This window comes from Arthrobacter sp. DualSoilB13 (genome assembly GCF_055389195.1).
Genome location: NZ_AP035865.1, coordinates 1,883,227 through 2,113,912, shown reverse-complemented (window position 1 = coordinate 2,113,912; position 230,686 = coordinate 1,883,227). Strand labels below are relative to the sequence as shown.

The following is a 230,686-nucleotide window of genomic DNA, read 5'->3' as shown; positions in this document are numbered from 1 at the left end:
ACCTCTCCCGCACCCGCCTGGATACCGGCACGCTGCAGAAGCTCATCGACGAGAAGAACGTTGTTGGTGTGACCACCAACCCGTCCATCTTCCACGCCGCCATCACCGCCGGCACGGACTACGACGCCACCATTGCCGCCCAGGCTGCGGCCGGCGCAAGTGTCGAAGAGACGATTTTCGAGATCACCACCACGGACGTCGCTGACGCCTGCGATCTCTTCGCCCCGATCGCCGCCGCCACCAATGGTGTGGATGGCCGAGTCTCCATCGAGGTTGACCCCCGCCTTGCCTGGGACACCGCCGGTACCATTGCCGAGGCCAAGCACCTGCACGCCAAGGTCAACAAGGACAACGTCCACATCAAGATCCCGGCAACCCTGGAAGGCCTGGAGGCCATCACGGCCACCCTCGCCGAGGGCATCAGCGTCAACGTCACGCTGATCTTCTCCTTGGAGCGCTACCGCGCAGTCATCAACGCCTTCCAGTCCGGTCTTGAGCAGGCCAAGGAAAACGGCCACGACCTTTCCAAGATCCACTCGGTGGCATCGTTCTTCGTGTCCCGCGTGGATTCGGAAATCGACAAGCGCCTTGACGCCATCGGCACCGATGAAGCCAAGGCACTCAAGGGCAAGGCCGGCGTGGCGAACGCACGCCTGGCCTACCAGGTCTACGAAGAGCTCTTCTCCACCGAGCGTTGGGCAGTGCTGGCTGAAGCAGGCGCTCTCCCCCAGCGCCCCCTGTGGGCTTCCACCGGCGTGAAGGACCCGGCCTACCCGGACACCCTCTACGTCACCGAACTCGTCGCTGCGGGCGTGGTCAACACCATGCCCGAGAAGACCCTCGACGCCACGTTCGACCACGGAGTAGTCACCGGCGACACCATCACCGGCACCTACGACGAAGCGAACGAGACCCTCAACGCCCTCGAAGCCCTCGGTGTCTCCTACAACGACGTCGTCACCCTCCTTGAGACCGAAGGCCTCGAGAAGTTCGTGGGCTCCTGGAAGGAACTCCTCGCCGACGTTGAAGGCGCACTCGTCACCGCACGGAAGGCTTCCTAACACACCATGAGCACAATCAGCTACGACGCCAGCGGTGCCGCCCAGCAGGCTATTGCCCAGCACATTGACGGCTTGGTCGAGGAAAAGATCGCCACGCGGATTTTCGCCAAGGACCACACTTTGTGGGGCCCTGACGCGGAGTCCGAATCGGCGGTACGCCTCGGCTGGGTAGAAGCCGCCACAGTGTCTCAGGCTTTGGTCGGTGACATCCTGGAACTTCGCGATGCCCTTCGCGGTGAAGGGGTCACCCGCATTGTCCTTTGTGGCATGGGTGGGTCTTCCTTGGCGCCTGAGGTTATTGCCGGCACCGCCGGCGTCGAGCTGACGGTGCTGGACAGCACCGACCCCGAACAGGTCGGTGCTGCATTGGCGGACCGGCTGGCGGAGACGGCTATTGTTGTTTCCTCCAAGTCGGGTTCCACCGTTGAAACCGACTCCCAGCGACGAGTGTTCGAGAAGGCGTTCAACGACGCCGGCATCGACGCCAAGAGCCGCATCATCATCGTCACCGATCCCGGTTCGCCGCTGGATAACGCTTCCCGCGAAGCGGGCTACCGCGCAGTGTTCAACGCCGATCCGAATGTGGGTGGACGTTTCTCTGCACTGACAGCTTTTGGCTTGGTCCCGTGTGGGCTGGCCGGTGTCGACATCCAGGCATTCCTGGATGAAGCTGAAGAAGCTGCTGAGATTCTCAATGAGGATTCAGCGGACAACATCGGCCTTGCCCTCGGCATCGCCCTGGGTGGTACCAACCCGCTGCGCAACAAGATCGTGATCGCCGAAGACGGTTCGGGCATTGTCGGCTTCGCTGACTGGGCCGAACAGCTGATCGCGGAATCCACCGGGAAGCTGGGCACCGGTGTTCTGCCGGTCGTTGCCGGTCCGGATTCCCCGGAGGCCCTTGGCGGTGCCGGGGATGTCCTGGTGGTCCGCCTGGTGAGTGCTGATGCCGACGTCGAACTTCGTGAGAACGAGGTTGCCATTGCCGGTGGGCTTCCCTCGCAGATGTTTGCCTGGGAATTCGCCACCGCGGTAGCGGGCCGTCTGCTGGGCATCAACCCGTTTGACCAGCCCGACGTCGAGGCAGCTAAGGTTGCCGCGCGCGGCCTGTTGGACGCCCGCCCTGAACCGACCCCCGCAGCGTTCACCGATGGTGCTGTGGAGGTTCGCGGCGGTGACTGGCTCGGGGACGCCTCGACGGCGAGCGAAGCTGTGCAGGCGCTCCTTGGCCAGCTCGGTGCAGATGGTTATTTGAGCGTTCAGGCCTACCTGGACCGCATTTCCCATGCACCGCTCGAAGGCATCCGTGACGAACTGGCTGCCGTCAGTGGCCGTCCGGTGACGTTCGGTTGGGGCCCGCGTTTCCTGCACTCCACGGGACAGTTCCATAAGGGCGGACCGGCAATCGGAGTGTTCCTGCAGATCACTGCAGCATCAGCTACGGATCTCGAGATCCCGGAGCGTCCCTTCACGTTCGGCCAGCTCATTGCTGCGCAGGCCTCGGGTGATGCCCAGGTCCTGGAAGGTCACGGCCGCCCGGTACTGCGCCTGCACCTCACCGACCGTGCAGCCGGCGTAGCCCAGCTCCAGGAAATCGTCTCTGCGTTGGCTAACCAAGCCAGCGCACTCGAAAGCTAAGGCACAGAACCAAACATGCCAGAAACTAAGAACGGCAGTACCCGGAATCCTTTGCGGGATCCGCGGGACCGTCGCCTGAATCGGATTGCCGCGCCGTCGTCGTTGGTGTTCTTCGGAGTCACCGGGGACCTGGCTCGTAAGAAGCTCATGCCGGCGGTCTATGATCTCGCCAACCGCGGTCTCTTGCCTCCCAGCTTCGCGTTGGTGGGCTTCGGCCGCCGTGACTGGGACAACGCCGAGTTCGCGGCCGAAGTCAAGGAAAACGTCAAGGCGCACGCGCGGACCAAATTTGATGAAGCGGTGTGGGAGCAGCTTGCCTCCGGTATCCGTTTTGTTCAGGGCGAGTTCGACGACGACGACGCTTTCGAACGTCTGGGCGATGTCCTGGATGAGCTGGATGAGACCCGGGGAACCCGTGGGAACCACGGGTTCTACCTGTCCATCCCGCCCAAAGCGTTTGAACAGGTCTGCCGGCAGCTGTCCAAGCATGGCTTGGCGCAGGCGAAGCCGGGGCAGTGGCGGCGTGTGGTCATCGAGAAGCCGTTCGGGCACGATCTTGAGTCTGCCCGCCAGCTCAACGACATTGTGGAGTCGGTATTCCCGGCTGACGCCGTGTTCAGGATCGACCACTACTTGGGTAAGGAGACGGTGCAGAACATCCTGGCGTTGCGCTTCGCGAACCAGCTGTTCGAACCGCTCTGGAACGCCAACTACGTAGACCACGTCCAGATCACCATGGCCGAGGACATCGGCACCGGTGGGCGTGCGGGGTATTACGACGGCGTGGGTGCTGCCCGCGATGTTATCCAGAACCACCTGCTCCAGTTGCTCGCGTTGACAGCGATGGAAGAGCCCATCTCCTTCAACGCCGATGACTTGCGGGCGGAGAAGGAAAAGGTCCTCGCAGCGGTCAAGCTGCCCGAGGACCTCTCCACACACTCCGCACGTGGTCAGTTCACCGGAGGCTGGCAGGGCGGCGAGGAAGTCCTGGGCTACCTGGACGAAGACGGAATCCCGGCCGATTCCAAGACCGAGACGTTCGCCGCGATCCGGGTGGACATCAACACGCGTCGGTGGAATGGTGTGCCGTTCTATCTGCGGGCCGGCAAGCGTTTGGGCCGTCGCGTCACGGAGATCGCCGTGGTCTTCAAACGCGCCCCCAACCTGCTGTTCCGTGATCACGGCGAGGACGACTTTGGACAGAACGCCGTGGTCATCCGCGTGCAGCCCGACGAGGGCGCAACCATCCGGTTGGGCTCCAAGGTTCCGGGCACGCAGATGGAAGTCCGCGATGTCACCATGGACTTCGGCTACGGCCACTCCTTCACCGAGTCCAGCCCCGAAGCCTATGAACGCCTCATCCTGGACGTACTTCTGGGTGAGCCGCCGCTGTTCCCGCGCCACCAGGAAGTGGAACTGTCCTGGAAGATCCTTGACCCGTTCGAGGAATACTGGGCCGGGCTCGATGAACAACCGCAACCCTACGCACCGGGTAGTTGGGGGCCGGCCTCGGCCGATGCCTTGCTGGCCCGTGACGGACGAACCTGGAGAAGGCCATGATCGTAGATCTTCCCGACACAACCACCTCCAAGATCTCCAAGAAGATCATGTCCCTGCGCGAGCAAGGCGGCGTGATTGCCCTGGGCCGTGTGCTGACCCTGGTAGTGGTGACGAAGTCCGGGTATGAAGAAGAAGCCATCGAAGCGGCCAACGAAGCCAGCAGGGAACACCCCTGCCGGATCATTGTCCTCGCCGACGCAGGCGTTGAAGGTCCTGACCGCCTCGACGCGCAGATCCGCGTCGGTGGCGACGCCGGTGCATCTGAAGTCATCGTCCTGCGAGGTCACGGTCACATGGCCCACGAAAGCGAATCCCTCGTGGCCGCTCTCCTGCTGCCGGACGCACCGATCGTGGCGTGGTGGCCTCACGGCGCGCCGGAAAGCGCCTGTGAGACCTCCATCGGCCGCATCGCGCACCGACGCATCACCGACTCCGCCAACGAGCCGGACCCGCGCCTGGCCCTGGAAAACATCCGTGCCACCTACAAAGCCGGCGACACCGATCTGGCATGGACCCGCCTGACCAACTGGCGCATGCAACTCGCAGCTGTCTTCGACCAGGTCGATAGCGACCCCGTCTCAGCCGTTGCCGTTGAAGGTGCTTCCGACTCCCCCAGCACACTGCTGCTGGCAGCTTGGCTCAGTCTGGCGCTGGAGGCTCCCGTCACGATTGTGGCAGACCCTGCAGGTACCGGTATCCGCCGTGTCCGTTTGACGCGTGCCAGTGGCGACGTCCAGCTCTTCCGTCCCGGCCTCTCTGTTGCCGAGCTGACCCAACCCGGGCAGCCGGCACAACGCATCACGCTCCCCCGCCGAAGCCTCAAGGACTGCCTCGCTGAAGAACTGCGGCGGCTTGATCCGGACGAAGTGTTCGGAGAAGTGATTACGATGGGACTTCCACTTACCAGTCAGAGGAGAGTCCAGACCAGTGCACGCTGAGCCCAGAGTAAGTATCCACCCCGACTCGAAGGTGTTGATGGCCGCCATAGCGGCACGTCTGATCACCAAGCTTGTGGATGTCCAGGACAAGCATGGCGAGGCCACGGTGGTCCTCACCGGCGGAACCGTTGGTATCGGGACCCTGAAGGCTGTGGCTGACTCCGCTGCCGCACCTGCCGTGGATTGGTCGAGGGTGAACTTCTGGTGGGGCGATGAACGGTTCGTCGCTGCCGACAGCGATGACAGGAACACGCGCCAGGCCCACCAAGCACTGCTAGCCCACTTGGCGGTCGACCCGGCCAGGGTTCACGAACCCGGCTCCACCGATGCATATGCCACAGCTGACGAAGCAGCAGCAGCTTACGCCCAGGAGCTCAAGGCAGCTGCTGAGGCTGAGCACGCAGCAGACACATCAGACAACAGGCCTGAGCAACCGGGAATCCTGCCGCGCTTTGACATCCTGCTCTTGGGCGTTGGACCAGACGCACACGTAGCATCGCTCTTTCCTGAGCAAGCCGGAATTCGCGAGAAGACCCGCACTGTGGTGGGCGTGGAGAACTCACCTAAGCCGCCGCCGTCGCGCATCTCGCTGACGCTTCCAGCGATCAATACCGCACAGGAAATCTGGATGGTTGTTGCCGGCGAGGATAAGGCAGGAGCCGTGGGCCTGGCCCTCGCGGGTGCCAACCCTGTTCAGGTCCCCGCAGCGGGTCCGGTGGGGCGGGCGAGGACCCTATGGCTTATCGACGAGAATGCGGCGTCACGTGTCCCCCAGCAGTTGGTCCGGAAGGACCCCGCGGGCGCGTAACCGATCCAGCGCTCCGGCCAGGGCCACTTCGGCATCCTGGCTGGAGCGTCTTTCTTTAACGTAGTCCAGGTGCGATTTGAAAATCTCATCGTCAGGTCTTTCCGGGGCCGGATTCCCGGGGTCGCGCGTGGCGGGCGAACCACATTTGGGACAGTCCCACGTCTTGGGAATCTGCTCGTCCGGCAGTTTAAGGAAAACAAGCCGCGTTTCGTGTCCCTTGGCGCACCAGTAGGGAACGCGAATACGCGGCACTTGTTGTCCGGGGCCGTGGTCGCTCTGATGTCGCGGACTGGAACCCTGGGTAACGCCTACGCGTGTGCCCCGATATCCGGACGTGCCATGAACCATTTTCGAACCCCTCGCGACTCGGTGGTGGGCCGTCACGGCCAACAGGGCAAGTCTAGTGCGAGGGGCCCGACGGCGGCAGTAGCGTTGGGTGCCCGGGACAAAAAAGGGAGGCTCCCGTCAGGAGCCTCCCTTTCCTGGTATGACTAGGAATCGCCACCGGAGGTGAATCGCATGATCAGGCCCAAGCCGATGATCACGACGCCCCACGTGATGCCAAGGATAATGGTGAAGCGGTTCAGGTTACGCTCGGCGACACCGGACGAACTCAATCCGGAGCTCATACCACCACCGAACATGTCGGACAAACCGCCGCCACGTCCCTTGTGCAGGAGGATGAGCAGAGTCAGCAGAAGGCTGGTGATGCCCAGCAGGATCTGCAGAATGACTTGAAGAACGTCCACGACGGCCTTTCGAAGAAGCGGAAATCGGGAGCCGGACTAGTCCGTGACGAGGTGGCTCTCGAACCTGACAATGTTAGCAAACTCAGCGGGGTCCAGGCTGGCGCCACCCACAAGCAATCCGTCAACGTCGCTTTCTGCCATGATGGCTGCAGCGTTGTTGGCCTTGACAGAGCCGCCGTAGAGGAGTCGTGTTTTCGCTGCGACGGTTTCGTCGAAGAGTTCGGCGAGCTCAGCACGGATGGCTGCGCACATTTCCTGTGCGTCTTCCGGGCCCGCGACTTCGCCGGTGCCAATGGCCCAGACGGGTTCGTAAGCCACAACGAGTTCAGCAGCTTGCTCAGCCGTGAGGCCTTCCACACCGGCGCGAAGCTGAGCCAGGGTGTGCTCCACGTGCGTGCCCGCCTGACGGATCTCAAGGCCCTCTCCTACGCACAGTACGGGAGTAACTCCGTGACGGAAGCCGGCCTTGACCTTGGCGTTCAGAACATCGTCAGACTCGTTGTGGATAGTGCGGCGTTCACTGTGGCCCACCAGGACGTAGGCACAGCCAAGCTTGCTCAGGAACTGACCGGAGATATCGCCCGTGTAAGCGCCGGAGTCAAACTGGGACAGGTCCTGGCCGCCGTAGACGACTTCCAGCTCGTCACCCTGAACCAGCGTCTGGACACCGCGGAGGTCCGTGAACGGAGGAAACACTGCCACCTCGGTACGGCTGTAGTCGTGCTTGGCGTCGGACAGTGTCCAAGCCAGCTTCTGCAGCAAGGTGATTCCCTGGACGTGGTCCATGTTCATCTTCCAGTTGCCGGCGATGAAGGGTTTGCGGATGAAGTTGCCGTTAGCAGAGGTAGTCACATGAACTCCAAAAAAAATGCGTTGAGATATGGAACGACCGGCAGGACGCGGTTGCGCCCTGCCGGTCGGTTGATGCTTAGCGGTCCAGGACGCTCAGACCGGGAAGTTCCTTGCCTTCAAGGTATTCCAGGCTGGCGCCGCCACCGGTGGAAATGTGGCCGAACTGCGAATCCTCGAAGCCGAGGGTGCGGACTGCTGCAGCAGAATCGCCGCCACCAACTACGGTGAACGCAACGGTATCCGTCAGGGCCTGCGCAATGGCGCGCGTGCCGCTGGAGAAGGCCTCAAATTCGAAGACGCCCATGGGGCCGTTCCAGAACACGGTTTTGGCACCCTCGATCTGGGCAGCGAATGCCGAGGCTGATTCCGGGCCAATATCAAGCCCAATCCCGGAAGCACCAAAACGGCTGTCCTCAATGGCGTCTGCCTTGACGACCTCGTGCTCAGCGTCTGCAGCGAAACGGCTTGCGACCACCACGTCTGTGGGGATCACGAACGACGTTCCGGCATCGGACGCGCGCTTGAGGTAATCCTGGACGACAGGAATCTGGTCCTCTTCAAGGAGGCTGCCCGCGACCTTGTGTCCGGCTGCGGCCAGGAAGGTGAAGAGCATTCCCCCGCCAACCAGGATGGTGTCAGCCTTGCCCAGGAGGTTGTCGATGACTGCCAGCTTGTCCGAAACCTTGGAGCCACCCAGAACCACAACGTAGGGACGCTGGGTGTCCGTGGTGAGCTTCCGAAGAACCTCTACCTCCGTGTGAACGAGGTCGCCCAGGTACGACGGCAGGCGAGTAGCGACATCGAAGACGCTGGCGTGTTTCCGGTGGACGGCGCCAAAAGCGTCATCGACGAAGGCACCGTTTGTTCCGGTGAGGGCAACCAGTTCGTCAGCAAACGCGCCACGCTCGGCGTCGTCCTTGCTGGTTTCGCGGGCATCGAACCGAACGTTTTCCAAGACGAGAACTTCGCCGTCCTGGAGATTGGCTGCAAGCGCCCTGGCGGAATCTCCCACCGTGTCTTCGGCCAGCTGGACCGTGAAGTCCGCGAGTTCCGCCAGACGGGCTGCAGCGGGCTTCAGGGAGTACTTTTCCTCAGGTGTGCCTTTGGGGCGGCCGAGGTGGGCGGTTACGAGCACACGGGCACCGGCGTCCGACAGCTTCTTGAGGACCGGAAGGGAGGCCTTGATACGGCCGTCGTCGGTCACTGCAGAGCCGTCGAGCGGCACATTCAGGTCACTTCTGACCAGAATGTACCGCCCGCGGACACCTTCAGCGATGAGTTCGTTGAGGGTGTGAGATGTCATGTGTCTACCCTAGCCCAGCTTGGATGCGACGAGCTCCGTGAGGTCTACGAGGCGGTTGGAGTAACCCCACTCGTTGTCATACCAGGAAACAACCTTGACCTGGTTGCCAATGACCTTGGTGAGGCCGGAATCGAAGATGGAAGAGGCGGGGTCTCCGACGATGTCCGAGGACACAATGGGGGCGTCCGTGTAGCTGAGGATTCCAGCGAACTGCTCGGACTCTGCGGCAGCCTTGACGGCAGCGTTGACTTCCTCAACCGTGACTTCGCGGGAAACAGTGACCGTGAGGTCCGTAGCGGAGCCGGTGGGGACGGGCACGCGAATGGCGTAACCATCCAGCTTGCCCTTGAGTTCCGGGAGGACCAGGCCGATTGCCTTGGCAGCACCGGTGGACGTGGGGACCATGTTGATCGCAGCAGCGCGGGCACGGCGGAGATCTCCGTGCGGGCCATCCTGCAGGTTCTGGTCTGCGGTGTAGGCGTGGACCGTGGTCATCAGGCCGCGCTCAATGCCGAAAGCGTCATTGACAACCTTGGCCAGCGGGCCGAGGCAGTTGGTGGTGCAGGATGCGTTGGAGATGATGTTGTGGGCTGCGGGGTCATACAGCTCGTGGTTGACGCCCATGACGATGGTGATGTCTTCGTCGCTGGCAGGTGCAGAGATGAGGACCTTCTTGGCGCCGGCATCAATGTGCTTCTGTGCGGCTGCAGCTTTGGTGAAGAAGCCGGTGGACTCGATGACGATGTCGACACCAAGCTCGCCCCAAGGCAGGTTGGCGGGATCACGCTCAGCAAGGACCTTGATGGACTTACCGTCAACTACCAGGTTTCCATCGACAACTTCCACGGTCTGGGCGAGACGGCCGCCGACGGAGTCGTACTTCAGGAGGTGCGCGAGCGTTTCGGGGCTGGTGAGGTCGTTGACTGCCACGATCTCAAGATCTGCGCCCTGGGCCAGTGCTGCGCGGAAGTAGTTACGGCCGATGCGGCCGAAGCCGTTGATACCAATACGGGTGGTCACTATGTGTCAATCTCCTTGGTGCTCTTGCAAGCACGCCTAGTGAGTCGGATCAAATATTTCCAACTAACAGACCCCGCACGTCTTTGGGCAGAGGTGATTATCAGATCGGAGGGCGACCAGCCACGTTGCTGAAGGCTAACCGCCTTCCGTGATCCATCTTACGTTTAACTAAGCCTGCCCCCGCAACTGCGGAGGCAGGCTTTTGAGCATTTCGCCCGATTTCACGCTAAAGGTGACTTTTATTACATCTGCGTGAACCGGAACTCACCAACTAGAGGACGATGAGGCCCGTGGCGTTGGCGCGGGCGGCTTCGAAGCGCTTGGCGACGTCTGCCCAGTTGACGATGTTCCAGAATGCCTTGACGTAGTCAGCCTTGACGTTGACGTAGTCCAGGTAGAAGGCGTGCTCCCACATGTCCAGCATCAGCAGCGGGGTGGTGCCCACGGCTACGTTGCCCTGCTGATCGTAGAGCTGCTCGATGAGCAGGTTTCCACCGATGGGCTCATAGGCCAGGAAAGCCCAGCCGGAACCCTGCAGGCCCAGGGCAGCTGCGCTGAACTGAGCACGGAAAGCATCAAACGAGCCGAAGGCGTCGTCGATAGCGGCTGCGAGTTCGCCTTCGGGCTTGTCGCCGCCGTCCGGGGAGATGTTGTTCCAGAACACGGAGTGGTTGATGTGGCCGCCGGTGTGGAACGCGAGGTCCTTGGAGAGGCGGTTGATGTTGGCGAAATCATTCTTCTCGCGCGCATCGGCCAGTTGGGAGAGGGCGTTGTTGGCGCCTGCAACGTATGCCGCATGGTGCTTGCTGTGGTGCAGCTCCATGATCTTTGCAGAAATGTGCGGCTCGAGTGCTGCGTAGTCGTAGCCGAGCTCGGGCAGAACGTACTCTGTCACGAAATCCTCCAATGTAGTGGACTCACGTCCGGTTGGTAACTCTCGTTATGTCATCCGGCCAGCGGGCCGGCCGGAAATCCTTGGCGAAGCAAACTGCTCTTGCCTCCATCGGGAACAACCCGCGGTGGCCTTGCAGTATTTCCTCCGCACTTTCTCGATTCTATGGGTGCGCCCTACTCGTCCATCATTTCGGGAGTCACATTTGCCTCAGTCCCGGGAATGCCCAAATCCACCGCACGTTTGTCCGCCATGGCAAGGAGCCGTCGGATACGGCCCGCGATGGCGTCCTTGGTCATGGGCGGATCGGCGAGGCGGCCGAGCTCATCCAGGCTCGCCTGCTTGTGGGCAACACGAAGCTCCCCTGCGTACTTGAGGTGGTCAGGGACGTCGTCTCCCAGGATCTCCAACGCGCGGTCCACCCTGGCGCCCGCTGCCACAGCGGCTTGCGCCGAGCGCCGAAGATTGGCGTCATCAAAGTTGGCCAGCCTGTTGGCGGTGGCCCGTACTTCTTTTCGCATCCGGCGTTCTTCCCAAACCATCAGGGCGTCATGCGCGCCCATGCGGGTCAAGAGAGCAGCGATGGTGTCGCCGTCGCGGATGACCACGCGGTCCACACCGCGAACTTCACGCGCCTTGGCCTGAATCCCCAAGCGTCGGGCTGCGCCGACCAGTGCCAGCGCCGATTCAGGGCCGGGGCAGGTCACTTCAAGGGAGGAGGAGCGACCCGGTTCGGTCAGCGAGCCATGAGCAAGGAATGCACCCCTCCACACAGCCTCAGCATCTGCAGCGGAGCCGTTCACGACCGCTGAAGGGAGACCGCGGACAGGGCGCCCACGGCCATCCAGCAAACCGGTTTGGCGGGCCAGCGCCTCGCCGTCACGGACAACGCGGACGACGTAGCGGCTCCCCCGGCGCAAGCCTCCGCCGGAAACAACGATTATTTCACTCTGATGTCCGTAAACTTCGGCGATCGCTGCCCGGAGACGGCGTGCGGTGGAGGCAAGATCCACCTCAGCCTCGATGACGATACGTCCCGAAATGATGTGCAAGCCGCCCGCAAAACGCAGCATTGCCGAAACCTCCGCCTTGCGGACCGAAGATTTCTTGATGTCCAGCCGGGACAGTTCGTCCTTGACCGACGCAGTAAGTGCCATCGCGTGTTCCTAACTGTTCCCGAAAATATCGTGGTACGCCGCTGCCAACAGCAGTGGATCATGGACGGGGCGGCGCCTCGACGCACCTACTCTACCCAACACCACTTCGGCACCGATCATTGCAGCGGCCTTCTCAAAAGCCTTGAGATCCTGCACGGCTGCGGGATCGGCCAGGACCACGTCCACTGTGAACTCAGGCGCATAGCGGCGTAGAACGTCCAAGTGGTCCGCTGCGGTCATGCCGGAAGTTTCCTTGGTTTCCACATCCAGGTTCATGGTGAGGCAGCGTTTGGCGGCGGTGTCACCGAGGGCCCGCCGCAGCTCAGGCAGCAGCAAGTGCGGCAGAACCGAGGTGTACCAGGAGCCGGGGCCGAGGATGACCCAATCAGCAAGCTCGATAGCAGTGAGAGCCTCCACGCAGGCCGGGGCGGCATCGGGAAGGAGCCTGACTTCTTCCAGCTTTCCTGCCACGGCACATTTCGCCTGTCCCCGAACCGTCCTTAGTTCATTGCCGCCATCGGGCAACTCCACGCGGGCCTTGCCCTCAATGGTGAGGGGAACGCTGGACATGGGCAGGACCTGGCCGCGGGCGCCAAGCAGCGCTCCCGCCCACTTGAGGCCGGCAACAGTGTCCCCCAGCAGCTCCCATAACGTGACGATCAGGAGGTTGCCCATGGCGTGGTTATCCAGCGAACCGCCTTTAGCCGAACCGGCTTCGAAGCGGTGTTGCATGACGTCCCGCCACGTCCGCCCCCAGTCCGTATCGTCGCAAAGGGCGCTGAGCGCCATCCGAAGGTCTCCGGGCGGAAGGACACCGTACTCCTCACGCAGACGCCCGGAACTGCCGCCGTCGTCCGCGACTGTGACGATTGCCGTCAGCTCAGAGGTGAGCAGCCGCAGGGCGGACAACGAAGCGGCCAGTCCGTGACCGCCACCCAGGGCGACCACGGAGGGGCTCTTCTTCTGTTGGCTGCCGGGAACGCCCTTGGGCGGAATGAGTGGCAGCGGTCCCGTCAGGACCCCCACTATTCACGCCCCAGGTCGCGGTGGGTGGTGGTCACTGTTACGCGGGGGTATTGGGCCAGGCGCTTGGACAGTTCCATGGCCACCGCCACTGAGCGATGCTTGCCTCCTGTACAACCAACAGCCAGCGTGGCGTAATGCTTGTTCTCCTGCCGGTAGCCGTCCAGGACAGGCTCCAACGCCCGAACGTAACGATCCACGAACTCCTGGACACCCGCCGCGCCCAGGACATACTCGCTGACGTCCTCATCCAGGCCCGTATGGGGCCGAAGTTGGGGAACCCAGTGCGGGTTGGGAATGAAGCGGGCGTCCGCCACGAAGTTCGCATCCACGGGGAGCCCGTACTTGAAACCAAAGCTCATGACATTGAGCCGAAGTGTCACAGGGCCGGTATCGCTGAATAATTCAGTGATGGCGGTGGCCAGCCCATGGACGTTGAAGTCGGAGGTGTCCAGTACCACATCGGCGTGTTCACGCAGTTCGCGCAGGACCTCACGCTCAATCCCGATGCCGTCCAGGATCCTCCCGCCGCCCTGCAACGGATGCGGGCGGCGACCCTGCTCGAAACGGCGGACCAGGACGTCGTCATTGGCATCCAGGAAGAGGACCCGGAACGTGATGCCGCTTGCGCTCAATGCCCCCAGAGCGGTCTGGATGTCCGTGAAGAGATCCTTGCTGCGAACGTCCACCACTACTGCCAGCTTGGGAATGGACTTGGGCGCATGCGAGACAATTTCGGCCAGGGTACCCAGCATCTGCGGAGGAAGGTTGTCCACCACATACCAGCCGTGATCCTCCAAGGCGTCCGAGGCGGTGCTGCGGCCGGCACCCGACATGCCGGTTACCACCAACAGCTCAGCCTCCGGCGGCTTCACGGGCGTCAGGCCGTCCTGCTCCGTGCCGGACCCTGCCGTAGCCTCATCCATCAGTTGTCCCCGTTTCGTAGGAAGTGGTCAGTGAAAATGATCGTGGTTGCCGCCCGGGGCGCCGTGGTGCAAGCAGCCGGTTACAGGCGTCCGGCAGCTCGATCGCGCCGACCGGACAAGTTCTTACCCTAGCTAAGATTCAAGGATTTCGCCGGTGGTCATGTTCACCGCCGGTGCCGTTTCACCTGAATCCTCAGTAGCACCAAGGTGCTGGACCACCGCGGCTGCAAGCGCCGGTCCGATGCCCTTGGCCGATGTCAGCTCCTCCACTGACGCGGCTTTGATCTTCTTGAGTGAGCCAAAATGCGCCACCAGTGCCTTTCGCTTTGCCTCACCCAGCCCAGGAACGCCATCCAGGGCCGAGACCGTCATCGCCTTGCCGCGCTTCTGCCGGTGGAACGTGATGGCGAATCGGTGGGCTTCGTCGCGAATGCGCTGCAGCAGGTACAGGCCTTGAGATGTTCGGGGAAGGATGACGGGGAAGTCGCTGTCCGGGAGCCAGACTTCCTCAAGTCGCTTTGCCAGCCCCACCACGTAAACGTCATCAATGCCCAACTCCGCTAGGGCGCGGGCCGCGGCGTTGACCTGCGGTTGCCCGCCGTCCACCACCACAAGATTGGGCGGATACGCGAATTTGGCCTTCGGGGCCTGAACTTCAGGGTCCGACGTCGGAAGCTTGGCACTGCTTTTGGCGCCGGTTCGCGTGGGGTTGACGATCTCCCCGGAAACAATGGGGACCTGGGCAGCTTTGTCCGTCAGGTAGTGCCTGAACCGGCGCGTGAGGACGTCGTGCATGGCTGCGGTATCGTCCGTGGCCGCAGCACCCGTGATGGAAAACTTCCGGTAATCCGATTTTTTGGGCAGCCCGTCTTCCACTACCACCATGGACGCGACCACGTTGGTGCCCTGGACGTGGGAAATATCGAAGCATTCAATCCTCAGCAGGGGAACCGGAATCTCCAACGCCTCCTGCAGTTCCTGAAGTGCAACGGACCTAACGGTAATGTCTCCAGCGCGCCGCGTCTTGTGCAGCTTCAGTGCTTGCTCCGCATTCTCGCGCACCGTGGACATCAAGGCAGCCTTGTCACCGCGCTGCGGGACCCGGATGTCCACCCTTGCCCCGCGTAATCCCCCCAGCCATTCAGTCAGTTCCGCATGGTTGCTGGGGTTCTCGGGAACCAGGACTTCCCGTGGGATGCGGCCCTGAACTTCACTGTCTTCTCCATAAACCTGCTGCAGCAGATGTTCGATCAGTTCCGGGGAGGTGGCATCTTCCACCTTTTCCACCACCCAACCGCGCTGGCCCCGGACCCGGCCGCCGCGCACGTGGAACACCTGAACGGACGCTTCAAGTTCATCCTCATGGAGGGCGAAGACGTCTGCGTCAGTGTCCTCGGCAAGGACCACTGCGTTCCGTTCAAAGACCTTACGGAGGGCGATGATGTCGTCCCGCAGGCCCGCCGCGCGCTCGTAGTCCAGTTCAGCAACGGCGGCAGCCATGTCCTTTTCCAGCCGGCCTATAAAACGCTTGGCTTCGCCGCCCATGAAGGAACAGAAGTCCTCAGCCAGTCCACGGTGCTCCTCAGGGGTAACCCGTCCGACACAGGGTGCCGAGCATTTGTCGATATACCCCAGAAGGCAGGGCCGGCCGCTGGACTCAGCCCGCTTGAAGACACCGGCGCTGCAACTCCGCACGGGGAAGACCCGCAGAAGAGTGTCCATGGTCTCCCTGATGGCACCGGCAGTGTAGGGACCGAAATACCGGGTCCCTTTCCTTCTCTCGCCACGCATGACCTGGACCCTGGGATATTTCTCCCCCATGGTGACCGCTAGGTAGGGATAAGTTTTGTCATCCCGGAAGACCACATTGAACCGTGGCTTGAACTCCTTGATCCACGTGTATTCCAACTGCAACGATTCCAGCTCGCTGCCTACCATGGTCCATTCCACGCTACTGGCCGCGTGGACCATTGCATGGGTCTTGGGAAGAAGACCTGCAGGGTTGGCGAAATACGAGTTCAGCCTGGAACGGAGGTTCTTTGCCTTGCCCACATAAATGACCCGACCATGGGGGTCACGGAAACGATAGACGCCGGGGGTGGTGGGAATTTCACCCGTTTGGGGCCGGTAACTTGCTGGATCTGCCACGATTCCAGTCTAGTGAACCGTAACGACACTCTTTGCCACGGAGCCGGTTTACCAGGCCTTAGTCAACAGACTTGCTCTGGTTGTAGCTTGTGGACCGTTCCTGCCCGCTGAGCACCGCAATGGCATCCATGATCTTGTCAGTGACTTCGCGCCTGGCCGGCAACGAATGGTCCGGGCCTGTCTTGTCGAAGTAAAGGGGCTCGCCCACTTTCATGGTGAAGTGCTGGGGACGGACTGCGTTCTTGTCCGCAGGCTGCAGTTTCTCGGTGCCGATCAACCCCACCGGGATCACCGGAGCGCCAGTAGTGAGGGCCAGCCAGCCCACACCCGTCCTGCCCCGGTATAGGATGCCGTCCCGGGACCGGGTGCCTTCAGGATAGATGCCGATGCCCTTACCGGATTCCAGGATGTCCAGCAGCGTCTTGAGCGCCTGCACGCTGGCCGCCTGCTCGCCGCGCTCAACGGGAATGGAACCCACTGCTTCAAAGAACGACTTCATCACCGCGCCCTTGACGCCTTTGGTGGTGAAGTATTCCGCCTTGGCAAAAAAAGCAACAGGCCGGGGCATGAGCGCCTGGACGATGACGCTGTCCAGGAAGGACAGATGATTGGGTGCCACGATGAATGGCCCATCCTTGGGAACGTTCTCCAGTCCAATGACCGTTGGACGGCACGTGGAGGAGATCAGGCCACGGGTTGTCCAGCGGATCGCATCAAAGACTGCCATCGTTTTGTACCTCGCTCAGGGCTGCCGCGCGGACAGCGTCAAGTTCTTCAATTGTGCTGCGAAGCTCCACGGCGGTGCTTACTACTGCGACTGCTCCGGCTTCCTCAAGTTCACCGTCCGGGGCGAAACCCCAACTGACCCCGATGCAGTCCAGTCCATTGGCCAAAGCACCCGCGACGTCCTGATGCCTGTCCCCCACCATGACGGCCGGCTGGGAGTGAAGATCCTTCAAGGCCGCGCCCACGATCTCGACTTTGCCGGGCGCCGTGTTGGCCTTGAGGGATTCGTCGTCCGCAGCACCCCGAATGGAGACGAAAAAGTCTGCGATTCTGTGGTGCTCAAGCACCAGCCGCGCAATTGACTGTGGCTTCTGGGTGGCTACCGCAACGGCCCGGCCGGTCTCCGCGAAATACTCAAGGAGATCGAAGATGCCCGGGTACAGCTTGCTCTGGCCAATACCGGTTTCCCTATAGTGACGCCGGTATCGCTCAATGGTTTCATCCACCAATTCGCCGGGGACGTTGGCCAAATGCAGAAGGGAGTCGCTGAGTTTAGGCCCCACCATTGAATTTAAGACGGCTTGCTCCGGAACAGGGAGCTCCATTTCCCGGAGGGCTGCAGAAATGCCTCCCGTGATACCTCCGGCAGGATCGACAAGGGTGCCGTCCAGATCGAATATTACGGGCACCATTGTTTGAGTCACCGGGTTAGTTTCTCACGAGTAGCGGCATGCCTGAAACTCGCATGCCGCTACAGGAATACTTCCAGGGTCGCAGAGATATTCCCTGACGGCCTTCCGGCCGCCCTTGAGTAGCTATCAGAGAATCTCGGCCAGGAAGGTCGCCGTGTGGCTGTCCGCGGATTTGGCCACCTGTTCCGGCGTTCCTGTGGCCACGATCTTCCCGCCGCCCGAACCACCATTGGGACCAAGGTCCACAATCCAGTCCGCGGATTTGATGACATCCAGGTTGTGTTCGATGGTGATCACGGTGTTGCCCTTATCCACCAAGCCCTGAAGAACCAGGAGCAGCTTACGTATGTCCTCAAAGTGCAGGCCCGTGGTGGGCTCATCGAGGACGTAGATGCTGCGTCCGTTCGACCGCTTCTGAAGCTCGGCTGCCAGCTTCACGCGCTGCGCCTCGCCGCCTGAGAGTGTGGTTGCAGGTTGGCCAAGCCTGACGTAGCCCAGGCCCACATCCACCAAGGTCTTCAAATGCCGTGCGATGGGGGTGAAGGCAGCGAAGAACTCGGCACCTACTTCAATGGGCATGTTGAGGACGTCCGCAATGGTCTTGCCTTTGTAGTGAACCTCAAGGGTTTCCCGGTTGTACCTGGCGCCGTGGCACACTTCGCAAGGAACATAGACATCCGGCAGGAAGTTCATTTCGATCTTCAGTGTGCCGTCGCCCGAACAAGCCTCGCAGCGCCCGCCCTTGACATTGAAGGAGAAGCGCCCCGGCTGGTAGCCCCGCACCTTGGCTTCGGTGGTCTCAGCAAAGAGTTTCCGGATGTTGTCAAAGACACCGGTGTACGTAGCTGGGTTGGACCGGGGTGTACGGCCGATGGGGCTTTGATCAACGTGGACCACCTTGTCCAGGTGCTCGAGTCCAGCAACTGTGCGGTGGCGGCCTGCAACCTGCTTGGCTCCGTTGAGCTTGTTGGCGAGGACCTTGTAGAGGATTTCGTTCACCAACGTGGACTTGCCGGATCCACTGACACCAGTGACCGCCGTGAAAAGTCCCAGGGGGAACGTGGCGTCAACATTGTTGAGGTTGTTCTCCCGGGCACCTACAACCTTGAGTTCACGCTTTTTGTCGTACTTACGGCGTTTGGTGGGGACATCGATCTTGCGACGACCGGACAGGTAGTCACCGGTCAGTGACTCCGTGTTTTTCAGCAGCTCCTTGTAGGTACCGGAGTGCACTACCTGGCCGCCGTGCTCGCCGGCACCCGGTCCGATGTCCACCACCCAGTCGGCTTCGTGGATGGTGTCTTCGTCGTGCTCCACGACGATCAGGGTGTTACCGAGGTCCCGGAGGCGCGTGAGCGTCTCGATGAGCCGCCGGTTGTCCCGCTGGTGCAAACCAATGGATGGCTCATCCAAAACATAGAGGACACCCACCAGGCCAGAGCCAATTTGGGTGGCAAGACGGATGCGCTGAGCCTCACCGCCCGACAGGGTTCCCGAAGGGCGTTCAAGGTTCAGGTACTCCAGTCCAACGTCCAGGAGGAAGGTCAGGCGGGCCTGGATCTCCTTCAGGACCTGGTTGGCAATCTGGGCTTCCCTGTTGGTCAGGGTAAGGCTGCCCAGGAACTCCGCGCACTCACGCATGGGCAGGGCTGCAACCTCGGCGATCGACTTACCGTTGATGAGCACGGACAGCGAGGCAGGGTTGAGACGGGCACCGTTGCACTCGGGGCACGGAATCTGACGCATGTACTCTTCGTACCGGTCGCGAGCCCAGTCGGAGTCTGTTTCTCCGTGCTTGCGGTGAACGTACTGTATGGCACCCTCGAAGCCGGTGCTGTACTTACGCTCGCGGCCAAAGCGGTTCTTGTACTGGACAACCACCTTGTGGTCCTTGCCGTGCAGGACCGTATTCCGGATGTCCTTGGGCAGTTTCTCCCAGGAGGTCTTCATGGAGAAGCCCAGCTCGTGCGCCAGCCCCTCAAGTAGACGGTTCCAGTACTCCGTGGTGGCTGTGCCAAGGGCCCAAGGGGCAATGGCACCCTCGCCAAGGGACAACTCGGGATTGGGAACAATCAGTTCTTCATCCACTTCCAGCCTGGTGCCGATGCCGCTGCAGGCAGAGCAGGCGCCAAAGGGGTTGTTGAAGGAGAACGAACGGGGTTCGATCTCATCGATGGCCAGGGGGTGTTCGTTGGGACACGCCAGGTTCTCTGAGAAGGCGCGGATACGGTTGGGGTCCTCGGCCTCAAGGTCCACGAACTCCACCAGCACACGGCCTTCAGCGAGGCCGAGGGCGGTCTCGACGGAATCAGTGAGGCGTTGGCTGATCTCTTCCTTGACCACCAGGCGGTCCACTACAACTTCAATGGTGTGCTTGAACTGCTTGCCGAGTTTGGGCGGATCGCTCAGCTGAACCAGCTCGCCGTCTACGCGGGCGCGGGAATAGCCCTTCGCCGTCAATTCCTTGAAAAGATCGACGAACTCACCCTTGCGTCCTCGCACAACGGGGGCAAGGACCTGGAATCGGGTACCCGGATCCAGTTCCAGGAGCTGATCCACAATCTGCTGAGGTGTCTGCCGGGCGATAGGCTCGCCACAGACAGGGCAGTGCGGACGACCGACGCGCGCCCACAGCAAACGCATGTAGTCGTAAATCTCGGTGATGGTGCCCACCGTGGACCGTGGATTCTTGCTGGTGGACTTCTGGTCGATGGATACCGCCGGAGACAGACCCTCGATGAAGTCGACATCAGGTTTGTCTACCTGGCCAAGGAACTGACGTGCATATGCGGACAATGACTCCACGTAGCGACGCTGGCCTTCGGCGAAGATGGTATCGAAAGCCAGGGAGGACTTGCCGGAACCGGAGAGTCCTGTGAACACGATCATGGCGTCGCGCGGTAGGTCGAGGTCCACGTTGCGCAAATTGTGTTCCCGGGCACCCTTAACCACCAAGCGGGAAAGGTCCGGCTTGGCGGGTTTGGTATCGGAAAGAGCGGGGACGCCGTTCAAGGCGTCCATGGCGGTATCTTCAGCTAAGGCTTTGGGCACCTACCAATGCTAATCGAAAACTTCTTCGAATTTCCATGTCGTGCCTCACATGCTACTGATCGGTATCAGTCGGCGTCGTATGCGGCAGCAAGAAGCTGCACTGCCTCGGCGAATGAAGCTCCCTGGGCCTTCGAGGCGGCGGCGTATTCAGCGGCGACACCTGCCAGCGCGCCCCAACGGTCATCCCGCGCGCAAACCACGGTGCCGTTGCGCCCGCGGGTAGCCACGACGCCTGCTGCTTCCAATTCTTTGTATGCACGGGCCACGGTGTGGGGTGCGACGTCCAAGGCCCCCGCCAGATTGCGAACAGGAGGAAGCTTGGCGCCGACAGCCAGGACTCCTGCATCAATGAGTTCGATGATCCGGAGTCTCAACTGTTCAAAGAGCGCAACAGCACTGCCGGTGTTGGGTCGCCAGTTGCCTGGAAAATCTCCGGTGGGAGTCACAGTGAACTCCGGCCTGGTGCCGGGTCCATCCGGGGAATCTGGTGTTCGAAGCGTCCTTGGTCCATGCCGAGAATTAGACCAGCGACGCGGGCAACGGACAAGCCGTCACGGTGCGGGAAGGTGAATACTACCTGCGGCGAAGAGTTCTGCAAGTTCATTCCGGCTTGTGCGCTACGGCAAATATGCGACGAAATGGGTAGACCGTTCCGTGGTTCGTTGAAGGGTAGGCCTGACGCAGAAGGGCGGCATACTGGCCTTCGAAATCAGCAGCCTCTTCCGCCGACAAAGCTGCCAACACAGGACGCAGTCCCGTGCCGCGGACCCACTCCAGTACCGGGTCCTCCCCCTGCAGAACCTGGAGGTATGTGGTCTCCCAAGCGTCAGCCGCACATCCGGCGTCGAGCATGATTCCCAAGTAGTCCGCAGGACTGCCCACTGCGCCATCGTGCCGGAGCACGCCGCCAAGCCGCCCGGACCACTTTGGGGATTCGGCCAATTCCCGCATAAGTGTGTGGGACGGGGACGTAAAGTTGCCCGGCACTTGCATGGCAAACCAAGCCCCGGGTTTAAGAGCGCGAATCCAGCCGGGCATCAAGTCCAGGTGCCCGGGAACCCATTGGAGGGCAGCATTGGTGACCACCACGTCCGTCTCCGCATCCGGTTCCCAGTCCGCGATGTCACCTTGCTCGAAAGTTAGCCTGGCCGGCGTCTGGTGGTGGGACCGCTGCGGGAGGTACTCCTCCTTCAGGGATTCTGCCCGGAGCAGCATTTCCTCCGACGAATCGATGCCCACAACCTGGGACTCGGGCCAGCGCTCGACAAGCGTTGCAGTCAAGTTTCCCGGGCCGCAGCCAAGGTCAACAATTTTCGCCGGTTGGATGGACCGCACCCTCGCGACAAGGTCATGGAATGGCCTGTCCCTATGGTTGCCGAACTCCACGTATTTGGACGGATCCCACTTCACTGAAAGCCTCCTCGCCTCTGCCACCCTTGCTGGGCTGAGCCTAAACCGTCCGGGCACTAAGCTGGAAACCAATGAAACTTCTTGAGCAGCTCCCCGGTACCACCTCCACCGGCCGTTTGGACCCGGACGAAATCTACACACGGTTTGTCGAGTGGACCGAGAGCCGCGGGTTGCAGCTCTACCCGGCCCAGGACGAGGCCATCATGGAACTCGCCTCTGGCGCGAACGTCATCCTTGCCACCCCCACGGGCTCCGGCAAATCCTTGGTAGCAATCGCAGCGCACTTCGAAGCCATGGCACGGGGCCAGCGGAGCTACTACACAGCTCCCATCAAGGCCTTGGTCTCCGAAAAGTTCTTTGCACTCTGCGAGATCTTCGGCGCCGAAAACGTTGGCATGATCACCGGTGATTCCGGCGTAAACCAGGATGCCCCCATCATCTGCTGCACAGCGGAAATCCTGGCCAATATCGCGCTCCGCGAAGGATCGGCGGCCGAGCTGGGCTCGGTGATCATGGACGAATTCCACTTCTACTCCGACCCGCAACGCGGTTGGGCGTGGCAGGTACCGCTCTTGGAACTCCCCCAGGCGCAGTTCCTCCTGATGTCCGCAACCTTGGGTGACGTTTCACGGTTCGAGACGGGCCTGACTGAGCTGACGGGCCGGACCACCACGACAGTGAGTTCGGCAGAGCGTCCCATTCCGCTGCACCACTACTACCACCTGACGCCTGTACACGAGACGCTGGAAGAACTCCTCTCAACCAAGCAGGTTCCCGTGTACGTGGTCCACTTCAGCCAGGCCGAAGCCATTGAGCGCGCCCAGAACCTCATGAGTATCAACATGTGCAGCCGGGCAGAGAAGGACCGCATCGCTGAGCTGATCGCGGGATTCAGGTTTGCCGCTGGTTTCGGAAAGACCCTCAACCGGCTGGTCCGCCACGGCATTGGCGTCCACCACGCAGGCATGCTGCCGAAGTACCGCCGGCTAGTGGAACAGCTCGCCCAAGCCGGCCTCCTCAAAGTGATCTGCGGAACCGACACTTTGGGGGTGGGCATCAACGTGCCCATCCGGACAGTGCTGTTGACGGCTTTGAGCAAGTACGACGGCGTACGCACCAGGCCTCTCAACTCCCGTGAGTTCCACCAGATTGCCGGCCGTGCAGGACGGGCAGGCTACGACACCGCAGGCACCGTGGTGGTACAGGCTCCGGACCACGTGGTGGAAAATACGAAAGCCATGGCCAAGGCCACTGCCAAGTTCGGCGATGACCAGAAGAAACTGCGCCAAGTAGTTAAGAAAAAGCCTCCGGAAGGATTTGTGTCCTGGGGCGAGCCCACGTTCAAACGGCTCGTCGAGTCTGTACCCGAGCCCTTGACGTCAAGCTTCACCATTACCCATGCGATGCTGCTGAACCTCATGGAACGTCCGGGCGACCCCTTCCAGGCAACCCGGCGCCTGCTCAGTGAGAACCATGAAAGCCGGCCTGCCCAGCTCAAACTGATGAAAAAAGCCTTGGGGATCTACCGGGAACTTCTGGCGGCGGGTGTAGTGGAACGCATTCCGGAGGAGGAGCAGGAGGCCGAGGGACGCTCAGTCCGGCTGACTGTCCACCTGCAGGCAAACTTTGCCCTCAACCAGCCGCTCTCCCCCTTTGCACTTGCTGCCTTGGAGCTGCTTGATCCGGAGTCTCCCTCCTACGCCCTGGATGTTGTCTCTGTCATTGAGTCAACACTGGAGAAACCTCGACAGATCCTCTCCGCCCAGCAAAAGAAGGCGCGGGGCGAGGCGGTGGCGGCCATGAAGGCTGACGGTATCGAGTATGACCAGCGCATGGCCATGCTGGACGAAGTGACCTATCCCATGCCGTTGGCGGAGATTCTTGGCGAGGCCTTTGAGGTATACCGCAAGGCAGCGCCTTGGGTGGGCGACTTTGAACTTGCTCCGAAATCGATCATCCGGGATATGTACGAGCGCGCCATGAACTTTGGCGAGTTCGTTCAGTTCTATGGCCTGGCCCGATCCGAAGGCATTGTCCTGCGGTATCTTGCCGATGGCTTCCGTGCGCTGAGGCAAACAGTTCCTCAGGATTCCCTTCGTGAGGATCTTGAAGATCTCATCGCTTGGTTGGGCGAGCTGGTGCGCCAAGTGGATTCCAGCCTGCTGGATGAGTGGGAAGAGCTGACGTCCGGGCTCGCCCCCACGCCCCATGACGCTCCCCCGCCCCCGCCGCCGTTGTTGACCGCCAACATCCGGGCCTTCCGGGTGATGGTTCGCAATGAGATGTTCCGCAGGGTTGAACTTTTTGCCGACGAGGACTCCGCCGCGTTGGGCGAACTCGACGCCGATGCCGGCTGGGATGCGGAGCGGTGGGAAGAGGTCTTGGACGACTACTTCGACGAACATGACGACATTGGCACCGGTCCTGACGCGCGGGGTCCTGGTTTGCTCATCATCAATGAGGAAACGGGCACGTGGAAGGTCCGGCAAATTTTCGACGATCCCGCGGGCAACCACGACTGGGGAATCTCTGCCGACATCGACTTGGCGGCGTCCGATGAGACCGGCACCGCCGTGGTCCGGGTGACAGACGTCAACAGGCTCTAGGTACACGTGCAATGGAACCCGGCGCCATGGAATCCGTCCCCGATCTGACCTCCGGCCTGCGCGGGGTGGAAGCCCTGCGCAAGGAACAGCCGGCGGCCTGCAGTGGTTCACGTCGGTGGTGGGGTGGCAGCTTGGACGTCGAGGGTTTGGCGCTCGGTTCGGTTCAAAGCGCCGCCACAGCGCTCAACGCACTGACAGGTTCCCCGGGGAGATACTCGGTTGACTCAGGGCTGACGGCAGCATCCTTCGATTCGCTGGGGCACCTCCGGATTGCGGGCCGCAAGCCCCAGGGCTTCGCGCCCGCATCCGGGTTCCGGCGCACTGCGGACGGCTGGATCCGCCTTCACGCCAACTATCCCCATCATGCAGCCCGGTTGATGGAAGCGCTCTCGGCGACCGTTCCGCAGGACGTGGACAACGCGTTGTTGTCCATGACCTCCTTGGAGGCGGAGACTGCAATCGTGGCACACAAGGGTGCGGCTTCCGCTGTCCGGCGCCGCGATGCATGGGTCTCATCCCCCATGCACTCTGCGGCAAGCTCCGGCCCTTGGGTCAGCCTGTCGCTCTCTGATATTGCGTCTTTGGGTTCGAAGGCCTCGTCATGGGCGCCGTCTGCGGACCCGCTCCGGCCCTTGGACGGGCTGAAAGTGCTCGACCTGACGCGCGTCATCGCCGGGCCCACGTCAACGCGCCTTTTAGGTGCGCTGGGTGCGGACGTTTTGCGTATCGACCCGCCCCTCCTTCCGGAGCTGAGCGAAGCCTTCATCGACGCCGGGTTCGACAAGCGCAGCGCCGAATCGGATCTCAGGAAGTCGGACCACCTGGCAGCTGTCCACGGTCTTGTTGCCTCCGCGGATGTGGTGATCACCGGGTACCGGGCCGGCGGCTTGGACAGATTCGGTTTATCTCCCGCTGCCCTGCTCGCTGCGAGGCCGGAGCTCGTGGTGGGCACCCTGACAGCTTGGGGCACTAGCGGCCATTGGCGGGAAAGGCGGGGCTTTGACAGCCTGGTACAGGCGGCTTGCGGAATAGCGGAGCGGTATGGACAGAAGCACGACGACGGGTGGAAACCCGGGGCGCTCCCGGTACAGGCCCTGGACCACGCCACAGGTTACGGACTCGCGGCGGCGGTGTTGGCTTTGCTGGCGGAGCGATCAAGGACTGGAGCCGGTGGATCTGCGAGTCTCTCTTTGGCACGGACGGCAGAGGAGCTGTTCGCCTTGCCTTCCGGGTATCAGGGCATCCCTGTGAGCTCACTGCGGGAGCCGAACCTCCTGGGAGCAGAGAGCCCCTACGGCCAGCTCACGTTTGTAGGGCCGCCTCTTCTGGTTGAGGGCGCCCCACTCAGGTATCGGCAGCCGCCTGTTCGTTACGGAACGTCAAAGCTTGCCTGGCGGTAGGAAGCCCGCGGGCCCCTAGTAAGCTCGAATGCATGAGTGTAATCCGCCCCGCCACCATTGAAGACGTCCCTGCCATCCTTCGGATGATCCACGACCTTGCGATCTACGAAAAGGAACCGGACGCCGTGAAGAACACCCCGGCCATGCTCACCGAAGTACTCTTTGGCGAGAATCCACGTGTCTACGCCACCATTGCGGAAAACAGTGCGGGCACAGTTCAGGGTTTCGCGCTCTGGTTCCTGAACTACTCCACCTGGGAGGGCGTCCACGGCATCTATCTTGAGGACCTCTACGTGGTTCCGGATGCCCGTGGCGAGGGCCACGGGAAGGCGCTCTTGCAGTATCTGGCCACCACCGCCGTCGAACGCGGTTACGCCCGGGTGGAGTGGAGCGTCCTGAACTGGAACGAACCCTCCATCAACTTCTACAAGAACCTCGGTGCATTCCCGATGGAGGAATGGTCAACGTTCAGGCTGACGGGCGACGCACTCCAGGCGTACGGGACGAGCATCGGTGAGGCGAAAGAGGCTCTCACCCATGGCTGAATCGTCAGTTGCTGACCAGCGGCCCTCCGCCGGCGGGCACCGCATCCAAGCCCGCCACGAATATCGTGGACTCCGGACGGCGGAGCATTATTTTACGGTTCCCTTGGTGCACCAGGAGCTGGTCCCCGAAGAGACGATCACCATCTTTGCGCGGGAATACTCTTCCACCAGCCATTCGCCGCAAGAGGCTGCCAAGCTGCCGTGGCTCCTGTACCTCCAGGGTGGGCCAGGCGGCCGGGGTAACCGCGTCACGTCACTGTCCGGCTGGATGAAGGCGGCCGCCAAGGACTTCCGCATCCTGATGCTTGATCAACGCGGCACGGGTTTATCCACTCCGATTGAGCGGCAGTCATTGGAGCTCCGTGGCGACGCCGCAGCGCAAGCGGACTACCTGACCCATTTCCGCGCTGATTCCATCGTGGCCGATGCCGAGTACATCCGGGGGGTTCTGGGCTCCGGGCCGTGGTCGGTGCTGGGACAGAGCTTCGGTGGATTCTGTGCGCTGACGTATCTGTCCTTTGCGCCGGAGGGTTTGCGTGAGGTGCTGATCACCGGCGGCCTGGCCCCGCTCCACGGTTCAGCAGACCGCGTTTACCAGGCAACGTTCCGTCGGGTTGCCGCAAGGAACGCCGAGTATTTCTCGTGGTACCCGGAGGACCGGGAAAAGGTCACGCGAATCGCCCGTCATCTGGAGCAGCACCCTGAATACCTGGCCAGCGGTGAACGGCTGACTCCTGAGCGTTTCCAGATGGTGGGATCCTTCCTGGGCGGAAACACCAGGGTGGACGGGCTCCACTACCTTCTGGAAGACGCGTTCATCAGCACGCTCACCGGTGAACGGTTGTCCGAATCTTTCCTGGAACAGGTACGGGCACTCGTGAGCCGTGCGGCCAATCCGCTCTATGCCGTCCTGCACGAATCCATCTACGGCCAAGGCGAGGCAACCAATTGGGCTGCTTGGCGTGTTCTTGAGGACTACCCGGAGTTCAAGCCTGAAGCAGTCGAGCCGCTGCTCACGGGAGAAATGGTTTACCCCTGGTACTTCGAACAGGATCCGGCGCTCGTTCCCCTGCGGGAAGTCGCCGAACACCTCGCGGCCCGGAAAGACTGGAAACCGTTGTATGACCCCGCCCGGTTGGCATACAACAGCGTGCCCGTAGCGGCGGCCGTGTACAAAGACGATATCTACGTGGACCACGATCTCTCGCTGGAGACCGCTGCAGCCGTGCGAGGTCTTCAGGCCTGGGTCACATCGGACTTCCACCATGATGGCATCGGTGAAGACGGTGAGGGCATCTTCAGGAAGCTCTTGGGCATGGTGCGCGCCCAGCGCTAGGTGGATGTGTTCTCCAGTGGTCCGCTCCCCGCGGCCGACGTACGCTGGCGGACAGCAATGACGGCCGTCAAGGCCACCACTGCTGCCGCCAGAAGGCTTGAAGCGATGTTGAGCCCCTGATAGCCGATCCAGGCTAAGAGCAGGCCGGACGTTGCGCCGCCGAGTGCTCCTGCGGCACCCATCAGGGTGTCCGAGACGCCTTGCACAGTGACCCGTTGTTCGGGTTCGACGCTTTCGGCCAAGAGCGTTGACCCGGCAATGGTTGCCGCGGACCATCCCAGGCCGAGGAATATCAGCCCCACAGTGACCAACACAGGTTCACGCTGGCCGAATCCGGCGATGAACACCGCCACCAACAGGAGCCCGTGCCCCATGGCAATGGTCTGGAAGCGGCCGGCCTTGTCCGTCAGCCACCCCCAGAGGGGCGACAGGGCGAACATGCCGGCAATGTGGAGGGAGATCGTTAGCCCAATAACCACCAGGGCATCCGTGCTGTCCGTGGTTCCACCATGGTGTCCATCATGGCTTCCACCCACAAGCTGTTGGAGATGCAGCGGTGTCATGGACATAACGGCCACCATGACGCCATGGGCGGCGACGACTGCCGCCAGCGCCAACACCGCCTGGGGTGATGCACGAACGGCGCGAAGACCGGACCGGATGGTTCCCCGGACGGGTTGCGCCCCTGGATCGTCACCAGCCCCAACGTGAGCAGCCAGCCGACGGGACAGCAGTAGTGGATCCGGCCTCAAGCCTGCGAACAACAGTCCTGCTGCCAGGAAAAGTCCTACAGCGGAGAACACGAAGGGGCCTGCGATGGGCGGCAGGCCAAGTGCCTCCCCCACTGCGGCTCCGGGCTGGATCAGGTTGGGCCCAGCCACGGCTCCGATGGTGATGGCCCAGACCACGGTGGACAATGATCGGCCCCGGCGCTCCGGTTCAGCGAGGTCGACGGCGGCGAACCGGGCCTGCAGGTTAGCGGCAGTGCCCAGGCCGAGGAAGGCTGCGCCCAGCAAAAGTAGAACGAAAGACTGGCTCATGACTGAGGCGATGATGAGCAGTGCACCGACCATCGCAGCTACCAACCCGGTGACAAGGCCCACGCGCCGTCCGCGGGCCTCAGCCAAGCGAGCCAGCGGCAGTGCTGCGATTGCGGCAGCCAGTGTCAGGACGGTGGTGATGGATCCCGCCCACGCTTCGGATCCGGACAAATCCACGGCCAGCAAGGACCCAATGGAGAGTGTGGCGCCATTGCCAACGCCGCTGAGCAACTGCGCGGAACTGAGCAGGAAAACAGTACGGCGCTGAACCCGTTGCGGGTCCAGCGCCGTAGTTGAAGTGGTAGTCACTTCACGAGACTACAACTTTTGGAGGTCAGTTACTCTGCCTCGCTCATGCTCTTGCGTGCGTCCTCTTCCAAACGCGCATCCAGCTTCGCCTGGCGTGCTGCGGGGCTCATCAGGCTGGCTACGACAGCAATGATGATGGTACCGACAATGACGGCCAACGATACGTAAGTGGGGATCTCAGGAGCCCACTCAATGTGCTGGCCGCCGTTGATGAACGGGAGCTCATTGACGTGCATGGCGTGCAGGACAAGCTTGACGCCGATGAAGGCCAGGATCACGGATAGGGCGTGCTTGAGGTACACCAGACGTGTCATGAGCCCGCCGAGGAGGAAGTACAGCTGACGCAGGCCCATCAACGCGAAGATGTTCGCCGTAAAGACGATGAAGGCGCTCTGGGTCAGGCCGAAGATAGCGGGGATGGAGTCAACGGCGAACAGGAGGTCGGTCAAGCCAATGGTCACGAAGACGATCAGCATGGGGGTGAAGACCTTCTTGCCGTCCACCACCGTGCGGATTTTGTTGCCGTCGAACTTCTCGGACATCGGCAAGACCTTGCGGAGGCGACCGATCAGCGGGTTCTCGGCGCCCTCTTCTTCGTCTTCACCGGAATCCTTGGCTTGCTTCCACGCAGTCCAGAGGAGGAACGCGCCGAAGATGTAGAAGACCCAGCTGAACTGCTCGATCACTACTGCACCCAGGGCGATGAAGATTCCGCGAAGGATCAGCGCGATGATGATGCCCACCATCAGCACCTCCTGCTGGTACTTACGGGGCACCGAGAAGCGGGCCATGATGATGATGAACACAAAGAGGTTGTCGATGCTGAGGCTGTACTCAGTGACCCACCCTGCGACGAACTGGCCCCCATATTCGGGACCGGCGAATGCGAACATGGCTACTGCGAACAGCAGCGCCAGTCCTACATAGAAGCCGACCCAGAGGCCGGCTTCCTTCATGGAAGGTTCGTGGGGACGCTTGACGACCAACAGGAGGTCGATGAGCAGGATGATTCCGAGAACGACAAAGGAGCCGATCTCAAACCAGACGGGAAGCTGCATTAAAGGTGCCTTTCGCAGGGTACGGGAAAGCGGTGTAAGTCTCTCCGGCCTGCCAGGGTGCGGTGAATGCAAAAATTGGCGGCCCGCTAGATCCGGCGAGGCATCTGTGCCTTGCGTGCTGACGGATGTAGCGCTTGGGATACTCCCCTACGTGACCTAAACCTTACCTTAGGCGTGCCCGGCGGACTGCATCTGGCGTAATTCGCGCTTCAACTCCTTGACTTCGTCACGGATGCGGGCGGCAACTTCGAACTGGAGTTCTGCAGCCGCCCCGTGCATCTGTTCTGTTAGTTGCTCAATGAGGCCCACAAGGTCTTCGGCTGGAGCTGCGGCAAGACCGTCCTGGCGTACGGTGGCGGCACCCTTTGCGGACGTCTTGCGCTTGCCCCCCTTGGCGAGCCGGTTGTTATTGAGCAGTTCCTGGGTGTCTGCGTCTTCCTTAGCCAGCTGATCGGTTATGTCGGCAATCTTTTTGCGCAATGGCTGAGGATCAATGCCATGGTCCGTGTTGTACTGAACCTGGATGGCGCGGCGTCGGTTGGTCTCCTCGATGGCGTGGGCCATGGAGTCGGTGATCCTGTCCGCGTACATATGGACTTGGCCGGACACGTTACGCGCTGCGCGGCCGATGGTCTGGATCAAGGAGGTTGAGGATCGCAGGAACCCTTCTTTGTCAGCGTCGAGGATACTCACGAGGGAAACTTCAGGCAGGTCGAGGCCTTCACGGAGGAGGTTGATGCCAACCAGGACATCGAACACGCCCATCCGGAGTTCGCGGAGTAGTTCCACCCGCCGCAGGGTGTCGACGTCGGAGTGCAAATACTCAACCTTCACTCCGTGGCCCACGAGGTAGTCCGTCAGGTCCTCCGCCATGCGCTTGGTGAGCGTGGTGACAAGAACGCGTTCATTCTTCTCCGTCCGGGTCCTGATTTCACCGAGGAGGTCGTCGATTTGACCCTTGGTGGGCTTGACCACGACCTCGGGATCGATAAGGCCGGTGGGGCGGATGATCTGCTGGACGTAGCCGTCGGCTTTGCCGAGCTCGTACTTACCCGGCGTTGCGGACAGATAGACGGTCTGGCCGATGCGCTCCAGGAATTCGTCCCACTTCAGGGGCCGGTTGTCCATGGCCGAGGGAAGGCGGAAGCCGAAGTCCACGAGGTTCCGCTTGCGGGACATGTCGCCCTCGTACATGGCACCGATCTGCGGAATGGTGACGTGTGATTCATCCACTACCAGAAGGAAATCATCAGGGAAGTAGTCGATCAGGCAGTGTGGCGCCGTTCCGGGTTCGCGGCCATCGATATGGACGGAATAGTTCTCGATGCCGTTGCAGAAACCCATCTGCTGCATCATTTCGAGGTCGTATGTTGTGCGCATCCGCAGCCGTTGGGCTTCGACAAGCTTGTTTTGGCCTTCGAGGACCTTCAAACGGTCAGCAAGTTCGTCCTCAATCCGCTTGATGGCGCGGGCCATCCGCTCCGGACCAGCCACGTAGTGTGAGGCCGGGAAAACATACATTTCTTCTTCGTCCCGCAGCACTTCGCCGGTGAGGGGATGGAGCGTTTGAATGTTCTCGATCTCATCGCCGAAGAACTCAATCCTGATGGCGAGTTCTTCATACATGGGAATGATCTCCACGGTGTCGCCGCGGACCCGGAAGGTACCCCGGTGGAAATCCATGTCATTCCGGGCGTACTGCATGGAGACAAACTTCCGGAGAAGGTGGTCGCGGTTCATCTCTGCGCCCTTGCGGAGCGTGACCATGCCGGCGATGTATTCCTCGGGCGTGCCCAGGCCATAAATGCAGGAAACCGTGGCCACCACGATGACGTCGCGTCGGGTCAGCAACGCATTGGTGGCGGAGTGACGGAGTCTTTCCACTTCCTCATTGATGGAGGAATCCTTCTCAATGAAAGTATCCGTCTGCGCTACGTAGGCCTCAGGTTGGTAGTAGTCATAGTAGGACACGAAGTATTCCACCGCGTTGTTGGGCAGCAGTTCCCTGAACTCATTGGCCAGCTGCGCGGCGAGTGTCTTGTTTTGGACCATCACCAGGGTGGGTCGCTGGACCTGTTCGATGAGCCACGCCGTCGTTGCACTCTTACCTGTACCTGTGGCGCCGAGGAGGACAACGTCTTTTTCGCCGTTGTTGATTCGCTCGGTCAGTTCCGCGATAGCGGTGGGCTGATCGCCGGCAGGTTTGAATTCACTGATTACTTCGAAGGGCGCGACCACACGGTTGATCTCCTGGGCAAGACTCATATAAACCAATCTACCCCTGCCCTAGGACAGCTACTGTCCGCGTTTGCCTTCAGCAGAAGACATATACGACGGCGGCATCCACCCTGTGCGGGTGGCCCACGCATCCATGAGTGGCCAAGCGACCTCTGTGAACCACGGCTCCTTTGCGTCGGCGTAGGCAGCAGTGCCCTGGTCCCCGGCGTGCGTGGCCGCCACTTCATGTTTGTGTGCTTGATACAGTTCCGCCGCAGACTGTTCTGCCCGTAACCAGTCGCGGAACAGCAGTGCGTACCGCCATCCGGGTGAGCCGGCCACCCGGACGTGCAGGTTCACCGCACGGCCCGGATCAGCGTTGGCGTGGAACCGTTTCTGCCATAGCGCGGGATCTAGTTCCGGTGGCTTCGGGGTGTCCTGATGGGAATCGGGCACGGCGGGGAAACCGGCCGCGGCGAGGGCAGGAGCAATGCGGTCCGCTGTCTCAAGGTCAGCCACGGCGAGTTGAAGGTCGATCACGTCCTTTGCCGCCAGCCCTGGCACCGAGGTAGAGCCTACGTGATCCACTGCAAGGATCTCGTGGGGAGCTGCAGCGGTGATGCGCGCAGCCAACCGCTGCGCCTGCACAATCCACTCCGACTTGGAAGCGTTCATGACCGGCCCGGTTTCGCGCGGGGCCCTGGTGCCCCGCTGAAGGTTCTCCGCGAAGGGCGCCAGGCGGTGCGTCCATAAAGCATCCACCGCGGCGAGCAACTGCTCCCGGGCTCCGGAGTTGTCCAGGACGACGTCGGCAGCGGCGTTGCGTTCTGCTCGCGTAGCCTGTGAGGCCATACGAGCCAACGCGTCCTCCGTGGTCATCTGCCGAAACTCCACCATGCGTTGAACGCGGACGTCATCCGGGGCATCCACCACCACTACCAGATGGAAGTTGCTGCCCTGCCCGGTTTCGACAAGAAGTGGAATGTCCTGGACCACGATGTCACCAGGTCCCGCACTGGCCACGATTGCCGCAGCAACCTCCCGGACCAGCGGATGGATGATGCTGTTGAGAACTTCGCGTTGGGAAGGGTCCTGAAACACCATGGAACCGAGCTTCGGCCGGTCAAGCCCGCCATTGGCGTCGAGGATGCCGGGACCGAAGGCCCCAACAACCCGCTCCAGGCCAGGAGTTCCGGGCTCCACTACCTCACGCGCAATAAGATCTGCGTCCACCAGGATTGCACCAAGTTCCCGCAACCTGGACGCCACCAACGATTTTCCCGAGGCGATGCCGCCAGTCAACCCAATCTTCAACACCCTCCAACACTAGACTGAAGCGGTGGAAAATGAGGATGACAGCCGCGCTACGACGTATACGACCATCGCGGCCGGTGCGGATGTCCGCAACGAACTGGAGATCCGCAGATCCCGCTTCATCACAGTCCTCCGTCGCGCAACCGATGAGGAAACAGCACGCTCATTGGTCAGTCACCTTCGCCGTGAATTCCACGACGCCCGCCACCATTGCTCAGCTTTCGTCATAGGTCCTGATCGCATGATCCAACGCTCCAGCGATGACGGCGAACCCTCGGGTACGGCGGGTGTCCCCATGCTGGAGGCGCTCGTCAAAAGGGAGACCTCACCCAAGGTGACGAACCTTAGCGACGTCAGTGTCGTCGTCGTGCGCTATTTCGGCGGGATCTTGCTGGGCGCAGGCGGCCTGGTCCGCGCGTACTCCGAGTCGGTGTCCGCCGCCTTGGACCTGGCACCGTTGGTTCAGCGGCGAAGACTGCGCCTGTGCTCCATTGGCGTCCCCCACGCGGAGGCTGGTCGTTTGGAAAACGAACTTCGCGGCGCCGGGTATGTCATGGCGGAAACCGGATACGAAGCCAGAGACACGGTTCTTCGAGTGGCTTTGCCTGACGATGCAGGCGCCATCTCCGAGGCCCACGCCCGGCTGGCGTCCCTCACCGCAGGAACTCTTGAGCTGCTGCCACAGGGCACCGAATGGGTGGACGTCCCCTACTGAGCTGCGTTCGCACCCCTAAGGCCGTTCGCATCCCCTAACGCCGTTTGTACCTGGCTCATCCCGGCAGCGCGCCCGTTGCCGCCTATTGCACCAGTGGTTAAGGGTGCGTCGGGAGGAAACAGATGCGATGTAGGGGCCGAAAGCAGAAGGACCCCTGCCCGGAGGCAGGGGTCCTTCGTTGGCTATTCAGCTCATCCCGTGAGGGAAGCGGAATTAGTTGCCGGTCAGCTTCTCACGCAGTGCAGCGAGTGCTTCGTCGGACGCCAGGGTACCGCCGCCGGTGTTGGACTCAGCAGCAGCCGGCTCCGAGGAGTAGCTGGTGGTGCCGGAATCGGACTCACCGGACGTTGCAGCAGCAGCGTCGTCAGCAGCGTGCTGGGCAACCTGCTTCTTGTGAGCTTCCCAGCGGGTCTGGGCGTCAGCGTACTGCTGCTCCCAAGCGGCGCGCTGGGTCTCGTAGCCCTCGAGCCATTCGTTCGACTCGGGGTCGAAGCCCTCGGGGTACTTGTAGTTGCCCTCTTCGTCGTACTCAGCGGCCATGCCGTACAGAGCGGGATCGAACTCGGTGCTGTCAGCGTCAACGCCCTCGTTAGCCTGCTTGAGGGAGAGGGAGATGCGGCGACGCTCGAGGTCGATGTCGATGACCTTGACGAACAGTTCGTCGCCAACGGAGACAACCTGCTCTGCAAGCTCCACGTGGCGGACAGCCAGCTCGGAGATGTGCACGAGGCCTTCGATGCCGTCTTCGACGCGAACGAACGCACCGAACGGAACCAGCTTGGTGACCTTACCCGGAACAACCTGGCCGAGGGCGTGGGTGCGGGCGAAGGTCTGCCACGGATCTTCCTGCGTAGCCTTGAGCGACAGGGAGACACGCTCGCGGTCCAGATCCACTTCGAGGACCTCGACAGTGACTTCCTGGCCAACCTCGACAACCTCGGACGGGTGGTCGATGTGCTTCCAGGACAGCTCGGAAACGTGAACGAGGCCGTCTACGCCGCCCAGGTCCACGAATGCACCGAAGTTGACGATGGAGGAAACAACGCCCGGACGAACCTGGCCCTTTTCAAGCTTGTTGAGGAACGTGGAGCGAACCTCGGACTGGGTCTGCTCGAGCCATGCACGGCGGGACAGCACAACGTTGTTGCGGTTCTTGTCCAGCTCGATGATCTTGGCTTCGATCTGCTGACCGATGTACGGAGCGAGGTCGCGGACACGACGCATCTCCACGAGCGATGCGGGGAGGAAGCCACGCAGGCCGATGTCCAGGATGAGGCCACCCTTGACAACCTCGATGACGGTACCGGTAACGACGCCGTCTTCTTCCTTGACCTTCTCGATGTCGCCCCAGGCGCGCTCGTACTGAGCACGCTTCTTGGAGAGGATCAGACGGCCTTCTTTGTCTTCCTTGGTGAGAACCAAAGCTTCGACCTGATCGCCAACGGCGACAACGTCGCCGGGATCAACATCGTGCTTGATGGAAAGCTCGCGGGAAGGGATGACACCTTCGGTCTTGTAACCGATGTCGAGCAGAACTTCGTCGCGGTCGACCTTGACGACGGTACCTTCGACGAGGTCTCCGTCGTTGAAGTACTTGATGGTGGCGTCGACAGCTGCGAGGAAGTCCTCAGCGGTACCGATGTCGTTAATGGCGACTACGGGGGTACCGGGCTTCTCGGTGGAGGTGATGGTCATGTAGTAGGGGCTCCGTTGTGGATAGTTAGTCGGTCAGGCAAACCGCTGCCGCCCGGGTCCGGACGGCAGAACACGGCAAATTACCGGGTCATCCTGATTTGTGGATTAGTACAAAATGGATGCATGCACGTAGTACACGCCCGTTTATTCTAGTCGCATTGGCAAAGCAGGGTCAAAAGGAGTGTTACACCGTCAGGACGTCCCCGAGGCGGGCAAAGGAGACTCCGTGGTCCAGCAGCTGGGGCAAAGCCCGCGCGTAGCCGCCGGCGGTGCCTGCCGCAGGTCTGTTGAAATGCGAAATGACGATGTCCCCGGCCATCACACGCCCCACTTCACCGGCCACTGTGGCAGCAGAATATGTGGCTCCACCGTCGCCGTTGACTGTGAAGTTGACCGGCAACATACCGAGCCTTCGCGTCATTTCCACCGCAACTTCGTCGTAGAACGCAGTGCCTGGGCGGAAAAACTTCGGGGCCGTTCCGCACAGCTCCTGCAGGATTTGCTGGTTACCCATCAACTCATCGTAAGCGGCTGCCACTGAAGCGGTTCCCTGAATGCCGTAGGCGGACTTGCCACTCACTGACAACGGCAGGTGGGCAGTGCCGTGATTGGCGAGTTCGAACAGGGGGTCGGCGGCCAACTCTGCCGAGAGCGCGGGGTTGGCATGGATCCATCGGCTGTTGATGAACAGCGTTGCAGGGACGTTGTGTCTCCGGAGAGTTTGCAGGAGTGCGTGGTCGCATCCTGTGCCGCCGTGACCGCCACACGCATCAAATGTCAAGACCACCTTGGCGGACGCTGTGCGGTTCACCACTCCCGTCACGTGCAGTCCCCATTCCTTGGGGTGCCTTCCGTGGAACTCCGCCATGATGTGTTGCTTCGACGGCACAGTGGATGCGGGCCCTGGCGAAGCGGGAGACGTTGGAGCGAGGGCCGCAACGGCTTGCTCGCGGGACTTGGCGGCTATGGAAGGCGGCGGTGTGGCCGGGCCCGAACGAGGGGACGTTGGGGCAGCAAGGTCTCCGCTCGAGCCGGCGGTATGCGTAGGGCCACTCGCACACGCCGTCAGGGCAGCCGAGGCAAGGCCTGCCATTCCAAGCAGCACTGATCGCCGGCCGGCCAACGGCCGCCGCTTGGAATCCCCCATGGATGTCCTTCTCTGGTTGTAACTATGTGGTTGTAACTAGGTGGTTGTGGTGGTGGTCGCGCTTGCTTGACGGCCTCTAGAAGTGCGTCAGGCAGTGCGCGGATCGTTCCACAGCAAACAGTTGCTGTGCCAGGAACGCAGCTCCCGGCGTGTGCTCGCTAATGCGACCAGCGGCCGCCAAGGTAACGGGCGACACAGCCCCAAGATAAATGGAGGCGAGGTCGGCGACGTCCAGGCTGAGGTCGAGCGCCTCGCCTGACGCTTCCGTCACGACGGCGGCAGCACCGCCGTCGGACTCCAGAACCCAGGTGCCACCCGCCAAATCCAGGGAGTCCGTCACCTCCAGCACCAGCCTGCCGGCAACGGGGAAGCTGCGGGCCTGCAAGGCAGCCGGTGTATCCAGGATCCTGAGCCACAGCATGTCGCGGATCTCCGAGGCCTCAATGCACCTCGGATCTTCCAGCGCCCACGCAAGTGGGTCATCCACCGGCGCTTCAACCCACGTCACTTCGTCGATGAGGTCAATGCTGCCCAGAAACCTCCACAGGTCCAGGTAGGCCGCATTGCTTGCGGCCACGAGGTCCACGATCTCCATGGTGAACGGCTTGTGGTCCCAGCCCTTGAAGCGGTAGGAAACGTAGCCATCCAACGATCCGGAAAGGTCATAGTGCAGGGCGCAACGAACGGAGGTGTCGGGCTTGCCGTCGTGGCCGATGGAACCGGAAGCGAGAAGCCGGTAGTATTCCTGCCGGTCAATGGAACCCGGCGAGAGCCGCTGGACACGTTCAAAGACCTGCGGTGCCACGTCCAGGAGCACGGACGGATCGGCGACTTCCATGGTGCCTTGCGGCAGCCCCCGGAGCCTGAACCGTGGGCCGGTATCAACCTTGATGCTTCGCTCAAAAGTGGCCACGCCAAAGCCAAAACGGCCGTAGATGGACGCTTCAGACGCCGTGAGGGCGGCCATGACAAGGCCGTCATCCTTGGCAGCTTCCAGATCGGCGGTCATCATGCCGCGCAGGATTCCGTTCCGCCGGTGCGTGCCGCGGACCGTCACGGCGGTAACGAGGTTGGACTCAAGTTGGCGGCCAAAACCAATGTTCAAGGCCTTGCGCATGGTGGCGTACGTTGCCACGGGAACCTCTGAGCCAAGAGAATGCTCCGGCACGTTGCCGTTGACGTAGACGCCCGTCAGCTCGCGCTGATCTGTTTGATAGGCCGCCAAGGTTTTGGCGAGGTATTCATCGTCGCGCCGTTGTTGGTGGAACCCGTGGGATACGGCCTGCACCCAGGTGGTGCAGCGGCTGTAGCCGGCGTCATCTGGATCAGCTACGGCAGGGAATCGTTGAACGGTGTACTTTCCGGACTTGTTTTCATTGGGATCGGCCACGCCATTGAGCCTAGCCAGACGTCGGAGGGCGCGCCACCATCTCGGCGGCGCGCCCTCAGGCGTTCGCTTGAATCCTTGGCTGGACTCAACAAATACGTGCCTGGCTTAGTGTCCGGCCTCGTACCAGCTGGAACCGACGCCAATCTGGACATCCAGCGGCACTGACAATTCAGCAGCCGAGCCCATCTGTTCGATGACCAGCTTCTCCACGGCTTCGCGTTCCCCCGGCGCAACTTCCAGCACCAGTTCGTCGTGGACCTGGAGCAGCATGCGGGACTTGAGTCCTTGGCTGGCGAGCTCGGCCGAGACGCCCAGCATGGCGCGCTTGATGAGGTCTGCCGCTGAGCCTTGGATGGGTGAGTTCAAGGCGATGCGCTCGGCTGCTTCGCGGGCTTGCCGGTTGGTGCTGGTCAAGTCCGGGAGGTAGCGGCGGCGGCCCTCGATGGTGGCTGTGTAACCGTCTGTCCGGGCCTGGTCCACTACGCCGCGCAGGTAGTCGCGGACTCCGCCGAAGCGGTCGAAGTAGTCCTTCATGAGAGTCCGGGCTTCATCCACGGAGATTTCCAACTGCTTGGATAATCCGAAGGACGTCAGGCCGTACGCCAGGCCGTAAGACATTGCCTTGACCTTGGAACGCATGGCACTGGTGACTTCGGCCGGCGCAACGTTGAAGATCCGCGATCCCACGAAGCGGTGGAGGTCCTCGCCATCACGGTAGGCCTGGATGAGGGCCTCGTCCCCGGAGAGGTGCGCCATGATGCGCATCTCGATCTGGGAGTAGTCGGCCGACAGCAAGCACTCATAGCCGTCGCTGACGACGAAGATGCCGCGAACGCGACGCCCTTCTTCACTGCGGACCGGGATGTTCTGCAAATTGGGGTTGTTGGAGGAGATGCGGCCTGTTGCTGCAATGTTCTGCGCATACGTGGTGTGGATACGACCATCATCGGCAACGGACTTCTTGAGGGTCTCCACCATCTGGGCGAGCTTGGAAGATTCCCTGTGTGCCATGAGCTGGACCAGGAACTCGTGGCCGGTCTTCTCCAGCAGCCCCTTCAGGGACGCGGCGTCGGTGGTGTAGCCGGACTTGATCTTCTTGGTCTTGGGCAGGCCGAGTTCCTCGAACAGGACGGTCTGCAACTGCTTGGGCGAACCGAGATTGACCTCGTGTCCGATCGCGGCAAAAGCCTGCTCCTGAGCGTTCTCGATGACCTTGGTGAGGTCGGCGAGCTGTTCGTCCATCCGGTCGGTGGATACGTAGATGCCGGTGAGTTCCATCTGGGCCAGCACGCGCGCCACGGGGAGTTCCAGCGTGGTCAAAAGGGCGTCGGCCTTGATGTCGGCAAGTTCGGTTTCGAAGTGTTTGCTGAGTGCATGCACGACGGCGGCATGCTGGACGAGCGCTGCTGCGGCAGCTTCGTCGGTGTCACCGGAAAGGTCCAATTCCAACTGTCCGGATTGGGCCGCAGCAGCGGCCAAGGAGATCTTCAGGTGCACTTGGGCCAGCTCAGCGAGGTCGTAGCTGCGGCGGTCCGGCTGGATCAGGTAGCCGGAGATGGAGGTGTCATCCACCACGCCTTCCAAGCCGAGGCCACGGTTGTGGAGGGCCTTGAGTGCAGACTTGAACTCGTGCAGCACCTTGGCTTCCTCGGGGTCCTGGAGCCACCGGGACAAAACCGACTCAGCTGCGGCGTCCAGGCCCGTTAGGTCGATGTAGGCCGCACCGTTGCTCCTGACGACAGCCAGGGCACTTGCGTCATCACCGACGCGTCCGGGTACCAGTTGGACCGCGAGTGCCGAACGCACGCCGGATCCAGCGGCAAAGAAGGCCTCGAGTCCCGGGGCGTCCTTGAGGACGGTGTATTCCGGGGTTTCAATGGTGTCCGGGGCCGCTCCGGCGGTGTCGTCACCGTAGAGATCGAACAGCCGCGTCCGGAGAGTCCGGAATTCGAGTTCCTCAAAAAGCTCCTCGATCGCCTGGCGGTCCGGACGTGGCTCGTGCAAGTCAGCCAAGGTGAGGGGTAGGTCGAGGTCGGTCAGCAGCTGGTTGAGCCTGCGGTTGCGCTTGACGTTTTCAAGGTTCTCCTTCAGGGCGCCGCCCACTTTGCCGCCGATGGAGTCAAGGTTTTCCAGGATGCCCTCAAGGCCACCGTAGAGATTGATCCATTTGGCCGCGGTCTTGGGGCCGACGCCCGGAACGCCGGGAAGGTTGTCCGCGGTTTCACCCACGAGGGCAGCGAGGTCAGAGTACAAACCGGGCTTGACGAAGTATTTTTCCTCAATGGCCGCAGCATCCATCCGGGGGATATTGCTGACACCCTGCTTGGGGTACAGGACAAAGACGTTGTCATTGATGAGCTGGAACGCATCCCTATCACCGGAAACAAGCAGCACCTCAAAGCCTGCGGCGTCGCCCTGGGCGGCCAGCGTGGCCAGGACGTCATCGGCTTCATATCCGGGCATGGCAATGGTCTTGATGCCCCAGGCTTCCATGACCTTGGCGATGAGGCCGATCTGGCCGGCGAACTCGGCGGGGGTGGCGTTGCGGCCGCCCTTGTATTCGCTGTACTCAGCCTTACGGAACGTGGTGTCGTCAGAAACGTCGAATGCCACGGCAACGTGGGTGGGCTTCTGGTCCTTGATCAGGTTGATCAGCATGGAAGTAAACCCATGGACAGCGTTGGTGTATTGCCCCCTGGCCGTAGAGAAATTCTCCGCAGGAAGGGCATAGAAAGCCCGGAATGCCATGGAGTGGCCGTCCAGGACCAGCAGCCTGGGCCGGCCCTCCCCCGTAGTGCTGGTGGTGGTTGATGCAGAGGGGGTGGGTGCTGTAGCGATGGCAGCAGCTTGGGCCGTTGGAACCTGGTCCGGTTTGGTTGTTTCACTCACAGGTGCCAGCCTAGTTGGCATGATGGACAATTTCACGCCGAACCGGTTTGTCGACGAGCTCAATGAAGCAGGTGTCCCCGAAGAGTTCCACGATTGGCTCTCAGCGCATGGCGTTGGCGCCCTCGTGGTGAAACTGGGTATCCGATTCACGGAAATGGGTGCGGAGCGCACGGTGGCCACTATGCCGGTGGAAGGAAACACGCAGGTGGCAGGTATCCTGCACGGCGGAGCGCACGGTGGCCACTATGCCGGTGGAAGGAAACACGCAGGTGGCAGGTATCCTGCACGGCGGAGCCCACGTTGTCCTTGCAGAGACCTTGGGGTCGTTCGCTGCATCGCTTCACGCCGGCCGGGGACGACACGCCGTAGGCATAGAGGTGGGCGCAACCCACCACCGTTCCGTTGCCAGCGGTATCGTGACGGGCACCTGCACCGCCATCCATCTGGGTGGCACACTGGCAACGCACGAGATTGTTATCACCGATGACAAGGGCCGCCGGCTCTCAACTGCCCGGATCACCAATATGATCCGGGACAACCGTCACTGAAGCCGGTAGTGAAGTTCAGCCGCCGCCCCACCAAGGATCTTGGAAGAGACCAACTCAAGCGGCGCCGTCGGGCCGTTGAGCGGCAGCAGCCGTTTTCCCGCGCCCAGCACCACGGGAATGATGGTGACGATCATCTCGTGGAGCAATCCGGCGTTGGCGAACTGAGCCACGAGGTGGCCTCCGCCCAACAGCCAGACGTTCTTGTCGCCTGCATCCTTGAGTAAGTCCGGTGCGAACTCGCGGACGTCGCCACGGACAAAGGTGATATCCGCTCCGGCCGGTGCTGAGTACTCATGGTGGGTGAAGACCCAGCATGGGGTATCCGGGTACGGCCATTTGCCGGGTTCATGTTCCATGAGCCAGCGGTAGGTGTCGCCGCCCATGGCGATGCATCCAACGCCCGCCATGAAAGATTCGATGCTCTCATTGACTCCCTCAGCTTGGTCGAACTGGAGGAGCCAGCCAAGATCGTCCTCAGGCGAGGCGATGAAGCCATCAATGGTTGAAGCTACGTAATACTGGAAAATCGCCATGGCCTCAGACTAGGGCAATCCGAGCGGGCCAGGACAGTGACCGGCCATTACGGTGACCGGACTGGGCGGTGACCGGACTGGGCGGTGACCGGACTGGGCGGTGACCGGACTGGGGGGTGACCGGACTGGGCGGTGACCGGACTGGGGGGTGACCCTGACTATCAGCGGGCGGCGGGATTGGCTGGCTTACCCGGGACGACTTTTTTCGGAGTCGTACGCGGCGATGAACTGGGCGTCTAGGGCTCCTTGGCCGGTTCAGCAGCAGGTGGAAGGGTGCTGCCAGGCACGGCAGGATCCACGTAGAAGAACGTCACCGTTCCGGCAACCTCCACCGTGTCTTTGATGGAGATCCGGATGGATTCCCTGCCTTCAGCGGGCGGCATCCGCAGGTATAACGCTTGGTAGTCCCCTCCCCCGGCCACAATGTCCGGAACTGTGGGGACGCCATCAAACAGGACTTCACGTACCCGCACGTAGTAGCCGTCCAAGCGAACAATAGTGCCCCCTGAGGTGGGTCCCGATGCGCGGGGCATGCCAAGCACTGGCCGCAAGTCCTCGTCCACTACGGTCAACCTCAGCAATTGCCGGGGGCACGCTTCGCCGGGACCGGGTTCCGCCTTGAAAACAGATCCGGGGTTACTGCGGTACTGAGCAACCAGAAATGCCGATGTGGCCGCCACCCGGAACTCAAGGCACTGCTTTTGCGGGATTCGCGGGGTCCTGGCCACGGCCACGGACGCTTGCTGCCAGTCGTCCTGCCTTCCGGTTTGCAGGGCCCTGCACACCGCCGCGCCCGCCTGCCAGACGGCAGCATCTGCTGCGCCCTCAACGCTCTGGACCAGCGCATCGCATTGGAACTGCTGCAGCATGAGGTACCGCTGGCCAGGGGCGGGATCATCTGACCCAATGGGCCCGGTTGGCAGCCAACTCACCACGGTGGGCTCCTGCGGGGGCGCCTCTGCGGTTTCCTCGGACTTCGGCGCCCGCTCGGGTTGACTGCCGCTGCGGGGACTGCCGGTTGGTCCGACGCCGGTGGGCTGTTGCGGCGCCGATTCACTTTGCGGCGTTGCGGCCGGCGGTGGGCTGGTCTGGACAGCGTCCGGTGTTGAGGCGGCCTGCGTGGCGGTGGCTTCAGCTGAAGCTTCCTGCGGTGATGTGGCCTCTGGTGAGGCGGCCTGAGCCGTGGACGTCGCCGGGGGTGAGACGGACGTCGAGTTGGGCGTGGAGATGGAGGGGAGGCCGTCGTTTCCGGAAGGAAGGCAGGCAGAAAGTCCCAAGACGACGACGGGAACCAGCACCAGTCCAATGAGCTGGTCCCGGGTAAGGAACGTCATGACGGCCCCACATCTGCCGGTTCAGAATCACGCAGCTATGTGCATAACTGCACTGCTGATTATTCTCCCTGGAGGACCTCACAGCCAGAAAACAGCGGCTACTTTCCGAAATAGGGCACAATCAGGTAGATGCCGAAAAGTACCGCGGCTGCGCAGAACGCGAAGCATACGTAGGCCAATGAGCGCACCAAAACAGGCGACTTTTGCTGGGCGTCACCGGCGATGGCCGTTAGGCGAACGCCCAATGAGTAAAGCACCACCAAGGTAACGGCGGCCACGAGGGTTACTCCCGCCACCTGCAGCAATTCCAACCATTTCATCGCTGCACATCCTCGCTGGGGGTTGTCTTTCGGGATTTCTTCTTCTTGCGGAACCGCACGGCATGGCCGGCTTCTTCAACTTCGACGGCGTTGTGGTGGCCGACGTGCGACTTGCGGGAAACGACGAACATGAACAGCACCGCGGCAGTACCCACCACTGCGGCGATGATGACGCCAACGACGCCGATGCTCACCAGGAGAGCCGTCAGCGCGCCGACGATGGCAGAGGCCGGTAGCGTGAACAACCAGCCCAAGGCAATCTTGCCCGCAGTGCCCCAGCGGACAGATGTCCCCTTGCGGCCAAGGCCTGAGCCAATGACTGAGCCTGATGCTACCTGAGTGGTGGAAAGGGCAAAGCCCAGGTGGGATGAGGCCAGGATGGCAGAGGCGGTGCTGGTTTCCGCGGAGAAACCCTGTGCCGGCTTTACCTCGGTGAGGCCCGAGCCCATGGTGCGGATGATGCGCCAACCACCTGCGTAGGTACCGATCGCGATGGCGAAAGCACAGGCTGCAATAACCCAGAACTGCGGACCGCTGCCCGGAGCCTGAGTGCCTCCTGCGATAAGCACCAGGGTGATGATGCCCATGGTCTTCTGGGCGTCGTTGGTTCCGTGTGCCAGGGCCACCAGGCTTGAGGTGAAAATCTGTCCAGTGCGGAAGCCACCACGTTTCTGCGTGAGCTTGTCGCCTGTTTCGGGATCATGCCGCGAGGTGAGGGCATAAGCGAGGCGGGTGCAGATATACGCGACGAGCCCTGCTATGAGCGGCGCGAAGATGGCAGGCAGGATCACCTTCTGCAGTACTGTCTCAAAGTTGATGGAGTGGAAGCCGATGCCCACTACTGCTGCGCCGATGAGGCCGCCGAACAGTGCATGTGACGAACTCGATGGCAGGCCCTTGAGCCAGGTGATCATGTTCCAGAGAACAGCCCCCATGAGGCCGGCAAAAATGATGTCAGGGGTGATGTGGATTCCCTCTGACCCTTCCCGGATCAGTCCACCGGAGATGGTCTTGGCCACTTCCGTAGAGAGGAATGCGCCGACGAGGTTGAGCACGGCAGCCAGAGCGACAGCCGTCTTGGGCTTGATCGCCCCCGTGGCGATAGGCGTAGCCATCGCGTTGGCAGTGTCGTGAAACCCGTTGGTGAAGTCAAAGAATAGGGCCAACGCTATTACCAGCGCGACCATGAAGGTGATATCCACCTGTTGCCCAATCTGCAGAGTCGACGACGTTCAGCAGTTTCACTTCCCCATACCTGCCATCCACAGCATAGTTCAGCAAGTGTTCAACTGACTCGGCTTGCGGTGTTCACTCCGGCGGGCTTGAAACCTTAAGAATCCTACGTGCCTTCCGGTGAGCGGACAAACGTGCCGGGGCTCCGGTTCACCCCAGGTAAGCCCTGACAGCCTCGAGGTCGCGACGCGATAGACCTTTGCGCGGATCCGGTGAGATGCAAAGCACACGATCCTGCTGGTATTCGGCCCAGGATCGGGCCTCGGACTCCTGGCTGAGTTGGTCGTCAATCCATATGATCCGCTCACTTCCGGCGCCGGCCAGATCCTTTTGAAGGGCCACCAATTTCCACCACTCATTGCCCTCATCCCAGCCCAGGCTGGAAAGCACCGGCCAGTCCTGTCCGTTCAGGCCGATGGCGGGGCATAGAAACTCCGGCGCGAGGCCCTCCCAGGTGGTCAGCCACACAAATCGAGCATCGGGGTGAAGTGCAAGGTCATTGAGTTCAGCGACAACCTCCTGCGCAAAAGCGACATCCAGGATTCCGGCGTCGGCGAAGGTCCATTCGCTTCCCCAGTCCGTGGTTCCGAGGGGACTGAAGGGGTTCACCACGCCGTCGACGTCCAGATATACGGACACAGGTGCATGAGTGTCTTGACGGGCATCCATGGCCACTCCCCTTCCCCAACGGTTGAGATTCAGCCTACGCGAGAACTTAGCTACAAACCGGAGCTGGATACTTTGCGTAAATCAATACCTTGACGTGCGTCATGCAAGTGATATTGTCTAAGCATGGAAAAGCCCACAGTCCATTCCGCCCAAAGCGTCCGCGATATCGAGGACAGTGTCCGCACTGATTTCCGGCATGCAATGTCTTATGGCGGGTATCTGGACCTCGACCGCCTGCTGAGCTCCCAGCACCCCCTCAGCGAGCCAGAGCACCACGACGAGTTGCTGTTCATCATCCAGCACCAGACCAGCGAGCTCTGGTTGAAGCTGGTTTTGCATGAATTGCTGGAAGCCCGGAGGCTTTTCGACGCCGACAATTTGGGCAAGGCGCTCAAGTGCATCGCCCGGGTCAAGGCCATCCAGCGAACCATGACTGAGCAATGGTCCGTCCTTGGCACCCTCACGCCCCGCGAATACGCCCAGTTCCGCGGCTTCCTGGGCAGTTCGTCAGGGTTCCAGTCGTATCAATACCGCGGCGTGGAATTTCTGTTGGGCAACAAGAACCGCGGGATGCTGCGCGTCTTTGAAAGCGAACCCGAGGCTCATGCGTTACTCAGCACGCTCCTGGAGGAGCCCACGTTGTATGACGCTTTCCTGAACGTCCTGGCCCGCGCAGGTTACGACATCCCCGCCGACATCCTGGCCCGGGATACCAGCGAGCCGTGGACCTTCCGTCAAGACCTCGTACCCATCTTCCAGAAGATCTACGAAGCGGACGACACTCCCTGGGGCCTTTACGAAGCCTGCGAGGATCTTGTGGATATTGAGGACAACTTCCAGGCCTGGCGGTTCCGCCACCTGAGGACAGTCCAGCGCACCATCGGCTTCAAGGTAGGCACAGGCGGATCGTCGGGAGTGGACTTCCTGAAGCGCGCCCTGGATCTCACGTTCTTCCCTGAGCTTTACGCCGTCCGCACCGAGATCGGCAACTAACCAGACGCCCGGCCTCTGCCGCCCAACACTTCCGCAGGAGGAACCATGACAACAGCACAACAAACCCAAAAACCGACGTCGGCCGAACTGGATGCCGCTGATCCCCTCGCCGCCCAGCGCGAGGCCTTCTACGCGCCCGACGCCGATCAGCTCGTCTCGTATTTGGACGGCAACTCACTGGGCCGCCCACTGAAGGTCACCTCCGCGAATCTGGCATCCTTTGTCCACGACGCCTGGGGCAGCCGCCTGATCCGCGGATGGGACGAGCAGTGGATGGACGAGCCCACCGCGGTAGGCGACCTCATTGGTGAAGTGACCCTGGGTGCCGCTCCGGGACAGACCACTGTGGGTGACTCCACCTCGGTGATGCTCTATAAGATGATCCGCGCAGCCGTGGACGCCCAGCCGGGCCGCGATGAGATCATCATCGACCGCGACAACTTCCCTACCGACCGATTCATCATTGAGGGCATCGCCAAGGAGCGCGGGGCCAGCATCAAATGGATCGCTGCGAACCCTGCCAGCGGTGTTCGTGCCGAAGACCTGGACGGACTGCTGGGTGAGCGGACGGCAGTGGTGGTCCTCAGCCATGTAGCCTACCGCTCGGGGTTCCTGGCCGACGCCAGGGGGATCACGGAAAAGGTGCACCAAGCCGGAGCACTGATGCTTTGGGACCTTTGCCACTCGGTTGCTTCGGTGCCCATGGAACTTGACGCATGGGGCGTGGACCTCGCGGTCGGTTGCACGTACAAATACCTCAACGGCGGACCAGGCTCACCCGCCTTTGCCTACGTCAACGCCTCTCAGCAGGATCGTTTGCAGCAACCCATCTGGGGTTGGATGGGTGCCGATAATCCCTTCGGAATGACGGAGTCATACAAGCCCGCGCAGGGCATGCGCAGGTTTATCACCGGAACACCTCCGGTGCTGGCCATGCAGCCGATGAAGGACATGCTGGAACTGATCGCCTCGGTAGGCATGGACGCCGTGCGTGAAAAATCGGTCAAACTGACCGAGTACGCAATCGCGCTCTCCGAAGAGCACTTGGTGCCTCTTGGTGCGGAAATCGTAAGCCCCCGGAATCCTGCAGAGCGAGGCTCGCACATTACCGTGGACCACCCGCTGTTCGCCGATGTCACGGCCAAGCTCTGGGAAAAGGGCGTCATCCCGGACTTCCGCCCCCCGCACGGCCTCCGCATTGGCCTGTCGCCCCTGAGCACGAGCTACGCCGAGGTTGAGTTGGGAGTCGCAGCCATCCGCGATGCCCTCTCCGAACTGCTGTGAGCCGGTGATGAGTGCCGTCCTTGACGACATGGACTCCCGCCCCGGGAGTACAACCTCGTTGCTGCGCACAGTCGTTGGCCTGTATCTGCGGGACGCCGGAGGCTGGATGTCCACCAAGGACATTGTGACCCTCATGGAAGCGTTGGGGACTTCCGGAACAGTAACCCGGACTGCCCTGGGCCGGCTTCGCAAGAAAGATGTGGTGTTGCAGGAATCCCGCAATGGTGTGCCCGGGTTTACGCTGACCGAGGGCGCCGCAACCATGCTGGCCCGCGGCGACCGGAGGATCTACAACCCGCGGAGTATGTCGGAATCAGATCCCTGGTGCTTGATTTCCTTCTCCATACCGGAGACCGAACGCGAAAAACGGCATCAATTACGCCGCAGGCTGCACTGGATCGGTTGCGGTACGGTGGCTGCCGGACTGTGGATCTGCCCCGATTCGCTGCGTCCGGAGGTGGAGGAAATCCTCACAGATCTGGAGCTACGGACCATGTCCACCATCTTCGTGACGGAAACTCCGCTGGTGGGCGGCACCCTTCAGGACGCCGCGTCCAAATGGTGGGACCTGGATGCGGTAGCTGCACTGCACAGGGACTTCATCCACGAGCACGGATCAGGCAGCGGAAACGGCGCCGATGCCCAAGGGCAGTCCGGCCAACCCGTGGAGCCTTCACCTGAGGCCTTTGCTACGTATGTGCAGTGCATCGACATGTGGCGGATCATCCCGTACCTCGACCCCGGACTGCCGTCGGCGTTCCTGCCTGAGGACTGGCCCGGGGCCGAAGGTACTGCCCTGTTCAGCCGGATAGTTGCTGCCTACGCGGAACCGAGCGGGGAGTTTGTGCGCAGCATGCTGCGTGCTTCCTGATGCAGTTGCTCCCGAAGCCTACTTCCCGTTCCGGGACGCGACGCCCTGCCAGTACGGCTCCCCGACGTCCTCAAGGGGTGTCTTGGCGGTCTCCCGGGAAGAGAACGCAGCTACCCCTGCGATAACCATGCACAGGACCCCGAAGCAGGCTACGGGTAGCCAGCCGTCGCTACCTTTGCCGAGGAGCAAACCTGCGATCAACGGCGCGAATCCGGCAACCACCAAGCCCAGCTGGTTGCCCAAAGCCATCCCGGAGTAGCGGACGGGGGCGGCAAAGAGTTCAGCGAAGTAAGCGGGCCAGATCCCGTTGAAACAGGAGTAGAGCAGTGTCATGTTGACGAACGCCGCGGCGAAGACCAAGAAGATGTTGCCGGTGGATAACGCCGCGAAATAGGCGAAGATGGTCACCGAGCAGCCGATGCCCGCCGTCAGGAGCAGCGGCCGCCGGCCCACCCGGTCAGAGATCCTGGCGGTCAAGGGCATCACAAACATGGACAGGCCGATTGCCACGGCATTGACGGTGAGAATGGATGCTTTATCGAATCCCGCCGCACCTGTGGCGTAGGACAGGCCGAAGACAGTGAAGATGGTTTGCATGACCGACATGATGGACATGCCAACCACCCGGACCACATCTGCCGATTGAAAACGCAGGACTTCCCGGAGCGGCATGGGCGTAACTGACTTGCGGTCCTTTGCTTCTTCGAACACCGGGGTTTCGTCCAAGTGCGTCCGCACCCAGTAGGCGATGGCCAGAACCACAATAGAGAGCCAGAACGGTACACGCCATCCCCAGCTCATGAGGGCTTCAGTGGGAAGTGCGGCCACGGGAATGAAAACAAGCGTGGCAAGCACCATCCCTGAGGCGTATCCGGTCATGACAAAGCTGGTGAAAAATCCACGCCGTCCCTCGGGAGAGTGTTCCAGGGTCAAGGTTGAAGCACCCGCAGATTCGGCGCCGGCGGAAAAACCCTGAGCAAGGCGCCCTGCCACCAGGAGGATGGGTGCCCATACCCCGATCTGGCTGTAGCTGGGTAGGAATCCGATGCCCAGGGAAGCAAGGCCCATGACGCTCAACGTGATGAGCAGGACCTTCTTCCGGCCCAGTTTGTCACCGAAGTGGCCCATCACCAGCCCGCCCACCGGACGTGCCACATAAGCCACGCCAAAGGTGGCGAATGCACCGATCAAGCCGACTGCGGGGTCATCCGAAGGGAAGAACAAAGGACCGAACACCAATGCCGCGGCTGAGCCGTAAATAAAGAAGTCGTAGTACTCAAGTGTGCTACCCAGGAAAGAGGCCAAGGCCGCTTTTCCGGGTGTCTTGCGCAGCGCAGTGGGCTGCTGGGTTGTGCTGGACATGCGATTCTCCTTCGAATGGCGCAGGTTCGGGAACGTCGGAGCTAAAGCCGAAAGTCAACGGCGATGATCTGCTCGCTGTTAGGGAACGAGTACTTCTTGAGCGGCTCATGCAGCGGATGCGTGTTGTAAACATCAACGTCTTCCAGAGCACCGAAGTCGGCCACGATCGCGTAATCGAACGATCGATCATGCTGAAGCACATCCGGCCCGTGGGTGAGGCTCAAGAGCCCCGGAATGTTGCCCTCCATCCGGTTCAAGCCTTCAATCCATGCGGCCCGGTCCGCGACGGGAAAATCCGGTTTGAATTTGAAGAGGACCGCATGGCGGATCATGCGCCGGCTCCGGAGTCAGCACCGGATCCGGCCCCCGCGAATTCTGCAGCGAGGTATTCCGCCGGCTGCCCGGCAATGGCACGGCCTGCGAGGTACCCCATGGTCATGATGGGTCCCAGCGTGGCCCCGGCCCCCGGATAGCCTGCAGCGTAGGCATTTTCCGTGGTGTTTCCCGCGGCGAACAGTCCGGGAACTGCTTGCCCGTCAACGTCCAGGACCCTTGCCGAACCATCCGTGGCAACTCCCCCGTTACTTCCAAAGGCGCCGTTGACTACCTCCATGGCGTAAAACGGTCCACTGTGTAGTGGTCCGAGGGAGGGGTTGGGCCAAGGGCAATCGTCGTCGCCCCAGTATTTGTCGTAGGCGCTTTCGCCGCGCCCAAAGTCAGGATCCTCCCCCCTCACTGCGTACTCGTTGAAGCGCGTTACCGTGGCCTGGAGGTTTTCCGCGGGGACACCGATCTTCGCTGCGAGTTCGGCGAGGGACGGAGCTTCCACCAGATAGTCCGGAGTCGGCTGGCCCGCCCGGTGGGCGAGGACGCCGTAGCGTTCCAAGTAACTGTGATCGAAGACCACGTGGGCCGGGGTATTCAGGGGCTGGTTATTGGGCGAATCCCATGACTGCAGGCACCGTGCGAGGTCGTTATAGTTTTGGGATTCGTTGGCGAAGCGGCGGCCGTGGCGATTAACCATCAGCGAACCCGGCCCTTGCCTCTCAAAGCGGAGCAGGGTTCCAATAGGTTGGCCATCCCGGGTGTCTCCTGTGATGGACATGGGCGCCCACCAGGCTTCCCGGGTACCGCGGGTTTGGGCACCGATTCGTTGGGCCATCTTCAGGCCGTCGCCCGTGTTCGAAGGAGGCGAGCACATGATGTACAGCCGCGAAGCCAGCAACGAGTCCGCCAAGGCCGTGTCCCACTCGAAACCGCCGGTTGCGAGGACCACACCGTCGTTGGCGTGGAAGGCCTCCCCCGATTCGAGCTCGACGCCCACTACCCTGCTGCCATCACTGAGCAGCCGATGTCCGCGGGCGCCAACTACCAACGCGGCGCCATCACGGACCAGACTGGCCAAGAGCATCGAAACCAGCGCCTGGCCCTTTGCCACCAGGCCCTGCTCTTGGCGCTCGTACAGTTCCTGCCAGGGAAATTTGGTAAAAGCTCCCCAGTTTTCATATTCCTGCATGGTGAAGGGGGCCCGCCCATCAGAGCGGACATGGACAGCGAGATCGCCGAGTGCTTCACGGACGTTGTACAGCTCAGGTTCCACCGTTCTGCCACCCTCAACCGAGCCCGGGAGGTCCTGCCGGTAATCCGGAAAATTGTCCAGGAAGATGAACCGCACGCCGCATTCGTCTTCAGTGAAGCGGAGCATGGTGTCGCCGTAGTTCAGAGCGGCGTCCAGCAACTCTTTACGGCTCCGACCCCGTGCCACCGCGCGGACATACTCCGCGGCCGCCTCCTTGGAATCGCTCAGCCCCGCCTCGCGTGCATGGTGGTTGTCAGCCACCCACAGCATGCCGCCCGAAACAGCAGACGTGCCGCCCAGCAGTTCGGTCTTTTCAAGCACGACGACGGATTTGCCGGCCCGCGCGGCCGTCGCCGCCGCCGTCAAAGCACCTGCGCCGGATCCGACAACTACGACATCGTAGGTATCTGCTTTAGTCCCGTTAATGAATTTCATGGTGGTGTCTCTCTCCGTTGAATGTGGTCACACAAAGAACCTGCAGTACTACGGTGACGTTGATGTCGCGGTGTTATGCCCGCGGTGTTTGTCAGCGATACTGCTCAAACCGCCGTGTATCCGCCGTCGATGACGAGCTCTGAACCAGTGGTGAACCGGGACTCATCGGAAGCCAGGTAAAGGACCCCGTACGCGATCTCGTCCGGTTCGCCCTGCCGGGGAAGCGGGTTTCCGCCCACCAGCTGCTTGTAGTAAGCCTCCGCGCCGATGTCCGATTGCTCTGCCGAGCGGCGGCTCATCCGGGTATTCATTGACCCGGGGTGGACCGAGTTGACCCTAATGCCGTGTGCGCCGTAAGCCGCCGCATCAGACTTGCTGAGGAGCCGCACAGCACCCTTGGTGGCGTGGTAAAGAGGCACGTTGCGCCCACCGGTCAGTCCATGGATTGAGGAAAAATTGATGATGCTGCCTGACTGTTTGAGGATCATCCCCGGAACGATGTGCTTGGTCATGAGCCACACGCCCTTGACGTTGACATCGAAGATGAGGTCGAAATCGTCCAGTGTTGCTGTGTGGCTGGCTCCGGCCGGACCGATGATTCCTGCAGCATTGACCAAGACGTCGGGACTGCCGTGATCCGCAGAGACGCGGTGGATTGCTTCGACCACGCTGGCTTCATCGGTGACATCGACGTCGTACTCGGTGATGCCGGCATGTACGCCTGCAACTGCAGTTCCTGCACGGTCCAAGCTGGCCACCGTGGCTCCGTGATCGGCAAGCAACCTGGCCGTTGCGCCGCCTAGGTCTCCCCTACCGCCCGTGACTACGACAATCTTGCCGGCCACCCGCCCGTCCTTGGACGGATTACCTGCCTGTGTTGCTGTTTCCACCACAACTCCTCCTGCCGCTGCATTGCGGCTGCTGAAACCTCAGTTGGACGCAGGGCAGCACGGAATGAACCCACAAGGGCCTTTAAGTGTGGTGCCCGGGCGAGATGCCCTGCTTGGTTCCACATTGCCAGCGGCCCTGTGAGTGAAGCCACAGGGTTACCGATGAACGGGAATCAGAGACTTCCATTGCTTTGGCGGAGGGCACCTTTGAGTTCTCCGCGCCATCCCAGCGCTCGGGAGATTCCGCGTGCTGCCGTCATCAGAACAGGCACGCGGGCTGCCGTGTTTTCCTCGTTCCTGGGAACCACAACACTCAGTGCAGCCACCACGGTATTTGCCCGACCAACCACCGGGACCGCGATTCCACTGGACTCAGGGACAATAATGCCGGGCATGGAAGCGAACCCGCGTTGACGGATGCCGGCGAGGTGTCGCCGTAGTTCAGCGGGATCGGTGAGCGTCACGTCAGTGAACTTCTCCAGCGTCCGGGCCAGAAACAAGTCCTGGTAGGCAGGTGGAGAATAGGCCAGCAACACCAGCCCCGAGGACGTTCCATGGACCGGCAGGCGGCCGGCAACCTTGGTGATGTCCACCATGGAATCACGGGAGCCGATGCGCTCAATGTAGAGGACCTCATCGGAATCCAGGATCCCCAACGTAGTGGAGTGCTGAACCACCGATTGGACGTCCTCCATGAACGGCAGGGCAGCTTCGCGGAGGCCGACCATGCGGGAGCTCCTGGACACCAGCTCCCACAAGCGGGTGCCGAGCCGAACCTCGGCATTGGCTTCCCGTTCCAGCAGGCCCTCACTCAAGAGCTCGTCCACCAGGCGATACGTGGTTGTCACGGGTAAGCCGGAGCGCCGGGCCAACGCAGCGACGCTCATGGTGCGATGGGCGTCGTCGAATGCTCCGACCAAGCGGACCACACGGCGGATGACGGACTCACCCGAGGACGAGTTGGCCACCTTAGTCACCTGACCTAACGCGGGAAACGAACCGGAACCTGTCGCCGCGGAATGCGCTCCGGGTCCATTCCACCGGCGCGCCGACTGCATCCCGGGCAAGGCGGTGTACCAGCAGCAAAGGTGCCCCCATCTCTATTCCCAGCAGCCTGACCTCAGCAGGGCCGGCGAGTGCTGTCTCCACTGTGTCCTCGACGTCGGCTATCCGAATCCCGTAAACGTCGGCCAGGGCAGCATATAGCGATCCCGCCTTGGCCAGCTGGGACTTGAACCGGGGCAGCCTTGCTGGAAGCCAAGCAACCTCATGCGCCAGCGGTTCCCCCTCAATCAGGCGGATACGCTCGAGCCGGGTGACGGGCTTGCCTTGGTCAATCCCCAAATGTGCTGAGACCTCCGCATCAGAGCCCAGAACGTCCAGGGCAAGCAACTTGGAGTCAGGCCGCAGACCTTGGGTGCGGGCGTCGTCGGAGAAGGAAGTCAGCTGCCGGACATGGGTCACTTTTGGAGGCGCCACGAACGTGCCGTGCCCTTGGATGCGGCCCAGCTTTCCCTCGGCGACCAGTTCGCTGATCGCCTGCCTGACCGTGGTCCGGGAAGTTGCGTACTTTTCCGCCAAGGCGCGCTCGGTGGGAATGAGTGTGCCCGGACGTTGACCCGCTATAAGCCCTAATACCTCGGTCTTCAGGAGGTAGTACTTGGGAGCTGACTGTGGGACATTGCTGGACATAGTGGAGATCCTACTTATGGACAACGCCATTGGTCTATGCCAATGTAGATCTAATTGTCAAGGTAGACCCGATTGCCAATGGAGACCGCGTCGCCACCGTTGACCCCGTCGCCATTGTTGAGCTGTCGGTCTGAACCCACCAGATCCGGTGAACTGGCAATCCCCGGGTTTATGTTTGTCCAGTAGTCAGCACTCGAAACGAAGGGCCGTCAGTTGAAGGATTTTCAGCGAAAGAGCAGTGAATCGGCGGGAACCCTGTGACTCCGGCTGTGCTGGGCCTTCACATCGGCGGCTCTAAGACGCACGCCGTTCGCTCCGACGCAGCGCAAGGCGACATCGACGCCCGCAGCGGCACCGGCGTCGAAATCACCGAGGCCAGCGCCAACCTGTCCTCGGTGGGCCACCAGGGGGCTGACGCGGTGCTGCGCCGCATTGCTGCAAAGGTGGGCGGCGGGATCGAGGCCGTCTGTGCCGGAGCCGCCGGAGCAGATACCCCGGCTAGCCGTGCTGTCCTGTCCGCCCTGCTCACGGAGCATTTCCCGGGCGCCAGGATCGAGGTTGTGCACGACACCCGCATAGTCCTTGCAGCAGCAGGGCTCGACGTCGGAGCTGTAGTGGTTGCGGGCACCGGCTCCGTTGCATGGGGTCGGAACCGTGACGGGCGGGAAGCCCGCAGCGGAGGCTATGGGTATCTGCTGGGTGATGAGGGTGGCGGCTACTCCGTGGTGCGCGACGCCGTCCGCGAGGCTTTGCGGGAGTACTACGCAGGTCTGGAACCAGGCACATTGGTCAGAGCCGTGATGGCGGCAACGGCGAGCGCGGACGCATTGCAGCTCATGGACTCGTTCTACGCCAAACCCGAACCTGACCATTGGGCGGGTTTGGCGCCGCTTGTTTTGGATTTGGCAGCCGAGGGTGACCCGGCGGCGTTGCGGATCCAGGCTGAGGCCGCGCATTCGCTGGCAACGCATGCCCGCCAGGTTCTGGGTGAGTTGGGATTGGATCTGCCGTTGGTCATGGCTGGTGCTCTGTTGGTGAATCAGAGTCAGCTGGCCGGGGCCGTGGCGCGCAAGGTTTCCCTGGAGGACCCGTCCTCGATCCGGATTCTGGCGCAGCCTCCGGTTCACGGTGCGGTGGAACTGGCCAGGCAACTCCTTCAGAACTGATCCAGTTACGTCATGCCGGGCGGGTGATCACTGCAGCCAAGCGGAGTAGTCTGGACTCATGCCTCTCACGAGCGGTGGTTGGTAATAATGGCGCGGGCCCGGCAGCGGTGGCTGTCAGCTCTCCTGATTCCCCTTGCCTTGGCGATTGCCGTGGTGTTCGGCTCTGTCCAAGCAGGCGCCAGCGTTTCCCTTCCGCCCAAGAGCGCTGAAGAAATCCTTGCCATGATCGCGCGCACTGAGGTGCGGGCTCTGTCCGGCACTATGGAGCAGAACGCCGAACTGGGACTTCCCGAGCTGCCCTCGTCCGGTTCGGGCAGTGTTCCTGGTGCTGCCTCCGCCGTGGAATTCCTGACTGGTTCGCACACAGCCAGGGTCTACGTGGATGGCCCCCTGAAGGCGCGGTTGCAGATTCTTGACCGCATGGCTGAACGCGACGTTGTCCTCAATGGCCGCGAGCTCTGGTTCTACAACTCGAAGGACAACAGCGCCACACATCTGACAGTGCCGGCACCGTCCCTTGCTGAACTGAAGGACACCCTGCCCACTAGGCCCGCGCAGGAGATTCCGACCCCCGAGGCCATGGCCGGCCGTTTCCTTGCTTCCCTTGATGCCAGCACTGAGGTCACCGTCGGTGAGGCGGCATCGGTTGCTGGTCGAAGCGTATATTCCTTGGTCCTCAACCCGCGCAGTTCCGAAACACTGGTTGATTCGGTGAGCATCGACGTCGACTCCGAAACCGGCCTGCCCCTGGGTGTCGAGGTGCGGGCCAAGGGCCAGGCCGGACCTGCCTATTCACTGGCATACACCCAACTGGACCTGTCCACGCCGGATGCCGCGTTGTTTGACTTCACCCCGCCGCAGGGAGCGACAATCACTGAGAAGGTACTTCCGGCCAGGCCCGTGCCCACCATGACCCTTCCGTCAGAGCCGCTACACGACCTTTCGTTGAAGGCACCGGCTCATCGGGAGCAGGTCATAGGTCAAGGCTGGGGTTCCGTGATCGCCTTGCCCGCGGGTTCTGCTCCTGCTGAGTTCACGTCCAATCCCCAATTGTCCCAAGCGCTGCTTCCTGTTGACGGTGGCCGGGCGTTGACGACGTCACTGGTGAGCGTGTTGGTTCTCGACGACGGCCGCGTCTTTGCCGGCATGGTGCCTTTGGAACGGCTCCAGACGGCCGCTGCCGCCCAGTGAACGAACCCCGGGAAGCCGCCAATGTTGATGGAAGTGGGCATGCGAATCCCGTCCGCTCATCTGATCTTGTTATCGAAACGCACGCCTTAGTGAAGCGCTTCGGGCGCCGGTCTGCCGTCGACGGAATTGACCTTGCTGTGCCCCGTGGCTCGGTGTTCGGCTTTCTTGGGCCCAATGGTTCGGGGAAGACCACCACTATCAGGATGCTGCTCGGCCTTGCTTCGGCGACCAGCGGGGACATCCGCGTTCTTGGCAAGGACATGCCCCAAGGTTTGGCTTCTGTACTGCCGGGCGTTGGCGCTTTGGTGGAGGGGCCGGGCTTTTACCCTTTCCTTTCGGGTACGGGGAACCTGATGCGTTTGGATGCCGCCGACCCCCATGCGTCGTCATCGACCAGAAGTCGGCGCGTCCAGGATGCCCTTGACCGGGTTGGACTCAGCCATGCGGCGGGAAAAAAGGTCCGCGCCTACTCGCTGGGCATGAAGCAGCGCCTCGGTTTGGCCAACGCGATGCTCAGGCCGCGGGAGCTCCTGGTTCTGGACGAACCAACCAACGGCTTGGACCCCCAGGGCACCCGTGAAGTCCGCAATCTGGTTCGCTCCCTCGCTGCAGGCGGGACCACCGTGTTCGTTTCCAGCCACCTGCTCGCCGAGGTGGAGCATATGTGTACCCATGTGGGTGTGATGAGTGCTGGTCGCCTTGTGGCCCAGGGGCGGATTGAGGAGCTCCAGTCCGCCGGACAGGCCCGCGTTGTGGTGCAGACGCCCGACGTCGACGTCGCGTCCCGGGTGTTGGCACGCCTTGGCCTGGTTCCCGGCGAAGCCCCGGGAACTGTGGGTAGCCGGGGAACCACTGCGGTGTATGCGACCGGGATCAATGGCCGTGAACCCGAGGCGGTAGTGTCAGCGTTGGTTGCCGACGGCGTCCGCATCCGTGGCTTTGCAGTGGAGAACGCGAGTTTGGAAGAGCGGTTCGTGTCCCTGACCGGAGAGGGGTTCGACGTTGTCGGCTGAAACCACTGGCCTGTCCCGCGGTGGTGGCGTACGTCCAGGAATGGGGTGGGCGCTCCTGGGCTCGGAGTTGTCCGTGCTCTTCCGTCGGCTCCGCACATGGGCAATGTTGATCGCACTCGCTGCCGTGCCCATCTTGATCGCCGTGGCCGTCAAGTTATCGTCGCGGCCCACCGCTCCTGGCCGCGGGCCGCTCTTCCTGGACCGCATCACCCAGAACGGCCTCTTCGTCGCCGTCACGGCGTTGGTAGTGTGTGTCCCTCTGTTCCTGCCGCTTACGGTTGGGGTGGTAGCCGGGGACACCATCGCCGGGGAGGCGAACCTTGGAACCCTGCGGTACCTGCTGATCGCTCCCGCAGGGCGGATACGACTCTTGCTGGTGAAGTATGCCGGGGCCGTCGCTTTCTGTTGCGCCGCTACCGCCACCGTAGCTGCGGCCGGTGCCCTGGCCGGCGTCGTGCTTTTTCCTGTGGGTCCGGTGACTTTGCTGTCCGGGGATACCATCAGCGTTGGCGAGTCGGCGTTGAGATCTTTGCTGATCGCCGCCTACATCACGGTTTCCCTGCTGGGACTCTCAGCTATAGGCCTATTGATCTCAACCTTCACGGACGTGCCGGTGGGCGCCATGGCTGCCACCATTGTGCTCTCCGTGGTGTCCCAGGTGCTGGATAACCTGCCACAGCTCGAGTGGCTGCATTCGTGGCTGTTCAGCCACCACTGGCTTGGTTTCGCAGATCTTCTGCGCCAGCCGATCTCCTGGACATCGTTCGGTGAGAACGCCCTCCTCCAAACCGGGTACATCGCGGTGTGCGGCGCGCTGGCTTACGCAAAATTCTCCAACAAGGACGTCTTGTCATAGCTTTGTCGTAGGCTCTTCACATGGCCAGATTCTTTGATGTGCACCCGGAAGATCCCCAACCACGCGCCATCGGCCAAGTGGTGAACATGCTCCAAGGTGGCGGCCTGATCGCCTACCCTACCGACTCCTGTTATGCGCTTGGCGCACAGATCGGCAACAGGGAAGCCCTGGACCGCATCAGATCCATCAGGCATCTGGATGATAAACACCACTTCACCCTGGTGTGCAAGGACTTTGCACAGATGGGGCAGTTCGTGATGTTGGACAACGACATCTTCAGGAGCATCAAGGCTGTCACCCCCGGCAGCTATACGTTTATCCTCCCCGCCACCCGCGAAGTTCCCAAACGCCTCCTGCACCCCAAGAAGAAGACCGTGGGTGTGCGCATCCCTGATCACCGGGTGGTCCAGGCACTCTTGGCCGAGCTGGGCGAACCACTGCTCTCCAGCACCCTTCTGCTGCCGAACGAGGAAGAACCGTTGACGCAGGGCTGGGAGATCAAGGAACGCCTGGACAATCAGGTGGATGGCGTCATTGATGCCGGTGACACCGGCTCGGAACCCACCACCGTGATCGACTTCTCCAGCGGCGTGGCCGAGGTTGTCCGCTACGGGACGGGCGATCCCTCGCGCTTCGAATAGAGGTCACTGGATTCCTGTTCGCCGTTCACCGGAGTTGGCCGTTCACCGGAACTGGAAGCGGCATCCCGCATTCAAGGCCACCTGGGCGACGCCGGTCATTTCCAGTGCCAAGGCTGAGGGCTGTGTGGACAACTCCTGGGGTGGGTAGGCCACGAAAATGAACAGTTGGCGGTTGCCGTCCGCGCTGCTCATGGCAATGCTTCCATACCCCGGAACGTCGCCGGCGTGGCCGTAGTAGGAGCCGTTGGTGCAACGGTCATCCCAGTGATCCAGGCCAAGGCCATAGTCGTCAAACACCGTCCCCTTCATGGCGATAAGGCCTACCGGGGATAGTAAATGGCCCCTCAGCAGGGCAGCGTAGAACGTGGACATGTCCTCAACGGTGGACACCAGGCCGCCGTTGGCGATCCCGTCTGGGATTCCGGTGCCGGTAACGTCCACGGTTTCTCCCTCCAACTGGACGTATCCATGGATGAGGTCACCGGGGATTGCTGCATCAGCATCCAGCAGCTCCGTGGAAAGAAGGTTCAAGGGCGCCAGGACGTCCGTGCGGAGCACGCCACTCAGCGGCGCGCCTCTGAGCCGCTCCACCACCTGACCGAGCACAGCGTATGCATCCGGCCCTGTCGCAGCCGGCACGTCGCCGGCGTCTCCGAGGAGCTGCCGGATTGTCACCGGACCATCCACAGCGAGGGATCCGGGAAGATAAGTCGAAACGGGGACGTCTAATCCGAGCCGGCCCTCCTCCACGAGCTTCATGACTGACAAAGCCACCAGGGTCCGGAACTGCTCGCCCACAGGGAAACGGTGCCCCGGCTGGACAGCAGCCCGCCCCTCCCGGCTGAGGAATCCTTCAGCGTGAGTCCACTCTTGCTGGCCGACCCGTGCCTTGATGAGGACAGCTGACACCCCTTCATCCAGCTTCTCCCGCGAGAACAGTTCAAGGGTGGCGCGAAGCTCTTGGAACGCCGGGGTGACTGCGACGCTGTTCGTGGGCGCCGGCGCAGGCTCGAGGGTAGGAACGGAAGGAGAGCCTGACACTGCCGGTTGCGTTGTTGGATTCGGCGTTGTTGGCGTCGGCGTTGACGGGAGTGCTGCAGCGGTGGAGGGCGGGAGCGGACGTGGCTCAGGGCCGTCGGTGCACCCGCCAAGAAACATACAGCCCACAAACAAGCTCAAGAGCAAGCCGCTCGGAAATGGACGGCTCAGGGACAAGCTACTGAGGGACAAGCTACTGAGGGACAAGCTGCACGCTCGGGCAGTGGCAGGGATCCTTACGCCTGGTCGTCTCGGCACACGCTCTCCCGGTGCAATTTTTCCGGCCTACCCTTCCGGCCTACTCTTCCGGCTTGCGTGCCCGGCTTGGCTGTACGCGCATGGGCTCGCCAGGCATCTTGGGGAATTCCGGCGGGAAGGGCATTTCCCCCTGACCGTTTTTGACGTCGCGCTCCCACCACTTCAGTAGAACATCGATGTCACCGGGGTGATCGTGCATGGACGCCCAGGGGTCGCCCACCTTCGCCAGGCGGTCCGGGACCGTCTTAATGGTGTACTTCGCGGGATCGGCATTCTCCAGTTCGTCCCAGGTCAACGGGCAGGACACCTGGGCCGTGGGGACGGCACGTGGGCTGTACGCCCCGGCAATGGTGCGATCCCTGTTGGCCTGGTTGAAGTCCACGAAAATCCTCGTACCGCGCTCCTCTTTCCACCAGGCAGTGGTGACCTTCTCCGGCATGCGGCGCTCCAACTCACGTCCAGCAGCGATCACGGCATGGCGGACATCCAGGAATTCATGCTTCGGATGGATGGGCGCGTACACGTGCAGACCACGGTTTCCGGAGGTCTTGATGAAAGCCGTCAGTCCGGCTTCTTCCAGAACGGTGCGTAGTTCCAGAGCCGCCGGGATAGCGTCGTCGAAGTCCGTGCCGGGTTGGGGATCCAGATCGATCCTGAGCTGATCCGGATTGTCAGGATCGTTGGCCCGGGACGCCCAGGGGTGGAACACCACAGTATTCATTTGCGCGGCCCACACTGCAGCCGCCGGCTCGTCGATCACCAACTGGGGATGCGAACGCGCGCTGGGGTACGTCACCGTCACGGAACGGACATACTCCGGGGCACCCTTGGGGGGATTCTTGGAAAAGAACATATCGCCCTCGATGTTGCCCGAGTAACGCTGGAGGCTGATGGGCCGGTTCCCGTTAGCCAAGACGAAAGCCTCGCCGACGTCGATGAGGTATGTGGCAAGGTCCAGTTTGGTCAGACCGGCCTCAGGCCACATCACCCTGCTTGGACTGGAGATCCTGACCTCGCGCGGGCCCTCGGGACCAGGGACAGTAACGGTGGTTGCTTCGCTCGCCATGGCCACAAGCTACCCCGTTTGTGCCCTGCGCGTCTGCACCTGAGTGCGTTTTGTCGGGATGGGACATGATGGTTGCATGCCAAATACTGAAACGTCCTTGAGCGTCGCTGTGGGAGAAACCGAAGTCTCTGCCCTTCACATCCGGCCCACGCAGGCGTTCGCCACCCTGGTAGTGGCGCACGGCGCGGGAGCAGGAATGGAACATCCGTTCCTGCAGGGTTTCGCTGAGGCGATGGGCGAGGAAGGGGTGGCGACGTTGCGCTTCAACTTTCCCTACCGTGAGGCCGGCCGGCGTTTTCCGGATCGCCCTCCTCTAGCCATCGCTACATGGCGGGCTGTGATGGACAAAGCGGCTGAGCTCGGCCAAGGACAGCCCCTCTGGGCGGCCGGTAAATCGTTCGGTGGACGCATGGCATCCATGGCTGTGGCTGACGGGATGCCCGCAGGGGGTCTGGTGTACCTCGGCTACCCTCTCCACGCCCCCGGAAAGCCTGAAAAGCTTAGGGACGAACACCTCTACGGCGTCACGGTGCCGATGCTTTTCCTCCAAGGCACCCGCGATACGTTCGCGACGCCGGAACTACTGGAGCAGGTAGTAGAAAAAATCGGCCCGACGGCGACACTTCAGTGGGTCGACGGCGGCGACCATTCGTTTGCGGTCAAGGGTATGAAGCGTGGCGCGGCCGAGGTGGGGGCGTCCTTGGCGCCGGCAGTTGCTGCCTTCCTGCGGACAAACGCTTAAACCTGCTTCGGAAGGGGCTCGTGGCGAAGGAAGGACCGGCGGAAACGCCCCGTTCCTGCTGTGAGGGCGCGGAGTTCAATGGCGTATCGCAGGAGCTCCTGGTCCGGGACCTCGGCGCTGATTTCGGTTCCCTCTCCGTCTGCGGCGGTGGTGCCGGTGACCCTGCCCCGGCGTCCGGACAGATCACTCATCACCGCACCCACGTAGTCATCCGGAACGCTGATGACAACGGAGGATACGGGTTCCAGCAACTGGATTTTGGCAGCTGCCGCAGCTTCCCGTAGCGCCAGCGCACCGGCAGCCTGGAAAGCTGCGTCGGACGAGTCAACGCTGTGCGTTTTTCCGCCCACCAGCGTCACCTTGATGTCCACCACGGGGAATCCCGCTGACACACCCTTAAGCATTTGCGAGCGGACGCCCTTTTCCACTGACGCGACAAACGTAGCGGGGATTGCACCGCCAACGATTTTGTCAGCGAATTCAAAGCCCCCGCCGCGGGCCAGGGGCTCCACCTCGATGTCGCAAATGGCGAACTGCCCGTGGCCACCTGATTGCTTTACATGCCGCCCGTGTCCGGCGGCCTTGCTGGCAAAGGTTTCCCTGAGTGGAGTGATCACGTCCACGGTCTGGAGTTTAACGCCTTGACCACGCAGCCTGTCCAGGACCACCTCTGCGTGGGCCTCCCCCATGCACCACAGGATCAGCTGGTGCGTGTCCTGGTTGCGTTCCAATCGCAGCGTCGGATCGGCGGCCGCCACCTTCCCGATGCTTTTGGCAAGCGCGTCCTCATCACTGCGTGAGGCCCCTTCAATAGCTACAGGCATCAAAGGCTCGGGCATGTTCCAGGTCTCGATTAGCAGCGGTGCCTCACGGCTGGAGACAGTGTCCCCTGTTTCGGCGCTGGCCAGCTTGCTGATGGCGCAGATGTCGCCGGCAATGCACTGTGGAACCGCTTTGAGGCTCGAACCCACAGGCGAGTAGAGATGCGTGATGCGTTCGTCGGCGTCGTGGTCCTCATGGCCCCTGTCTGCCAGGCCCCGTCCGCCGATGTGGATTGACGAATCCTCCCTCAGAGTCCCCGAAAAGACCCTGACCAAACACACCCGGCCGAGGAACGGATCTACAGTGGTCCTTACTACTTCAGCGGCGAGGCGCCCGGCGGGGTTGCATTCCAGAGGCTTCAACGAAGAACCGTCGAGTTTCATCACCGCGGGGGTGATGCGCTCCAAGGGCGATGGCAAAGCATCGGTCAACAGGGCCATGAGTTCCGGGAGGCCAAGACCGGTTTCGGCCGACGTCGGCATGACGGGAAAGAAACTGCCCCGCGCGACAGCCGTTTCAAGGTCGGCGATCAGGTCCACGAGCGGCAGTTCTTCGCCGCCAAGGTACCGGTCCATGAGGGTTTCGTCTTCGCTCTCAGCGATGATTCCTTCGATCAAAGGTCCCCTGGCTGCTTCCACGTCCGCGGTGGGCATCAGATCCTGGCCCCCAGTGCCGTGAAGAGTGCCGTGGAGGACTCCGATGAGTCCGGCGTGGCCCGCAGTCGGGAGATACAGCGGGAGGACCGACTCACCGAACGCTTCCTGGCAACGCACGACGGCGGCACTGAAGTCGGCGCGCGGATGGTCCAGTTTGCTGACTACCACCGCACGCGGCATCCGGATCTTCTCGCACTCGCCCCACAACGCCACAGTGGTACCGTCAATGCCATCAACAGCCGAAACAACAAAAAGGGCCGCGTCGGCGGCCCTCAAACCTGCGCGAAGTTCGCCGGTGAAGTCGGTGTAGCCGGGTGTGTCGACCAGATTGACCTTGATGTCGTCGACCATAATCGGGGCTACGGATAACGTGACTGACCGTTGCTGATGAATCGCTGAGGGGTCGGAGTCACTGACGGTGGTTCCTTCGCTGATGGAGCCCATCCTGGTGATGGCTCCAGTTGCCGCCAGCAACGCCTCCACCAGTGTCGTCTTGCCCGCACCCGAATGCCCCACAAGGGCCACGTTCCGGACTTTCGCTGGATCACTCGCCGCCAAGACAGTGCCGTTGTCGCCTCGCCTGGTATCCGGGGTGCCGGCTCCGGGACCCTTGGTTGTTTCGCGCGTGCCCTTCGCGGACATGGGCACCTCCTGGTGTTGAATCCCGGCACGGAGTCCGAACACCTCCAGTTCGAACCTTATAGAGGATTGGACACCCTAAGCGCCCACAGGGCAAGGCCTGCCAGCAACCAAAGCCGAACAACCGCCGTCGGGCTTCCCACTACGGTCAACCACCGGCTAAACGGTGAGCATACCCCACAGCATCCAGGCGGACGCGAGGGAGCATCCGGTGATCACCACCGTGAACCCGGTCAACCAGACGAACGCCGGGACTCCAGTGGTGCGGCCCAGGATGAAGGCGTCCGATTTCGCCAGCCGGTCGCGGCGGCGGGTGTGCACACCGGCAAGTTTGAACAGGTCCCTGACGCCGCCTACGGAAAGGGCAATGCCGAGAGCCAGGACAACGTAGTTGACGGTTGTGGGTGTGGCGAACAGGATCAGGAGTTGGGCAATCGCGGCGCTCAACACAGCTACGAGGATCCCGGTGAGGTTCCTCAGGAAGATCAGCGAGACCAGCAGGATCAAGGCCCCGATGGACATGGCGGCGCCGGAGCGGCCGGCGGCGAAGGCGGCAATCAGGCACAAACCAACCACGGCGGGTGCAGGGTAGCCCCAGAATCCAGACCACGCTGCCCCGAAAGCGCTCCGGCCGCTGCTGACAAGGCGGCCCGAATGGTCCAGTCCGATCCGGAGCCCATGGACAAAGCGGCCCGTCATGAGCGCGGCGTAGGCATGGCCCAGCTCGTGGACAAAGGTGACGTAAAGGCCGAACCAACGCCAGGTGACACGCGGGATGCTCAGAACGACGGCGCACGCGAGTATGACCAGCAGGGCTGGCAAGGGCACCGCTGTGGTGTGGGTATCGGTGAAGCCGCGGACCACGGCGTCCCACCAGGTTTGAAGGAGGTTCACTCACAGCACCGTCGACTGAAGACGGGAATGCAGTCCGGCGATGAGGATCTCCAGGCCGAACTCGAAGGCGGCCTCGCCTCGCTCGTCCGCAGGTCCGGCTTGGGCCAAGGCATTGGTGAGGGCGGGGTACCCCTGTGCGGGTGGTGCCCAGACGACGTCCGGTGCCGCCAAGTCCAAAGCGAAGCCCAGGGCGAAGCTGTCAATGGTGGAAATTGCGGACATCACGTCCCGGCCCCGGAACCCTGCGGCTTCGAGGGCCACAGCCAGGTTCTCGTAGAGGGCCATGACCTGGGCATCTTGCACCGTCTGGAGTACCAGCAGCGGCGCGAGTTTTGGATGGCGGGCGAAGGCATCACGATAGCTCCGGACGATGGCGCGAAGCGAAGCCTCCCAATCCTGCTCATCCTCCAGGACGTACGGGCTTTCCGCGATGATCCGGCCCCGCATGAGCTCAAGGATCTCCTCCCGGCCGCTGACGTGGTTGTAGATGGAGGACTGGCTGACCCCGATCCGTTTGGCCAGTTTCGGCAGGCTGAAGTCCCCTGCCTCATCCACCAGCTCCAAGGCAGCGGTGACGAGGGCGTCGATGGATATCAGCGGGACCAGCGGGCGTGCCATACGTGTGTCTCCATTCAAGGTTGTTGTTACGACTCTAGCCAGAACTTTGCGTCGAAGTATTGTGCCGCCGGTCACAAAGACCTACCATAAACGAAAGCCTTTCGCTTTATGTCTGGCTCACCTTTGAATCTTCCCTCCCCAAACACCCAGAGGATCCCCATGTCCGACCTCGAAACCCGACCTCCGGCAGCAGATGCCGGCAACGGGCTCAAAAGAAATGCCATAGGCACCGGCGGTATTGCCTTCCTGGTGATCTCCGCAGCGGCTCCCCTGACAGTGATGGCCGGCGTTGCCCCTCTCGCCATTGGCGTCGGGGGCATAGGCGCCCCCATGGGCTACATCATTGCCGGAGCAGTCCTGCTGGTTTTCGCGATCTCCTTCATGGCCATGACCAAGCACGTCAAAGCAGCCGGTGGTTTCTACACCTACATCACCTTGGCCATGGGCAAGACGGTAGGGCTGGCCTCAGCCATCCTGGCGATCGTTTCCTACAACTGCCTACAAATCGGCGTGTACGGGTTGTTCGCCGTCCAAACCCAAGGCATGCTTCGCGCCCTCTTCGGCCTGGATGTTCCCTGGCCCGTAGTTGCACTGGGGCCATCGCGGCGGTCTGGTTCCTCGGCTATCGCGGGATCGACGTCGGCGCCAAGGTACTCGGCGTCCTGCTCATCGCCGAAACCGCGATCCTGGCCATCATGGGCTTCGGAATCCTGGCACGCGGCGGCGCCCAAGGCATCAGCTTCTCCTCCTTCTCCCCTGAAAACGCCTTCACTCCAGGTGTTCTTGCCATCCTGGCCATCTGCTTTGCTGCCTTCATGGGCTTCGAGTCCACCGTGCTGTACCGGCGCGAGGCCCGGAATCCGGACAAGTCCGTACCCAGGGCAACCTACATCGCGGTGGGTTTTATGTCCGTGTTCTACGCCTTCATTGTGTGGACCGTTATCCAGGCCTACGGCGATGGAAACGTGGTTGTTGCTGCCGGCGAGCTAGCCGACGGCATGTTCTTTGCCACCATCAACCAGTACGTGGGCCCTTGGGCCGAAGTAGTCATGTATGTGCTGATTGTGACCAGCGTTTATGCCTCCCAGCTTGCGTTCCACAACGCCATCAACCGCTACGTGTACATGCTCGCCAATGACGGCGTGCTCCCCGCGTTCCTCGGCAGGACCCACCCCAAGTACAAGTCCCCGCACCGTGCCGGTCAGATGCAGACCATCCTGGCCGCCGTCGTCATTATCGTCTGCGCCATCGCCGGTGCCGACCCGTACAAGCAACTGCTGATCTGGGTCAACACGCCGGGTATCTTCGGGATTGTGGCTCTGCAGGGACTGGTGTCCGTCGCAGCGTTCATCTACCTGCGACGAAACCGAGCCGCAGCCACCAACCGCATACTCATTCCTTTGAGCGTGGCCTCGGCCGTCCTACTGTTCGGTGTTGTGGCGTTGATAGCCATCAACATCGAGCTCCTCACCTTCGCCGACGCCCTGACCAACACCATCCTGCTGATGGTCGCCCCCGCTGTTTTCCTTGCAGGCCTGCTGATTGCCCGCAGACTGCGCACCACCCGCCCCCACGTCTTCGCCCGGATCGGAAGCTTCGAAACCCATGACTCCTGACCTCATCATCCTTGCCGACACCATTCACACCATGGACGAGCTACACCCTGGCCAGCCAGTCCAGGCCGTTGCCATCAGCGACGGGTTGATTGCCGCCGTCGGTAGTCGCCAGGATGCCGGCCAGTGGCAGCAAACGGACACCCAAGTGGTGGACCTTGGCAACGCGACACTCACGCCGGGATTGGTGGATTGCCATATTCACCCGGTGTTCGGCTTGGACCTGACGGTAGGCGCTGACCTCAACGGTGCCGCGACCCTAAAAGACGTCCTCACCGTATTGCGGGCAGAAGCAGGACACGACGGCGGCTGGTTGCGTGGATGGGGACTGAACCCGAACGCTTTCGGCTCAGTACAGCTGCACCGAAGTGTGCTGGACAGGGTTTCAGGCGAGCAGCCCGCGTTCATCCGCTTGTTCGACGGACATTCAGCGCTGGCAAACAGCCGAGCCCTGGAACTGGCCGGAATCCATGGCAGCTATGACTTCGACCAGGCCTCTGAGGTGGTCTGCGACGCAGACGGTGTGCCCACCGGATTATTGCTCGAAGCCGCTGCGATGGAGTTGGTCCAGCGCCATATCCCGCAAGAGTCTTTCGCCCAGCGCAAAGCGCGGCTAGGCGAGCTCTTGAGAGACTTCGCCCGTTCGGGGCTGACCGGCGGTCACATCATGGACCACAGCGCTGAATCTGCCGAGCTCTTCCACGCGTTGGAGGCCGATGGTGATCTCCCACTGAGGCTCCGGGCCGCGCCGTGGTGCATGCCGGGCAGCGGCGAGGGCAGCTGGAAGGAGTTGGCCCGCAGTATCGGTACAGGCGGACGCCGCTGGTCCATTGAAGCCATAAAGCTGTTCGTCGATGGGACCGTGGACAACGGGACGGCCTGGCTCTATGAACCTGATGTTCAAGGACAGTCCACTGCGCCGTTCTGGCCGCGTCCCGAAGAATACTCCGCGGCCGTCCGCTATTTTGCTTCCCGCGGTATTCCGACTGCCACGCACGCAATCGGAGATGCCGGGGTTGATCACGTGTTGGAGGCCATCGAATCCCTGCGCCATGTGGTCCCTGGTGATGTTCTGCGCAGAACTGTTCACAGGATTGAGCACATAGAAACTGTGCCGGATGAGCTGGTGGAGCGTTTCCGTGGTGCAGGAGTAGTGGCGAGCATGCAGCCGACCCATTGCACCCATTACTCCATGGCCGATCACAGCGACAATTGGTCCACGCGCCTTGGCACTGAGCGGGCGGGCAGGGCCTGGCGCTGCAGGGACCTTCGTGATGCCGGGGTGACGCTGGGCATCGGCTCTGACTGGCCGATCGCACCCTTCGAGCCGCTCCCGATCATCGCGGACGCCCAACTGCGCCGGCGATCGGGACATCCGGACCAGCAACCCATCGCACCATCCCAAGCCCTCACCGCGATTCAGGCGTTGGAGGGATGCACCTCCCACGCGGCCAAAGCTGCAGGGCTGTGGGACGTATCGGGATCCATTACGGTGGGCAAGCGGGCAGACTTCACGGCCTTTGAACTCGATCCACTGACCACTGCCCCGGATGAATTTGCGGCAAGCAGCGTTCTGGGAACGTTCGTGGACGGCGAGATTCAGTTCATGCTGGAGCGGCTCGCTTAGCGTTTCCTGGAGCGTGCTCCGGAGGCCCCCGACGGAGGCTCCCGGAGCACGCGTTGGGCTACATCCTGTTCTTCGTCTTAGCCGTAGCCGGCGCAGTCCACGGGTCTTCGGGCCAGGGATGCCTGGGGTAGCGCCCACGCATCTCGGCCCGAACCTGGGAGTAAGGACCGGACCAGAACGACGCGAGATCGTCCGTGACGGCCAACGGCCTTCCTGCCGGGGATAGCAGGTGAAACAAGACTGGAACCCTGCCATCCACGAGGCGCGGCGTGCTGTCCCAACCGAAACATTCCTGAAGCTTGACCGCCACCACCGGACGGCCGCCGTCGTGATCCGCACCATCGTGATTCGCTCCGCCGCGATGCGTACTGTCCGGAACTTCGGGATAGTCGATCCGGATGCGCGAACCACTTGGCACCATCAGACGCTCCGGCACGAGGTCGTCGAGCCGAGCGGCCTCCGGCCATGGGAGCAGGCGCCTGAGGGGGTCAACAAGGTTTATGGCGCTGACGGGTGTCCCGGTTGCCATCGATTCCATCTCCGGGCCCAGCCACTCATCAAGTGTGGATAGCAGGGCAGCCTCACGGACGTCAGGCCACGGACTCCCGATTTCACGGTGCACCATGGCAAGGCGCCGGCGTAGGGAATCAGCTGCCGTTGACCAGCCGATCATGGACAATCCCGACTTTTCCAACGCTCTGGACACTGCGTGCCGCCCCGATTCCGCGCTGGGGCGAACGGGGGTGGAGGACAACACGATGGCACCCAGACTGCGTTCCAGCCTGGCCATCACCCGACCTTGATCGAACTTTGCCTGCACTTTCTCCGTAAGAAGGCCCGGCGCAGCTTCTACGGCCAGTTCGGCTGACAATGGCGCGGCAGAACGGACCACGGCGCCGGTTCCGGCGGCATCGCGCCCCTGGGCGCGTGACACCTCGGCCACAGCAAGCCAATCATGCCCGGACAGTGAACTCCCCGAGGGAAGCCCGGCCCGCGTCCCGGACGACAGCAAGTACGTGGTGGACCCATCACCGGGTACGCGCCTGGCTATGCGGTCCGGGAAAGCCAGCGCCACCACAAAGCCGGGTGCTTCCCTTGCCGTGACATCGGCGGCCGGTTGGGGAGACCCGACCCCGGCAGCCCCGTCCCCTGACCGCATTTCCTTCTCTGCCAACGACTGCATCCGCCTGACGTCCTCGGCGAAACGACGGGAGCCGGGGTCTGATCCCGAACGCAGTGCAGTAAGCAGCTTTGTTAGGTCGGCAGCGGGTGCTCTGTGGTCACCTGCCACGAGTGCCACCGTCTCAGCGGCCGTGCGGCGCCCCACCACCGCGGCCCCGTCCAACAAGGCGCGGGCAAGCCGGGGGTCCGCAGGGATGCGGGCCAAAGTCTTACCCATGGCGGTGACCGTTCCGTCCTGTCCTACGGCGCCTAGTTCACGCAGAACCTCCACGGCGTCGGTCATGGCGACGGCAGGCGCCGCGTCCGGGAGCTTCAACCCCGAACCGCCCGGCGCACCCCAGCACGCAAGAATCAGAGCCGCGCCGGTGAGGTCTGCAACAGAGATTTCAGGGGTCTGATGTGCCGGAGCTGCGCCATAGGCCTGTTGGTCGTAGCAGCGAACCACCGTTCCTGGGCCCTGTCGCGCTGCACGGCCGGCCCGCTGATCGGCCGAGGCACGGGAACAGGAAACGGTCACGAGTCCGGACATGCCGCGGCCGGCATCCCGGCGCGGTTCCCGTGAAAGCCCCGAGTCAATGACCAAACGCACGCCGGGCACCGTGAGGGAGGATTCCGCCAAGGATGTAGACACGATGATCCGCGGTGATCCGCCAGGTCCTCGGCCAGATACCGCCCGGTCCTGGGCTTCCGGACCGATCTGGCCATGCAACTCGAGAACTTCCACGCTGTGGGGCAGCTGCATGCGAAGACGGGTGGCGACGTCGGAAACTTCCCGGGCTCCCGGGAGGAAAACCAGGGCGTCCGCCGCGGGATTCCGGCTCAGGGCAGCCGAGTAGGCAGCCGCTGCTGTGTTGGCCACATGATCGAGGAAACTCCGGGACACTCCCCTGGTATCCAGACGATGCTCCCGGGCCGGAACCCACTGGACTTCCAGCGGGTACAGCGCCGAAGGGCAGTCGACCACCGGAGCCGGCACACCGCCGTCGGGGTCCCCGCCCGCTCCCAATAGTGCTGCAAAGCGCGGTGCGTCGAGAGTTGCCGACATCGCCACCAGGGTCAGGTCACCGCGCAGCTCCCCGACCTCCGCGAGCATACCCGCCAGGAGATCCGTTTCCAGGCCGCGTTCGTGGACTTCGTCCAGGACCACGGCGTGCACGTCCTCAAGTCCGGGGTCAGCCAGAAGCCGCCGCAGGAGAATGCCCGGCGTGACGAATTCCACCACGGTGTCTTTGCTGACCTTGCTTTCACCCCGGACTGTGTAGCCCACTCTGTCACCGAGGCGGCTTCCGTCCAACGAGGCCAGGCGGCGTGCGGCTGAGCGGGCTGCCACACGGCGCGGTTGGGTCACGACAACGCGTGGCTGGCCAGGGTTCTGTTCGGACACGAGATTGGCGAGCAACGGCGGGACCAGGGTGGTTTTACCTGTGCCCGGAGGTGCCTGAACCACGGCGATGCCTCCAACCATTACCGCTCCCCCAAACGCCGCCTTTCGCCCACGGAGAGCGCCGGCGTCGGCCTGGATTGTCAGGGCCGCCGTGAGGTCAGCGAGGGACTTAGCAAAAGCCAGCCCCGTGCCGATGGTGTCCAGTCTGAAAGTCACCAGACCATTGTCCCTGCTGCGGGAACAGGAAAGGCCATGCCCGTCAAGGGGCATGGCCTTTCTCATGGTGCGGCGCCTCTATGGTGCGGCACCTTTATGGTGCAGCGACTCTAGCCGATAGTGGAGGCGTCAATGACAAAGCGGTAGCGGACGTCCGAGGCAAGGACGCGCTCGTAAGCGTCGTTGATCTTGCTGGCCGGGATGACCTCGATCTCTGCGCCGAGGCCGTGCTCCGCGCAGAAGTTCAGCATTTCCTGAGTTTCGCGGATACCACCGATTGCGGAACCGGCAAAGCGTCGACGACCCGTGATCAGCGAGAAAACGTTGACGGGCAGGGGTTCGGCCGGTGCGCCAACGTTGACCAACGTGCCGTCGAGAGTCAGCAACTGCAGGTACGCGCTGATGTCGATGGAGGCGCTCACGGTGTTGATGATGAGGTCGAAGGTGCCCGCAAGTTCCTCGAACGTGGAGGGATCGCTGGTGGCGTAGTAGTGGTCGGCGCCGAGCTTCAAGCCGTCTTCCATCTTCTTCAGCGACTGCGAAAGCACGGTGACCTCAGCACCCATGGCGTCGGCAATCTTCACTGCCATGTGGCCGAGTCCACCTAGACCCACCACGGCAACCTTCTTACCGGGGCCGGCACCCCAGTGGTGCAGGGGCGAGTAGGTGGTGATGCCGGCGCACAACAGCGGAGCGGCGACGTCAAGGTCCAGACCTTCCGGAATGGTGACCACGAAGTCTTCATTCACCACGACGTTGCTGGAGTAGCCGCCCTGGGTGATGGTGCCGTCACGGTCAACAGCACCGTAGGTGCCCACATTGCCCTTGAGGCAATACTGTTCCTCTCCTGCCAGGCAGTTCTTGCACTCCTTGCAGGAGTTCACCATGCAGCCGACGCCAACACGGTCGCCCACCTTGTGCTTGGTGACGTCCGAGCCGACCGCGGTGACAATTCCGGCGATTTCGTGACCAGGGGCCAGAGGGTACTGCTGCGGGCCCCAGTCACCGCGGACCGTGTGGATGTCAGAGTGGCAGATACCCGCAAACTTGATGTCGATGTGGACGTCGTTGGGGCCGACCTCGCGACGTTCAATGGTGGTCAGGGTCAGGTCGCCCGTGGCCGAGGGGGCAGCGTAAGCGTTAGCGGTAGGCATGTTTCTCCTGCGTGGTTCACTTTGTTGGATATCTCTATCTAACCCTGTTTCCCTGAGAGGAAGGAGTCACTGCTGTTAGGGGTAATGACAGGGACTCCCTCAGCGGGCCAAAGGATTTACCGTTGAAGCATGGACAATCGGACCGAGACGCGCGACTTCCTCTCCACCCGGAGGGCGAAGATCGCGCCCGAGCAAGCGGGACTGACCGTCTATGGCGGCAACCGCCGTGTACCGGGCCTACGTCGCGGCGAGGTGGCCATGCTGGCCGGCGTAAGCGTGGAGTACTACACCCGACTTGAGCGGGGAAACCTCGCGGGGGTCTCGGAGATCGTGCTGGAATCCCTGGCGAACGCACTCCAACTCGACGACGCCGAACGAGCCCACCTCTACGATCTCGCCCGGGCGGCGAGCGACGGCGGCAAGTCCCGCCGTCGACCGGTCCGGAAGCAGGCCATCCGGCCGGGCGTACAACTCACCTTGGATGCGATTAGCGGCTCGCCCGCTTTCATCCGCAACGGTCGCTTGGACCTCTTGGCAACGAACGCCCTGGGCCGGGCTTTGTATGCCGACATTTACGACAGCCCCTCCGGACCACCAAACCATGCACGATTCCTGTTCCTGGACCCTCGCAGCCACGATTTCTACACGGATTGGGAACGTGCCGCAAACGACACCGTGGCAATTATGCGGACCGAAGCCGGCATGGATCCCTACGACCGCGGCCTCAGCGACTTGGTGGGCGAGCTTTCCACCCGCAGCGAGGAGTTCCGGGTCCGCTGGGCATCGCACAATGTCCGCCAGCACTACTCCGGGAAAAAGCATTTCCGCCACCGAATAGTGGGCGACCTTCACTTGCTGTACGAAGCCCTAGAATTGTCGGCCGACGCCGGCATGACCTTGACGGTTTACAACGCCGAGCCCGGCACCGGCACGGACGACGCTTTGAAATTGCTGGCAAGCTGGGCAGCGACGGCTCTCACTGGCACTGATAACTCGGGGCTTGTCCGGGACATTCACTAGAAGTGAATGGGTCACTGACAAGAAGTGTGGACATCCGGAGGGATCGAGGCTGATCGTTTACCGACGCCGCATTGACCGCCCTCCTGTAGCCGCGAATAATGGGGGAAGCGCTTTCCAGCTTCGCCCCACCATGGAGACATCAACGTGAATCCTCAGCACGGCCTCAACTATGACTACTCACCGTGGACCTTCTGGAGTTCTGCTTCGGAAGCTGAACGCCAGGCGCAGGACGCCCACCACAAACGTTTGGTTAAACGTGCTGGAGCTAAAATTGGCGAGCGGGCCTTCCTGTCTCCCTTGGCGAACGTGGATCCCGACACGCTCTCCATCGGTGCTGATTCTTTCATCGCGGCCTACGCTTACATCACAGGCGCCATCACCCTGGGCGATGATTGCACCGTCAATGCTTTCAGCGTAGTCAGAGGCAACGTCACCATGGGCGACGGCGTGCGGATCGGTGCCCACACGTCCATCCTCGGTTTCAACCACTCCATGGATGCTTCTGAGCCTGTGTTTAAGCAGCCACTCACGAGTAAGGGCATCACCATAGGGGACGATGTCTGGATCGGTTCGAATGTTGTGGTTCTTGACGGCGTTACTGTGGGCTCGCACGCAGTGCTGGCCGCAGGAGCGGTGGTAACCAAGGATGTGCCGGAATGGTCGATTGTGGGTGGAAACCCTGCGCGCCGGATCAGGGACCGGCGAGAGGCAACAATCCCGGCTACGGCTGTTGAGGCGCCGTCCGACGACGCCTTGATGGCTGAGCTGGCTGCCTTCGCCAACGCTGCACGCGCCGATGCATCAGCCCTTCTTGGGCGGAGTTGGACCTCTGAAGCAGGCGGCGCTTACCGCGACCAGCCAGGTGCTGAGCCGACCGTCAGGGCCCATTGCGACGCGATTGAAATCGCGGACTTGCTGCTGGGTTCTGTCCCTCCGCAACTGTCACGGGACGAACACATGGCGCGGCTCCGGAAGCTCCAAGATCCCGTCACGGGCCTGGTTCCAGAGTTCGGGTCCGACGTCTACGGGGATTCAACAATCACCTTCGGCGCCGGTCCTGCCACCTACCATGTGCTTTCTGTCGGTTATGCCCTGGACCTCATCGGAAGTCGCTTCGAGCATCCGATCCACGCCATAGCTGACATGGATCCGGCAGCGGTAAGGTCTTCCCTGGATACTCTCCCGTGGCGTAACGAAGCATGGGGATCCGGTGCTTGGGTGGACGCATGGGGGACGGCTGCGTATTGGAACCTCGCGCAATCCCATCCCAATGCCACGGGTTCCCTCGAGGCTCTCTTCGGTTGGCTGCTGACAAGGGTCAGTTCCGCCTCGGGAACATGGGTCACCCCAACGGACGACAATCGATTGGAGGTAGTCAACGGTTGCTACCGACTGACGCGCGGCACCTTCGCCCAATTCGGCGTACCGATTCCTCACGTTGAGCGGCTGGTAGACACTGTTCTGGAGCATGCCGCGGACCCACGATACTTCTCCCCCGGCCGGCAGAACGCCTGCAACGTCCTGGACGTGGTGCACCCACTGTGGCTGGCGCTCAAGCAGACCACGCACCGCCGGGAGGATGCCCGGAATTGGGCACGGACTCAGCTCGGGCAGGCACTTGAACGGTGGGTGCCCGGCGAGGGGATGGCCTTTAGTGCTGAACCCTCAACCGGAGACGCGAACGTCCCCACGCTGCAGGGCACGGAGATGTGGCTGGCAATCATCTGGTACCTGGCCGACCTTCTTGGCTGCGCTGGAACGCTCGGATATCGGCCCCGGGGCGTCCACCGACCTGAACCTGCCCTTTCGCTGCCGACCCTATAGGCATCTCATCACCATGTTTTCCGCGATCGGCTACCCAACGAGGACCTCTGGTGTGAGCAGTGGTGGGGTTTTCCCCATAGCGTCGATTGGGTCTGATGGTGGTGAAGCCTTCGTGACAGGGTTGGGTTATGGAAGGCATTGGGCAGGTCGTGGCGCGGCGGGACGGTTCCCCCGGCGCCAGTGAGGTGCCTGGAATTGGCTCCCCCGTTTCCTCGGACATGCTTTCCCGGCCATCGGTGCGCAAGCCCTCGACGGCGGCAGGACCCGCCGCTGATCCCTCTTGGAACGCTGGGCTGCTTCTTGGATTCAAATCGTTGCATGGGCTTGGGGAACCAGGGCCGGAAGAAGTGCCCCCGTTGTTGCTCAAGCAGCCGTCCGGGCGCGGGGAATCCACCCCGACAGAAGAACCGGTGCCTGGTGTGCTGCACGAGCATTCGTCCGGGCGCGGGGAATCCACCCTGACAGAAGAACCAGCGGCCGGGTTGTCCGCGGAGTCCGCGGCGGCCGGTGCGGCGGTCCTGGAGGCCGTGCTCCTTGAGGGTGCTGCCGCAACTGATGCGCTGCGATCAATAGCGGCCGATGAGGTGCGGTTGTTGGGGTTTGTTGAGGCGGCTGATTTCGCGGGCAGGGTCGAGGAGATCTCCCGAAACGTGGAGTACTTGCAAGTTGTTGCTGCGCAGGCGGTGGAACGGTCCCGGAAGCAAGCACTGCAAGCTCGGCCGGGGGCGTCAGCGGCCGCACCGGAATGGCGGACCGGCTGGACCGAACACGTCCCGGATTCGAAGGTCACAGCTCCTGCCAGCGTCGTGGATGATGGGTACCGGAACACGGCGGAGTTCCTTCGGGCACGGTTGCGGATCGGTATCGCTGAAGCCCGGCGCAGGCTCGCCCTCGCTACCGAGGTCCTCCCCCACACCGGGATGACCGGCCAGGACGTCCCGGCCCGCCGCGAAGCCCTCGCCGACGCCCTCGCCTCCGGAGAGCTGCCCTCACGCTCGGCGTCGATCATCAGCACCGCCCTGGACAAAGTCCGGCACCTCGCCGATGAAGAAATGCTCACCCGGATGGAACACGCCCTCACCACCACCGCCATCGAAACCGACCCGGACTTCGTCACCAAAATGGCCCGACGCTGGACCGACCTGATAGACCACGACGGCCCCGAACCCACCGAAGAAGCACTCCGCCAACACCAAGGCGCGTTCCTACGCCGCCGACGCCGCTACGGACTCCACCACATCGAAATCTTCGCCACCGACGAACAATACGAAACCCTCACCACCACCATGAACACCGCCACCAACCCACGCCTCACCACCGCACCACCCGACACAGCACCCGCCAGCTCCCCCATTACCGGTGCCGGTCACGGACGAGCCAACGAAACCTCGCACGGTCACGGACGAACCAACGAAACCTCGCACGGTCACGGACGAACCAACGAAACCTCGCACGGTCACGGACCACACGCATCACCCGTGCACGCATCAACACCGCAGGCATCACCCGTGCACGCATCAGCAGTCTTCAGCCCGGCTTCCACAGACTCAGCTGGTAAGGACACCGCTGACGGCCCGGACCTGGACCGGCGTTCGAGGGCCCAGAAACTCCTCGACGGCCTCGTCGGTGCGTGCAGTGTCGCGATGAGCACCGGGAAGCTGCCCTCCAACGGCGGACTCCGACCCCAACTCACTGTCACCATCGACCACCGCGACCTCTTCACCCAGCTCACCGGGCCCGGCCACGCAGCCCAAAATAGAACAACCCGCCAAGCCGACCAATCCAGCGGCTCCGCCACGGCCCCGAACCAGCCAAACACGCCCAACCAACCCGGCACCGGCGCTTCGCGGTACCGGCCCAGCACAGGGACAGCGACGTTCCTGGGCCCGATCCACCCCACCACCATCCGCAAAATCGCCTGCGACGCCGACATCATCCCCGTCCTACTCGGCAGCGACTCCCGAATCCTGGACATCGGCCGCACCACCCGGATCTTCCCACCCCACATCCGCAAAGCCATCACCGCCCGCGACCAAGGCTGCACCTTCCCCGACTGCACCATGCCCGCACCCTGGTGCGAAGCCCACCACACCACCTACTGGTCCCACGGCGGCACCACAGGCACAGACAACGGCACCCTGCTCTGCAGCCACCACCACCACATCATCCACAAAGAACAATGGCGCATCGACATGACAACCGGCGCCCCCTGGTTCATCCCCCCACCCCACATCGACCCCCACCAAAGACCCCGACGCAACCACCACCACACACCCCAACGAACATAAACCCAACCCACAACAGCCCCACGCCAGCGACACAGTCCCGCGCCCGTGGACACATTCCCGCGCTGCGTCGCAGCCAGGCGCCCGTCGGCAGAACCGGGCGTTGGGCGACACATCCGGCTCTGCACACCCCGGCGGTCGCTGCACAGCTGCGCGCCCGTTGGTACATACCCGCGCTGGCGGCGCAGCCCGGCAAAACCCTGCGCCGGGTCCACCCGGTTCCGGCGCGCAATGCGTGCCCCTACCCCCTCGTTACAGGGGCCAGAGCAAGGGGCCGGCCGTACTAGTGTGAGGCCTCGTTCAACATGCCGTCTCCGTCGGGCTCGGAAAGGGAGGTTCACCAGTACCGAAACAGCTTTGCTGCCTCTTATGCGCCAGTGCGGAACTGCCAGGTTGAGGTCCGCTCAGACACCAACGACCGCATCTTGTAAAAGAATAAGGGCCTGAGCACGGCTCAATACCGTGCCCAGGCCCTCGCTTCTTGGTATCCCTGCCTATTGGGCAAGTCCGGCTTTCGGGGTCCAGTTCATATCCGCTTCCAGTTCATATCCGAGTCCGGTTCACTTCCTGGGACCCCGTGGCCGGGACCTCCTTCACTGTGACGTTAGCGGCCGCCTCCTCCGATGACCCCGGCTTCGACTGCTTTGGTTACTGCGTCAGCTTCGGCTTGCGTCAACTTGCCGTCAGTGACCGCTTTGTCGAGCTTGGTCTTCAGGGCGGCGGAACGTTCTGCCTGGCCTGCTGCGCGGATCTCTTCCAGGGCTGTGGTGACCTTGGATTCGTCAACAGCCAGCGATTCGGCGAGCGACTTCGCCAGGGCAGCGTCCTGTGCTGCGCGGTCCGGCTTGGTTCCTTCCGTTCCTTCTGCAGGAGGCGTGGTGGGCTTGTTCGCCTCACGGAACGCTTTCAAGGCTTCAGCGACTTTCGCTTCGTCCACGCCGAGCTTTGTGGCCAGTTCCGCGGCGATCTGGCCGCCGTCCCGCCCGTGTCCGTGACCGCCGGGCCTACCACCGCGATCTGACGGGGTGGTGGCGTCCGCGGATGACGTGGCACTGGGCGATGGTGTGGTGGCAGCTGTAGCGATGCTGGTTGCACCCAATCCTGCCCCCAGCGCCAGAGCTCCGGCCGCAAGTCCCAGTGTGATTCTCTTGGTTTTCGACATATGCCTCTCCTCAATGAGCCGTTGGTACGGCTTGTGTCTGAGGGACGGTCAATGGTTCCGTCCTCTTAACACGATGGGAGACCCACCACAGTCCAGGCTGTTCTGAACCTGTCATTCGGCTGTGAAAGTGAACGGGAGTCTGTGAGGGTTGCACCCAACGGACTTGCCCCTATCGGACGTTGCTCCTATGGGATATTGCCCTTATCGGAAACGGTCCAGAGCGTCCAGCAGTCTCTTGACCGATCCACCCAGGTTCCATTCTGTGGCCAACTGCTCAAGTTCTGTCCGCGCGTCTCCTGTGACGGGGCGCAGCTCAGCGCCAGCGTCTCGAAGTGTCGGGACGTCCAAATCACGCACAACATTCACGACGGCGGGCGCCACCTTGAGATAGTCAGCCGCCGCGGACAGCTTGGCCCGCACGGTAGCCGACAAACCGCCGTCGGGAGCTTCCGCAGCCTCAAGCAGTCCCTCCAGCGACCCATGGGCAGCAAGCAGCGACGCAGCCGTCTTTTCGCCGATGCCTGCGACGCCGGGGAGGCCGTCGGAGGCATCGCCGCGAAGTGTTGCGAAGTCGGCGTACTGCTGGGGCAGGACACGGTACTTGCCCACCACGACGACTTCGGTGAGAACTTCCAGGTTCTTCATACCGCGTGCTGTGTAAATGACGCGGACCTCTCGGTCATCATCGACAAGCTGGAAGAGGTCCCGGTCACCGGTGACCACGTCCGTCGGGATGGTTGCGTGGCTCGCGTAGGTTCCGATGACGTCGTCGGCCTCGTGTTGGTCGACGCCCACAACGGCGATCCCGGCGAGGTCCAGGACGTGTCGGATCATCGGGATTTGTGCCTCAAGAGGGTCCGGAACAACCTCCACATCCGGACCGTTGGGCACAATCTCCGCCACCCTGTGCTGCTTGTAGCTGGGGATGAGGTCCACGCGCCATTGCGGACGCCAATCATTGTCCCAACAGGCCACCAAGTGCGTGGCTTCGTAGTCGGTAGTGAGGCGGGCAATCATGTCCATCAATCCCCGCACTGCGTTCACAGGCGTCCCATCGGCTCGGCGAATGGAATCTGGCACGCCGTAGAAGGCACGGAAATACAAAGAGGCAGTGTCCAAGAGCATCAGTCGCGGCATACCTGATCCTGACATGCCCGTGACCTGATGCGCAGGAGGCAGCACGAGGTTCTGGCAGAAGAGACGCCAGGGACTTGAACCGGGATGTGAGCCGCATTACGATTATGTGAGCGATAATAGAACAGGTTGTTCTATTATCGAACATCGTTCTCTGTTATTGCCCACAAAGAAGTGAGGAAAGCCCGTGCAGTTTCATCACCACGGTTACGTATCCGGTGACCCGCGAGTTGAGCCGGCCGCCGGCGTAGGGATCGATCGTCCCGCCGAGCTTCCTGACGAGGTGGATGTTTTGATTGTGGGCACTGGCCCCGCGGGTATGCTCACGGCGGCGCAGCTCTCCCAGTTCCCGAACATCACTACGCGCATTATTGAGCGCCGTCCAGGGCGTTTGGCCATCGGTCAGGCGGACGGCATCCAGGCCCGCAGCGTGGAGACGTTCCAAGCGTTCGGATTTGCCGAGCGAATTATCGCGGAGGCCTACCGCATTACGGAGATGGCGTTCTGGAAACCGGACCCGGCCGATCACTCCCGCATTGTCCGGGCTGCCCGGGCCGTGGATGACCCGGCAGGGATCAGTGAGTTCCCGCACTTGATCGTGAACCAAGCCCGTGTCCTGGATTACTTCGCGGAGTTCATGGCCAACTCCCCCACACGAATGAAACCCGACTACGGCTATGAGTTTCAGGGCCTCAACGTCACCAGCGAAGGTGATTACCCGGTTGAGGTGACCTTGGGTCACACCTCAGGACCCAATGAAGGCCAGGAACGGGTCATCCGTGCCAAGTATGTTGTGGGTGCTGACGGTGCCCGCAGCAAGGTCCGTGAGTCGATCGGATGTCACCTGGCCGGCGATCAGGCGAACCATGCATGGGGTGTCATGGATGTGCTGGCAGTGACGGATTTCCCGGACATCCGCACCAAGTGCGCCATCCAGTCCGGCTCCGGTGGCAGCATCCTGCTGATCCCGCGCGAGGGCGGGCACCTGTTCCGCATGTATGTGGACCTGGGCGAAGTCAACCCTGAGGACAAGGGTGCAGTGCGAAAGACCACCATTGAGCAGATCATTCAGAAAGCTAATGACATCCTCCACCCGTACACTCTTGACGTCCGTAACGTCGCTTGGCATAGCGTTTACGAGGTAGGTCATCGGCTCACGGACAGGTTCGACGACGTTCTGCCGGAGGACCGCGGTACCCGCACCCCGAGGGTGTTCATCACCGGAGATGCGTGTCACACCCACAGTGCCAAAGCCGGGCAAGGCATGAACGTGTCCATGCAGGACGGCTTCAACATCGGCTGGAAACTCGGCCACGTCCTGGAAGGCCGCAGCCCCGAATCTCTTTTGGACACCTACTCGGCTGAACGGCAAGTGGTGGCGAAGAACCTCATTGACTTCGACAAGCAGTGGTCAACGCTGATGGCCAAGAAACCCGAGGAATTCGAAGACCCGGCGGAACTGGAAACCTTTTACACCAGCACTGCCGAGTTCCCTGCCGGTTTCATGACCCAATACGCGCCCTCGATGGTGGTTGCCGACGCACGGTACCAGGACCTTGCCACCGGCTTCCCCGTAGGAAAGCGCTTCAAATCAGCGCCCGTCCTTCGGGTCTGCGACACCAACCCCATGCACCTGGGCCACCACGCCAAAGCGGACGGCCGGTGGCGCATCTACGTTTTCGCCGACACCGCAGAGGCAGGAGCGCCGGGCCCGGTCGCTGACTTTGCCGAGTGGATCGCGAACTCGCCTGCTTCGCCGCTGGCCGCTACGCCGTCGGACGCTGACCGCGACGCCTGGTTCGACGTGAAGGTGGTCTACCAGCAGGACCACACCAAGGTGGACATCAATGCGGTACCCGCGGCCTTTAAGCCTACTGTTGGACCCTTCAGGCTGACCTATCTCGAAAAGGTGTTCGGCACCGACCCCAACAACGACATCTTCGAGCTGCGTGGCCTCAGCCGTGACGGAGTGGTGGTTGTGGTCCGCCCTGATCAGTACGTCGCCAACGTCCTGCCCCTGACCGCGACCAGCGAACTCGGTGAATTCTTCGCATCGCTTTTAGCCGTGGAGCGGAGTAAAGGTGTCCGAACCGAGCCGGGTTTGGTCAGTAACCAGGCCTAGCGAGCGAAGGGCAGTGCCGGGGAGCCGAGTGCCGGCTTCCCGGCAGTTCCAACGCCACACCCTCACCGCTGTTCTATAGTGTCGGAGCCGTCGGGCAGAATGTGAGGCATGGGGCGTTGGAGCGAAGAGACAGTCATTAACGCGGCCCCGGACTCCTCCTCACTGGCAGCAGCACGGAAGCTTGCGCATCCGGGTCCGTGGACGGACTGCGGCAGCAACGACGACCTTGTGTGGGGTAAGTGCCAAGGCAGCGGAAAAACGCCATACCAAGTGAGCGTAGACATTGTGGCGCCCGCCTACCGGTGCTCGTGTCCCAGCCGAAAATTCCCGTGCAAACATGCCTTGGCTCTGCTCCTGCTCTGGGCACGGGGCGAGGCGGCAGAGGCGGGAGCCGAGACCGCTGATTTCGCTAAGGAGTGGGCAGACCAACGGGCTGTTCGCGCCACGGTCAAAGAACGCCGGAATGCGGTGCAGCCCGCCGATCCGGAAGCGCAGGCAAAGCGTCTCACCGCCAGACTCGCCCTGATGGACGCGGGGGTCGACGATTTTTCGCGCTGGCTGACGGACCTTGTCCGCACTGGACTTGCCGCTGCCCGCAACCAGCCCTATTCATGGTGGGATGCCGTTGCAGCACGTTTGGTGGACTCCCAGCTTCCTGGTCTGGCCGAACAGGTACGGGACATGGCTTCCCAAGTCCACGGCAGGACCGACTGGGCTGACCATCTTCTACGCCACGCGGGCCGTTGGTGGGCCTTAACCAAGGCATGGTCAGGCAGGGACAACCTCACGCCGGAAGAATTCGCGGACGTCAAGGCTGCCCTCGGGTGGGCCACGGCGTCTGCCGATGTACAGGGCACTGAATCGCTGCCGGGTCCTTGGCTGGTTCTGGGAGCGCACCGGAGCGATGACGGACGCCTGCAGCAACAACGAACGTGGATACAAGGCCCGGACGGAACGGTAGTAGTGCTCCTCGATTTCGCCGCGCAGGGCCAAGGTTTGGCGGCGCCGCAACTTGCCGGGGCTCTGCTTGATGTCACAGTTGCCCGTTACCCCGGAACAACACCGCAGCGCGGGATGTTCACGGGCCCTGTCACTCCCTTGGACGTGGCTTCAAGCCTCGGCACGGGGCACAGTATTGTGCAAGCCCTTGAGCACGAGTCTGCCGCTGTTGCCCGTTCACCGTGGCGGACCAGGATTCCCGTGCTTTTGGACGAAGTCACGGTCAATTCCGAGGGAACCGGGTGGCTGCACGATCCGCACGGCGACGCACTCCCATTGGTGGACGCCCCGCTCGACTCGTTGCTGGCACTGACCGGTGGCCATGCTGCCAGTATTTTTGGTGAACTGGAAGATGGTCGAGTGCGTCCCCTGACCGTGGTGGTTGACGGAAGGGTGGTGACCCCATGATGTGGTTGGCGGAGCTGCGAACAGCAGCGCTGGTGGGTACCGGACGGCACGACGCCCCCCAACCGCCCGCCGAGCTGGGATTTCAAGCACCCGATGGACTGAGCCGGGAGGAATCCCTGTTGGATCAGGCCGCGCTGGCTGACATTGTGACCCGGGCGACGCGGACAGCCTCTGCCGCCTCCAGTGCAGGATTTCCTTCACCGGCGCCTGCTGACGCAGTGCCACAAGCCGGCGGAGAGGCCGCACGGCTGTTGGAACTTTTGCTGACCCAGGCACCTGTGGGTCCTGGCCTGAGGACCCAGCTGGTAGTGGATTGGCTGACGTTGGCTGAAGAAGCACGACGACGGGTCCCCCACCGGCTGCTGCCGGCGTTACTGACGTTGGCTGAGACTCAGTCCATTGTCTTCAGGCGTATGGAACCGGCAATTGGAACCCGCGGCCGGTGGATGCAGGAGATCAAAGGCCAGCCTTCTCAAGAGCCCGCAACCCAAAGTACTGGCCTCCGCGGCTCTGATGCTGCGGCAGGCTACGGACCGCTGAGAGGCCGTGATCCAGCAGCTGCACGCATACAACTTAGCGAGTGTTGGACGTCGCTCAGCGCCCGGGAACGGGCAGGCAATCTGGCGTTGTTCGCCGGAAACCTCCATGACAACGACGAAGCTCTGCTGGAGAAGGCCTTGGACGACAAAGCAAAAGGCGTACGGGACGTGGCACTCCGGCTCCTGGACCAGCTTCCCGGAAGTGCGCGTGCTGCTCGGATGGCCGCCAGGCTGAAGCCTTTGCTGCAGCTCAAAGGGCTCCTGAGCAAACGGCTGGAGATAGACCTCCCCCCGGACCCTGACAAGGAGGCTCTGCGGGACGGCGTTCCAGCGGACCCACGCAAGGGCGAACCGGACCGGATGGCACGGTTGGAGGCCATCGTCAGAGGGGCACCGCTGGACGTGTGGACGTCGGTAACAGGCCGTAACCGCCCGGCTACCGTTGCGCTGCTGCAGGACGAGCCCCGCGTCCTGAACGCGATGATCGCTGCAACTGCCGCCCGCAACGATGTTGAATGGGCCCGTGCGCTTCTTGGGGTCCTGACAGACAGGAGGCTGCTCGATTGCCTCCCTCCCGATGAGCGGGCACATTGGCTCGAGCGCCACGTCCGGGAAAGCAGTGACGAGCCACTGACACTGGCTCCACTCCTGCAAGACCTGCCGCAGCCGTGGTCCGTGCCGTTGGCAGAGTCGGTATTGACAGTGATTTCCGGCAAGGATGGGGGCCGTCTGGCCGTCATCCTGTCCGAAGGCCTGCCTACCGCGCTTCCACCGGAGGTCACCGAGCGTTGCCGGCAGCTTTTGGCACAGACTGACAAAGACGCTTCCAGGCGCCGTGTGCTGCGCGACGCTGTCCAATACCAATCATTCAAACAATCCCTGACGGAGGCTTTCCGATGACCGATACCCAGAACGCCACGGAGGTTCTTCGCGCGCACGCCGAAAACGCGTACGCCGATGAACTCAGCGCTTTGGACGCTGTTGACGACCGCCCCCGCCCACCCAGCTGGCGGCTCTCTCCCTGGGCTGTCACCACCTATATCCTGGGGGGTACGTTGGCCAACGGTGTTCAGATCAGCCCAAAGTATCTTGGCTCGGAACGCCTGGTGGAAATCGCCGTGGCGTCACTGGCCACAGACCGGGCCCTGCTGTTGCTGGGTGTGCCGGGAACCGCGAAGACCTGGCTTGGTGAACACCTCGCCGCAGCCATCTCCGGTTCATCCACGCTGGTAGTGCAGGGCACTGCGGGTACCCCTGAAGAGGCTCTGCGGTACGGCTGGAACTATGCCCGGTTGCTGGCCGATGGCCCGTCCCGCGCCGCCATGGTTGCCGGCCCGGTGATGCGCGCCATGGAGACCGGAAGCCTTGTGCGGGTTGAAGAACTGACCCGTATTCCTTCCGACGTGCAGGACTCCCTCATCACTATTCTCAGCGAGAAAACGTTGCCCATTCCTGAGCTCAACGAGGAAGTCCAGGCACGGAAGGGCTTCAACGTGATCGCCACCGCGAACAACCGCGATAAAGGCGTCAACGATCTCTCGTCCGCCCTTCGCCGCCGGTTCAACACGGTGATCCTGCCGCTCCCGGACAGCATCGACCAGGAGGTGGAGATCGTGACCACCCGTGTTCGTAGCTTGGGAGAGTCATTGGAGCTGCCCGCCGATTTGGCTGCACTTTCCGAGATCCGCCGAGTGGTTACCGTCATGCGCGAACTTCGGTCGGGGGTGACCCAGGACCAGCGGACCACCATCAAGTCCCCATCTGCCACATTGTCTACAGCAGAGGCCATTTCCGTGATGACCAATGGGTTGTCCCTGGCAGCACACTTCGGTGATGGCACGGTCCGGGCAGAGGATGTAGCCGCCAGTCTGGTGGGCGCGGTGATCAAGGACCCTGTGCAGGACCGTGTGATCTGGCAGGAATATCTGGAGACCGTTGTGCGGAACCGGCCTGACTGGAAAGACCTGTACCGGGCCTGCCGCGACCTCGAATCGTCCAACTGAAAGATGACAGACGTCCACGTTCTGGGGATCCGGCACCATGGTCCGGGCTCGGCCCATTCCGTCGCGGAAGCCCTTGCGACCCTTCGGCCTGATGTGGTGCTGGTGGAAGGGCCACCGGAGCTTGACCAGGTCATCCCGCTGATCACGGACCCGGACATGCTTCCCCCGGTCGCAGGCCTGATCTATGCGGTGGATGAGCCTCGCCTGGCGTCCTTCTACCCCATGGCCGCGTTCTCGCCCGAGTGGGTGGCAATCCGCTGGGCCTTGTCCACGGGTAAGCCCGTGCGTGCCATTGACCTGCCCGCCGCCCACACGTTCGCGCTCCGAGCAGCAGAGGAACGAGCAGCAGAGGAAGGAGCCGCACAGGAACGAACCGCACAGGAACGAACCGCACAGGAGCCAGCCTCGGCGGCTTCGGAGAAGGAAAAACCATTAGTTGCCACTTCCGACGACGGCGGCGAATATGCCGCCGTCGACGGTAAGCCTTCGGATGACATGGAGAACCCCCCGGCCGCCCCGCAGCAGGCGTACAGACCCGATGCGATTGGCATGTTGGCCGAAGCTGCGGGCTACAGCGACGCGGAACGATGGTGGGAAGACTCCGTGGAGCACCGCAACACGGACCCCGTTGAGCGCTTTGAAGCTCTCATCGAGGCGATCACGGTAATCCGGGCCATGGATCAGCGTCCCGCGGACCATCCTGACGTGCTGGAGAATAACCGCCGGGAAGCTGCCATGCGACGCTTCCTGCGGGCAGCCATGCGCGAAGGGCATGAACGCATCGCCGTGGTGTGCGGCGCCTATCACGCACCGGCCTTAGTGCCGTCGGGGTTCCCTTCGGTTTCCGCCGACAACAAAGTCCTCGCCGGTTTGCCGAAGGCCAAAGTGGCTGTCACGTGGGTTCCCTGGACATCGAACAGGCTTAGCTTGGCCAGCGGATACGGAGCAGGGGTCACTGCCCCGGGCTGGTACCAACACCTGTTCGCGCATTGGATGGCCAAGGACCCCGGGCAGGATGTTGCCACCACGTGGCTGGTCCGGGTAGCCCATGCGCTGCGTAAAGAGAATCTGGATGCATCCACGGCGTCCGTGGTGGAGGCCAGCAGGATGGCTACTGCGTTGGCAGCTGTTCGTGGGCGGCCCACCCCTGGCTTGCCGGAGCTGGACGATGCCGCGCAGACAGTCCTGTGCGATGGTTCGCCGCTGCCGCTGGCCTTGGTTCATCGCGAATTGACTGTTGGTCGCGAGCTAGGGAACGTCCCGGACTCCGTGCCCACCCTACCGTTGGCAGCGGACCTCGCCGCTACCCAGCGAAAGCTGCGCATGAAACCCAGTGCCATGGAAGAGGTCATGGTCCTGGACCTGCGCAAGCCGAACCAGTTGGCCCGTTCGGTCCTCCTGCACCGCCTGGAACTGCTGGGTGTGGCCTGGGGTCAGCTGACGGACGCCGGCAGGACTTCCGGCACCTTCAAAGAAGCATGGACCTTGCTGTGGAAACCAGAGTTGGCTGTCTCCTTGGTGGAAGCGAGCCGTTATGGCACCACTGTCGCCTCAGCCGCTGCTGCTTTTGTCTCTGAACAGGCGCAGGCAGCCGAAGGCCTGCCGGTTCTCAGCAGCTTGCTGGAAAGCTGTCTGCTGGCCGAGCTACCCGACGGAATTGCCGGCGTCGTGTCCGCTTTGGCTGAACGCACCGCCCTGCAGCAGGACGTTGCTCCCCTCTTGGAAACCATCGCGCCGTTGGCCCGCACATGCCGGTACGGCAACGTCCGTGGAGTAGACGTCAGTGATGTGGGGAAAATTCTGCAAGCCACGGTGATTCGCTCGTGCGTTGGACTGCCCACCGCCTGCGCCGGCCTTGATGATGAGGCCGCGGGTGTGATGCGCCGCGCGATCGACTCTGCACAGAATGGCTTGAGCTTACTGCCGGAACTGCCACTGGATGACTGGCATACGGCCCTCTCATCCGTGGCCAACTCTGACTCGATCCATGGCTCGGTGGCGGGCCGGGCCACCAGGCTCCTGTTGGATGCGGGCCTGGTGGAAGGAGACGACGTAGCATCACGCCTTAGCCGGCGCTTATCGATCGCTACCCCAGCCTCGGAAGCCGCAGCCTGGTTGGACGGCCTGCTGTCCGGCGACGCCACCTTGCTCATCCATGATCGGCGGCTTCTGCAGATCGTTGATGAGTGGGTGGAAGGAGTGCACGATGACGTTTTCGAGGACGTCTTGCCCTTGATCCGGCGGACTTTTTCCGCCTTCAGCAGGCCTGAGCGGCGCGAAATCGGCGAACAGTTAAGCCGGGTCGGTTCTACCGGCTACGCAGCAGACTCCTCTCCCATTGACCTGTTCGACGCCGGCCCTGCGCTGCAAACCATGGCAAGAATTCTGGGATGGAAGGCAATCGCATGAGCAACGATGCAGCTGTGACAGGTGACTCTGGCGCGCTGGAGGATTCCGCCGGGCCCGGGCGTGACCGGTTGAGCCGTTGGCGTTTGGTGCTGGGCGGGCATGATGCTGACGGCATCTCAACCGAGGAAGGGGTGCCGGTTCAACTGTCGGACGATGATGTCCGCCGTGATGAGGCCTTGGAAGAGCTCTATGGTGGCGGGTCGGCCCGGCGCGGAGGTCTAGGCTCGTCCAGTCCGCGGGTGGCCCGATGGCTTGGCGACATCCGCGGCTATTTTCCCTCCTCGGTGGTCCAGGTGATGCAGGCCGATGCCATGGACAGACTCGGCTTGAGGCAGTTGCTTCTGGAACCGGAAATGTTGCGAACTGTCCAACCGGACATCGGTTTGGTGAGCACCTTGGTGGGCCTGGGGCGGGTGATTCCGGAGGAGTCCCGGGAGACAGCCAGATCGGTCATTCGGCAGGTCACCAAAGAGCTGGAAGAACGGCTGCGCGCCAAAACAATTCAGGCAGTCTCCGGGGCGCTCAACCGTTCAGCACGGACCCGCCGTCCACGGCATAGGGATATCGACTGGAACAGGACCATTGCCGCCAACCTTAAGCACTATCAACCCGAGTACCGGACGGTGGTGCCCGAGCGGCTCCATGGACACGCACGGCGCAGCACCGAAATTCAGCGCGAGATCATTCTGTGCATTGACCAATCAGGCTCCATGGCCGAATCAGTGGTGTACTCCAGCGTCTTTGGAGCGGTCCTCAGTTCACTTAAGTCAGTAAGCACCCGGTTGGTGGTCTTTGACACCGAAGTGGTGGATCTGACCGAAGACCTGGACGATCCAGTGGACGTGCTGTTCGGCGTGCAACTGGGCGGTGGCACGGACATCAACCGGGCCCTCGCCTATTGCCAGGACCAGATCACCAAACCCGCCGAGACCATCCTTGTGCTCATCAGCGACCTCTACGAAGGTGGAATAGCGGAAGAGATGCTGCGTCGTGCCGCTTCCATTGTGGGTGGCGGGACCACCATGATCGCCCTGCTGGCTTTGAGCGACAGCGGTCACCCATCCTTCGACTCCAGCCACGCCGCAGCACTTGCGGGGATCGGTGTTCCTGCCTTCGCGTGCACGCCGGATCTGTTCCCGGACATGATGGCGGCAGCCATTGAGCGCCGGGATGTCAGCGAATGGGCAGCCTCCCAGGGCATCCCTACGAGTCACGAAAAGTAGCCCGCAACCACTGGTTTCTCTGGCGGCGTGAGGGCAACGGGACGAGAATTAGCTGGTGGTCCTTCCTGGCACGGGTGAGGGCGGCGACACCCTCAATGACGCCGCCCGAAAGATCCAGCGCGTCTACCTGACCTTGACGCTGGGCAATACCGTTGCGGCGTCCTTCATCTGGGGCATCAACACCCTTTTCCTGCTGGATGCGGGCCTGAGCAACCTGGAGGCGTTTGCCGCCAACGCCTTCTTCACTGCAGGCATGGTTCTTTTCGAAGTTCCCACGGGCGTGATTGCCGATGGGTGGGGGCGGCGCGTCTCATTCCTCCTGGGCACGGTGACGTTGGGCGTCTCCACCTATTTGTACTTCGTGATGTGGCAGATCTCCGCGCCGTTCTGGATGTGGGCCGTGGTTTCGGTTCTCCTGGGCCTGGGCTTTACGTTCTTCTCCGGCGCTGTTGAGGCATGGCTCGTCGATGCACTGCGCTTCTCCGGCTACGAAGGCGGGTTGGAATCCGTACTTGGCCGAGGGCAAATGGTTCAGGGCGTAGCGATGCTGGTGGGCTCGGTGGCGGGCGGGGTGATAGCCCAAGCCACCAACCTTGGCGTTCCGTTCCTCCTGCGCGTGCTGGTGCTGCTCGCCATGTTTGCTGTTGCGTTTGGTCTCATGCACGACGTCGGCTTCTCGCCGGAGCGTTCGACGCACCCTCTCCGCGCGACCAGAGCGGTTCTGTCCGCATCAATCGAGAACGGTTTGAAGAACCCGCCCGTCCGGTACGTGATGTTGGCAGCCCCGTTTACGGCCGGCGTCAGTTTCTACGTCTTCTACGCACTGCAGCCGTACCTTCTGGACTTGTTTGGCGACCCCAAGGCCTATTCAATAGCCGGTCTGGCCGCTGCGATCGTTGCGGGATCGCAGATCCTGGGCGGCTGGCTGGCCCCACACGCGAGGCGGCTGTTCCATAAGCGCACCACTGTGCTGATCGTCGGTTGCCTGGCAGGCTGCGTCATCCTTCTGGTCCTGGGATTGACGCGTGTCTTCTGGGTGGCTCTGGTCCTGCTCGCCATCTGGGCCGTTGTGGGCTCGGCAGCCATGCCCGTCCGGCAGGCGTACGTGAACGATATGATCCCGTCGAAGCAACGGGCCACCGTCCTGAGCTTTGATTCGCTGATGGGATCCAGCGGCGGCGTCGTCATCCAGCCAGTGCTGGGCCGGGGCGCAGACCTCTACGGCTACCCGGCATCATTAGCCATGGGCGGCGTCCTTGAACTCATTGCCCTACCGTTCCTGCTGGCCAGCCGGAAGCAAGGATCACCAGCCGACAACGCCAGCACCGCGGAAACCACCCCAAACCCTGAACCGCTTCCGTAAGGACGGCGACCAGAAGCTTTGGGGGCAGCGGCCCGTTGCTGCTATTGGGGCCCAAGTACGCCAAACTGGTGGTAACACTACTGAAAGCGCGGTTGCCACGTGATCTCCCTACACCAGGACGCCCAAGGATTCATCCGGATGAAGAGGCATTTTCCCGCCACCGCTGCGGTGTCCGTGGTTTTTTCCGACGGGACCGAGGAAATCTTCACGGCGCAGCGGCTCAACCAGATCTACGACGACGCGCTGGCCGCCTACCGTGCGGCGAACCATCTGGATGCCAAGGGCTTTGACCGGGGCCCCAGGAAGAAGGTCCAGCAGGGCATTGAATTCGTCCCGGTGTCACCGGGCATGTCCAGCTGAACCACCTTCCTGGTACGTCAAGCCCGCTTGCCCGAGGCATGGTGGACGCAGAACGGTGTCCATGGCCTGACCTCGAGTCTTTCTTCGGGAATGTCTACGCCGCACACCGCGCACTGCCCATACGTTCCCTCCTCGATCCTCGCCAGGGCCTCCTCGATCTGTTCCAAGCCCACCCGGCTTTGTCCCATGAGGGCGGATGCCTGGGAAAGCTCGAAGGCGATGGTGCTGCCCTCGGGATCGTGCTCGTCGTCCACATTGGAATCCTGACGGGCAAGACTCACCGAGGTGATGTCGCTTCGCAGCGCCTTCAGCAGCTCGAGTTTACGGTTCCGTTCACTCTCCAAAAGAACCCGAAACCGTTGGATGTCAACCACGGCGGGTCATAGGTCCACGGTGCCGCTCTCGCCCACGCTGAACCGGGAGTTTGTGACCTTGGACTTGACCCACTGTAGGACCGTAGCGGCCGTTCCGCCCGGGCTGGTCCAATACTCTGCCGAGTCCGAGTCAACCCGAAGCAGGCAAACCTCCGGAGTGTCGGGGCCATCGGGGTACCACGCCTCAACTACCTGGTTCCACAGCTCATGGATCTTTTCCCGATCGGTGACGACCTCTGCAGTCCCGGCCACAGAGACCCATTCCGTGTTTTTGCCAAAGGAAACGTTAACCCGTGGGTCCTGGCGAACGTGGGCAACCTGTGAGGTTCCCAGGCCCGTAAAGAACCACATGTCGCCGTCGTCCTTGACTTCCTGAACGGCAAGCGGCCTGCTGACCAGCGCCCCTGTCTCGTTCACAGTGGTTAGCATCCCGATCTTCGAATCGTTGATGATGTCGGTGACCTTCTTAATGGATTGTTCGTCAGTCATAGGGTCCTCACTTCTCCTTTGAGACTCGACTCATCGCCGTGCCCGGGGTACTTCCCATAGCCACCCTATTAGTAAGGCTACTGATTTGCTAGGCGATCGAGAAATGTCGCTGTTGGACTTGGAAACAGGATGCGATTGATGAGGGAATCATGCTGGGGCTTCATCCGTTCACTTCATAGTGACATGCCGACGGCGGTCAGGCTTGCTCCCGGGGGCAAGCGAAAACGACGGGAAGTTTGGGGACTACCATGACGTTGAGTGAAACCATTGACCGCTTGGAAACGGCGCACCTTATGGTCCGCGACGCCGAAGAATGGGACGGACTAACCGCCGCCCTCGCGGACGCGTATCGCACCCGTGATGATGACCTCGTAGAACAGCTGCTGCCGCCTTTTCTTCAGTCCTGGCGTACCGTGACCCACTATGTCCTCCGCGATACCTTCGACTCAGCAGGCATCTCAGTGACTGAACCCAGCCACCCCTGGGGAATTGCCACGTTGACCGCCTTCGGCGTTAGACGCGAACCGGTACTCTGCCAGATGGACCAGGTGGATTCGGCGGATCAGGTAGGTGCAGCTGTCGGAGCACCCACGTTGCTCACTTTTGCCGAAGCCATGAGGTACTACGCCGGGTGCCTGGCATCTCTGCTGGAACACGCTAACGGTCAGCAGGAGCAGTACAGGAACTAGCCTGATCAGCGCGTGTATGGATAAGTACTGCGTAGGAGCCATTGTCCCAGCCCGCGCCTCTATGATCTCAACCCCGTCTTGCTGTTGGCGGCCCGTCAATCACAGTAGGAATGTACTCCAGCAACTGCGACCTGCCGTCGAACGTCCGGCTGTCCACCAGCTCCAGAGAAACATCCGGGTATCCGTCGTAGATCCGCTCCCTGCCGGTCTTGCCCGTGATCACGGGAAAGACAACCAGCCGGTACCTGTCCACCAACCCGGCCGTCAGGAGGGAACGGCAGAGGCTCAGGCTGCCCAGCGTACTGAAGGTTCCGGACCTGCTCCTTTTTAGCTCTCTGACATTCTCCACGGCGTCACCGGAGATGAGCTCACAGTTGGGCCAGGCCAAGGGCCCCTTCAACGTGGACGAGAAGACAATCTTGGGCATGTCCGCCAAACCGCCCAGACTGGCGCCCTCTTCCTCCGAAAACCCGGAACTGTCTGCGGCGGCCTGCTCCGACATACTGGACATCAGTCGATACGTGGTGGCCCCCATGAGCGTAGTGAATTCCTTCTTTCCCTCTTGCTCGAGCCACGCGAGGTATTCCGGGCCTTCCAAACCCCACCAACCTGGCCAACCATCCGCTGAAGCGTAGCCGTCCAGTGAAATGATCAGGTCCACCATCAAGGTTGCGGGGGTCTCACTCATAGCAGTCTCCTCGTTTGACCGCGGGCTTTAGCCGCGCTCATTGCCCGTGCGCGGGAAACGCTAGTCCTGAGCAAGCCTTCATTCAAGAGGTCGGCACTAGAAGAGGAGTAGGACGAATCCCCCGAGCGTGCTGAGTATCCCGACCCCGGTGAGGATCCAGCCCAGAATGAGCACCGTGTTGTCGTGACGCGGAGGCCTGAGCGAGCATCGCGACGGATGGCAGAGGTCATAGTGGACCACCACTGCACCTGAAACAACGTTGTTGTCGTGAGCCGGAATATCCAGCAGGACTTTTTGTTCCTCGTTCGATTGATCGTGCCACCGCAGCCCCAGGAATCCACCTGCGGCGAACTGTTCTCCGTCCGCGGTGGCCCACACGCAACGACGCTTGGCTATGATCCATGCGCTGATCAACAGTGGCACGCCCGGAACGAACCCCACCCACGTCATCATTTCCAGGATGGGGCCAAGGACATCGAGGGAACCGGCCATGACATGATCCTAAGCGCAAGGAATGAAAACGATGTGGGGGGTGACAACTGCAGGGCGACAATGTTGCTTGGCACCAGGCCTACCTGGAAACTGGAACCGTGCCGGCGAACGTCACTGCAATCGCGCCGGACTGGACGTCCGTGACGTGCAAAGCTTGATCCATGGACCTGGATATCCCGCCGTCGCTGACTATCCCCGCCGCGGAACTTAGCTGGCGGTTCTCCCGCTCGTCCGGACCAGGCGGCCAACACGTCAACACTACGGATAGCCGGGCGGAATTGACGTGGAATGTTGCCGGATCCACAACCCTGACTGATGAGCAGCGGCAGTTGCTCCTTAAGCGCCTGGGACGCAAACTCATCGGCGGTTCCATCACCGTGACGGCATCAGAGGAGCGGTCCCAGCTTCGCAATCGGGAGATCGCCATGGCCAAGCTCGCTGAGATCATCAGGGTGGGACTCGTCCCGGAATCAATCCGTCGCGCGTCCAAGCCGACGCGAGGTTCTGCCCGGCGTCACCGTGCAGCAAAAGAAATCAGATCTGCCACCAAACAACAACGACGCCGACCCGCCGCGGAATGAGGTTTCTTCCCCTGTGACTGGAGGACTACTGGCGGGATCATACAGTCATAGCACCCGTCCAACTCACCTGTCCGGACGGGCCAGTGACCGGTGAGGCCCTGGAGCGCCACTCCTATCTGCTACTGATCTCCACCCACTGTGAACGCCATTCCGGAGCCGGAAAGGCCTCACTCCAGTAGGCAGTTTCCCTGGCGATCCTGCCGTCCCGGAACTCGAAGATGAAGACTGTCTGGTACTGAGGTCCGTCGTAGTCAAGCAACGCCTCAGCTACTACCAGATTGCCGCCGCTGAGCAGTCGTCGGGGCGTGATGGTGGGCAACTGCGGAAAGGCATTGTAAATACCCCTGCGGTTCCCGGCCCCGCGCACAACTTCCCCGGACTGCGGCCAATGCATGACGGCATCATCATGGAACAGCTCATTCATGACTTCAATATGGCGTTCGTTGATGCACTCGATCAGCCGCCTGACCACGTTCTCGTTGACGTCCTGTGGTTCGCCGCCCTGTTCCCCGAGGCCGCCCGGGTTCCCGGCGATTTGTTCAGCCATGAACCGCATTGTCCTCCCGGGGACCGGAAAGCACCATGCCTTGCGTCCTCAACGTGACCTTGCCGGGACTGCGGGCCGATAGAGTCATGTCAATGGACAGTAAACTGACAATCCCCGGGCACCCCGCTTCCAAGCAGCCGAAACCACAGTCTGCCGACTCTGAAGATGGCTTCGTCAGAGTCCGTGGAGCGCGCGAAAACAACCTCCACAACGTGGACGTGGACGTACCCCGCGATGCAATTGTCGCGTTCACCGGGGTTTCCGGCTCGGGAAAGTCGTCCCTGGCATTCGGCACCATTTTTGCCGAAGCCCAACGCCGCTACTTCGAATCCGTGGCCCCCTATGCCCGGCGCCTCATCCAACAGGGCCACAACCCCAAGGTTGAATCGATCACCGGGCTGCCGCCCGCCGTCGCACTCCAACAGCGCCGCGGCACGGCAACCGCCCGCTCCAGCGTTGGCACGGTGACCACGTTATCCAACTCAGTCCGCATGCTTTTCTCCCGGGCCGGCAGCTATCCCGAAGGGGCCAGCCAGCTGGACTCAGACGCCTTCTCCCCCAACACTGCTGCTGGAGCTTGCCCCCAATGCCACGGACTGGGTGTTGCCCACACGGTCACGGAAGAGACCTTGGTTCCTGATCCCTCGCTCAGTATCAGGGATGGTGCGATCGCCGCATGGCCCGGCGCCTGGCAAGGAAAGAATCTCCGCGACATCCTGACTCACCTGGGCTACGACGTGGACACACCCTGGCGGAAGCTGCCCAGGAAGGATCGTGACTGGATCCTCTTCACGGAAGAGCAGCCCGTGGTGGAGGTTACGCCCCAACGAGACCGCGTCGCCAAGCCCTACAAGGGCCGCTTCTGGAGCGTCAAAAGCTACGTGCTCCACACTCTGGCCGACTCAAAAAGTTCCACAATGCGTGAGAGGGTGCTGCGATTCATGGAAACCGGCCGGTGCCCCCAATGCAGTGGCAGCGGGCTTCGCCCGGAGGCACTAGCGGTCACCTTCGCCGGAAAAACCATCGCCGAACTCAACTCCCTGCCCATGACCGAACTGGCCGACATCATCCGCCCCACCACTCAAGTGACGGCGGCCAGTACTGCCTCACGGACCCAGACTTCCGGTGAAGTCAACGAAGTAGCCCTCGCCATCACCCGCGACCTCCTGAGCCGGGTCACGGTACTCCTGGACCTGGGGCTTGGCTACCTGGCGCTGGGTCGCCCAACACCAACGCTCTCCCCCGGCGAGATGCAACGACTCCGGATAGCCACGCAGCTGCGATCCGGGCTTTTCGGTGTCATCTACGTCCTTGATGAACCTTCTGCCGGACTTCATCCTGCCGATGCCGAGCCGCTTCTGGAGGTGCTGGACCAGCTTAAGCGCTCCGGTAACTCTGTGTTCGTGGTGGAACACAACATGGACCTGGTCAGGGCGGCCGACTGGTTGGTCGATGTTGGCCCGCACGCTGGCGAGGGTGGGGGACATATCCTCTACAGCGGCCCAGTAGCCGGACTGGCGGATGTACAGGACTCCGTGACGCGGCCGTTCCTCTTCCCTGGGCGCGGCGACGGCGTCGCCGGTGTTGAAGCAACCCACGACGCCGGTCTGGTCGCCGCCGGGACCAGGCCCGCGTCTCCCCGGCCACCAAAAGAGTGGCTCACGCTCCAGAACATTAACAGGCACAACCTTCGCGACGTTAAGGCTGAGTTCCCGCTTGGCGTGCTGACAGCGGTGACAGGCGTCTCCGGTTCGGGCAAGTCAACCCTGGTCAGCCACGTTCTGGCCGAAGTGGTGGGAGCCGCGCTGCATCCGGAAACCCCTGACACAGACGCCCCAAGCGCAGACACCCGGCCTATGCAGGACGCTGTGGGTTTGGTGTCCGGACTCCACCAGCTCGATCGCCTGGTGAAAGTCGATCAGAAGCCCATCGGCCGGACCCCCCGCTCCAACCTGGCCACTTACACGGGGCTCTTCGACGGAGTCCGGAAAGAATTCGCGGCCACTCAAGGCGCGCGTTCCCGAGGCTTCGGAGCTGGACGGTTCTCCTTCAACGTGGCCGGAGGCCGCTGCGAAACCTGCCAGGGAGAAGGGTTTGTTGCCGTGGAGCTGCTGTTCCTGCCAGGCAGTTACGGCCCCTGCCCCGAATGCCAGGGTTCGCGATTCAATCCAGAAACCTTGGAGGTTACCTATCGTGGACGCAATATTGCCGAGGTCCTGGGCATGACCGTAAACGCAGCGTCCGACTTCCTGGCTGATCTCCCCGGCGTTGCCCGCAGCCTGCAAACCCTGCGCGAAGTGGGCCTGGGCTACCTCCGGCTAGGCCAGCCCGCCACAGAGCTTTCCGGCGGCGAAGCCCAGCGCATCAAACTCGCCACCGAACTGCAACGCGTCCAACGAGGCCACACCCTGTACTTGCTGGACGAACCAACCACCGGACTGCACCCTGCCGACGTCCAGCTGCTCATGGCCCAATTGCACAAGCTGGTTGACGCCGGCAACACTGTCATCGTGGTGGAGCATGAGATGGACGTCGTGGCCGGCGCCGACTGGGTGATCGACCTGGGTCCAGGTGGTGGCGACGCCGGCGGCGCGATCATGGTCGCAGGCCCGCCGGCCGTCGTCGCGGGTTCGCGAACAAGCCGGACAGCACCCTACCTCGCCGCCGCCCACGGGCGGTAGCCTACCGCCGGGGAATGTTGCGCAGGTTGCTTCGTGCCATGCTGACAGCCTCCCCGGCACCACGGTTCAGGACCACTTTGGACATTGCGGTAGCGAATCCAATGACCTGCGAACCCGAAATCTTCGGCGGAATGGACAGGGCGTTGGGGTCGGTGATGAGTTCCACCAAGGACGGACCTGGATGGGCAAACGCCGCCCGGTACGCCGCCTCGATGTCAGCGGGATCCGTGACCCGGACTGCGTGGAACCCCAAGGCCTTGGCCACCGCCGCATAGTTGGCGTCCGGAACGTCCACGCCGAAGTCGGGTAGCCCGTCCACCAGCATCTCCAGCTTGACCATGCCCAGGGTGGAATTGTTGAAGACCACCACATTCACCGGCAGCTGGTGCGCGGCCACGGTGATCAGCTCGCCCAACAACATGGACAGTCCGCCATCTCCGGACACGGAAATTACCTGGCGTCCGGGATAAGCCACCTGCGCGCCAAGAGCGTGCGGGAGTGCGTTGGCCATGGACCCGTGGAGGAAGGAGCCGATCAGCCGACGCGTGCCTAACGGGTTGATGTAGCGCGCGGTCCAGACGTTGCACATGCCGGTATCGGCCGTGAAAATTGCATCCTCGGCCGCAACCTGGTCAAGGAGCGACGCCGCGTATTCGGGGTGGATGGGCTGTTTTTTCTCCACCTTGCGCGTGTAGGCGCCCACGGCTTTGTTCATCAGGCGGTCATGCTTCTTCAGCATCTGGTCAAGAAAGCGCCGGTTCTTCTTAGGCGTCACCAGGGGCAGCAGGGCCGTCAAGGTTGGCAACACGTCGCCATGAACTGCAATGTCGACGTCGGTCCGCCGCCCCAGCCGCTGTGCCGCCCGGTCAACCTGGGCCGTCCGGGTGTCCGGCAGGAATTGGTCATAGGGAAAGTCTGTGCCCAGTAGGATCAGCAGGTCCGCGTCCTCAATGCCCTCAGCCGCTGCGCCGTAGCCGAGCAGCCCGGTCATGCCGATGTCGAAGGGGTTGTTGTACTGGACAAAGTCCTTGCCTCGCAAGGAATGGCCGATGGGTGCGTTGACCAGCTCTGCCAGGGCAATGAGCTCGTCATGGGCACCTTCGACGCCAGCGCCGGCGAAAATGGCAACCTTCCCGGCGTCGTTGATGGCGTCAGCAAGTTCCCGGACGCTGGCTGGATGGGGAACCAAAGCGGCCGGACGGAACGTTGCCGGCAGCGGGGTGGGCGCCGTTGCCTCAAGCCCGGCGATGTCACCCGGGAGCGTCACAACAGCCACTCCCCCAAGACCCACTGCATTTTGGATGGCGCTGTGCATGACCCGGGGCGCTTGCTCAGCGGTACTGATCATCTCCGAGTACACCGAGCACTCGTTGAACAGTCGGTCCGGATGGGTCTCCTGGAAAAAGCCACTACCAATCTGCTTACTGGGAATGTGCGATGCGATGGCGAGCACCGGGGCCCCGGTACGGTTGGCGTCGTACAGTCCATTGATCAGGTGGAGATTGCCGGGACCGCAAGAACCCGCGCAAACAGCCAACTTTCCCGTCAATTGGGCCTCTGCAGCAGCAGCAAAAGCGGCAGCTTCCTCGTGGCGGACATGGATCCAGTCGATGCCGCCCTTCGAGGAGCCTCCTGTTTGCCGAACAGCATCCACGATCGGATTAAGGCTGTCGCCAACGATTCCGTAGATCCGCTGCACACCGGCAGCTTGGAGTTGTTCGATGAGTTGGGTGGCAAGTTCCTTGGCCATAGTGTGCAGGCTCCCTCAATGGTGGTGGTGGGCTGACAGGGCCAATATAGTCGGCCCGGCCGGACGTCACCTCCGAATGCCCCCCGCTTAAGCTGCCAGCCGAGTCTCAAACAGGCGCTCCGCCAGCGTCAGCAGATGGCTCGGCACATCCTGGTCATCACCGCTTGTTCCGTGACCGAGGAAAACCGCAGTCCCGCTGACGGTGCCTTCGACAGGAGTGCCTGCTTCACGAATCAAGACCTCAGCCCGAGGGTTCAAAGGCAAAGGAACATGAATTGCCTGGTCATTGACCAGAACGTGCCATCCACGGCCGGTTATTGCCTCAACATTCCCCTCCACCAATGATTGCTGCATTTCCATGACCGGCTCAATCCTTTCCACACGGATACACTCGTGGATACGTGCCGGGATAATGAGTACCGTGATGAGATACCGCATCGCTTTAATTTCCGTTTCTCTACCCTTACCGCCTTTCCAATTCGCAACTGGTGATGCCGGCCGGCGGTACTAGGTGGCCGGCATCACCAAGCTGCATCACCGAACGGCGGCAGCAATTCGGCCCTTCCGATGGTTATCGCTGGTTTTTCCTGGGTTTTGAAAAGAGATTCTCACTACCCTCAGCCTTTGCCCTCTTTTCGGCTCTCTTTTCCAGAATAGTCTTGCCGGACTTTTTCGACCTGGCACTATTGGGTGACTTACCGGACATTTTAGGCTCCTTCAATATTTTGGATATGACAACACCATACCCACTTATTTTTTTAAAGCCAGTTACAGAAATTTGGGCTTCATGCCTACGAGGTTTCTCTGCCTTTCTCCACGACAACTCTGGCTGGGAGGGCTGTTCGTTGCTAGCGTGGCCGCATGAACCCGTCGAAGTCCCCGGCAGAGATCCTCGACATCGCCGGCAACGAGGTCCGCATCTCCAACCCGGACAAGGTGGTGTTCCCCGAGCCCGGGCTGACCAAGCTCGATCTCGTGAACTATTACCTCGCAGTCGCGGACGGTGCGCTGCGCGGCGCGGGAGGGCGCCCCATGGTGCTCAAGCGCTTCCCCAAGGGCATCGATGCTGAACCGTTCTTTCAGAAACGCGTGCCCGAGAACCATCCCGACTTCATTGACACGGCAACACTCCACTACTCGTCCGGAACTTCCGCCGAGGAAGCGGTCATCCGTGATGCGGCAGGCCTCGCGTGGGTGGTGAATCTGGGATGTCTGGACCTCAACCCGCACCCCGTACGCGCGGAGGACCTCGACCATCCGGATGAGCTTCGGGTGGACCTGGACCCCATGCCCGGCGTTGACTGGTCCCGGATTGTGGACACCGCGTATGTAGCACAGGAAGTGCTGGACGACGCCGGACTGGTGGGGTGGCCAAAGACGAGTGGCTCCCGCGGCCTTCACATCCTGGTGCGCATCACGCCGCAGTGGTCCTACCGGGATGTGCGCCTTGCCGCCGAGACCCTGGCCCGCGAAGTGGAGAACCGTGCTCCGGGGCTGGCAACGGCCAAATGGTGGAAGGAGGAGCGGGGCGAGAGCGTCTTCGTCGACTTTAACCAGAACGCCAAGGACCGCACCGTAGCCTCCGCGTACTCGGTCCGCTCCCGGCCCGACGCCCGGGTCTCGACGCCGCTCACGTGGGACGAGGTGCGCTCCGCCCGGCCGGAGCAGTTCACTGTCCGCACTGTGCCCGCGCGCTTCTCGGATGTGGGCGACCCGCACGCAGGAATCGATGAAGCTCCCGGCTCGCTCGATGCCCTTCTGGCTTTGGCTGCCGAGCTCGGCCCCGCCGAGAAGGCCCCCAGAGCAGGCGATGGCTCGGGTCGCCGGGTGTCAATGATGCCACTCATCGAGGTAGCCCGGACCAAGACCAAGCCCGAAGCCGAAGAAGCACTCGATGCGTGGAAGGAACGGCATGCAGACGTTGTTTCCCTGCTTCACCCGGCCGACGTCCTGGTGGACGGAATGCGGGGATCGAGCTCACTCTGGTACCGGGTACGGGTAAATCTTCAACACATCCCGGAAGAGCGACGACCGGCCCAGGAGGAGCTGATCGCAGACTACGACCCGTGGGCGGGCAAGGAGTGGCCGGCATCCGGAGGCTGAGAGTTCTGGCGCGGGCGGTGGCGTGGCGGTAACTTTGGAGTACTTTTCCTTGAAGCTGCCGAGGTACCGGAGGCACTGCCGATGCAAGGCTTGTCCGCGTCACTGGTCCTCATCGCCGTGTTGGCTGTGGTGGCCCCCCTTGCTGCACGGCTCCTGGATCGTTGGGTCAAAGTGCCCATTGTGGTCTTTGAAATTGTTCTTGGCATCCTGTTCGGACCAAGCCTCCTGGGATGGGTCCAGTCCACTCCCTTCACGGACACGCTGGCTGATTTCGGGCTGGCCATGCTGTTCTTCGTTGCCGGCAACGAGATTGACTTCGCGGCAATCCGCGGCCGTCCCCTTTACCGTGCCTCTGCAGGGTGGGCCATCTCCTTGGCCGCAGGCATCGGGGCAGGTTTTGTCCTGGGGCCCTCACCGGAAGCCGCCGTGATCATTGGTGTTGCTCTGTGCTCCACCGCTTTGGGCGCATTGCTGCCGATCCTCCGGGATGCCGGTGCCTCCAAGTCGCCGATCGGTGTCGCCGCTACCGCACTGGGCGCGGCCGGCGAGTTTGGGCCGCTCATAGCCATCTCCTTGTTCTTCAGCGGCAAGCAACTCGGTGTGGCATCAGGAGTGCTTCTGGGCTTTGTCCTGCTGACCGGCGTGGCAATCTACCTTGCCTCGCAGGCACTGCACACGCTGTTCCACGCCCAGGTCACTGCCACCCTGCACACCAGCAGTCAGTTTGCCATGCGGTCCATCCTGTTGATTCTTAGCTCGCTGGTGGTGCTCAGCATGGTCTTGGGACTCGACATGCTGCTGGGAGCCTTCGCCGCAGGGGTCCTCTGGAAGGTCACCATTGCACGCGCTCCTGTTGCAGACCGTAAAGTCATCGAGACCAAGATCGACGCCGTCGCCTTTGGCTTCCTGGTGCCCATCTTCTTCATAGATACCGGCATCGACTTCGATTTGGGCGCACTGACCTCCAGCCCCCTGACGTTGGCCATGGTCCCGCTGTTCCTGGCGCTTCTGCTGCTCATCCGTGGCGTGCCGTCCTTGCTCGCCACGCCCCCGGGCTCCTCGCGGGCGGACAAACAGGCCCTTCTGCTGTTCGGAGCCACGGCTTTGCCCATCATCGTGGCAGTGACAACCATTGGCCGGGAGCACGGGTACATCACCAGCGGAATATCCTCGGCCCTCGTAGGGGCAGGGATGCTCTCGGTACTCCTGTTTCCGTTGCTGGCGCTTCGCCGGCTGCGCCGCACGGCGGCGCCGGAGGCAACGCTTCGCACGCCAAAAGCCTGATGCTTCGCGGCTGCTCTGAAGCAGCCCCTGCAAACGCAACAAGCGCACGACGGCGGTATCCCGCCGTCGTGCACTCCTCTTACTTAGGTGTACGCGACTCCGCCAAGGTGTTGCCCCCAGCCGAAGCGGCCCATAGGCTCGTAGCGTGAGTGGCAGGGACGGCAAACCGACCAGCGGGACCGACCGGCGACCGGGTGAAGGAAATTAAGGCATGGCAACAGGAACAGTTAAGTGGTTTAACGCTGAAAAGGGTTTCGGATTCATCGCCCCGGACGATGGAGGCCCTGACGTGTTTGCTCACTACTCAGCAATTACGTCGAGCGGATACCGTTCGCTGGAGGAAAACCAGAAGGTCCAATTCGACATCACGCAGGGTCCCAAGGGTCCGCAGGCGGAGAATATTCAGCCCGCCTAAGTTCAGTACATAAATGTCACACCAGGAGACCGGCGGGGCCTAGCGGCCTCACCGGTCTCCTGGTGTTTTTACGCCCGGCCTTTGAGGATCAGGTGCCAGTAGACCTGCGGGAACATATCTCGGTCCACCCACCAGGAGAGCCGGCTTTCCTTCCACGTGGCTACCTTTGGAATGGTCGGCATGGGTTGGTAGTGGTGGTCAAACTCGGCAAAGACCACCGTGTTCCGCGAAACGGTGAACGGGCATACGGAGTAACCATTGTACTTTTGGCTCAGCGGTTCGCCCTTGCGGGCCGAAAGCAGGTTCTTCGCCAGGACCTTGGCCTGCTTGCGCAGCGCACCGCCGGCTTTCGAATTGGCGGTCCCTGCAGCGTCGCCCAGCGACCAGACATTCGGGTACCTGGGGTGCCGCAACGTCCGGGTGTCCACCTCCACGAAGCCGTGCTCGTCCCCTACCGCCGGCAAGTCAGTGGCTTTGAGCCAATCCGGCGCGGACTGGGGCGGGACGGCGTTGAGGACATCATAGGAGAGGTCCTCTGACGTGTTGTCAGCGCTATTCCGAATGGTTGCCGTGCGGCTGGCAGGGTTTACCGCCACCAGCTCGCTGTTTGTCCGCAGTTCTATTGCGTACTCGGCAATCTTGCGGTCCAGCTCCCGGTCAACCTCGGGAATGCCGAACACTGTGGGATAGGGCTGGACCATGACAACCCGGATGTTGTCCAGGACGCCCTGTTCCTTCCAGTAGTCACAGGCCAGATACATCGGCTTCTGACTGGCCCCGGCACATTTAACCGGACCCGAAGGCATGGTAAAGATGACGGTGCCCGACCTCATGGAGCTCAACAGCGTCCAGAGCTTGGGTGCGAGCTCGAACTCGTAGTGAGAGGAGCCATAGGGTGAGTGCACTGCCTCGGCCAGCCCCGGAACGGCGTCCCAGTTGTACTGCAGCCCCGGGCAGAGAACAAGGTGCTCGTAGGTTACTTCGGAGCCGGAAGCCAGCGTCACCGAGTTGGCCTTCGCGTCCACATTCGCTGCCTTGTCCTTGATCCAGGCGACGCCCATTGGGGTTACGGATTCCTGGCTCCGGACGGCTTCCTTGACTTGCGCACGGCCACCGGCGATGTGGGAGAACAAGGGCTGGTATAAATGGTGTTCCTTGGGTTCGATGAGGGCGATGTCCTGGACGCCGTACCGCTTCAACCGGGCGGCCAGGGACACGCCTCCATTGCCGCCGCCGATGATGACGACCTCGTGCCGGCGCGCCATTCCGCTAGCTCTTCTCGGTCAAAGCGGAGCCCTTGTGCGCTGCCCTGGCTCCGGTCTTAGCTGACTCCACCACATACTGCGGCTCGTCTTCGCTGGCCACGTGCTTGTTGCCGTCCAGCACAAAGTCGCTGGTCTTCTTCTCCACGATCTTTCCGTGCGTCTTGCCCTGCGGGGTGTTCCACTCCACGCGTGTTCCCTTGCTCAGTGCCATGTCCGCTCCTAGTGTGGTCTCGGCCGGGGGTGACCCTGGTCAACGTCGACTTCTCCACAATAGTAAGCATGATGATCATCTATGTCTCAAGGTTCACTGCTGTTGTCCCTGGCCATCGGCGTCAACTGCTGCTCCACCTGGTCCTCTCCCCCCGGTGTTGGTCTTCCGGGTGATCAACCAGGTAATGAACCACAGCACCACGCCGATGGCCATCAGCCCGCCCGCCACTTGGTACTGGATGAGGTTCCTTCCCACCCACGGACCAGCGAGGAAGGCACACAAGAGTGCGGCCACCAAAGGCAGCTGACCGGGCGAGGTGAAGAAGACCTTCCGGTGCGGATCGCGCTTTCGGCGGAGAACAACACATGCCACATTAACCAGGGTGAACACGCACAGCAGCAGGAAGGCCGTGGTTCCGGAAAGATTCGCCACGATGTTGCTTGAGGGGTCGCTGCTGACGTACCAGATCAGCCCCAAGGCAAGGACGGTGGAGAACAGGATACCGGCCCATGGCGACCGGCGACCGGGCAATACCCGCCCCAAAGACCGCGGCAGAACGTGTTGGCGCGCCATGCCGTAAATCAGCCGGCTCGCCATCAACATGTTGATCAATGCTGTGTTCGCTACGGCGAAGACAGCGAGGAAGGGAAAGATCTTGTCGATGGGAAAATCAGGGGAACCTTTGTGCACCACTTCAAGGAGTGCCGCTCCTTCGGCTTCCCTGATCTCTCCGAGCTCGGCCGGGGTGAGCACACTGACCACAGACACAGCTACCAGCATGTAGAGGATCACCGCGATACCAAGACCTGTCAGCATGGTGCGGGGAAAAATCCGCTCCGGGTTCCTGGTCTCTTCAACCATGTTGACGGAGTCCTCGAAGCCGACCATGGCGAAAAAGGCAATGGACGTGGCGGCAGTGACAGCCAGGAACAGCCCCTTGTCCTGGTAGTCGGTGAACACGAAAATTTCCTGAACGTTGCCGGTTCCCTGTGCCATGACGAAGAAGCCAACCGCAATGACGATGCAAAGGGCGACTACCTCCACTGCCGTGAGAATGACGTTGAACTTCACGCTCTCCCCCACGCCACGCAGGTTGATCGCTGCCAGCAGCAGCATGAATCCCAAAGCCACCGCGGTGATCACGCCGCGGTCAGGAACCTCCATCCAGCCGTTGATTTGAAGGCCACCAAAGAAGTTCTGGGCAAGGACGTTGGCAGAGGTCGAGGCACTGGTGATGCCGGAGCAGACAACGGCGAACGCCACGAGGAAGGTCACGAAATGGATCCCGAAGGCCTTATGCGTGTAGAGCGCTGCGCCGGCGGCCTGGGGGTACTGCGTCACCAGCTCAAGATAGGAAAACGCGGTAAGAGTGGCCACCACAAAGGCCAGCAGGAACGGCAACCAAACGATCCCACCCACTGTCCCTGCCATTGTGCCGGTGACCGCATAGACCCCGGCCCCCAGAATGTCGCCCACAATAAAGAGGAGGAGCAGTTTGGGTCCAAGCACGCGTTTAAGCTCCGGCTCCTCACCTGCTGGCGTTGCTTCCAAGGCGTCGTCTGACGTGGTGCTCATGGTCCACCCCCGGCCCGTACACGGTCCCTCGAACCGTGTCAGTGATCTGATTTATCTCACTGTGATCCCGAGGCCCGGGTTTGGCAACACCGTCCGGTGAAAAGCCGGAACAGCCCTAGCGAAGTTGCCCTGAGTCCCCGGTCACCGAAGTACGCGAACCGTAATACTCAGTCAGCCTGGCCAGTCCTTCATCAACGGATACATCAGGTGTCCAGTTGAGGAGTTCACGGGTTAAGCGTTGGTCAAACCAGTGGGCGGTGGAGAGCTGCTCGGCCAGGAACCGGGTCATGGGCGGCTCCTCTTTGCGTCCGGCCCAGGTCCACACCCTTTCCACTACTGCCCCGGCAGCCCGTGCCAGCCCACCAGGCACAGACCACGACGGCGGGGCCACGCCGCCAGCTGCACAAATGCCTGACAATAGCTCCCCGATGGGCCGGGGCTCGCCATTACTCACCACCACAGCCTTGCCATGAACGTGCTCCATGCGGTGCAGCGCTGCGACGATGGCCGATGCCGCATTGTCCACGTATGTTGTGTCGATCAGGGCAGCGCCGGAGTCCAACAACGGTAAGCGGCCGTGGCTGGCGCGAGCCAGGACGCGCTCAACCAACTGGGTGTCGCCGGGGCCCCACACAATGTGGGGCCGCACTCCTGCTACCCGCAAGTGGGATCCATCCGCTGCGAGGGCCAGTAATTCAGCCTCAGCCTTGGTGCGGGCATAATCTCCGCGTGCATGCCGCGGGTCAGCCTTCTCCGCACCCGCTCCCATAATGGCTGCTCCGGAATGGGCCACAGATGGCGACGAGACGTAGACAACGTCCCGCACACCGGCCGCCTTGGCATGGTGGAGCAAGCTGCGGGTTCCTTCAACATTTACTGCTTGGAACTGAGCGGGGCGCCCGGTGATGGAAACTTTGGCAGCAAGGTGTATGAGTCCCTCCGCACCGTCCACTGCCCGGCGGAGGGCAGCGTCGTCGTTGATGGATCCGCGGAAATCTTCCACGCCATCCACCCCTGACGAGCGGCGCTGAAACGAAGCCACATCATGGCCTTGATGCACCAACTGCCGGGCCACCTCGCCGCCGAGGAGTCCGCTGGCACCAGTGACGAGGACCCTCACGGCTTCCCCGTGCGGCCGCCGGCCAGCACCTGCGAAGCCCAACGTGCCAGACGCGTCCTGTCGATCTTGGCGTTATGCCTGATATCTGTGGGCTGCGCAGGGACTACGAGCACAGCGCTGACATCAACGCCGGCCTCGGCAGCTGCTCGACGGACGCTCCCTGCGAGTTGCGGCTCAGCCGGGCCGGCTTTGGGAACCGCAGGCACGGTCTCCACCACGGCCACCACAGCCTGTGTGCCTCTCGGACCGACTCCGGCGATGGCGGCCATTCGCACGGCGTCCAGGCGTTCGATGGATTGTTCGGCACCAACTGGAGTCACCGCACCCCCGGGCGCCGTCACCACATGGGCAAGGCGCCCCTCCACCCACAGTCGGCCTGCGGCGTCGAAGTGACCTACATCGCCCGTGGCATGCCACCCGGTCAGGCTGGTGCTCTTCCGTTGTGTCATCCAGAGCCTGTCATAGGCTTCTTTGACGTGCGGCGCGCTGACCAGGATCTCTCCGGTCACCCCGGCCTCAGTGCCACGGTGCTCTCCCGACGCGGTCCCATCGGCCGCCAGCGGAACGATCGCCAACCGGGCTCCGTGGACGGGCACGCCCACACAGACTCCGTTGCCGGCGCCCGGGACGGTCCCGGCGGCAGCATCAGCGCTTGCCGCCTGAATCTCTTCAAAGCTGATGTCAGTGACCGGCAACGCCTCAGTCATCCCATAAGGGGTATGGAGGGAAGCTCCGGACATCAACACTTGTACCTCCGCAAGGAGGGACTCAGGGACGGGCGCGCCGGCGGATAGAAGCATCTTCACGTTACCAAGAGCCAACGCCTGGGAGCCACTGAGGTTATCCCGGGTGGCAACCACGTTACGCAAAGCCGCCGGGGACGCGAAGACCACGGTGGCGTCAATGGCAGCAACGGCAACCGCCAGTGCCCGGGCTGTCAAAGTCCGGGGGGCTGTAACGTCCATGGCGGGGGTCACCGAGACGGCTCCGAGCGCCGGCCCCAGCAACGCAAAGGGGGCGAAACCAGCCACCAGCCGTGCACCGGCACCGATCCCGAAAGTAGCGGCAACCGTGTCCCGCATCGCGGCAAGCTGCCGGTGCGTGTAGAGGACGCCTTTGGCTGGTCCGGTGGAACCGGAGGTGAAGAGCACGGCAGATGGCGCATCCGGGTCCACGGCTACCACGTGGTGGCCTTCCACACGCTTCGCACCGCTGGTTGCGCGGCTTAGTGCCCCGGTCTTTGCCAGGGCATCCAGCGACGTCTCGACACCCAGGACTCGACGACGGACCCGCGGGAGGTCCCGAATGCTGATGCGGCGTCCCGGCCACCCAAGCACCGAAGCGGCCGCCAGTGCCTTATCGATGCCGATCAGGAAGTCTGCGGTAGCGCCCTTCACGGCGCGACTCATGCCCTTGGTACCGAGTCCGGCGTCGGCGACGACCACCACCGCCCCCAATCTCAGGCAGGAGTAGAGGGCAACTGTGAGGTCGGTTCCGGGCGGAACCATCAAGCTCACGCGGCTCCCTTGACCCACGCCGGCTTCCCTCAGGCCCTCCACCATGTCCAGAATGCGCTGGTCCAGCTGACGCCAGCTCAGTGTTCGGCTCATGCTTCCATCGGGTGCCATTTCAACGACGGCGACGTCGTCCTTCGATGGTCCAGCGGCCAGTTCGCCGAGCGAGTCCCAGAGGGGTCGGAATGTTGTGGCCCCTCCTTCGGCCGGATCCCTGGGCGGGAGGCCGCGGGTAGCAGAGGGCACCACGTGAGAGCTATCGCCGCTTATGGAGCCACTGTGCGCAGCAAGCCAGTCAAACACCGGCGTGGCGATGTCCCTGTCTTCCGCCACGAGATGTCCGGCACCTTCGAAGCGATGCACATCCGCGTGCGGAAGGCGGCTGATGAGGTCTTTGAGGTACCGGTCGGAGAAGATCGGATCCTTCGGGCCCCAGAGCATCAGGGCCGGCACGTTCAGCCCGCGCAAGCCTTCCGCCACGCGTGTGAGCGCGGGGAAGCTGGGATGGGAGGCGTTTGCGGGAATGTCCGCGACGAAATTCCCCACTCCGGCCCGCCGGCCGGCTCCGCGGTAAGGCGCCATAAATGCCCTGCCCACATCGGAGGGAAGCGGCGGATTGGCCAGTGAATGCGTCACACGCAGGAAGGCGTCGGAGGTCATAGTGCCCCACCGGTGCACGGCAGGGTGCAGGGCCAGCCGAAGAGCCGAAGGGATGGGAGTATCGGAAGGATGGTGGACAGCGGTGTTGGTCAGTACCATTCCTGCAAGGAGCTGCGGGTGTTCCAGCGCCCAGCCCGCGCTGATCACTCCACCCCAGTCATGGCCCACCGTAACCACTGGCCCTTCCAGGCCCAGTGCATCCGTGAGGTCACCGAGATCGTTGATCCGGTCCGCCAAGCGCCGGAAGGTGCCGGTGCGTTCTGAGTAGCCCATGTCAAGTTGGTCTACGGCAATTACGCGCCATGGATGGGCCGGGCTTGCTCCCGCACTGACCAGTGTCCGCCACAGATACGACCAAGTGGGGTTGCCGTGTACGCACAGCAAGGTTCCGATCGGTGTCAGTTCACTGCGCGTGAGCTGGTCGCCGTTATCGAGCACATGCCAGCGGCGAATTGCGCCCGGATCGTCCACCTCCGATGTGGACCTTACCCGGATTGTCCGGGACCATTGCGGGTCTACGCCGGGCCACTTGGCGGCTACCAAACGATTTCCACCATTCCTGCGTTCAGTCCGGAACCCACACCCATGCACAGGACCCGGTCGCCGGTCGTCAGAGACTGTGCCTGGGCCGCGAGTGTCATGGGAAGCGATGCAGGACCCACGTTGCCCCAATGCGGGAAGGTGATGGGAACCTTGTCCGCGTCCAGGTCTATGGCGTTGATGATTGCCTGGGTATAGGCGTTGCTGACTTGATGGGTGACGTAGCGGTCCATGCTTGCCCAATCCCACTCGGGCTGCGCCTCATGCCAGGCATCCACCACAAGCTGCAGGCCGCCGTCGAGCAGTCCCTTGGTGTCCGTGGACATGCCATCGATGCCTCCAACGCACAGTTCGTGGTGTTCCGTTCCTGCACGCATGACTCCTCCCACAAGCCGGTGCGCGCCCGGGTGCTCATCGGCAGGGCCCAGCACCGCAGCGGCAGCACCCGATCCCAGCGTCAACGTGGCAAACTCGCGGTTGAAGTCTTCCCGAGTGGTTTCAGGACGCTGGAGCCGGGCCAAGGTGGCTTCCTGAGTACCCTGCGCGTCTTCTCCATTGACGATGACGGCGTACTTGATCTGCCCCGAATCAATCATGTTGGCCGCCAGTATCAAGCCATTCACGAAACCGAGGCAGGCGTTGGCCAGGTCAAAATTCATGGCCGACGACGGCAGGCCAAGCTCGTGGTGGATCTTGACCGCCACAGAGGGTTCGAGGTTGCGCCTCGTCACTGACGTGTTGATCAGCAAGCCGATTTCCGAAGCTTCAACGCCGGCCTCAGCCAGTGCCTTGGCGCCCGCTTCCACTGCAGCATCATCAAACGACGTTCCGGCGGCCCACCAACGGCGGTGGGTGATACCCGCAACCCGCTCAAGCAATCGCGGTGGAAACTTCAGCCTCTGCAGGGTCGAAGCCAATCTCCGGTCGAAATCCGTAGAGCTCACTATCCTCGGAGCCTCTACACTGCTCACCGAGAGCAGCGCGGTGTTGCTGTGCCGGAAGGTCGCATTCCCTGCCAAGTTAAGCCCCTGTTCGTTTCTGTCCTGCCTTCATGCGGTGACTGTACCCATAAAGTGCAACCCCAAGACGTTAACTATGCCGGTGACAACCCGTTCCTGCATATTTGGGCCACCTCGGACCACCTCAAGACCCGGCGTGATGATGGGGCTAGCCTTCCCGGGCCTTCCTGGTTGCGGCGTCGTTGGCCTTCTGCAGCGCTTCCACCAACTCCTTTTTGTTCATGGTTGAACGACCCTTGATGTCCATTTCCTTCGCCCGCCTGTAGAGGTGCTCCTTGGAGGCGTTGGCATCCACTCCGCCGGCCGTGGGCTTGGTGGAGTCCACCCCTTCCTCCGCATGGTTGTCGGAAGGTCCGCGCTCCTCTTTGGGCTCCCAGTGGTCGCCCACTTTCTCGTAACTGTGCTTCAGAGCCGCGAAAGCAGTCCGGGCCGCCCGGCCGGAATCGTTGTCATAGCTTTCCATTGCCGAATCGTAGGTCTTGGCAAAAGTGTCCTGGGCTTTCTGTTCCGAGCGCTGCAGGGTGGATGGCACTTCGTCTTTGCGGGCGTGGTCGTTTTTTCCGGTCTTGGGCATGGTCTCCAACTCCCTGCACTCGTAGATGTCTTCGGTTGATTCAAGTCTGATGTGAAGCGCGGCCATTTGACCACCGAAAGTTGGCTGCTACCATCAAGAGAGAAAGTATGTCCTATCAAGCGAACAAATGGCTACAATCCTCTGCCACCCGCACTGGGGCAAGGGGCGGAGCCTGAAAACCGGGGTATCCAGTGGTGACTAAACTTGGTCTCAACATCGACCGCTCCTCTCCCGTGCCCCTCTATCACCAGGTAGTACAGGGTATCGAGGCCGCCATTCACAGCGGGGTCTTGGAGCCTGGCAGCCGCCTTGAGAACGAGATCGACCTCGCGGCCCAGCTCAACCTTTCCAGGCCCACCATGCGCAAGGCCATGGACGAACTGGTTCGTTCCGGCCTGCTGGTCCGCAAACGCGGCGTCGGAACACAAGTGGTATCCAGTCAGGTTCGCCGCCCCCTGGAACTCTCCAGCCTCTTTGACGATCTGACCAACAACGGCAAGAAGCCCACCACCACCGTGCTGAGCTTTTCCCATGAAGAAGCCGACGCCGCCACCCTCGCGGCGCTTGAGCTGCCTGCCGGTTCCAAGGTGTACCACTTCACCCGACTGCGCAAAGTAGGTGGCAAACCACTGGCCTTGATGGAGAACTGGGTGCGCGATGACATCGCCACCATGGACGAAGCCATGCTGGGAGCAGAGGGCCTGTACTCGATCCTGCGCAGAGGTGGCGTCAACTTCCGCCTAGCGACTCAACGCATCGGTGCCATGATCGCCAATGATTACCAAGCACCTCTCCTGGAGACCGACGTAAATTCCGCTTTGGTCACCATGGAGCGCACCGCGGTGGACGATACCGGCCGCCATGTGGAAACCGGCCACCACGTTTACCGCGCCGATTCCTACAGTTTCGAAATGACACTCGTACAGCGCTAGTACGCCTCATACAAAGGATTCAGCTTCCATGACCAATTGGGTTTACCCCTTGGGTTCTGCCGCGCACGGCGTGTGGGACATCTCGCTCGGCACTTCCGATTCCGCCATTGCTGTAGACGGCTGGGCACATACCGGCCTCAAGGTCGCCACCATCGCGTCAGGCGCCGCCGTCGACCTCCCTGGGGTTGCTGAGGAGCGCATTGTGGTGCCGCTCAACGGCGCCTTCACCGTTACTGTCGACGGCGTCGACCACGCCCTTGGAGGCAGGTCCTCCGTGTTCCACGGACCCAGCGACGTCCTGTACTCAGGCACCGGAAAGTCCGTCACCATCAGCTCGTCCGACGGCGGCCGCGTCGCCATCGCAACGGCCCCTGCCGATGTCTCGTACCCCACCCGACTGGTGACCGCTGCTGAGACACCCGTGGAATTGAGGGGCGCCGGCAACTGTTCGCGCCAAGTGCACAACTTCGGCACACCGGCTGCACTGGAGGCGGACCGCTTTATTGTGTGCGAGGTCATTACCCCCGCTGGTAACTGGTCCTCCTATCCCCCTCACAAGCACGATGAGGAAAAGGACGGCGAGACCCACCTCGAGGAGATCTACTACTTCGAAACGCAGGTGGCCGCAGGTTCCGGCGCACCGACCGACGCCGACGCGATCGGATACCAGCGGGTGTACGCCTCCGACGAGCGGCCCATTGACGTTTCAGCTGAAGTACGTACCGGTGACGTTGTTTTGGTCCCCTACGGCTGGCATGGTCCCGCGATGGCAGCACCGGGCTATGACATGTACTACCTCAACGTCATGGCAGGCCCGGGTCCCGTCCGTGAATGGCTGATCAGCGACGACCCCCATCATGGTTGGGTGCGGCAGAGCTGGGAAGGCCAGGACATCGACCCCCGGTTGCCCTTCGGCGCCTAGCTATCGTCATAGGAAGGCCCTCCCCGCGTCCACCGGATGCGGGGAGGGCCTTTTTTGGTCAGTGATGTTAGCTGGACACTTTGAGGGCGACTTTCACGGGAACACCTGTTGCCAGTGATTCCTGGGCGGCGTCTGCCACACGGGAGGCTGCCACCGCGTCCTCCGGGGTGCACGGGTTCTCACGCTCACCCATCACCAGCTCCACAAATGCGACCATCTCGGAACGGTACGCCTGGTCAAAGCGCTCTGCGAACGTCTGGTGCGGATCCCCGTCGGGGAAAGCGACCGCGGCCTCAGCCGAAGCCACAGCGGACTTCTCGTCCAAGCCCACCATGACCGTCCTGCGTGAGCCTTGAATCTCCAACCGCACATCATGGCCGGCCCCGTTGTAGCGGCTGGCAGAAACCGTTCCCACCGTGCCGTCGTCGAACGTAATGAGCGCCAAAGCCGTGTCCACGTCGCCTACTTCCCCAATGGCTGGATCACCGTTGTTGGATCCCTTGGCATAGACCTCCACGATTTCGCGGCCCGTCAGCCAGCGAAGAATGTCGAAGTCATGGACGGAACAGTCCCGGAACAACCCACCGGACGTTGCCAGGAAATCGACCGGTGGCGGCGTCATATCGCACGTGACGGCGCGCAGCGAGTGGATCCAACCCAATTCGCCGGCCTGGTACGCGCGCTTGGCTTCCAGATAGCCGGAGTCGAAGCGTCGTTGATGGCCGATTTGCACCACGCCGTTGTTGTCCCTGATGTAATCCAGCACAGGCAGTGCGTCCGAAACGTTCATGGCCACAGGCTTTTCGCAGAAGACCGGGATTCCTGCGTCCACTCCGGCACGGATCAGCTCCGGGTGGGTCGCCGTACCCGTGGCAATGACCAGGCCGTCCACACCGGAGCCCAACAGTTCGGCCACGGAGGGGAAGAACTCAGCGCCCAATCCGACTGCGACTGAGCGGGCATGGTCCGTGGCAACGTCCGTGAGCTTCAGGCGGACATTGACGCCCCTGTCCCGGAGCGTTTCATTGAGAGCGACCATGTTGTTGGCATGCATGACGCCGATGCGTCCCACACCAACGAGACCAAGAATGACATCTTTCATATTTTTCCTTCAAAGGTAGGAGTTTCCGGAGTCGTGAACACCACGCCCAGTTGGCGGCGAATCTCATCGGCCACGTCCAGGGTGCGGATGGAGGCCGCCAGCGTCCGTTGGCTGATCTGCGTGCTGCCCGCCACAACTGCCCGGGCCACCGCTGCGGCCTCAAAGTGAAGGCCCTCGAAGTGTCCGCCGGCTGGTTCTTCGTGACGCAGGCGGGTCCCGTCAGGAAACCTGACCTCGAACGGGCCGGGCATGTTGAACGGGCCCTCGATCGCCAGGGTGGCCTTGGAGCCAACAATCGTGGCTGTGGTGGGCGTGAAGTTGTGCAGGTGAGTGTTCACCACAGCCTGCCCGCCGCCGTCGAACGTCATGACGGCCGATAGTTGGGCGTTGACCCCGGACTCATGTGCCTGACCAATGGCATGGAGCCGGTGCGGACTTCCCAGCACCTCCGTGATCAGGGCCAGGGGGTACGTGCCCAGATCAAGAAGAGGACCACCAGCCAGTTCCGCATCAAAAATGCGGTGCGAGCGATCAAAATGCTCGCCATACTCGGCAACCACGGTGGTGATGGTGCCCAGCGTTCCGGCATCGAGTATCTGCCGGATCACATCGAATTTTGGAAGGAAGAACGTCCACATGGCCTCGGCGGCGAAGACGCCGGCAGCCTCGGCCCGCGCAGCGATATCACGCGCCTGGCCGGCGTCGAGTCCGATCGGCTTTTCAACCAGGACGTGCTTGCCGGCCTCGATGGCCATGACGGCGGCCGCGTGATGGCCGGTATGGGGCGTACACACATAGACGATGTCCACGTCCGGGGTTGCGGCGAGTTCCTGGTAGCTTCCGTAGGCGGCGGGGACGCTAAAGGCCTCCGCGAAGGCCTTGGACCGGTTCAGGGATCGGGATCCGACGGCGGCTATCACCTGCCCGGTATGCGCTTGGATGGATTCGGTGAACCGTTCGGCAATCCATCCCGGGCCCATGATGCCCCATCGCAGGCCGGGAGCATCACGGGATTCGGGCACGCGTGAGTGCGGAAGCGTGGGTTGGGTCACGAGTAACTGACTTTGGTCGACGACCCGTCGCTGTGCAGCGACTGGATCATGGCTTGGGCAACCAGGGCAGCGTTGAGTCCGTCCTGTGCACCGGCGAGGGGCGGCGCTTCTCCGCCTGCAAGTGCTGAGACCCACGCTTGCAGCTGGATCCGGTACGCGTCGGCGAAGCGGGGTCGCCAGTCCGCAGGGATGGAGGCCTGCCGGACTCCATCTTGTTCGATGCCCAGCAAGGACGATTCCTGAAGTGACGTGGTGCCTAGCTCGGAAACCACCTCACAGCGGGTGGTGTACCCGTACTGCGCATTCAGGTAGAGCTCCAGCGTTGTTAGGGTCCCGTCAGCTGTTCGGAGGATCATGAATGACGGGTCTTGCAGTCCGGCTTCGGCACGTCGCGTGCTTTTTCCGGCCTGCCACGAGACTTCCGTGACCGGAGAATCCAGGAGCCAGGGAACGATGTCCAGCTCGTGAATGGCCGAGTTGGTGATGGCCGATTCTGCGGTTGTTCCGGGCCCCGCCGCGGCATTGCGGCTGACGCAGTGAACCATGAGGGGCTCGCCCTGCGCCCGGCCTTGCACGGCGCGCCGAAGTGCCACATAGCCCGGGTCGAAGCGCCGCATGAAGCCGAGGGAAAGCAACGAAGCGCCGGTCGCGGCCACGATGTCGGCATCGGCCGCCACCACTTCGAGGCTTTCAAGAAGCGTGGGCGCCAACGGCTTCTCGCAGAGTACCGGGGTCATTGCTTCGAAGCATTCCAAGATAAGGCCCGCGTGTGTCGAGTCGTGCGAGGCGACGACTACCGCGTCAACGTCGCTGGAGTTGATCAATTCCGTCGGGTCCGTGGTGATGCGTGCCAACGGTGGCGCAGCAGCCGCTGCCCGGCCGGCGTCGAGATCTGCCACGAAGGTGACTTCGGCACCCCCAATACTGGTGGAAAGATTCCTGATGTGGTCTGCGCCCATGATTCCGGCGCCAATAACACCCACCCTGATCGGCATGGTGTTCCCTTCTATTGACGATATGAATGGGCCGTGTGCACAGCTGGCGGGGTCCTTCGAAGAGATCTCCGGAGGACCCCGCCAGTGCACTTTTACGCGTGCTTCGGGCTTCCGGCGTTTACGCTGTCAACGTCCGCTACTTCGGCCTTGACCTCTTTTACGACGTCGCCATGGCCTCCCAGCTGTTCCAGCTCATGGGCGAGTTCAGCAAGCTCAGCGCCACCAGCCATCTGGGCCGTGAGTTCGTCCAGGGTGATGTCCTTCTTGTCGTAGTACCCAATGGACTTGCCGCGCTTGAGCAGAAGGAACCGATCCCCCACCGGGAAAGCATGGTGCGGGTTGTGGGTGATGAAGATGACGCCGAGGCCGCGGTCGCGGGCCTGGAGGATGTAGCGCAGGACCACACCCGACTGCTTCACGCCCAGGGCCGCCGTGGGTTCGTCCAGAATGAGGACCTTGGCGCCGAAGTACACGGCGCGGGCAATCGCGACGCACTGGCGTTCACCTCCGGAGAGCTGTCCGATGGGTTGCTCAACATCGCGAAGGTCGATGCCCATCTCCGCCAGTTCCTTGAGCGTGATGGCCTTCATCTGTTCGACGTCCATGTACTTGAACGGGCCGAAGCCTTTGGTGATCTCGGATCCGAGGAAGAAGTTCCGCCAAATAGGCATGAGCGGCACCACTGCAAGGTCCTGGTACACGGTGGCGATGCCGGCGTCCAGGGCATCGCGGGGGGAACCGAACTTTCGTTCCTCACCCATGATGTTCAAGACGCCGTCGTCGTGCTGGTGGAGGCCGGCAATAATCTTGATCAGTGTTGACTTGCCGGCGCCGTTATCTCCCAACACACAGGTGACGCGGCCGTTGTCCACGGCCATGGTGACCTCGCTCAGCGCGATGATGTTGCCGTAGTGCTTTCCCACTCCTTCCAGGGCGAGAAGGTGGACGGGTGTGTGGGTGAGGGGATCACGCTCATTCTGAAGCAGCGTTTCCTGATCGATGGCTTTTGCATTCATTTTCCGGGGTCCCTTTACTTGAGTTCCGCGCGGCGCTTGACGATGAGGTTGACGATAGTGGCGAGCAGCAGCATCAGACCCAGGAAGAACTTGAACCAGTCCGGGTTCCACTGTGCGTAAACAATGCCCTTGTTGGCCATGCCAAAGATGAACGCGCCAATCGCACCACCCACTGCTGAACCGTAGCCACCGGTCAGAAGGCAACCGCCAATGACAGCGGCAATGATGTACAGGAATTCGTTGCCCACGCCTTCGCCGGACTGCACTGAGTCGAAGGCGAAAAGGTTGTGCATGCCCAGGATCCAGCCACAGAAGCCCACACCCATGAAGAGTCCGATCTTGGTGGCCTTGACTGGAACGCCCACCGCCCGGGCTGCATTCGCGTCGCCTCCCACTGCGAAGATCCAGTTACCCACTCGGGTACGCATGAGCACCCACGTGGCGACGGCCACGAGGGCAATCCAGATGAAGACGGTGATCTTGACTTCAACTCCACCCAGGTTCACGGACGATGCAAAAACTGCCTGGGCTGACGAAAAGCCATCCATGTCAGAGATAGAAGGCGATGAAACGCCGCCGCCGATCATCCTTGTCAATCCGAGGTTCAGACCCGTCAACATCAGGAACGTGGCCAAGGTGACAATGAAGCTCGGAAGCTTGGTCTTCATCAGGATCCAGCCGTTGATATAGCCGATAGCCAGCGATACCAGCAGGGCCAATCCAACGCCCACCCAGACGTTTGTGCTGAAGTACCAACTGAACATGGATGCCGTGAGGGCTGAACTGATGACCGCAACGCCTGTTGATAGGTCGAACTCTCCGCCGATCATCAGCAAGGAGACGCCTACGGCCATAATCCCGATAGTGGAACTTCCGTAGAGGACGGTAGCGAATGATGCGGGCTGCAAAAACGTAGGGGAAACCAACGAGAAGAAGATAAAGAGGACGATGGCTCCAACGAGTGCGCCAACTTCCGGGCGCCCAAGCATTTTTTGGAGCGGATTGCGCTTGCCGATGCGTTCATCGCGTATGGGGAGGGGGGCTTTGGATAGGGTCTGTGTCATGGCTTTCTCCTGCTAGGGCGGGGTTCCCGGGTTTGAGTCCCGGGAACCCCGCTGGGAGCATCCTTAGCGGATGCCTTCCTTGGCGAACTTGAGGACGTCGGGAGCCGAAGACTGATCGATGATTGATGGTCCGGTCAGAACAGGAAGTCCACCGCCCACGTGGATTCCGCCACGTTTGACCTGCCACAGCGCATCGATTGCACCGTATCCCTGCAGCCACGGCTGCTGGTCAACAGTGAAGGCCACCTTGCCATCTATGATGGCTTGGGCAAGTTCGCCGTTCATGTCGAAAGATGCAACTTTGACTTTGCTTTGAAGTCCCAGCGACTCCACTGCCTTGTTGATGGTCAGAGTGAACGGAGCGCCGAGGCCAATGATGGCGTCCGCGTCGGGCGTTGCCTGAAGCTTTGCCGTGACGGTGGAGGAAACCTGGGTCATATCGGTGCCCTGCACGAAGAGGTTTTCCGTCCCAGGGACTTTGGATTTCACGCCTGCACACCGTGAGTCAAGAGCGACGTTGCCCTGCTCCATGATCACGCAGATTGGATGCTTCACACCCAGTGAAGCGAGCTTCTCACCTACGGCAGCACCGGCCAGGTTCTCATCGGAACCGAAGTGCGTGAAGGCGCCTACCTGCTTCCACACATCTGCGCCGGAGTTCAGGCTGACCACCGGAATACCCGCGTCTTCTGCTTTCTTCAGGACATCCTTCAGCGCGTCCGGTTTAGCCAAAGTGACCGCAATGCCAGCCACTTTCTGATCAATGGCCTGCTGGATCAACTGTGCCTGCCGGCCACCTTCGGGGTCGGACGTGTACAGCAATTCCACGTTGTCCTTCGCGGCAGCTTCCTCGGCACCTTTGCGGAGAATATCCCAGAACGTGTCGCCGGGGGCAGCGTGCGTAATGAGTGCCACCTTGATGCGTTCTGTTGAGGCGACTTGGCCGCCACCGGCACCGCTGCCCGATCCGTCGGTTTTGCCTCCACTGCTGGAACACGCGCTCAACGCGAGCAACGGTACAACTGCCGCCACAAGGGCGGCTTTACGCCAGGAAAATTTACCCACTTTGAATCTCCTTTGATTACAGCTCCGGGCTGCCACCTTGCAGCCACAGGATTGCGCCTACATAGATCATGGTGATCTCCAGCACATAAGTCAATACTTTGTCCTGACATTAGGATGTAAATACGTAACTTCTTTGTGGATTCTCGCTTCAGGGCATGCAAAAGGGCAGTCCCGTTCAACTCAGCGGGACTGCCCTTGAGCAGTTGATTTGTGTGGTGGCAGGAAGGTTCAGCGACTTCTGGAGTCCGCTGATGCCGTGCCAGCGATGTTTTTGAAGTAATGCTCCAGATCCTCAAGGCTCTTGTCCTTGGTTTCGGGAATGTACTTCATGGCGAACGCGATGGCCCCGACGCCCAGAACGGCAAAGACGAAGAAGGTGTTGGAAAGGCCAATGGCGGCGAGCAATTGCGGGAATCCGAAGCCGACCAAGAAGTTGACGATCCACAACACGAAGGCAGAAGCGCCCATTCCAAGGCCTCGGATCTTAAGGGGGAAGATCTCCGAGAGCATCAACCACGTGACCGGAGAAATCGCTCCCTGTTGAAAGGAGAGAAACGTGACAGTCAGAGCAAGAATGACAAATCCCCGGGCAGTACCTTCCGGCAGAACCATAGAGAATATTCCGATTAACAGCAACGCACTGGTAGTGCCGACCTGCCCGGTGATGAGCATTTTTCGGCGCCCTACCTTGCCCAGAAGCCAGATGCCCACGAACGTAGCCAGAACGGAGATTACACCGTTGGCGATGTTGGCCGTCAGCGCAGCTTCCCTCCCGAAGCCAGACTCGGCGAGGATCTGCGTGCCGTAGTACATGATGGAGTTCACGCCGGTGATTTGCTGGATCACAGCCAACCCCAGACCCACCATAAATATTCTCCTCAGCCAAGGAATGCCAAGGTCCTTCCAGGAACCCATTTTGGACTTGTAGTCCTCCACGGCCATGGCTTTGACGTCTTCAAACTCAACCCGCGCTTCTTCCTGAGAACGTATGCGACGCAGGACGCTCAACGTCTCACCAAAGTTTCCTATGGAAGCCAGCCATCTAGGACTCTCGGGCATGAAGTTCATGCCAATCCACAGGGCAATGGCCGGAAGGGTTGCGATCACCAGCATCCAGCGCCAGATTCCACCTGCCTCACCGAAGCTGTTTCCCAGATAAGCATTGAAGACAAAGGCCAGCAATTGTCCAGTGACGATCATGAGCTCGTTCTGGGTGACGATCCGACCGCGCCGTGCACTGGGCGAAACCTCGGCAAGGTAGACCGGCACAGTGACTGAGGCGCCGCCGACGGCTAAGCCAAGGACAAACCGCGCCACAACCATCACCTCTGTTGTGGGTGCGAACGTGCAAGCGAGCGTACCTAGCAGGAAGATCATGGCCAGGACCATGATCATCCTGCGGCGACCGTGGCGGTCCGCGAGGCGGCCACCCAGAAGAGCTCCGAACGCTGCGCCGAACAACAGCGAGGAAGTAACCAGTCCCTCAGTGAGGGGTGTGAGACCCAGGTCCTCCTGCATGTAGGGCAAAGCACCGTTGATCACACCGGTGTCGTAACCGAAAAGCAGGCCGCCGAACGTCGAAATGATTGTCACGGTACGGAGCGCCCTCTTGTGCTTAACAGCGCCCGGTTTGGTATCCGCAGGTAGAGGAACACTCATGCGATGACCTTTTGAATATGCTGCTTCATTGTCTCCAACTGGTAAATGGAGACGTCCTCCGCGTTCTCATCCTCGGCGAATACCGAAGAGACCATTACGGTGTTCTCCTTGTCCAGGAAGCCGATCTCCTTAAGACCGCCAAAGAACTCGTCCCAGTTCACGTCGCCGTCGCCGATTTTCAGGTGCTGGTGGACGCGGACGGCGTTGCCGGGCGGGTTGGTGATGTAGCGAAGGCCATGGGACGCGTGGTGGTTCATGGTGTCCGAGACGTGCACCAAGCGGAGCTTGTCCCCTGCTGCCCGCATGATCTCCAACGGCTTGTTACCCATGTGGAAACTGTGCGAAGCAACGTACACCATCCCGATGTTCGGTGAGTTGACGCCCCTGATAACGCGGAGTGCAGCCAGGCCATCCTCCACGAAATCGTCCGGGTGCGGATCAATCAGGACGTCCAGACCCTCGCGTTCGATGATCGGGAGCAGCTCCTCCATGGAACGGTAGAACGCGCGCTCAGACTCCTCCGCCTTCTCCGGACGGCCGCTGAACTCGGTGTTCATGGTTTGGACACCGAGGTCAACAGCGATCTGGATGGCGCGCTTCCAGTAACGGACTGCAGCCTCACGGGCGTCCTCGTCCGGACCGGACCAGCGCAGGACCGGCAGGACTGAAGCGATTTCGACGCCGGCATCCTTGCACGCCGCTTTCAGCTGCCCCACCAGTTCGTCGTCAGCCTTGGGGTGGTTATAGAAAGGGATGAGATCCGCATGCGGGGTCATCTGCAGGTATTTGTAGCCTAGATCGGCCGCTACCCTCGGGAACTCCAGCAGGGTGTGGCTGTGATGGAACGGTGTGGGATCGAGTGCAATTTTCATGTGGCCAGTCCCCTACTTGTACAGTTCCGGCTTGGTGTTCAGCTGGACCTTGACCTTTTCGCCGGACTTCTGGGCTTCGACGCCGGCCTCGCAGCAGGCTGCGGTGGCGTAACCGTCCCAGGCGGTTGGACCGCCGATTTCGCCGCGAAGGGCGGCGTCCACCCAAGCCTGCACCTCGACGTCGTACGCCGCTCCGAAACGCTCTTCAAAACCGGGGGTGACGTTGCCGCCCCATTTACCCGCAGACTGGACGTACGGGCCGTTGTCCCCGCCGATGCTCACAATGCCATCCTCAAAAGATGCCTGAGTGGCCACTTGGTAGCCGAACTTGGCATTGACATAGATTTCGACGTCGGCCAGCACACCGGATTCGGTTTCCAGCAGGACATGCTGGGGATCGTGCTGGCCACCCGGGGCGCTTCGCGTCGGCTTGCCCAGCCGGACCTGGACTGACGTGATTTCTTCACCGGTGAAGTAACGGATGGCATCGAACTCGTGGACTACGGAGTCGTTGATCAGCATCTCATTGGTGAAACCCTCGGGCGTGCTCGGATTGCGGTGCTGGTGGTGCAACATCAACAGCTCCCCCAATTCGCTGTTGCGGATGATCGCACCCAACGCCGAGTACTCGGCATCGAAGCGGCGCATGAAACCCACCTGGATGCGCTTGTGGCCGAGCGCCTGCTCAGCCTGGACCACCTTCCAGGCGCTCTCGGCGTCCGGCGTCAGCGGCTTCTCGCAGAGAATCGGGAAGTCCTTTTCAAGTGCCTTGTACAGGATTTCCTCATGGAGGAAACCCGGGGTGGCGATCAAGACGGCGTTCACGTCGCCGTTGTTCAGTGCCTCATCGGCACTTGCCAGCGCCACGGCGCCGTCGATTCCTTCAATGGCAGTCTGCGCCCGGGCAAGGTCGACGTCGACGACGGCGGCTACTTCAGCGCCGTGGATGCGCGTGCTGAGGCGCTTGATGTGGTCCGCACCCATGCGGCCTGCGCCGATGACGGCAACGCGGAGAGTCTTAGTCACTTTAATTGTCCTTCGTGAAGTTCTTCTGGGTGGCTGTTGCGGGATGTGCTATTGAACCCGGGTACGGGATCCGCAGGAAAGCAGGTAGTTGCGGGTTCGCTTGGCGATGGGCATTGGCACATCGAACGCTATCGGGTACATGTCCTGTTCCACGATGCCGAAGATCGGCCGGTTGAGCCCTTCCACTGCTTCGATGACCGCGCGCAGGTCCGGAAGGCCGTTGGGCGGTTCGGTCATGACGCCTGCCAGGTTGGCAGCTGCCCAGGTCATGTTTTTCTCGTTGACCTCGGCCAGGACATCGGGGTTGATCTGCTTGAGGTGCAGGTAGCCGATGCGGTCCGGGTAGTTCTTGATGAGTTCCAGGCTGGATGCACCGCAGTACTCAGCGTGCCCCGTATCCAGGCAAAGATTCAGGTATTGCGGATCGGTGGACGCCAACAGGGTTTCGATGTCCTTCTGCGCACCAACGTGCGAGTCAGCGTGTGAGTGGAACTGCTGGTGCAGGCCGAAGTCCTCCAGCAGCACTTTGCCCATGCGGTTATGGCCTGCGAAGAGGTCAGCCCACTGCTCGTCGGTAAGCTCACCGCTCTCCACAGCTTCGCCGGTAACGTCATCGCGCCACATGGCGGGGATGACAACAATGTGTTCACCACCCATGGCTGCCGTCAGCTCAGCAACCTTCCGTGCCGGCTCCCATGCTTCATCATATTGCTCCGCACCCCGGTGGAACGCGGTGAAGACCGTTCCGGCGGTGACCTTAAGGTCGCGCTGCTTGAGCTCCTCTGCCAAGCGGGTGGGGTTGTTCGGCAGATAGCCGTACGGACCCAGTTCAATCCACTTATAGCCAGATTCCGCAACCTCATCCAGGAAACGCTCCCACGGAGTTTGCCGGGGGTCATCCGGGAACCACACACCCCAGGAGTCAGGGGCGGTGCCGATGATTAGCTTGTTCTCGACATCAGTCATGACGGCTTTGTCTTTCTGCTGCGGTGGGGGTTAGTTGGAGGGGAAGTTGTAGGAGGCGCCGGAGGCGTGGGTGGGTTCGGGCCAGCGGGAGGTGATGACTTTGCCGCGGGTGTAGAAGGAGACGCCTTCGGGGCCGTAGATGTGTTTGTCGCCGAAGAGGGAGTTCTTCCAGCCGCCGAAGGAGTGGTAGGCCACGGGGACGGGCAGGGGCACGTTGATGCCGACCATGCCTACGGTGACTGAGCGCTGGAATTTCCTCGCTGCGGCACCTGAGGAGGTGAAGATCGCGGTGCCGTTGCCATAAGGGTTGAAGTTGATCAGGGCGATGCCTTCCTCCAGGTCCGCGACGCGGACCACCACCAGGACGGGTCCGAAGATTTCCTCGGTGTACGCGGTCATTTCGGTCTTGACGTGATCGATCACCGTGGGGCCCACCCAGAAGCCGTCTTCGTGGCCCGGGACCACCAAGTCCCGGCCGTCCACCACCATCGCGGCGCCGGCGGTTTCGGCTTCGGTGACGATCTTGACGATGCGTTCTTTGGAGGCCGGGGTGATGACCGGGCCCATGTCGGCGTCGGGTTCGGTGCCGTTGCTCACCTTGATGGCCAAGGCGCGTTCCTGGACCTTTTTCACGATCAGGTCCGCTGCGTCACCCACAGCAACGGCGACGGAGATCGCCATGCAACGCTCACCGGCGGAACCGAACGCGGCGGCGGCGAGGTGGTCGGCGGCGTTGTCGAGGTCAGCGTCAGGCATCACGATGGCGTGGTTCTTCGCCCCTCCCAGGGCCTGCACGCGCTTGCCGTGCTTGGTAGCTGTCTCGTGGACGTACTGCGCGATCGGGGTGGAGCCGACAAACGAGATGCCGTCCACGTCCGGGTGGGTCAGCAGGCCGTCGACGGTTTCCTTGCCACCGTGCAGGACCTGGAACACGCCATCGGGCAGGCCGGCCTGCTTCCAGAGCTGGGCCAGCAGCATCGGGGCGGACGGATCACGCTCGGAGGGCTTGAGGATGAACGCGTTACCGGTAGCGATGGCCATCGGCGCCATCCACAACGGCACCATGACCGGGAAATTGAACGGGGTAATGCCTGCAACCACACCCAGCGGCTCGCGGAAGGAGAAAACATCGATGCCCGTGGAGACCTGGTCCGAGTAGTCGCCCTTGAGCAGCTGCGGGATGCCACAGGCGAACTCGATGACTTCCAGGCCGCGGCCGATCTCGCCCTTAGCGTCGGAGAGGACCTTGCCGTGCTCCGCGGTGATCAGCTCGGCCAAGTCATCGACATGTGCGGCGACGAGTTCACGGAACTTGAACAACACCGCGGTGCGCTTGGCAAGGGAAATATCGCCCCAGGACTCCGCGGCCTTCTTCGCGGCGGCCACCGTGGTGTTCAGATCGGCTTCGTTGGCCAGACGCAGATCCGCGGAAACCTGTCCGGTGGCCGGATTGTAGACGGGCTGGGTGCGGTCGCCTTCGCCGGTGGTTTCAGCGCCGTTGATGAAGTGGTGGATGGTGGTCAGTGTGGTCGTCGTCGACATGTGCGGACTTCCTTTTGGTCTGTGGCTTTAGGGCGGGGCTGTGACTAGCCGAGCAGCTTGCGCTGGCGGTTCTTGTGGTCTGTATACGTCTTGTAGGCCTGCTGGGTGGATTCCAGGTTTGAGACCTGCGAGACGGGAACATCCCACCAGGACTCGGAGCTCGGGGCATCCAGCAAAGGATCGGACTCAACGTGGATCACGATGGGGCCCGTTTCCGGGGCTGCTTTGGCTTCCTTGATGGCGGCGCCGAGGGCCTCAATGACGTTCTCACCAGGTTCGATCCGGATGACCTTGGCTCCCAGCGACTCAGCGTTGGTGGCGAGGTCGATGGGAAGGTTCTCGCCGGCGTCGAAGCTGTGCTGTTCCTTGTCCAGGACCCGGTACTGCGTGCCGAAGCGCTGGGAACCGAGTGATTCGGACAGTGAACCGATGGAGGCGTAGCCGTGGTTCTGGATGAGGACCACGATGAGCTTGATGCGTTCGGCGACGGCGGTGACCAGTTCGGTGTGCATCATCAGGTAGGAGCCGTCCCCCACCATGACCACCACATCCCTGTCCGGGCCACCTGCGGCGGCTTCGGCCAGTGCCGCGCGCTTCACGCCCAGCCCTCCCGGAATTTCGTACCCCATGCAGGAGTAGGCGTATTCCACGTGGTAGCCGAAGGGGTCGCGGACGCGCCACATCTTGTGCAGGTCACCGGGCAGGGAACCGGCGGCGCAGATGACAACGTCCTGGTCATCCATGGCCTTGTTGGTGGCCCCGATGATCTCGTTCTGGGCCGGCAGCGGCGTGTAGCGTGTCTCGAAAGCTTCGTCCACGGTTGCGTTCCAGCGCTTCTTCTCCGCTGCGACCTTCTCTTCGAGATCGGCACCCACCCGGTACCCGCCTAAGGCCTGGTTGAGCTTCACCAAGGCCTTGCGGGCATCGGCGACGATCGGCAACGTGGTCCCGTGCTTGTAGGCGTCGATCGGTGCGACGTTGATGTTCACGAACTTCACGTCCGGGTTCTGGAACGCGGTCCGGGAAGCGGTGGTGAAGTCCTCGTAGCGGGTCCCGATGCCAATGATGAGGTCCGCTTCGGCAGCGATGGCGTTGGCCGCCGTCGTGCCCGTTGAACCGATGGCACCGAGCGAGTGCTGGTGGTCCCACGGCAGGACGCCCACGCCGGCCTGCGTGTTGCCCACCGGGATGCCGGTCAGCTCAGCAAATGTGGCGAGTTCGGCGTTGGCGTAGGCGTAGAGGACTCCGCCGCCGGCGATGATCAGCGGGCGTTTAGCGGCGCGGATGGCCTCCACGGCGCGGCGGATGTCGTCATCCTCAACCTCGGGACGGCGGATCCGCCACTCCCGCTCGGCCAGGAACTCTTCGGGAACGTCGAAAGCCTCGGCCTGGACATCTTGCGGCAGCGAAATCGTGACCGCGCCGGTCTCCGCGGGGTCCGTGAGAACGCGGAGTCCGTGGTGGAACGCTGAGAAGAGCTGTTCCGGGCGGGAGACCCGGTCGAAGAACTTGGACAGCGGACGGAAGGCATCATTGACCGTGATGTCATACGCGTACGGGAGCTCCAGCTGCTGCAGTACGGGATCAGCGGCGCGCGTGGCGAACGTGTCACTGGGCAGCAGGAGTACAGGCAAACGGTTGGTGGTGGCCAACGCGGCGCCGGTCAGCAGGTTCGAGGAACCCGGGCCAATGGAAGTGCTGATGGCGAACGTCTGGCGGCGGCGGGTGTGGCGTGCGTAGCCCACAGCCTGGTGGACCTGGGCCTGCTCATTGCGGCCCTGGTAGTACGGCATGATCGTGGGGTCCGCGGCCTGGTACTGCTTCAACGCCTGGCCCACGCCGGCCACGTTGCCGTGTCCGAAGATGCCGAACGTGCCCGGAATCAGCCGCTCACGGTACTCCACACCATTAATGGAATCCACCGTGTACTGCTTGGAAAGGAACTCGACCACAGCCTGGGCCACGGTCATCCGACGGGTTGCTGTACCCATTACTAGCTACTCCGATACTTTCACTGGAATACGGTCTACCAAGGTGCGCTTGTCCGCAGCGGCGGCCACGGGCGCAGTGTTGTTCAGCAGCGAGGCCGCAGTCGCAACGGCACCCGCCACATCGCCGTCGTGCGGGTAAAGCAACGTCCTGCCCACCGTGAGGCCGCGGACGCCTGGCAATGCCAGAGCTGCCTGCCAGCTGGCGAACACCTCGTCCTGACTTCCGTCAGGGTCACCACCCAACAACACAGTGGGCATGGTGGTGGACGCCATGACGCGTTCCATCTCAGCCACCACCGGGAGCTTCATCCAGGTATAGGCGCTAGTGGAACCAAGGCCTTCGGCAATACCCACAGACTTGATCACGGCATCTGCACGGAGGTCGTTGCGGACCTTTCCGTGCGCATCACGGACAGAGAGGAACGGCTCAACCATAGCGATGAGCTTGCGCTCGGCCAGCGAATCGATGGCTTTCGCCGTGGCTTCAAGAGTGGCCACAGTGTCCGGGTCGCCGAGGCAGATGCGTGTGAGCATTTTGCCGCCATCGGCACCGAGCGCTTCCAGCGCAGCGGCAGTATGGCCGGTGAAACGGTCATCGAACTCGTTGACCAGGCCGGCCAGTCCACCACGGTTCATGGAACCGAAGACGAGTTTGCCTTCCAAGGCCCCCAGCAACAGTAGGTCGTCCATGATGTCCGGCGAGGCGAGGATGCCATCAACGGCAGGGTTCGCCAAGGCAATCTGCAGACGGTCCAGGAGGTCCCTGCGATCCGCCATGGCCATGGGCTGTGGACCAACGGCGAGGGCGCCGCGGGCAGGATGGTCTGCAGCGACGATGAAGTTCTGCGTGTTGTGTTTCAGGCCGGGGTGACGGCGGCGGGTGGCTGCAGCGCGGGCCACGGCCTCGGGGTCCTCCAACCTGATACGGCTCAAATGCTCGTAACGGCGGGGGTCATCGTTGGCGCTCAACGAACTGCTCCTTCTGCAAGGGTGGAGGCTCCGACTGTGGCAGCTGCCGAAGCCGCACCGGGGATGGGGCGGCCTCGTTCAGTGAGCAGCGAGGTGACCTCGTCCGGCGTCGGCATGGCATCAGCGCAGGAGAGGCGTGAGGCGACGATCGCGCCCGAGGCGTTCGCGTAGTCCAGGACCTCGGACAGCGGCCAACCGGACAGCAGCCCGTGACAGAAGGCACCGCCAAAGGAGTCGCCGGCACCCAAACCGTTAACGGTTTCCACCGGGACGGGAGCGGAGACCACACGCTCGGTGCGGGTTTTGGCCATCACGCCTTCGGGGCCAAGCTTCACGACGGCGATTTCGACGCCGGCGGCCAGCAGGCGGTCTGCCTGTTCGTCGGGCGTTCCCTCACCCACGGCAACAGCGCATTCCTTGTCGTTGCCGATCGCGACGGTCACATGCGGGAGCACCTTGGCAACTTCGGTGCGGGCTTCGGCTTCGGAGGCCCAGAACATGGGACGGTAGTCCAGATCCAAGATGGTGAACTGACCTTGCTTCAGTCCGGCACGGGGCCGGGCCTGATGGGCTTTGATGTGGGCTTCGCGGCTGGGTTCCTGGCACAGGCCGGTGACGGTGGACCAGAAAATGCCAGCGTCACGGATGGCCGCCAGGTCCAGCTCTGCAGCCTTGATCTGCAGGTCCGGTGCCGAGGGAAAACGGCCGTAAAAGTAGAGTGGGAATTCGTCCGTGGCCGGTTTAATCGCGCAGAAGGTCACCGCCGTGGGGTATTCCTTGACCGCGGAGACGAAAGAATCGTCCACATTGAACTTGTGCAGTTCCCGGTGCAGGTAGTTTCCGAAGGCGTCATCGCCGGTACGGGTGATGACGCCCGCGCGTCGGCCGTGACGCGCCGCGGCGACGGCTACGTTGGAGGGCGAACCTCCAAGGTATTTCCCAAAGGACGTTACGTCCTCAAGGTCCACTCCGATGTCGTTCGGGTAGATATCAACGCTGATGCGCCCGATCGTAAGCAGTTCGTGGGTCACGATGATCGTTGACCTTTCTCTTGTGAACTCTAAACCTTTGAGCGCTGGGCCCCAATGCCTTGCCACCCCTCAGTGAGCGGGGCCACAGGACTACTTTGCACCAGATTCAATGTCCTGTCAAAGGTTTGTACTGACATATTTACAACATGACACCGGGTGCCATTATTTGCTCGGCACGGCCAGTTCGCCTGTGACATACTGACTGCGGCCAAAGCCGAACGACCAGTCACCTGGCGAGTTCTCCACATAGCCCACAAAGACGTCCTCACCCGGCACTCCCACCTCAGCCAGACTGCTGGCGATTGCCGCAAATAACGAACTCTTGGCATCCTGGCTGCGGCCACCCTGCGTAAAGATCTGGATCATCACCATCCCGGAAGTGCGCTCAAACCCGAGGCCGGCGTCCTGGGAAATAATCTGACCCTGGGGATGCTCGGTGAGAATGTGGAAGTAATCGCGCTCCGGTATCCCATATTCCGCAAGGATGGCATCGTGAACAGCGCGGCTCAGCGCGGTCAATTCCTCCGGGGTGCGGCCTTGATTGACGTCGATTCGAACAAGCGGCATGTTTTTCCCTCCTAGTTTGTCCTGTCATACTAACAAACTGCATCTTCGAAATTCAAGGGTGCCGTGATTCCCTTGGTGCCAACAACAAACAACCCCCCGGCCGCGGGGCGGCAAGGGGGGGTGGCGGTAATCGAAGGTGGGTGGACGACTGCCACCCAATGGCACATGCGCCTCACCAAGGCCACGTGATAGGTGATAACCACCAGGGTCAGCGAACGCTACGCCTGTACCAAGGGTCGACCCACTGCCCTAGCGCGTCCGATGCCATGCACCACCTCAGAGATACTCGTTGCCTCGTTCACGGGCTATTTCCAACAGGGTGGAGTGGAACGCCACCTCCGCAGGCGCATAGACCTTGTCCTGGCGTTGGGCCAAGAGAACCCGGCGCAGGGGTGCCTCGGCCCCCAGGCTGAGGACCCTGACATCCGGATGCTGCAAGGCCACCGCTGTCTTGGGGACCATCGCCACCCCCATGCCGACGCTGACCATGGCTTGAGCCTCTTGGTAATCGTTGGCAAGGAATCCGATGTTTGGTTCAAAGCCGGCGTCGTGGGCGGAGCGTTGAAGTACCTCCACTACCGGGTGCGCCTCTGCGCGGACTATCCACGATTCCTTTCGGAGGTCTTTCATGGTCACCTCGTCGCGATCGGCCAAAGGGTGCCCCTTGGCCACAAGGATCACCGTGCTCTCTTGGAAGACTTCCGTGACCCGAATGGATTCGTCGTTGAAGCGGTTCCAGGGGTAGTCCCAGAGCAAGCACAACCCGGTCACTCCGGATTCGAGGTCCGAGACCAATTCATCGAAGCGGGCGCTGCGCACTGAGAGACCAATCGCCGGGTAGCGCTTCTTGAAGGCGCGGATCACTAAGGGCAAAAATGAACCGGCCAGTGTAGGGAACGTGCCAACCGTCAATGAGCCGCGGTTCAAACCGGCAATCTGGCCAAGGTCGGACCGGGCGGCGCGCATCTGTCCCACGATCTTCCGCGCATGTCCTGCCAGCACCTGCCCCGCCTCCGTGGGGACAACACCGCGGGACCGCCGGTTGAGCAGGGGCTGCCCCACTTCCTGCTCCAATTTGCGCAGCTGCTGCGAGACAGCCGATGGCGAATACATCATGATGTCCGCCGCCGCGGTGATCGATCCCTGTGCCACCACCTCCACCAGGAGGGCAAGTCGCCGGATATCAAATAAATCCAAACTTTCATCGTTAAGCATCGCTTCACCCTTCTCCATACTTGGTTCATTCTAAGCAGTTGCACGGCATTCAGCGCCTGCAGCAGGGTGGAAACCAGGGTTTTCGCAATCTTCAAGCTCCGCCTAACCCTGCCTACACAGTGAATGAAGGATCACTACACTCCCCCTCATTTATCCAACATTGTCTTCATATGTGATTCGGATCATCCTCGTAACAGGCAAACAAACTTTGCAGGATTGCCACGAGAGGCAGGGAAGCACAATGAAGATCGAAGCTGAATGGATGCGCGGAGGAACCAGCAAGTGCTGGGTCTTTGAAACTGAACACCTGGATACGGCCAACGCCAACCTGGACGATCTCCTGCCACGACTCTTTGGAAGCCCCGATACCCGGCAAATCGATGGGGTGGGCGGGGCTACATCGACTACCAGTAAGGCAATGATCCTCAGCCGACCGGCGAACCCGGGGGTGGACGTCGAATTCACCTTCGCCCAGGTGGGCATCGAGGAGGCCACCGTTGACTGGGGCAGCAACTGCGGGAACTGCTCCGCCGTCGTCGGCCTCTACGCCATCGAGAAAGGCTGGGTCGTGCCCGACGCCGATTCCACCCGCATCGTCACCCGTAACACCAACACGGGCCAGATCATCATCCAGCGGGTTTCAACACCTGCCGGCGCGCTGCCGATCACCCCGGACGCGCACATGCCCGGCGTCGTGTTTCCCGGCTACAAAGTCGGTCTTGGCTTCCAAGATCCGGCCGGCAAGACCACCGGACATCTGCTCCCCACGGGTGAGGCGTCAGACACGATCATGGCCGGCGGAACCCGCTGGACCGTATCGATGGTGGATGCAGGCGCCCCGGTAGTCATCGTCCGGGCCGAGGAACTTGGGCTGGACACAGCCCGCTACGAGACGTGGAAGGCCAGCGTGGAATTGCACCTGGATACCCTGGACGTCATCCGTCGTCAGGCAGCGGTCCGAATGGGAATGGCAGCAACTCCAGCCGAAGCCGCACGCGCCGTTCCCAAGCTCGCAATCGTCGGCCCACCCACCGGGCCGGAGTGCGACGTCAACGTCATGATGCTGTCGATGGGCAAGCCCCATCCGGCGTTGGCCATCACCGGCAGCATCGCCCTCACACTCGCCGCCCGCACCCCGGGCACGGTAATGAACGACATCACCGGCGACGCACCCCAGGCAGTCCTGAAACTGCGGACACCTGCCGGCGTCATCGAAACCTGGAGCGAGGAACTAGATGGGTCCCTTCTGGTGGGCGTAGACCGAACAGCGCGCACCATCGCCTCCAGCATCATTCACCTCCCGGAGACTCTCGGCAACGTCGTCGAAGCCTCACTAGCAACAGCCACTCGATGAGGAGAAACAACCATGGCTAAGACTATTACCACACCAGCTCCCGAGGCTGAGAGCGACATCCGGGAAGAGCGTTCCCAGCGACCCGGCAACCGCCGCCGTATCCTGCTGATAACGGTTGCCGCTTCAGTCATCCTGGGTCTGTTTGCCATCCTGTTCGGGGGTGCCATCTTCAACCCGGCGGCCACCCCTGAATCGGAGCCGACCATGACTGCCATCCAGATCATCCCGCTGGTAATCCTTGTGGTGATGTTCGTCGTCGCCACCAAGTGGCCACTGAACATCGGCGTCATGGGACTCGTGGCGTCCTTCGGGGTTGGCTACTTCATGCTGGGTATGACCGACAAGGAGATCCTGGCCGATTTCCCGGCGAACATCGTGATCACCATCATCGGTGTTACCTACTTCTTCAGCATGGCCCAGCGAAACGGGACCATCGACATCATCGTCCAAAACTGCGTCAGGCTTGTTCGTGGAAAGACTCTGCTGCTGCCGTGGGTATTCTTCCTGCTCGCAGCATCACTGACCGCCCTGGGCACGTTCTCCCCCGCCGCCGTGGCTCTGCTGGCACCGGCTGCGATCGGCCTGGCCTACGAGTCACGCATCCACCCGGTTCTTATGGGCGCATTCATCATCAACGGAGCCCACGCAGGCGGCTTCTCCCCGCTGTCCGTGGCGGGTGTCCTGGTGCATGACATTGCTGTCAAGAACGGCTTCCCGATCTCCCAGGGCGCACTTTTCGGAGCGAGCTTCGCACTGAATCTGATCCTGTCGGTACTCACCGTGGTGCTGTTCGCCCTTTTGGGTAAACTCCGCGACGGCGCCGCAGGCCAGCACGCCGAGCTCGAGGCACGACCCACCCGCCCGCACGGCCAGCAGATCCTGACGCTGGGGCTCATCGTGGCCATGCTTGTCTGCGCCTTGGGCTTCCACATGCCCATCGGCTTCGTCGCCCTCTCGGCGGGACTCCTGCTGGCGCTGGTCAACATCAGGGAGCACCAAACCTTTCATCCCTCTGGCTGGTCCTTTGCTGGCAACGAGTTCGCTCAGTGCATCGGGAACCGTTGCGGCCCTGGCGATCGCCGCCACCGTGGTGGACGTATCGCCGTTCTCCACCGACGGCGCGTTGGTGGTGGCCAACGCTCGCGAGGATGACCGTCAGCGCGTCTATAAGCAGCTGATGATGTACGCCGGCGGAGTGGTTTTGGTGGCACCCGCACTCGCCTGGGCATTGCTTGTACCAACGGGCATCATGTAGCTCAACGTATTACTAAACGCCGAAAGAACAGGTTCGGTACGCGTAGGAACCGCTCCGGCACACCATCGCAACAGGTAACCCGACCTCCGGGCGCAGGGGCGCGACCCATCGCACCAAGGGCAGGACCACCCACCAGTGGTCCTGCCCTTCGTTATTTTTGGGTGGGGCTAGGGCGTGACTTTGAGCTCACGGATGGTCAGGTCCTGGAATGTGGCCGATCCTTCATGGGCGTAAAGGCGGATGCCGTCATCACCTTCAAGGGGGAAAACCCGGTGCGAGTGCACCACGCGCCCATCGCCGACGAACACTTCGACGCTGGTGCGATCCACAAGGATGCGGAGCGTAAGTCTGCCAGTGGTGGGATCCATCGCGGTCTGGGTTTCCCCCGCAGTGGGGTTAACGGTGGGGCGGCGGTTGACGTACGTAAACGAGCCACGCAGGAACGCACCGGCGGCCACATGCCTGCCTCCACCTGGCGCGCGGCATACCTCCAACCCGAGATTGGCCGGCGGCGCGGCCGGATCCCACACCACCTCGCAGCTCAGATCGTAAGCATTCGAGCGGATCTTCAGGTCATGAGTACCGGCAACCGCCACATCACCTAGTCGATGTGTGCGCTTCACGTGATCGCTCAGGGCAGATGTGGGCGCTGAGGCGAGGTAATAGGCGTCGCTTCCACGCTTGAGCCGGACATCGCGGACAATCATGTCATCGCCGTTGTAGCCGTCAGTGGAAAGGGTCGGCGTGTTGTGGGGGTAATCCCAGAAATTGGCCCAGCCGATTGCCCGTCGGAGGGTTGGGTCCTCCGCACCCGTCGCATCGTGATGCGGGTAGGTCACTGCGCCATAAAAGTCGAAGCCATAATCAAGCCATTCCGGCTCGGCGTGGTCGGGGGTGAAGGAGCTGCCGTCAAAAGCTCCAGTCCAATACGCATACGTCGCAGGCAACCCACGCCCCTTGCCATTGGCACTGGTACCGAGGACCCAGTGCGAGGTGCCGTCGTCGGCAGTCATCTTGAAGAGGTCAGGGCACTCCAGCAGCCCCAGGTCGCTGCGAAGAAATTCGCCAACACGTTTCCAGGACCGAAGGTCCGGGGAAGTGTAAAAACCCAGCTTCTGCCCCTCGGCATTGGCCATGAACCACCGGCTGCGGTCTGCGTCCCAGATCACCTTGGGGTCTCGGAAATCGTGCACCCCCGGGTTGGGCAGTACCGGCGCCTCGCCGCCGGGCGTGAAAGAGCGCCCCCTGTCCGTGGAGTACCAGAGGTATTGTGCCTGCCGGCCTTCCGGAGCCTGGGTAACTAGGGCTATGACGGCTCCAGCACCATATCCGGCAGTATTGGCATCATCAACCACCAGACATCCGGACCAACAATCGCCGTTGCCGTTGCGGAACTTGGGTATCGCCACTCCGCGATCCCGGAATGCGACGTGATCCGTGGTGGTGGCCCTGCGCCAGGACGTGCCTCCACCGCCCTTGATGTAGTCAGCGTTGTACAGGTAGTAGTAGTGGTACTCCCCGTCAAGGTAGATGGGTCGTTGGGGATCGTTCTTCCAGTTGTCGGTCACGCTGAAGTGATAGACAGGGCGCATCCGCGATGATCCTTTCGAGGCTGGGCCACCCACCGCCATAGCGGGTCCTCCAGGAGTGGAGAGCGCGATGGACCCGCCCAGCGCAACAGCGCCGGCGCCGGTCAGAAGTCCGCGGCGGGAGACTGACGGTGATTCATCCATGGGTTTTCTTCCGTTCCGGCTGCAGGCTACGGGTCTCTTCAAAGACCCCGGCCATGGTCCAGGCATCGAAGGAGAGGATCCGCACCGAACCTTCGGTGGCTGCCAGCGTCACGCGCTCGCCGCCGAGGGTTGGGTAGATACGGGCCGTGAGCGGCTTGCCATTGGCGAAAATTTCGACGGCGGACCGGTCCACCAGAACGCGCAGGCGAACTCGCCCATTAGTCATGGGAATGGGGCCGGACTTGTCCTCAACGTCAACGGCAGGGTTGAGGCTGCTGCGGGTCCGGTCAAGGCGAAGAGTGCCTGTTGGGGTTTCGTCAGCAGCCCGGCTCAGCATGATGAGCGTTTCCTCAGCACCATCCGTGGACACGAGCACGCCGAGGCGAACCTCCGCACCAGGGTCAAGGTGTAGGTTCAGCTCAAGGTCCAGCTGGTTGCCGGACACACGGGTATCCAGTGGCGTTCCAGCCCCCGCCAAAACCTGGGCCGGCACGCTGACGTGGTTGCTACGGAGCTTCGCGATTTCGGGAACCGGTGCAAACTCCAGGGTTCCGTCGTTGGCCACCGTGGTGAGCCGCGGCAGGCTCATCACCCCGGACCAGCCGGCCTCCACCATGGCTGCGTCGCTGCGCCCTTCCTGCATCCAACCGAACATGACACGTCGGCCGGACTCATCCTGGAAAGACTGCGGGGCGTAGAAAAAGCGACCCCCAAAGTCCAGCCGGTGCAAAGCCTCCGGTTCGAAGGAATTTCCGGCGTAGCGACCGGTCCAGTACAGCGGGTGGCGGGTTTCGCCGTCGTTCCATGCGGAGAAAACCAGCACATCAGGCGAGTCGTCAGCAGGTGCGGATCCTAAAGAACCTTGTCCTGCCCGGAACAGATCAACGCATTCCCACATGGTCCCGGTCCAGTCAGTGTCCGCCGGGTCACCCTGTGAGGCATCTCCGATGAACAGCGGCCCCACGTAGTCCCACGATCTCAAGTCCGAAGACTCGTACAAGAACGCCGTACCGCCGCGATGACGAATTCCTGAGCCTACCAACTGCCTCCACACGGTCCCCTCGCGCCATACGCAGTGATCGCGGTAGGCAGTGATGTCCACCCCTGCAGGCGGCGCTGCGATCACGGGGTTCCCGGGATCCTTGGTCCAGTCCAGAAGGTCAGGGGATCCTATGGCGACGCAGGGCAACTCCTTGTCCGCGAACCGTCCGGAGTACACCAAGGTGGGTGTGCCGTCGTCGTTCACCAACACCCCGGACCAGCAACCCTCGGCATCCGGTCCCGCGGATGGCTCCAAAGCCACGGGCTGATCAGTCCAGGTGACCAGGTCCGAGCTGGTGGCATGGCCCCACTGAATCCGGTGATGAAAAGCACCCTCAGGGTTGTATTGGTAGAACAAGTGGTACGTGCCGTTCCACTGGCTGACCCCGTTGGGATCGTTGAGCCAACCGGCCGGTGAAACGAAGTGGAATCGCGGGCGAAGGGGGTCGGCCTCGGCGCGGGACAGCAGTTCGTCGCGCGGAACGGTGGCGAGCGGGTGGGTAAGTTCAGTCATGCGGAAGCCTCTTCGTGAGCGTTCGACGCCGGGTGGCTGGTTTGGGTTGGTTCACTGACCAAGGCATGACTGCCGGCAGCAGCCCACGGCCGGTAGAGGTGGCAGCGAACCCAGTGACGGTTTTCGGGGTCACCCACCTGATGGCGCACAGGTTCCTCGGACGAGCATGCTTGGTTCGGATCGCCGTGGAACGCGCAGTGCGTTGAGGCCATGACCGCTTGCCGCAGTTCGGCCCTGCGTACCGGATCATAGGAGCCTGCACGGGCCGGGTCAGGGACAGCTGAAACCAGTAGTTGCGTGTAGGGGTGGGCAGGATTGGCCAGAAGGTCCAAGGACTCGCCTTCTTCAACCAGTTCACCGGCGAACATGACCGCGGTCCTGTCTGCCAAGTACCGTGCGGACGCGAGGTCGTGGGTGATGTAGAGCATGGAGATGCCCTGCTCGTCGCGGAGCTTGCGCATCAGGTTCAGCACGCCGATCCGGACAGAAACGTCCAGCATGGACGTGGGCTCATCAGCCAGGATGACCTGCGGTTCAACGGCGAGGGCCCGGGCGATCGCAACGCGTTGGCGCTGGCCGCCGGAGAGCTCGTGCGGATACGAGTTCAGCATGTCAGCCTGAAGGCCAACGGTGGTCATGAGTTCTTCGAGCCGCCGCTGGGTCTCCCGCTCGCTTCCGCCGCTCCTGCCGTGGATCGCCAACGAGCGCCGCAGGAAGTGATCCATCCTGTGGGCCGGGTTCAGTGAACCGAAGGGGTCTTGGAACACCATCTGCAGTTTTGATCGGAACGCACGCGATGCTTGGAACCGGTCGCGTTTGAGGACGTCGACGCCGTCAATCAGGATTTCCCCTGAACTAGGCTTTTCGAGCCGCGCCACACAGCGGGCCAAGGTGCTCTTGCCGGAACCGGACTCCCCCACGAGCGCTACGATTTCGCCTTTGGCGATGCTCAGGTCGATCCCGTGGAGGGCGCGGACAGAATCGCGGGAGAACAAACCGCCAATGGGGAAAGTCTTTCCCAGGCCGCGAATTTCCAGGGCAGGGGTGCCGGTGGTGGACACGGCCGCCGGGGTCATCAGTGAGTGGCTCATCGTGCGGCTCCTTCCAGGTTGACGGAATTGACCACCGAAGTGTCGGCGTCAAACGGGGCTACAAAGTGGCCGGGTGCCACCTCAGCGAGGTCCGGGATGTTGCGGAACTTCACGCCGTCGGGCAGTCCCGTCAATGGGACGCGGGGGCCGGTGAGCGGCGGGAACGCGCCCATCAGCGCTTGGGTGTAAGGGTGACGGGGGTTGGCGTAGACGTCCTGGGCCTTGGCGGTTTCCACCATCCGCCCGCCATACATCACGGCCATGCGGTGCGAGAGTTCCACCATGAGGGACATGTCGTGCGTAATGAAGAGGACAGAAAAACCGAGCTCGCGCTGGAGCTCCTTGATCTGGGCCATAATTTCCTGCTGAACCACCACATCCAGTGCGGTAGTTGGCTCGTCCAGGATCAAGAGTGACGGCTTGAGCGCTACAGCCATGGCAATCACAGCTCGTTGACGCATGCCGCCTGAGAGCTGGTGCGGGTAGGACTTGAGCCGGGAGGGTTCGATCCTCACCAGTTCCAGCAGTTCCCCGGCTCGCCGCATTGATTCCTTGCGGGAATAGCCGGCATGGGTCGTGAAGATATCAACGATCTGTTCGCCGATGGTCAGCACCGGATTGAGCGAGTTCATGGCCGATTGGAACACCATGGCCACGTCCTGCCAGCGGAAGCGCCGCAGCTCCTCCGGAGTCATGGCCAGGACGTCCTTGCCGCCAAAGGAAATGCTGCCGCCGGCGATCTTCGCGGGATCCTTCAGGAGCCTCATGATCGAGTTGGCGATGGTGGATTTACCGCATCCGGACTCCCCCGCGAGACCGAACACCTCGCCGGTGCCGATGCTGAAGGAAACGTGATCGACGGCGGTGGTGGAGCGGGTATCGCCGACGTACTGCACCGTGAGGTTCTTGACCTCCAGGACAGGTTGGTGGGAGCCGAAGGAAACCTGGGAGATGGTCATTTGGCGGCGCTCCTTTCGGCTTTCGCGGGTGTTGTTTTGGGCGTTTTGATCTTTCGGAGCCGCGGGTTGGTGACTTCGTCCACCGCGTAGTTGATCAGTGCAAGGGCGAAGGCCACCAGCGCGATGCACACGCCGGAGGGTACAAAGACCCACCAACTGCCGGTCAGCAGGGCACCTTCGTTACCGGCCCAGAAGAGGTTGTTTCCCCAGGAGACCGTGCTGACATCGCCCAGTCCCAGGAACTCCAGGCCCGCTTGGGCGCCGATTCCATAAATCACGCAGGCCAGGAGGGTGCCCATGACGATCGAGGCCATGTTGGGCAGGATCTCGCGGAACATGATCCGGCCTGCCCGTTCGCCGGAAACTACGGCCGCGGCCACAAAGTCCTTGGAGCGGATGGATAGTGCTTGTGAGCGCAGGACGCGGGCTGACCCGGCCCACCCGGTGACCACAAGAACCAGGATCACTGTGCCCAGGCCCGGCGGGAGGAAGGCGGCCAGGATGACCAGCAATGGCAGGCCGGGCAGCAACAGAAAAACGTTGGTGACCAGGGACAGTGCTTCGTCAATGAATTTGCCGAAGTACGCCGAGGCCAGACCCACCAGGATGCCGATGAAAGTGGACGCCACGCCCACAGTCAGTCCCACGAACAGCGAACTACGTGAGCCGTGGACGGTCAGGGCGAGCACGTCCTGTCCTTTGGCGGTAGTGCCAAGCCAGTGCTCGGCCGATGGTTCCAGGGAGGCCATCGCGGTGATCCTTGATGGGTCACCCGGGAACAGCACCGGCGCCAGCAGTGCCAGTGCAAGGAAGATGACCATCACGGCCATGCCCGTCAGCGCTTTCTTGTTGCTGATGAGGCCGTGGACGAAGCTGCGGTTGGGCTTGCGGACAGCCTGTGTTGGTGTTGGCTGCTTCAGAAGTGCGGTAGTCATGATCGGTCCTCTAGTTGCTGCGCACGCGCGGGTCGAGGCGGACGTAGAGGATGTCCACCAGGAAGTTGGCCAGCAGCACAGCGGCGGTGATGGTCAGGAACAGGCCCTGCATGAGCGGATAGTCGAGGCCTTGGACAGCGTTGAGGAGCTGGTAACCAACGCCGGGGTAGGCGAACACCACCTCTGTGAGCAGCGCACCACCCACCACGAATCCCAGTCCCATGCCAAAACTGGTCACCGACGGGAGCATGGCGTTGCGGGCTGCGTAGCGGAGCATGATGCGGCCAGGGCGCAGTCCCTTGGCTTCGGCCATGGTGATGTAGTCCTCGGAATTGGTGGCAATCATGGTGTTCCGCATGCCGAGCATCCAGCCGCCGATCGAAACCAGCACGATCGTCAGCGCGGGCAACACAAGGTGGGCGCCGACGTCGCCGATGAACTCCGACGTCAATGCCGGTTCCAATCCGTCCGTGAAAGCGTGCCTGATGGGGAACCATCCCAGCACCACGCCGAAGAGGTACAGTGCACCCATGGCCAGCCAGAAGTAGGGGAACGAGCCGATGAAAACCAGCACGGGCGGGAGCGCGGAGTCGATCGCGCCGCCACGGCGCCAAGCCGCCAGGATTCCCAGCAGGTTACCAACGACGGCGGCGATCACCAGTGCGGTTCCGCCCAGCAGGAGTGTCCAGCCGATTTGGGACGAGATGACCTCGGTGACCGGGGTGGGGAAACGCGAGATGGAGACACCCATCTGCCCAGTGAAAATGTTGTGAATGTAGTCGATGTACTGCTCCCAAATGGGCCGGTCATCAACACCCAGCAGCTTGCGCAGGGCCTCGATCTGTTCGGGCTGCATTCGGTCCTGGGAGCGGGCGAACATACGGGACACGGGGTCGCCCGGCATGAATCGCGGGAGCAGGAAATTTAGGGTGATGGATGCCCAGAAGGCGATCAGGTAGAAACCCAGGCGGCGCAGGATGAAGCGCACGGTTTCCCTCCATTCGGGAATTGCGGGGATTGCGGAAAGTGAAGCGGCACGCCCGGCGGGGAGGCCGGGTCAGCGGCAGGGTGCCGCCGGGCGTGCCAGCGCTGATGCGGCGGCGTGAGGCCTGCCAGGGATTACTTGCGCGGTTCCAGCGTGGTCAGGACGAGCACCGTTGTGGGTGAACGGACGGAGAGGGTGGCGTACGGGTTGTCCTCCGTGGGCCATCCGGTGAATCGGGTGTCATTGAAGGCACCCCATTCAGGGCCGGAGAACAGCGGCACCAACGGTGCGACGTCGTTGTATTCTTCCTGCAGCTTGTTGGCGATGTCCTTTTGCTTGGACTCGTCAGCTTCCGCAGCGAAGTCGGCCAGGAGGGCATCGGCCTTTGTGTCGCCGAAGCGGTGGTAGTTATCAAAGGTCTTGGTGCCTACCGGCTTCACCGTGGCGGTGCCCATGGAGGTGTTGAAGTACTTGTACGGGCTGGGGTCGTTGGCGCTCCAGACGATCCCGGAATCGAAGTCGCCTGTCTCGTAACCGGCAACCACTGCCGCCCAGTCAGGGGACTCCACCTTGGCAGTAACGCCCACCTCGGCCAGGTTCTGCGCGATCACGTTGGCCACGGACAGCCAATCAGAGGACGTCGCACCCACGGAGATCTTGAACTCGAAGGGCTTCCCGTCCTTGAGCGTGCGCTTCCCGTCAGCTCCCTTGGGGTAGCCCGCCTTATCCAGAAGCTCGTTGGCTTTTTGCACATCGTGGTTGGTCCACGTGCAGTTGTCCTTGACCGCGGCGTTCTTCCACGTCTCATAGTTACCGGAGAGTCCAGTGCAGTCCGCCGGCTTGGCATAGCCGCTCATACCGATCTTGGTGACCTGATCGCGGTCCACGGCCATGCTCAGCGCCTTGCGGACATCAACATCGTTGAACGGCGCTTTGGTGGTGTTCAGCTGCCAGTTGATCATGGCACCGGTGGCCGGGAACCAGTACTGGCGGTGTTCCTTGTCCTTGGAGACAAACGTCTTTTCAATGTTGGGAATGTACTGCGGAGCCCAGTCCACGTCCCCGTTTGCGGCGGCGAGGTTGGCGCCGTCGTTTCCTGCAAAAGCGAGCATCTTGATGCCGGCGATTTTCTGCTTTTCCGGCTGCCAGTAATTGGGGTTCTTCTTGAGCACGAAGGACTGCGCCTGGAAAGTATCAACCTCGGTGTATGGTCCAGTGCCCACGGGCTTGGCGTTTGCATCCTTCTCCGGGTCCGGCAATGCGGACCATACGTGCTTGGGCAGGATGATCAGCTGACCCACATCATAGAGGGCCGGAGACCACGGCTTGTTGAAGTTGAACGTGACCTTATTGCCCTCGGCCGTGACGGTGTCCAGGTATTCAAAACCGCCCTTGATCTTCTTCTGAAGTTCGAACGTGAAAGCAACATCGTCAGCCACGAACGGCTGCCCGTCAGACCACTTCACACCGTCACGAAGGGTGAAGGTGACCGATTTGCCGTCCTCCGCCGACTTCCACTCAGTGGCCAGCCACGGCACCGTATCTCCCTTTGCCGGGTTGAAGATCAGGAGGGATTCGTAGATGGACTGCTGAACCATCGGGTTCACCGTGGGGGCGAACGGGTTGAAGTTCTGCACGAACGTTCCCATGTCCTCACGCGGAATGGTGAGAAACGCGCTGGCGTTCGCTCCGGCGTCGGAAGTGCTTGTCTTGGTGACATTTGCCGTGCAGCCGGTGAGCAGCATCGCGCCCACTGCAAGGCTTGCCGCCGTCATCCGGGCAGCCCGGAAGTATCGGGGTTGTGTCATGATGGTTGTCTCTTTCCTATCTTCATCGTGCAAGGTGAAGGGGTGGGTAAGGGTTGCTCTTCGACGTTGATTTCGCGTCAGACCGAAGAGCGTTCTAGCAGCGGACAGTCGACCAATTGCTGGTCGGCAAGGATCGGCTGTCCTGCTGTGAGAGCGGCGAGCGTTTGGACGCCCAAGGCGCCCATTTTCTCGAAGGGCAACGCAACCGTGGTCAATTTTGGCCGCAGGTAGGCCGCAATAAGTTCCTGGTTGTCGAAGCCGATCACGGCGATGTCCCCGGGGATGGTCAGGCCCCGTTCCTTGATGGCGTCATAGGCGCCCATCGCCATCCGGTCATTGAGGCAGAACAGCGCCGTTGGCCTGCCGCTTTCCGGGTAGCGATCCAGGATGTGGCAGGCAGCTTCGTAGCCGCCGTCAGCCGTTGCATATCCGGACACCACCAATTCCGGGTCAAGCTCCAGTCCGGCTGCGGCGAGTGCTTCGCGTGCACCCTCCAAACGCCCCACTGAAGCAGGAATAACCGGGTCAAGATTGATGACTCCAATCCGCGTATGGCCGGCTTGGAGCAACCGTTCGACGGCCACCCGGCCGCCCCCACGCTCGTCAGGGACGATCGAGGGCAGCTTTCCATCCGCATCGAAGCAATTGATCAACACGGTGGGTACTTCATTGGCGCTCGCCGGAACATGGACGCCCCGGTGAAACGTGGCTGCGTACAGGAGTCCTTCCACTCGTTGTTCCAACAGCTGTTCAGTTGCAGCATCTTCCAAGCCCTGGTTGGGTCCTACGGCATCGGCCTGGTCGGAGGGCGCGATGAGTAGGAACCGGCGGTCAAGCCAGGCTTGGTCTTGGGCTCCCTTAATGATGTCGACAGCGAACGGTGCCGTGACGATCTCTGTCACGATGCCGTACCAGTCACTGCGCCGGGATGCCAAAGCACGTGCACCGGCGTTGGGCCGGTAACCCAGCTCCTGCACGGCCTGGTTGATCCGGGTGCGGGTTTCCTCGGAAATGCTTGCGTTTTCGCGGTTGCTCAGCACAAACGAGACTGCAGTCCGGGAGACGCCGGCGTGGTTGGCAACGTCCTTCATGGTGACTCCCCGCTGCCGCACGGGCACGGCCTCGTCAGGGGTGGTTTTCGCCATTGAATGCTCCGGGTGCTCTTGTTCGATCCGAGGGTGTGCCAGAGCTTCATGATCTGGCTGCTCACCGGTAACCCTGTTGGTAACGCGCGTTACCCGGTGAACATGTGACTTAGGTTACCCGCGTTACTTCCCGTCTGTCAACAGACTGCCCGGAGGGCTAAAAACGGAAGGGGCGTAGGGTGGACGTTGGACGAAAGGAGCACTTCATGAAGAAAATCCTCATGGTACTGACCAGCGTTTCCGAGCTCGGCGATACGGGAGAGAAGACCGGTTACAACGTCGCCGAGGCCGCACATCCTTGGAAAGTCTTCAAAGATTCAGGCCACTTCGTCGACTTCGCCTCCATCAAGGGCGGCCAGCCTCCCAGCGACGAGGTAGATACAGATGACCCCATCCAGGTTGCCTTTACCCAGGATGAGACCACGCGCGCCGGGCTGTACAACACCGCCCGCGTGGACGTCGTGGATCCCGGCCAATACGATGCCGTCTACCTCGTAGGCGGGCACGGCACTATGTGGGACTTCCCGGACAGCGAAGGACTGCAGCGGCTGGTAGCCAGCGTCTACGACGCCGGAGGTCTGGTAGGAGCTGTGTGCCACGGTCCTGCCGGTCTGCTGAATGTGGAACTAAAAAACGGGTTCCGACTCGTCCAAGGACGCGACGTAGCCGCGTTTACCAATGACGAGGAAGTAGCTGCCGGCAAGGACAAGGTTATTCCGTTCTTCCTGGCCGACCGCTTGGAGGAGCAGGGTGCCCGCCATGTTTCCGCAGGTGTCTTTGAAGAGAAAGTTGCGGTGGACGAGCGCCTGGTAACAGGCCAGAATCCAGCCTCAGCGGCAGGTGTCGCCAAGGAGATGGAGAAGCTCTTCGCCCAGGTCATCCATCAGGAAAAGGCCGATGAGCAACACGAGTCCGAGGCATTGCGCGCAGAGAAGGACGCGGAAAAGTCCGCCAAGAAAGATGCGGCGGACGCCGATCACTAGTCCCGTTCGGTTACGTACCCTGCGCTAGGCCGCCAACTCTGATCCGGGCGCCCCCATCCGTGGGGGCGCCCGACCGTTCCCGGGCTAACTGGCCTGATCCGCCGTGATGGTGACCGGATGAGCCGTCACATGAAAGATCTCATGGAGCTGTGAGCAGGCGCGCTGCACCACGGAACGGAGCCACGCATTTGCGGGATCCTCTGTCAGGGATGGATGCCAATACATGGCTTCCACCAAGGCCGCTTCCAACTCCCCTGCGAACTCCAGGACCTCGATGCTCGCCCCCCGCTGCGCCCTGGATGCCAGCATGCGCGGAACCAGCGCAACAAGGTCCGTCCCCTCCACCATTAACGGCAGGGACAGGAAGCCGGCCACCACAGCGGCCACGCGTCGCCGAACACCGCGCTTTTCAAAGAGTTTGTCCGCCGGCGTGCTGATGCCCTCGCCGAAATACCCCACGGCGTGCGGCACCCCCACGATGTCCTCCAAGGTCAGCCGCGGCAACTGCAGAAGAGGGTTTCCTGCATCGGCCACGGCCACAAAACTGTCCCGGAACAGTTGTTTCGTGGTTCCTTGCATCTTGTAGCCTATCGGCCCCACCAGCAGGTCCATTCTGGAATAGTCAGCCAAGGCGCCCTGAACCCCGGACGTGGGGACGATGTCCACCACCACATGCGGAGCCTCCTGCCGCAGGATTCCCCTCAGGGGCCCCACGATGAGTGCCGCGGCATAATCGGATGCGGCAATCACGAACTCACGTTCACTGGTGGTGGGATCGAATCCGGACCTGACGCGCGTGGCCCGCTGAATGTGAAGCATGGCTTCGTCAACCAGCGGGACCAAAGACTGCGCGAAGGGAGTGAGCTCGTAGCTGCGGCCGTTACGGACCAAAAGTTCGTCGTCGAAATGCCTCCGCAGCCTGGCCATCGCCGCACTTGTGGCCGGCTGGCTGAGCTGGAGCCGTTCCGCAGCCCGGGAAACGTTCCGCAGCTCCAGCAGAACCTGGAGTTGTGGCAAGAGGTTCAGATCCAGGTTCTTCATGCCCCTAGGTTATCCACAGGAGAAGGACATTAGCTTGCGTGCCCACGAGCCGCGGGCCCCGGACAAGGACCATGACGGCGAGCCATGCCAGTATTTGCCGAACAGATAGTTGCTATCAGATACTTGCTCTTCTCCGAATACGTGATGTGGCTCATGGTTGTTACAGGACCTGCAGATAACTGTCCCAGCAATCAAGCACTCAGAAGGAAATTCATCGTGGAAACTCCCCTCTCCCATCTTGCCCACCTCGAGATCACCACTCCGGACGTTGAAGCCTCGGCACGGTTCTACGAGGAGAAATTCGGCATGCGCATCATTGATCGCATGGATGGCAATGTGTACCTGCGCTGCTGGGGCGACTACTACCGCTACAGCCTGGTCATCACTGAAGGCCCCGAGGCATCGCTCGGCCGGATGGCGTGGCGCACCAACTCCCAAGCAGCACTGGAAGCCGCAGCAGCCCGTGTTGAAGCAACAGGTGTGCAGGGCACCTGGACGGCCGGTGGCCACGGCTTCGGCAAGGCCTACGAATTCACCGGCCCCTACGGCCACCACATGCGCTTGTTCTATGACGTGGAGAAGTTCGTTGCCGAGCCCGGCTTCGAATCCACGTACCCCGACCGTCCCGAACGCCGTAGCAGCCACGCAGCCGCTCCCCGTTTCCTGGACCACGTCACGGTGGCTTCCTCCGATGTCCGCGGATTCGCCAAGTGGTACAACGAGGCACTGGGCTTCCGCGTCATGGCGTTCGTTGACCTGGACGAAGCACCCATCACCGTCTTCTCAGTACTGACCACCAACGAGAAGTCCCACGACCTCGGCGTCGTCAAAGATACTTCCCAGCGCGCCGGCCGCGTCAACCACATCGCGTTCTGGGTGGACGCCACCGAGGACCTTCTCCGCACTGCTGACGTCATGATGGAAAACGGCACCCCCATGGAATACGGCCCCTCCATCCACGGCGTGGGCGAACAGAACTTCCTGTACTTCCGCGACCCCTCAGGCCTGCGCGTTGAGCTCAACTCCGGCGGCTACCGGAACTACGTGCCGGACTGGGACGCCAACACCTGGAAGCCCTCGGAAGGTTCCAACAACTTCTACAAGAACGGCGCCATGCCGCACTCCATGACAGAATCCTTCCCGCCGGCGGAAGGCTTCACCGCCACGGAAGAAGGTGCATCCGCCGAAATGAAGGAAGCCCTCCTGAACCCCTACGCAAAGCAGGGTCGGGGCTAGGAACATGGCTGACGCAACGTACTCGCTGATCCGCTTCCAGGAACCCGGCGACACAAAGGCCAGGGCAGGATTGCTGGTAGGCGAACGTGTCCTCCCCCTGGACAGTGACATCAATGGCCTGATCCACCACTGGGAGACCACCGAAAACGAACTTGACAAGCTCGCAGCCTCGGCCGGTGAAGAGGCGGGCCTTGCCTTGTCCGCCGTCGAGGTCCTTGCTCCAGTGGAACCGGCGCAGGTCCTACAGACCGGCGCCAACTACCGCAAGCACGTGATCGATCTGGCCGTGGCCCACCGGGAAGCCGGCCAGGATGCCGAAGAGGTGCGCGCCAAGACAGCAGCCATGATGGATGAGCGCGCCGGCCAGGGAACACCCTATTTCTTCATCGGCCTCCCCACGGCTATCGCTTCAGCCACGGACGATCTCACCCTCCCGGCATACAGCAAGTCCCACGATTGGGAACTCGAGCTAGCAGCCGTGATCGGTAAGGAAGCTTTCCGGGTAACCCCGGAAGAAGCTCTCGAGTATGTCTTTGGGTACACCATGGTCAACGACATCACCACGCGCGAGTATGTGTTCCGCAAGGACATGCCCGCCATCGGTTCGGACTGGTACCGCGCCAAGAACGCACCGGGCTTCCTGCCCACCGGTCCCCTGCTGGTGCCCGCCAAGTTCTTCGGCGACCCTCAGGATGTCCAAGTGACACTGGAGCTCAACGGGAAGGCCATGCAGGACGAGTCAACACAGGACATGATCTTCGGTGTCGCCAAACTGGTCAGCGAAGCGTCCCAAATCATGCCTCTTCGGCCCGGCGACCTGGTTCTGACCGGAAGCCCCGCGGGCAACGGCCAGCACTGGGGGCGGCTCCTGCAGGACGGCGACGTCATGGAGGGCACCATCACCGGCCTGGGAACCCAACGCATTCACTGCAAGGACGAACAGTGACCGCCGACGCCGTTGAGACCAACCTGATCCGGCCCTCTGACCCGATGGGCAGCATCGCCGCCGCGGCTCAGCTATACAACAACTGGGGACGCTGGGGCGACGACGACGTCCTCGGTACCCTCAACTTCATAGACAACGGCAAGCGCGTGGAGGCGGCATCGTTGGTGAAGTCTGGCGATGCGTTCTCCTTGTCCCAGCCCTTCGACACTAATGGCCCCCAGAAGGGGTGGCGTCGACGCACCAACCCGGTTCACACCATGACCGACACCGGGGTGGACGCGGAGCGCGGCAACCAGGGGTTCCCGCACGGCTTCGGTGGGGCTGATGACGTGATCGCCATGCCCTTGCAGTGCTCTACTCAGTGGGACGGGCTTGGGCACATCTTCGATCGCGGCAAAGCCTGGAACGGCCGGGCCGCGGGAGATGTTGTCACCTCTGAGGGCGACCTCTTCACCGGGATAGAAACCGCCGCCGCCAAAATCGTCACCCGTGGTGTTTTGTTGGATGTTGGCCGCGCCATGGGGCCGGAGCTTGGACGTACTGACGGGGAATTGCCCGATGGCTTCGCCATCACCCCGGAGCACCTGGAGCGCACCATTGACCGCCAAGGTCCAAGCTCGGTAGTTCGCCGCGGCGACATCGTGGTGCTCCGCACCGGGCAGTACACGCGTGTTCGCCGCGAAGGCTGGGGTGATTACGCCGGAGGGTCCGCCCCCGGGTTGTCGTTCAGCACGGCACCATGGCTGCATGCCTCGGAGATCGCCGGAATCGCCACAGACACCTGGGGATTCGAAGTCCGGCCCAACGAGTTTGAAGGTGCTTTCCAGCCCCTCCACCAAATCGCCATCCCCAATCTGGGGCTGTTCCTCGGCGAAATGTGGGATCTGGATGCATTGGCGGAAGCATGCGCCCTTGACGGCAGGTATGAATTCATGCTGACAGCCGCTCCGCTTCCCATCACCGGAGCGGTCGGTTCCCCGGTCAACCCCATAGCCGTGCGATAGCTGGTCCGCCCTCCGGTTTCACAGCCGAAGTAGCCCAGGGCAGAAACAGCTTCGCGCGAGAAGCAGCACAATAGGCAGTATGGCCGTCACCACAAAGGAGTCAAAGATGGCAGCAGTACAGAAGGTCGGAATCGTCGGAGCAGGGGCTGCAGGACTCACTGCGGCGATCCTCCTGGCAGATGCCGGGATCGAGGTGGAGGTTCTGGAGAAGGCAACCGAGCCACAAACCCTTGGCTCCGGTATCACGCTGCAGGGAAACGCCCTGCGCGTCCTGCGCGATCTTGGCGTCTGGGAAGACGTGGAGGCGAAAGGGTACGCGTTCAGCACCCTCGGCCTGCGCGCCCCCGATCCCGCAGGTACCGTGATTGCCGTCCTGGACGACATCCGGACCGGTGGCGACGACCTTCCGGCGACGCTCGGTATGTACCGTCCGGACCTGACTGCCATCCTGCGGGAACGCGCCGTGCAGGCAGGTGCCCGCATCAGTTACGGCAAGACCGTCACCGACATAGAGGACGACGGCGGCAGCGTCACCGTCCGCACCGGCGACGGCGGCACCTCGGGCTACGACCTCCTGATCGGCGCAGATGGACTGCACTCCGCAGTCCGCAAAGCGATCGGCATCGAGGTGGAGCCCAAGCCTACGGGAATGGGTATTTGGCGCGCCTTCGTCGAACGGCCTGAGGAAGTGGTCCGGACCGACCTCACTTACGGAGGGCCGTGTTTCATCGCCGGCTACTGCCCCACCGGCCCGGACACCATTTATGCCTACCTCGTGGAGAAGGCCCAGGAACGCAAGCAGGAAGACGGCCCCAAGGTGATGGCCGAACTCGCCGCCGCCTACGGCGGCCCGTGGAACGAGATCCGCTCAAACCTGGACCATGGCGCCCGAATCAACTACACGTGGTTCACTTCGCACCTGGTGGAAGGACCGTGGAACCGCGGCCGTACCGTCATCATTGGGGACGCGGCGCACAGTTGCCCTCCAACAGTGGCGCAAGGCGCGGCCATGGCCTTGGAAGACGCCGCGGTACTTGCGGAGCTGTTGATCGCCGCGGACCACGTCACGGAAACCCTCTGGAAGGAGTTCGCGGACCGCCGCCTGGACAGGGCAACGGCCGTCGTCAAAGCCTCAGTCCAGCTTGGTCAATGGATGCTGGACGGTGTCAGGGACGCAAATGTTCCGGGCCTGATGAACTCGCTCTCCACCATGCTTAAGGAACCCGCATGAACCACATCGAAACAGCCCAACAGCCCACTGTGGATGTCCATGCCCACGTTCTGATTCCGGCCTTGCAGCAGCTGGTGGCCACCGCTGACCCTGAAGGTTTCGCAGAACTGCAGGCGTTGGAAGTCAGGCGGAACGGTCCCGAGTCCATGGCGAACTCCGGCCTCATGATCAAAGAACGGTGGCCGCAGCTCACTGATCTTGACCGCCGGCTGGCGGACATGGACGCCCAAGGAGTGGACGTACAACTGGTGTCACCGTCGCCGTCGCATTTCTACTATTTTGCCGGGGAAGAGCTCGCACTGCGGCTTGCCATGCAAACAAACGAGGCAGTCCGGGATCTTGTCCAGCAGGCACCGGAACGGTTGAACGGGCTGGGCTTGGTTCCGTTGCAACATCCGCAGCTAATGGTGGAGGCCTTGGAACATGCTGTTCTTGACTGCGGCTTGCTGGGCGTGGAGATCGGCTCCTTTGCTGCCACGCCCGGGGACCCGGAGCGCAGCACTGTTGAGCTCTCCGATCCGCGGCTGGAACCTTTCTGGAACCGGGCTGCGGAACTGGACGCAATCGTGTTCCTCCACCCCTTTGGCTGCTCCCTGGACGAACGACTGGACCGCTTCTACCTGTCCAATACGGTCTCCCAGCCCGCAGAGAACGCCGTCGCGCTGTCCCACGTGATTTTCAGCGGGGTCCTGGACCGTCACCCGGACCTCAAGATCCTCGCCGCGCACGGGGGTGGTTACCTGCCCACCACCATTGGCCGATCGGACCACGCTTGGAAGGTTCGCTCCGAGGCGCAGCGGTGCGCCGAACCGCCGTCGACGTATCTTCAGAGGATCTTCTTCGATTCCCTGGTGCACAGCCCCCGCGAGCTGCGCGCCCTCGTTGAGGTGGCGGGCGCCGGGCAAGTCCTGCTCGGCTCGGATTATCCATTCGACATGGGCTCCAGCGATCCCGTCGGGGCAGTTAGCGAAGCAGGATTCACCGCGGCCGAGGCCGCCAAAGTTCTTGCCGGCAACGCTTCCGGCCTCGGCATCACCGCTGCGGCCAGCCTCGCCGTCCGCCCCACCACCTAAGGAAACACATGGTCAAGATCGCCCGCTGGAATCACGATGGCGGTACATACTCCGGGTTCGTGGTTGACGGCAGTTGCTTCGGGTTGCCGGAGGGACAAACCGTTAACCACTTGTTGAGTGCCGGTTTGGCAAGAACGCTGGAGATCGCCGCGGAAACGCTTCGCGGCGCACCTTCGGTTGCCCTTGCGGACGTAGAGTTGCTGGCGCCGCTGGTACCTGCCACCATCAGGGACTTCGTGGCCTTTGAAGAGCATGTGGAAGGTGTGAGGAAGAGCATCGACGGCGTGGCCGGCGTTGTTGCGGAATGGTACGAGGCACCCACGTTCTACTTCACCAACCCCCACACGGTGACAGGCACAGGCGATGTGATCAGTATTCCGGCGGGATGCAGCGAACTGGACTTCGAGACCGAGGTAGCCGCCGTCGTCGGGCATGTACCGGGCAGCGACGGCAGTAACCTGTCAGCGGCAGATGCCCACCGGCACATCTTTGGCTACACCGTGCTCAATGACTGGTCCGCCAGGGACCTTCAGCGCCGCGAAATGAAAGTCAGCCTGGGTCCCTGCAAGGGCAAAGATTTCGCAAATACTTTGGGCCCCTGGATCGTGACGGCTGATGAGTTCGAACACCTGCATGACGATGAGGGCTTTCTCCCCATCTCCATGGCTGTGGAAGTCAACGGGCAGCCCATAGGCCAGGATCTGCTGTCCAACATGGGTTGGCCGTTCGCTGAGCTGGTTGCCTACGCGTCCCAGGACTCGGTAGTGCGACCGGGGGACGTCCTCGGCTCCGGAACCTGCGGCAGCGGCTGCCTCGCTGAACTCTGGGGACGGAACGGGTCCAAGACACCCCCACCTCTGAAGACCGGCGACGTTGTGCGGATGGCTGTGGAGGGAATCGGCAGCATCGAGAACACCGTGGGTGAAAGGCGAAACGGCGTGACCAGGGTCCCGGCCCGGAACCGTCCCCGGAACCGCACCGTCAGTGTGGCCTTCCGCACCTAGGACTGACATTGTCCCTTTGCGCGCGTTTTGGCCATCTGCTCTTTGTCACCGCAACATATAATCCGATCATGCCCATTACGCGTTTTTCCTTAGGTTGCCATACTCTCTTGTCCACCCCTCAGCAGGACGGGGCGGTTCTATGAGCGGCGGTCTGGTAGCGCTTCTGGACGATGTTGCCGCCTTGGCCCGCATTGCGGCTGCATCCGTCGACGACATCGCCGCAGGGGCAGCCAAAGCAGGGGCCAAAGCCGCCGGCGTGGTCATTGACGACGCCGCCGTGACTCCGCAGTACGTGTCCGGGGCGGACCCGTCCCGCGAACTGCCCATGATCAAGCGGATCTTCTGGGGTTCACTGCGGAACAAGCTGGTGATCATCCTCCCGGCGCTGCTGCTGATCAGCGCCTTCATTCCGGGAGTTATTCCGTTCATCCTCATGTTGGGCGGCACTTACCTCTGCTACGAGGGCGCCGAGAAGGTCTGGCACAAACTTCGTGGCCACTCCGAGCATGAGAAAGCGCCGGCCGTTCAACGCGGACCCGAGGCCGAGGCCAAGGTGACCAAGGGCGCCATCACCACGGACTTCATCCTGTCCTGCGAGATCATGGTCATCGCCATGAATGAGGTAGCAGCTGAGTCATTGTGGGTCAGGGCTTTCATCCTGGTGGTCGTAGCAGTAATCATCACCGTCCTCGTTTACGGTGCGGTAGGGCTCATCGTCAAAATGGACGACATCGGCCTGCACCTGACCACCAAGGACTCCGCGGGTTCCCAGCGCTTCGGCCGCCTGCTCGTCAAGGGCATGCCGGCCGTCCTGGGTGCCATCACGCTCATCGGGACCATCGCCATGCTGTGGGTTGGCGGTCACATCATGTTGCAGGGCGCCTACGATCTCGGCTGGCACGCTCCCTACGACTTGGTTCATGTACTTGAGTCACCCTTCGCCGGGATCCCTGTAGTGGGCGGCTTCCTCGCCTGGCTGGTGAACACGCTGTGCTCTGCCATTCTGGGAGCCATCTGGGGCCTCGTCATCATGCTCATCCTGCATCCGCTGCTGAAGGTGCTGCCGTTCGGCAAGAAGGAGGAGGGGCACGAAGAAGGCGACGTCCGTTCCGCGATCGCCGGACACAAGCCCGCGAAAAACCACGAGGATCCGGTCTCCTAGAACTGTTGCGGCGTCCGGTATAGGTGAGCCTGGACGCCGCAGCTGCAGCCGGATATTACGCGGACCGACCGCCCGAAAACACTCAGACCAGCCAGCTCCACCAGCGCGACCGCTCCGGTTCCGGCGTCGGCTCTGGTTCCGGTTCTTCACCCAAAGCCAGCGCTGCCTCGACGAGGTCTACTCCGGTGAGGGTCATGACGGCCTCCCGATCGAGTGCATCCAGACTTTGAGCCTCATCAAGCGAGAGCCGCAGGGCCTGTCGGTTGAGTGCCTGCTCGAACAACGTGCGGGCAAAGCGTGCGTTACCGGAGTCCTCCCCGGCATGGAGCCCGGCAAGGATTCGACGCAGCATCTGGTCCGCACCGGGTTCCAAAATGTACTCGTGCTGGGCCAGCATACGGTGGAATATGGTCTGCAACTCATCAACGGAGTAGTTGGGGAACGTGATCTCCCGGGCGAAACGTGAACGGAGTCCGGGGTTGGAGAGCAGAAAAGCTTCCATCAGGCGCGGGTAGCCGGCCACAATCACCACAAGCCGATGGCGGTGATCCTCCATTCGCTTGAGCAAGACCTCGATTGCTTCGGGGCCGAAGTCCATTCGGCCATCTTCCGGTGCCAGCGCGTAGGCCTCGTCGATGAATAAGACACCATCGAGCGCTCGTCGGATCACGCGGTCTGTCTTGATGGCAGTCGCCCCAACATACTGCCCCACCAGGCCCGAGCGATCCACCTCAACCAAATGCCCTTTTTGCAATAAACCCACCGCGCGGTACATCTCGGCCAGGAGCCGGGCCACGGTGGTCTTGCCCGTCCCCGGGTTTCCCAAAAACACCAAATGCTGAGACGTGGCAACTTCCGGGAGGCCGTGAGCCTTACGGCGGGCCTGGACTTGGAGCAAGGCGACCAAGGCCCGCACCTGTTCCTTCACGGTCTCCAGGCCCACCAGCGAGTCCAGTTCGGACTGCACCTCCGAAAGTGGCCGGGCCGGCCCGGGCCTTGCGCCCGTGACATCACCTATTAGATCGTCCACGCGTTCCGAGCCGGACAACTTGAGCTGATTGGCCAAGTGGCCAATGGTCTCACGCAGGTCATCAAGCGGATTGCGGCTGGCTGCCATACATCCACTGTAGGGCAGAAGTGGCTGAAGGGTCCGGTATGCCTAAGTTACATCAAACGTTTCTGATATATTAGTTAAGTATTAGCGTCTACGAAAGACCCTTACTCAACGAGGAGTACACAGCATGCAGCAACTCGCGCATCGACTCGACCGGCTTGGCACCGAAACCGCCTTTAGCGTCGCCCAAGCGGCAGCGGCTTGGAAGGCCAAAGGAAACCTGGTTTTCCCCTTCCACCTCGGCGACATCAACATCCCCACCGCCCCGCACATCATCGAAGCTATGACCAAAGCCATCGCTGACGGCTACACGGGCTACTGCCCCGGCCCCGGCATCCCTCAACTGCGCGAAGCCCTCGCCGAGGACCTCGGTTCACGCCGCGGCATCACCCTCTCCCCCGACAACGTCGTGGTGATGACCGGCGGTAAACCCGTCATCACCAAGTTCCTGCAGGCAGTGATGAACCCCGGGCAGGAAGTGCTCTACCCGAACCCTGGATTCCCGATCTACGAGTCTCAGATCGAATACCTCGGCGGCACGGCGGTACCGTACCGCTACCTCCCCACCAGCCAGGGCTTCTCGATTGACCTCGACCAGGTACGCGCATCCATCACCCCGAACACCGTAGCGATCATCTACAACGATCTACAGAACCCCATCTCTGCAGAGTCCACCACGGCCGAACGTGAAGCCATCGCCCACATCGCACAAGAGCACAACCTCTGGGTGCTCTCCGACGAGGCCTACTTCGAAACCCGCTACGAGGGTGTCTCCAGCTCAATCGCATCCATCCCGGGAATGGCCGAGCGAACCGTCATCCTCTACACCTTCAGCAAGAAGTTCGCCATGACAGGCTCACGCCTCGGCTGCGCCGTCGCGCCCCTCGAAATCGCCAAAGTACTCAGCACCCTCAACACCAACGACGAATCCTGCACCACTCACTACGTACAGTGGGCGGGTATCGAAGCACTCCGCGGCACCCAGGAACCCGTCCAGCAGATGTTGGACATCCTGCGTGAACGCCGGGATGCAGCCTGTGAGCTCGTGAACTCCGTCCCCGGGATGCACGTCGCAGTGCCGCAGTCCACGTTCTACCTGTTCCCGGACGTCACCGACGTCATGGAGAAGATGGGATACACGGCAGTGGGCGACTTCGCCAGCGACGCCCTCTACAAAACCGGAGTTTCCTTCTGCACCCGTGAGCACTTCGGCCGACGCCAACCCGGAGAAGAGCGGCAGTACATCCGCCTCGCCTACTCAGGCATCGACGTCGCTGACATCCGTGACGGCCTTGGCCGCCTCCGCGACTGGATGGTGACCGCATGAGCCGCGTCGTCGTCACGGGACGCATCCCCGAGGCTGCCATTGAAAAGCTTCGGGCCGAACACGACGTCGATGCCTGGGCTGGTCCCCAGACCATCACCCGCGAAGAACTTCTGCGCCGCGTAGCCGGAGCCGATGCCATAGTGTCCCTGCTCACCGAGCGCGTCGACGCAGAACTGCTCGAGGCCGCCGGCCCGCAGCTCAAAGTCGTGGCGAACGTCGCCGTCGGCTATGACAACATCGACGTGCCCGCCTGCACTCAACGGGGAATTGTGGCCACCAACACCCCCGGTGTCCTCACCGAGGCCACGGCCGACATCGCGTTCGGGCTCATCCTCATGGCCACCCGCCGACTCGGCGAGGGCGAACGACTCATCCGCTCCGGCCAAGCTTGGAAGTGGGGCATGTTCTTCCTCCTCGGGTCCAGCCTGCAAGGCAAGACCCTCGGCATCGTAGGCATGGGCGGCATCGGCCAAGCCACCGCACGCCGGGCCAAAGCCTTCGGCATGGAAATCGTCTACCAGTCCCGCAGCGAAGTCGACCCCGTCATCGCCGCCGAACTCGGCGCCCGCCGCGTCGATCTCGACGAGCTGCTGGCCGTTGCCGACGTCGTCTCCCTGCACTGCCCGTACGGTCCCGCCACTCATCACCTGATCGGGGCCGAACAACTCGCTGCAATGAAGAATTCTGCATTCCTCATCAACACTGCGCGCGGACCCATCGTGAATGAAGATGCGCTGGCAACAGCCCTCCGAGAGGGTGTAATTGCCGGTGCCGGGCTCGACGTCTTCGAGAAAGAGCCAAGCGTTCACCCCGAACTTCTTGGGCTGGACAATGTTGCGCTCGTGCCACACCTCGGCTCAGCCACCGTGGAGACACGCACAGCCATGGCCATGCTCGCCGCTGATAACGCACTGGCAGTGTTGAGCGGAGAACAACCACCCGCGCCCATCGCATAGGGCGTCGGGGCCAACATAAATGTGGTCGCCAGTCAGTTCCGGAGGTTGGAGTTCAGTAGGGTTGGAAGAACCAAGAGCGAGGACAACCCTTATGAACACCCCTGCCAGCAAGACTGCCGTAGACCGGCACTACGACCTGGTGATCATCGGCACCGGGTCCGGGAATTCCATTCCCGGACCCGGGTTCGAGGACCAATCGATCGCGATCATCGAGAAGGCTTCCTTCGGCGGGACCTGCCTGAACGTAGGCTGCATCCCCACGAAGATGTACGTTCACACCGCCGACGTCGCACTGCAGACCGCGGAGTCCGGAAGGCTGGGCTTGGAGGCTGAGGTCAACTCCGTTGACTGGCCAGGCATGGTGAGCCGCATCTTCGGGAACCGGATCGATGCCATCTCCGCTGCCGGTGAAGAGTATCGCCGCGGACCGCAGACCCCAAACATCGACGTCTATGACCAGCACGCCGTTTTCGTTGGTGATCGTACGTTGCGAACCGGCCAAGGGGTCCACCAGCGAACCATCTCGGGCGACCGGATCGTCGTCGCGGCCGGCTCCCGACCCGTTATTCCCGGGGCCATCGCCGACTCCGGCGTGCGGTACCACACCAATGAGGACATCATGCGGATTCCGCAGCTGCCCAAATCCCTGGTGATCATTGGCGGAGGCTACATTGCCATGGAGTTCGCCCACGTCTTCGACGCCCTTGGCACGGACGTCACAATCATCGCCCGCTCCACGCTCCTGAAGAACCTCGATGAGGACCTTCACGATCGTTTCAACACCCTGGCCGCCAAACGCTTCGATGTCCGGTTCGGCAGGACCACCGTTGGCGCCGATCAGAGCGATGATGGTATTTCCGTCAGGCTCGACGACGGCTCCACCGCCACCGGGGAGGTACTGCTGGTAGCCGCCGGGCGCACCCCCAACGGAGACCTGCTGGACCTACCTTCCGGCGGGATCGACATGACCAATGACGGGCGCATCAAGGTCGATGAGTACGGCCGGTCGAGCTCCGCCGACGGCGTGTGGGCTCTTGGCGACGTCTCCTCGCCCTACATGCTCAAGCATGTAGCCAACGCAGAGATGCGCGCCGTCCGCCACAATCTGTTGAACCCGGACAAGCTTCAGGAAATGCCTCACCGCCATGTCCCCGCCGCCGTTTTCACGCATCCCCAGATTGCCACGGTAGGCATGACCGAATCCCAAGCCCGCGAACACGGCCATAACGTCACCGTCAAAGTCCAGGACTACGGGGACGTGGCCTTTGGGTGGGCCCTGGAAGACACAACCGGCATCTGCAAGCTGATAGCCGATCAGGACACCGGCAAACTCCTCGGCGCCCACTACATGGGCCCACAAGCATCCACCCTGATCCAGCAAATGATCACTGTCCTGGCCTTCGACCTCGACGTACGTCAATTCGCCGCCAATCAATACTGGATTCACCCCGCGCTGCCCGAAGTCACCGAAAACGCCCTGCTTGGTCTCACCTTCAACTGACCAGAACACCACGTCACACGTCCGCGCACACCGAAGCTACGCAGACACTAACTCCTTGTGGGCAGGGCGAGCTTGAAAACTTTAGCCCACGCAGATCCCACCTGTTTCAGCAGCGGCCCCGTGGTGTACTTCAGACCGTAGCGACCGCAGATCTCACGGACCTTGGGCGCGATCTCGGCGTAGCGGTTGGACGGCAGATCCGGGAAGAGGTGGTGCTCGATTTGATGCGACAGGTTTCCGGTCATCAGGTGCATGAACCGGGGCCCTGAGATGTTGGCCGATCCGATCATCTGACGTACGTACCAGTCGCCGCGGGTTTCACCTTCCACCATTTCCTCGGTGAACGTGTCGGTTCCCTCGGGAAAGTGGCCACAGAAAATGACAGCGTGGGCCCAGACATTACGGATAGCGTTGGCAGTCAGTGTGCCGTATAGGGCTTGCTTCCCGGAGCCTGTAAGCATGGCCAAGGCAGGAGTGGCGGCGTAGTCCTTAGCGAACTGTTTGACCGCCTTTCGCCCCAGCGCTTTGAGATCCTTGTTCATGGCCTCCTTGGATTTCAGGCCTTCTTTGTACTCGGGGATCTCCAAGTCGTAAATGGCTATGCCCCATTCGAAGACGGGCGCGAGCAAGGCGTTATACAGGGGATTGCCCAGGTTAAAAGGCTTCCATTCCTGATCGGGATCCATCCGCAGAAGGTTGTACCCGACGTCGCGATCCTTGCCCACCACGTTGGTCCAGCGGTGGTGAAGATCGTTATGAGTGTGCTGCCACGAGCGCGAGGGGGTAACGAAGTCCCATTCCCACGTGGTGGAGTGGATGTCCGGGTCTCTCATCCAATCCCACTGCCCGTGGAGGATGTTGTGGCCTAGTTCCATATTCTCCAGAATTTTTGCCACGCTGAGGAGCGTTGTGCCGGTGAACCAGGCTGCCTTGTTCCTACCCACCAGCAGCGCGGCACGACCGGAGATTTCCAACCCCCGTTGGATCTTGATCATGCGCCTGATGTAGGCGGCGTCGCTGGAGCCTCGCTTGCCAAGGATTTCGTCACGGATGGCATCGAGCTCGCGGCCCAGCTGGGCTACTTGTTCGTCGCTCAGGTGGGCTGCCGCAGGTGGCCGCACTGTCGGCCTGCCGGCCTCGGCAAGGGCACCGGGCCGGGTCTTGGGCCCGACGGCGGTGGCGGAGCTCTTGGCTGAAACTACTGACATGCGGTGGTACTCCTCAAATTCCGAGGTTGACGGGTCCGGCAGCTGCCGAGACGCACGTTTGGATGAGTTCCCCAGGTGCCCCGCGGACCTCACCGGTACGAAGATCGCGGACCCTTCCGGCGAGCAGCGGGGTGAGGCAGCTGTGACAAATGCCCATGCGACATCCGCTGGGCATCAGCACCCCTGCGTCCTCCCCGACGTCGAGAATGGGAACGTTGCCGCCTGCAAGGACCTCGCGGTCGGAAGCCTCAAATGTCACTATGCCACCTTCGCCTCCGTCCCCTCCCCGGAGTTCAGTGCTGAACCGCTCAATCGTCAGCGAACCCACTTCTTTTACACCCTTGGATTCGTTCGCGGAAGCAGCGGCACCGGCCAGCGCCGCCTGGTTCCACATGGCTTCCGCGTCATCTAGGAAGGACTCGGGGCCGCACGCATACGCCGCCCTGGCCCGCCAGTCCGGGCAAACCTCCTCCAACACGGCCGTGGACGTGAAGTTCATGCGGCCACGGCCTTCGGTGTGCCATTGGACAAGCCGGAAGTTAGGAAATTGATCAGCAAGTTCAGCCAGTTCCTCCCGGAAGATACTGTCGCCTTGCCCGCGGGAAGAGTGGATCAGCACAACGTTCGCATCGGGCCGGCTTGGGACAAGCGTCCGGATCATTGACATGACGGGCGTGATGCCGCTTCCCGCCGTGAGCATCAGGAGTGAACGGGGGTGCTCAGGGAGGACAAAGTCGCCCTGGGGTGGAGCCAAAAAGAGGACATCACCCACCTTCGTTTTGCGGACCAGAGTTCCTGACACGGATCCAACGTCAGTGACAGTAATAGCCGGGTCCTTGCCGGCCGGTGAACTCAGGGAATAGGACCGCCAATGGCGAACCCCGTTGAGCTCTACACCTATCCGCGCCCACTGACCGGCCAGGTGGGCATGCCAGCCGCGGCCGGGCCGAAAGAAAATAGTGGCCGATTGGGCCGTCTCATGGACAACCTCCGTGACCACCCCGCGCAACTGACGGGACGAAAAGACAGGGTTGAAAAGCGCCAGGACATCCTCCGGCGCAAGCGGGGTGGTCAAAACCGAGGCTATGCGGGCCAGTGGTCTGAAGCGGACGATGAGCTGCTCCTCGCAACGACAGAGAACAAGAATCCGACCACTTCGGCCGGAAGAGGCTTATGTGGCCCATGCCGGTTCAGTAGGACTGAGAGTATTATCATCACCGGATTCTGCGCAAACCGCCACTTGGAGACCCAACGCCTCCCTGAGGTCGAACCGACATCAAGCCACGGCCACCGGGTCATCAAGGGGATGCAGACTGCTAGCCTCACCTCATGCGCACAACGTCTGCACGAGACAAACGCACCGCCAGCGGACAGCGCGTACTAATCCTGACCGCTGGCGTGGGATCCGGGCATAACAGCGCCGCGGCGGCGGTGCAGCAAGCATGCGCCGCGCGCGCTGACATCGCCGAGGTGCTGGTGCTGGACGTGCTGCAGGTGAGCAGCGTCCTCTACCGCGCACTCTTGAGCCGGGGCTACTTCGTCCTCGTGGAAGGCCTGCCGTGGCTCGTCGAATGGGGCTACGACATCAGCAACCCGCCGTTCCGTCGCCGTGGCCCGATTGACCCCTGGACGCGGGTCAACGCCAGTCCGGTTGTTGGTGCGATCAAGCGGTTCCGGCCCACCGCGATTGTGTGCACACATTTCCTTCCGGCCCAGCTGTTGGCCGCACTGCTTCTCCGCGGCCTGATCGATGCGAAGACAGCTGTGGTCACCACCGATTACGACTTTCAAGGCTTGTGGCTCTCCGGGGCATTCCACAAGATCTTTGTGGCCCGGGAAGAAGGAAAGGTGGAGCTGATGGCGCTTGGTCTTCCTTCCGACCGTGTGACTGCCACGGGGATCCCCATCAAGAAACAGCTCAGTCCGGGGCCCGTACGCGATTCCAACAAGCCACCCATGCTGCTCATCTCTGCGGGTGCGACCGGTGGCGACTACGCTGTCTCGGTGGTTCGGCAGACACTGCATATGCGCTCAGCCTTCACGGCCACAGTGGTGTGCGGCCACAATGATGCGCTGCGGCAGCGCATCGGGGCACTCGTGGCGTCGGCCGGCGACCGCTACAGCGTTCTTGGCTTCACAGCGGAAATGCCGCAGCTGCTGCAGCGGGCGGACCTGTTCGTGGGCAAACCGGGCGGGCTGTCGGCGTCGGAATGCATGGCCGCGGGTCTCCCCATGGTCCTTGTGAACCCGATCCCTGGTCAGGAAGTACGCAACGGCGATTACCTCATGGAGCAGGGGGCAGCCGTACGCTGCAACACCGCCGCAACGATCGGCTGGAAGATCGACCAGGTACTGCGCGATCCCGGCCGGTTGCAGAAGATGCAGGCGGCGGCGCAGAGAACAGGCCGCCCTGACGCCGCAGCCGACGTACTAAGCGAGCTGCTGGGCGGGCCCTCCAGGCCGCTGGTAGTGACGCGCGCGGCACAAAGGACCATCCTTGCCGCCAGCGAGAACCGCTTTGTCGCAACCGACCTCACGGGACCTTCCTCTTTGATGCGCTTGGTCGACCAGGCTTCGGGCAGCACGGTTGCACTTCTTCAGGAAGATGAGCTGCCGGATCTGCAGAAGCGGTACTCGACGCCGGACGGAGACTTGGTGCTCCGGCGCGGCCGGGCGTCCCTGCTTCTCCGTTGGGAGCAACGGAGGTTGCTCCGCGCCATGTTGAGGGGCGACGACGCACTTCCTGTCCGTGTCGAAGGGCCGTTGGCGCCGTTCCGCGACCTCCATGGGTAACTGGCAAAACCCCATCGGTGGACCTGCCCACCAGCTGCTTCGCCGCTTCACCAGCTCTGTCCCCAAGCATCCGGTGGTTAGGCTTGGTCAATGGCAACAGTTATTCTTGTGCGGCACGGCCGCACCACGGCCAATGCAACTGGACTGCTGGCCGGGCGGGCCCTTGGTGTCGACCTGGACCAGGTGGGCCGCGAACAGGCGGCTCAGACAGCTGACCGGCTCGCGGCCGTCCCGGTAGTCGCGGTCGTATCGAGCCCCCTTGAGCGCTGCCAACAGACGGCCCGGCTCATCATCGACCGCCAGGCCGGCACGCCGTACGCGCCGGTCGACCCCGATCTCACCGAGTGCGATTACGGCCAGTGGCAGGGCCGCTCCCTCAGCGACCTGGCCACCGAGACTTTGTGGCCGGTTGTGCAATCGCAACCAGCCGCCGTCGTGTTTCCCGGTGGTGAATCCATGGCGGCAATGCAGGCTCGTTCCGTGGCAGCGATTCGACGTCACGATGCGGCCTTCGAAGCCGAGCACGGGCCAGGTGCCGTATGGGTTGCCGTAAGTCATGGCGACGTTATCAAGTCGATCCTCGCCGACGCGCTCGGCATGCACCTTGACCTGTTTCAGCGAATCAACGTGGGCCCTGCCTCTGTTTCGATCGTGCGCTACGGCCCTAGCCGGCCGAGCGTATACGCGACCAACACAGACGCGGGTGATCTGTCATGGCTTACAAATATTGTCCCCGCCGGGGATGCGCCAGTGGGCGGCGGTGTGGGGCACAACGCTCTGTGAACCTTATGTGCCTAAAATACAGACATGCCTACACTTGTTCACGAGTTTGCCTGGCCTGATCGGGTCGTTGTTGGCACCATCGGACTTCCAGGGTCGCGGACCTTCTACCTGCAGGTGCGTACGGGAAAGCAAATGGTGAGTGTTGCTTTGGAGAAGCAGCAGTCGGCTCTGCTCGCGGATAAGATCGACGAAATCCTCGATCAGCTCATCACCGTCCAACGCAACCCGTTCAGCGTTCCCACAAGTACTCCCCCTGAACTTGTAGACAATGACCCTCTGGAAGCCGTTGAAGAACAGTTCCGCACAGGCGCCATGAGCTTGGGCTGGGATCCAACCACTGCGCAGGTTGTCATCGAGGCGTACCCCATCGCTGACCTCGATGACGACGACGAACCACGTGATGAGGACGGCTCCAACGCGGCCGAAATGTTGCTGGTGCGCATGCCCGTAGGCACCGCCCGCGCTTTCGCCAAACGCACCCGGGAGATCGTCGGGGCCGGACGACCCGCGTGCCCGCTGTGCGGTCTCCCCATGGACGCCGACGGGCACGTCTGCGCCCTTCCCGAGGCCTGATGCCCGCGCCGGAGCTCATGACCGCCGAGCTGACACTCACCGGCCGCATTACGACGGCGTCGAACGCTACCTTCCTGGGCAGCATCGCCGACGTCGACGTCGTCTACAAGCCCATAGCAGGCGAAAGCCCGCTATGGGATTTTCCGCACGGATGCCTGGCTCACCGCGAAGTAGCCGCCTACCTGGTCTCGCAGGTTTTCGACTGGGACATCGTGCCACGCACCTGGCTACGCGATGGTCCCCTGGGTGCTGGAATGGTGCAGCTCTGGCAGGAGCAAGACCCCACCCAGCGCGCAGTGAACCTGCTCGCGACGGAGCACGTACCGGAGACGGGATGGAAACACGTCCTCGAAGGACAGGATGAGAACGGACGGATGGTTTCCCTCGTTCACGAAGACTCGGCCGCGCTCAGGCGAATGGCTGTGTTCGATGCGGTGGTCAACAACGCCGACCGGAAAGGCGACCACATCCTCGCCATGACGGACGGCGTCCGGCACGGCGTGGACCATGGACTGACCTTCCACCAGGACCACAAGCTGCGCACGGTGCTGTGGGGCTGGCTGGGCGATGCTCTTACGGACGAGGAACTCGAAGGCATCGATCGTGTGACCGAAGGACTGCAGGGTGGACTCGGCCGGGACCTGGCCGACTTGCTCAGCGCCGAAGAAATCGCATCGCTCACCACTCGGTGCGAGCGGTTGCGCGCGGCAGGGCGCTTTCCGGCTCCGAGCGGGGAGATGCCGGCCGTGCCCTGGCCCCTGTTTTAGGGAACCAGGTCCGGCTGGCCCCCTCAACAAACGCCCAACATCAGGCAGGCTGCTTGCTGGTTACCAAGGCCGCCTCCAGTGCAGGCACGCCTTGGCCCGCCGCCTCATACAGCCAATCGTTGTACTGGAAGTCGTTGTCCTTGCGGCTCTTGAACAGCAAGTTGCGCAGTGTCCGCGCGAGGCCGGAAACGTGCCAGGACTCGCCCCAGACGCGGGCGGTGCGCTGGACCCGGGCTGTCCTGGTGGCGCGGGCGGAATTGAACGCGGCAAGCGCTTCATCCCACGCGGCCGGGTTGACGCCGTCAGCGGTGAAGACGGTGCCTGCGGTGACGTCTTGCAGCACGGCGGCGTCTTCGAGGGCCTGGCAGGCACCTTGGGCAAGGTACTGGAGCATGGGGTGGGCGGCGTCGCCCATCAGAACCATACGGCCGGCGACCCAGTTTTCAATGGGGTCGCGATCGTACATGGGCCAGCGGATGCCCGTGCCGAGGTTCGCAAGAGCCGCCTGCACCGCCGGAACACAGTCCTGGTAGGCGGCCTGCAGCTCGTCCACTCCGCCGTATTGTTCTTCACCGCGCTCGAAGGACGGCGATTTGAAAACGGCCACAGTGTTCAGCAGCTCCCCCTTGCGCAGGGGGTACTGCACCAGGTGACAGTCCGGGCCGAGATAAACCACGACGTCTTCGAGGTCCGCAGCAGGGGTTTCCGACGTAATGGGCACGGTTCCCCTGTATGCCACGTAAGCGGAGGAAACGGGTTCATCCGAGGCCACCAGCGGGCGCAGCGTGGACTTCAATCCGTCGGCAGCGATCACCACATCGGCTTCATAGTCCACACCCGACGCGGTGTGCACTACTCCCCTGCCGTTCACCGTTTCCACGCCGTTCACCATGACATCGTTGATGAGCTTCACCCCGGCAGCTTCACAGCCTTCAAGGAGAACCCGGTGCAGGTCGCTGCGGTGGATCACCACGTACGGTGCGCCGTACCGGTCCTTGAACTCCCCCTGAAGCGACTGCCTCGTCAGCTCTTCTCCGGTAACAGCATCCCGGAACACCAAGTGCTTGGGCTGGACACCGATTTCCAGTGCCTTCTCCAGCAAGCCCCAGCGCTTTAGGACACGGGATGCATTCGGTGCCATTTGCAGGCCGGCGCCTACCTCGCCGAACTCGGGCGCCCGCTCTACCAGCGTGACGTTGGCGCCGTTTTCGCGGAGGGCCAGGGCGCCTGCAAGGCCGGCCATGCCTCCTCCCACAACCAGGACGTCAGTGGAATTGAGGTACTCAGACATTGTGTGCTCCTTGGGAGATGGTGAGTTTGATTTTGAGTCCGACGCCGGCCAGGAGGACCGCGGCAATCGCTGCGGCTCCGGCAAACGCGAGGAAGTTTGAGTTGACGCCCATTCCGGCTGCCAGAAGGAGGCCACCCACTTGGGGTGCGATGACAGCCCCGATCCGGCCGGTGCCCAACGCCCAGCCAAGCGCTGTCCCCCGCAGGTGGTCGGGATAGTGGCTGGCCACCGCGGCGATGATGAGGCACTGGGTGCCATGGGTTCCGACGCCGGCAAGCACCAGTGCGGCATAGACGACGCTAACGGGCGGGCTGGCCAGGAGAACGGCCAGTCCGACGGCGGCGACGGCGGCTGCCGTTATGGCCGTCGGAATCGGCCCGAAGCGTGTGCCCGCCCATGCCGTGATGACCGATCCGGCAACGGCACCGAGGTTCAGTGCCAGCGCAAAGGTGAGAGCCGATCCCAGGTTGTAGCCCGCCAACTGCATCAGATTGGGCAGCCACGTGCCCAAGCCATACCAGGCGAACAAGGTGGCGATGGTGGCGAGGGCAAAGAGCATGCTGACACCCAGGTAAGGGGCGCGGAGCAGAGTACCGAAACCAGAGGAGTTCTTGGACTTAGTACGCTTCATCGAGCCCGGCGTCAGCGTCTCCGGGATGTACTTCAAGCCCAGCGGCACCACGATCACCAGCGCCAGGACAGCCACCAGGAACATCACCTCCCACCCGAAAGCGGGGATCAGGGGAATTCCCACCAGCGCGGCCAGAGAGCCGCCGATCGGGACGCCGGACATCATGAGCGTGGCGATGGTGGAGCGCCATTTTGTGGGGACCAACTCCTCCACCAAGGCATTGGCCGATGGCACCAGCCCGCCAAGCCCGACGCCGGCCAGGAGGCGAAGGGCACCAAAGACCGCCGCATTGGGAGCAAACGCACACAGGATGGTGAAGATCGAAAAGACGATCGCGCACCCGAGGATTGTCTTGCGCCGTCCCCAGGAGTCGGCCATCCGGCCTGCAAAGATCGCTCCGATCATCATGCCGAGGAATGCCATGGACCCAATGGTCCCGGCGGTGGCTTTGGTCAGGCCCCAGCCGGTCTCGGAGATCAGGGAGGCCTGGACGGTGCCGTAGACAATGAGGGCGTAGCCGTCGAAAACCACCAGAAGCCAGCACACCAGGACGGCTAGTGCCGAGCCTTTGGAAAACCGCGGACCGGCCTCAGTGCTGGGAACAGCAGCGGCGACGATTCTGGAGGATGCCTCTTGCGACGCTGCAGCGGGAAGTGAGTGATTCATCCCACCACTTTCGGAAGGGTCAGGCAAACAAGGCCATAGAATTCTGTTGTGCAGAACAACTCAGCCTCGAAGCAGCGCGGGATACCGGCCCAGAACCGGAAACCTGTCCAGAAACGGCCCACGTATTCCATCGAGGCTGTGGACAATGCTTTACAGCTCCTCCAGCTTCTTCGCGACGGCGGTGCCCTTCGACTCAAGGACGCAGCAGCCGAGCTGGGTGTTGCACCTTCTACTGCCCACAGGCTTCTGGCAATGCTCGTGTATCGCGGCTTCGCCGTCCAGGACGAAAACCGCCGGTACGTCCCCGGGCCGGCCATGGGCGTGGGCCCGGCAGGACTGAGCTGGACCCGGCTCCTGAGGGACCTGGCACAGCCTCACATGGAGCTCTTGTCTTCGCGGCTCGATGAGACAGTTAACTTGATGGTGCGCGTGGGCACGAAAGTGAGGTTCCTCGCTACCGTGGAAGGCAGCAACGTCCTGCGCATCGGTGACCGGCAAGGAACGGTGATGCCTGCCAACAGAACATCAGGTGGCAAGGTGATGCTGGCAGAACTGGAACCTGGCATGATCGAGCAACTGTTCCGAAGCCAGAATGCCGAAATCGGCGGCGACACCATTCCCGACGCCGAGTATCCGGCGTTTCTGCGGGAGCTGGACACTATCCGCGGCAACGGATTCGCGGCCAACTTCGAGGGCACGGAGGAAGGCGTTAGCGCACTCGGGATGGCACTCCACAACCGGCATGGGCACGTGGTGGGCGCGCTCAGCGTCGCCACGCCTGCCACCCGGTTCCGTAAAGTGTTCGACGCCGGATTGGTCGCCGCCCTGCGCGAGACCTGCCGACAACTTGAAGTGGACATCGCGGCTAACCCGGCCGACGGAGCCGAATAGGATCCACAACGCGACCACCCCGGCGTTAGTTATTCTGCACAGCAGAAACTTCTCTGTCTCCCGTCGGGCCCTCCGTAGGGTCGAACTACGCCAACACCGTTCGGACCCTATCGAGGAGGCCCCCGTGTCCATCACCGCCGAGAACACGACTCATGAATCAGTGGCCGCCAGCCACGCCTTGCCTGAGCCCACACCGGAGGAAGCTGCCCAGTTGGAGCAGCTGTATAAGGACTTCGCTGCCGGGAACATGGTTCCGTTATGGACGGAGATCGGCGATCTGATGCCGATGGTTCCCACCCCGAAGGCCGTCCCGCATGTGTGGCGTTGGAATGACTTGTATCCACTGGCCGCACGTGCGGGTGATCTGGTTCCCGTGGGCCGCGGTGGAGAACGGCGGGCCATAGCGCTGGCGAACCCCGGCCTCGCCGGCACCCCATATGCCACGCCGACGTTGTGGGCCGCGATCCAGTACCTGGGCGCCCATGAGGTTGCTCCGGAGCACCGCCATTCGCAGAACGCGTTCCGTTTCGTCGTCGAGGGCGAGGGTGTGTGGACTGTGGTGAACGGGGATCCGGTGGCGATGCGTCGCGGCGATTTCCTGCTCACCCCGGGCTGGAACTTCCACGGCCACCACAATGACACCGATCAACCCATGGCGTGGATCGATGGCCTGGACATACCGTTTGTGCACTACGCCGATGCCGGGTTCTTTGAGTTCGGCACCGAACGTGTCACCGACGAAGCCACACCGGACCTTTCCCGTTCCGAACGGCTCTGGGCCCACCCCGGCCTGCGCCCCCTCTCCGGCCTTGATGACACCACCAACTCCCCCATTGCCGCGTACCGCTGGGAACACACGGACGCAGCCCTCCGCGAGCAGCTCCTCCTCGAAGACGAGGGCCACCCTGCCACGGTGTCCCAGGGCCATGCCGCCATCCGGTACTCAAACCCAACCACCGGCGGGGACGTGATGCCCACCATCCGGGCCGAGTTCCACCGCCTCCGCGCCGGCGCCGCCACCGAGCCGCTCCGCGAGGTCGGATCCAGTGTCTGGCAGGTCTTTGAGGGCACCGGCACCGTCGTGTTGAACGGCGAGACCAAGCAGCTGGCCAAGGGCGACTTGTTCGTGGTCCCGTCCTGGCAGGAGTGGTCCTTGCAGTCCGAAACAGAGTTTGATCTGTTCCGCTTCAGTGACGCCCCCATCTTTGAACGACTGAACTTCAACCGCAGCTACACCGAAGGACGCAAGTAAATGAGACTCCTCACCCTCCGCACCGAAAACGCCGCCGGCAAAGGCACCGTGGCCGTCCGCCAGGACGGCGACACCCTCACGGAGATCACCGGCTTCGCCGATGTCGGCGCGCTGCTGCAGGATCCCGCTTGGGCAACCACTGCTGCGGCGGCCAACGGCGCAACGCACGCGCTCGACGGCGCCGACCTCGCCGCCGTCGTGCCCACACCGGGGAAGATCATCTGCGTGGGTCACAACTACCGCAACCACATCAAGGAAATGGGCCGGGAAATCCCGGAGCACCCCACCTTGTTTGCGAAGTACACCGAATCGCTGATCGGCCCGAATGATGACCTCGCGTTGCCGCAGGAATCGGACACCGTGGACTGGGAAGCCGAACTCGCCGTGATCATCGGCAAGAAGGGCCGCCGCATCGCCGAGGCCGACGCCGCGGACCACATTGCCGGGTACGCGGTCCTGAACGACGTCTCCATGCGCGACTACCAGTTCCGCACCATCCAGTGGCTGCAGGGCAAGACGTGGGAGAACTCCACCCCGTTCGGGCCGGCCCTGGTCACCAAGGACGAATTCACCGCCGGTCCGCTCATGACCTCGGCCGTGGACGGGGAAGTTCAGCAGTCCACCCCCACCGGCGACCTGGTCTTCACCCCTGAGTTCCTGGTCTCCTACATCTCCACCATCATCACCCTGAACCCGGGTGACGTGATCGCGACCGGCACGCCCGGCGGTGTGGGCCACGCCCAGGATCCTAAGCGGTACCTTCAGGAAGGCCAGCTCCTGGTCACCACCATCGAGGGCCTGGGCCAGCTGAACAACCGCGTGGTCAAGGAAGCCTGATGGTCGCCCGCCACGATCTCGCCACCGATCCGCGCTTGCAGGAAGACCTCCTGCAGGCGCGGCGGGGCACCGCCTTCTTCGCCCGCAAACTGAACGAACTCTCCGATGCAGAACTCGACGGCGGCGCCCTCCTTCCGGACTGGACCCGCCGCCATGTGGTGGCGCACGTGGGGTACAACGCCCGCGCGATCGCCCGCCTGGTCGAGTGGGCGGCCACCGGCGTCGAAACGCCGATGTATCCCTCCCCTGAGGCGCGGAATCACGAGATCGCTTTCGGCGCTACGTTGTCGCCGATTGCGTTGCGGAACCTGTTCGACCATTCCGCGGTGCACCTATCCGTGGAATGGCGCGACCTCCACGACAAGAACTGGGCCGAGGAGGTCCGCACCGCGCAAGGCAGGACAGTCCCCGCCTCGGAAACCGTGTGGATGCGGACCCGCGAAGTGTGGGTCCACGCCGTGGATCTGGACAACGGAGCCACCTTCAACGACATCCCGGCCCCGGTCCTCGAACGTTTGCTCAAAGACATCACCGGCGCATGGAAAACCCGCGGAACCGGCACCGGACTCCTCATCACAGTAGATGACACGGAGTTGACGTTCGGCGACACTGCCGCCGCAGACCCGACGCTCATCAGCGGCACCCTGCCCGCCGTCGTCGAATGGGCCACCGGCCGCGGCTCCAACGGCGTCAATGCCGACGGGCCACTCACCCAAGGAACGACGCCAGCTGCCCCGAAGTGGATTTAGCCGCGGCTGAGGGTCACCGCGGCTGACGGGTTTACTGTTGAGAAAGCAGGGAGAGTCCGGCTGTCAGTGTGGTGCTTGAGATTCCGGTGCCGCTATTTCTGGCCTGATAGCAGAATGCCTCGTATAGCTGTTACGGGCACGGCGCCGAAGTCTCGGGAGTCGATGGACACGCCGCGGTTATCCCCCATAACAAACACGCTGCCCATGGCCACCTCTTCCGGACCGAAATAGGTCGCGTCTATGCGGCTGTGGTCCACATAGGGCTCAGGGATGGCAACGTCGTCAACATAAAGTTCCGCGTCACGGATAGCAACGCTTTCTCCTTCACCGGCAACGACCCGTTTGATCACTGTTTGGCCGTCCACGGGGCTGGCGAAGGCGACCACTACGCCCGCTCGAAGCCAGCCCGCCGCTACACCAGGCTTGTACAAGAGCACTACCGATCCCGACGGGATAGTAGGTTCCATACTGTTGGACGAAACTATGAGAGGCTCCACCAGCCATAGACGCGCGGCAATGATGATCAAGACGGGAACCAAGGCAATAGTCAGCAAACGCGGCCAGTGCCACGGGACTCCCGGTTCCTGAACCTCTGCCTTCGGGTGCACGGGATGTGTGTCACTCCCTAATAACTTGCGGTTGGTCAATCTTCTTCTTCGTCCCACTGTGCCTTTGCCGCAGTCATGGGATCGTATGGGTCCGGGTCCGGAACTGCGGGGCCTACGCGGAATTGGGCCATCATGTCGTGATCTTCATGGGGCAAATTGTGGCAATGCATCATGTAGAGCCCCTTATGGGGGGTGAACTTCATCAGCAGCCGCACAACCTCATTCTCACCCACATACACCACGTCCTTGGGGCCGCGCTCGTAGGCGAACGGCGCCCTTCCGTTGCGGCTAATGATCTGGAAATCGACCAAATGGATATGCAATGGATGGAACCACCCACCGGATTTGTTCTCGATCTCCCACATCTCTACTGAGTTGAGTGCGGGATCAGCGACTACTTTCTTGTAACCGCTAGCTATGACGTCCTGCCAGCTGTCGTCATTAATAGTCCACATGTTGGTGGTATCGCTTCTCTTGACCCGGAACCGCCGCGTCTTCACGGATTGCCCTGCGGTCAAGGCCATGGTTTCGCTACCCACCAGTGTTGTTGGGATCCGATTCCAGGTTGGGTCCGAGGTATCAACGGGTTCATCAGTGATGTCGAAGGCCATGATCTTGTTGGTGAAGTCGTAGTCTACGTTGTTGGGGTTGGACAGGTTCCGGAGCTCGATTCGCTGCCCCGTCTTGTACTTTCTGAAATCGATCAGGACCTCGTAGCGTTCAGCTCCTGCGTGCCGGTAGTTGGACACGCTTTGCGCCTGCGGTATCAAACCTCCGTCTGTTCCAACGACCACCATTGGATCGCCTGTACTGAGCGCCGGTCGCAGGGACCGTGAAATGGAAGCGTTCAGGAAACGGAAGCGATAAACACGCTTCTGCACCTTCATCACGGGCCATGGTTTACCGTTCACCAGAATCACATCACCCCAAAGGCCCGAGTGGCTGTTGTCGTCGTAACCCAGGGACCCGTTCGCAGCGAACATAGCATCACTGATAGTTACAGCCACGTCGTATCGGCCTTGCGGAAGCAGTTTCCGTTCGAGCGGATCGTGCATGTGGTACTGCGCGGCTAGGCCGGAGTAGGCGTTTATTGCCGTGAAGTGCACTCCGTGATCGTGATACCACAGGGTGCGTGCTGGCTGGAAGTTGGGGTAATGGTAGTCCTTGTAGAAGCCGGGATGAGTGATGTCGCTGGCGTAGCCGTCATAGTGTGGCAGTGACGCGGACCCGTGCAGATGAGTAGACGTTGACAGAGCATGCCCGTCCAAAGCATGGTTGGCCGGTAGCTGATTCCGAACCCTCAGGATGGCCTTAGTGCCTTGGTCCAAACTGATGGTCGGCCCTGGAAATAGGCCGTTATAGCCGAGAATGGGCGTTGCCAAGCGCGGTAGGATGCTGGCCATCGCGGCCTTCTCCGTCACCCTGTAGTAGTTCACGGGTAATCCGTCAGCAGGATCCTGACCCGTGGCATATGGTTCGAGGACCGGAGCCTGCGCAAAAGGCACTTGGAAGGGGCGAGGCATGTCCCGGTCGTTGAGCCTGCTTGCGGACTTCGCCTCAACTGTCGCGGGTAGCATGGCGCCTCCAGCGCCGAGTACTCCCAGCCCACCAATCAGCAGAACCTGGCGGCGTGAAATGGACATTGCCGGTCTCCTTTGTTCAGTACCTTGACTGTGCCCTACCCATCTTGGGTATTTCCTGCCGAAGACTATGGAATTCTTGGGGAAACCCTGAAGCCTCGTGAAAGCTTTCCGGCACTGCAACCCCTACTTGCTGCCTTTATGATGGCTGGTCCCTAGGGATAGTCCGGGTCCGCCAGGCATTTCCAGTGATAAGTCGATCGCTCGGTCCGGAAGCTCAAACACGAGTGTCTTGGTGACGATGTCTCCTTGGGGCGCAATTTTGGGGCCGGAAGAAGCCCAAACGGCTTTCCACCGCGCCTTGCCCAACGAGGAGACAGCGTACTCGGCCGGGTCGAAGGTCAGCCCGCCTGCCTCCATCGCTGTCAATTCCAGCAATATGCGGACGCGATGGAGTTCTTTTCCAGGTGGATTGGCCAGCGTGTCGGATCCAGTGGGTGGCGTCCAGCCGTCGTTCTCCAGCGGTATTACCCCGTGAATACGAGCAAGTCCGCCACTGACGGTCGCCGAGGCACCCAACGGGGCAGGAGCCGGCCGACGATCAACTGTCAGGATGTTGACCAGCAAAGCGCCCACCAATGCAAGCAGAACTATGGGAACAAGAATCTTCGGGTGCTTGAGCAATGCCGTCCGTGCCATAGCAATGAGTCTGGCGCCGACTTCTAGGGAATCCCTAGGAGTCGCCCCAGGTACTCCATACTCGGCAGCCTGTCCAAGGGGGAGGTGTCGGCTTCCGCCGGAATTGCGCCAGCGTTTCCCCAAGGACCAGATCCTAGGTTGTGAGCGTGCGTGAACCCTTTACGCATGCACCCAGGATCTGTGAGGTTGTCATGAAAACTGAACTATACGAACCGGGAGAGTCAAAGACCAAGTCCAGCAACCCTGTCAGGGCCGGGATGATTGCGACGGTCTCTGCCGTGCTTTGCGCCACTACTCTTTTTGCCATACCCACCGCCAATGCCGCCGTCCCGGCCTTCCCAAATAATCTAGTGGTCTTTCCTGACCGCGACTTTGTCACGATCGAAGGGTTCCAGGATCGTGTGGGCGAAACCGCGACGGTCGAAGTAACCCGCTCGGGGGTCGGAGTTGTGGGCTCCGCACGAGGTGTGGTTCAGGCCGGAGACGTCGCCTTCGAAATCAACCACCCAGGCGGGTATTGCTGGGGAGCGGGAACAGGGTTGAACGTCACTCCCGACATTCAGCCCGGCGACATTGTGTCCATTAAGTTCGGAACCGCCGCCGGTGGGGAAACCCGTGTGCAAGATACCTATGTCACCGCCGGCTCGGTCTTGTCCGGAAACAGCGTCATTGTCAGGGGACACGTTGGCTCGGGGGTAAACCGCGACCAGATGGAACAACGCATCATCGAACCGGCGCTCAAAGATACCGCCGTGGCACGCCGAGACGTGCGCGCCATCCCCGGACCGCAGACACCGGCTCCGAAAGGTGGATACACCTCTGCCCTTGAATTTGACGTAGATGGACCGAACACCTTTACCGCCACGTATATCTTCGACGATCCCGCCGCGGCCGAGCTCGCGGCGAACGCTGCTGGCGCGCGTGCCATGGCATGGGAAGAGGCGGACGAGTCGGGCAACCGGCAAGGATTAACCATTGCCGAATTCGGCGAACCCGGCGGCCCAGGAATGGGCGGTTGCCCGAACGGGCCTCTGCAATCAGGCCCGGCAGGGCCAACTAACATCTCTGCAGCTAAGGTCGACGGCGCCCTCAAAGTATCTTGGACACCTGCGCAAGCCATACCTGGAACGCCGGCCATCGAAGGCTACAGGGTAAGCGCTGTCGCCAGGTCCATTGTGGCCCACGAACAAGTCGAATCCGGCATGCGCATCAGCAACCCAAAGGCCACCGGCACAACCATCAAAGGCCTTATCGAGGGAGAAGATTACGACGTATACGTGGTATCCGTCAGCAGCAACGGAGAGACCCATCCGGCCGCTCATGCAGTCCCACAGACGGATGACACCGCTCCGTCGGTGACCGCATCGCCCAATGGCGGCACATTCCCCACGCCTCAGGAGCTGACGCTGGACGCCCGCGAACCGAACATCGACATCTATTACACGCTTGACGGCTCAGATCCGCTACAGTCCGGTGGCGGCACCTCCGATACCGCAGTGCGGTATACCGGGCCTATCGGTATCACGCAGACTGGTACGGTCAAATTCGTCGCCATTGATTCCTCGGGTAACGTTTCGCCGACCGGCAGCGTGGACTTCAGGATCACCAATGATCCTGTGCCGACCGCCCCGGCCTTCACCGGTGCACCCACAGCAGGCAGGGGAACCGCGAGCCTCACGTGGGCTGCCGTCGACCCCGGTGCGGGGCCGGCCATCACGGGCTACACAGTCCAGGCTTACACCGCGGACGGCGTAGCTTTCGGAGCATCCAAAACGGTCGCAGGCGACGTCACCACACTGGTCTACGACGGACTCAGCGGTGATACCGTCTATCGGTTCACCGTCAGAGCCAGCAACACTAATGGCGCCGGGCCGGAGTCGGCCCTGAGCGATCCCGTGACCGTCCAAGGAGCCGTCGTCGCCGTTGCCGGATCGGATCAGACTATCCCGCGCCGCCCCACCGCAACGAACATCACTTTGGACGGTACGGGCTCCACCGGCGCTGGTGCAACCTATCTTTGGGAGCAGGTCCTTACAGGTCCCTCGGATCCGGATAAAGTCACCTTAAACGCAGCCACCTCGCTGAAGCCGACGTTCAGCCTGCCGGTCTACAAGCATCCCATGACCAACAACCCACTTACATTCCGCTTGACAGTCACCGTCGGCCCTGACGTACGGACCGATGAGGTCAAGGTGATTCCGGTACCGGATAAGGTCACCATCGACCAGGCCCAGTGGAAAGTCGGCGACATGAGGATCAGTGGTACCAGCACCGTGAGCGGGGGCACCGTCACTATCCGGGTCGACGGTCCTTCTGGCCGGGTACTGGGCACAGTGGCTGTGACTGCTGCAGCAGCCCCGGCAACGGGAGGCGTATATTTCCTGAGGCTTCGCAATGGAGCCGCCGGTACGGCTAATCCCGGCAGTGTTTGGATTGAGTCCACCGTAGGAGGCACCGCCGGACCGGTCACGGTCATCAACAAGTAACCCCTGAGCGGGGCTGTCCCCACGGTCCGGTGGCTTCCGGAAAGTCCGGAAGCCACCGGACCCTTCTATGCTCCGACAAGTCCTAGTCCCGCTGTCATGGATGTTCTTTGATCAGCACGCGTGTGCACTCCCGCCGGCCCCAGCGTATCCGCGACATCCCTGTCGCCGGCCCCATCGAAGTGATCTGGGCGAACCGTCGGCTGCTCCTGCGGGCCGGCGGCACTCTCTCGGACCGGGCACGGAACAGGCTCAGCACCGTGTTCGCCACCGGGTCCCTCGCGGACGCTGCCGACGTGAAGGACTACCTGCAGGCATTGGTTGAACATGCAGCCCAGCCGGAAACGAACCTGCTCTGACGCACAATCTGCCGATGGTGGAAAGAGATCGAAGTCCTCATCGTCTACACAACGCGTATCCTGTTGCGCAGTGCCGCCAGAACGGCGGCATAAACAGCCATCACGGCGAAACCTTCACCACGAACCATGAAGAGCGGCTTTGTCGTTGTAGTAAAACGGCACATCAATTTTCTGATTCATCCAAATCAACTGCATGTGCTTCAAGGGATTGAGCTAAGTGGACCTCGGAATGGTGGGGCCCTGCGCCACAGATGCGTCCGATTGTCTGCTGTACCAGCGGGCTGAGGGTGTGCAGACTCCAAACGTGGCAGTAACTGACGTTCCGGCCCCGGGCTGGGAACGAATGTCAAGGGAACCACCCGCTTGGCGAATGGTGTCCCCCAGGATTCTCAAACCAAAGTGGCCTTCCGGTCGGGAACCCTGGGGGTCGAAGCCCACGCCGTCGTCTACCACTGTGATCTCGGTGCACCCACCGGACTGGCGGATCCGGATGGAAACCTCTTGGGCCAAGGAATGTTTCGTTGCGTTAACCAGAGCTTCGCGAGCCACCCTGTAAACCAGAACCTCACGATCCCGGTCCAGTATGAGGTCTTCCGGAATCTCCAGGCTTAAGGCTACTCCTCGCTCAACCAAGGGAGTCTCAAGTCGTAGCAGGCTGGACTTCAACCCAAACTCTTCAAGATCAGGTGGATAGAGCTCGCTGGTCATAGCCCGCAGGCTGCGGATGTTGCTCTGGAGCATGGAACGGGCATGAGTAAACACGGTTCGAAGTTCGGAGGGGCCGCGGCGCTCCTCCGCCTCTAGTGCATAGGCCAAACCTGACAAGTCCTGGATAACCTCGTCGTGGAGTTCACCAGCGATCTGTCGACGTTCCTGGTCCGACGCCTCGATGGCGCAGCGCAGCAACTTATGACGGGCCACCTGATCCCGCTGAATTCTGCGCGCCAAACGTACGGCTGGAATCAACTGCGTCAGTTGGAGGGCCGCCAGTGACAGCAACGTCGGAGGAATCATGCCCATCAGCACAGCTTGCTGTTCGCGGCGCACGCCCTCGCCCGAAGAGTATGTTTCGAAAATCATGGGCGCGCCGCTTTGAGAGGAAGAGCGGGCATAGACCTCAACGAGTTCCCCCGCATGCGCTTCGTACTCGTTTTCTTCCGCAGTCTGCCGTTCCAGAGTGGCCGTCGCCGGCCCACCATCGAGCAGGAGACGGGCCCACTCCTCATGTTCAAAGTCTTGGCCAATGAGGTTTTTCTTGTCCGAATAGACCACCCGGCCGGCCTCGTCCCACACTTTGATTCTTGTTACGCTGCCGCTGGCAAGCCAAGGTGCCAGCCTTTGGTCCAGCAATTCCAGCGCGGTAGGGTCTCGGTCAAGCAGCTGGTTTGTTATCAGAGGCCCCACCACATTGTCAGCCAAACGTTGAGTGAACTCCCTCGCATTGGCGAGGGCGTGACGTTCTGCTTCTGCCCATATCCAAAAGGCCACTGGGGTGGCTACTACGATGAGTGCCACGAAACCGGCGGTCAGAAACCTGGCTACGGCTGACTTGACCTCCAGCCGTTCGCTATCTTCAGTAGACGTGTTGAGGTTGGCTCTGGCCCTCCCGGCGAAGAGGTCGCGCATGGTCAGTCACGCCCGGGCTAATGACCCGAAGGCTCCGCTGGAGGTAAAGCGCCACCGCCCAGCCTCGCCACCAAGGACGGATGAACAATCATGTTGCCGGGGCGGACGTGCCTCAAGGTGTCCAACATAATGCCCAAGGCTCCATCTTTAGGCAGGAACCCGCAGATGCCCATACTTGCAGCCTCACACAGTGCCTTCTGTGAAGGGTTTCCCGTCAACATCACTATCCGGGCCTCAGGAGCTGCTGCCAGAATGCGTTCAGCGGCCCGAAGCCCGGAACCATCTGTAAGATACAGGTCCATAATGACCACCTCGGGCTGCAAGTCAAGGAACATTGTTACAGCGGCGTCAACCGACTTCGCAGTCCCGACACTCTGAAGGTCCGGTTCCCGATCCAAAGCTCCGGCCAATAAGTCGGAGAACGTTGTGTGATCGTCGACAATGAGAATTCTCAGGCGCTCCGGGTCTTGGTTCGTCAGCGCCTGCACAGAGGGACTTTCTGGAACCGGGACATTCGATCCGCGGGTCTCAAGTGGTCCGTAACATGCGGCGGAGCTTGTCAAAAGCCTGGCCTGCGCCTCTTGCAATATCGGCCCAGGCGCACAGCCCAACTCCCTGTCCATCACCCTCCGGCAGCGGTCGAAAGCCCTCAAAGCTTCTGTAACTTCTCCGTTCCGCTCCAATCCCAGAATCAGCGTAGTCCAAGCCCGTTCGTTGAGTGGATCGTCCTTTGTTACGTCCGTGCCCCACTCCGTGGCCTTAACCAAATCCCCAACAGCAAGCGCAGCTTCTGCCGCCAGAACCCGCGCATGGCTCACTCGCGCTGCTTGCAGCGCCCGTTCCTCTTCCGCCCAAGCAGGCAGAAGCTCATCTCCAAGGAGGGGTGCAGATGATAACTCCAAGGCTTCGGTCAGCAGATCCAATGCGGACTGCGGCGTGGCCTGGCAGGCCCGCTTGGTGAGTCTCTCGAACCTGTCGAGGTCGAGTTCCACCAGTGACCGATCGATTGCATAGCCGCCATTGACAGTCCTCAGAGGACCTGTCCGGCCTGTTCCAGGCTGCAAATGGCGTCGGAGCACACTGACATAGCTTTCCAAGGTAGGAAGTGCCACCGCCGGATGGTTCCCACCCCACAGCAGGTCCATGATGCGATTCTTCGACACCGCCCTCCCGAAGTTGAGAAGAAGGATTTCTAGTACCTGACGTGGCTTAGGCCCGCCCAAGTCGCTGGCGTGCAGCTCTGTTTCGCCGCGGCGAATCGTAAGGGCGCCAAAGATGGAGATCTGGAGCACCGGCGCTGGGACAGCGTCGTCTGAATCGACGGTTAGACGGTCAGGTGAAGTTGCCAGGTTCAGAGTGCTCACGGAGTGCCCCAATAGGTAGTCGAGTGCCTAGTGATTCCATTCAAATCGTGCACAGACAGGGGAACAACAGTAGTGAGTACTCGCCTTTTTTGACGTACTTTCATGCCAATACTTGGTCACAGTGGTTGTGTACTTAGGCCCGTGCCCAACAACCCTTGTTATGCGCTTTAACGCGTTGAACCGTTGGAGAACGTTCGCGCTGGTGAAACCACTGTTCCCACCTTGCCAATATTGTAAAAACCCTATGAGGTCGGAGCGGAGGCCGCTGACCCTTCGCCGTAGGATTCCCCAAGCCGCTGGGCCTACTGTGACGAATAGATCCACACCATCGGCAGCCGGCTCGGGGAGGACACTCTAACGCTGACAGCCGGACATGGAAGGAAGTCACATGTTCCCGAGCAACGTTACCTCTGGCGCCCAGAGGTGCCATACAGGCCGTCCCAGGTTTCCAGGTATGTGGTCCGTAGTCCGCGACGCAGTGGGCGCCGCCCGTTACGGTCCATACAGCCTCACCTCGCTGGCCGCCCTAATACTGGCTGGGGTTGCGGGTTTCACGGTAACGGGGAAGCTCCTCGATCCTCTCCGGCGACGACAAGGCATTACGACCACGGGGACGGCAAGTCTGCTGGGCACGGGCACGGTCTCTTCATACGCCGTCGATCTGCCTCACGGTGAGACCAACCATCAGTGGTTGCAGGTCAGGGAACAAACGTTATTTATGGAGGAGCTGAACAGGATGCAGTCTTTAGTAGATGACCTATTGTTGCTGGCAAGAAGCGGCCGCCCTGGCTTCGTTAAGCGAGAATGGGTTGACGTCGATTCTTTCCTTGCCGAGTCCATGGACAGGATCAAGGTTATGGCTGAACGTCGCTGGCAAATTGACGACATGCCCAGTGGAAGGCTTTGGGCCGACCCAGACCTGCTCTCCCAATTAGTAGATCGGCTGGCGGTAAACGCTGTGCAGTCCACCACTGATCGTGATGTGATTTCTTTAGGTGCCGCCTGGATCGAATCGCCAGCGATCAACTCCTCCGTTGAATACGACAAGACGTCAGCGAGCACTATCGAAATCTGGGTGGCTGATTCCGGGTGCGGTATTAGCGCTGCGGACCAGGAAAGAATTTTCTACCCCTTTACAAGGCTCGGACTGCCTCGGGAACAGGAAGGCGCAGGACTTGGACTGACCGTAGTTAAGGCCATAGTCGAAGCACATCAGGGTTCTGTCCGTGTCAATTCGCGGCCAAATGTTGGTAGCAGATTCGTGCTCTCACTGCCGGGGGAAGCCGAGCAGGAGCCGGACCAAGCCGCAGCATCAACACAGGCCCCAGGTGGAGTTGTCTCGCCTAGGGACCCGGGGGTTCCGCTGTAGCAGACCCTGGCCAAATCGGACCATGATCAGATCTAGTCCAACGTGAACGGGCTAGAGTCGGTGGCCCCTGCATCTCATGTTCTGGCCTAGTAGAACCCGGGCAAAGCTATGGAGGGTTCTCTGCCGCGATGGTGACCGCGGCCGCCTTAAGCTCAACACCCCCAAGCGTCGCCAAGGTTTTCCCTAGGAAGCCCTTGGAGCATGGCCCTCACTCGTGGACTGAAACGGGAACGACCGCATTGGGGAGCCGACGCTATGAAAATCACTACAGGAAAACCCGCACGTACGCCGCGACGAGGCAGCGCGGATGCAATCCGTCGCACCCTGGCCGCTTCAGCAGTACTAGCTGTGACGGCCTCGTTAGGGCTGCCACCGGTAGCAGCTGCTGCTGCACAACTTCCCATTGGCGCCGGTTTCACAGTCACGACCGCTGACTTGTCCTACATCCTTAAACAAATCAAGATTGCCGAGGCCCACGTAGCCAACACTACGTCCGAAACCGGGCCATGCGGGGCGCTGCTGGGGAACGGTCCTAACCAACTCGCCAGTCCCCTATTGTCGCAAGGGTTACGCACAGTCGACGGGAGCTGCAACAATCTCCAACAAGGCCAGGAGAGGTTCGGGGCCTCCGACCAGATATTTCCGAGGCTCGGTACGAAGGCCTTTACCGCTGCTGAGAGCGGCTCCTTTGGCGGACCTCCTTCGCCCACAAGCTACACCCAAAAATCCGGAGCCGTCTTTGATTCGCGGCCACGGGTCATCAGCAACCTGATTGCGGATCAAACATCCACCAACCCTGCGGCGGTGGCCGCGGCAGGGTTCCCGGCCAGGACCCAAGGAAACGCCGGCGTGGTGCCCTGCACCACCGACCCCGAGCCAGACGCAGTTCCCCCCGTTGCGGCGGCCCCCGAAGGCTGCGTTCCCTCCCGAAACACTCTTTCCATCCCCAACGTGACAACCGATGTTGGGCTCTCCCCGCCGTACAATTCCCTCTTCACCCTCTTCGGGCAGTTCTTCGACCACGGTATTGACCAGACCGTCAAGGGCGGCGGGACAGTTTATGTTCCGCTGAAGAACGATGACCCGCTGGTAGCAGGACCGGACCGTGAGTTCGGCACCTCCGATGACCTCCATCCGCAGAGGCGCTTCATGGCGCTGACACGCGGTCAAAACCAGCCTGGCGCCGATGGTGTTATGGGAACACCGGACGATATCCAGGATGCCCTCAATACCAACTCGCCCTGGGTGGATCAGAGCCAGACCTACTCGTCCCACGCCTCGCACCAAGTGTTCCTGCGGGAGTACACCAACAGTCCCGCGGGGCGGCCCGTTTCAACAGGAAAAATATTGGGCGGGCCGGCCGGTACGCCCTCTGCCGGCGGCATGGCAACGTGGGCTGTGGCCAAAATACAAGCACGGGAGCTGCTGGGTATTCAACTCCTGGACAAGGACGTGGTCAACGTCCCCATGCTTCTCACGGATCCCTACGGAAAGTTTGTCCCCGGACCAAAGCACGGACTTCCCCAATTTGTGACAGAGTCCGGGCTGGTGGAAGCAGACAAAACCCAAAACCAAGGGCGCGGAACGCTGGTTCCCCAAGACGTGGCGTATTTCAACACTCCCTTCCTCACGGACATTGCACACAACGCGGATCCCTCACCTCGGGACTCTGACCACAATCCTTCAACCCCACCTGTGGCCCCGGATCCGGACCCCGACACAACAGCTTCAGCGGACTTCGCGAACCAAGCGCCCGGCACGTATGACGATGAGATGCTGAACGCTCACTTCATCGCCGGCGACGGCCGGGTCAACGAGAACATCGGCCTGACAGCCATCCACCAGATCTTCCACTCTGAGCACAACCGGCTGGTGGCGGACGTAAAGACTGTCCTCAGCAAAGACACATCGTCAGCAGGTATCTCCGCACTTGCCGAGTGGAAGCTACCCGGCGGCGCAGAAGGCTGGAACGGCGAACGGCTGTTCCAAGCTGCGCGGTTCATTGCTGAAATGGAGTATCAGCATCTGGTTTTTGAGGAGTTCGCCCGGAAGATCCAGCCTGCCATTAACCTCTTCGAACCTTTTGCATTCGCCCAGACGGACATCAATCCGGCAGTCAGTGCAGAATTCGCGCATGCTGTCTATCGATTCGGGCATTCGATGCTTACGGAAACCATTTCCCGTCGAAACCAGGATAGTCCCGGGGCCGATGGCGTGTGGGGGACCTCAGACGATGTACTGGGGACCCGGAATGATCTATCCCTACTGGAAGGGTTTCTGAATCCTCCTGCCTACACAGATGGAGGCCCTGCCGGGCTCATGACGTCAGAGGAGGCGGCAGGAAGCATCATTATGGGAATGTCCGACCAAGTCGGAAGTGAATTGGATGAGTTCGTCACCGACACGCTTCGGAACAAGCTGCTGGGGCTTCCCATGGATCTGGCTGCGATCAATCTGACCCGCGCCCGCTCAGAGGGACTGCCCAGCCTTAATGCCCTGCGCCGGGAAATACACGCCACTACAAACGACGGCCAGCTCAAGCCATACACGAACTGGATCGACTTCGGCGAGAACATCAAGCACCCGCAATCCTTGATCAATTTCGTAGCGGCCTACGGAAAACACCCCTCTATCGTGGGCGCAAGCACGGTTGCGGATAAGCGAAAAGCCGCCAGGCTGATTGTCAGCCCCGACGCGCTGGCCGGTGAAGTCCCTCCGGTGGACGCTGTGGCCTTCATGAACAGCATTGATGCATGGGCCAGCAATGACGGTTCTTCCACCACCGGCCTTGATGACGTGGATCTATGGATTGGTGGTTTGGCTGAACGGACCAATCTCTTCGGGGGACTGCTCGGCAGCACCTTCAACTATGTCTTTGAGAGCCAGATGACGGATCTTCAGAATGGCGACCGTCTGTACTACCTGGCCCGCACCCCTGGAATGAATCTCATGTCGCAACTGGAAGGAAATTCTTTTGCAGAGATGATGATGCGCAACACCAACGCACAGGCGCTGAAGGCTGACGCTTTCGCCACTGCTGATTGCAAGTTTGAACTGAAGAACCTTGCCGGAACCCCCCAAGGCTTTGCTGCCAGCGGCAACACTGTTGCCGATGACCCCGAGTCCCAATGCAATGAGACTGCACTGCTCATCCGCATGCCCGACGGCACCATCAAATACCGTGCTTCCAACTCTGTGGACCCGGCCGGAATCAACGGCCAGGCTGTCTACAACGGATCCGTGCTCGGTGACCGTATTCATGGCGGCTTTGATAACGACACCATGTGGGGCGGCCTTGGGGACGACATCATCGAAGGAAGCGATGGCGCCGACAATGTCTTAGGCGGCCTGGGCGATGACACCATCACAGACTCGGCGGGAGAAGACATCATGAAGGGCGGACCGGGAGATGACGCGATCGACGGCGGTCCCGGCCTGGATCTTCTCATCGGCGGTGACGGCAAGGACTTTATCAACGGCGGAGCAAACTCCAATGAGACTTTTGCCGGCGAAGACGACGACTTTGTGATTGCCGGCGAGGGACTGGACTCAGTGTTTGGCGGTGGGGGGAACGATTGGGCAGAAGGTGGCGACGGTCCGGACCTACTGATTGGCGACTCCAGCAACCTGTTCTTTCTGGACGACTCACAACGGCCTGGAAACGACATCCTGATTGGCCAAGGAGGCGACGACGACTACGACATGGAGGGTGGGGACGACGTGGGTATTGCGGGTCCCGGCGTCGAGAAAGTGGCCGGAGCTTCGGGCTACGACTGGGAAATCGGCGTGTACGACCCCCAGCCACAAGACGCGGACCTGGACCTTCCGATCGCACCGTTGGACATCCTTCAGGTTGGAGTCCGGGACCGATACAACGAAGTTGAAGCACTCTCCGGCGGCGCCCTCAACGACGTACTCCGCGGCGACCACCGCATCCCCAAGACCGTAGGTGGCGGCGGCTTCATTGGTTGTGATGTCCTCGACCAATCGGGCGTTGACCGTATCTCCGGACTAAACCAGCTCGTACCGTCCTTGCCTACCCCTATTGAGGAGGTCATCAACAGTTCTGCATCGAAGGAATGCCCGGCACTAAACGGTCCAATGGTGTGGGGCGAAGGCAACATCCTTCTGGGCGGCGGCGGGAACGACGTTCTCGAAGGCCGCGGTGGAAACGACGTCCTCGACGGTGATCGCTACCTCAATGTTCGGCTCAGTGTGCGTACGGACCCCAACAACCCTGCCACTGAAATCGGCAGTGCCACCTCCATGAATGCACCGTACCAGCGCAACATCGCCGGCGAGCTTGTGGGCCTCACCCTGCAGCAAGCCGTCTTCACAGGGGCAGTGGACCCCGGCAACATCATCATCGTGCGGGAAATCCTGACATCTGCAGAGGGAACCGATACGGCGGTCTTCTCCGACTTCGAATCCAATTACACCATCACCACCACCGGCGGTGATGGCACCGTAGGCTCTCCCGGATCAGTCACCACCGTCCAGCACAACAACGGAGAAGACGGCACGGACACCCTCCACAACATTGAACATCTCGTTTTTGGCAGCGGTACCGGCGGTGGTGACGACGACGGCCAAGGGGGCGGTGAGGACGGAGACGACGGTCCAGCAGACGGGGAAAACGAAGGTAACGAAGACGGAATTACGGACGGCGTCGAGGTCATCCCCGGCGATGGGGAGGTCACAGTGGTTACTCCGCCCACGCCGGGTCCAGGGCCCGCGGTAGACCCGGCACCGGCCCAGCCCGCACCAGTGGAGCCTCCGAACCCGGCCCCCAGTGGCTTCACCATCCGGATTGTGGATCCCGCAGGTGCCCAAGTGGGAGACATTCTCACCACTGAACCCGGGGCTACCAGGACCGTGGTTCGCGGGTTGGACAACGGAACGGCTTACCGCGTCCAAGTTGCCCCCACCGTCGACGGCAGCGAGCCGGCGTTTTCCACTTTTAGCGAACCCGTGACCCCGCTCGTCCAAGGGGACCAAAGTGCTTCGGACCAGGATGACATGCTCCCGCTGATGCCTCTCCCCCAAACCGATCAACAGCAGGAACCCGAATCCGGTCCGTCAGCGTTCGGCATAATGCCGCCCACATCATTGGCGGCTCTAGCCCAGTATCTTTCGACCGGTCCTGGCCCTGCAGTGTTTGCTGCCGCTGTTGGAGCGCTGGTGGTGGTTTCCTGGTTCTTGTGGCACCGGCGATTTCGCTCGCAGGTAAACGCCAGAAAGTCGGGCAGCACCTAAGGTCCGGCGCAGCGGCCGGCGGACGGGGCTGTGGCGCGGCCGGATCGAAGCCACCGCTCGATGCCGGTCATGGCACGGGTCGCTGCAGCCCAATAGCCCACGCCCACCGCCAACGATGTCAGCACGGCAATGGTTTTGTTCCCCTCGGCCAGCAACGGGTACACCAGCCAGTGTGTGACGTAGATGTACAGGGAAGCCGTGGCCAACAGGGCTGTCATCCGATGCAGTCCGCGCGGTATGGGCAGGGTCGGGATCCACAGCAGGATGAGGAATCCGACAAGAATGGTTGCACTACGTTGTTCATCCGTAAATGAACCGGGGATCGTCGCCAAAGAAACAGCTGTAACGACTATCCGCTGCCGCACGTTTTGGGACGCTGCTGCCGCCCATCCAAGAGCGAAAAGCCAAAGAACGGGCCCCTGCCCGGGATAGGACAGGTCAATGATGTCGAAGCGCTGGACTAAGTCGACACTTGCCAAGGCCAAAGGGAAGCCAAACGGCCATCTGCGCAGGGCACGATCAACCGCCGGTATCGCGAGCAGCACAGCCAAACCGAGCAAGATGTGGACCAATATTTCAACGAACCAGAAGCGGGACATATCCGTCCACCCTTGGGGACCCAAGAGAGAGTTCAGAAGGAACACGTTCTGCCAGCCATAGGCGTCCGTAAGCACAAACGCGACGGCAATCACCACGACACTTGGAAGCACGATCCGTGCAGCGGCTCGCAGCTGTCTCAGCAGCCGCTCCATGCGGGAGCCGGACAACTGGAAGCGGGCAAAGTTATAGCCGGCCAGCGCCATCAAGACGTGCGCTGTTCCCTCCCAGTCGAGAAGCCTGAAGTGTGTGGACACAATGAAAAGGATTGCCACAGCGCGCAAGACAATACCTGACTCCATACGTGCGAACAGCCGTCCCCGCCACGTCCTGACCCTGTCCGATCTGCTGGTCACCGCGCCCGAAGGGCGATCAGCTGATGGAGAGGCGCGCATGAACTCGCGCACAGGCATGAGGTGCCATCCTGGTGGAACATCACCGAGAGCGCGCTCCAGACGAACCGAAGCCGCCACATAAGAAAGGGAGTCACCGCCCAAGGAAACAAACGTGTCGGAGTCTTTGACGTTCCGGCGTTCGAGGACGTCCTCGAAAATCTCCCGCACTGTGCTCGTCGATGACATTGAACCCATGATGGCCGCCTCTGGTTGACGATCCGAATCGGGCCGGAGGGACAATGCAAGGATGGCAGGGTAGTCGGGTTTCCCGTTAACCAGCCGCGGAATGGACGGTACAGAATGAAGTTCGACGGCGGCACGCGGCACGCCCAGGTCATGCGCCAGTGTTTTGGCGACCAAGGCGAGGTGATCGCGGTTCCCCTCGACTGCCGCCACTACCATCTCGTCCGAGCCGGCAGCAGCGGCACTAAGGCCGAAGTCTGAAAGGATCCGCTCAACTTGTCCTAAATCAATCCGGAGCCCAGCGATTTTGACGAACCTGCTGCGCCGGCCAACGATTTCATAGAGGCCGCCCGGGCCTTGACGCGCAAGGTCACCGGTACGGAGCTCGGTTGTCTCGCGGCCGAGAGCCAGGTCTTCGGGTCGCTCCGCATAGCCCAGCATGACATTCGGGCCGCTGAAGACAAGTTCGCTGGCGTCCAACCCCGGAACTGGTTCAAGCCGGAACGCTCCGCCTGGCACTGGCACTCCAATAGCGTACGGGTGGACTACCGCCTGGTCGGGTGGCAGGTAGGCCATCCGGGCCGTCGCCTCCGTCTGCCCGTACATGACAAAAAGGTCCCATCCACGTTTTTGGCCCAACTCTGCATAGCGACGGACGCACTCCGGCGCCAGACGCCCTCCAGCCTGGGTGATATAGCGCAGGCTTGGAAGGTCCATGTGCTCGAAGCCCACCCGGTCCAGGAGATCGAAGGTGTACGGCACAGCGGCAAATGACGTCACCTGCCGTGATCGGACCAGGTCCCAAAAACAGGGGTCCACCACCGAAAGGTCCGTCAGTACCAAAGACGCGCCTACCAGCAAATGACTGTTGACCACGCTCATCCCGTAGCAGTAAGAGAGGGGAAGCGTAGTGGCTGCGGTATCGCTTGGACGCAGGTGCAGGTACTCGGCGATAGCGGCCGCGTTCGCCTGAACGGCGGCGCCGGAGAGGCGAACAAGTTTCGGCGATCCGGTGGACCCGGAGGTGCTGACCAGGAGGGCTAAATCCGGGTGTAAATCGTGCTTGGTCTCGTCCCTCAGCACTTCCACGACACAATCGCCCGAGCCTGACCGGGCAACGATGTCGGGATCGTAGGAGGCAATGAGGGCCTCGGAAGCTTGGCCGCCACCCGGTGGAACTATAAGTAAAGGATGTCCTGACGCCAATGCGGCGAGATATACCGTTAACGACGGCAAGGTGTTCTCGACCTCGAGCGCAATCAGGCGCCGGGCGGGACCAAACGACCGCGCCATCGCCCCTACGAGTTCGGCCAGCTCTCCATAGCTAACGGAGCGGTCCCCAACGCATACGGCGGTACGGTCTCCGAACGTGGCAAGCTTGGCGGCGAACGAGGTTCCGGCCAAATCCGGCTGAATAGTCACACCAGGGATTCAACAAGGTAAAGCTAACCTAACTCAACTTGATAATGCCCTGAGCTCAATCATGACATCCGTTAGCCGCTCATAAGGAACGCAAGACCTTCACCATCCAGCCGGATGCTGAGCGCTATTCCAGGGTTTGTGATGGATGCATTCCCAATGCCTGGTGGTGATGACTCCGCTGCTGCGTCCACACCCAGTCCCTGATTTCAGGGAGGTCCTCAAAGTGCTCGCGGATATACCTGGCGTGGTCCTCCAACTGCGTCCGGCAATGCTGCAGCAGTTGGTCTGCCCCTGCAAACTGCCCATGTGCCCGGCGTAGTGCTTCCATCACCAAGTGGTACCGGCTGACCTTGTTAAGGACCACCATGTCGAACGGAGTGGTGGTGGTGCCTTGCTCGTTGTAACCGCGGACATGGAACCGCTCGGGGTGCGGGCGGCCGTGCAGGAGTTGATGCAGGGCCCTCGCGTAACCATGCCACGCCATCACAACGTCCACGTCTGCGGTGAAGAGTTCCTCGAACTTTTCCCCTACCAGCCCATGCGGATGCGTGTCCGGAGGTGGCAGGACCATGGCATCCATGACGTTGACTACCCGGACGGACATGTCAGGGACATACTTCCTCAGCAACCATGACGCCGCCAATGTTTCCTGTGTGGGAACATCACCGGCACATGCGAGGACAATGTCCGGTCTCTGGGCGGCCGGAGTTCCAGAAGCTTCATTTCCAGCCCAATCCCAGGTGGATGCACCCACAGCTGCGTGCTTCCGTGCCTCCTCGAGGGTCAGGTACTGAAGATGTTGCTGTTTATCGATGACCACCAGATTCACGTAGTCCTTGCTCTTCAGCATGTGTTCCGCGGTGACCAGCAGTGTGTTCGCATCGGGAGGGAAATAGACACGGATGACTGTACTGGACAGGGACAGGACGGTGTCGATGAGGCCTGGGCCTTGATGACTGAAGCCGTTGTGATCGTTCCGCCAGCAGGTGGAGGTCAGCAGGATGTTCAGACTCGGAACGGGCTTCCGCCACTCCAGTTCCCGTGCATGTTGGAGCCACTTGGCGTGCTGGATGGTCATGGAAGCACTTACCATCGCAAACGCCTCGTAGCTGGCAAACAGTCCGTGGCGTCCGGTCAGCACATATCCTTCCAGCCACCCTTGGCAAAGGTGTTCGGAGAGGACTTCCATCACGCGTCCGCTGGCGGATACATGATCGTTTGCGAGCGCCGCAGCCGGTTCCAGGAGGCACCTGTCGGTGGCTTCGAATACTGCGCCGAGCCTGTTGCTGTTGGTTTCGTCGGGGCAGAAGAGGCGGAACCTTGGGTCCTCGGCCGTACCGGTGTAGATATCCCGGAGCATTTCCCCCAACGGTCTGGTGCTCTCACGCATCACGGCACCGCGGGGAACGGCCTCTATGGCGTACTGATCGAGCCCTGGAATCACCAGATCATGGCCTCCATCGCCACGGCTGGCCGGCAACGCACCCATGCGCAAATCGCCTTCAGGGGCGAGTTGCGCGAGTTCGGGAATCAGCCGGCCGTCGGCGTCGAACAGTTCTTCCGGCCGGTACGAACGCATCCACGCCTCAAGTTGCTTGAGGTGATCGGGGTTTTTGCTGACGCCCGCCAGGGGGACTTGGTGGGAGCGGTGTGTTCCTTCTACGGGCTTTCCGTCCACTGTCACCGGCCCTGTCCACCCTTTGGGGGTACGTAGGATGATGGCCGGCCATCGTGCGGGACCGACGACTCCTTCTGTGCGGGCGCGGGACTGGATTGTCCGGATCGATGCGTAGGCTGCGTCCAACGCTGAGGCGAGGGCGGGGTGGACGCGGTCTGGGTCGTCGCCGGAGACGATGACGGGATCCCAGCCGTGGGCCTCCAGCAGTGATGCTACCTCCAGGTTCGTATGAAGGCCCAGCACGGTGGGGCCGGAGATCTTGTACCCGTTGAGGTGGAGTATTGGAAGCACAGCACCATCCCTGCATGGGTTGATGAACGAGGGCGCCTTCCACGAGCCCTCCAGAGGACCGGTTTCGGCCTCCCCGTCACCCACTACGCAGGCAATGATCAGGTCCGGATTGTCCATGGCCGCTCCGGTGGCATGCATCAGGGAGTAGCCCAACTCGCCGCCTTCATGAATGGAACCGGGGGTGGCGGGTCCGACGTGGCTGGCGATGCCTCCCGGGGTCGAGAACTGCCGGACCAGCCTCCGCAACCCTTCGACGTCTTTGCCAACGGCGGGATAAACCTCCGAGTAGCTGCCCTCCAGATAGGTATTGGCGACGACGGCGGGTCCCCCGTGGCCGGGACCGGCCACGAACAGAACTTCCGCATTTGTGCGACGGATAAGGCGGTTGAGGTGCGCGTAGATCAGAGACAATCCGGGACTTGTTCCCCAGTGACCCAGAAGTCTGGGTTTGATGTGCTTCACTTGCAGCGGTTCCCGGAGCAGGGGGTTTTCCTGCAGGTAGATCTGGGCAACGGTCAGATAGTTGGCCGCAGACCAATACCGGTGCAGGAGGTCAAAGTTCTCTTCCTTCGACTCAGCATGGGTAGCGGTGGCGTTCTCTTCCAGGCTCATGGTGCAATCAACTTTCCTTCGGGGGCATGGCGAGCAAAGCCGCCGTCGATTCTGCTATGGCGCGTTCTTCATCGCTGGGCACTACCAGCACAGGAAATGCGGAGTCCGTGGCGCTGATTTTGCGGATGCCGTCCTTACTGGCCGAATTCGTTTCCTCATCAAGCCAAAGCCCCAGTGGTCCCAACCATGCCACCACCTTGTCCCTGAAGAGTGCAGAGTTCTCACCCACGCCTCCGGTGAACACCAGAGCGTTGGGCCGGCCAACCACCATGGAATAGGAGGCAATGTATTTGGCCAGACGGTAGGCAGCCATATCCAAGGCGAGAATCGCATCAGGTACTCCGTGAAGGGCAGCGACGCCAATTTCACGCATGTCAGCGGTTCCCGCCACCGCAAATAAGCCTGATCGGTGGTTCAGAATATGGTCAACCTCTTCGGCAGTTGCACCGCCGCGCTGGATCAACAAGACAATTGAGGGATCCAGGTCTCCCGAGCGCGTACCCATGACCAGGCCCTCCAGCGGGGTCATTCCCATGGAGGTGTCCACGCTGAGCCCCTGTCTTAGGGCGGTGACGGACGCGCCATTGCCAACATGCGCCACGATCCCATTCAAAGACGCAATCGGAATCCCGAGAAACTCTGCAGTGTCGCGGCAGGCCATCTCCACCGAGATCCCGTGGAACCCGTAGCGCCTCACAGGATGCGCCAAGTAGGCGTCCTCCGGTATGGCGTAGCGCGCAGCGAAGTCCGGAATGGAGCGATGGAAAGCCGTGTCGAAGACGGCCACCTGTGGGAGGTCGGGCCAACGTTTACCGGCGGCGTCCATGCAGGCAATACTGGCCGGGTTGTGCAGTGGCGCCAAGGGACTGAGGTCTTCAATGGCGGTTATTACGTCCGCTGTGACACGTACCGGGCTGCTGAACCGTAGGCCGCCGTGGACTACGCGGTGACCAATCGCCTCCGGGCTCGCGGATCCGAGGCTCTTTACGGTGGCATCGAGTTCTTCAAAGGCCGTGCTCAGACCGTCCTGGGTGGAACGCTCATCAGGTGGCCAGTCCACCTGTCCGGACGCCAGGATGCGCGTTCCAGGGTGGGAAGCTGAGGTATCCCGCACATGGTATTTCAGCGATGAGGAGCCGGGGTTCAGCACAAGGACGCGCATATTCTCCTTTCACGTCCGCCGGGAAGGGGAAGGTGGATGCCTCTCCTCTGGACCCTAGTGCACTGAGCTATTAAGCGGGAGGGCCTTCCGGCCCTTGCGACGACGGACCGGCCGGCAGATAGTGGAGAGCACCACCGTTGGCCATCCGAAGGGAACATCGGTTCGTGAAGATGCAGATTCTGGTTGCCCTCGACGGCTCACGGGCGAGGTCTCCTGTGGCCGACTGGGCTGCGGCCCGCGCGGAGTCCCTTGACCTTGGCCTGGCCTTGGTCCATGTAATCCCCAATCGGTGGGCTTACCCCCGGGAGAGCGACCGTCAACTGGCGCTACGCCGCGCTGAGGATCTGCTCACCGAGGAAGCGGAACGGCTGGCGGCAGCCTTTCCCCTTCTGGCCATCACGACTCACCGGTTGTCAGGCGAACCTGCCACAACGATCGCTTCCATGTCATCGGCCTACTCGATGGTGGCGGTGGGCACAGACCGCGGACCCGGTACGGAGGGGCAGGGATACGGTTCGGTCAGTTTCCAAGTTGCTGTTACCAGCAAGTGCGACGTCGCCGTTGTTCCCGACCTTGCCCGCCAAGAGCGTTCCGGCGTAGTGGTTGGCGTCGACGGCTCCCCTGAGTCAGTGGATGCCCTGGATCAAGGGGCCAGGGAGGCCCAACGTTTGGATGATGAATTGACCATTGTCCACGTAACGGGTCCCGGGGTTGACCCTGCCGAGGGCAGGAACGTCCTTGACGCGGCTGTCCGGCGGGTCAAGAACGAGTTCCCGTCCGTCGTGGTGAAGGAAGTCCTGGATACCAGCCGTGGCCCCGGAGAAGCGTTGATAACTGCTGCAGCAGAAGCACAGCTGCTGGTCATGGGTTGCAAAGGGCGAGGCGGTTTGAGCGTACTGGTGGGCTCCGTTGCCCAGCATGTGCTCCTGCAGGTGCAGTGTCCCACTATCCTGACCCGAAGCTAGCCTGAGATGCCGGTGGGCTACCTCTGAGGGACAACTCCAGGCGGCTCTCCCGTAACGGTTGAACCCATCGGCTTCCACGGCAATCACCCCCTCACCCGAAGAACGTCGAGCTTGATTCATGGTCCGGCCCCTCCCGACCATGCCTTTCGACCCTAGACGCGGGCAGTTCCCCGATGGAGTCTTTCATCGAACAGGCATTCCTGCATTGGAGAGAAGATGTCCCTTGGGAACACACCTTCGGCCTCACTGTCCGAGACCCCGGGCGCCGAGGGCCTGAGCTCGCAGGCGGCCGGCGATCTGTTGCGACGAACCGGACCAAACGTTCTACCCACCGCCGAAAAGGTCCCCCCATGGCGGAAGCTGCTCGGGGAACTGACCCACTTCTTCGCCCTGATGCTATGGGTTGCAGCTGGGCTCGCTTACGTGGCAGGCATGCCACAACTGGGCATCGCAATCATCATCGTGGTGATCGTCAACGGCGTTTTCGCCCACATCCAGCAGGAACGGGCCCAACACGCAGCCGAACGATTGCAAGGACTGCTCCCGGCCGACGTCACTGTCCGGCGGGATGGGCGGCTTCAGAGGGTGCATGCGAATGCCTTGGTACCGGGAGATGTGGTGGTTCTGGCCGCAGGCGACAGGTTGCCGGCAGACGTGCAGTTCATTTCGGCGTCAGCATGCAGCGTCGATGAATCGATGCTCACCGGTGAGAGCGAGTCCGTACCCAAATCCGCGACGGACACTGCATGGGGCGGCACGTTCCTGGTCAACGGCGAAGCGGAAGGGTTGGTCACGGCCACCGGAGCCAACACCAAGCTAGCCGCCATCGCAGCGCTGACCAGCGGCACCAAGTCTCCGCCCACTCCGCTGACCATGGAGCTGCGCAGAATAGTCCGCTTGGTTGCCATGGTGGCCCTCACCGTCGCCGGGCTGTTCTTCGTGGTCTCACTTCTGGTCGGAATTGTGTGGCGTGATTCCTTCCTGTTTGCCATTGGAGTTGCGGTTGCGCTGATCCCCGAGGGCTTGCTGCCAACGGTTACCCTGTCCTTGGCCATGGGCGCACAGCGTATGGCGTCGAGAAACGCACTCGTCCGCAATCTTGAAGCCGTGGAGACCCTTGGCTCCACCACCTTCATTTGCACCGACAAAACCGGAACGCTGACGCAAAACCGGATGAACGCCGTCGAGGTCTTCACGCTGGAAGGGCCGCTACATATCAGCGGTGACGGCTATACGCCTGAGGCCCGGGTTGATGGGCCAGGCCGTCCCTCTGCCCTCCGAGTGGCCAGTGCGGCCCGCGCCGCGTCGCAGGGCCGCGCCGTGCTCCACGGCGAGGAATGGGTGGCCAGCGGAGATCCAATGGAAGCGGCGATCGATGTTTTGGCCCGACGCCTTGTGGGGAATGCACCTGAGGAACTTCAGCCAGAGGTACGGTTCGCCTTCGACGCCGATCGTCGGAGGGAATCGGTCATTGTGGGCAACACACTATATGTGAAAGGAGCTCCGGAATCCGTCCTTCCCCTCTGCGGAGTCGAAGCCACTCAACTGTCCTGGGAAGTAGAAACCATGGCTGCCAAAGGCCTCCGCGTCATTGCTGTCGCCACGAGGGAACTGCCTGGAGCAGCCGGCAGTTGGCGTGAGCGGGCCGCAGAAGAGGCTGAGCTGAACCTCGAAGGAATAGGCCTCATTGGCCTCCATGACCCACCCCGTCCGGACGTGGCAGATGTCATCAAAACCGCCCGGGGTGCAGGAATCCGTATTGCGATGATCACCGGCGACCACCCCTCCACCGCAGCGGCAATTGCACGGGAAATCGGCCTCCTGGGGCAACCGGACATGGTCTTTCAAGGCGCTGAACTCCCCCATGACGAACAAGTCCTCGGGGCACTGCTGGACCGTGATGGAGTGGTGGTGAGCCGGGTTTCTCCCGAACAGAAACTGAGGGTGGCCAAAGCCCTGCAGAGCCGCGGGCACGTTGTTGCCATGACCGGCGACGGCGTCAACGACGGTCCCGCTTTACGTCAAGCCGATATCGGCGTGGCCATGGGACTCAGTGGCACCGATGTGGCCCGCGAGGCAGCAGACCTAGTGCTCCTGGATGACCACTTCGCCACCATCGTTGCCGCCATAGAACAGGGCCGGGCCACCTACTCAAATATTCATCGGTTCCTCACTTACCACTTGACTGACAACGTCGCTGAACTCACGCCCTTCGTGATCTGGGCACTTTCCGGTGGTCAATTCCCCTTGGCCCTCGGCGTTCTCCAGATCCTGGCCTTGGACATCGGAACCGATCTGCTTCCCGCATTGGCCCTCGGGGCGGAACCACCAGGCAAGCGGGTGTTGAGCAGGCCTCCCGAAAAACGGCATCTCCTGGATCGGCAACTCATGCTCAGGGTGTTTGCTGTCATGGGTCCCACGGAGGCGTTGTTCGCCATGGGGGCTTTCTCCGTGGTTCTCTTTGGCAGCGGTTGGGGCCGTGGGGACCCGCTGGACCCCGTTGTGCTGATGGGCGCATCAGGGGCCGCGTTCACAGCGGTGGTCCTTGGCCAGTTGGCAACTGCCTTCGCTTGCCGCAGTGCTACCGTTCCCGCGTGGAAGCAGGGATGGTTTACCAATACGTTGCTGCTGTGGGCTGTAGGGGTGGAACTGGCGGCGTTAGCACTGTTCCTCTATGTACCACCCGTAGCCGGCATCCTGGGCCAGGCTCCTCCTCCCCTCCCTGGCTTCGCCGTTGCCCTCCTCGCGATTCCCGGCGTTCTGGGGGCGGATTGGCTCTACAAACGGCTGCGTCACGGAGGGACCCACACCCATTAGGGCAGTCTGCCGGATCCGTGCCCTTCGACCCTAGTGGCGCGGACCGGTGGAAGAGCAGGCTGGTCCCATGAATACACACTCGCGCTCAGATCGGATCGTTGTCGGCGTCGACGGATCCGAATATTCCTCCAATACCCTGCAGATGGCCGGCCGCATGGCAGCTGCGTTGGGAGGCCCCCTGGAGGTAATCACCTGTATTGGTATGTCCGACTACTACTTGGCCTCGCGTTTCGAGCCCGAGTTGACACGCTTCACCACGGAATTGGAAGACACCGCCAAGCGGCTGGTCGAGGAGGCCTTGGAGCGAGCCTTCGGCGCAGACCGCCCCAAGGATCTAACGGTGACGGTCAAATTCGGTGAACCAGCCAAAGTCCTCGTCGAAGAAAGCCACGGGGCGCAACTGCTCGTGGTGGGGAGGCGGGGCTCCGGTGGCTTCTTCAATCAGCCAATGGGATCCGTCAGCAGGGCTTGCTCGGCCCACGCGCAGTGCCCCGTCCTGGTGGTCACTCAGGATAAAAAGGGCTAGCTGGGCGACTGCGCCTGGACAGCGGTAATGGCGACAGTGTTGATGATGTCTTCGATCGTCGATCCCCTGGACAGGTCATTGATGGGTTTGCGGAGCCCCTGAAGGATGGGCCCGACGGCGACAGCACCGGAAGACTGCTCCACGGCCTTATAGGTGTTGTTGCCTGTGTTCAGGTCAGGGAAGACGAAGACTGTGGCCCTGCCCGCCACAGCAGATGACGGCAACTTTGAACTCGCGATAGCTGCATCCACCGCGGCGTCGTACTGTATGGGGCCGTCCACCGCGAGGTCCGGCCGGGCAGCGGCGACCATATCCGTAGCTCGCTTGACCTTGTCCACGGCCGTTCCGCCGCCGGATACGCCTGTGGAGTATGACAACATTGCAACCCTCGGTTCAACGCCGAACTGCGCCGCCGTCGTAGCCGATGCGAGCGCGATGTCCGCCAGTTGCCGGTCCGTTGGATCCGGCACTACGGCGCAATCTCCGTACACGAGTACGCGGTCCGGAAACAGCATGAAGAACACCGAGGACACCAGTCCGTTGCCATGCTGGCTTTTCATGAACTCCAGCGCCGGGCGAATCGTGTTGGCCGTGGTGTGCGCCGCTCCGGAGACCATCCCGTCGGCCTCCCCCAGGTGGACCATCATGGTGCCAAAGTAGGCGCCATCGAGCATGACTTCCCTGGCACGTTCCAGGATCACGCCTTTGTGGGCGCGCAAGCGCTGATATTCCAGGGCGAATCGCTCTCGTAATGGCGAATGGGCGGGGTCCACGATGGTGATGCCACCCAACTCGATGCCCTCGGCTTCGGCAAGCTCGCGGACCGCAGACGGATTCCCTAGAAGCGTCACGTGGCACACATCCCGGCGACGCAGAATCTCCGCCGCACGCAAGACCCGGCTATCTTTGCCCTCAGCCAGAACGATGCGTTTCTTCTGCTGGCGGGCGCGTTCTACGAGGTCATTGAGGAATCGCAACGGCGTCATGGTCGCCGGACGCGGCAGCGCCAGACGTTCCAGCAACTCCTTTTCGTCGATGGAGCGAGCCCAGATGCCCAATGCTGCTGCCACCCTGCGGCTTTCTCCGGTGTGGATCTCGCTGCGGACGTGCGAAACACGTTGAGCCGTAGTGGAGGCATCCGCGGATTCTGCGAATACAGGAAATGGCGCATGTGCCATCAATGGCAGCACGTAGCTGGCAGGGACCAGGCCATCAGTCAGGATGACTCCGGACGGCGTGGGCAGCTCCGGTGACAACGCCGAGGCCATGCAAGCCATGACGATGTCAGTGCGATCCCCGGGAACAATCACCAGGTTCCCGGGCTCAAGTATCCGCAGGAAGTTCTCCGCGTTCATAGCGGCCACTTGCACGCCGCCCACGTCCCGGTCCAGCTCTGATCTGCCCGAGAACCATTCAAGAGACAATGTCATCGCCACATCGGCCACGGTGGGCGCCGATATCTCAGGAATTTCGGGAATCACGTAGCTTGGAAGGCCTCCCGTGGCCGTCCTAACAGCTCCCCGAACTGTGTCGATGTCTGCTGGCCGGACGCGGTTGACCACAACGGATAACACCGGGCACCTGGCTGCCTTCAGCTGCCGTGACGCGTCGGCCACCGCCTGGGTGGTCTCCTCCGGGCCCAATCCCTGGGCCCCGATGACCGCAAGGACCGGCAGCCCCAGATTGTTGGCCAGTTGGGCGTTCAGGTCGAACTCCCTCCCGGCGTCCGGGCCTGAGAGGTCCGAACCGTCCACAACAACAACGTCACATTCTTCGGCGATGCGTCCGTACTCCTCCAGTGCCTGGGAAGAAACCTCGTCCTCGCGGCCTGCCGCCAGCGCTGCCCGGGCATCAGCCAACGTCATTCCTGCCCTGCAGCGGACTGACTCCACCTTGTATCGCCTGCGAAGCATCCGAAGCAGTGGGTCGTCGGCCGGATCTGTTCCGTTCACAATTGGCCGGTAGATTCCCATTCGGCCCGTTCTGCGGTGCAGCGCGTCAGCCAGCCCCAAGACCACCAGTGACTTCCCGGCTTCGGGTGCGCCGGACACAACATATACGCCGTGGACCATGGTGTTTCCCTCCGGGCCGATCATCCGATGCTTCACAGTTGCACCCCGCAGGGCCTCACCGCCAGAGTCGAAGGTCATGATGGCTGCTCCCGCCCCCGGGACCTTGGACTCTACTGGGGACGGGAAGCCAGCCATAGGCTCGGGAGCATCGAATCACCGGCGACGTGGCGATCCGCCAGCAGCCATCACCCACCCAGGAGACCGAGATCATGGAAACCGATGAACGCCCCGGAACGGTCCTATCCGAAGCCGACTCATGGAAGGTCCTGGAACGTAACCAGCATGGTCGCTTGGCTGTCAGCGTCCTGGGCGAACCGGACATCTACCCACTGAACTTCATCGCCAACAACCAGCGGCTGCTGCTGCGGACAAACCCCGGAACTAAGCTCGCCGAGCTGACAGTGAATGAGAAGGTCGCCTTCGAAGTGGAGGAGATCGTCAACGCCGAAGCATGGAGTGTTGTCCTTAAGGGCACTGCCAGGGTGATCGAGTCGCAGTCGGAGATCGACGAAGCGGACAAGCTGCCCCTGAAGCCGTGGATTCCGACGCGTAAATACACCTACGTGGAGATCACTCCCACCCGGGTCCATGGCCGCCACTTTGAACTCGGTGATGAGCCGGAGCGGTATTGACCCCACGGGCATCCGCTGACGGAACCGACGCAACAGACCGTCCAGGGCCGAGGGCCCTGAGGGCATTGAGAATGGTGGCAAGATCCACCAGCTCCTGCAGCAGCGCCCCGGCGACGGCTGGAATCATGCCCAGCGAGGCCATCACCATCAGGCCGAGGCTCAGCAGTATCCCGGTCCAAATGCTGGTCCGGGCGATTCGAAGGGTACGCTGCCCGATGCCAACCGCCAGCGCGGCCTTGGACAGGTCATCGACCATAATCACCACGTCCGCCGACTCGCTGGCCGCAGTGGCGCCTTTGGCACCCATGGCGATGCCGACGTCGGCCGCTGCCAGTACCGGAGCGTCGTTGACGCCGTCGCCCACCATCATCACGGGCCTGTGCGGAAGCGCGGCTACGGCGGCAACTTTGTCAGCAGGCAGGCATTCGGCCAGGACGTTGCTGATGCCCGCATCCCTGGCGATGTGTTCGGCTGTGGTTGCAGCGTCTCCGGTGAGGAGCATCGTTTCCCCGACCCCGAGACTCCGAAGTTCCGTCAGGGTGTCCTTTGCGTTTGGGCGCAATGGATCGCTCATGATCAGAGTGCCGGCAAACCGACCATCCACGCCGACGTAAATCCCCAGATGGCCTGCGGGCAGGGTGGTCATATCGAAGCCGCTCACCAAGGAACCGACGTAAGCGGGTTTACCTACCACGACGTGGTGGCTTCCGCAGTCGGCCGTGACACCGTTGGTTGCCTGTTCGCTCGCGCCCGTTGCCGGTACCAGCGCCAAGCCGCGCGCTCGGGCTTCTGCCATGACTGACGCCGCCAGGACGTGGGTGGAATACTGCTCGGCGGAGGCGGCCAATTGCAGGAGGGCGTCTTCGGACAGATCTGAGGCGGGGGCCACCCGGATTTCAGCCAAAGAAGGGTTGCCTTGAGTGAGGGTCCCCGTCTTGTCGAAGACGGCGGTCTTGACTCTACTGAGTTGCTCGAGCGTGCCGGCGTTTTTGATGATGATGCCGGCATGTGCGGCCCTGCTGGTCCCCGCGAGGAACGCGACAGGTGCAGCTATCAGCAAAGGGCACGGGGTGGCTACCACCAGCACCTCAGCGAACCGACCCGGGTCCTGGCTGAAGAACCACGCAGCGCCGGCCAGCACCAAGGCGACCAGTGTGAACGGCACCGCATATTTGTCGGCAAGCCGTACCGTCGGAGCGCGGCTTGCCGCGGCTTCCTGAACCAAGGCAACTATTTGGCTGTACTGCGAATCCGCTGCGGTGGCTGTGGCCTCCATACGCACGGCATCGGCCCCGTTGACAGTGCCGCTGAGCAGCAGGTCGCCCTGGGTTCGCTCAGCAGGCAGGCTTTCGCCTGTCAGCGCTGACTCATCAAAGATTCCGACGTCGGAGAGCAAGGTACCGTCCACCGGAACCAACTCTGCGGGCCTGACCAGCAGTACGTCTCCGGGGACCACGGCATCCACCAGGATTTCCTCCACTGGCATTCCGGGCCGTTCGCGGTGCGCGTTCCGCGGGGACCGGTCCAGAAGCGCACGGAGCTCTCTGGTGGCGCGGCCTTGGGCAAATTGTTCCAGCGCTTCGCCGCCTGTCAGCATCAGAACCACGATCAGGGATGCCAAATATTCCCCCACCGCAACTGTTGAGCAAATGGCCATCACGGCCAGGAGGTCTATGCCCCAGCGTCCGCGCAGGAGCCCTTTGATCATGGTGCCGGCCCTGTGGAGTGCAACGCTGAGGGCGAAGATGCTTGCGAGCCCCTGGGCCGCAGGTATTTGTCCGCTGACGGCGAGGATCAGGACGGCGACGAGCACCACCAGGGTTCCAGTCACTAACGGAAAGCGCAGGGCCGAGTTCAGCAGCCGTTGTCTCATGTTCGCGGATCAGTCATGAGGTTTTCGGCTCAGAACCACTTTCAGGGCCCCTGTTTCCGCGGCACGCGAGAACGTGTCATAGGCATCCATGATCTGTTCCAGGCCGAAGTGGTGGGTGGCAAACCTATCAGCAAGGAGCTTATGCTGGGCCACCAGGCGAAGCAGCATCGGGGTGGTGTTGGTGTTGACCAATCCCATGCTGATGTTGATGTTTTGGATCCACAGGTCCTGGAGCGGAAGTTGGACGGGTTTTCCGTGGACCCCAATGTTGGCCACGTGCCCGCCGGGGCGGACCAGGCGCAAGGCCATGTCAAAGGTCTCCGGTATTCCCACGGCTTCCATGGACACGTCCACACCAGCCCCGTCGGTGAGGGCGAGAACGTCCGCAATCCACTCGGGCTTGGTGGGGTTGACCGTGTGCGTGGCTCCGAAGTCACGGGACTTGGCCAGCCGGCTCTCGTCGGGATCTATGGCCACTACCGTGGCTGCACCGTGGAGCCCGGCCGTGGCCATGGCCGCAAGGCCGATGGGTCCAGCCCCTACAATGGCCACGACGTCTCCCGGGGCCACGTGTCCGGCTTGGACTCCGATTTCGAAGGCCGTGGGCAGTATGTCGGAAAGCATCACGGCTTCGTCGTCGGTGACGCCGTGGGGCAGTTTGTGCAGGGAATTTTCTGCATAGGGAACACGGACGAACTCGGCCTGCGTCCCGTCGATGAGGTGGCCGAAGATCCAGCCGGTTCCGGCTTGTCCTTCGTCCCCGAGGCAGTGGGAGAACAGGCCCTTCCTGCAATTTCCGCAGTGTCCGCAGGACTTGATGCAGGAGATGATCACCCTGTCTCCTGGGCGGAGCGCACTGATTGAACTCCCCACATCGGTGACAGTCCCCACCCCTTCGTGCCCCAGGATGCGTCCCGGCTGGACCGCAGGGACGTCCCCTTTGAGGATGTGCAGATCGGTACCGCAAATGGTAGTGGTGTCTATACGCACGATTGCGTCTGTGGGATGCAGGATGACAGGATCCGGCACGTCCGCCCAGGACTTTTCTCCGGGGCCACCGTAAACGAGTGCCTTCATGGTGTTGTTCCGTCCTTGTGATGTCCGTCCACCAGGATGGCCGGACAGGCACAGTTGCTCTGCTCCAGCACGTTCCGGCATTCGTCCGGGGCGTGACGTGCGGCGGCGGCGCTTGGCTGTGTTTTCAGTCCAAACCCGGTTTTCATTCCAAACCCGCCCTGGTGGCGTCGTCGAGCGGACTCCACCACGTCAGCGGCGGGGTCACCTTGAAGCGGCGTCCGGTCAACGAGGTGGGAACGATTCGGACAAAATGGTCTTTTCGCCCGGCCTGCCATGGGAAAAGCAACAGACCGACAGTGTCCAGCACTTCCTGGGTCAGCTTGATGCTCTCTGCTTTTCCCTTGACCACGACGCTCCAGGCGACGCCCGTGTTCGGGTCGACTCCGTCCGCTTCCAGTGCTACAGGCGTGGCGCTGAGGGCGGCGTGGAGCTTACTCCCCTCGCCAGTGCGGAAGACCAGCGTGCCGTGGTCTGCTTTGTAGTTGATGGGAAAGATGTCGGGGTGGTCGTGCGCCCAAACTGCGAGGCGGCCCACTGAGACGCTGCGCAGCAGCTCCCAACACTGCTTGTTGTCCAGGATCTCAGCTTCCGGAACCGTGGGTTTGTTCGTCATGGTTAGACCGTAGGTCTGGTGGTGCCGGGACAACAGGGCACAAAGGCCTACATGCGCCGTAGCCGCTTCAGAGGCGCCAGAGTAGTCTGGCATCAAAGGAGCCCTGCGGCCCCGAGGCAGGATCTCGTACGTTCGTCGAAAGGTACTGGTGAACCCATCCGAAACTCCTGAGCCCCGCAAGCCGAAGCTTGAATCGCGGATTCCGATTGAAGACCTTTTGAAGGACTTCGTTGGGCGCGCCGGGGAGCTTCTACAGGCACAGGAAAGAACGCGGGGTCTGCTCGAAGCAGTTGTGGCCGTCGCGGAGGACTTAAGCCTCGAGGCCGTGCTCGACCGTGTGGTGACCTCCGCCTGCCACTTGCTTCACGCCCGCTATGGGGCCTTGGGCGTCATTGGTGAGGACAACGCGCTCAGCCATTTCATCACCGTCGGGATAGACAGCGAGCAGGCCACCCGGATCGGCCCCCTCCCCACCGGACACGGTGTGCTCGGCCTACTCATCACCGAGCCTGTGCCGCTTCGCCTCCACGATCTGCGCCAACACCCGAAGGCCTACGGATTTCCCCAACACCACCCGCCCATGAAGTCATTCCTCGGAGTTCCTGTACGGGTGAGAGACGTGGTGTTCGGCAACCTCTATCTGACGGAGAAGGACGGTGGCGGGGACTTCACGCCGGAGGACGAGGACCTTGCCGTGGCGTTGGCAGCGGCGGCCGGTGTGGCAATCGAGAACGCCCGGCTGTATGAAGACGCCCGACGGCGGACGTCCTGGCTCGAAGCATGCATGGACGTCACAGGGAGAATGCTCGGTGGTGACCAGGTGGACCGGGCCGAAAATTCAGCGCTGAACTTGATCGCTGCCAGGGCTTTGCGGGAATCGGCATCCCAGCTGGCCTTGATACTGGTCCCGTCCTCTCCGGGAGGCCCGTATGAAGTCGCGGGCACGGCAGGGGAACGCGGAGATGATTTCGCTGGCAAATCACTGCCAATGGATGCCGCCGGAGTCCATGAAGTTGGGCGAGAAGGGAAGCCGCTCTGCCTCGATGACTCCACGGAACTCCTTGGTATTGCCGGGCATGCAGGGCCAGCCAAACTCCTCATCATCGACCTCACCGCCCAAGGAGCCCATCATGGGCTTTTGATCCTGGCACGTGATCCTGGTACAGGAAATTTTTCCAAGACGGATGTGGAGATGGGTGCGGTCTTCGGTTCGCATGTGGCACTCGCGCTGGCACTCGAACGGATTCACAGGCTCCGGGAACAAGTAGTGGTGTTCTCGGACCGCGACAGGATCGCCCGGGACCTCCATGACCTGGTGATCCAAAGGCTTTTCGCCGCGGGGTTGAGTATTCAGAGCCTTCGGCGTTTTACCACTGGCGAGTCTGCTCTGAACAGGATCGACTCCGTCACCGAAGAGCTGGACACCAGCATCCGCGATCTCCGCAACACCATTTATTCGCTTCAGGCCAGTACCCACGAGCGCGAGCCGTTGAGCGGCCGCATCCTTCAGTCGATTCAAGCCGGTGCCAAATCCTTGCCCTACGCGCCGCATCTGACCTTGGCCGGCCCCGTTGACTCCCTCACCGACGAAACCACCATAAAACACCTGCTGGCCGTTCTCACAGAGAGCCTCAGCAATGCGGCGCGTCATTCAGGAGCCACGTCCGTCAATATTTCCGTGGCGGTCCATGAAGGCCGGCTGACACTTGAAGTGGCGGACGATGGATGCGGTTTTAAGGATCCGGCGCCGGGGAACGGCCTAACGAACCAGGCGCGCAGGGCAGCGGAAATGAATGGCACTTATAGCGTCACCAGCGCACCAGGCAAGGGGACGTCGCTAACATGGTCGGTCCCGCTGTCCTGATCCTCAGTGCCGGTTCCCGGCATCCTCTTCGGAAGAATGAGCCATGAAAACCGCCGCCTGGGTTCGGCGTTCGAACCCGAGTTTGGCCAAGAGGGATGAGACGTAGTTCTTGACCGTCTTCTCTGCCAGGAGCATTTCCTCTCCGATCTGGCGGTTGGTCATACCTTGCCCAACGAACTCGAGGACCCGGCGCTCCTGTGGTGTGAGGGACGAGACTCGGGGATCCTGTTTCTTCGGCTCCGTGAGGCCCTGAATGATCCTCGTCTTGACGGCCTCATCGAACAGCGACTCGCCCCTGGCAGCCTTGCGCAGGGCGCCAAGCAAATCCATTCCGCCGATTTCTTTCAGGACGTACCCGGCGGCACCGGCAAGGACGGCGCCGCGGAGGGCTTGTTCGTCGTCGTAGCTGGTGAGTATGAGACAGTTCAGCGAAGGGTCAACTGAACGCACGTCACGGCATACCTCAATTCCCGTCCCGTCGGGCAACCGTGCGTCCAGCACAGCGACGTCCGGGTGCAACGCAGGAATCCGGCGCGTCGCTTCCTCGGCGGACCCGGACATGCCGACCACCACGAAGCCTTCACCTTCCAAGAGTTCTTGGAGCCCCCGACGAACCAATTCGTGGTCGTCGAGTATGAACACGCGGATTGGTTCTCCTGGGGAATCGGTCCTGTGGCCGGATGTTTCTCGGCGATCCATGACTCTCCTGTCCGACGGTCGGTGACCGCATACTCCGGGGCCTGTGCGGGCGGCTCTGCCAAATTCTTGCTGACGGGCGCCTCGGCCACAAGGGTCCAAGGACCCTTCATCAGCACGTGACTTTTGGCCCTGTCCAGAACGGTCCAATGTGCCGACGCTGGAAGAACAAGCCCGCAGAAGCACTCGGCTAAAAGTGCAACGTCGGACATCGAGAAGGAGCCAGCCGTGCCCTGCCTTAAGGATGAAGCATCGTCATGAGCACCAAAAACCCCTCTACGCTCCGCTTTCTTGGCGCAACGGACACCGTTACCGGCTCGCGCTACCTTGTGGACTTCCACGGAACTCGAATCCTTGTGGACTGCGGGCTCTTCCAGGGCTACAAACGGCTGCGCCTGCGGAACCGGCAGCCCTTCCCAGTATCCCCTGCCTCCATTGATGCCGTCCTGCTGACGCACGCCCATCTGGACCATACGGGCTATGTTCCCAAGCTGGTGAAGGATGGTTTCAGAGGTCCTGTCTACGCCACTCACGGGACGAATGAACTGTGCAAACTCCTGTTGCCCGACAGCGGACACCTGCAGGAAGAAGAGTCCAGGTACGCCGATCACCGTGGGTCCTCTATCCACACCCCTGCTTTGCCCCTCTATACAGCGGCCGATGCCGTGAAGTCGCTCAACAGCTTCCACCCCGTTGCGTTCGATGAGCCCCTCGACCTCGGCGGCGGCGTCGAGGCCACGTTCGTACCCGCCGGCCACATTTTGGGAGCAGCCCAGCTTCAGATCCGGGTGGGCGGCAACTCCCTTCATTTCACCGGCGATCTGGGCCGCGACGATGACCCCCTCATGTATCCTCCCCGGCAGCTGGAGGCAGCCGACGTGTTGGTGACGGAGTCCACGTACGGCAACAGGACGCATCCAGCCAGCAGCCCGGAAGCTGAACTCGGCGAGGTGGTTTCCCGGGTGGCCAAGCGGGGAGGAGTCATTCTGATAGCGGCATTCGCCGTTGGCCGGGCCGAAACGCTCATGCTTCAGTTGGCACGGCTTCGCAGAAAAGATGCCATACCTGACATTCCCGTCTATCTCAATAGCCCCATGGCCATAGACGCTTCCTATATGTACCAGAAGCATCCGGACGAACACCGCCTGCGCCCTGATGAATTTAAGGATATGTACGGGGTAGCCGTTATGACCCGGACGGCGGACGATTCCAAGCTCCTGAACCTCAGGGGTGGCCCCATGATTATCATCTCCGCAAGCGGGATGTTGACGGGTGGACGGATTCTGCATCACATCGAGGCGTACGGCAATGACCCCAACAATGCGATTGTCCTGAGCGGATACCAGGCCGCCGGCACCAGGGGTGCAGCGCTGGCGGCAGGTTCGCGTGAACTGAGGGTCTATGGGCAGGACGTCAAGATCAGGGCCGAGGTGGTCCAATTGGAAGGTTTCAGCGCACACGCCGATTCCGATGCCATCCTCCGATGGATGCATTCAGCCGCGCAAGCCCCACGAATGACGTACATCACCCATGGAGAGCCGGATGCATCTGAAGCCCTTCGCCTCCGCATCAAATACGAATTGGGGTGGAAGGCCCGTGTACCGGAATATCAAGAGACCGTCTCCATCGCCACACCGGAATAAGGACTTCCGGCCCTAACCGGTCCTATGAACCCGGTACAAACTGGCAACAAGGCCCCGGCAAAGGTCCGGGGAACTCGTCAACGAAGAACGGGCCCAGCCATGAATGAAGCAATTGTCGTAGGTGTCAACGATTCACCCAGCAGCGAGGCTGCCATGGGATGGGCCATGCATCGAGCAGCCACCTTGAAGCTGCCGGTTCAGCTTGTCCACGCCGTGGATGACCGCTGGGCGTACGATTCTGTGGGGTACAACGAATGGATCCGGGAATCCGGCATCAACTTTCTTGCAGCCGCCAAGGACCGGGCCGCCAAGATGGAACCCACCGTCAAGGTCACCACCGACCTCGTCTCAGGTGGTGCCGGTTACGCTTTGGGCAAGAGGTCCAAAAAGGCCGCCATGGTGGTCATTGGTTCAGGCCATGGCTGGGCTGGCGGTTCCCTGACCGATCGCGCCTTGCAGGTTGCTGCCGTGGCGCGTTGTCCCGTTGCAGTCATCGGTGAGCACGACATGACAAACCGCAAAGGAATTGTGGTCGGAGTGGACGGTTCTGAAGAGTCCACCCAGGCCGTCGCGTTCGCTGCGGCGGAGGCCGACCGTCAGGGCCAGGAGCTGACTGTTCTCCATGCCTTCCTCACGCCGGAACCGTGGGTTACCCGCGGTGTACCCCGCACCAACTACTTTGAGGTCATCACGGAAGAGGAGCGCGTTGTACTGGCCGAAACCGTCGCCGGATTGGCAGACAAGTACCCGGATTTGGTGGTGCACCAGGTCCTCGACACCCACACACGGCCCGCGGAAGCACTGCTCGCGGCCGGGGCCACTGCACAATTGCTGGTGGTTGGCAGCCGCGGACGGGGCGCCTTCAAACGCCTCTTGTTGGGTTCGACGGCGCATGCGGTTCTCACCAAATTGCCGTGTCCCACGATTATCGCGCGCATCAGCCCCGTCAAGCACTCCGACTGAAAGAACCATCACACCCCGAACCCGGGGCACTGAAAGTGCGGACTTGCCAGCCCTCGGGCAAGCCCGCACTTTCGTGTTAAGCACTCATTCATCATTCCTTTTCGGGGGTGTGCACCACAAGAACCGGGCATTGTGCGTGTGCGACGCAGGCCGAACTGACCGATCCCATCAGTAGACCGCCGAAGCCGCCATGGCCGCGCCTGCCGACGACTACCAACTCTGCTCCGCGGCTTGCTTTGATCAGTCCTTGCCGTGGATGGCCCTGTTCCAGATGCGAAATGACGTTGTCAGGCACGTCAATGCCGAATGCCTTTTCGACTGACTCGTTCAGGACTTGTCCGGCCGCTTCCTCAAAACCGGTGATCCCCATGGCAACGTAGCCTTCGAAAACCGGCGGGAAATCCCAATACGCAACGGCCTCAACGGTCGCCCCCAGCGGGACGGCAAGGCGCTGAGCCTCGCGGAGCGCCTCAATGGATGCCTCCGATCCATCCACACCTACAACTACCCTGCCTGGCGATGTGTTCCCTACCATGATGTCCTCCGGCACTCTCTGGTGTTACCGCGCTCTGGCGTTCCTGAACTTATGACGTGCAGTCTTGCCAGAATGGCGTGAACGGCTACCGGGGAACAGGGCCGAAGGTCACAGTGGCGCGGACCTCAGCCAGCCTTATCTGCGGATCGGAGTTGTTCGATGGTCGACCTCAGCGTGCGGATCGTCTCGTCCAGTTCTTCGGTCAGGGCCGCCATCCGCTCCAACGCCGCCGGATCATCCATGAATCGCCTGAGGTTCTGAATGCCCAAACCCGCAGCAAACAAGCGTTGAATCACCAAGTCGTGCAAATCGCGCGCAATGCGTTCCCGGTCCGAGAGCACCACGCTTTGTTGCCGAAGGGCGCTCGCACGGACAAGATCCAAGGCCAACCCTATTCTGCTGCCGAAAAGCGCGCTGGAATCAACATCCGAACGGGTGTATGCGGGAGCCCCGGTACCGCGGGCCAACAGGAGGGCTCCATTGTCCGTTCCACGATGACCCAAAGCCGACACAAGCACAGGGCCCAGCTTCTCCGTCAAGTCAACGCCCAGAACGTGATGAGGGTCCTTCACCACAAGGGATTCGCCGGTTTCGATAACGGATAACACGATCTGCGAACCGGTGAGCTCCTGCCCGGCGTAGAGGCCCTGTACCCCGATCGCCGACCGGCACAGCACTCTTCCGTCTGACGCTGGGACCGCAACGACAGCAAGAATGGATTCCGACGCCCGAAGGGCCGCTTCGGCCACGAGATCAAGGTGACTGGCGCCGTCGTCGAACTCGTTTGTGATCAGCAGGCTACCTAACTCCACACCGGCCTCGAGCCACCGTTGCCTGCGGTGGCTCTCGTCGAACAGCCGGGCGTTCTGGATGGCAACCCCGGCGGCCGCCGCCAAGGCTACAGCCAACTCTTCATCGGCAGCGGTGAAATCCAGCCCGTCCTTCTTTTCCGTCAAATACAGGTTGCCAAAGACGACGTCGCGGACCCGGATGGGTACGCCGAGGAAACTTTTCATGGGGGGATGGTTCCTGGGGAATCCACTCGCCATCGGATGCTGGCCAAGGTCGTGGAGCCGTAAGGGCAGCGGTTCCCGGATCAAGTGGCCCAACACGCCGTGACCAGTTGGCAGATCACCAATTGACCTGATGCCTTCGTCGTCAATCCCCACAGTGACGAAGTGACTAAGTTGCTGATCCTCACCGATGACACCCAAGGCACCATATCTCGCATCCACCAGGGTGCAGGCTGACGTGACCACCCGGTCCAAAACGGCTTCCAAGCTCAGTTTGTCCGCCATGGACATGACCGCATCAAGCAAAGTGTTCATTTGCTCCTGGGCATGAAGCAATTCGTCGGCCCGCTCCACGAATTCGCTAAGGAGCGTATTTACACGCCCCTTCAGTGGGGACCTCCACGGTTGGTCTGCGCCCACAGGTCATGCCTCCCTTGTGCCAAGCGAGAGTACTTCTTTGCCGAGTCTAAGGGACTCCTGTGGATACAAGAACATCTCCCTGCCGGACTCCAGTAAAGGTTTAAACACTCGGTATTTGTCCGGGCTGGTGGTGCCCTGAACAATGGTCTCGCCCAGTCGCCGATAATTCGGACCGATACTCCCGGGCAAAGTCTTAGGTCCCGAAATCCGGAGTGACTTTCGGCCCTGTTTCCTGATTCCGGCACCACACATGCTGGGAGGGAAAGCAGGAGGCACACCATGGCACTTTCGGAGTTCGAGCGGCTCGAACTACAGAAAATATCGCAGGCCCTTCAGGAGGAGGACCCCAGGCTGGCAGCACTGATGAGCGTGGATGATCTGAACCGACGCCGATGGAAGGGCATAAAGCGAGGCTTCCTCGCTGCGCTTGCCGGGCTCGGACTGCTGCTGGTGAGTTACCCAGTGGGCAGTCTGGCACTGGGAGTGCTGGGCTTCCTTGTCATGGGTGCAGGAACGTACTGGGCGACCGTTTTCATAGGTGACCGCCCCCTTCGCGGGAAGCCCCGCCCCCGAACACACACCCACGAGAAGAACAAGGAACAGTCATGAAAGCACTGGTCGTTTACGATTCCGGCTTTGGCAACACCAAGGCGATTGCTGAGGCCATTGCAGCAGGCCTCAGCTCACTCAACGCGAAAGTGTTGCCCGTCGGACAGCTTCGACCCGAAGATATCTCATCAGAGGACCTTTTGGTGGTGGGAAGCCCCATCAACGGGTGGCGCCCAACCCAGAAGACCACCGAGGCTCTATCCCGTCTTGGTAAACATGGACTCTCAGGGGTGGTTGCTGTCGGCTTTGATACGAGGGTCAAGTTGTTCATCCATGGGGATGCGGCCAAGAAGATCACCAAAACCCTGCATGACGCCGGAGCCAGCATTATTGCCAAACCAATGGCCTTCTACGTCAAGGGAACCGAAGGGCCCCTGCTTGATGGAGAGACGTCCCGGGCAACGGCGTGGGGTAAAGAACTCCTGGCAGTTGCCAAAGCCCATGGAAGCCAGAGGAGCGCGTGATGGCAAGCTGGCTTGACCCGAGCAAGATCATTGTAGGCGTAGACGGATCCCAAGCCTCGGTGGAAGCGCTACGCCAAGGACAGCGCATTGCCCTGGCTCTTGACGCACCGCTTGAAGCGTGGGGTTGCTGGGAGATGCCGCTGGGATACGAAGGATATCTTGCGCTGGGAATTGATGGATTCGCCCATGATGCGGAGGATCGACTCAACAAGGCAGTGTTGGAGGCGTTTGGTGCTGAAAAGCCCCGGAACGTCAGTTCCCGACTTGTTCAAAGTTCACCCCGTGCCGGGCTGGTTGAAGGCAGCAAGCATGCGTCGCTTCTTGTAGTAGGCAGGCGCGGTCACGGTGGTTTTGGGGGACTTCTCCTGGGCTCGGTCAGTTCGGCTTGCGTTGCGCACGCGCACTGCCCTGTTCTGGTGGTTCACTCCCCCGAAAAGGGCTCTTGAGTGACTATTGGGCAGATGTCCATCCCGGCAGCTCCAGGCGACCGGCGGCATGGCTCGCTTCTGCCCAAGACGACGGAGCCTTCTTCACCTCCCCAACAGAGCGGTACACGGTTTCGTCACGAGCATTGGTCTCCCCCCAACTCGATGCCGTGGGCGAGGGTACGCCCCAAAGGCTTCCCTTTGACGTCGGAACCCTCAGGCTCCGGGCCACCGCGACGGAGGCAAGCCGTGAAGTGTTCATCGGAATTGCACCCCAAACCGAGGTGGACGCGTACCTTACAGGGGTACACCACACCGAATTGCGTGACGTGAAATTCCAGCCCTTCCGGCCTGTTTACAGGGATGTACCAGGATCATCCACTCCCGCAGTACCCGGCGCCCAGCAGTTCTGGGCAGCATCAGCTTCCGGCCCGGGTGAGCAAGAGCTCACGTGGAACATAGCCCCCGGAAATTGGACGGTGGTGGTGATGAACGCTGATGCCAGCGCCGGGGTCGCCGCGGACCTGCAAGCCGGCTTCCGCTCCGACCTCATCAAACCCGCAGCAATGGGCCTGCTCTTCGTTGGAGTCCTGGCCATCTTGATCGGCGTGCCGCTGTTGGTGTTGGGCGCAGTTGGGCTGGGCCGTGGCGGCGGATCGCCGGGCCAGCCCCCCTCGAGATCTGCGGCAGCACCAGACTCTGCACCGGCGAGCGCCATGAACTCACCGCTTCATTTCACCGGCCAGTTGGACCCCGCACTGTCGCCATGGATGTGGCTGGTGAAATGGTTCCTCGCCATCCCCCATGTCTTTGTGCTGTTTTTCCTTTGGTTCGCGTTCGCTGTCACCAGCATCATTGCCTGGTTCGCCATCCTCTTCACGGGCCGCTACCCGCTATCCCTCTTTCACTTCAACGTTGGCGTCCTCCGTTGGAACTGGCGTGTGGCATTCTATTCCTACGGCGTGGGTGGGACTGATCACTATCCGCCGTTCAGCCTCTCCCGGACGGACTACCCGGCGAATTTGGAGGTGGATTGTCCGGCGCGTGTCTCCCGGGGCCTAGTTCTCGTCAAGTCCTGGTTGCTGCTCATACCGCACCTGCTGATCGTGGGGGCGTTCACAGGAACGGCGACGTGGGCTTGGAGGACCGAGGACGGACCTGCCGGCGTCATCAATGATCGCGGCGGAGGACTGTCCCTACTGGGTCTGCTGGTGATCATTGCCTTGGTAATCCTGTTGTTCACCGGCAGCTATCCGCGCCCCCTGTTCGGGTTCATCATGGGTATTAACAGATGGGTCTACCGTGCGCTCATCTACGGAGCCCTCCTGCGCGACGAGTATCCGCCCTTCCGCCTGGACCAAGGTGCCTACGATCCCGAGCCAATGCAGCCCCCTAATGCTGACGGAAGGGCCGACCTGCCGTGATTGGCGGCCGGCATCGCCGCGGTAGCACCGGCGTCGCGAGGAAACGCACGACGGCGAGTGGTCGCCGTCGCGGTTTTGCAGCCAAGGCGGTGTCCGCTGTGCGGCTTTCGCTAATAGCCGCCGCGAGGACGGCCGCAGACGTTCCGGGATCACTCGGGCCTTTGGGCCCTGTTGGGGACCGGAAAGCGACCGTAGGATCTCGACATGACCGACAAGAACATAGTGCCTGAGGCAGAAGTACTTGAACCTGACGATTGCTGGAGGCTGCTGGGCGAGACCACCATCGGACGGCTCTCCGTTATCGTCAACAGCCACCCTGATATTTTTCCCGTAAATTTCGCGGTGGACAACAAAACGATAGTTTTCAGGACCGGACCGGGAACCAAACAGTGGGCCATGGAGGATGACGCCGTGGTAGCCATCGAGTGCGACTCCGTCAGTGCCGAATTCGGAATTGCGTGGAGTGTGGTTGTGAAAGGCACAGTTGAGGACGCAGGGTCCGAAGGCCCTCGACTTGATGAGATCAGGCGCGCCCTTTTCCCGTGGCAAGGAGTGGGTCAGGACCACCTCTTCAGAATTGTTCCGGCCTCGGTAACCGGGAGACGATTCGACCTTTCAGCGCCGATGTCGCTTCAAACTCCACTCAACGACGCAACACGGGCCGGCTTGGAATAGCGCGGTGCGCCCTTGAAGAATCAGGTGGCACCGCCTCGCACCGGAACAGTCTTGTCAGCAGACCGGCTCGTCAAGAAATTCGGTGACCTGACCGCCGTCGACGACGTCTCCTTCGCCATCGGCCCCGGTGAGACTTACGGCCTCCTTGGCCCGAACGGTGCCGGGAAGGCCACCATCATCAACATGGTTGCCGGTCTGATCCCTGCCGATTCCGGATCAGTTGATGTGGCCGGTATCAGGATGGACCCAGGGAGTGTCGCCGCGAAACGCAACCTGGGGCTGGTCCCCCAAGAGCTCGCTATCTATCCGGATCTGACGGCACGCGAGAACCTGAATTTCTTCGGCCGGCTCCAGGGTCTTGGCCGTAAGGAGTTGTCCTCCAGAGTGGACACGGTTTTGGATCTCCTTGGCCTGACTGAGCGTGCCGGCGAACAAACCAAAAAGTACTCCGGTGGCATGAAGCGTCGTCTGAATATTGGTATCGGTTTGCTCCACCGCCCCGGTCTGCTGATCCTTGACGAACCGACGGTGGGAGTTGACCCACAGTCACGCAACTCAATTCTTGAAGCGGTGGGAAACCTCTCAACGGAGGGCACCGCGGTCCTCTACACCACCCATTACATGGAAGAAGCAGAGCGCCTATGTGACAGGATTGCCATCTTGGACCAAGGCCAGGTCCAGGCTGAAGGAACCAGGGACGAGCTCATTACGCTCACCGGCGGAGTGGACCGTATCAGCCTCGTGGGGACCGGCCGGACCACGGCAGCAGCTCAAGCACTGACGTCGCTCGACGGTGTTCACCGCGTCACTGATTCCGGAGGAACCGAACTGATACTCACCGTCACGGACGGTGCAGCTCTCCTCGCAGGCATAGTAACTACCGCAGCCCGATCAGGAATGACCCTGGCATCGGTATCCGTGACACGTCCGGACCTCGAATCGGTTTTCCTGCATTTGACCGGCAAAGCGCTCAGGGACTGACCGTGCGAGCACTATGGACCATGGTCGGCAATGATCTACGTCAACGGCTGAGGGACAAGTCGGTGCTCATCTTTTCGCTGATCGTCCCCTTGGCATTGATGGGCGTGCTGAGCTTGGCTTTCGGTCGACTGGGTACCGGCAGCGTCGACCTGCAACCAGCCACTGTCATAGCAAGCGTCGAAGACTCCGGCCCACTCGGTGCTGCGTTGCTCGAATCGCTGGCTTCAGTCGAATCCATGAAGGTCACCGTACGTCAGGTGTCATCGGAGGCCGTGGGCCCGGAAACCCGCACTACCGGTGCCGCCTTGGGCATCGTCATCCCGGCCGGCTTCAGTTCAGCCTTGGCTACCGGGCAACCGTCCGCCCTGCAACTTATCGAAGGCAGCGGGTCCGTCCTCGAGACGAGTGTTTTGATCTCAATCGTGACCGGAATCGTGGACCAGTTCACCGCTGCGTCGGTAACGGAGGCAGCGGCGAGACTGGGTGGAGTCCCCCCTGATGCTGCGGCAGGCATTGGACGAATCGCGGTGACCGGCGACCCGATCCTCCATGTCACGGAAGGAATCGCGCCAGCCGGGCAGTTGTCGCTTCGGGCCGGCTTGGTGGCCGGTCAAACGGGCTTGTTTCTATTGTTCACGGTGGGGTTCGGGGTCCTAGGACTACTGGCGGAAAAGGAACAGGGAACACTCGCCAGGATCAGATCCACCGCCGCACCGCAGTGGACCGTCGTCGCCGCCAAAGCTCTTGTCGGTTTCTCGTTGGGAGTCGTCGCAAGTGGCGTGCTGCTTGCCAGCGGCACGCTCCTCTTCGGCGTTAACTTCGGCTCCCCGGCCGTTGTGGGCTTGTTAGTCCTCGGGGCAGCGGCGGCGGCCACCAGCCTAACCTTTGTCGTGGCCAAAATGGTTCGGACAGCAGAACAGGCCAATGTGGCGCAATCCATTGTTGCCATGGTGCTGGGTATCGCGGGAGGCGCCTTCTTCCCCATCCAAGCGTCAGGTTTCATGGCGGTCCTGATGGATTTGAACCCGGTGGGTGCATTCATCCGGGGCCTCGGAATCTCTGCCGGTGGCGGCGGCGTCGCAGAAATCGCCGTGCCTTTGGTGACGATGTGGGGATTCGCGGTTATTTGCGTCATGGTCTCCCTCTTCCTGCCGGACCGCGGAGCCAAGGCATGAAAGCGATCCTGGCCATCGCCGGCGTGGAGGTGCGGCGCTTCCTGCGGGACCGCTCCAACATCTTTTTCGTCTTTACCTTCCCGCTCCTGCTGATTCTGTTATTGGGCACCCAGTTCGGTTCGAGCCGCGCGGAAACCCGGGTTAGCCTCACTGGTGGATCCGGGACGGCGCTTGAGTCCGTTGTGACGGAACAATTGGAAGCCGACGGCCTGCAGGTGGAATCTGTCACCGCCCAAGTGATGCACGAACAGCTGGCGCGCGGAAGGGCCGACGTCGGGCTCGTCATCCGCGACGAAGCCGCCGCCGCGTTCGACGACGGACGCCGTGCGGAGCTGCAGATTCTCACTGCGTCGCAAGCATCAGCCCAAGCAGCACTACAGGAAGTCAGGGGTTCCCTGGGCGCCATCAGCATGCGGCACAGCCAGCTCGCAGCTTTGGAGCAGGCCGGACTGCCGGCCGAGGCAGCGGAGGCTGCCGTGGCGCAGGCGCAGGAAGCTTTCCAGCCACCCCGCGTAGAGATCCTCGACACCGACAACACCGCGCAGGAGTTCCGTGGACTTGGGGTTTTCGAACTCGGAGCGGTGCAGCAGCTGCTGCTGTTCATCTTCCTCAGTTCCCTGACCGGTGCCGCCACGCTGATCCAGGCCCGCCGTTACGGCGTCATCCCGCGTACCATGTCAGCACCCGTATCCAGCGGCCAAACGATTGCCGGGCAGGCAGTGGGAAGATTCGGGATTGCATCAGTCCAAGGTGCGTACATCCTGGTAGGTACGGCCCTGCTCTTCGGCGTTGATTGGGGCAACCTCTGGCTCACGGCAATGGTCTTGATAGCCTTCAGCGCCGTCGCCGCGGCAGCCGCCATGATCATCGGCTCACTGTTGGATCACGACGGCGCCGCAACAGGTATCGGAATAGGTGCAGGTCTCGTGCTGGCTGGCCTGGGAGGCTGCATGGTGCCACCCGAGTTCTTCGCCGAACCCCTTCAGAGCATCTCGTGGCTGACTCCACATCGGTGGGCCTACGACGCCTTGGCCGCCATCCAACGGCGGGACGCTTCCTTCACGGACATACTTCCCGCTCTCGGCGTCCTGGCAGCGATGGCCGCTATTCTCCTTATGTGTGGCGCGTGGCTCCTACGACGCAGCCTCCAAAGGGCGCTATGAGACCAGTTTTGCCCACGGACGCAGAGTCGTTTTTTGATGGATCTCCTCAAGGCCTCGCCATCTGCCGGGCCGTCCTTGCCGTTGTGAGTGGACTCGGTGATTTTCGGGTCAACGTATCCAAGAGCCAGATCGCCCTTCGGCGGCATCGTGGATTCGCCTACTTGTGGCGGCCTGACAAGTACGTCCATTCGAGGGTACCGGCGGTGTTGTCGTTGGCTTTGCCCTACGAGCTCGACTCCCCACGGTTCAAAGAAATCGTTCATCCCGCTCCTTCCGTGTGTATGCATCACTTGGAACTCCACGATCCAAGCATGGTTGATGCCGAGGTGAGGCAGTGGATCAGGGAGGCCTTTGAGGCGGCATAGCGCAGTAACGCCACTCAGTGATGCAACTGCATGCGCTGAAGGACGGTGGCTGATATCTCTTCCACGGACATGGAGGCCGAGTTTACGTACGGAACATTGTTGGCCCGGTACATCTCTTCCGCGTTGCGAAGCTCGTAGGTGCACTGGGTCAAGGACGCATAGTTGCTGTTGGGTCGTCGTTCTTGTCGGATCTGGCTGAGCCTGACGGGCTGGGAGATGAGGCCGAAGCACTTGCGTGCGAACGGCAAAAGGGGTTTAGGCAGGGCCATGGTGTCGAAGTCTTCCTCGACGAGGGGGAAGTTGGCAGCGAGAATTCCATGCTGCAGCGCAAGGTACATGGTCGTTGGGGTTTTGCCGCAGCGTGAAGGGGCAATGAGTATTAGTTCGGCGCGTTCCAGCGCCCGGAGCGACTGACCGTCGTCGTGCTCTATTGCGTACTCAACAGCTGCCATGCGGGACTGGTACCGCACCGCGTCACCGAGCCCATGGGCCTGTCCGGGCTGTCCGCTCGCGGACGCGCCCAGTGCTGTCTCGAGTTGGCCGATGTGTGTGCCGAACAGATCGAAGAAGAGGCCCCGGCTTTGGGCCAGCACGGCACGGATGTCCTGGCCAACCGCCGTTGAAAAGATGATAGGCCGAGGCCCCGAGCCGGCCATCCTGTCGATCGTTGCCACCACCTCGCGCGCCTGCTCGACGGTGGTGATGAACGGGATGGTTTTTCGCTCCAGCCGCTGGCCCGGGAACTGGCTCAATAGCGTGTTTCCCAGTGTTTCGGCGGTGATGCCGGTGCTGTCCGAGAGGAAGAACACCGTGGGGTTGGACGCGTGGTCCTCCCCCACGGTGTTTCTTTGCAGATCCTCCATTTAGACGGTGGTCTCGCTGCTGGTTCGTGCCAGGCGAAGCCAGGTTTCGGTAACGGCGTCGGGGTTCAGCGAAATGGAGCTAATACCCTGATCCAGCAGCCACTCGGCGAAGTCCGGGTGGTCGCTGGGTCCCTGCCCGCAGATGCCAACGTATTTGCCCCGGGCGCGGCAGGCAGTGATGGCCATTTCCAGAAGCTTGGTGACTGCGGGGTTGCGCTCATCAAAGCCTTCAGCGACCAGCGCGGAGTCCCGGTCCAGCCCGAGTGTGAGCTGGGTCAGGTCGTTGGAGCCGATCGAGAAACCGTCGAAGTACTCCAGGAATTCATCAGCCAGGAGGGCATTGGCCGGAAGTTCGCACATCATCACGATCTCCAGCCCGTTCACACCTCGGCTGAGCCCGTTGCCAGCGAGGAGCTCGGACACACCTCGGGCTTCGTCCAAAGTACGCACAAACGGGACCATGAGCTTGATGTTGGTCAGGCCCATGTCGTTGCGGACGTATTTTAGGGCTTCGCACTCGAGTTCGAAGGCCTGCCGGAAGGACTCGGACAGGTACCGGGATGCGCCCCGGTACCCGATCATCGGGTTCTCCTCTTCGGGTTCGAACGCCGGCCCGCCCAAAAGGTTGGCGTACTCGTTGGACTTGAAGTCGGAAAGCCGGATGATGACCGGTTCCGGAGCAAAGGCAGCCGCGATGGTGGCGATGCCTTCGGCAAGGCGCTGCACATAGTAGTCGCGGGGCCCGGCATAAGCGACCGTCTTTTCCTGGATCTGGCGCACCGTGAAGTCATCGAGTGTTGCCGGGCGCTCGATTTCGCCTGCAACAGCCAGTAGCGCGTTCGGGTGGATCCCGATCTGGCGGTTGATGATGAATTCGAGCCGGGCCAAGCCAACCCCGTGGTGTGGGAGGCGGGCGAAGCTGAAGGCCTGCTCCGGTGTGCCGACGTTCATCATGATCTTCACCGGCGCTTCGGGCATGGTGTCCAGGCTGGTTTCATGCAGGGTGTAGTCCAGCAGGCCTTCGTACACCAACCCGGCTTCGCCTTCGGCGCAGGATACCGTCACTGGGGTTCCGTCCTTCAGGATCTGGGATGCGTAACCGGTCCCCACGACAGCGGGGATGCCAAGTTCACGGGCGATGATGGCAGCATGGCACGTCCGCCCGCCACGATCCGTGACAATCGCGGCAGCCTTCTTCATGATTGGTTCCCAATCGGGGTCAGTCATGTTCGCTACCAGGACGTCGCCCTCCTGGAAGGACGCCATCTGATCAATCGAGCTCAGCACCCGGACCTGGCCGGCACCAATCCGCTGACCAATGGCCCGGCCCTCCACCAGAACCGTTGAGCGTTCGGTGAGGGTGTACCGGGACGTCGTCCCGGCAGCCTTGCGGGACTCCACCGTTTCCGGTCGGGCCTGAAGGATATAGAGTTCCCCGTTGGCTCCGTCCTTGCCCCACTCGATGTCCATGGGCCGCCCGTAATGCGCTTCGATGGCAAGTGCGTGGCGGGCCAAGAGTTCCACCTCGGCATCCGTCAGGCTGAAGCGGCTCCGCAGATCCCGCGGCACAGGTACAAAGTCCACAGTCTTTCCGACCTCCCCCGAGTCGGTGTAGACCATCTGCACAGCCTTCTCCCCCAGGCCCCGCTTCAGCACAGCCGACCGACCCGCCGCAAGGGCAGGCTTGTACACATAGAACTCATCCGGATTCACCGCACCCTGGACCACCGCTTCGCCAAGTCCGTACGAGGAAGTGATGAAGACGGCGTCGTTGAACCCAGTCTCAGTATCCATCGTGAACATCACCCCCGAGGCGCCAATGTCCGAGCGGACCATGCGCTGGATTCCGGCCGAGAGTGCCACCTCCGAGTGGGTGAACCCGTGGTGGACGCGGTAGGCAATGGCCCGGTCGTTGTACAGCGACGCGAAAACGTCCTTAATGGCGACCAGGATATTCTCCACGCCACGGATATTGAGGAAGGTCTCCTGCTGGCCGGCAAACGATGCATCCGGCAAGTCCTCGGCTGTGGCACTTGAGCGCACCGCCCACGAAACATCCCCACCGTGCTCCGCGGTCAAGCGATCAAACGCGGTGCGGATGCCCGTCTCGAAAGCGGAAGGGAAAGGCGTCTGCCGGATCAGGTCGCGGATCTTCTGCCCTACCCGCCCCAACGCGACGACGTCGTCGCTGTCAAGACCCTCCAGGATGCTTTCGATGCGGGCATCCAGGCCTGATTCGCTCAGAAACCGGCGATACGCATCGGCCGTCGTAGCGAAACCGTCCGGAACCTTGACGCCGGCGGAAGCGAGGTTGCGTACCATCTCGCCAAGGGATGCGTTCTTGCCTCCGACTTGGTCGAGGTCGGACAGGCCAAGCTCAGAAAACCAGAGAACATCAGTCATAGGTCGTGCTCCTTAGTTGACACACGCGTCGTTGCGTGAATGTCGATATGGAAAGGCTCGCTGCTTTATGACCGACCCTGCAAATGGATGTGACAAGGACAACACAGAATGCATGTAATGAAAGGTCATTGAACGCGCCCTACGCCAAAACCAGCACCCCCGGTTCCCACAACTACGTCCAGTCACTGAGTGGCAAAGAGCTGAGTGGCAAAGACTCACCCGCTCAACAGCGGTCAGTCGATCAGCGCGACGCCAAACTCAGCGACGACGGCCCGCAACTCCCTGAGGTAATGCTGCGCTTGGTCGGTGAGAGGAATCGCAGCGTGGCCGATCCAGCCGATCTCGATGCGTTCGTCAACATCCAGCGGGATGGCGACGATTTCCGGGTCGAGCTGCCCGCTGATGATGCCCGTCGAGATCGTGTAGCCGTGGAGCCCGATCATGAGGTTGAAGATCGTGGCACGGTCAGAGACCCGGATCTCCTGCTTGCTGGACAAGGTGGAGAGAATCTCCTCGGCGAAGTAGAAGGAGTTGTTCGCACCTTGGTCGAAGGTCAGCCGCGGCAAGCCGGCGAGATCATCGAGAGTCGCACGCTTCTTTGAGGCGAGCGGGTTTTTCCGTGAAATGAAGATATGCGGATCGGCAAGGAAGAGCGGTGTGAACGCGAGCCCGGATTCCCGGAGCAGCTTGTCGATGACCTTCCGGTTGAAATCGTTCCGGTAAAGGATGCCTATCTCGCTGCGGAGCGTCCGGACATCCTCAATAATGTCCCAGGTACGGGACTCACGCAGGGAAAACTCGTATTCAGCCACATCGGAGGCCTTGACCATCCGGACGAAGGCGTCCACCGCGAACGAGTAGTGCTGCGTCGACACCCCGAGCAGACGTCGCCGCGGTGGCCTACCAAGGTAGCGCTGCTCGAGGAGAGCGAACTGCTCGACGACCTGCCTCGCGTAGCCCAGGAACTCCACCCCGTCGGCGGTGAGCGTGACTCCGCGGGCGGAGCGGACCAGGAGCTCACGGCCCACCCGGGCCTCGAGGTCCTTCATCGCTGCTGACATGGTCGGCTGCGCTACATAAAGAAGATCTGCAGCCGCGGAGATCGAACCCTCGGCTGCAACTTCAATGAAATAGCGGAGTTGCTGCAGGGTCAGTCCGCTCGAGAGTTGGGGCATAGGAAAAGTCTATATGAACGCATAGTAACGCCTAGTTACCCGATACCCTCGGGATGATTGCACCATGGATACATCACCTTCTGAAAGGCCGTCTCCGGCCATCAACGGATTGGCAGCACATGGCAGACGACTTCACCTTCAGCATCACCACGACTCCCTTCGACGAGGACTACTCACCGTCCGAAGGCTCGCGGATTACGACGAATTTCGCCAACCTGGCACGGGGCGAGCACCGCCAGGAGAACCTCCGCAACGCCTTGACCATGATTCGGCGCCGCTTCAACGACCTCGCAAGCTGGGACAACCCGGACCGGGACCGTTACACGCTGGAGCTTGAGATCGTTTCCGTGCAAATAGAGTTCACGGCAGAAGGTACGGATCAGCAGTTCCCGCTGTTCGAGGTTCTCGACATCCAGATCGTCGACCAACTTAACGGGGTCCGCCACCAAGGGATCGTCGGGAACAACTTCTCCTCCTACGTCCGTGACTTCGACTTCAGCGTTGTACTGCCAGCGGCAGCAGCCGAGGCAGGCAAGCCCACCGTCCCCGGGGACTTCGGCGATCTTCACGGCAAACTCTTCCAGCAGTTCCTCGATTCCCCGGCATGCCAGGAACGCTTCCCGCAACCGCCAGTGGTGTGCATCAGCGTCTCCACCAGCAAGACGTACCGGCGAACCGAGAACCGTCACCCCGTCCTGGGCGTTGAGTACCAGCAGGACGAGTTCTCGCTGACGGACGCGTACTTCGCGAAGATGGGGCTGCAGGTTCGCTACTTCATGCCACGCGGCAGCGTTGCGCCGCTCGCCTTCTATTTCCGCGGCGACCTTCTCAACGACTACTCCAACCTGCAGCTCATCGGCACCATCAGCACCATGGAGACGTTCCAGAAGATCTACCGCCCGGAGATTTACAACGCGAACTCCGCCGCCGCCGTCGTCTATCAGCCCAGCCTTGGAGAGCAGGATTACTCGCGGACCCAGATCGCTTACGACCGCGTCGAGCGCAGTCAGCTCGCGATCACCCAGGCGAAGTACACGGAGGAACACTTCATCACGCCCCACAAGGATCTATTGGACCAGTGGACCGCAAAATACCCCGCCCTCGTCAACTGACCCACGGAGAATCGCCAATCATGAACACACTTTTGCCCACAACCCTTGTGGGAAGCCTGCCGAAACCATCATGGCTCGCACAGCCGGAGACTCTGTGGTCTCCGTGGAAGCTGGACGGAGATACGCTGCTCGAGGGCAAGCAGGATGCGCTGCGCATTGCCATCCACGAACAAACCCGACGCGGCATCGACATCGTCAGCGACGGCGAGCAAACCCGCCAGCACTTCGTCACCACCTTCATCGAACACCTCAGCGGGGTCGACTTTGAACAGCGCAAGACCGTGCGCATCCGTGACCGCTACGACGCGAGTGTGCCGACCGTCGTCGGACCCGTGCGCCGCGAGCGGCCGGTATTCGTCGACGACGCGAAGTTCCTCCGCGCAACCACCGACAAGCCGATCAAGTGGACCCTCCCCGGTCCAATGACCATGGTGGACACTCTTTTCGATGACCACTACAAGAGCCGCGAGAAGCTGGCCTGGGAGTTCGCCACGATCCTGAACCAGGAGGCGAAAGAACTGGAGGCGGCCGGGGTGGACATCATCCAGTTCGACGAACCCGCGTTCAACGTCTTCCTTGACGAGGTCAAAGACTGGGGCGTGGCTGCGCTCGAGAGAGCGGCAGAAGGACTGCGCGCGGAGACCGCCGTGCATATCTGCTACGGCTACGGGATCAAGGCGAACACTGACTGGAAGGCGACGCTCGGCTCACAGTGGCGGCAGTACGAGGAAACATTCCCGCTGCTTCAGAGCTCAAGCATCGACATCATCTCGCTGGAATCCCAGAACTCCCACGTGCCCATGGACCTCATCGAGCTCCTCCGCGGCAAGAAAGTCATGCTCGGGGCAATCGACGTCGCGAGCGAGACCATTGAAACGCCGGAGGAGGTGGCCGACACCCTCCGCAAAGCCCTGCAGTTCGTCGATGCGGACAAGCTCATCCCCAGCTCCAACTGCGGCATGGCACCGTTCCCCCGCGACGTCTCACTGGCCAAACTGAGCGCCCTCAGCGCAGGAACGAACATCGTTCGCGAGGAGCTCACACGTTCCGCCCCCCAGGTGTCATAACCATGTTTCACGCCTACCCCCCAGACACTTGGGTCCAGGCTCCGGCGCAAAGCTTCCCGTCCTCCCTCTCGGCCGACGACTTCAAAGCCCTGTTCCGTGGCCACCCGGGAGGTGTCGCCGTCATCACGGCCGATGCCGGCGAAGGACCCGTGGCACTGACAGTATCGTCGGTGGTGTCAGTCAGCGCGGCACCTCCGTTGCTGATCTTCTCGGTCTCGGCACTGTCCTCTGCATCCGAGGCGCTTTCACGCGCCGAAACCGTCGTCGTGCACCTGCTGGACGCGCACGACGTCGACTTGGCCAAGTTCGGAGCGACCCCCGGCGTCGACCGCTTTGACCAGACGCACCGCTGGTCGACCCTTGCAACCGGCGAGGCGGTGTATGACGATGTCCGCGCCTGGGTGCGCTGCGCCGTCATCAATCGCATGGAGGTGGGGACCTCCACCATCATCGCCGTTCATGCCCTGGAGTCCCGCGTGATGCGTGAAGTCCAAGCGGGCGAACCCGGCGACGCTCTGGTCTACCACAACCGCACATGGCACCGTCTGGGCGAGCATTCCAGGCACGACGGCTGAGCGCCGCCCCAACAATGCGAGGCAGCAAACCGAACGGCGCACGACGGCGGGAGCATAACTCCCGCCGTCGTCCTCGTTAACGTCGTCATCGTTAACGTCGGATAGCGTTCGCGGGCCACGTTTCGCAAGACACGGGGGCTGCTGGAGCGTCGCTTCCAAGGACTTGAGTAGCTGGGCATTATCGAGGGGCCCGACCCAAAGTAGACAGCGGCCCAAGTTCGATCGCGGTTGGCGGGTTTGCCCCTGCCCTGGAACAGGTAATTGCAGCGGCCCTGGTGGCATACGCGGCCACAAGCAACAGCTCGTCCTCGGATAACGCGTTCAGCTTCTTCCTGCCTGCCGCACCGAGGGCACACACTTGGGCCAGACCCGAGATGAGCCCCGCCATGAACGAGTCCCCGGCCCCCACGGTATCCGCCACGACGATCCTCTCGGCAGGCATCTGCACCCGACCCCGACGCGTGAGGATCACAGGACCGGCCGCACCCCTCGTCAACGCAAGCAATGAAGGACCGAGCTCCAGCCATGCCTCCAGTGATTCCGTTGGTGTCCTGTCCGGGTAGAGCCAATGGAGGTCCTCGTCGCTGGCCTTCACGACGTCGCTGGCGGCAACGAACTGTTCAACCCGCGCCCGGGCCCGAGCCACATCCGGACTGATGGCGGGCCTGCAATTTGGATCGAAACTGACGGTTGCGGACTCCCGGGCTGCCCGCACAAGCGACAACGTGGACTCGTCCCCCGGCGCGAGGACGGAGGCGATCGACCCCGTATGAACGTGACCGGCGGACCGCACGGCTTCCGCCGCCGAAGTCCAAGCATCGTCTAGGTCCCAGCTGACATCGAAGACATACGTCGCGGCACCGTCGGCACCCAGGGTGGCAGTCGCCGTCGACGTCGGTGCGGAGCCGCCTTTGATGACTCCGACGCCATTGCTGCTGAGGTGCTTCTCCAGCGATGCGCCGTGGGTATCATCGGCGTAGTGCGTCACAAGACTGGTCCGCATGCCGAGCCGTGAAACACCAACAGCGACGTTCAGCGGGCTCCCGCCGGGATAAGCCTGGGACGTAGCCGCGTGGGGATCTCTGATCACGTCCACCAGCGATTCCCCAACCACCGTGACTAAAAGATCCGTGTGATTCATCGGCCCGGGTACACCACGGCTTTGAGCTGCCCCGGCTGCTTGCCGGCGGTCAGCGCCGCCTCGGAATCAGCGAGCCCGAACTTGCCCGTGACTAGGATGTCGAGGTCTACTTTGCCGTCCGCGAGGAGTTGGATGGCCAGCGGCCAGGTGTTGGTGTAGCGGAAGACGCCGGAGAGCCAGATCTCGCGGTTCTGGATGTAAGAGACAGGCAGTTCGACGTCGTCTGCGCCGAGTCCCACCAGGATTACGCGGCCCGCAGGACCCACGGCTTTAATCCCGGAACGGACCGCCTGAGGTGCTCCGGAAGCGTCAATAAACGCATCGACGTCGAGCCCTTCCACCTTATCCGTCAGGGCGTTCAGCGCGTGCGTCGCACCGTGCTTCAGGGCGAAGTTAAGGCGGTCTTCGGCGATGTCCGTGACGTAAATTTCGCTTGCGCCGAAGGCCCGCGCGGCCTGCGCAGCGATGATGCCGATAGGACCGGCGCCGGCGATCAGGACCCGGCTGCCGGGTTTGATTTCTGCGCGTTCGCAGGCCCAGAGCCCTACCGAGAGCGGCTCAATCAGTGCAGCGGCTTCGTCGCTGACATCATCCGGGATGTCGTACGCGAAGTCGCTTTGAATGGTGACGTACTCGGCGAACGCGCCGTCCACCGGCGGGGTGGCATAGAACTCCATCTTCGGGCAGAGGTTGTAGCGTCCGGCCTTGCACTGCTTGCAGGTCCGGCAAGGGCCTTGGGGCTCGACGGCGACCCTCGCACCGATGCGAGCGGGGTCCACGGAGCTTCCGACGGCGGCAATCCGCCCTGCGAGTTCGTGGCCGAGGATCAAGGGGTGGTCCACCACATAATCACCGATCCGGCCGTGCTCGTAGTAGTGGACGTCGCTTCCACACACTCCGACCGCGGAAACCTGCACCAGCACTTGGTCGGCGTCGAGGTGCGGGACGGGCAGCGTCTCCATGGTCATCTGGCCTTGGCGCTGCAGGACGGCGGCGCGCATGGTGGCCGGCAGTTCAGGCTGGTCGAGCAGCGGGGTCTGAGTGGTTGAGGTTGTCATGATGGGGGTCCTTTGGAGTTGGTTACTTAGCCGCGTCGAATTACTTGACGGCGCCGAGCGAGAGGCCTTGGACGAGCTTGTCCTGTGCTGCGAATCCGGCGAACAGCACAGGGAGCGAAATGACGACGGCGGCCGCGCAGACCTTCGCGAGGAAGAGGCCCTGGCTGGAGACAAATCCGGTCAGGAACACGGGAGCCGTGCCGGCCACAACGCCGGTGAGCACTCGGGCCAGCAAGAGCTCGTTCCAGCTGAAGATGAAGCAGATCAGGGCCGTGGCCGCGATGCCCGGCATCGCCACGGGTGCTATGACCTTGCGAAGCGTGAGGATCAGGTTGGCGCCATCGATCTGTGCAGCTTCCAGCATTTCGACTGGGACTTCGGCGAGGAAGGACCGCATCATCCACACCGCGATAGGCAGGTTCATGGACGTGTACATGAGGATCAAGAACCATATGTTGTCCAGCGCGCCTACGGTCTTGGCGAAGAGGTACAGCGGAAGGATCGCTGCGACCACCGGCATCATCTTGGTGGAGAGGAAGAAGAACATGACGTCCGTCCACTTCTTCACCGGCCGGATGGACAGGGCATACGCGGCTGGGATGGCCAGGACAAGCACCAGGACGGTGGACAGGATGGAGGCCGTGGCGGAGTTGATCAGCGAAGGCCAAGGGCTAACGCCGGACGTCTCACCGAAGAACTCTTTGTAGGCATCCAGGGTGAGATTCGCAGCCAAGGACGGAGGGTTGGTGGCGGCGTCCGACTCGGAGTGGAACGAGGTCAGGATCATCCACAAGACGGGCGTAGCGAAAAGCAGGGCCAGCAGCCAGGCTGCGATGCCGGCAGCTGTGTTGTTGCGGGTGGGGTCCATCCGCGACTTGCCGCGACGACGGACGCCGGTAGGCGTGCTGGATTTTTCAGGCGTGATGCGGGCTGCGGTGTGACTGAGTGTGCTCATCGTGTTGCCTCCTTCTTGAAGAGCGAGAAAACGGTGCGGAGGGCGAAGGTCGCCACGAGGATGGTGCCGATGACCACCACGACGCCGGCCGCGGAGGCCAGCCCGTATTCATTGGCGTAGTAGAAGGTCTGGTAGATCGCGTACGGAAGATTTGCGGTGCCCAAGCCTCCGGACGTAAGGGTGAATACGGCGTCGAAATTCTGCACAATGTAGATCGCACCCAACAGGCCTCCGAGTTCCAGGTACTGGCGAAGGTGCGGGAGTGTAAGGTGCCGGAAGATG

Annotated in this window: 191 protein-coding genes and 3 pseudogenes (2 of these 194 running past the window's edge); 85 read left to right on the top strand and 109 right to left on the bottom strand. The window is 61.9% G+C overall.

Annotated elements, in window-relative coordinates; genetic code table 11:
• The 5 genes in view from tal to pgl are tightly spaced (at most 37 nt apart) and all read left to right on the top strand, a layout consistent with a single transcriptional unit that may run on beyond the window.
• Positions 1-1,061, top strand: partial view of a transaldolase gene (gene tal, locus ACZ5J0_RS09645; RefSeq protein ID WP_142939230.1) — the 3' portion only. 58 nt of this gene lie to the left of the window's left edge; only the last 1,061 of its 1,119 coding nucleotides appear in the window; its start codon lies off the left edge, out of view; its stop codon occupies positions 1,059-1,061.
• Between the two features lie 6 nt (positions 1,062-1,067).
• Positions 1,068-2,699 carry a glucose-6-phosphate isomerase gene (locus ACZ5J0_RS09640; RefSeq protein ID WP_464094673.1) on the top strand — a complete coding sequence of 544 codons (1,632 nt, stop codon included), beginning with the start codon at positions 1,068-1,070 and terminating at the stop codon, positions 2,697-2,699.
• Between the two features lie 15 nt (positions 2,700-2,714).
• On the top strand, positions 2,715-4,259 hold the full coding sequence (zwf, locus tag ACZ5J0_RS09635) for a glucose-6-phosphate dehydrogenase (RefSeq protein WP_464094672.1): 1,545 nt from the start codon (positions 2,715-2,717) through the stop codon (positions 4,257-4,259).
• Entirely contained in the window at positions 4,256-5,197 is a 942-nt protein-coding gene (locus ACZ5J0_RS09630) for a glucose-6-phosphate dehydrogenase assembly protein OpcA (RefSeq protein ID WP_142939233.1), read from the top strand. The genes zwf and ACZ5J0_RS09630 overlap by 4 nt, the downstream gene beginning before the upstream one ends.
• 37 nt (positions 5,198-5,234) lie before the next feature.
• A complete protein-coding gene (gene pgl, locus ACZ5J0_RS09625) occupies positions 5,235-6,005 on the top strand; it encodes a 6-phosphogluconolactonase (protein ID WP_208095884.1) in 771 nt (256 codons plus the stop codon).
• Here pgl and ACZ5J0_RS09620 read toward each other — a convergent pair.
• The 15 genes from ACZ5J0_RS09620 to ACZ5J0_RS09550 form a co-directional block, all read right to left on the bottom strand.
• Positions 5,958-6,353, bottom strand: coding sequence for an RNA polymerase-binding protein RbpA (locus ACZ5J0_RS09620; RefSeq protein ID WP_142939235.1), 396 nt, complete (start codon positions 6,351-6,353; stop codon positions 5,958-5,960). The two genes, pgl and ACZ5J0_RS09620, sit on opposite strands and share 48 nt — an antisense overlap.
• A 143-nt stretch (positions 6,354-6,496) precedes the next feature.
• Positions 6,497-6,754, bottom strand: coding sequence for a preprotein translocase subunit SecG (gene secG, locus ACZ5J0_RS09615; RefSeq protein WP_017198454.1), 258 nt, complete (start codon positions 6,752-6,754; stop codon positions 6,497-6,499).
• Between the two features lie 36 nt (positions 6,755-6,790).
• Entirely contained in the window at positions 6,791-7,606 is an 816-nt protein-coding gene (gene tpiA, locus ACZ5J0_RS09610; RefSeq protein ID WP_166840771.1) for a triose-phosphate isomerase, read from the bottom strand.
• A 76-nt stretch (positions 7,607-7,682) separates the two neighbouring features.
• Positions 7,683-8,909, bottom strand: a complete 1,227-nt coding sequence (locus tag ACZ5J0_RS09605) for a phosphoglycerate kinase (RefSeq protein ID WP_464094671.1) — start codon at positions 8,907-8,909, stop codon at positions 7,683-7,685.
• A 9-nt stretch (positions 8,910-8,918) separates the two neighbouring features.
• A complete protein-coding gene (gene gap / locus ACZ5J0_RS09600; RefSeq protein ID WP_089595055.1) occupies positions 8,919-9,929 on the bottom strand; it encodes a type I glyceraldehyde-3-phosphate dehydrogenase in 1,011 nt (336 codons plus the stop codon).
• Positions 9,930-10,200: 271 nt separating this feature from the next.
• Positions 10,201-10,824 (bottom strand): superoxide dismutase, encoded by a 624-nt coding sequence (locus ACZ5J0_RS09595; RefSeq protein WP_091467344.1) that lies wholly within the window; start codon positions 10,822-10,824, stop codon positions 10,201-10,203.
• A 173-nt stretch (positions 10,825-10,997) separates the two neighbouring features.
• Entirely contained in the window at positions 10,998-11,978 is a 981-nt protein-coding gene (gene whiA, locus ACZ5J0_RS09590; protein WP_062069705.1) for a DNA-binding protein WhiA, read from the bottom strand.
• A 9-nt stretch (positions 11,979-11,987) separates the two neighbouring features.
• Positions 11,988-13,004 (bottom strand): gluconeogenesis factor YvcK family protein, encoded by a 1,017-nt coding sequence (locus ACZ5J0_RS09585; RefSeq protein ID WP_142939238.1) that lies wholly within the window; start codon positions 13,002-13,004, stop codon positions 11,988-11,990.
• Positions 13,004-13,927, bottom strand: coding sequence for an RNase adapter RapZ (gene rapZ, locus ACZ5J0_RS09580; RefSeq protein WP_142939239.1), 924 nt, complete (start codon positions 13,925-13,927; stop codon positions 13,004-13,006). The genes ACZ5J0_RS09585 and rapZ overlap by 1 nt, the downstream gene beginning before the upstream one ends.
• Positions 13,928-14,059: 132 nt before the next feature.
• Positions 14,060-16,075 carry an excinuclease ABC subunit UvrC gene (uvrC, locus tag ACZ5J0_RS09575; protein WP_166840776.1) on the bottom strand — a complete coding sequence of 672 codons (2,016 nt, stop codon included), beginning with the start codon at positions 16,073-16,075 and terminating at the stop codon, positions 14,060-14,062.
• A gap of 58 nt (positions 16,076-16,133) precedes the next feature.
• Entirely contained in the window at positions 16,134-16,802 is a 669-nt protein-coding gene (locus ACZ5J0_RS09570) for a lysophospholipid acyltransferase family protein (protein ID WP_142939241.1), read from the bottom strand.
• Entirely contained in the window at positions 16,789-17,505 is a 717-nt protein-coding gene (locus ACZ5J0_RS09565) for an HAD hydrolase-like protein (protein ID WP_166840778.1), read from the bottom strand. The genes ACZ5J0_RS09570 and ACZ5J0_RS09565 overlap by 14 nt, the downstream gene beginning before the upstream one ends.
• Positions 17,506-17,619: 114 nt before the next feature.
• The gene (gene uvrA, locus ACZ5J0_RS09560; protein WP_464094670.1) at positions 17,620-20,544 is read right to left on the bottom strand and encodes an excinuclease ABC subunit UvrA; all 2,925 of its coding nucleotides are present in this window, start codon (positions 20,542-20,544) and stop codon (positions 17,620-17,622) included.
• Positions 20,545-20,609: 65 nt separating this feature from the next.
• A complete protein-coding gene (locus tag ACZ5J0_RS09555; RefSeq protein ID WP_142939244.1) occupies positions 20,610-20,990 on the bottom strand; it encodes a GntR family transcriptional regulator in 381 nt (126 codons plus the stop codon).
• A gap of 154 nt (positions 20,991-21,144) precedes the next feature.
• Entirely contained in the window at positions 21,145-21,954 is an 810-nt protein-coding gene (locus ACZ5J0_RS09550; RefSeq protein ID WP_464094669.1) for a trans-aconitate 2-methyltransferase, read from the bottom strand.
• Between the two features lie 71 nt (positions 21,955-22,025).
• Here ACZ5J0_RS09550 and ACZ5J0_RS09545 point away from each other — a divergent pair, with 71 nt between their 5' ends.
• The 4 genes from ACZ5J0_RS09545 to ACZ5J0_RS09530 are packed head-to-tail and all read left to right on the top strand — an operon-like array spanning position 22,026 to position 27,841.
• The gene (locus ACZ5J0_RS09545) at positions 22,026-24,560 is read left to right on the top strand and encodes a DEAD/DEAH box helicase (protein WP_223940301.1); all 2,535 of its coding nucleotides are present in this window, start codon (positions 22,026-22,028) and stop codon (positions 24,558-24,560) included.
• 26 nt (positions 24,561-24,586) lie between these two features.
• Complete coding sequence (locus ACZ5J0_RS09540; protein WP_464094668.1) at positions 24,587-25,960, top strand: CoA transferase; 1,374 nt, start codon at positions 24,587-24,589, stop codon at positions 25,958-25,960.
• A gap of 32 nt (positions 25,961-25,992) precedes the next feature.
• Positions 25,993-26,505, top strand: a complete 513-nt coding sequence (locus ACZ5J0_RS09535; protein WP_142939255.1) for a GNAT family N-acetyltransferase — start codon at positions 25,993-25,995, stop codon at positions 26,503-26,505.
• Positions 26,498-27,841: an alpha/beta fold hydrolase gene (locus ACZ5J0_RS09530; protein ID WP_464094667.1), complete on the top strand. Its 1,344-nt coding sequence runs from the start codon at positions 26,498-26,500 to the stop codon at positions 27,839-27,841. Before ACZ5J0_RS09535 ends, ACZ5J0_RS09530 begins: the two co-directional genes overlap by 8 nt.
• Here the strand turns inward: ACZ5J0_RS09530 and ACZ5J0_RS09525 are convergent.
• The 4 genes from ACZ5J0_RS09525 to coaE form a co-directional block, all read right to left on the bottom strand.
• A complete protein-coding gene (locus ACZ5J0_RS09525) occupies positions 27,838-29,190 on the bottom strand; it encodes an MFS transporter (RefSeq protein ID WP_464094666.1) in 1,353 nt (450 codons plus the stop codon). The two genes, ACZ5J0_RS09530 and ACZ5J0_RS09525, sit on opposite strands and share 4 nt — an antisense overlap.
• A 29-nt stretch (positions 29,191-29,219) precedes the next feature.
• Positions 29,220-30,248: a TerC family protein gene (locus ACZ5J0_RS09520; protein ID WP_142939258.1), complete on the bottom strand. Its 1,029-nt coding sequence runs from the start codon at positions 30,246-30,248 to the stop codon at positions 29,220-29,222.
• Between the two features lie 168 nt (positions 30,249-30,416).
• The gene (uvrB, locus tag ACZ5J0_RS09515; RefSeq protein WP_142939259.1) at positions 30,417-32,513 is read right to left on the bottom strand and encodes an excinuclease ABC subunit UvrB; all 2,097 of its coding nucleotides are present in this window, start codon (positions 32,511-32,513) and stop codon (positions 30,417-30,419) included.
• Between the two features lie 30 nt (positions 32,514-32,543).
• Positions 32,544-33,782 carry a dephospho-CoA kinase gene (gene coaE / locus ACZ5J0_RS09510; RefSeq protein WP_464094665.1) on the bottom strand — a complete coding sequence of 413 codons (1,239 nt, stop codon included), beginning with the start codon at positions 33,780-33,782 and terminating at the stop codon, positions 32,544-32,546.
• Between the two features lie 22 nt (positions 33,783-33,804).
• Here coaE and ACZ5J0_RS09505 point away from each other — a divergent pair, with 22 nt between their 5' ends.
• Positions 33,805-34,494, top strand: a complete 690-nt coding sequence (locus ACZ5J0_RS09505; protein WP_464094664.1) for an IMPACT family protein — start codon at positions 33,805-33,807, stop codon at positions 34,492-34,494.
• 213 nt (positions 34,495-34,707) lie between these two features.
• Here ACZ5J0_RS09505 and rpsA read toward each other — a convergent pair whose 3' ends face one another.
• The 4 genes from rpsA to polA all read right to left on the bottom strand — a co-directional run bounded on the left by rpsA (position 34,708) and on the right by polA (position 41,474).
• Positions 34,708-36,189 carry a 30S ribosomal protein S1 gene (gene rpsA / locus ACZ5J0_RS09500; RefSeq protein WP_026540604.1) on the bottom strand — a complete coding sequence of 494 codons (1,482 nt, stop codon included), beginning with the start codon at positions 36,187-36,189 and terminating at the stop codon, positions 34,708-34,710.
• A 184-nt stretch (positions 36,190-36,373) separates the two neighbouring features.
• Entirely contained in the window at positions 36,374-37,336 is a 963-nt protein-coding gene (locus tag ACZ5J0_RS09495) for a polysaccharide deacetylase family protein (RefSeq protein ID WP_464094663.1), read from the bottom strand.
• A gap of 76 nt (positions 37,337-37,412) precedes the next feature.
• A complete protein-coding gene (locus ACZ5J0_RS09490; protein WP_464094662.1) occupies positions 37,413-38,726 on the bottom strand; it encodes a GNAT family N-acetyltransferase in 1,314 nt (437 codons plus the stop codon).
• 105 nt (positions 38,727-38,831) lie between these two features.
• The gene (polA, locus tag ACZ5J0_RS09485) at positions 38,832-41,474 is read right to left on the bottom strand and encodes a DNA polymerase I (protein ID WP_464094715.1); all 2,643 of its coding nucleotides are present in this window, start codon (positions 41,472-41,474) and stop codon (positions 38,832-38,834) included.
• Between the two features lie 160 nt (positions 41,475-41,634).
• Here polA and ACZ5J0_RS09480 point away from each other — a divergent pair.
• Positions 41,635-42,163: pseudogene (locus ACZ5J0_RS09480) on the top strand (hotdog fold thioesterase).
• Here ACZ5J0_RS09480 and ACZ5J0_RS09475 read toward each other — a convergent pair.
• From ACZ5J0_RS09475 to ACZ5J0_RS09455, 5 genes are all read right to left on the bottom strand, one after another.
• Positions 42,157-42,696 carry a dihydrofolate reductase family protein gene (locus ACZ5J0_RS09475; protein WP_166840795.1) on the bottom strand — a complete coding sequence of 180 codons (540 nt, stop codon included), beginning with the start codon at positions 42,694-42,696 and terminating at the stop codon, positions 42,157-42,159. The pseudogene ACZ5J0_RS09480 and the gene ACZ5J0_RS09475 overlap by 7 nt on opposite strands.
• A 236-nt stretch (positions 42,697-42,932) precedes the next feature.
• The gene (locus ACZ5J0_RS09470) at positions 42,933-44,030 is read right to left on the bottom strand and encodes a hypothetical protein (protein ID WP_464094661.1); all 1,098 of its coding nucleotides are present in this window, start codon (positions 44,028-44,030) and stop codon (positions 42,933-42,935) included.
• A 98-nt stretch (positions 44,031-44,128) separates the two neighbouring features.
• Entirely contained in the window at positions 44,129-44,350 is a 222-nt protein-coding gene (locus ACZ5J0_RS09465) for a hypothetical protein (RefSeq protein WP_142939268.1), read from the bottom strand.
• Positions 44,347-45,552, bottom strand: coding sequence for an inorganic phosphate transporter (locus tag ACZ5J0_RS09460; RefSeq protein WP_142939269.1), 1,206 nt, complete (start codon positions 45,550-45,552; stop codon positions 44,347-44,349). Before ACZ5J0_RS09460 ends, ACZ5J0_RS09465 begins: the two co-directional genes overlap by 4 nt.
• 181 nt (positions 45,553-45,733) lie before the next feature.
• A complete protein-coding gene (locus ACZ5J0_RS09455) occupies positions 45,734-46,252 on the bottom strand; it encodes an HAD domain-containing protein (RefSeq protein ID WP_166840799.1) in 519 nt (172 codons plus the stop codon).
• A gap of 123 nt (positions 46,253-46,375) precedes the next feature.
• On the opposite strand from ACZ5J0_RS09455, the gene kynA reads away from it, so the two are divergent.
• The 3 genes from kynA to ACZ5J0_RS09440 are packed head-to-tail and all read left to right on the top strand — an operon-like array spanning position 46,376 to position 49,400.
• A complete protein-coding gene (gene kynA / locus ACZ5J0_RS09450) occupies positions 46,376-47,245 on the top strand; it encodes a tryptophan 2,3-dioxygenase (protein ID WP_166840801.1) in 870 nt (289 codons plus the stop codon).
• Positions 47,246-47,290: 45 nt separating this feature from the next.
• Complete coding sequence (gene kynU, locus ACZ5J0_RS09445; RefSeq protein ID WP_464094660.1) at positions 47,291-48,529, top strand: kynureninase; 1,239 nt, start codon at positions 47,291-47,293, stop codon at positions 48,527-48,529.
• 7 nt (positions 48,530-48,536) lie between these two features.
• A complete protein-coding gene (locus ACZ5J0_RS09440; RefSeq protein WP_464094659.1) occupies positions 48,537-49,400 on the top strand; it encodes a PaaX family transcriptional regulator in 864 nt (287 codons plus the stop codon).
• A gap of 18 nt (positions 49,401-49,418) precedes the next feature.
• Here the strand turns inward: ACZ5J0_RS09440 and ACZ5J0_RS09435 are convergent, their stop codons facing one another.
• The 6 genes from ACZ5J0_RS09435 to ACZ5J0_RS09410 form a co-directional block, all read right to left on the bottom strand.
• Positions 49,419-50,762 (bottom strand): MFS transporter, encoded by a 1,344-nt coding sequence (locus ACZ5J0_RS09435; protein ID WP_464094658.1) that lies wholly within the window; start codon positions 50,760-50,762, stop codon positions 49,419-49,421.
• 41 nt (positions 50,763-50,803) lie between these two features.
• Complete coding sequence (locus ACZ5J0_RS09430) at positions 50,804-51,094, bottom strand: Dabb family protein (RefSeq protein WP_464094657.1); 291 nt, start codon at positions 51,092-51,094, stop codon at positions 50,804-50,806.
• The gene (locus ACZ5J0_RS09425) at positions 51,091-52,776 is read right to left on the bottom strand and encodes an FAD-dependent oxidoreductase (protein ID WP_223942563.1); all 1,686 of its coding nucleotides are present in this window, start codon (positions 52,774-52,776) and stop codon (positions 51,091-51,093) included. Before ACZ5J0_RS09425 ends, ACZ5J0_RS09430 begins: the two co-directional genes overlap by 4 nt.
• 104 nt (positions 52,777-52,880) lie before the next feature.
• Positions 52,881-53,666 carry an SDR family NAD(P)-dependent oxidoreductase gene (locus ACZ5J0_RS09420; RefSeq protein WP_250820175.1) on the bottom strand — a complete coding sequence of 262 codons (786 nt, stop codon included), beginning with the start codon at positions 53,664-53,666 and terminating at the stop codon, positions 52,881-52,883.
• Positions 53,667-53,839: 173 nt separating this feature from the next.
• Positions 53,840-54,634: an IclR family transcriptional regulator gene (locus ACZ5J0_RS09415; RefSeq protein WP_142939278.1), complete on the bottom strand. Its 795-nt coding sequence runs from the start codon at positions 54,632-54,634 to the stop codon at positions 53,840-53,842.
• 1 nt (position 54,635) lies between these two features.
• Positions 54,636-55,358, bottom strand: coding sequence for a GntR family transcriptional regulator (locus tag ACZ5J0_RS09410; RefSeq protein WP_165450198.1), 723 nt, complete (start codon positions 55,356-55,358; stop codon positions 54,636-54,638).
• Between the two features lie 257 nt (positions 55,359-55,615).
• Between ACZ5J0_RS09410 and ACZ5J0_RS09405 the strand changes: the two genes are divergently transcribed.
• The 5 genes from ACZ5J0_RS09405 to ACZ5J0_RS09385 all read left to right on the top strand — a co-directional run bounded on the left by ACZ5J0_RS09405 (position 55,616) and on the right by ACZ5J0_RS09385 (position 60,225).
• On the top strand, positions 55,616-56,524 hold the full coding sequence (locus ACZ5J0_RS09405) for an N-acetylglucosamine kinase (RefSeq protein WP_142939280.1): 909 nt from the start codon (positions 55,616-55,618) through the stop codon (positions 56,522-56,524).
• Between the two features lie 87 nt (positions 56,525-56,611).
• The gene (locus tag ACZ5J0_RS09400) at positions 56,612-57,715 is read left to right on the top strand and encodes a LolA family protein (protein WP_464094656.1); all 1,104 of its coding nucleotides are present in this window, start codon (positions 56,612-56,614) and stop codon (positions 57,713-57,715) included.
• Positions 57,712-58,728 (top strand): ABC transporter ATP-binding protein, encoded by a 1,017-nt coding sequence (locus tag ACZ5J0_RS09395; RefSeq protein WP_464094655.1) that lies wholly within the window; start codon positions 57,712-57,714, stop codon positions 58,726-58,728. Before ACZ5J0_RS09400 ends, ACZ5J0_RS09395 begins: the two co-directional genes overlap by 4 nt.
• A gap of 40 nt (positions 58,729-58,768) precedes the next feature.
• Positions 58,769-59,584: an ABC transporter permease gene (locus ACZ5J0_RS09390; protein ID WP_464094714.1), complete on the top strand. Its 816-nt coding sequence runs from the start codon at positions 58,769-58,771 to the stop codon at positions 59,582-59,584.
• Between the two features lie 20 nt (positions 59,585-59,604).
• On the top strand, positions 59,605-60,225 hold the full coding sequence (locus ACZ5J0_RS09385) for an L-threonylcarbamoyladenylate synthase (RefSeq protein WP_464094654.1): 621 nt from the start codon (positions 59,605-59,607) through the stop codon (positions 60,223-60,225).
• A gap of 42 nt (positions 60,226-60,267) precedes the next feature.
• Here the strand turns inward: ACZ5J0_RS09385 and ACZ5J0_RS09380 are convergent, their stop codons facing one another.
• Together ACZ5J0_RS09380 and ligD (ACZ5J0_RS09375) are read right to left on the bottom strand one after the other, a co-directional pair.
• Entirely contained in the window at positions 60,268-61,266 is a 999-nt protein-coding gene (locus ACZ5J0_RS09380; RefSeq protein ID WP_464094653.1) for a serine hydrolase domain-containing protein, read from the bottom strand.
• A 295-nt stretch (positions 61,267-61,561) separates the two neighbouring features.
• Positions 61,562-62,587 (bottom strand): non-homologous end-joining DNA ligase, encoded by a 1,026-nt coding sequence (gene ligD / locus ACZ5J0_RS09375; protein ID WP_142939285.1) that lies wholly within the window; start codon positions 62,585-62,587, stop codon positions 61,562-61,564.
• 76 nt (positions 62,588-62,663) lie between these two features.
• Between ligD (ACZ5J0_RS09375) and ACZ5J0_RS09370 the strand changes: the two genes are divergently transcribed.
• Positions 62,664-63,329: an alpha/beta hydrolase family protein gene (locus tag ACZ5J0_RS09370; RefSeq protein WP_142939286.1), complete on the top strand. Its 666-nt coding sequence runs from the start codon at positions 62,664-62,666 to the stop codon at positions 63,327-63,329.
• On the opposite strand, the gene ACZ5J0_RS09365 is transcribed toward ACZ5J0_RS09370, so the two are convergent.
• From ACZ5J0_RS09365 to ACZ5J0_RS09355, 3 genes are all read right to left on the bottom strand, one after another.
• Positions 63,326-65,449: an elongation factor G-like protein EF-G2 gene (locus ACZ5J0_RS09365; protein WP_464094652.1), complete on the bottom strand. Its 2,124-nt coding sequence runs from the start codon at positions 65,447-65,449 to the stop codon at positions 63,326-63,328. The genes ACZ5J0_RS09370 and ACZ5J0_RS09365 overlap by 4 nt on opposite strands.
• 156 nt (positions 65,450-65,605) lie before the next feature.
• Complete coding sequence (locus ACZ5J0_RS09360; RefSeq protein WP_464094651.1) at positions 65,606-66,340, bottom strand: M50 family metallopeptidase; 735 nt, start codon at positions 66,338-66,340, stop codon at positions 65,606-65,608.
• Positions 66,341-66,958, bottom strand: coding sequence for a TetR/AcrR family transcriptional regulator C-terminal domain-containing protein (locus ACZ5J0_RS09355; protein ID WP_166840827.1), 618 nt, complete (start codon positions 66,956-66,958; stop codon positions 66,341-66,343).
• Positions 66,959-67,117: 159 nt separating this feature from the next.
• On the opposite strand from ACZ5J0_RS09355, the pseudogene ACZ5J0_RS09350 reads away from it, so the two are divergent.
• Both ACZ5J0_RS09350 and ACZ5J0_RS09345 read left to right on the top strand, forming a co-directional pair.
• Positions 67,118-68,574, top strand: a pseudogene (locus ACZ5J0_RS09350) (APC family permease).
• Positions 68,564-70,198 (top strand): amidohydrolase, encoded by a 1,635-nt coding sequence (locus tag ACZ5J0_RS09345; protein WP_464094650.1) that lies wholly within the window; start codon positions 68,564-68,566, stop codon positions 70,196-70,198. Before ACZ5J0_RS09350 ends, ACZ5J0_RS09345 begins: the two are co-directional and overlap by 11 nt.
• Positions 70,199-70,256: 58 nt before the next feature.
• Here ACZ5J0_RS09345 and hrpB read toward each other — a convergent pair whose 3' ends face one another.
• A complete protein-coding gene (gene hrpB / locus ACZ5J0_RS09340; protein ID WP_464094713.1) occupies positions 70,257-73,034 on the bottom strand; it encodes an ATP-dependent helicase HrpB in 2,778 nt (925 codons plus the stop codon).
• A gap of 56 nt (positions 73,035-73,090) precedes the next feature.
• A complete protein-coding gene (locus ACZ5J0_RS09335; protein WP_166840833.1) occupies positions 73,091-74,134 on the bottom strand; it encodes an NAD(P)-dependent alcohol dehydrogenase in 1,044 nt (347 codons plus the stop codon).
• Between the two features lie 129 nt (positions 74,135-74,263).
• Between ACZ5J0_RS09335 and ACZ5J0_RS09330 the strand changes: the two genes are divergently transcribed.
• The 3 genes from ACZ5J0_RS09330 (at position 74,264) to ACZ5J0_RS09320 (ending at position 79,266) form a co-directional block, all read left to right on the top strand.
• The gene (locus ACZ5J0_RS09330) at positions 74,264-75,154 is read left to right on the top strand and encodes a helix-turn-helix transcriptional regulator (RefSeq protein ID WP_464094649.1); all 891 of its coding nucleotides are present in this window, start codon (positions 74,264-74,266) and stop codon (positions 75,152-75,154) included.
• Positions 75,155-75,298: 144 nt separating this feature from the next.
• Entirely contained in the window at positions 75,299-76,978 is a 1,680-nt protein-coding gene (locus ACZ5J0_RS09325; protein WP_464094648.1) for an acyltransferase, read from the top strand.
• 128 nt (positions 76,979-77,106) lie between these two features.
• Positions 77,107-79,266, top strand: a complete 2,160-nt coding sequence (locus ACZ5J0_RS09320) for an HNH endonuclease signature motif containing protein (protein WP_464094647.1) — start codon at positions 77,107-77,109, stop codon at positions 79,264-79,266.
• Positions 79,267-79,867: 601 nt separating this feature from the next.
• Here ACZ5J0_RS09320 and ACZ5J0_RS09315 read toward each other — a convergent pair.
• Both ACZ5J0_RS09315 and ACZ5J0_RS09310 read right to left on the bottom strand, forming a co-directional pair.
• Positions 79,868-80,425, bottom strand: a complete 558-nt coding sequence (locus ACZ5J0_RS09315; RefSeq protein ID WP_166842127.1) for a hypothetical protein — start codon at positions 80,423-80,425, stop codon at positions 79,868-79,870.
• Positions 80,426-80,626: 201 nt separating this feature from the next.
• Positions 80,627-81,577, bottom strand: a complete 951-nt coding sequence (locus ACZ5J0_RS09310) for a 5'-3' exonuclease (protein ID WP_166842126.1) — start codon at positions 81,575-81,577, stop codon at positions 80,627-80,629.
• Positions 81,578-81,746: 169 nt separating this feature from the next.
• Between ACZ5J0_RS09310 and ACZ5J0_RS09305 the strand changes: the two genes are divergently transcribed.
• The 8 genes from ACZ5J0_RS09305 (at position 81,747) to ACZ5J0_RS09270 (ending at position 92,985) form a co-directional block, all read left to right on the top strand.
• Positions 81,747-83,681 (top strand): FAD-dependent monooxygenase, encoded by a 1,935-nt coding sequence (locus ACZ5J0_RS09305; protein WP_166842125.1) that lies wholly within the window; start codon positions 81,747-81,749, stop codon positions 83,679-83,681.
• Positions 83,682-83,789: 108 nt separating this feature from the next.
• Positions 83,790-85,088 (top strand): SWIM zinc finger family protein, encoded by a 1,299-nt coding sequence (locus ACZ5J0_RS09300; RefSeq protein ID WP_166842124.1) that lies wholly within the window; start codon positions 83,790-83,792, stop codon positions 85,086-85,088.
• Positions 85,085-86,527 carry a DUF5691 domain-containing protein gene (locus ACZ5J0_RS09295; protein ID WP_464094646.1) on the top strand — a complete coding sequence of 481 codons (1,443 nt, stop codon included), beginning with the start codon at positions 85,085-85,087 and terminating at the stop codon, positions 86,525-86,527. Before ACZ5J0_RS09300 ends, ACZ5J0_RS09295 begins: the two co-directional genes overlap by 4 nt.
• Positions 86,524-87,630 carry an ATP-binding protein gene (locus tag ACZ5J0_RS09290; protein ID WP_142939301.1) on the top strand — a complete coding sequence of 369 codons (1,107 nt, stop codon included), beginning with the start codon at positions 86,524-86,526 and terminating at the stop codon, positions 87,628-87,630. The genes ACZ5J0_RS09295 and ACZ5J0_RS09290 overlap by 4 nt, the downstream gene beginning before the upstream one ends.
• Before the next feature lie 3 nt (positions 87,631-87,633).
• Complete coding sequence (locus tag ACZ5J0_RS09285) at positions 87,634-90,039, top strand: DUF5682 family protein (protein ID WP_464094645.1); 2,406 nt, start codon at positions 87,634-87,636, stop codon at positions 90,037-90,039.
• The gene (locus ACZ5J0_RS09280; RefSeq protein ID WP_165450202.1) at positions 90,036-91,262 is read left to right on the top strand and encodes a VWA domain-containing protein; all 1,227 of its coding nucleotides are present in this window, start codon (positions 90,036-90,038) and stop codon (positions 91,260-91,262) included. The genes ACZ5J0_RS09285 and ACZ5J0_RS09280 overlap by 4 nt, the downstream gene beginning before the upstream one ends.
• A gap of 55 nt (positions 91,263-91,317) precedes the next feature.
• A complete protein-coding gene (locus tag ACZ5J0_RS09275; protein ID WP_142939304.1) occupies positions 91,318-92,625 on the top strand; it encodes an MFS transporter in 1,308 nt (435 codons plus the stop codon).
• A 99-nt stretch (positions 92,626-92,724) separates the two neighbouring features.
• The gene (locus tag ACZ5J0_RS09270) at positions 92,725-92,985 is read left to right on the top strand and encodes a hypothetical protein (protein ID WP_142939305.1); all 261 of its coding nucleotides are present in this window, start codon (positions 92,725-92,727) and stop codon (positions 92,983-92,985) included.
• Between the two features lie 17 nt (positions 92,986-93,002).
• Here ACZ5J0_RS09270 and ACZ5J0_RS09265 read toward each other — a convergent pair whose 3' ends face one another.
• A complete protein-coding gene (locus ACZ5J0_RS09265) occupies positions 93,003-93,359 on the bottom strand; it encodes a TraR/DksA family transcriptional regulator (protein WP_142939306.1) in 357 nt (118 codons plus the stop codon).
• Positions 93,360-93,365: 6 nt separating this feature from the next.
• A complete protein-coding gene (locus ACZ5J0_RS09260) occupies positions 93,366-93,848 on the bottom strand; it encodes a pyridoxamine 5'-phosphate oxidase family protein (RefSeq protein ID WP_142939307.1) in 483 nt (160 codons plus the stop codon).
• A gap of 248 nt (positions 93,849-94,096) precedes the next feature.
• Between ACZ5J0_RS09260 and ACZ5J0_RS09255 the strand changes: the two genes are divergently transcribed.
• The gene (locus ACZ5J0_RS09255) at positions 94,097-94,537 is read left to right on the top strand and encodes a hypothetical protein (protein WP_223942541.1); all 441 of its coding nucleotides are present in this window, start codon (positions 94,097-94,099) and stop codon (positions 94,535-94,537) included.
• Positions 94,538-94,604: 67 nt separating this feature from the next.
• On the opposite strand, the gene ACZ5J0_RS09250 is transcribed toward ACZ5J0_RS09255, so the two are convergent.
• Together ACZ5J0_RS09250 and ACZ5J0_RS09245 are read right to left on the bottom strand one after the other, a co-directional pair.
• Positions 94,605-95,225: a dihydrofolate reductase family protein gene (locus tag ACZ5J0_RS09250; protein WP_142939308.1), complete on the bottom strand. Its 621-nt coding sequence runs from the start codon at positions 95,223-95,225 to the stop codon at positions 94,605-94,607.
• A gap of 96 nt (positions 95,226-95,321) precedes the next feature.
• Complete coding sequence (locus tag ACZ5J0_RS09245; protein ID WP_142939309.1) at positions 95,322-95,717, bottom strand: hypothetical protein; 396 nt, start codon at positions 95,715-95,717, stop codon at positions 95,322-95,324.
• A 161-nt stretch (positions 95,718-95,878) separates the two neighbouring features.
• Between ACZ5J0_RS09245 and arfB the strand changes: the two genes are divergently transcribed.
• Positions 95,879-96,298, top strand: coding sequence for an alternative ribosome rescue aminoacyl-tRNA hydrolase ArfB (gene arfB, locus ACZ5J0_RS09240; protein ID WP_142939310.1), 420 nt, complete (start codon positions 95,879-95,881; stop codon positions 96,296-96,298).
• Positions 96,299-96,410: 112 nt separating this feature from the next.
• On the opposite strand, the gene ACZ5J0_RS09235 is transcribed toward arfB, so the two are convergent.
• Complete coding sequence (locus ACZ5J0_RS09235) at positions 96,411-96,845, bottom strand: nuclear transport factor 2 family protein (RefSeq protein ID WP_243753294.1); 435 nt, start codon at positions 96,843-96,845, stop codon at positions 96,411-96,413.
• Between the two features lie 92 nt (positions 96,846-96,937).
• Here ACZ5J0_RS09235 and ACZ5J0_RS09230 point away from each other — a divergent pair, with 92 nt between their 5' ends.
• Positions 96,938-99,526, top strand: a complete 2,589-nt coding sequence (locus tag ACZ5J0_RS09230; protein ID WP_464094644.1) for an ATP-binding cassette domain-containing protein — start codon at positions 96,938-96,940, stop codon at positions 99,524-99,526.
• A 1-nt stretch (position 99,527) separates the two neighbouring features.
• Here the strand turns inward: ACZ5J0_RS09230 and ACZ5J0_RS09225 are convergent, their stop codons facing one another.
• Together ACZ5J0_RS09225 and ACZ5J0_RS09220 are read right to left on the bottom strand one after the other, a co-directional pair.
• Entirely contained in the window at positions 99,528-101,276 is a 1,749-nt protein-coding gene (locus ACZ5J0_RS09225; RefSeq protein WP_464094643.1) for a pyruvate dehydrogenase, read from the bottom strand.
• Between the two features lie 87 nt (positions 101,277-101,363).
• Complete coding sequence (locus ACZ5J0_RS09220; RefSeq protein WP_223942537.1) at positions 101,364-101,636, bottom strand: DUF3846 domain-containing protein; 273 nt, start codon at positions 101,634-101,636, stop codon at positions 101,364-101,366.
• A gap of 501 nt (positions 101,637-102,137) precedes the next feature.
• Between ACZ5J0_RS09220 and ligD (ACZ5J0_RS09215) the strand changes: the two genes are divergently transcribed.
• The 3 genes from ligD (ACZ5J0_RS09215) to ACZ5J0_RS09205 all read left to right on the top strand — a co-directional run bounded on the left by ligD (ACZ5J0_RS09215) (position 102,138) and on the right by ACZ5J0_RS09205 (position 105,078).
• Complete coding sequence (ligD, locus tag ACZ5J0_RS09215) at positions 102,138-103,379, top strand: non-homologous end-joining DNA ligase (RefSeq protein WP_166842116.1); 1,242 nt, start codon at positions 102,138-102,140, stop codon at positions 103,377-103,379.
• An 81-nt stretch (positions 103,380-103,460) separates the two neighbouring features.
• Positions 103,461-104,663: a cation:proton antiporter gene (locus ACZ5J0_RS09210; RefSeq protein WP_166842115.1), complete on the top strand. Its 1,203-nt coding sequence runs from the start codon at positions 103,461-103,463 to the stop codon at positions 104,661-104,663.
• Positions 104,664-104,874: 211 nt separating this feature from the next.
• On the top strand, positions 104,875-105,078 hold the full coding sequence (locus ACZ5J0_RS09205) for a cold-shock protein (protein WP_014921815.1): 204 nt from the start codon (positions 104,875-104,877) through the stop codon (positions 105,076-105,078).
• A gap of 68 nt (positions 105,079-105,146) precedes the next feature.
• Here the strand turns inward: ACZ5J0_RS09205 and ACZ5J0_RS09200 are convergent, their stop codons facing one another.
• The 7 genes from ACZ5J0_RS09200 to ACZ5J0_RS09170 form a co-directional block, all read right to left on the bottom strand.
• Entirely contained in the window at positions 105,147-106,343 is a 1,197-nt protein-coding gene (locus ACZ5J0_RS09200; RefSeq protein ID WP_166842114.1) for an NAD(P)/FAD-dependent oxidoreductase, read from the bottom strand.
• Positions 106,344-106,347: 4 nt separating this feature from the next.
• Entirely contained in the window at positions 106,348-106,554 is a 207-nt protein-coding gene (locus ACZ5J0_RS09195; RefSeq protein ID WP_043470236.1) for a hypervirulence associated TUDOR domain-containing protein, read from the bottom strand.
• Positions 106,555-106,647: 93 nt separating this feature from the next.
• A complete protein-coding gene (locus ACZ5J0_RS09190; protein WP_142939318.1) occupies positions 106,648-108,129 on the bottom strand; it encodes an APC family permease in 1,482 nt (493 codons plus the stop codon).
• Between the two features lie 115 nt (positions 108,130-108,244).
• Positions 108,245-109,249 carry an NAD-dependent epimerase/dehydratase family protein gene (locus tag ACZ5J0_RS09185; RefSeq protein ID WP_142939319.1) on the bottom strand — a complete coding sequence of 335 codons (1,005 nt, stop codon included), beginning with the start codon at positions 109,247-109,249 and terminating at the stop codon, positions 108,245-108,247.
• The gene (locus ACZ5J0_RS09180) at positions 109,246-111,966 is read right to left on the bottom strand and encodes an alpha/beta fold hydrolase (RefSeq protein WP_464094642.1); all 2,721 of its coding nucleotides are present in this window, start codon (positions 111,964-111,966) and stop codon (positions 109,246-109,248) included. The genes ACZ5J0_RS09185 and ACZ5J0_RS09180 overlap by 4 nt, the downstream gene beginning before the upstream one ends.
• Positions 111,960-112,982, bottom strand: coding sequence for a 3-oxoacyl-ACP synthase III (locus tag ACZ5J0_RS09175; protein WP_142939321.1), 1,023 nt, complete (start codon positions 112,980-112,982; stop codon positions 111,960-111,962). The genes ACZ5J0_RS09180 and ACZ5J0_RS09175 overlap by 7 nt, the downstream gene beginning before the upstream one ends.
• Before the next feature lie 148 nt (positions 112,983-113,130).
• Entirely contained in the window at positions 113,131-113,556 is a 426-nt protein-coding gene (locus ACZ5J0_RS09170; protein WP_142939450.1) for a ChaB family protein, read from the bottom strand.
• Positions 113,557-113,747: 191 nt separating this feature from the next.
• Here ACZ5J0_RS09170 and ACZ5J0_RS09165 point away from each other — a divergent pair, with 191 nt between their 5' ends.
• Both ACZ5J0_RS09165 and iolB read left to right on the top strand, forming a co-directional pair.
• Positions 113,748-114,488 carry a GntR family transcriptional regulator gene (locus tag ACZ5J0_RS09165; protein ID WP_062065541.1) on the top strand — a complete coding sequence of 247 codons (741 nt, stop codon included), beginning with the start codon at positions 113,748-113,750 and terminating at the stop codon, positions 114,486-114,488.
• Between the two features lie 28 nt (positions 114,489-114,516).
• A complete protein-coding gene (gene iolB, locus ACZ5J0_RS09160) occupies positions 114,517-115,410 on the top strand; it encodes a 5-deoxy-glucuronate isomerase (protein ID WP_142939322.1) in 894 nt (297 codons plus the stop codon).
• A 67-nt stretch (positions 115,411-115,477) separates the two neighbouring features.
• Here iolB and ACZ5J0_RS09155 read toward each other — a convergent pair whose 3' ends face one another.
• The 16 genes from ACZ5J0_RS09155 to ACZ5J0_RS09080 all read right to left on the bottom strand — a co-directional run bounded on the left by ACZ5J0_RS09155 (position 115,478) and on the right by ACZ5J0_RS09080 (position 133,542).
• Complete coding sequence (locus tag ACZ5J0_RS09155; RefSeq protein WP_142939323.1) at positions 115,478-116,512, bottom strand: Gfo/Idh/MocA family oxidoreductase; 1,035 nt, start codon at positions 116,510-116,512, stop codon at positions 115,478-115,480.
• The gene (locus tag ACZ5J0_RS09150) at positions 116,509-117,564 is read right to left on the bottom strand and encodes a Gfo/Idh/MocA family protein (RefSeq protein ID WP_464094641.1); all 1,056 of its coding nucleotides are present in this window, start codon (positions 117,562-117,564) and stop codon (positions 116,509-116,511) included. Before ACZ5J0_RS09150 ends, ACZ5J0_RS09155 begins: the two co-directional genes overlap by 4 nt.
• The gene (locus ACZ5J0_RS09145; RefSeq protein WP_142939325.1) at positions 117,561-118,559 is read right to left on the bottom strand and encodes a Gfo/Idh/MocA family oxidoreductase; all 999 of its coding nucleotides are present in this window, start codon (positions 118,557-118,559) and stop codon (positions 117,561-117,563) included. The genes ACZ5J0_RS09150 and ACZ5J0_RS09145 overlap by 4 nt, the downstream gene beginning before the upstream one ends.
• Positions 118,560-118,651: 92 nt before the next feature.
• Positions 118,652-119,575: an ATP-binding cassette domain-containing protein gene (locus tag ACZ5J0_RS09140; protein ID WP_464094640.1), complete on the bottom strand. Its 924-nt coding sequence runs from the start codon at positions 119,573-119,575 to the stop codon at positions 118,652-118,654.
• Between the two features lie 14 nt (positions 119,576-119,589).
• Positions 119,590-120,639: an ABC transporter permease gene (locus ACZ5J0_RS09135; protein WP_105691435.1), complete on the bottom strand. Its 1,050-nt coding sequence runs from the start codon at positions 120,637-120,639 to the stop codon at positions 119,590-119,592.
• A 63-nt stretch (positions 120,640-120,702) separates the two neighbouring features.
• Positions 120,703-121,704, bottom strand: coding sequence for a substrate-binding domain-containing protein (locus ACZ5J0_RS09130; protein ID WP_166842109.1), 1,002 nt, complete (start codon positions 121,702-121,704; stop codon positions 120,703-120,705).
• A 228-nt stretch (positions 121,705-121,932) separates the two neighbouring features.
• Positions 121,933-123,363, bottom strand: coding sequence for a sugar porter family MFS transporter (locus ACZ5J0_RS09125; RefSeq protein WP_166842108.1), 1,431 nt, complete (start codon positions 123,361-123,363; stop codon positions 121,933-121,935).
• Positions 123,360-124,235 carry a sugar phosphate isomerase/epimerase family protein gene (locus ACZ5J0_RS09120; protein ID WP_464094639.1) on the bottom strand — a complete coding sequence of 292 codons (876 nt, stop codon included), beginning with the start codon at positions 124,233-124,235 and terminating at the stop codon, positions 123,360-123,362. The genes ACZ5J0_RS09125 and ACZ5J0_RS09120 overlap by 4 nt, the downstream gene beginning before the upstream one ends.
• 12 nt (positions 124,236-124,247) lie before the next feature.
• Complete coding sequence (locus ACZ5J0_RS09115; RefSeq protein ID WP_464094638.1) at positions 124,248-125,261, bottom strand: Gfo/Idh/MocA family protein; 1,014 nt, start codon at positions 125,259-125,261, stop codon at positions 124,248-124,250.
• Between the two features lie 48 nt (positions 125,262-125,309).
• On the bottom strand, positions 125,310-126,227 hold the full coding sequence (locus ACZ5J0_RS09110) for a sugar phosphate isomerase/epimerase family protein (RefSeq protein WP_464094637.1): 918 nt from the start codon (positions 126,225-126,227) through the stop codon (positions 125,310-125,312).
• Positions 126,228-126,257: 30 nt separating this feature from the next.
• A complete protein-coding gene (locus ACZ5J0_RS09105) occupies positions 126,258-127,769 on the bottom strand; it encodes a CoA-acylating methylmalonate-semialdehyde dehydrogenase (RefSeq protein WP_464094636.1) in 1,512 nt (503 codons plus the stop codon).
• Positions 127,770-127,813: 44 nt separating this feature from the next.
• Entirely contained in the window at positions 127,814-129,760 is a 1,947-nt protein-coding gene (gene iolD, locus ACZ5J0_RS09100) for a 3D-(3,5/4)-trihydroxycyclohexane-1,2-dione acylhydrolase (decyclizing) (protein ID WP_464094635.1), read from the bottom strand.
• Between the two features lie 6 nt (positions 129,761-129,766).
• Positions 129,767-130,729, bottom strand: a complete 963-nt coding sequence (locus tag ACZ5J0_RS09095) for a Cgl0159 family (beta/alpha)8-fold protein (protein ID WP_250819859.1) — start codon at positions 130,727-130,729, stop codon at positions 129,767-129,769.
• Positions 130,726-131,760, bottom strand: a complete 1,035-nt coding sequence (gene iolC / locus ACZ5J0_RS09090; protein ID WP_464094634.1) for a 5-dehydro-2-deoxygluconokinase — start codon at positions 131,758-131,760, stop codon at positions 130,726-130,728. The genes ACZ5J0_RS09095 and iolC overlap by 4 nt, the downstream gene beginning before the upstream one ends.
• Positions 131,761-131,922: 162 nt before the next feature.
• Complete coding sequence (locus ACZ5J0_RS09085) at positions 131,923-132,327, bottom strand: tautomerase family protein (protein WP_464094633.1); 405 nt, start codon at positions 132,325-132,327, stop codon at positions 131,923-131,925.
• 276 nt (positions 132,328-132,603) lie between these two features.
• Complete coding sequence (locus ACZ5J0_RS09080) at positions 132,604-133,542, bottom strand: LysR substrate-binding domain-containing protein (protein WP_464097221.1); 939 nt, start codon at positions 133,540-133,542, stop codon at positions 132,604-132,606.
• Positions 133,543-133,783: 241 nt separating this feature from the next.
• Here ACZ5J0_RS09080 and ACZ5J0_RS09075 point away from each other — a divergent pair, with 241 nt between their 5' ends.
• Both ACZ5J0_RS09075 and ACZ5J0_RS09070 read left to right on the top strand, forming a co-directional pair.
• A complete protein-coding gene (locus ACZ5J0_RS09075) occupies positions 133,784-134,896 on the top strand; it encodes a PrpF domain-containing protein (RefSeq protein ID WP_166842103.1) in 1,113 nt (370 codons plus the stop codon).
• 12 nt (positions 134,897-134,908) lie between these two features.
• A pseudogene (locus tag ACZ5J0_RS09070) lies at positions 134,909-136,151 on the top strand (SLC13 family permease).
• Between the two features lie 167 nt (positions 136,152-136,318).
• Here ACZ5J0_RS09070 and ACZ5J0_RS09065 read toward each other — a convergent pair.
• The 8 genes from ACZ5J0_RS09065 to ACZ5J0_RS09030 all read right to left on the bottom strand — a co-directional run bounded on the left by ACZ5J0_RS09065 (position 136,319) and on the right by ACZ5J0_RS09030 (position 146,362).
• The gene (locus ACZ5J0_RS09065) at positions 136,319-137,743 is read right to left on the bottom strand and encodes a glycoside hydrolase family 32 protein (protein WP_464094712.1); all 1,425 of its coding nucleotides are present in this window, start codon (positions 137,741-137,743) and stop codon (positions 136,319-136,321) included.
• A 133-nt stretch (positions 137,744-137,876) separates the two neighbouring features.
• Entirely contained in the window at positions 137,877-139,439 is a 1,563-nt protein-coding gene (locus ACZ5J0_RS09060; RefSeq protein WP_464094632.1) for a glycoside hydrolase family 32 protein, read from the bottom strand.
• Entirely contained in the window at positions 139,436-140,530 is a 1,095-nt protein-coding gene (locus ACZ5J0_RS09055) for an ATP-binding cassette domain-containing protein (RefSeq protein ID WP_142939343.1), read from the bottom strand. Before ACZ5J0_RS09055 ends, ACZ5J0_RS09060 begins: the two co-directional genes overlap by 4 nt.
• Positions 140,527-141,489: an ABC transporter ATP-binding protein gene (locus tag ACZ5J0_RS09050; protein WP_464094631.1), complete on the bottom strand. Its 963-nt coding sequence runs from the start codon at positions 141,487-141,489 to the stop codon at positions 140,527-140,529. Before ACZ5J0_RS09050 ends, ACZ5J0_RS09055 begins: the two co-directional genes overlap by 4 nt.
• The gene (locus tag ACZ5J0_RS09045; protein ID WP_142939345.1) at positions 141,486-142,424 is read right to left on the bottom strand and encodes an ABC transporter permease; all 939 of its coding nucleotides are present in this window, start codon (positions 142,422-142,424) and stop codon (positions 141,486-141,488) included. Before ACZ5J0_RS09045 ends, ACZ5J0_RS09050 begins: the two co-directional genes overlap by 4 nt.
• Before the next feature lie 10 nt (positions 142,425-142,434).
• Positions 142,435-143,412: an ABC transporter permease gene (locus ACZ5J0_RS09040; protein WP_142939346.1), complete on the bottom strand. Its 978-nt coding sequence runs from the start codon at positions 143,410-143,412 to the stop codon at positions 142,435-142,437.
• 131 nt (positions 143,413-143,543) lie between these two features.
• Entirely contained in the window at positions 143,544-145,217 is a 1,674-nt protein-coding gene (locus tag ACZ5J0_RS09035) for an ABC transporter substrate-binding protein (RefSeq protein ID WP_142939347.1), read from the bottom strand.
• A gap of 77 nt (positions 145,218-145,294) precedes the next feature.
• Positions 145,295-146,362: a LacI family DNA-binding transcriptional regulator gene (locus ACZ5J0_RS09030; RefSeq protein ID WP_142939348.1), complete on the bottom strand. Its 1,068-nt coding sequence runs from the start codon at positions 146,360-146,362 to the stop codon at positions 145,295-145,297.
• A gap of 206 nt (positions 146,363-146,568) precedes the next feature.
• Here ACZ5J0_RS09030 and ACZ5J0_RS09025 point away from each other — a divergent pair, with 206 nt between their 5' ends.
• The gene (locus tag ACZ5J0_RS09025) at positions 146,569-147,345 is read left to right on the top strand and encodes a type 1 glutamine amidotransferase domain-containing protein (protein ID WP_142939349.1); all 777 of its coding nucleotides are present in this window, start codon (positions 146,569-146,571) and stop codon (positions 147,343-147,345) included.
• A gap of 84 nt (positions 147,346-147,429) precedes the next feature.
• Here the strand turns inward: ACZ5J0_RS09025 and ACZ5J0_RS09020 are convergent, their stop codons facing one another.
• Positions 147,430-148,386, bottom strand: coding sequence for a LysR family transcriptional regulator (locus ACZ5J0_RS09020; protein WP_464094630.1), 957 nt, complete (start codon positions 148,384-148,386; stop codon positions 147,430-147,432).
• Between the two features lie 216 nt (positions 148,387-148,602).
• Between ACZ5J0_RS09020 and ACZ5J0_RS09015 the strand changes: the two genes are divergently transcribed.
• The 7 genes from ACZ5J0_RS09015 to ACZ5J0_RS08985 all read left to right on the top strand — a co-directional run bounded on the left by ACZ5J0_RS09015 (position 148,603) and on the right by ACZ5J0_RS08985 (position 156,042).
• A complete protein-coding gene (locus ACZ5J0_RS09015; RefSeq protein WP_464094629.1) occupies positions 148,603-149,622 on the top strand; it encodes a VOC family protein in 1,020 nt (339 codons plus the stop codon).
• 4 nt (positions 149,623-149,626) lie between these two features.
• Positions 149,627-150,568, top strand: a complete 942-nt coding sequence (locus ACZ5J0_RS09010) for a fumarylacetoacetate hydrolase family protein (RefSeq protein WP_142939352.1) — start codon at positions 149,627-149,629, stop codon at positions 150,566-150,568.
• Positions 150,569-150,612: 44 nt separating this feature from the next.
• Entirely contained in the window at positions 150,613-151,572 is a 960-nt protein-coding gene (locus ACZ5J0_RS09005) for a cyclase family protein (RefSeq protein ID WP_464094711.1), read from the top strand.
• 106 nt (positions 151,573-151,678) lie between these two features.
• A complete protein-coding gene (locus tag ACZ5J0_RS09000; RefSeq protein WP_142939353.1) occupies positions 151,679-152,803 on the top strand; it encodes an FAD-dependent monooxygenase in 1,125 nt (374 codons plus the stop codon).
• On the top strand, positions 152,800-153,876 hold the full coding sequence (locus ACZ5J0_RS08995) for an amidohydrolase family protein (RefSeq protein WP_464094628.1): 1,077 nt from the start codon (positions 152,800-152,802) through the stop codon (positions 153,874-153,876). The genes ACZ5J0_RS09000 and ACZ5J0_RS08995 overlap by 4 nt, the downstream gene beginning before the upstream one ends.
• Before the next feature lie 8 nt (positions 153,877-153,884).
• Complete coding sequence (locus ACZ5J0_RS08990) at positions 153,885-154,880, top strand: fumarylacetoacetate hydrolase family protein (RefSeq protein WP_464094627.1); 996 nt, start codon at positions 153,885-153,887, stop codon at positions 154,878-154,880.
• A 139-nt stretch (positions 154,881-155,019) separates the two neighbouring features.
• Complete coding sequence (locus ACZ5J0_RS08985) at positions 155,020-156,042, top strand: DUF808 domain-containing protein (protein ID WP_142939356.1); 1,023 nt, start codon at positions 155,020-155,022, stop codon at positions 156,040-156,042.
• Between the two features lie 82 nt (positions 156,043-156,124).
• Here ACZ5J0_RS08985 and ACZ5J0_RS08980 read toward each other — a convergent pair whose 3' ends face one another.
• Positions 156,125-157,159, bottom strand: a complete 1,035-nt coding sequence (locus tag ACZ5J0_RS08980) for an AAA family ATPase (protein WP_142939357.1) — start codon at positions 157,157-157,159, stop codon at positions 156,125-156,127.
• Between the two features lie 124 nt (positions 157,160-157,283).
• On the opposite strand from ACZ5J0_RS08980, the gene ACZ5J0_RS08975 reads away from it, so the two are divergent.
• The 3 genes from ACZ5J0_RS08975 to mtr all read left to right on the top strand — a co-directional run bounded on the left by ACZ5J0_RS08975 (position 157,284) and on the right by mtr (position 160,940).
• Positions 157,284-158,483, top strand: a complete 1,200-nt coding sequence (locus ACZ5J0_RS08975; protein ID WP_166842091.1) for a pyridoxal phosphate-dependent aminotransferase — start codon at positions 157,284-157,286, stop codon at positions 158,481-158,483.
• The gene (locus tag ACZ5J0_RS08970) at positions 158,480-159,439 is read left to right on the top strand and encodes a 2-hydroxyacid dehydrogenase (RefSeq protein ID WP_464094626.1); all 960 of its coding nucleotides are present in this window, start codon (positions 158,480-158,482) and stop codon (positions 159,437-159,439) included. Before ACZ5J0_RS08975 ends, ACZ5J0_RS08970 begins: the two co-directional genes overlap by 4 nt.
• Before the next feature lie 91 nt (positions 159,440-159,530).
• Positions 159,531-160,940: a mycothione reductase gene (mtr, locus tag ACZ5J0_RS08965; protein WP_464094625.1), complete on the top strand. Its 1,410-nt coding sequence runs from the start codon at positions 159,531-159,533 to the stop codon at positions 160,938-160,940.
• A gap of 47 nt (positions 160,941-160,987) precedes the next feature.
• Here mtr and ACZ5J0_RS08960 read toward each other — a convergent pair whose 3' ends face one another.
• Both ACZ5J0_RS08960 and ACZ5J0_RS08955 read right to left on the bottom strand, forming a co-directional pair.
• Entirely contained in the window at positions 160,988-162,148 is a 1,161-nt protein-coding gene (locus ACZ5J0_RS08960; protein ID WP_223942511.1) for a fatty acid desaturase family protein, read from the bottom strand.
• 13 nt (positions 162,149-162,161) lie between these two features.
• On the bottom strand, positions 162,162-163,262 hold the full coding sequence (locus tag ACZ5J0_RS08955; protein WP_464094710.1) for a ferredoxin reductase: 1,101 nt from the start codon (positions 163,260-163,262) through the stop codon (positions 162,162-162,164).
• A gap of 215 nt (positions 163,263-163,477) precedes the next feature.
• On the opposite strand from ACZ5J0_RS08955, the gene ACZ5J0_RS08950 reads away from it, so the two are divergent.
• The 4 genes from ACZ5J0_RS08950 (at position 163,478) to ACZ5J0_RS08935 (ending at position 167,064) form a co-directional block, all read left to right on the top strand.
• Positions 163,478-164,941 (top strand): MGDG synthase family glycosyltransferase, encoded by a 1,464-nt coding sequence (locus ACZ5J0_RS08950; RefSeq protein WP_464094624.1) that lies wholly within the window; start codon positions 163,478-163,480, stop codon positions 164,939-164,941.
• Positions 164,942-165,031: 90 nt separating this feature from the next.
• Complete coding sequence (locus ACZ5J0_RS08945; protein WP_142939364.1) at positions 165,032-165,724, top strand: histidine phosphatase family protein; 693 nt, start codon at positions 165,032-165,034, stop codon at positions 165,722-165,724.
• 24 nt (positions 165,725-165,748) lie between these two features.
• Positions 165,749-166,297: a DUF3090 domain-containing protein gene (locus ACZ5J0_RS08940; RefSeq protein ID WP_464094623.1), complete on the top strand. Its 549-nt coding sequence runs from the start codon at positions 165,749-165,751 to the stop codon at positions 166,295-166,297.
• Positions 166,297-167,064 (top strand): SCO1664 family protein, encoded by a 768-nt coding sequence (locus ACZ5J0_RS08935; protein ID WP_142939366.1) that lies wholly within the window; start codon positions 166,297-166,299, stop codon positions 167,062-167,064. The genes ACZ5J0_RS08940 and ACZ5J0_RS08935 overlap by 1 nt, the downstream gene beginning before the upstream one ends.
• 40 nt (positions 167,065-167,104) lie before the next feature.
• On the opposite strand, the gene ACZ5J0_RS08930 is transcribed toward ACZ5J0_RS08935, so the two are convergent.
• Positions 167,105-168,355 carry an FAD-dependent oxidoreductase gene (locus ACZ5J0_RS08930; protein ID WP_464094622.1) on the bottom strand — a complete coding sequence of 417 codons (1,251 nt, stop codon included), beginning with the start codon at positions 168,353-168,355 and terminating at the stop codon, positions 167,105-167,107.
• Positions 168,348-169,652 (bottom strand): MFS transporter, encoded by a 1,305-nt coding sequence (locus tag ACZ5J0_RS08925; RefSeq protein ID WP_464094621.1) that lies wholly within the window; start codon positions 169,650-169,652, stop codon positions 168,348-168,350. Before ACZ5J0_RS08925 ends, ACZ5J0_RS08930 begins: the two co-directional genes overlap by 8 nt.
• Before the next feature lie 48 nt (positions 169,653-169,700).
• On the opposite strand from ACZ5J0_RS08925, the gene ACZ5J0_RS08920 reads away from it, so the two are divergent.
• From ACZ5J0_RS08920 to ACZ5J0_RS08905, 4 genes are all read left to right on the top strand, one after another.
• Positions 169,701-170,543, top strand: a complete 843-nt coding sequence (locus tag ACZ5J0_RS08920; protein WP_250819842.1) for an IclR family transcriptional regulator — start codon at positions 169,701-169,703, stop codon at positions 170,541-170,543.
• A 124-nt stretch (positions 170,544-170,667) separates the two neighbouring features.
• Positions 170,668-171,795 carry a cupin domain-containing protein gene (locus tag ACZ5J0_RS08915; RefSeq protein WP_464094620.1) on the top strand — a complete coding sequence of 376 codons (1,128 nt, stop codon included), beginning with the start codon at positions 170,668-170,670 and terminating at the stop codon, positions 171,793-171,795.
• Positions 171,796-172,632, top strand: a complete 837-nt coding sequence (locus tag ACZ5J0_RS08910; protein WP_464094619.1) for a fumarylacetoacetate hydrolase family protein — start codon at positions 171,796-171,798, stop codon at positions 172,630-172,632.
• Positions 172,632-173,381, top strand: coding sequence for a maleylpyruvate isomerase family mycothiol-dependent enzyme (locus ACZ5J0_RS08905; RefSeq protein ID WP_464094618.1), 750 nt, complete (start codon positions 172,632-172,634; stop codon positions 173,379-173,381). Before ACZ5J0_RS08910 ends, ACZ5J0_RS08905 begins: the two co-directional genes overlap by 1 nt.
• Before the next feature lie 92 nt (positions 173,382-173,473).
• Here ACZ5J0_RS08905 and lepB read toward each other — a convergent pair whose 3' ends face one another.
• From lepB to ACZ5J0_RS08890, 3 genes are all read right to left on the bottom strand, one after another.
• Positions 173,474-173,989, bottom strand: coding sequence for a signal peptidase I (gene lepB, locus ACZ5J0_RS08900; RefSeq protein ID WP_347877656.1), 516 nt, complete (start codon positions 173,987-173,989; stop codon positions 173,474-173,476).
• 35 nt (positions 173,990-174,024) lie between these two features.
• Positions 174,025-175,632: a multicopper oxidase family protein gene (locus ACZ5J0_RS08895; protein WP_166842082.1), complete on the bottom strand. Its 1,608-nt coding sequence runs from the start codon at positions 175,630-175,632 to the stop codon at positions 174,025-174,027.
• 123 nt (positions 175,633-175,755) lie between these two features.
• Positions 175,756-176,268 (bottom strand): hypothetical protein, encoded by a 513-nt coding sequence (locus ACZ5J0_RS08890; protein ID WP_166842081.1) that lies wholly within the window; start codon positions 176,266-176,268, stop codon positions 175,756-175,758.
• Between the two features lie 191 nt (positions 176,269-176,459).
• Between ACZ5J0_RS08890 and ACZ5J0_RS08885 the strand changes: the two genes are divergently transcribed.
• Positions 176,460-178,754, top strand: a complete 2,295-nt coding sequence (locus tag ACZ5J0_RS08885; protein WP_464094617.1) for a fibronectin type III domain-containing protein — start codon at positions 176,460-176,462, stop codon at positions 178,752-178,754.
• Positions 178,755-178,861: 107 nt separating this feature from the next.
• Positions 178,862-179,110, top strand: a complete 249-nt coding sequence (locus ACZ5J0_RS08880) for a hypothetical protein (protein WP_464094616.1) — start codon at positions 178,862-178,864, stop codon at positions 179,108-179,110.
• A gap of 213 nt (positions 179,111-179,323) precedes the next feature.
• On the opposite strand, the gene ACZ5J0_RS08875 is transcribed toward ACZ5J0_RS08880, so the two are convergent.
• Positions 179,324-180,736, bottom strand: coding sequence for a sensor histidine kinase (locus tag ACZ5J0_RS08875; protein ID WP_464094615.1), 1,413 nt, complete (start codon positions 180,734-180,736; stop codon positions 179,324-179,326).
• A gap of 17 nt (positions 180,737-180,753) precedes the next feature.
• Complete coding sequence (locus ACZ5J0_RS08870; protein ID WP_347877655.1) at positions 180,754-182,100, bottom strand: BTAD domain-containing putative transcriptional regulator; 1,347 nt, start codon at positions 182,098-182,100, stop codon at positions 180,754-180,756.
• Positions 182,101-182,554: 454 nt separating this feature from the next.
• On the opposite strand from ACZ5J0_RS08870, the gene ACZ5J0_RS08865 reads away from it, so the two are divergent.
• A complete protein-coding gene (locus ACZ5J0_RS08865; RefSeq protein WP_464094614.1) occupies positions 182,555-183,469 on the top strand; it encodes a sensor histidine kinase in 915 nt (304 codons plus the stop codon).
• 255 nt (positions 183,470-183,724) lie between these two features.
• Positions 183,725-188,725: a peroxidase family protein gene (locus tag ACZ5J0_RS08860; RefSeq protein ID WP_464094613.1), complete on the top strand. Its 5,001-nt coding sequence runs from the start codon at positions 183,725-183,727 to the stop codon at positions 188,723-188,725.
• Here the strand turns inward: ACZ5J0_RS08860 and ACZ5J0_RS08855 are convergent.
• The 3 genes from ACZ5J0_RS08855 to ACZ5J0_RS08845 all read right to left on the bottom strand — a co-directional run bounded on the left by ACZ5J0_RS08855 (position 188,722) and on the right by ACZ5J0_RS08845 (position 195,065).
• A complete protein-coding gene (locus ACZ5J0_RS08855; protein WP_464094612.1) occupies positions 188,722-191,322 on the bottom strand; it encodes an AMP-binding protein in 2,601 nt (866 codons plus the stop codon). The genes ACZ5J0_RS08860 and ACZ5J0_RS08855 overlap by 4 nt on opposite strands.
• A 124-nt stretch (positions 191,323-191,446) precedes the next feature.
• Positions 191,447-193,903 carry a phosphoketolase family protein gene (locus ACZ5J0_RS08850; protein ID WP_464094611.1) on the bottom strand — a complete coding sequence of 819 codons (2,457 nt, stop codon included), beginning with the start codon at positions 193,901-193,903 and terminating at the stop codon, positions 191,447-191,449.
• A gap of 7 nt (positions 193,904-193,910) precedes the next feature.
• Positions 193,911-195,065, bottom strand: a complete 1,155-nt coding sequence (locus tag ACZ5J0_RS08845) for an acetate/propionate family kinase (RefSeq protein ID WP_166842073.1) — start codon at positions 195,063-195,065, stop codon at positions 193,911-193,913.
• Positions 195,066-195,235: 170 nt separating this feature from the next.
• Between ACZ5J0_RS08845 and ACZ5J0_RS08840 the strand changes: the two genes are divergently transcribed.
• The 3 genes from ACZ5J0_RS08840 (at position 195,236) to ACZ5J0_RS08830 (ending at position 199,373) form a co-directional block, all read left to right on the top strand.
• Positions 195,236-196,030 (top strand): universal stress protein, encoded by a 795-nt coding sequence (locus ACZ5J0_RS08840; protein WP_464094709.1) that lies wholly within the window; start codon positions 195,236-195,238, stop codon positions 196,028-196,030.
• 216 nt (positions 196,031-196,246) lie between these two features.
• On the top strand, positions 196,247-198,847 hold the full coding sequence (locus tag ACZ5J0_RS08835) for a cation-translocating P-type ATPase (RefSeq protein WP_464094610.1): 2,601 nt from the start codon (positions 196,247-196,249) through the stop codon (positions 198,845-198,847).
• 67 nt (positions 198,848-198,914) lie between these two features.
• The gene (locus ACZ5J0_RS08830; RefSeq protein WP_464094609.1) at positions 198,915-199,373 is read left to right on the top strand and encodes a universal stress protein; all 459 of its coding nucleotides are present in this window, start codon (positions 198,915-198,917) and stop codon (positions 199,371-199,373) included.
• Here the strand turns inward: ACZ5J0_RS08830 and pta are convergent.
• Positions 199,370-201,445, bottom strand: a complete 2,076-nt coding sequence (gene pta, locus ACZ5J0_RS08825; RefSeq protein ID WP_464094708.1) for a phosphate acetyltransferase — start codon at positions 201,443-201,445, stop codon at positions 199,370-199,372. The two genes, ACZ5J0_RS08830 and pta, sit on opposite strands and share 4 nt — an antisense overlap.
• Before the next feature lie 209 nt (positions 201,446-201,654).
• On the opposite strand from pta, the gene ACZ5J0_RS08820 reads away from it, so the two are divergent.
• Positions 201,655-202,077, top strand: coding sequence for a pyridoxamine 5'-phosphate oxidase family protein (locus ACZ5J0_RS08820; protein ID WP_464094707.1), 423 nt, complete (start codon positions 201,655-201,657; stop codon positions 202,075-202,077).
• Here the strand turns inward: ACZ5J0_RS08820 and ACZ5J0_RS08815 are convergent.
• The 3 genes from ACZ5J0_RS08815 to ACZ5J0_RS08805 all read right to left on the bottom strand — a co-directional run bounded on the left by ACZ5J0_RS08815 (position 202,016) and on the right by ACZ5J0_RS08805 (position 205,640).
• Entirely contained in the window at positions 202,016-203,950 is a 1,935-nt protein-coding gene (locus ACZ5J0_RS08815) for a heavy metal translocating P-type ATPase (RefSeq protein ID WP_464094608.1), read from the bottom strand. The genes ACZ5J0_RS08820 and ACZ5J0_RS08815 overlap by 62 nt on opposite strands.
• A 9-nt stretch (positions 203,951-203,959) precedes the next feature.
• A complete protein-coding gene (locus tag ACZ5J0_RS08810; RefSeq protein WP_464094607.1) occupies positions 203,960-205,027 on the bottom strand; it encodes a zinc-dependent alcohol dehydrogenase family protein in 1,068 nt (355 codons plus the stop codon).
• Positions 205,028-205,169: 142 nt separating this feature from the next.
• Positions 205,170-205,640: a pyridoxamine 5'-phosphate oxidase family protein gene (locus tag ACZ5J0_RS08805; protein ID WP_223942491.1), complete on the bottom strand. Its 471-nt coding sequence runs from the start codon at positions 205,638-205,640 to the stop codon at positions 205,170-205,172.
• A gap of 148 nt (positions 205,641-205,788) precedes the next feature.
• On the opposite strand from ACZ5J0_RS08805, the gene ACZ5J0_RS08800 reads away from it, so the two are divergent.
• Positions 205,789-207,504, top strand: coding sequence for a sensor histidine kinase (locus tag ACZ5J0_RS08800; protein WP_464094606.1), 1,716 nt, complete (start codon positions 205,789-205,791; stop codon positions 207,502-207,504).
• Positions 207,505-207,507: 3 nt separating this feature from the next.
• Here the strand turns inward: ACZ5J0_RS08800 and ACZ5J0_RS08795 are convergent, their stop codons facing one another.
• Entirely contained in the window at positions 207,508-208,203 is a 696-nt protein-coding gene (locus ACZ5J0_RS08795) for a response regulator (RefSeq protein ID WP_142939388.1), read from the bottom strand.
• Between the two features lie 254 nt (positions 208,204-208,457).
• Here ACZ5J0_RS08795 and ACZ5J0_RS08790 point away from each other — a divergent pair, with 254 nt between their 5' ends.
• Together ACZ5J0_RS08790 and ACZ5J0_RS08785 are read left to right on the top strand one after the other, a co-directional pair.
• Positions 208,458-209,843 (top strand): MBL fold metallo-hydrolase RNA specificity domain-containing protein, encoded by a 1,386-nt coding sequence (locus ACZ5J0_RS08790; RefSeq protein WP_464094605.1) that lies wholly within the window; start codon positions 208,458-208,460, stop codon positions 209,841-209,843.
• Between the two features lie 99 nt (positions 209,844-209,942).
• Positions 209,943-210,806: a universal stress protein gene (locus ACZ5J0_RS08785; RefSeq protein WP_166842064.1), complete on the top strand. Its 864-nt coding sequence runs from the start codon at positions 209,943-209,945 to the stop codon at positions 210,804-210,806.
• A 91-nt stretch (positions 210,807-210,897) separates the two neighbouring features.
• On the opposite strand, the gene ACZ5J0_RS08780 is transcribed toward ACZ5J0_RS08785, so the two are convergent.
• Both ACZ5J0_RS08780 and ACZ5J0_RS08775 read right to left on the bottom strand, forming a co-directional pair.
• A complete protein-coding gene (locus tag ACZ5J0_RS08780; RefSeq protein WP_166842063.1) occupies positions 210,898-211,341 on the bottom strand; it encodes a universal stress protein in 444 nt (147 codons plus the stop codon).
• 125 nt (positions 211,342-211,466) lie between these two features.
• The gene (locus ACZ5J0_RS08775; protein ID WP_308196346.1) at positions 211,467-212,669 is read right to left on the bottom strand and encodes a GAF domain-containing protein; all 1,203 of its coding nucleotides are present in this window, start codon (positions 212,667-212,669) and stop codon (positions 211,467-211,469) included.
• Positions 212,670-213,053: 384 nt separating this feature from the next.
• Between ACZ5J0_RS08775 and ACZ5J0_RS08770 the strand changes: the two genes are divergently transcribed.
• The 9 genes from ACZ5J0_RS08770 to ACZ5J0_RS08730 all read left to right on the top strand — a co-directional run bounded on the left by ACZ5J0_RS08770 (position 213,054) and on the right by ACZ5J0_RS08730 (position 220,055).
• Positions 213,054-213,383, top strand: a complete 330-nt coding sequence (locus ACZ5J0_RS08770) for a DUF3040 domain-containing protein (protein WP_142939393.1) — start codon at positions 213,054-213,056, stop codon at positions 213,381-213,383.
• Positions 213,380-213,847 carry a flavodoxin family protein gene (locus tag ACZ5J0_RS08765; protein ID WP_142939394.1) on the top strand — a complete coding sequence of 156 codons (468 nt, stop codon included), beginning with the start codon at positions 213,380-213,382 and terminating at the stop codon, positions 213,845-213,847. Before ACZ5J0_RS08770 ends, ACZ5J0_RS08765 begins: the two co-directional genes overlap by 4 nt.
• On the top strand, positions 213,847-214,293 hold the full coding sequence (locus tag ACZ5J0_RS08760; RefSeq protein WP_142939395.1) for a universal stress protein: 447 nt from the start codon (positions 213,847-213,849) through the stop codon (positions 214,291-214,293). The genes ACZ5J0_RS08765 and ACZ5J0_RS08760 overlap by 1 nt, the downstream gene beginning before the upstream one ends.
• Complete coding sequence (locus ACZ5J0_RS08755) at positions 214,290-215,696, top strand: DUF4389 domain-containing protein (RefSeq protein ID WP_464094604.1); 1,407 nt, start codon at positions 214,290-214,292, stop codon at positions 215,694-215,696. Before ACZ5J0_RS08760 ends, ACZ5J0_RS08755 begins: the two co-directional genes overlap by 4 nt.
• A 204-nt stretch (positions 215,697-215,900) precedes the next feature.
• Positions 215,901-216,371, top strand: a complete 471-nt coding sequence (locus tag ACZ5J0_RS08750) for a pyridoxamine 5'-phosphate oxidase family protein (RefSeq protein WP_464094603.1) — start codon at positions 215,901-215,903, stop codon at positions 216,369-216,371.
• A 24-nt stretch (positions 216,372-216,395) separates the two neighbouring features.
• A complete protein-coding gene (locus tag ACZ5J0_RS08745; RefSeq protein WP_464094602.1) occupies positions 216,396-217,352 on the top strand; it encodes an ABC transporter ATP-binding protein in 957 nt (318 codons plus the stop codon).
• Positions 217,353-217,372: 20 nt separating this feature from the next.
• Positions 217,373-218,527, top strand: a complete 1,155-nt coding sequence (locus tag ACZ5J0_RS08740) for an ABC transporter permease (RefSeq protein WP_223942482.1) — start codon at positions 217,373-217,375, stop codon at positions 218,525-218,527.
• Positions 218,524-219,690, top strand: a complete 1,167-nt coding sequence (locus tag ACZ5J0_RS08735; protein WP_464094601.1) for an ABC transporter permease — start codon at positions 218,524-218,526, stop codon at positions 219,688-219,690. Before ACZ5J0_RS08740 ends, ACZ5J0_RS08735 begins: the two co-directional genes overlap by 4 nt.
• 8 nt (positions 219,691-219,698) lie before the next feature.
• Positions 219,699-220,055, top strand: a complete 357-nt coding sequence (locus ACZ5J0_RS08730) for a DUF5655 domain-containing protein (protein WP_464094600.1) — start codon at positions 219,699-219,701, stop codon at positions 220,053-220,055.
• Between the two features lie 14 nt (positions 220,056-220,069).
• Here the strand turns inward: ACZ5J0_RS08730 and ACZ5J0_RS08725 are convergent, their stop codons facing one another.
• From ACZ5J0_RS08725 to ACZ5J0_RS08715, 3 genes are all read right to left on the bottom strand, one after another.
• On the bottom strand, positions 220,070-220,918 hold the full coding sequence (locus ACZ5J0_RS08725) for a pyruvate, water dikinase regulatory protein (protein ID WP_464094599.1): 849 nt from the start codon (positions 220,916-220,918) through the stop codon (positions 220,070-220,072).
• Positions 220,919-223,321: a phosphoenolpyruvate synthase gene (gene ppsA, locus ACZ5J0_RS08720; RefSeq protein WP_464094598.1), complete on the bottom strand. Its 2,403-nt coding sequence runs from the start codon at positions 223,319-223,321 to the stop codon at positions 220,919-220,921.
• Between the two features lie 233 nt (positions 223,322-223,554).
• Positions 223,555-224,496 (bottom strand): LysR family transcriptional regulator, encoded by a 942-nt coding sequence (locus tag ACZ5J0_RS08715; RefSeq protein WP_166842038.1) that lies wholly within the window; start codon positions 224,494-224,496, stop codon positions 223,555-223,557.
• Between the two features lie 119 nt (positions 224,497-224,615).
• On the opposite strand from ACZ5J0_RS08715, the gene ACZ5J0_RS08710 reads away from it, so the two are divergent.
• Genes ACZ5J0_RS08710 through ACZ5J0_RS08700 form a run of 3 tightly spaced genes read left to right on the top strand, consistent with a single transcriptional unit; the run spans position 224,616 to position 227,250 of the window.
• On the top strand, positions 224,616-225,608 hold the full coding sequence (locus ACZ5J0_RS08710) for a DUF1852 domain-containing protein (RefSeq protein ID WP_166842037.1): 993 nt from the start codon (positions 224,616-224,618) through the stop codon (positions 225,606-225,608).
• A 20-nt stretch (positions 225,609-225,628) separates the two neighbouring features.
• Positions 225,629-226,675 carry a methionine synthase gene (locus tag ACZ5J0_RS08705; RefSeq protein WP_142939406.1) on the top strand — a complete coding sequence of 349 codons (1,047 nt, stop codon included), beginning with the start codon at positions 225,629-225,631 and terminating at the stop codon, positions 226,673-226,675.
• Between the two features lie 2 nt (positions 226,676-226,677).
• Positions 226,678-227,250 (top strand): flavin reductase family protein, encoded by a 573-nt coding sequence (locus ACZ5J0_RS08700; RefSeq protein WP_142939407.1) that lies wholly within the window; start codon positions 226,678-226,680, stop codon positions 227,248-227,250.
• A gap of 178 nt (positions 227,251-227,428) precedes the next feature.
• Here the strand turns inward: ACZ5J0_RS08700 and ACZ5J0_RS08695 are convergent, their stop codons facing one another.
• The 4 genes in view from ACZ5J0_RS08695 to ACZ5J0_RS08680 are tightly spaced (at most 41 nt apart) and all read right to left on the bottom strand, a layout consistent with a single transcriptional unit that may run on beyond the window.
• Positions 227,429-228,346: a carbohydrate kinase family protein gene (locus ACZ5J0_RS08695; RefSeq protein ID WP_464094597.1), complete on the bottom strand. Its 918-nt coding sequence runs from the start codon at positions 228,344-228,346 to the stop codon at positions 227,429-227,431.
• A gap of 41 nt (positions 228,347-228,387) precedes the next feature.
• Positions 228,388-229,449, bottom strand: coding sequence for an NAD(P)-dependent alcohol dehydrogenase (locus tag ACZ5J0_RS08690; protein WP_250819819.1), 1,062 nt, complete (start codon positions 229,447-229,449; stop codon positions 228,388-228,390).
• A gap of 40 nt (positions 229,450-229,489) precedes the next feature.
• Positions 229,490-230,404 carry a carbohydrate ABC transporter permease gene (locus ACZ5J0_RS08685; protein WP_166842033.1) on the bottom strand — a complete coding sequence of 305 codons (915 nt, stop codon included), beginning with the start codon at positions 230,402-230,404 and terminating at the stop codon, positions 229,490-229,492.
• Positions 230,401-230,686: the 3' end of a carbohydrate ABC transporter permease gene (locus ACZ5J0_RS08680; RefSeq protein ID WP_142939411.1), read on the bottom strand. The gene runs 683 nt beyond the window's last position; the window shows 286 of its 969 coding nt (coding positions 684-969); its start codon lies off the right edge, out of view — the gene reads right to left on this strand; it ends in the stop codon at positions 230,401-230,403. Before ACZ5J0_RS08680 ends, ACZ5J0_RS08685 begins: the two co-directional genes overlap by 4 nt.

Excerpts from the sequence above, each read along its gene's own strand:
- ACZ5J0_RS08930 (WP_464094622.1), bottom strand. The coding sequence starts at position 168,355 with ATGTCTGAGTACCTCAATTCCACTGACGTCCTGGTTGTGGGAGGAGGC.
- ACZ5J0_RS09310 (WP_166842126.1), bottom strand. The coding sequence starts at position 81,577 with ATGTCAGGATCAGGTATGCCGCGACTGATGCTCTTGGACACTGCCTCT.
- ACZ5J0_RS08890 (WP_166842081.1), bottom strand. The coding sequence starts at position 176,268 with ATGGCACGGACGGCATTGCTCAAGCACCCGAAGATTCTTGTTCCCATA.
- ACZ5J0_RS09010 (WP_142939352.1), top strand. The coding sequence starts at position 149,627 with ATGGCTGACGCAACGTACTCGCTGATCCGCTTCCAGGAACCCGGCGAC.
- ACZ5J0_RS08960 (WP_223942511.1), bottom strand. The coding sequence starts at position 162,148 with ATGTCAGTAGTTTCAGCCAAGAGCTCCGCCACCGCCGTCGGGCCCAAG.
- ACZ5J0_RS08685 (WP_166842033.1), bottom strand. The coding sequence starts at position 230,404 with ATGAGCACACTCAGTCACACCGCAGCCCGCATCACGCCTGAAAAATCC.
- ACZ5J0_RS09535 (WP_142939255.1), top strand. The coding sequence starts at position 25,993 with ATGAGTGTAATCCGCCCCGCCACCATTGAAGACGTCCCTGCCATCCTT.
- ACZ5J0_RS08790 (WP_464094605.1), top strand. The coding sequence starts at position 208,458 with ATGAGCACCAAAAACCCCTCTACGCTCCGCTTTCTTGGCGCAACGGAC.
- ACZ5J0_RS08940 (WP_464094623.1), top strand. The coding sequence starts at position 165,749 with ATGCCTACACTTGTTCACGAGTTTGCCTGGCCTGATCGGGTCGTTGTT.
- ACZ5J0_RS09245 (WP_142939309.1), bottom strand. The coding sequence starts at position 95,717 with ATGGCCGGTTCCCTCGATGTCCTTGGCCCCATCCTGGAAATGATGACG.
- ACZ5J0_RS08765 (WP_142939394.1), top strand. The coding sequence starts at position 213,380 with ATGAAAGCACTGGTCGTTTACGATTCCGGCTTTGGCAACACCAAGGCG.
- ACZ5J0_RS08910 (WP_464094619.1), top strand. The coding sequence starts at position 171,796 with ATGAGACTCCTCACCCTCCGCACCGAAAACGCCGCCGGCAAAGGCACC.
- ACZ5J0_RS08970 (WP_464094626.1), top strand. The coding sequence starts at position 158,480 with ATGAGCCGCGTCGTCGTCACGGGACGCATCCCCGAGGCTGCCATTGAA.
- ACZ5J0_RS09540 (WP_464094668.1), top strand. The coding sequence starts at position 24,587 with ATGGAATCCGTCCCCGATCTGACCTCCGGCCTGCGCGGGGTGGAAGCC.
- ACZ5J0_RS09075 (WP_166842103.1), top strand. The coding sequence starts at position 133,784 with ATGAAGATCGAAGCTGAATGGATGCGCGGAGGAACCAGCAAGTGCTGG.
- ACZ5J0_RS09110 (WP_464094637.1), bottom strand. The coding sequence starts at position 126,227 with ATGACTGATGTCGAGAACAAGCTAATCATCGGCACCGCCCCTGACTCC.
- ACZ5J0_RS08690 (WP_250819819.1), bottom strand. The coding sequence starts at position 229,449 with ATGACAACCTCAACCACTCAGACCCCGCTGCTCGACCAGCCTGAACTG.
- ACZ5J0_RS08990 (WP_464094627.1), top strand. The coding sequence starts at position 153,885 with ATGGTCAAGATCGCCCGCTGGAATCACGATGGCGGTACATACTCCGGG.
- ACZ5J0_RS09140 (WP_464094640.1), bottom strand. The coding sequence starts at position 119,575 with ATGAATGCAAAAGCCATCGATCAGGAAACGCTGCTTCAGAATGAGCGT.
- ACZ5J0_RS08780 (WP_166842063.1), bottom strand. The coding sequence starts at position 211,341 with ATGGTAGGGAACACATCGCCAGGCAGGGTAGTTGTAGGTGTGGATGGA.
- ACZ5J0_RS09030 (WP_142939348.1), bottom strand. The coding sequence starts at position 146,362 with ATGGCGAAAACCACCCCTGACGAGGCCGTGCCCGTGCGGCAGCGGGGA.
- ACZ5J0_RS09345 (WP_464094650.1), top strand. The coding sequence starts at position 68,564 with ATGACTCCTGACCTCATCATCCTTGCCGACACCATTCACACCATGGAC.
- ACZ5J0_RS09105 (WP_464094636.1), bottom strand. The coding sequence starts at position 127,769 with ATGTCGACGACGACCACACTGACCACCATCCACCACTTCATCAACGGC.
- ACZ5J0_RS09200 (WP_166842114.1), bottom strand. The coding sequence starts at position 106,343 with ATGGCGCGCCGGCACGAGGTCGTCATCATCGGCGGCGGCAATGGAGGC.
- ACZ5J0_RS08785 (WP_166842064.1), top strand. The coding sequence starts at position 209,943 with ATGAATGAAGCAATTGTCGTAGGTGTCAACGATTCACCCAGCAGCGAG.
- ACZ5J0_RS09235 (WP_243753294.1), bottom strand. The coding sequence starts at position 96,845 with ATGGCTGAACAAATCGCCGGGAACCCGGGCGGCCTCGGGGAACAGGGC.
- ACZ5J0_RS08705 (WP_142939406.1), top strand. The coding sequence starts at position 225,629 with ATGAACACACTTTTGCCCACAACCCTTGTGGGAAGCCTGCCGAAACCA.
- ligD (WP_142939285.1), bottom strand. The coding sequence starts at position 62,587 with ATGGCGAGCGAAGCAACCACCGTTACTGTCCCTGGTCCCGAGGGCCCG.
- uvrB (WP_142939259.1), bottom strand. The coding sequence starts at position 32,513 with ATGAGTCTTGCCCAGGAGATCAACCGTGTGGTCGCGCCCTTCGAAGTA.
- ACZ5J0_RS08950 (WP_464094624.1), top strand. The coding sequence starts at position 163,478 with ATGCGCACAACGTCTGCACGAGACAAACGCACCGCCAGCGGACAGCGC.
- ACZ5J0_RS09055 (WP_142939343.1), bottom strand. The coding sequence starts at position 140,530 with ATGAGCCACTCACTGATGACCCCGGCGGCCGTGTCCACCACCGGCACC.
- ACZ5J0_RS09455 (WP_166840799.1), bottom strand. The coding sequence starts at position 46,252 with ATGGATGCCCGTCAAGACACTCATGCACCTGTGTCCGTATATCTGGAC.
- ACZ5J0_RS09125 (WP_166842108.1), bottom strand. The coding sequence starts at position 123,363 with ATGAGTGTTCCTCTACCTGCGGATACCAAACCGGGCGCTGTTAAGCAC.
- ACZ5J0_RS08925 (WP_464094621.1), bottom strand. The coding sequence starts at position 169,652 with ATGAATCACTCACTTCCCGCTGCAGCGTCGCAAGAGGCATCCTCCAGA.
- ACZ5J0_RS09315 (WP_166842127.1), bottom strand. The coding sequence starts at position 80,425 with ATGTCGAAAACCAAGAGAATCACACTGGGACTTGCGGCCGGAGCTCTG.
- ACZ5J0_RS08975 (WP_166842091.1), top strand. The coding sequence starts at position 157,284 with ATGCAGCAACTCGCGCATCGACTCGACCGGCTTGGCACCGAAACCGCC.
- ACZ5J0_RS09640 (WP_464094673.1), top strand. The coding sequence starts at position 1,068 with ATGAGCACAATCAGCTACGACGCCAGCGGTGCCGCCCAGCAGGCTATT.
- ACZ5J0_RS08770 (WP_142939393.1), top strand. The coding sequence starts at position 213,054 with ATGGCACTTTCGGAGTTCGAGCGGCTCGAACTACAGAAAATATCGCAG.
- zwf (WP_464094672.1), top strand. The coding sequence starts at position 2,715 with ATGCCAGAAACTAAGAACGGCAGTACCCGGAATCCTTTGCGGGATCCG.
- ACZ5J0_RS09020 (WP_464094630.1), bottom strand. The coding sequence starts at position 148,386 with ATGAAGAACCTGGATCTGAACCTCTTGCCACAACTCCAGGTTCTGCTG.
- ACZ5J0_RS09035 (WP_142939347.1), bottom strand. The coding sequence starts at position 145,217 with ATGACACAACCCCGATACTTCCGGGCTGCCCGGATGACGGCGGCAAGC.
- ACZ5J0_RS09385 (WP_464094654.1), top strand. The coding sequence starts at position 59,605 with ATGGCCAGATTCTTTGATGTGCACCCGGAAGATCCCCAACCACGCGCC.
- ACZ5J0_RS08865 (WP_464094614.1), top strand. The coding sequence starts at position 182,555 with ATGTGGTCCGTAGTCCGCGACGCAGTGGGCGCCGCCCGTTACGGTCCA.
- ACZ5J0_RS09330 (WP_464094649.1), top strand. The coding sequence starts at position 74,264 with ATGGACAATCGGACCGAGACGCGCGACTTCCTCTCCACCCGGAGGGCG.
- ACZ5J0_RS09570 (WP_142939241.1), bottom strand. The coding sequence starts at position 16,802 with ATGGCAGTCTTTGATGCGATCCGCTGGACAACCCGTGGCCTGATCTCC.
- kynA (WP_166840801.1), top strand. The coding sequence starts at position 46,376 with ATGGAAAAGCCCACAGTCCATTCCGCCCAAAGCGTCCGCGATATCGAG.
- ACZ5J0_RS08715 (WP_166842038.1), bottom strand. The coding sequence starts at position 224,496 with ATGCCCCAACTCTCGAGCGGACTGACCCTGCAGCAACTCCGCTATTTC.
- ACZ5J0_RS09300 (WP_166842124.1), top strand. The coding sequence starts at position 83,790 with ATGGGGCGTTGGAGCGAAGAGACAGTCATTAACGCGGCCCCGGACTCC.
- ACZ5J0_RS09365 (WP_464094652.1), bottom strand. The coding sequence starts at position 65,449 with ATGTCCGCGAAGGGCACGCGCGAAACAACCAAGGGTCCCGGAGCCGGC.
- polA (WP_464094715.1), bottom strand. The coding sequence starts at position 41,474 with ATGGCATTCCGGGCTTTCTATGCCCTTCCTGCGGAGAATTTCTCTACG.
- ACZ5J0_RS09335 (WP_166840833.1), bottom strand. The coding sequence starts at position 74,134 with ATGCCTACCGCTAACGCTTACGCTGCCCCCTCGGCCACGGGCGACCTG.
- pgl (WP_208095884.1), top strand. The coding sequence starts at position 5,235 with ATGGCCGCCATAGCGGCACGTCTGATCACCAAGCTTGTGGATGTCCAG.
- ACZ5J0_RS09440 (WP_464094659.1), top strand. The coding sequence starts at position 48,537 with ATGAGTGCCGTCCTTGACGACATGGACTCCCGCCCCGGGAGTACAACC.
- ACZ5J0_RS09530 (WP_464094667.1), top strand. The coding sequence starts at position 26,498 with ATGGCTGAATCGTCAGTTGCTGACCAGCGGCCCTCCGCCGGCGGGCAC.
- ACZ5J0_RS09475 (WP_166840795.1), bottom strand. The coding sequence starts at position 42,696 with ATGGCGATTTTCCAGTATTACGTAGCTTCAACCATTGATGGCTTCATC.
- ACZ5J0_RS08980 (WP_142939357.1), bottom strand. The coding sequence starts at position 157,159 with ATGGCAGCCAGCCGCAATCCGCTTGATGACCTGCGTGAGACCATTGGC.
- ligD (WP_166842116.1), top strand. The coding sequence starts at position 102,138 with ATGAACCCGTCGAAGTCCCCGGCAGAGATCCTCGACATCGCCGGCAAC.
- ACZ5J0_RS08835 (WP_464094610.1), top strand. The coding sequence starts at position 196,247 with ATGTCCCTTGGGAACACACCTTCGGCCTCACTGTCCGAGACCCCGGGC.
- ACZ5J0_RS09210 (WP_166842115.1), top strand. The coding sequence starts at position 103,461 with ATGCAAGGCTTGTCCGCGTCACTGGTCCTCATCGCCGTGTTGGCTGTG.
- ACZ5J0_RS09045 (WP_142939345.1), bottom strand. The coding sequence starts at position 142,424 with ATGACTACCGCACTTCTGAAGCAGCCAACACCAACACAGGCTGTCCGC.
- ACZ5J0_RS09085 (WP_464094633.1), bottom strand. The coding sequence starts at position 132,327 with ATGCCGCTTGTTCGAATCGACGTCAATCAAGGCCGCACCCCGGAGGAA.
- ACZ5J0_RS09205 (WP_014921815.1), top strand. The coding sequence starts at position 104,875 with ATGGCAACAGGAACAGTTAAGTGGTTTAACGCTGAAAAGGGTTTCGGA.
- ACZ5J0_RS08750 (WP_464094603.1), top strand. The coding sequence starts at position 215,901 with ATGACCGACAAGAACATAGTGCCTGAGGCAGAAGTACTTGAACCTGAC.
- ACZ5J0_RS09220 (WP_223942537.1), bottom strand. The coding sequence starts at position 101,636 with ATGGAAATGCAGCAATCATTGGTGGAGGGGAATGTTGAGGCAATAACC.
- ACZ5J0_RS08805 (WP_223942491.1), bottom strand. The coding sequence starts at position 205,640 with ATGACGAACAAACCCACGGTTCCGGAAGCTGAGATCCTGGACAACAAG.
- ACZ5J0_RS09005 (WP_464094711.1), top strand. The coding sequence starts at position 150,613 with ATGGGCAGCATCGCCGCCGCGGCTCAGCTATACAACAACTGGGGACGC.
- ACZ5J0_RS09230 (WP_464094644.1), top strand. The coding sequence starts at position 96,938 with ATGGACAGTAAACTGACAATCCCCGGGCACCCCGCTTCCAAGCAGCCG.
- ACZ5J0_RS09190 (WP_142939318.1), bottom strand. The coding sequence starts at position 108,129 with ATGAGCACCACGTCAGACGACGCCTTGGAAGCAACGCCAGCAGGTGAG.
- ppsA (WP_464094598.1), bottom strand. The coding sequence starts at position 223,321 with ATGACTGATGTTCTCTGGTTTTCTGAGCTTGGCCTGTCCGACCTCGAC.
- ACZ5J0_RS08875 (WP_464094615.1), bottom strand. The coding sequence starts at position 180,736 with ATGCGCGACCTCTTCGCCGGGAGGGCCAGAGCCAACCTCAACACGTCT.
- ACZ5J0_RS08810 (WP_464094607.1), bottom strand. The coding sequence starts at position 205,027 with ATGAAGGCACTCGTTTACGGTGGCCCCGGAGAAAAGTCCTGGGCGGAC.
- ACZ5J0_RS09065 (WP_464094712.1), bottom strand. The coding sequence starts at position 137,743 with ATGCGCCCTGTCTATCACTTCAGCGTGACCGACAACTGGAAGAACGAT.
- ACZ5J0_RS09250 (WP_142939308.1), bottom strand. The coding sequence starts at position 95,225 with ATGAGTGAGACCCCCGCAACCTTGATGGTGGACCTGATCATTTCACTG.
- ACZ5J0_RS09620 (WP_142939235.1), bottom strand. The coding sequence starts at position 6,353 with ATGGTTCATGGCACGTCCGGATATCGGGGCACACGCGTAGGCGTTACC.
- ACZ5J0_RS08775 (WP_308196346.1), bottom strand. The coding sequence starts at position 212,669 with ATGAACACTTTGCTTGATGCGGTCATGTCCATGGCGGACAAACTGAGC.
- ACZ5J0_RS09000 (WP_142939353.1), top strand. The coding sequence starts at position 151,679 with ATGGCAGCAGTACAGAAGGTCGGAATCGTCGGAGCAGGGGCTGCAGGA.
- ACZ5J0_RS09145 (WP_142939325.1), bottom strand. The coding sequence starts at position 118,559 with ATGCCGATCAGGGTGGGTGTTATTGGCGCCGGAATCATGGGCGCAGAC.
- ACZ5J0_RS09080 (WP_464097221.1), bottom strand. The coding sequence starts at position 133,542 with ATGCTTAACGATGAAAGTTTGGATTTATTTGATATCCGGCGACTTGCC.
- ACZ5J0_RS08885 (WP_464094617.1), top strand. The coding sequence starts at position 176,460 with ATGAAAACTGAACTATACGAACCGGGAGAGTCAAAGACCAAGTCCAGC.
- ACZ5J0_RS08840 (WP_464094709.1), top strand. The coding sequence starts at position 195,236 with ATGCAGATTCTGGTTGCCCTCGACGGCTCACGGGCGAGGTCTCCTGTG.
- ACZ5J0_RS09410 (WP_165450198.1), bottom strand. The coding sequence starts at position 55,358 with ATGTCCAGCAATGTCCCACAGTCAGCTCCCAAGTACTACCTCCTGAAG.
- ACZ5J0_RS09400 (WP_464094656.1), top strand. The coding sequence starts at position 56,612 with ATGGCGCGGGCCCGGCAGCGGTGGCTGTCAGCTCTCCTGATTCCCCTT.
- ACZ5J0_RS08735 (WP_464094601.1), top strand. The coding sequence starts at position 218,524 with ATGAAAGCGATCCTGGCCATCGCCGGCGTGGAGGTGCGGCGCTTCCTG.
- ACZ5J0_RS08830 (WP_464094609.1), top strand. The coding sequence starts at position 198,915 with ATGAATACACACTCGCGCTCAGATCGGATCGTTGTCGGCGTCGACGGA.
- ACZ5J0_RS09135 (WP_105691435.1), bottom strand. The coding sequence starts at position 120,639 with ATGACACAGACCCTATCCAAAGCCCCCCTCCCCATACGCGATGAACGC.
- ACZ5J0_RS09630 (WP_142939233.1), top strand. The coding sequence starts at position 4,256 with ATGATCGTAGATCTTCCCGACACAACCACCTCCAAGATCTCCAAGAAG.
- ACZ5J0_RS08725 (WP_464094599.1), bottom strand. The coding sequence starts at position 220,918 with ATGGAGGATCTGCAAAGAAACACCGTGGGGGAGGACCACGCGTCCAAC.
- ACZ5J0_RS08740 (WP_223942482.1), top strand. The coding sequence starts at position 217,373 with ATGGTCGGCAATGATCTACGTCAACGGCTGAGGGACAAGTCGGTGCTC.
- ACZ5J0_RS09025 (WP_142939349.1), top strand. The coding sequence starts at position 146,569 with ATGAAGAAAATCCTCATGGTACTGACCAGCGTTTCCGAGCTCGGCGAT.
- ACZ5J0_RS09225 (WP_464094643.1), bottom strand. The coding sequence starts at position 101,276 with ATGGCCAAGGAACTTGCCACCCAACTCATCGAACAACTCCAAGCTGCC.
- hrpB (WP_464094713.1), bottom strand. The coding sequence starts at position 73,034 with ATGCCCCTTGACGGGCATGGCCTTTCCTGTTCCCGCAGCAGGGACAAT.
- mtr (WP_464094625.1), top strand. The coding sequence starts at position 159,531 with ATGAACACCCCTGCCAGCAAGACTGCCGTAGACCGGCACTACGACCTG.
- ACZ5J0_RS08935 (WP_142939366.1), top strand. The coding sequence starts at position 166,297 with ATGCCCGCGCCGGAGCTCATGACCGCCGAGCTGACACTCACCGGCCGC.
- ACZ5J0_RS09520 (WP_142939258.1), bottom strand. The coding sequence starts at position 30,248 with ATGCAGCTTCCCGTCTGGTTTGAGATCGGCTCCTTTGTCGTTCTCGGA.
- ACZ5J0_RS09060 (WP_464094632.1), bottom strand. The coding sequence starts at position 139,439 with ATGACTGAACTTACCCACCCGCTCGCCACCGTTCCGCGCGACGAACTG.
- ACZ5J0_RS09295 (WP_464094646.1), top strand. The coding sequence starts at position 85,085 with ATGATGTGGTTGGCGGAGCTGCGAACAGCAGCGCTGGTGGGTACCGGA.
- ACZ5J0_RS09370 (WP_142939286.1), top strand. The coding sequence starts at position 62,664 with ATGCCAAATACTGAAACGTCCTTGAGCGTCGCTGTGGGAGAAACCGAA.
- ACZ5J0_RS09255 (WP_223942541.1), top strand. The coding sequence starts at position 94,097 with ATGACGTTGAGTGAAACCATTGACCGCTTGGAAACGGCGCACCTTATG.
- ACZ5J0_RS09355 (WP_166840827.1), bottom strand. The coding sequence starts at position 66,958 with ATGGCACGCCCGCTGGTCCCGCTGATATCCATCGACGCCCTCGTCACC.
- ACZ5J0_RS08815 (WP_464094608.1), bottom strand. The coding sequence starts at position 203,950 with ATGAGACAACGGCTGCTGAACTCGGCCCTGCGCTTTCCGTTAGTGACT.
- ACZ5J0_RS08945 (WP_142939364.1), top strand. The coding sequence starts at position 165,032 with ATGGCAACAGTTATTCTTGTGCGGCACGGCCGCACCACGGCCAATGCA.
- iolB (WP_142939322.1), top strand. The coding sequence starts at position 114,517 with ATGACCAATTGGGTTTACCCCTTGGGTTCTGCCGCGCACGGCGTGTGG.
- ACZ5J0_RS09390 (WP_464094714.1), top strand. The coding sequence starts at position 58,769 with ATGGGGTGGGCGCTCCTGGGCTCGGAGTTGTCCGTGCTCTTCCGTCGG.
- ACZ5J0_RS09260 (WP_142939307.1), bottom strand. The coding sequence starts at position 93,848 with ATGACTGACGAACAATCCATTAAGAAGGTCACCGACATCATCAACGAT.
- ACZ5J0_RS08700 (WP_142939407.1), top strand. The coding sequence starts at position 226,678 with ATGTTTCACGCCTACCCCCCAGACACTTGGGTCCAGGCTCCGGCGCAA.
- ACZ5J0_RS08905 (WP_464094618.1), top strand. The coding sequence starts at position 172,632 with ATGGTCGCCCGCCACGATCTCGCCACCGATCCGCGCTTGCAGGAAGAC.
- ACZ5J0_RS08860 (WP_464094613.1), top strand. The coding sequence starts at position 183,725 with ATGAAAATCACTACAGGAAAACCCGCACGTACGCCGCGACGAGGCAGC.
- ACZ5J0_RS08710 (WP_166842037.1), top strand. The coding sequence starts at position 224,616 with ATGGCAGACGACTTCACCTTCAGCATCACCACGACTCCCTTCGACGAG.
- ACZ5J0_RS09050 (WP_464094631.1), bottom strand. The coding sequence starts at position 141,489 with ATGACCATCTCCCAGGTTTCCTTCGGCTCCCACCAACCTGTCCTGGAG.
- ACZ5J0_RS08820 (WP_464094707.1), top strand. The coding sequence starts at position 201,655 with ATGGAAACCGATGAACGCCCCGGAACGGTCCTATCCGAAGCCGACTCA.
- ACZ5J0_RS08895 (WP_166842082.1), bottom strand. The coding sequence starts at position 175,632 with ATGTCCATTTCACGCCGCCAGGTTCTGCTGATTGGTGGGCTGGGAGTA.
- ACZ5J0_RS09495 (WP_464094663.1), bottom strand. The coding sequence starts at position 37,336 with ATGGGGGATTCCAAGCGGCGGCCGTTGGCCGGCCGGCGATCAGTGCTG.
- ACZ5J0_RS09425 (WP_223942563.1), bottom strand. The coding sequence starts at position 52,776 with ATGAAATTCATTAACGGGACTAAAGCAGATACCTACGATGTCGTAGTT.
- rpsA (WP_026540604.1), bottom strand. The coding sequence starts at position 36,189 with ATGACCATCACCTCCACCGAGAAGCCCGGTACCCCCGTAGTCGCCATT.
- iolD (WP_464094635.1), bottom strand. The coding sequence starts at position 129,760 with ATGGGTACAGCAACCCGTCGGATGACCGTGGCCCAGGCTGTGGTCGAG.
- pta (WP_464094708.1), bottom strand. The coding sequence starts at position 201,445 with ATGGTCCACGGCGTATATGTTGTGTCCGGCGCACCCGAAGCCGGGAAG.
- kynU (WP_464094660.1), top strand. The coding sequence starts at position 47,291 with ATGACAACAGCACAACAAACCCAAAAACCGACGTCGGCCGAACTGGAT.
- ACZ5J0_RS08995 (WP_464094628.1), top strand. The coding sequence starts at position 152,800 with ATGAACCACATCGAAACAGCCCAACAGCCCACTGTGGATGTCCATGCC.
- ACZ5J0_RS09545 (WP_223940301.1), top strand. The coding sequence starts at position 22,026 with ATGAAACTTCTTGAGCAGCTCCCCGGTACCACCTCCACCGGCCGTTTG.
- ACZ5J0_RS08795 (WP_142939388.1), bottom strand. The coding sequence starts at position 208,203 with ATGGATCGCCGAGAAACATCCGGCCACAGGACCGATTCCCCAGGAGAA.
- ACZ5J0_RS08845 (WP_166842073.1), bottom strand. The coding sequence starts at position 195,065 with ATGCGCGTCCTTGTGCTGAACCCCGGCTCCTCATCGCTGAAATACCAT.
- ACZ5J0_RS09430 (WP_464094657.1), bottom strand. The coding sequence starts at position 51,094 with ATGATCCGCCATGCGGTCCTCTTCAAATTCAAACCGGATTTTCCCGTC.
- ACZ5J0_RS09605 (WP_464094671.1), bottom strand. The coding sequence starts at position 8,909 with ATGACATCTCACACCCTCAACGAACTCATCGCTGAAGGTGTCCGCGGG.
- ACZ5J0_RS09155 (WP_142939323.1), bottom strand. The coding sequence starts at position 116,512 with ATGAAAGATGTCATTCTTGGTCTCGTTGGTGTGGGACGCATCGGCGTC.
- ACZ5J0_RS09280 (WP_165450202.1), top strand. The coding sequence starts at position 90,036 with ATGAGCAACGATGCAGCTGTGACAGGTGACTCTGGCGCGCTGGAGGAT.
- ACZ5J0_RS09320 (WP_464094647.1), top strand. The coding sequence starts at position 77,107 with ATGGAAGGCATTGGGCAGGTCGTGGCGCGGCGGGACGGTTCCCCCGGC.
- arfB (WP_142939310.1), top strand. The coding sequence starts at position 95,879 with ATGGACCTGGATATCCCGCCGTCGCTGACTATCCCCGCCGCGGAACTT.
- ACZ5J0_RS09170 (WP_142939450.1), bottom strand. The coding sequence starts at position 113,556 with ATGCCCAAGACCGGAAAAAACGACCACGCCCGCAAAGACGAAGTGCCA.
- ACZ5J0_RS08985 (WP_142939356.1), top strand. The coding sequence starts at position 155,020 with ATGAGCGGCGGTCTGGTAGCGCTTCTGGACGATGTTGCCGCCTTGGCC.
- ACZ5J0_RS09195 (WP_043470236.1), bottom strand. The coding sequence starts at position 106,554 with ATGGCACTGAGCAAGGGAACACGCGTGGAGTGGAACACCCCGCAGGGC.
- ACZ5J0_RS08760 (WP_142939395.1), top strand. The coding sequence starts at position 213,847 with ATGGCAAGCTGGCTTGACCCGAGCAAGATCATTGTAGGCGTAGACGGA.
- rapZ (WP_142939239.1), bottom strand. The coding sequence starts at position 13,927 with ATGGATGAGGCTACGGCAGGGTCCGGCACGGAGCAGGACGGCCTGACG.
- ACZ5J0_RS09465 (WP_142939268.1), bottom strand. The coding sequence starts at position 44,350 with ATGAAATGGTTGGAATTGCTGCAGGTGGCGGGAGTAACCCTCGTGGCC.
- ACZ5J0_RS09120 (WP_464094639.1), bottom strand. The coding sequence starts at position 124,235 with ATGAAAATTGCACTCGATCCCACACCGTTCCATCACAGCCACACCCTG.
- ACZ5J0_RS09285 (WP_464094645.1), top strand. The coding sequence starts at position 87,634 with ATGACAGACGTCCACGTTCTGGGGATCCGGCACCATGGTCCGGGCTCG.
- ACZ5J0_RS09435 (WP_464094658.1), bottom strand. The coding sequence starts at position 50,762 with ATGTCCAGCACAACCCAGCAGCCCACTGCGCTGCGCAAGACACCCGGA.
- ACZ5J0_RS09290 (WP_142939301.1), top strand. The coding sequence starts at position 86,524 with ATGACCGATACCCAGAACGCCACGGAGGTTCTTCGCGCGCACGCCGAA.
- whiA (WP_062069705.1), bottom strand. The coding sequence starts at position 11,978 with ATGGCACTTACTGCGTCGGTCAAGGACGAACTGTCCCGGCTGGACATC.
- ACZ5J0_RS08850 (WP_464094611.1), bottom strand. The coding sequence starts at position 193,903 with ATGAGCCTGGAAGAGAACGCCACCGCTACCCATGCTGAGTCGAAGGAA.
- ACZ5J0_RS09470 (WP_464094661.1), bottom strand. The coding sequence starts at position 44,030 with ATGACGTTCCTTACCCGGGACCAGCTCATTGGACTGGTGCTGGTTCCC.